Source organism: Croceivirga sp. ABH4_376 (assembly GCF_056160685.1).
This window is the reverse complement of the sequence record NZ_JBSWXQ010000002.1, coordinates 287412-518097: the sequence shown is the minus strand read 5'-3', so window position 1 is coordinate 518097 and position 230686 is coordinate 287412. Positions and strand designations below refer to the sequence as shown.

The following is a 230686-nucleotide window of genomic DNA, read 5'->3' as shown; positions in this document are numbered from 1 at the left end:
TGCAATATCTTCATTGGTAACCTCTTCTTTTATTAAGGTTGCCGAGGCTTGTTGTTCTTGCAATTCTTCTTGTAACTGGTCTAAAAGCGCTTGAGACTCTTTAATTTTACCATATCTAAGCTCTGCCACTTTTCCATAATCGCCATTGCGTTCTGCCCGTTCTGCTTCTAATTTATAGTTTTCAATATCCTGTTTTGTCTTTTGAATATTATCAACTACAGTTTTTTCGCTTTCCCATTGCGCAAAAATATCTTTACGCTCTTCTTTGAGGTTTGCTAAGTCTAGGTTTAAAGTTTTTAGTTTGCTCTCATCATTTTCTCGCTTAATAGCTTCAATCTCTATTTCAAGCTGCATAATTTTTCTATCCAAAACATCTAATTCCTCTGGTTTGGAATTAATTTCCATACGTAATTTAGATGCGGCCTCGTCCATTAAATCTATGGCTTTGTCTGGTAAAAAGCGGTCTGTGATATAGCGTTGCGATAATTCTACCGCAGCAATCACGGCTTCGTCCATAATTCTAACCTTATGGTGCGCCTCATACTTCTCTTTAATACCCCTTAAAATGGATATGGCACTTTCCGTATCTGGCTCATCTACCACTACTTTTTGAAAACGTCTTTCCAAAGCTTTGTCTTTTTCAAAGTACTTTTGGTATTCGTCTAAAGTTGTTGCGCCAATTGCCCTTAGTTCGCCTCTAGCCAATGCTGGTTTTAAAATGTTAGCAGCATCCATAGCTCCTTGTCCGCCACCTGCACCTACCAGTGTATGTATTTCATCTATAAACAATACAATGTCTCCCTCAGAACTGGTAACCTCTTTAATTACGGATTTTAACCTTTCTTCAAATTCGCCTTTATACTTGGCACCGGCAATTAAGGCACCCATATCTAGGGAATAGATTATTTTATCTTTTAAATTCTCAGGTACGTCTCCTTGAACAATTCTATGGGCCAAACCTTCTGCAATTGCGGTTTTACCCACACCAGGCTCTCCAACCAACATAGGATTGTTTTTGGTACGTCTAGACAAAATTTGTAGTACACGTCTAATTTCTTCGTCCCTACCTATAACAGGGTCCAGTTTACCAGAATCTGCTAATTTATTTAGGTTTTTAGCATATTTATCCAGAGAATTATAGGTGTCTTCTGCATTTTGAGAAGTTACGTTACCACCTTTTCTTAGTTCTGTTATAGCCGTGGTCAGGTCTTTTTCTGTAATTCCGTTATCTTTTAATATCTGTGCTATTTTGCTTTTAGATTTAAAAATGGCCAGAAATAAATGTTCTATGGAAACGTACTCGTCTCCCATTTTTTTGGCAACGATTGTAGCCTCGTTAAGTGTTTTGCCAGCTTCCCTAGAGAGCATTATTTCTGCCCCTGAAACTTTTGAAAAACGTTCAATTTCCTTATCAACAACCTGGTTGATGAGGTTTGTATTTGCATTTAATTTTTTTAATAAAAAGGGTAAAACATTTTCATCTACCTCTGTTATTGCTTTAAAAATATGCTCGTTTTCTATCTGTTGATGCCCATAGCCTTGTGCAATCTGTTGTGCTTGCTGTATGGCCTCTTGTGATTTTATAGTGAAATTATTAAAGTTCATTTTTTTGCTGTTTTTCTTCGTAAAAGTCAATTATCTTGCCGTTCTATTCTTTCTGACAATTTGTCTGTAAAATGTTGTTAATCAAAGGTCAAAAAGTCAGTTTTTAAATAATTTAGATAAGTTATACCTTTGCAAAATGGGAATATTTGGAAGGTTATTTGGTAATGAAAATGAGAATTCGGAAGCAGCAAAAATTCCGTGGATACCACTTGATAAAGTTGAGCAATTGGAAACGATTACCTTAGCATCTAAGCAGCGTACCCAGGTTATTTTTAAACATTCTACCTCTTGTGGTATTAGCAGAATGGTTTTAAATATGTTTACTTCTAACTATGATTTGCAAACCGATCAGATGGACTTCCATTTCTTGGACTTATTAGCCAACCGCGCTGTGAGCAACGCTGTAGCCCATACGTTTAATGTACAACACCAATCGCCACAATTATTGATTATAAAAGAGGGTAGGGTAGTTTACCATAATTCGCACGGTGCAATTTCTGAAGTAGACTTAAAAGAATACATTTAAATAAAAAAAGCCCTGTTATTCAGGGCTTTTTTTATTAATTAAATTGATGTCTTTTTACAATTTCTTTCAACTTTAACTTTAAATCTTCACCGGCATCAAAAACCATTTGTTCATTACTTGGAAACGGCACCGATTTAACGGCCAACAAGTTAATCAAGTCTTGCTCTAAAGCGCGTTTGTCTCCACTATGGTTGGCATATACATGTTCAAACGCAAAAGCACTGCTTAACGGATATGAGTTTAATACTTGATTTGTTTTTAAATCTGTAAAGCTAATCTTTGCGCCAATTTCCGCAGTTTTATATTGGGTAAACCTGTAGAAATCACATCTTACGGTTTTAAGTTTATCTACCTTAATATCGTTTCCAAGACTATCTTTTGCAACATTTCCATTTTTATCTAGAACGTATTCAAAACCATCTTTTACTACTTTTTCTTTTACCAATTGCTTTTCTGTTACTTGCTCAGGTGAAATAAGGATATTTTGAAAATCTAACGCCATTTCATAATCATAATTAATGTTACTCAATGGATTTGCATGGTATTGTGTCCAAAAATCGTTTATACCATAGGTATTAAAATCTAAAAGTGCGTCTTCTAGGCGTTGTGGTATTATTTGTTCGGTAGCATTGTATACCGCTACTTTTACATAGTCTTGCCCTTGTAAACGTGCCTCTTCCATTTTTTTGGCAGCATCTTTAAAGCCAGGATTTATTTTTAGCAAATAAGCAAAATCTTCAAAGGCCGTCCTGTAATCTTGTTTGTTTACTGCGTTGTTGCTTAGTTTTACCGCATTGTCATATAGATAATTAGCCAGCTCTTCTTTAGTGTTAACTATGGCATTGGAATAATCCTTAAATTGAAATGAGGCGTTTCTATTTTCAGCATAAATAGGGAGTGGTAATAAAGGTTTAATCTGGTTTTGTAAGTTTCTTAAAGCAACATAACCGTTATATATTTTTTCCAAATTAGCTGGATTGCCATCTTTTTTCAAGAAGTTTATTTGTTCAAGTTCTCTTTGTTGGTTTTTATTAAAAGCTTCCTCTAAAAGCAATACATATTCTTGATTGCCTTTTTTTGTTTTATTATCCCTAAGGTTTTTTATTGCTTTATTCATGGCAAGTTGGTAGTTTCCACTATTTAAAGCTTCTTGGGTTTTCTTAACTCCACCACAGGAAATTAATACTCCGGCTGTAATAAAAAGTAAAAATTTTTTCATGGGTTCTGGTTTTATGGTTTCAACAAACAACTTCCAATTTGTATGCCAAAAGTTGTTTTTTAGAAACGCATAAGCTCTAAGCCTAGTATATATAAGGGTTGTAAAATTTCAGTTTTGTTAATGATTGTGTTGAAAAGTGAAGTAAAATTACAATTCCAGAGATAAATTTTAAGTCAGCTATTCGTATTTTTGCAGCCTAATCCAACTATGGTTTTATGCAAAGAGACGAAACAATTTTCGACCTAATTTCTGAAGAGAAAGAAAGACAATTAAGGGGTATAGAGCTTATTGCCTCTGAAAACTTTACGAGTCCGCAGGTTATGGAAGCAGCAGGTTCCGTACTTACCAATAAATACGCAGAAGGGTATCCTGGAAAGCGGTATTATGGAGGTTGTGAGGTTGTAGACCAAATAGAGCAATTAGCCATAGACAGGGCAAAGGAGCTTTTTGGAGCATCTTACGCAAATGTACAACCACACTCTGGTTCACAAGCTAACGCATCTGTTTACCATGCATGTTTGCAACCTGGAGATACCATCTTAGGGTTTGATTTATCTCATGGAGGGCATCTTACCCACGGCTCACCGGTAAATTTTAGTGGTAAACTGTATAATCCTGTTTTTTATGGAGTAGACAAAGAAACTGGGGTTTTGGATTATGATGCCATACAGGAAATTGCAGATAAGGAGAAACCAAAATTAATAATTGCTGGTGCTTCTGCCTATTCTAGAGATATAGATTTTAAGCGTTTTAGAGAGATTGCGGATAGTGTGGGAGCATTATTGTTGGCAGATATTTCCCATCCTGCTGGCTTAATAGCAAAAGGAATATTGAACGATCCAATTCCGCATTGCCATATAGTTACTACAACAACTCACAAAACCTTAAGAGGGCCACGTGGAGGTCTTATATTAATGGGTGAGAATTTTGAAAACCCATTTGGCATAAAATTAAAGAATGGAAACCTTAGAAAAATGTCTGGTTTATTGGATTTGGCTGTTTTTCCAGGTAATCAAGGTGGACCTCTAGAGCATGTAATTGCAGGAAAGGCAATTGCATTTGGCCAAGCGTTGACAGACGACTTTTTGCATTACATGATTCAGGTAAAGAAAAACGCCGCTGCAATGGCTAAAGCATTCATGGATTTGGATTATAAAGTTATCTCTGGTGGTACGGACAATCACATGATGCTAATAGATTTAAGGAATAAGAACATAACTGGTAAGGATGCCGAGGCCGTACTAGGAAAAGCGGATATTACCGCAAATAAGAACATGGTGCCTTTTGATGACCAGTCGCCTTTTATAACTTCAGGTATACGTTTTGGTACTCCTGCTATTACTACTAGAGGCTTGGTAGAAAAAGACATGGAGGTTATTGTAGGTCATATTAATGAGATTATTACCAATTCTAGCGATGTAGCTAAGATTGAAGCTATAAAAACAAAAGTGAATGATTTTATGGGCGGTCGTCCGCTTTTTAAAGGATAGATAGTTGTAAGGTTGGTCGTAGATATTAGTCGTCTATAATATCTACGGCAGAATCTTGCATAAATCTTTTGTTCTGTACATCATAAATCTGCATCTCATCTTCATCTAAAAAGTAGACACCCCAAACATAAAGGTAGTCCATAAAGGGCGTGTTTTGCGAAATGTTGTTGGGTAATTCATTTTTCTCAAAAACCGTAGTATACATTTCAAACGGCATCTTCTTTAGCCCTTTAGTTAGATTTACATAGTTCTGGCTTAATGAGTCTAAAATATTAGACAGATTATCTTCAATCAATAGCCCTTGAATTTTATTAATGACCAGCGTGGTGTCTATAAAATTAATGGCAAGTTCTGTTAAGTGAAAAGTGGTATTGTTTACAAAAGAAATAGTTTGAATTTGTTCTTTTAAAAAATTGCTGGTCTGTAAAGGGTGATTATTTAAATTTCCCCAATTGAAACTATTTAATTGGAACAGCGCCTCATGCAATTTAAAATTGCAATCCATTGTAATGGTTATACAGTTATAGTGATTAAAACTTTTTAATAGTTTAATATCAACATTAGCAAAAAACTCTTTTTCTAGGCTTTTCTTCAAGGAAGATATGCCTTTTATTTTAAGTCCATCTAGATGCTGTCTAGTAAGGTTTTTATGGAAAAAATTTTTCATAGCGCTGTCAATGTACCCTTAAATAAACTGATTTTTATTGTAAATTAAGGAATATTAACACAACTGTCCTATTGAAACCGCTAGTTTTTCGTATGTTCTGTGTTAAAATATAGTTAATTATTTGATTTAAGCGAATTGTTACCAGTCTATGTTGAATGGTTATAAATAACAAATGAACGGTTTGCTTAAATAAAGCCTCTATTTTTGGCAGCTACTATAAGAGCTAAATCATTTTCTTTTTCTGTACCAAATAATGTTTTAAGATGCCGTTTTCTATTTTCTATAGAAGAAGAAGACAGCTTAATATGATTTTCTAAATCTTTAGTTTTTGTGCCTATGGATAAATGGTAAAGAATTTTTTTATCATTTTCGTCCAGACTTAAATCATTGGCCATTTTTTTTCTAATAGCACCCAATGCTTTTGGTGAGTAATAAGGTGGTTCTTTTAATACCGTTCTAACGGCTTGTTCTAACGTTTTTGGATCAATATCTGTTTTTACCAAATAACCATCTGGATCTACAGACTTTAGGATGCTGTTTATCCTATAATTATCGCTAAAAGAAGACATGAATACAATTTTACTTGTAGGCACTAGATTTCTTGCCAAAATACCCAAGTCTTCTCCATTGTGTGGTTGATCTTCGTTTGGTGGAAAAAGCTGAATATCTAAAAATATAATATCGTAGTTAAATGAACTTACGCTATCCTCAATCTTAGCTTTTCCTTGTTCAAAGCTATTGGCAGTATCTACTAAAATATTATAATCATCAAAAACAATACGTTCCAAGATAAACTTATAACCAAGCATGGTCATTTCATGGTCATCTATAGCAAGAATTCTTAAGGTTTTCATTATTTATGGTCGCTTTGGGTAGTAAATAAATATCTCTTAAAAGTAATACTTTTCTTGTTTTTTTTATGCTAATGGCACATTAAAAACAAATATTGTGCCATTGGGAGCCGCGCTATTCAAAGAAAAGGTTCCTTTTAATTTTTCCATCCTAGATCTAATATTTTTTAAGCCTATACCAGCCTTTTCCTTTTTAGCATCAAATCCACTTCCATCATCTTTAATATGAAAGTCGAAACTAGTTTTATTTAGGTAAAAATCTAAATCTATTTTAGTGCAGTTGGCGTGTTTAATGCTATTTTGGATGCATTCTTGTATAATTCTATAGCAGTTGATTTTTATTTCCCCATCCAACGCATCCCAATCAGAATTAATATCATAATTAAAGTAAATGGAAATGTTGGTAGATTGCTGCATTTGGTTCAAATAAGAAGTAATAGTAGAAACAAAGTTGCCCACTTTTGTATTAGAGGCGTCATTTAATTCATGACTTATTGTTCTAATTTCTTCTTCTAATTCTTGAAGCTTGGTTATCAATTGGTTTCGTTGATTTATAGATGCTTCGTCGGTTTTTTCATTTAAACCGGACAACAATAATCTAATGCCTAGCATTTCGCCCAGAATACCATCATGTAACTCTTGAGACACCCTTTTTTGCTCTTCTCTCTTTCCTTCTTCTAGCTTACCTTGCTGGGAAAGCATTAGGTTGTAAATTTCTTGATTGGTTTCTTGCTGTTTCTGCTTAAATCTAAGGCGTTGATTGTTTATACGCTGGCTAATGATAATAGTTAAACCCAAAGCAAAAATTACAATTCCGATGCCAATTTTGGTGTACAGGTTGTTTTTTGCGGTCAAATCTTTATTTCTATCAATTATTTGGTCTGTCTCTAATTGTATACGGGCAAATTTGTCTACTACGTTCCGTTCTTCTTGTTGTAGTGTTTCGTTTAATTCAAAATAATCTTTAGCGTGTTTACTACTATTTTTAGAATCTACCAAGGTTAATAGTTCCAAGGTATTTAAAAGCCTGTCCCTGTTCTCCGTTTCAATTGCCTTTGCCTTTGCTAGATATGCATACTCTATTGCTTTTTTAGTACTAGTTTCCTTATTTATTTCTGACAAAAAATGATAGTTCCTTGCTAAATCATAGTCGTATTTTATACTGTCTAATATTCTGTTAGAATTAAATATTTTATCTGAGGCTTCATATGAGGTGATATTTTTTGTTTTAAATGCCGAATAGTTGTAACTCGTTAACACTTTTGCGTAAAGTTGCGGTCTTATATGTTTAAGTTCTTTTGAGTTTAATAATGGCGTATACGCTTCTAAGGCTTTTTCAAAATTTTCTTCTCTTAAATAGGTGCTGGCAATGTTGTTTTGGTTGATAAGCGCGTTTTCTAGATGTTTTGATTTGGGAGTGTTTTTTATATATTGTTTAGCTTGATTATGATAAGCTATGGCTTCGTCAAAATTTAACAACCCATTTTGTATAACTCCTAAAAGTGTGTACAGTGGAAATAGTAATTCGTTTATTTTATTTTCTTCGGCATAGGCTATGGCTTTGGTTATTTCATTTTCTGCGCCAACATAATCTTTATTGTTTTGCTTAATGGCAGCCATGTAATACATGGCAACGGCTGGTTTGTTCTTTGTGTTTTGGTTGGCACTGGCAATTTGAATATAAGCATTGTAAGCCTCTCTAAAATGATAGTAAGAACTATCTGCTTGTGTTTTGTAATAAAACCTTCCTAAATCTAAATGAGCATCTCCTTTTCCTAAAAAATCTTTTGTTCGTTCAGCTAGGCCTATGTATTCCTTTTGAAGTATTTTAAACTTGGAGGTATCATCTATAGACTTGTAAGCAGCACTAATGGCTTGCAAATTTTTTAGTTTTATGGTTACACTTTTCTCATTTTTAAGTTTGGTGTAAGCATCACTCAATAAATGTTTTCTTTCGCTAATGGGTAAAGTGGTGCTGTCTTTAGCCCATATTACAGCGCTATATAGGGTGTCCCTACCACTTTCTTCTAGTACTTCGTTGTTAGTTTTTTTGCGGTTACAAGCTAAAACTAGCAATATTAGAGATAGTAATATTAGGGCGGTCGGTTTTATTTTTAATAGGGGGCTAAACATATTTTTACCTAAATACAAGGTACAAAAAAACCCTAAATTGATTTAATTTAGGGTGTTTTATAATTATGTTTTAATGCAATTATCCTTGCGTTTCAATATCTGGAATGTCGTCACCATCAGGAGAATCAGTTTCAATATCTGGAATGTCGTCACCGTCAGGAGAATCAGTTTCAATTTCTGGGATATCATCTCCATCAGGGGAATCTACATATAATTCTTCTTGGTTTGCAACGCTGTCATTTTCACAAGCTATAAATCCAAAAGTTAAGGTTAAGATTAAAAGGAAGCTGAATACATTTTTCATGAGTAAAAATTTAAGATTGGAATATGATTATTAATTCTATGCTGCTAAATTACAGCCTGTTAAGGCTGTAATTTTTAGAATAATCACCAGTCTAGTATTCAGCTAGGTTTTCGGGGTGTTTGACTTGTTTTTGTGAGAATTTAACTACCCAAGTGTCCTTATTGCGTTTTTGGACAAAATATTCTTCAAAGTATCTATTTTTTCCCTGTAGGATTTTGAAAATGGTAATTTCTCTTCAGAGTTTTTAATAGCACAGGTGTTTTTGCCAAAATTTATCCTAGATACATGTTTGGTGTTCAAAATATAACTTTGATGTATTCGTATAAAGTTTTTTGGTAAACTTTGCTCAAAAGATTTTAGGGTCTTGTAGGCACTCACTTTTTTGCCATCTTTTAAATAAAAGTCAGTTGTATTATTATCAGCCTTTAGGTAAAGAATATCATCTGTATTCAGGTAATGAAAGTCCTTATAGGATTTAAGACAAAGGGTAGGGGCTTCTTTTTCTTTTTCTAATTTAATCCTGAGTTTTAAAATTGTTTTTCTGATATCTAATTCTGTAGTAGGTAGAAGCCAATAATCAAAAAAACCGTTTTTGATAGCATCAAAAGCTGCATCTTTTGTGGAGGAGATTCCTATGAATATAGGAACCTCTTTCAGATGAATTTGGGTTTCTAGACAAATGCTAAACATTGCTGCCGGATTTTTGTCTAGATTTAGAATAACCAAAGTTGGTTGTTCTTTGAGTATGGTATTTAAACTTTCTGCTTGTTCGTTGCAGGAAGCTATATGTTGAAACTCTTCATACTCAAGCATTCTTTGCTGAACTTCGTAAGCAGAAGAACTATCAGAATCTACAATCATATACCGGTATGTCATGTCTAATAATTCCATACCGCAAGATAGTAGCTGTAAGCTGTTGTGGACTAAAGATTTGCCTTAAAAAAAGTGGGTTTTTCCTACAAATTAATTGGATGCGGGTAATAATTGTGTTGCGCCTAAGTTTGCATTGTTAATTCTGTCCATGCCAAACAAATCTTTTGGAGCACTATTGCTGTTAGTGGTAGATGTGTTAGATAAGTCTTCTGAAGCGGTAGTGGGGTAATATTTAAATAGAAAGGTGTCTAGATAATCTATAGTAGGATTAAGCGTAATGGCTTCATAAAAATTGGTATCGCTAACGTCGTACAGCGGGTTGTCTACAGTTTCATTATATTTTAAAGAACTGTGGTGTATCTTAAAATTAAAACTGGTAGAAGTATCTCGGTTCAAAGCAATTTCTACATCTAAACTACCATCTATTATAGAATTGGTTATTAAGAGATTGTCTAAATCATAAAGTCTGTTGGCACCCAATTCCGTCCTAATAAAATTACTTATAAGCAAAGCGGGATTGTTTCTAAAACCAGCATTATAGTAATTGGCAACCGTGCAATGGTTAAATATATGGTTTCCACCGTATATGCTTATGGTGTTGTTACCAGCCGCACCTAAGATTGTATTTACACAATTAATACTGCTGTTAATGGCCAAAAGATTGGTTGCGGCACTGTTTACTATTTGGCTGTTTTTAATAATTGCTTTTGGCGTATTGTTATCTAGCTTACCTTCTACCCGTATGCCGGTTGTAGCGTTTTTTAGTGTTAAGTGGTTTATGTTTACGGATCCCGCATTTTCTGGTATCCAAAGTGCATCCCATTGACCAGGTATAGCTTCATTAGACTGTCCTAGTTTATCGCCCTGAAAGATAACCTCGTTTTCTAAGGTTTTAGAATCTTCACTTAATTCGCCATTGATTAGTAAACTAGCTCCATCATCTAAGATAATTCCGGAATTTTCATGAAAAAAAACCCTGGCACCAGCATTTATGGTGAGGGTTTTGTTGGCGGGTACAGCGGCATATCCGTAGATAACGTAAGGTAGGTTGTTGGTAAAGTTTAAATTCTCGTCGTCCAAATAGAATCCAGGGAGTGTGGCTGTTCCTGTTATAGTGGATATATTTATTTCTTGCGACGGATTATCATGTGGTGGATAAAGAAATATTGCGTTTTTTATTAGGGTTACCAATGCAACCTTTTGGAAGTTACCAGTTGAGCCAAACAAAATGTTGTCTGTGTACAAAAGCTGTTTTTGGCTAGCTTCTAAATTAGCAACGGTAGTTTCTATATAAACAAATAGGCTGTCTTTACCTCTTAAAGGTACATCCGTAAACGATTTTCCGTCTTGCCCATCTACATTTAACCTATAATTACTGCTTTCGCCATTTTCAAGGCTTATGCTTGGAATTAAAATATCTTCTTGGCTAGTATTAAAAACTTTAAGGCCATAGGTGGTACTCCCAAGGTTGGTAAAAATAGTGTCTAAAAATATGGTGTCTCTTGAAAAACTTAGACTTCCGGTTTTTGGAGTGTATTCAAAATCTTCTCTACAGCTCCAGCTAAGCAGTAAAACAAAAGCAAAAATGTAAACGTATCTAAAAGATTTCAAAACTAATCAATAAATAAAGCAGCTATATCTTTTGGTACCCTTGTTGGTCTATTGTTTGCTGGGTTTAATAGGCACCATTCTGTAACGGCAGAAACTAGGACTTTGTTGTTCTTTATATTGGTAATGGTTACTTTTCTTTGTGATAAAGCACCATGCCACTTTTCAATATTGGTCTTAATTTCTAATTTCTGATTCATTAATGCTGCGCCATAATACGTAATGTCATGGTGGCGAACTACCCAAATATAATTCTCTAGCTCAGGCTCAGGAACGGTTGCCTGCCAATGTTCTTTTGATATGTCCTGAATCCATTCTATATACCTGATGTTATTAACATGGTTCAAATCATCTAAATCTGATTCTTGAACCGTAATTTTCTTAGAATAGCTTTTCATGCTATTTCTTTTTAATCTTTACTTCAAAGAGTTTGTTCCAGCGTTTTCCGGTGACAAAAAACGTAGCCCTTTCCGGATGGTAGGCTACACCATTTAAAACATCTAGTTTACTGTGTTGTTTTACACGATTTTTTAGTCCGCTAAAATTTATAACCCCTTCTATGGCACCAGATTTAGCGTCTATAATCATCATGCTGGGTTTTTGCCAAACATTCGCATAAATTTTGCCGTCCACATATTCCAATTCGTTTGTTTTATTGAATACAGATTTGTTCGTAACGGTGGTAAAATATCCTGTTTCGCTAAGATTTTCTGGATTTAGGAGCCATATTTTTTCAGAACCATCGCTTTTAAAAAGTTCCTTTCCATTATTACATAATCCCCACCCTTCTTTACTATTACCATAGGTAAAAGAATCTGTTTTTTCAAGCGTTTCCGCGTTATACACAAACCCTAATCCACTTTGCCAGGTTAGCATATAAACTTTATTGTTTAAAACTGTTAGTCCTTCTCCAAAGAATGTAGGGTCTAAATCTATTTGCTGTAAAACTTTACCTGTTGTAAAATCAACTTTTCTTAAAGAAGACTCTCCTTTTATGCCGGTACTTTCGTATAAGACACCATTGTAGAATTCTAAACCTTGGGTAAATGCATCTATGTCATGAGGGTAGGTATTTATGACTTCGTATGTGTAAATGGATGGCGGTTTCTTTGCTAAAACTTTGATACTTTTAGTTATCTCTACTTCTTTGTCTTCATAAGTAATTTTGGCTTTTAGCATTTTAGACCCTAGTCTTTCTGGGTTTAAGGTTATTTTGCCATTAGATTCCAGTAGGGCTTCATCATCCAAAAAATAGGCGACCTTGCTTACTTCAACTCCTTTTTTATTGTTTAAAGCAATCCCTATGGTAGAACCTTTAGCAAAGTCTTTTTTGTTGCCTTCCAGGTGTATTCCAAATAAATCTGAAGGCTTAGCGGTACTGCCACAGCTAGTTATGATTAAAAATAGAGAACTAAATAATACCGATAAAAATCTCACAATCTATAGTTTATAAAATCTTAAGCAAATTACTGTTAACAAACGATTGTGGCAAATTTAAAAGATTGTATATTTGCACCCGGCAAGTCCTACACGACCAGCTCCTGCAGAATCCCCCAGGGTGGGAACGCAGCAAGGGTATGCGGTCGTAGCGGTGCGATGTAGGTAGCTTGCCTTTTTTTGTACCCAAAAGTTAAGTACCTTTTGCTTAACAATTAAACAATAATACACAGCATGCAAGTAAAAGTTGTTTTAATTACCGGTGCTTCTTCTGGCCTAGGTAAAGCAACAGGGCAGTATCTTACCCAAAAAGGTTTTAAGGTTTACGGCACAACAAGAAATGTTTCAAAATATCCTGATTTTAAAGATTTTGAACTGGTATCATTAGATGTGACCAAGGAAAACACTATACAAGAGGCAATAGAATTAATAGTTGCCAATGAAGGAAGAATAGACGTTTTGGTAAATAATGCAGGAGTTGGTATTACTGGCCCAATAGAAGAAACTCCCATAGCGGAAATAAACAATGCTTTCAATACTAATTTTAATGGACCTATACGTTTAATGCAAGCGGTTTTGCCTATTATGCGCAAACAAAAAAGTGGTTTAATTATAAACGTGACTTCTATTGCCGGTTATATGGGGCTTCCCTTTAGGGGTATCTACTCTGCCAGCAAAGGAGCCTTGGAGTTAGTTACAGAGGCCATTAGAATGGAAACAAAGGCATTTGGGGTTAATATTACAAATTTAGCACCTGGAGATTTTGCAACAAATATAGCTGCGGGTAGGTTCCATGCACCGGTTGTCAAAGGTTCTGCATATGAAAAAACCTATGGTGATGCGTTAGGGTTAATGAATGAACATGTTGATGCTGGGGGAGATCCATTTGAAGTTGCGAAAGCCGTATTGAAAATTATAAATACAAAATCTCCTAAAGTACATTACAGGGTAGGGGCTTTTACGCAAAGGATTTCGCAATTTTTAAAGCGAATTCTCCCAGATAAAGCATTTGAAAAACTACTTTTAAACCATTATAAATTGTAGTTTTACATAAACCTTAAAAACACACTTAAAATGAAGTTTTTTATAGATACGGCAAATTTAGACCAGATTAAAGAAGCCCAGCAATTAGGGGTTTTAGATGGTGTAACAACCAATCCTTCTTTAATGGCTAAAGAGGGTATTACTGGCGAGGAAAATATTTTACAACATTATAAAGATATTTGCGCCATAACGGATGGCCATGTGTCTGCAGAGGTTATAGCCACAGATTTTGATGGAATGGTTAAAGAAGGAGAAGCTTTAGCGGCATTAAATCCTCAAATTGTAGTTAAGCTTCCTATGATTGCAGATGGGGTAAAAGCTTGTAAATATTTCTCTGATAAAGGTATTAAAACAAACGTAACCTTGGTTTTTTCTGCAGGACAAGCGTTATTGGCGGCTAAAGCTGGTGCCACTTATGTTTCTCCTTTTATCGGTCGTTTAGATGATATTTCTACGGATGGTTTAAACTTGATTAATGAAATTAGGTTAATATATGATAATTACGGTTTTACTACAGAAATTCTTGCGGCATCTGTAAGACATACAATGCACGTAATAGACTGTGCTAAAATTGGTGCTGATGTAATGACAGGACCACTTTCTGCAATCAAAGGATTATTAAAACATCCATTAACAGATATTGGCTTGGAAAAGTTTTTGGCAGATTATAAAAAGGGTAATAGTTAATACACCCAACTACAACAAATAAAAAAGCCTTGGATTCTTACCAAGGCTTTTTTATGCTTAAATGTAATGGTACATTAATTAATAGCAAAGGCATTTTGGATGGTACCAAAGCCGTTAACAATAATAGTATCATTAGCTATGATACATTTATTAAGATTATCTAAAATCAAGGTCTTTTGAACTGTTTTAAAATCTTTTGCCCAAAATTGATTCTCTTTATCAAGATTTCTTTCGGCTATCATATTTAGCCACTCCTCATTACCTGTTTTAAGATTAATACCAACAAATGTATAGGATGGGTTTTCCTTTTGTAATTTATTAATCAAGTTAACCGTATTTCTAAAATGTCTTTTACGGTCAGAGGTCCAGAAATAGAACACAGTTTTTTGATTTTTTGCAATGCTCTTTAAGGTCTTTTCTTTTCCCGTGGCACATTCCAGGACCAAATCTGGTAAATCCTGATTTATTTGTAAAGATTTTATATTACCATACAAATCGTTAATTTCCTCTATGTGCTCTTTGTTAGTAGAAAGTGCTTTAAAATCTGCAATAAATGCTTCACTTTCCTTACTAATTTCGTGTTCTTTAATTAAATAATCTACCGCAATATTTCTAAATAGATTATTACGCAACTTCTTTTCAGAAACTACACTATCTATCATTTTAAGTTTGTGTCTATTAATATGCAGCATACTGATATTTTCTGGTATGGCGTTATCTGCGCAGTTTTTATAACAATCCATAAAAGATAGGTTGCCAAAGTGGTGTTTTAGAAAATCATAATACGGCCTAAAATAGGATAATTCCTCATTATTCAAATCCAAATCTTCCCTATACGCGTAAAAGTCTTTCCCTAGCTCGTGAATGCTAGATTCTCCTGTATATTTCTTGTGGTAAAAAGGATATCTTTCTTTATGCAGGTAGCTATTGTAAATGATAGAGGCAGATGCAATTTCTTTGGCTTCCTCACTTATGTCAACGTTGTTGAATAAATCATTCAACTCATCGGTTTTTTGCTTTTTTAGCGAATCAATTTTTTTTGAAAAAGCCTTTGGTTTCAATTTGTAATATTCACGTATTAAAGCAGCTTCGTCTTCATTGGTCAGGAACATTTCTATCAAAAAATTATTCACTTCCTCGTTGTCCCCGGAGAAAACTAATGATTCGTCAAAGTAAGCTGGGGCAGCATTCAACCTAATTAACACACTATCCCCTTTTTCTAAATACACATATTGGTATTGGGGTGCATGATCAAAATGGTGCAAGCCCTCATCAATATTATCCAGTTTAAACTGAAATCTATTCTCTGAGTCTAATGCAGCCGAATCTATAGGTTTGTTGTCTTTGTATAGTACTACAAAGTCACTAGTGGGGTTTACAATTTCCCCTGCAAAATAAACTATGTCTTTGTTTTCTTTATTATCCGTACAGGATATTGAAATACAAAATAAGATTAAGGGTAATATTTTATTCATACTCTAGTGGTGGAAAACAAATCTAACATTTAGGCCATATATCCCATTGTTAACGGCTAGTTAAATCTTGTTAAACCAAAGCTTTTCTCCGATTAAAATACAATCCTTAAAGTTGGTCGTGGCCAGTATTTTTAGCTATTTTTGCCAAAATTTAAAAATCAGTACATGTTATCTGTATCCAACTTATCAGTTCAATTTGGTAAAAGAGTTCTTTTTGATGAAGTTAATGTAGCTTTCTTACAAGGTAATTGCTACGGCATCATTGGGGCCAATGGAGCTGGTAAATCTACATTTTTAAAAGTACTTTCTAAGAAATTAGACCCAACATCTGGCCATGTTCACTTAGAGCCGGGTAAAAGAATGTCTATTTTGGAACAGAACCATAACGCGTATGACGAATATACTGTTTTGGAAGCTGTTGTAATGGGTAACAAACCATTGTATGATTTAAAGAAACAAATTGATGCCTTGTATGCCGATTATACAGATGAAAATGCCGAGAAGATTGGAGAATTGCAGGTAATGTTCGAGGAGATGAACGGTTGGAATGCGGATAGTGATGCAGCAGCGTTGCTTTCTAACTTGGGTATAGCGGAAGATTTGCATTATACCACCATGAAAGATATGGACTCTAAACTAAAAGTTCGTGTGCTTTTAGCCCAAGCCTTGTTTGGTAATCCAGATGTTTTAATAATGGATGAGCCTACAAACGACTTGGATTACGAGACCATAAATTGGTTGGAAAACTTTTTGGCAAATTATGATAATACGGTCATTGTAGTTTCTCACGATAGACACTTTTTAGATGCAGTTTGTACCCACATTGCAGATATAGATTTTGGTAAGGTTAACTTGTTTAGCGGTAATTACACATTTTGGTACGAAAGTAGCCAGTTAGCCGCTAGACAACGTGCACAGCAAAACAAAAAGGCAGAAGAAAAGGCCAAAGAACTACAGGAGTTTATACAGCGTTTTAGTGCAAACGTTGCAAAAAGCAAACAAGCAACTTCTAGAAAGAAAATGTTAGATAAGCTTAAAGTAGACGATATTAAGCCTTCTAGCAGACGCTACCCTGCCATTATATTTGAACGTGAAAGAGAAGCGGGAGATCAAATATTGAACGTAGAGAATTTATCTGCTACTTCTGAAGATGGAGACCTATTGTTCAATAATATCAATATTAACCTTGCTAAAGGTGATAAAGTTGCTTTAATATCAAAAGATTCTCGTGCCACTACAGCTTTTTATGAGATTGTAATGGGTAATAAAAAACCAGATAGTGGCAGTTTTCAGTGGGGTGTTACCACTACCCAGTCGTATTTGCCAGCAGATAACGATTCTTATTTTGATGGAAAGTTGAATTTGGTAGATTGGTTAAGACAATACGCTAAAACCGAAGAAGAAAGGGAAGAAGTACATATTAGGGGCTTTTTGGGTAAAATGTTATTTAGTGGTGAAGAAGCATTAAAAATGAGCAATGTTTTATCTGGAGGTGAAAAGGTAAGATGTATGCTAAGTAGGATGATGTTGCTTAGGGCCAATGTTCTTTGTCTAGATGAGCCTACCAACCACTTAGATTTGGAGAGTATTACCGCTTTCAACAATTCCCTTAAAAACTTTAAGGGTACTTTGCTGATGACGACACATGATCATGCCTTCGTACAATCTGTAGCCACAAGAATCATAGAGTTGACACCAAACGGTACAATAGATAGACATTTAACCTTTGAAGATTACATGTCTGATAAATCTATTAAGGAACAACGCGAAAAAATGTATTTGGCCACTACCTAGGTAATGTAGGTTAAGCATTGAAATATTTACTGTTCCAGATAAAAGGGTTAAAATTTTTGCCTAGCGCAAAACCATAGAATAGTACAACAGCTACCAAGGATTTAAACGTAAAGAAAAATATAATCAAAAATTGAGCACTAGAACTCGATTTTGAAAATAACCCTTCTGGCACCAATAAGGTTGTTAAATAACTTACTGTCACGAGTACCAATAGTAAATTAAGAACATTTTTAAAGGGCCAGACCATTAATCTTCTTAATGGGTGTAAATCGTTTCCCCACTTATGTATTAAATAGTAGTGTTGGTTGCCAATAGGAACAAATAATAAGGGGTCGTCCTTATCTTCTAACTTAAAAAGTTTAGAAGGTGCCATTATTTTGAGGTCTCCCAGAACGGTGTTATGTTCAATTTCTAGTTGCTTTATTTTCTCAAAGGCCTCTTTAGGCAATTGTGGCTTAAAATATTTTACGTCTAAAAATCGTAATCTATAATTTACACATGTAGCTTTTATGGTATCTAAATGATACACATTACTACTATCTAATTTATCAAAGTTGAAATTATTTATTGCCCTTGGTTTCTCTAAAATGCTTTTTAAATTGATAAAAAACGCATTTCTATCTTCAACATTTTGCTGTGCTTTTTGCAGATAATCTGTTATGTTCGTGCGTTTTAATAATATCATAGCTATATGCTTTTATCTCAAATTTATAGCATACCAATAAAGTTGACAAAATTGTTTACCTACAATCAAAAGTTAAAAAAAAGTTAAATTCTATGAAATGCACTAATAAATAGGTGGTAATAGGTGTTAAAGATATATCTTAACGATGTTTTTTGCAGTTTGTCGATGAATTGCAATGATAAAGTCAACAAACAACCAACGTAACTATTGTATAAAATGAATTTCCCCCAATCTAAAACCTACTTAACACTAGCGTTCTTATGCTTTACTTTGGTCTGCATGTCACAAGGTCAAGGACTTAGCGCAATACCTACAGGACTTTATTTATCCGCCAAAAAAACAATTGCGGAAAAAACGATGAAATCAGACCAATATCGTACCCTATATTCTGCCTTAAAGGCAACAGATTTAGAAGAGGTATTAGATATGGATGGTCCTTTTACATTTTTTGCGCCTACAGACACTGCTTTTGGAAAACTTTCTCCAGAAGAACTAAACAATTTATTTAAAGAAGAAAATAAAGCCAAGTTAAAATCGCTTTTAAGTTACCACTTAGTCGCAGGTCATTTATCGGCATCTAAAATTTTGAAAGCTTTATGTAGGGGAGGTGGTAAAACTTCTTTTACAACTATTCAAGGTAAAAAGGTAATTGCTACTATGAGTGGCTTAGATATTGTGCTTACGGATAGTTTAGGCAATAAAGCGATAATTACAGAAGCGGACAACAATCAGAGTAATGGGGTAATACATCAAATAGATCGTGTTATTTTACCAACTACAATGTAAAGACATAAATAAACAGATAAAAAAAGCCCAAACAATTGTTTGGGCTTTTTTATTTCTCTTTAGATGTTATCTTAAGCTTGCGCCTAGTTTATTGGCATAAGTCTTTTCTAGCTTACCCATAATTTTATCAATCTGTTTATCTGTAAGGGTTTTGTTTTCGTCTAAAAGCGTAAAACTAACCGCATAGGATTTTTTGCCCTCCGGTAAATTGGTACCGGTGTAAACATCAAATAAACTAACATCTTTTAGAAGTTTCTTCTCTGTTTCATTAGCTAGAGAATATATATCCTTAAAGGTTATCTTTTCATCTAATAACAATGCAAAATCTCTTTTAACTTCGGGAAATTTAGATACCTCTTTATATTTTATATCATGAGCTTTGACCAATTCTAAAACAACATCCCAATTAAAATCAGCATAAAGTACCTCGGTTTTTATGCCAAATTCTTTTAGTAAAGGCTTCTTTATTAGCCCAAAAGAAACTACAAGTTTATCATTATACATTAAATCTAAACCTTCGGAAAATAAAGCAGACGCTGTTGGTGTTTCTATAGAATTTGCAATGCCTAAGCGTTCTAATATAGAAATGGTTACAGATTTTAAATAGAAAAAGTCGCTCTTTCTATTTTGTTGTAGCCAATTGTTTTCAGTCTGATTGCCCGTTAGAAACAAAGCTAAATGATATTGCTCTTCAAAAGTATCATTGGTTTTCTTGTACGTTTTTCCAAACTCGAATAATCGTAAATCTCCTTGTTTTCTATTGTGGTTATAGGCAACGGTTTCTAGCCCACTAAATAAAAGTGTCTCTCTTAATTTAGAAAGGTCTGCACTTAACGGGTTTAGTATAGTAACCTGTTTTCCACTATCAGCTTTACCAAGATTGTCCTTTTGATTTATAGGAACCAAGCTGTTGGTCATAATCTCATAGTATCCGTTTGCGGCTAAATGATTACCCACTATATTTTGTAAACGGTGATTATCAAACTTGGACGTACTGGCAACGGAAGCAGTAATTTTTTGGTTAATACCAATGTTGTTGTACCCGTAAACCCTTAATATTTCTTCTATAACATCTACCTCTCTTTGTACATCTGTACGATAAGAAGGTATGGTGAGCCCCAGGCCGGTTTCGGTTACATTATTTACTTTAATTTCTAACGCGGCTAGAATAGATTTTATCGTGTCTTTGGGTAGGTTTTCCCCAATTAACTTATTAATTTTCTCAAAGGTTAAGAATACTTGATAATCTTCTTTTTTTACTGGATATAAATCCGCTATTTCTGAAGAAAACTCACCGCCAGCAATTTCTTTAATTAACATTGCCGCTCGTTTAAGGGCATACTTGGTAAGGTTAATATCTATATCTCTCTCATACCTAAAAGAAGCATCAGTATTTAGGGCGTGTCTTTTAGCTGTTTTTCTAATACTTACCGGATCAAAGTAGGCACTTTCTAGAAAAACGGTGGTAGTGTGTTCTGTTACTCCAGAATGTAAGCCTCCAAAAACACCGGCAATACATAAAGGTTTTTCTACATCACAAATCATTAGGTCATTTGCATCTAAGGAGCGTTCCACCCCGTCTAGTGTAACAAATTTTGTGCCTGCCGCTAATGTTTTTACCTCTACTTTGTTCCCTTTTATTTTTGAGGCATCAAAAGCATGCAAGGGTTGGCCAAGTTCATGCAATACGTAGTTGGTAATATCTACTATGTTATTGATGGGGGATAACCCTATTGCTTTTAGTTTATTTTTGAGCCAGTTTGGTGATTCTTGTACAAGAACATCTTTTATGGTAATACCACAATACCTAGGTGCTAGTTTTGGTTCTAGCACGTCTACGTCTATTTTAAACGAACGGGCATCAATATTAAAATTACTAACAGAAGGCGTAATTAATTCCTTAAAAATTTCTTGTTGCTCTAAACCGGCTTTTAAGTCTCTTGCTACGCCCATATGGCTCATTGCATCTGAGCGGTTAGGAGTTAGGCCAATTTCGAAAATTTCATCGTTTTCTATTTCAAAAATAGTTGCACAAGGTGTACCTGGCTCCAAAGATGGTTCTAGAATCATAATACCATCATGACTTTTACCAAGACCTAATTCATCTTCAGCGCAAATCATCCCCATACTTACTTCGCCTCTTATTTTACCTTTTTTTATTTTCCAAGGTTCACCTTCGGCTGTATATAAGGTTGTGCCCACAGTGGCCACAGGTACTTTTTGGCCTGCATCTACATTTGGCGCCCCACAAACTATCTGCACGGGTTCATCAAGGCCAATATCTACCGTGGTCAATTTTAAACGGTCTGCATTTGGGTGTTGTACACAGGTAAGAACATGCCCTACCACAACTCCGGATAATCCGCCCTTTACAGATTCATATTTTTGTATGCCCTCTACCTCAAGTCCTAAATCGGTTAGTAGTTCTCCTGTTTTTGGGGCTTCCCAATCTAACTGTATAAACTGCTTTAGCCAGTTATATGATATTTTCATTGACCATGTTTAAAGTTCGCAAATATAAAACATTGCAAGTGTAGATTCAATTTAAGAGTGGCTTAGATTTTAAAGAATGGTCCTTTAGTTTTACCTTTAATTCCTTATCGTTTAAAAATAATAACCTATGTATTTTAAATTAAGCCTATTAGCGTTCTTTTGTTTGTTGGTATCCTGTTCAAAAAAGAAGGCAATAGAGCCTATGGTGGGTACTTGGAGGGCAGAAATGGAAGTTATGGATAATCAAATGCTTCCTTTTAATTTTACCTTAGATAAGGCAAATACTGCTGATACTAATTTTAAAATAACCGTATTTAATTCAGATGAACGTTTTATAATTGATGACATTACTTTTAAAAACGATTCAATTTACATTAGAATGCCAGTTTTTGAAGGTTATATTGCCGGTACGTTTACTCCTAACGAAATACATGGGCAGTTTATCAAAGAAAGTTTGGATAGAAGCGTTCCGTTTATTGCAAAACATAATAACAACAAAAGATTTATAAATACACAGCCTTCTACATTAGACTTATCGGGTATTTGGAAAACCAAATTTACCGAGGAGAATGGGGAAACGTACATGGCAAAAGGTACGTTTTACCAAGATGAAGGTAAGCTTACGGGCACATTTAGAACCACTACTGGAGATTACCGCTATTTGGAAGGTACCGTTGATGGAGATAGCTTAAAACTATCTACTTTTGATGGGGCACACGTATTTCTGTTTTTAGCTAAAGCAAGCGATTCCACTTTGAACGGAAATTTTTACTCTGGTAATCATTATAAAGCTGCTTTTGAAGCCACTAGGGATGATGCTTACGAATTGCCGGATGCGTCCAGTTTAACTTTTTTGAAAGAGGGCTATGATAGATTTGATTTTAGCTTTCCAGATACAAATGACAAAATGGTAAGTCTTTCTGATGCTCAATTCAAAGATAAAGTGGTATTGGTGCAAATTATGGGAACATGGTGCCCCAATTGTTTAGATGAGACCAATTATTACGTGGAATACCTTAAGGAAAACCCCATCAATGATTTAAAGTTTGTGGCTTTGGCGTTTGAGTATGCAAGAACCAAAGAAAAAGCCATGCAGGGAATTAATAGGTTAAAAGATAGAGTAGGGGTTCCCTATCCAGTTCTCTTGGCTCAAATAGGTACTTCTAGTAAAACCAAGGCAAATGAAAAATTACCTATGTTGAACCAAGTACTCTCTTACCCAACTACAATTTACATAGATAAAAAAGGCGTAGTGCGTAAAATACATACAGGTTTTAATGGTCCTGCAACTGGAGAAAAGTACAAAGAGTTTAAAGAAGAGTTCAAGGAAACCTTAGCTACACTTTTAGCAGAATAATCTAAATAATAGTAGATTTTCCTAAATCTATATTTTCATTGTTCATGTTAATACGGTCATCATGACCCAAGATATGGTTGGCAATAAAATCGCCAACATGATTGGTGCCATATTGGCTATTAGAATCCAAGTCTTTGGTTACAATTCCATTTGAGATAGATTTATCTACTGCTTCCCTTACGGCCATGGCTTCTTCAAACAGCCTAAAATGTTCTAATAGCATGGCTGTGGCTAAAATGGTTGCAACGGGATTGACCAAATCTTTGTCCTTTAACTCTGTGTATGGACCATGTACTGGCTGAAAAAGTGCTTGTTTTTCACCCACCGAAGCTGAGGGTAGGGTATTTACGGCACCACTTATCATGCTGCTTTCATCTGCTAGGATATCGCCAAACATATTTTCTGTTAAAACAACATCATACCGATTTGGTGCTGCTATCATTTTCATGGCGGCATGGTCTACAAACTGATATTCTAATGCCACATCGGGATAGCTTTGGGCAATATCCCTAACCACCTTACGCCATAATTTAGAAGAGTTTAGTACGTTGGCTTTATCAATTAAAGTAACCCTATTGTTTCTGTTTTTAGCAGCTTTAAAGGCTAAATGGGCTATTCTGCTTATCTCTTCTTCTGTGTATTTACAAACATCAGATGCACTTTGTGCTTTGGGTACGTCTTCTTTGTTTTGATAATAAATTCCGCTAGAAAGTTCCCTAAAGATTAACATATCTGTTCCTTTAATAATCTCTGCTTTTAAGGGAGACTTATCTACCAAGCTTGGAAAAATACGTAAAGGTCTAATGTTGGCATATAAGCCCAATTCTTTGCGCAACTGAATTAAACCGTGTTCTGGTCTAATTTCGGCTACAGGATTGTTATTGAATTTATGGTCGCCAATTGTACCTACTAAAATGGCGTCTGAATTTTTACAAATTTTAAGGGTGTCTTTTGGAAGCGCAGTTTCATAGGTGTTTATGGCTTTCGCTCCAATAACTCCTAATTGAAATATAAATTCGTGATGAAATACTTCTTCTACCGCTTCAAAGCACTTTTTTGCTTGCTGTATCACTTCTTCACCAACACCATCTCCTGGCAACAAGGCAATTTTGTACTTCATATAAAGTAATTTATTAAACCAAACTCTTTATTCCCACTTCACTTGTTTCTATAATCTCATGTATATCATTATCTTCTATTTCTTTTTTACGGTCTGCGTATTTTAAGAAATTCTGATATACTTTATCTAATTGAAGCTTTGTTAATTCATAGCCCACATTTTTAGCCCTATAAGCCAATGCAGCCCTACCACTACGTGCGGTTAGTACAATAGATGATTCGCTAACACCTACTTCTGCAGGGTCAATAATTTCATAGGTTTCGCGGTTTTTAATAACACCGTCTTGGTGTATTCCGGAGCTATGGGCAAATGCGTTTGTACCTACAATAGCTTTATTGGGTTGTACGGGCATTCCCATTTTTTGGGAAACCATTAAGCTTGTATCATATAGCAGCTTACTGTTTATATTGGTATCTAAATTTAAGTTAGGGTGTTGCCTCATAATCATAACAACTTCTTCCAAAGAAGTATTACCCGCGCGTTCTCCAATACCGTTAATGGTACATTCTATTTGTCTGGCACCATTTATTACACCTGCTATGGAGTTGGCCGTGGCCAAACCTAGATCGTTATGGCAGTGGCAAGATAATATTGCTTTGTCTATACCTGTAACATTTTCTTTAAGGTATTTCATTTTTGCTCCATACTCTTCAGGCAAACAATATCCCGTAGTGTCTGGTATGTTAAGTACTGTTGCTCCTGCTTTTATAACAGCTTCACAAACGCGAGCCAAATAGTCATTATCTGTTCTACCCGCATCTTCTGCATAGAATTCAACATCTTCAACAAATTTCTTTGCATATTTAACAGCGGCAACGGCTCTTTCTAGTATATCTTCTCTATTGGATTTAAACTTGTGGGTAATGTGGGAGTCAGATGTGCCTATACCAGTATGTATTCTTGGTCTTTTGGCATATTTTAGGGCTTGAGCAGCTACTTCTATATCTTTTTCTACGGAACGTGTTAATCCGCAGACGGTTGCATTTTTCACTAATTTGGCAATTTCTTCTACAGATTGAAAATCACCAGGGCTAGAAATGGGAAATCCTGCTTCTATAACATCTACACCTAACTCATCTAACCTTGAAGCAATGACCAATTTTTGTTCCGTGTCTAACTTACAACCAGGGACCTGCTCTCCGTCTCTTAGTGTTGTATCAAAAATATGTACCTTATCTTTACCCATCTTATAAATTGATTTTATCTAATCTTTACGAAAGTAAAAAGGTGAAAATCAAATCTATTACATAAGACAGAGTAGTTACAACGTTAAGTGTAAAAATGTGCGATGTAACAAATTGATAATCAAAATAATAGTTATATATTTTTACGATGACAAGCACCTCTAAGGATACGTTGTTCGTTCTTATTAAATCTTTATCTAAATCTGAAAAGAGACAGTTTAAATTGTATGTTGGAAGATTAGGGGTAAATACGGACGCCAAATTTTTAGCGCTTTTTAATCTATTGGATAAGATGAAAGCCTATAATGAAAAACAAATTCTAGAAAGTGGAATCGTAAAAAAAGCGCAACTATCTAATTTAAAAGCCCATCTGTATAAGCAAATATTGGTGAGTTTGCGTTTAAATCCAGTAAACCAGACCATACGGGTACAAATTAGGGAACAGTTGGATTTTGCTACAATATTGTACCAAAAAGGGTTATATAAACAGAGTTTAAAGCTGTTGGAAAAGGCAAAATCTATGGCCATTGAAAATGAAGAAAAAAACGTGGCCTATGAAATTGTTGAACTAGAGAAAATTATTGAAACACAATACATTACCAGAAGCATACCAGACCGTGCAGATGAACTTGCGCTGCAGGCAAAGGAGTTAAGTTTACACAACGTAATGACTAGTAAACTATCTAACCTCTCCCTACAGTTGTATAGTATGATGCTAAAGGTGGGCTACGTACGTAATGATGCTGATTTAAAAAAGGTAAAGGATTATTTTGATTCTCATTTGCCCAAATATAGACTGGACGAGCTAGGTTTTAGAGAAAAATTATGGCTTTATAAAGCACATTTATGGTATAGTTTTCTAACGCAAGATTTCTTGGGTGCATTTAAATATTCTAGTAAATGGGTAGAGCTTTTTTATGAGCACAAAGAAATGATATATTTAAACCCTGTGTTTTATCTAAAAGGCAATCATTATTTGTTAGAATCCCTGTTCTTAATTAAATACAATTCTTTGTTTAAGGACACCTTGAATAGATTAGAAGAAACCGTATCTAATAGTAAATTTCCTAAAAACGATAATTTGGCTTCGCTTGCATTCATTTATGTAAATAGCAATAAGTTGAACCATCACTTTATGGAAGGTAATTTTGAAGGTGGACTTTACTTGGTCAACGTTGTGGAGTATGGTATTAAAAAACATAAAGATAAAATAGATGAACACCATGTAATGCTTTTGTATTACAAAATAGCATGCTTATATTTTGGGGTTGGCGATAATAAAAATTGTATTGCTTATCTAAAACGCATCATCAACAATAAAAACCTTAAAATGCGGGAAGATTTAATGTGTTTTTCTCGCGTTCTAAGTCTGGTGGCTCACTACGAGGCAGGTATGGATTACCATTTAGAGGTACAATTAAAAAACACCTATAAATTTTTGCTTAAAATGAACGACTTGCATGCCGTACAAAAGGAAATGATTAAGTTCTTAAGAAATTTAGGGGAAATTTACCCAACCGACTTAAAGGCGGAATTTCAAAAGCTTTATGATGAATTAAAGAAGTATGAAGACCACCCGTATGAAAAACGTGCGTTTTTATATTTAGATATTCTGTCTTGGTTAGAGAGTCATTTGCAAAACAGACCTGTATCAGAAATAATTAAAGAGAAGTCATTACAAGCAATTAGATAGTGGTTTAGTTGCTGTTAAGTAGTTGCGGCACTAGTTTTTGGCCAAACGTTTCAAAATCATTGTTTTTAGCCATTTTACGTACTTGCACTGGGTCAAAATTACCTTTAAAATAAAGAAAGGAGCCGTTGGTATTATCATTTTTGTATACCAAAATTTCTTTAACAACATCTCTTTTTTCCCTTATGGAGACAACGTTTCGCTTTAAGTTGTCGTTTTTCCTATAAATCTCTATAAATGCACTGCCCGTAAAACTGTTCATCTGATTATTTAAAAATTGGGCTTGTTTATCTGTGGCGATAGGAAATTGCATGTAACGCAAGTCTTTGGTATCGCCAACAAGACTATTCATTTCTGGAGAAATATTGCGTAAAAGAGAAAACATGAATTGGGGTACTCTAAAAGCAGTAACTTGATTATCGTTTTTATGTGCCTCATAAAAACCGTCTATAGAATTATAGCTGCTACAAGATAGAAAAAGAAGCAGTATAAGGGATAAAAGGTTATTTTTCATAATATAAAATTTATACTAAAAACGACTTTAAATACAAGAATCCCAAATAGGGTCTTTTGGAGGCTTAGCTTTAATGGCAATAGCTTCTTTGCTAACCGGGTGTGTAAAGGCTAATTTACGTGCGTGCAAATGTATGCTGCCATTTTTATTGCTACGGTCCGCTCCATACTTTAAATCGCCTTTAATGGTACTACCAATTGCCGATAATTGTGAACGTATTTGGTGGTGTCTTCCTGTATGTAAATCTACTTCTAATAAAAAATAATTATCTAATACTTTTACCGTTTTGTAACTAAGAACGGCTTTTTTGCTATTTGGTACTTCCTTGGTGTGGGCATATGATTTGTTTTGTTTCGGATTTCGCTTTAGCCAATGTGTAATAGTAGCTTCTTTGGTGTCTGGAACGTGTTTTACCACCGCCCAATAAGTTTTTTGTGTTTTGCCCTCAGCAAAAAGTTTGTTTAACCTAGGTAAGGCTTTAGAAGTTTTGGCAAAAAGTACAATTCCAGAGGTTGGCCTATCTAACCGGTGTACCACGCCCAAGTAAACATTTCCTGGTTTATCATATTTTATTTTTATCCAAGATTTTACAATATCGGACAAAGGGGTATCCCCGGTTTTATCTCCTTGTACAATATCTCCAGGACGTTTGTTTACCACTATAACATGGTTGTCCTCATAGAGTACATCTAAATTTTCTACTGTGGATTTAATTTGGACTCGTTTTTAGTGTTCAACATAGCTATTATTAAACAAATGGCGCCTATGGTTACCGATACATCGGCCATATTAAAAATACCAGTTTTTAATAAACCTATTCTTAAATGAAAAAAGTCGGTAACGGAACCATACAAAAAGCGATCTATTAAATTACCCAATCCACCGCCTATTAAAAAGGCAAAAGCAACCAAAACCCATTTATCTAGATTAGATTTTTTAAATATGCGATAGATTAAAACCAAAAGCACCGTCAATGGTAAAATATTCAGCAATACATTTTTTATCCAAGGAGAAAAATTAGCTCCAAACCCTAAGGCTGCCCCTGTATTTTCTACTTTGGTTAAAATTAGATTGTCTTTTACCAATGGTATATAAGCATTGTTCTCTACTTTGTTTCGTACCAATTCTTTAGAAATTTGGTCGCATCCAAAATTGATTAAAATTAGTGCTAGAATAAAAATGTGTTTGGTTTTCACAATTGGTTTAGTATGATTCTTCTTCGTTAGGAAAATCTTTACTTTTTACATCTTTCACATAACTAGAAATAGCACTTTCCATTTCATCATAAAGGTTCATGTACCTTCTTAAAAATCTTGGGTTAAATTCATGTGTCATTCCTAATAAATCATGCACTACCAAAACTTGGCCGTCAACACCGCCGCCGGCACCAATTCCAATAACCGGAATAGAAACACTTTCCGCTACCTCTTTTGCCAATTTAGCGGGTATTTTTTCCAACACTATTGCAAAACAACCTAGTTCTTCTAACAATTTGGCATCACTCTTTAATTTTTCTGCCTCTTCTTCTTCTTTTGCCCTTACGGTGTATGTTCCAAACTTGTAAATAGACTGTGGTGTTAAACCTAAATGCCCCATAACCGGTATGCCGGCCTCAAGTATTCTGCTAATAGATATTTGTATTTCTGAACCGCCTTCTACTTTAACAGCATGCCCACCACTTTCTTTCATAATACGAATGGCAGAACGTAACGCCTCTTTAGAATCGCCCTGATAACTACCAAATGGGATGTCTACAACCACCAATGCCCTTGCGGCTGCACGTACTACAGAACTGGCATGATAAATCATTTGGTCCAATGTTATGGGAAGCGTGGTTTCATGGCCCGCCATAACGTTACTGGCAGAATCTCCAACAAGTATAACATCTACATTTGCCGCATCTACAATTTTTGCCATGGAATAATCGTAAGCCGTAAGCATAGATATTTTCTCACCGTTTTGTTTCATCTCTACTAGAGATTTTACGGTTACTCTCTTATATTGTTTCTTTTTTGCTGTTGACATTTATTTTGCTTTGCTGATAAAAGTAAGCAGATTTGATTAATTTGAAATCTATAATTATCATCATTATCATGAGAAAATCTATTGTATTATTTCTAATCTCCTTATTGTCTTTAAATTCTTTTGCCCAAGACGATGCTAAAACTGCTGTAAAAAAAACTATTGAACGTTTTTTTGAGGGGTTCCACGCAAAAGATTCGCTACTTATGAAAGAGGAGGTTTTTGACCAAGTAGTTTTACAGACTACCGCTCAAAATAAAGAAGGTAACACGATATTGAAAACAGATAAAATAGGTGCCCTCTACAAGAATATCGCTACCATACCAAATACAGTTTCTTTTAATGAAAAACTCACATCTTGGGACATAAAAGTGGATAGAACCATGGCTAATGCTTGGGTAGGGTATGAGTTTTGGTTAAATGGTACGTTATCTCATTGTGGCGTAAATTCTTTTCAACTTATAAATTTTGAAGGCAAATGGAAGATTATCTATTTAATTGATACTCGAGGTAAAGAGGGTTGTGAGTAAGAAAGCTCACCTCTAGCAGGATAGTTAAGGATGGTTTCCAGATATTTCTCTTGTATTATTGAGAAAATTATTAAGGTAATTTCCAGATGAAAAAAATACTTCCCTTCCTGTTTTGGATAATAGTATGGCAACTTCAATCACAAAAGTATGCGCCAAACCTTGCTTCATTAAAACAATATGAATGTCCAGAATGGTTTGGCGATGCCAAATTTGGTATATATGTACACTGGGGAGTTTACTCTGTTCCAGAATACGGGGAATGGTATGCTCGCGAAATGTACATGGAAGGGCACGAGGTGTACAAATATCATCTTGAAAATTATGGCCATCCAAGCGAATTTGGTTATAAAGATTTTATACCCATGTGGAAAGCCGAAAAATTTGACCCAGATGCTTGGTTAGAATTGTTTAAAGCAGCTGGGGCCAAATATTTTACACCCTGTGCGGTACACCATGATGGTTTTGAATTATGGAATTCAAAATACACGCCCTACAATGCTGTAAATATGGGACCTAAAAAGGATTTATTGGGAATGATGCAAAAATCTGCAAAAAAGTATGGTTTGCGTTTTGGAGTTACCACCCATATGGCTAGGTCTATTTCTTGGATGCAAACCAGTCACAGAAGTGATACCATAGGACCTTACAAGGGAATACCTTATGATGGTAATAATCCTGAGTTTCAGGATTTATATCACATTCCTTATGCTGATGATAATAGAGCAGATACGGAAAACCCGCCATTGATGTGGCGAAATTATTGGTTGCTTAGAATGAAGGACTTAACGGAAAATTATAGTCCAGATTTTATTTATCTAGATTCTGCAGTACCATTTGCCGGCGAGGATAACGGTAAAACGGGTTTCGAATTTTTCGCGTGGTATTACAATAGAAACCCTGAGGGTATAATTACGCACAAAGGAAATAAAGGGGCAAAAAGAGCTCCTTATTTTGAGGGAATAGCCACCTTAGATATTGAACGTGGTAAGAGTAAAACAATAAGAAAGAATCCATGGCAAACAGACGATTCTATAGGCCCTTGGGGCTATAACAAAACAGCGGATTATAAAGATGCCAACGCCGTTGTAGATAAGCTAATAGATATTGTGTCTAAAAATGGTAACCTTTTGCTTAATGTACCACCCAAAGCAGACGGTACCCTTGATGATGAGACTATTAAGATTTTAAAGGATATTGGGGCTTGGTTTGCTATAAATGGGGAAGGTATATATGCCACCAAACCATGGAAAGTATTTGGCGAAGGGCCAAATACAGAAATGAAAGGCAGGGCAAATACATCTCCCTATACCTTTAAAAATATACGTTTTACACAAAGTAAAGATGGTAATACGCTATATGCGATACTGATGGGATGGCCCGGAGGAAATACTAAAATTAGCTTGAAGTCTTTTTCTAAGGACCATCCTGGTGAAAACTATAAAATTCAAAAAATTGAAATGTTGGGTAGTGCGGATAGGATAAAATTTAAACATTCTAGAGATGGGCTTTCTTTTTACACACCAAAAACAACAAAGAATGATTTAGCGGTTATTTTTAAAATTAGCCTTAAAGAATAGGTTTAACAATCACTCAAATTAACGCCTACGGCCAAACCACCTTCGGATGTTTCTTTGTATTTACTACTCATATCTTTAGCGGTTTCCCACATGGTTTGCACAACCTTGTCCAGAGGTACTTTGGCAAATGCCGGGTCACTATCTAAGGCTAACTCAGATGCGTTAATAGCTTTTATGGCGCCCATGGCATTACGTTCTATGCAAGGAACTTGTACTAGGCCGCCAATAGGATCACAAGTAAGTCCTAAATGATGCTCCATGGCAATTTCTGCCGCCATAAGAACCTGCTCTGGCGTGCCACCCATTAATTGTGTTAAACCAGCTGCTGCCATAGCAGAAGATACGCCTATTTCTGCTTGGCATCCGCCCATTGCCGCAGAAATGGTGGCACCTTTTTTAAAGATGCTACCAATTTCACCGGCTACCAATAAAAAGGTTTTAATATCATCAAAATTTCCATCATGATTTTCAATCACCAGATAATACATTAAAACCGCAGGAATCACCCCTGCGCTGCCGTTGGTGGGTGCCGTAACCACCCGCCCTAAAGAAGCATTTACCTCATTTACGGATAACGCAAAACAGCTTACCCATTTTATGATTTGCCTAAACCGCACTTCGGTATCTCTAATGCTGTAAATCCATTCGGTTGGGTTGCTATAGGGTTTAGAACCAATTAATTTATCATGTATTTCTGTAGCTCTACGTTTTACGTTTAAACCACCTGGCAAGGTGCCTTGTGTATGGCAGCCAGTGTACATGCATTCCAACATAGTAGTCCAAACCCGGTTTAATTCTTGATCTATTTCTTCATCGGTCCTCAAGGAACGTTCATTCTCCAATACCAACTCTGGAATACTTTTGTTTTCCGTATGGCAAAAATTAATTAGTTGGGTAGCATTAGAAATAGGGTAGGGGAATTGTTTAAAAATTAGCTTGTTTTCTTTGGCATTTTCTAGTTGCTCTTGTACTATAAAACCACCACCTATAGAATAATAGGTTTGTTGTTCTTTTTTTCCGTTTTCTAGTTGTGCTATAAAACGTAATGCATTGGCATGGAAAGGTAAAAATTCTTTTAAAAAATTAATATCGTTTTCATAATCAAAGGCTATGGTAAATTGCCCCCCTAATTTTATACGGTTAGACTCTTTAATTGCTGTTATTTTAGGTTCTATGGTGTCACAATCCATAGTTACGGGGTCTTCACCCAATAAACCAAGAACAACAGCTTTATCGGTTGCATGTCCAACACCCGTTAGCGATAGTGAACCATATAATAATACGGATACCTGACTAACTTTAGATAAAAGAGCCTCTTGCTCAAGGTGCTTTATAAAGTTTTCGGCCGCACGCCATGGCCCTAGGGTGTGGGAGCTAGAGGGTCCTACACCAATTTTCAGCATATCAAAAACACTAATGCACTCCATACCTAATTATTGATTAATCAAATATAAAGCAAATAGATCCTTGTGTATTATGGAATATATTTAAAATAGCAATGAAATTTTAGAATATGGCAAATTTGGTTTTTGGATGAAGTAGGGTCAAACTATCAGGTATATAAAGAAAACTGACAGCTTGTCATAGTAAAGTTCCGTGGCACGAACATTGACATAGTTGGGGTGTAAAATGAATAGTAAAAAACTTAAATATTTAGCATGAGTAAAATAATCGGTATTGATTTGGGTACTACCAACTCTTGTGTATCTGTAATGGAAGGTAACGAGCCTGTTGTAATACCCAATGCAGAAGGTAAAAGAACTACCCCTTCCGTAATTGCATTTGTGGATGGTGGTGAGATAAAGGTAGGAGACCCTGCAAAAAGGCAAGCGGTAACCAACCCAAATAAAACAATCTATTCCATAAAGCGTTTTATGGGGAACAAATTTTCTGAGAGTCAAAAAGAGGCCAACAGAGTTCCTTATAACGTAGTAAAAGGAGATAATGATACGCCACGTGTAGATATAGATGGGCGTTTATATACACCACAAGAATTGTCTGCAATGATTCTTCAAAAGATGAAGAAAACGGCAGAGGATTATTTGGGTCAAGACGTTACTAGGGCGGTAATTACGGTACCGGCTTACTTTAACGATTCTCAAAGACAAGCTACAAAAGAAGCAGGTGAGATTGCGGGTCTTAAGGTAGAGCGTATTATTAATGAGCCAACCGCAGCTTCTTTAGCTTATGGTTTGGACAAGAAAGATTCTGACCAAAAAATTGTTGTTTTTGACTTTGGTGGTGGTACGCATGATGTTTCTATCCTAGAATTAGGAGATGGCGTTTTTGAAGTATTGGCAACAGATGGTGATACACACTTAGGTGGTGATGATGTTGACCAGAAAATAATTGACTGGTTGGCAGAAGAGTTTAAGGCCGACGAAAGCATGGATTTGCGCGAAGATGCCATGGCATTGCAAAGACTACGTGAAGCTGCTGAAAAAGCAAAGATTGAGTTGTCTTCTTCTGCACAGACAGAAATTAACTTACCTTATGTAACAGCAACAGCTTCTGGACCTAAACACTTGGTGAGAACATTGAGTCGCGCTAAGTTTGAACAATTAATAGACGACTTAGTAAAGAGAACTATAGCACCATGTGAGTCTGCATTGAAATCTGCAGGCTTATCTAAGAGTGATATAGATGAAATTATTTTAGTTGGTGGTTCTACAAGAATCCCTGCGGTACAAGAGGCTGTAGAGAAATTTTTTGGTAAAAAACCAAGTAAAGGGGTTAACCCAGATGAGGTTGTAGCTGTAGGTGCTGCAATTCAAGGTGGTGTATTAACAGGAGATGTTAAGGATGTATTGTTGTTAGATGTAACACCACTTTCTTTAGGTATTGAAACCATGGGCGGTGTTGCTACTAAATTAATAGAAGCAAATACAACCATCCCAACAAAGAAGTCACAAGTATTCTCTACGGCAGCTGATAACCAGCCTTCTGTAGAAATACATGTACTACAGGGAGAAAGACCAATGGCAGCAGATAACAAAACTATTGGTAGGTTCCACCTAGACGGAATACCACCTGCGCCAAGAGGTACACCTCAAATTGAAGTAACTTTTGATATTGATGCCAACGGTATTATTAAAGTATCTGCAACGGATAAGGCAACAGGTAAGTCTCAAGACATTAGAATTGAAGCGTCTTCTGGATTAACAGAAGAAGAAATTCAAAAAATGAAAGCAGAAGCAGAAGCTAATGCAGAGGCAGATAAGAAAGCCAAAGAAACAGCAGATAAGTTAAATGAAGCTGATGGTATGATTTTCCAAACTGAAAAGCAATTGAGCGAGTTTGGAGATAAACTTTCTGATGATAAGAAAAAACCGATTGAGGAAGCTTTGGAGGAGTTAAAGAAAGCTTATGAAACCAAAGACCTTGCGGTGATTTCTCCAGCATTAGAGAAAATTAACGAAGCTTGGAAGGTAGCATCTGAAGAGATGTACAAAGCACAAGCAGAGGCTGCACAAGCTGGTGGTGACCCAACTGCGAACGCTGGGGGAGCTGCAGGAGCAAACGATGGAGCATCTGAAGGCGATAATGTTGAAGATGTAGATTTTGAAGAAGTAAAATAAACCACTAGCGTTTATAATACTAAAAACCCTGATGATTATTCATCAGGGTTTTTTTATTTATGACAATATTTATTTTAGTCTCTAGATAGAATACTTAGTATATACCAGAATAGCAACATTAAAGAAGCAAATAGACCTAATGAAGCTGCAACGTATTGCTCTTCATTATATTTATGTATCATATTAGAAGTTTGGTACAGAATTGAACCAGAAGCCAACACTACCATTCCTACACTAAACCAAAGACCTAGATTAAAACCGAATAACGCTCCTGCTATTATTAGACCCAAAGCAATAAAAAATCCAATTGTTAGTATAGAACGTAGAAAGGAAAAGTCTTTCTTAGTTATAAAAACTACCGCGGTTAATCCAGAAAATAAAGCTAAAGTTAGAATAGCCGCTTGGTTCAAAATTTCAAAACCGCCATCTTGGGCCATATACATAGCCATGAAAATTAAGGGTATAAAAATAAAGGCTTCTGCAACTACGTAAAGAACCAATCCTGCATAATGCATTTTCTTATCGTTACTACGTAATGCTAGTTTCTCTGCATAATTGGTTACCAACATAAAACCACCTAATAGCAGTAACCAACTTATACCTCCAGTTAAGGACAAAGCTAAATTTAATATACCATCTAGTTGAAAAAATAAGGTCTCTACTAGAATAAAAAGTAATACGGCACCCGCTAAATGTGCGTAGGTTTTTTTGTAAAAGGCAACTCTTGCTTGGTCTTCTAATTGTCCAACAAAGGGCTGAACAGGGTTGGTTTGGTTTTCCATTTTAAATATTTAAGGTTATACTGTTACAACTACCGAATAACGGTTTTTAGTATAACAATATAACCTTAAATCTGGTATTTTGTATAGAAAATAGACGAAATACCCTTTTGTAATCAATTCCTTAAGCGGACTTGAGTTCTGCCATTTCCATTTCTCTCAACTTTTCTAATGCTTCCCATTTAGAATTTACATTTAGCTTTAAATAAATGTTTTGAATGTGGAAGTTTACTGTACTTGGCGTTACAAATAATTGCTGCGCTATGGTCTTATAGGTATGGCCTTGCATTAATAAATCTGCAATTTGGTTCTCTCTTTTGGATAAAAACTCAAATTGTTTTTTCTGAAAAACCGTTACTACCTTTTTGGCTACATCATAACTAAGAGCGGTACCTTCTTGTTTAACAGATTCCAGGGCATTTAATAATCGGTCTAATGTTAAGGGTTTAGTTAAAAATCCGTTAACACCAGCTTTAAACGCTTTCTTTATCAAATCTAGCTCATTAACCTCACTAATCATAATACATTTAGGAGTATATTTTTTATGTCTTAACATAGTAATACCTTCTAAACCGTTGATTCCTTTAAGGTTAACTTCTGAAATAATGATATCTGGATTAAGTTTTTTATACTGGTCCAAGACCTCGTTAAAAGAGTCGAATACACCTATTAGGTCATAATTACCTAAATGTGAAAAGTAAGTTTCAAACTTGTTTTTTGAAATGGGGTCATTGTCTATGACAATAACTCTTGAAGTGTTAGCGTTCATAAATAAAAGATTTGGGGTTGTAAAAAGCAATCTTAGCTTCTAAAATTCAATTAGGTTAGAATTTCAGAATAAAATTTCTGTAGGCCACCAGTGGTTTGATGCCTAAAGCACAGTAATAGGTAATCTCTTTGATGAAAATCAAACTTGTGACATCCGATTTAAAAAAGGAGACTTAGCTATTTAATAAAAGTATTACTGCCAGAATTTTTGGTAAGTGTAAAAGTAGGTAATCATAGACTCGGGGATTTAAATTATTATGCTGCAATTTATAATTTTTTTTAAAACCTAATAATTTTGTGTAGGAATTTTCGACAAAACACACAAAAATTATTTGTATTGGGTTTTAACTAGTTGATTTTCATAGGCAAAAAAAAGTGGCCTTAAGCACGCTAACCTGCTTAAGACCACAAAAAACTTCCCCAAGTCTTTATTTTCAATATTGTTTTGCTAACCTAATTTCATCTTTTATTCCGTAAAGGTTACTTCTGCTGTTGCCACAGGATTGTTATAAACTTCCATTACCCATTTGTCTTCTGAATAAGAACCGTCAAGGTTGCTTGTCATTGCCAAAGAAGCATCTTCTTTACTGTTAAAATCTGCTAGATATACATAGTATAATCCGTTTTCTTTATTGTAAAACTTCTTGGCGTCTAAACCTTGTTCTTTAAGGTTACTCATAAAATTATTTAAGTAAGTTTTGTTCTTAAAAACATTTGCTATAACATAGTAACCTGATTTAACACCAACGTTGTCTGCATTTTTATGTTGACGAATAAATGAATCGTCATAATCTCTTTTAAACGGCTTTTTAGTTACCTTCTCTACGGCTTTCTTAGTATTGTTTTCTGCCAATCTAGAGCCATAGTATTGTTTCTTTTCTTTTCTAACTGGTTCTGGTCTGTCTAATATTTGCTTTACCTCATGTCTTATAAGACGTACCATGGTTTCAAATCTTTTTTCGAACATACGGTCCCTGGCTTTTTCTATAGAGTCTTGTCTTAAGATTAACTGGTCTAGTACCAATCTGTTTTCATAAGCAAGGCCATCTGTGTCTTCTAAAACCGCTTCTTCTCTCATCTGTTCTTTCAAAGAGTGCAATTGCTCTTCGTAGTTTCTAACTATTTCATCTACACGTGCATCTTCAGAAGAACCACTTTCTGCAATGTTTACATTAATACCTGTTCCTCTTAAATCATCTTTAAAGCTGTAGGCTAAAGATAATTCATGGTTCCACCCTAAATTTTCACCAGTATTGCTAAAGTTTTTACCCATTACATACCCTAAGGATAGTTTTTTGTTTAGATTAAAACCTATACCAGAACTAAATCCATATTTTTTGTCATAGGTACCTTGTAACCATCCAAATTTTGGTAAATCCAATAAAAGTGATCCAGTATACGTCATTTCACCTTCTGTAGTTTTACCTACTTGTACTAAAGGCATTACCCTTCCTTCTTCTAAAATTCCCCTGTTATTTTCAAATTTGTGAGTGTACTGTACCGTACTCCTCATACCCTCTAGTCCTAAGTTGGTAACAATCTCATCACTTGTCTGGTTGTAAGAGACCATATCTATCATATGCAATCCAAAATCGAACCCACCAATAGAAAGGTTAATACCTGGTTCTATTGCAATTTTGTTTTGTTTTGTAGCTTCAAGAATCAAAGGATCGTTTTCATTGGCAACTGCTCTATTTTTATCTAAACCAATGCTCATATATTTAATATTTGCCCCAAAGGTTAAAGCACTTTTTTCACCTAAAGCTACACCTGTAGCATAATTTGCATTAAAACCAAATTCCTGTATAACCCCAGACCATTGTCCGTACATACCCAAGCCAAGTGCCGTGTTTTTGTCCAGTTTATTGCTGAAACCTAAGTAATAGTTCTGATTGTTATCTTGATATCCGGCATACTGATTTCTTAATAGGACGTTTAAATAAGTTTTGTTTTCTCTAACCAAAGAGTACGTAGGGTTAATCATAAACCTATTAAAGAACAGTTGATTGTGGAAAGGGCTAACTACGTTGTAGTTGTTTGTTGTTTCCTGAGCCTTTACCGTGTTTGGGGCAAAAGCCAACCATATTAAGGCTACTAAAACTAATCTAGATACGGGGTTAATACTTGTTTTCATGATACTTGGGGATTTAGGGGTGAAATTTTTCAGGGGAGCTTTATAGCTATTGGCTATTATTCATCGTCAAAAGTTGTTGTTGATAAATCTTTTGTAGTGTCGTGATTTAACGCTCTCATTAAGGCGTCTTCGTCTTTTTGTATACTAATGCTGCTGTTACTTTTTGGAAAAGCCACTGCAACTTGACTAATGGTATTTGATTTTATTCTATTTGTGGTTACCTGTGCTAAACCATCTTGCCCGTTAAATTGTATGGCAAAGTCATCTTTAGAACTGTTGATGCTGTTACCAAGGTTTTTAGTGTTTCCCAATTTAGCACCATTTACGGTTACCGCGTATAAATCCAATCCACCGAAACCTTTTCTACCGTTAGAGGCAAAATATAAGGTATTGTCCGTTCCAAAGCTTGGATTAATATCGTCTTTCTTGGTATTTACCTTTGGACCTAAGTTTAACGGCTTACCAACTGATCCGTTGGCAAAAACATTGGCAACATAGATGTCATACTTACCATAAGTACCAGGCATATTAGAAGCAAAGAACAATTGCTTGCCATCTGCAGAGATAGTTGGGTGTTTAGCAGAAAAATGCTTTGGACATACTTTTAACTTAGTAATGTTGGTATACTTATCACCATTTAACTCAACTCGGTATAGTTCATGTACTTCTTCTTTTTTAGAAAATGCACCATATTCTGGTTTTATAAAAGAAGCCATTGTAAAAAAGGCATACTTACCATTAGGAGAAACAACAACCTCGCTGCTTAGTTTTAAGTTTTCTTTTAAAGCAGCAACACCGTGTTGTACGTTACTCGCGTTAGATTGGTAATCTTTTTCTATTTGTGCCAACCAATCTTCTGCAGAGGTTAATGTAGTATTACCGTTCTGCATTTTTTCTTGTGCAAAAGCCAATCTTTCTTCATATTTAGATTGGTCTGCACCAAGAGCGTTTGTCGCCATCAATTTTTCATACCAAAAAGCAGCAACATCATATTTTTCAAGAATAAAATTTACATTTCCTAAATCTTGGAAGATTTCAACTTCAGAATATCCCAAAGCTAAAAGCTCTAGATAATCATCAATGTTTTTGTTCGTTTCGTTTTTTTCTATGCCTTGCGCATTTAAAGAAGCGCTACTGGCAAGAACTGCAAAGAAAGCCGTTAAGCAAAGTTTTAAAGTAGGTTTCATAACAAATTGGGTTTTTGAACTATTTACATTACAAATGTCCGTAAAGAATGAAGTGAAGTACTTATGAAAAATTCATAGGTTTTGCATTTTAACCGATAAAAATGAGCATTTCGTCGATAATTAAGTGAAATGATATGTAGATGAGCGGTAAAAAAGTGTCGTTTAACGTGTTTTTTAATTATTTACTGAGTTCAAAACCCAGTTCTAATAAATAACCAAAATTGTTTTTTAGTAGAAGTAATTTCTGGTTTTGGGATTTTGTATGAATATATTGCTTAATACGAGTAAGATTTTAAAGCGTGGTAGCGGTTCACTATCAAGAAAGCTTCTACGGAGCAGTAATTAGTATCTATTTAAATATGTAAAACGGTAATAATACCTATTTAATAGTTTATGGTACTATTATTGTCTATATCTAATCAGTTATACTACAATTGTTTTAAAAATAGGATAAGGCAAAATAGTTCTATTATATAAACTGACTATCTCAAAAAGAGTAGGTCAGTGTTTCATAATTAAAGAAGCCAATTTAGGAATAATAAAAAAACCGCTAGAGCTAACTCTGCGGTTTTTCTTATTGGGCTTAGCACCCATTTGCGGAGAAAGAGGGATTCGAACCCCCGGAGGTGTGACCCTCAACAGTTTTCAAGACTGCCGCATTCGACCACTCTGCCATTTCTCCTAAGCGGGTGCAAATATAAGAACCTTTTTTAATTTCTAGAAAACAATTTCAAGTAAATTTTACAAATGGTTATTCCTTTTCTAATTCCTACTTTTGTTTTACTATTAAAAATAAGCTATGCCAGGTTTTGAAATTTTTTCGGATGAAGAAAAAAAAGAAGTAAATGATGTATTAAATTCTACTGTTTTAATGCGCTATGGTTTTGATGGTATGCGTAATGGGCACTGGAAAACTAAAGAACTTGAAAATGCGTTGGCAAAACGTATGCAAACTAGCTATGCGCATGCTGTAAGTAGTGGTACCGCTGCTTTAACCGTAGCTTTGGCTAGTGCCGGTGTTGGTGCCGGTGATGAAGTTATAATGCCTACATTTACTTTTGTGGCAAGTTTTGAATCTATTCTAGCCATTGGGGCTGTTCCAATTCTAGTAGATGTAGACGACACCCTTACCATAGATCCTGTTGCGGTAGAAAAAGCCATAACGCCAAAGACAAAGGTGGTAATGCCTGTGCATATGTGTGGTTCAATGGCCGATTTGGATAAGTTAAAGGCAATCTGTGCCAAACATAATTTATTGCTTTTAGAAGATGCCTGCCAAGCTATTGGAGGCACTTATAAAGGAGAGCCCTTAGGAAGCATTGGTGATTTGGGTTGTTTTTCTTTTGATTATGTAAAGACGATTACCTGCGGAGAAGGTGGTGCGGTAATTACCAATAATAAGACGTATTATGAGAATGCTCATATGTATGCAGACCATGGTCATGACCATATAGGTAAGGATAGGGGGGCAGAAGCACATCCATTCTTGGGTTATAATTTTAGAATTTCTGAATTGAACGCGGCGGTAGGCTGTGCCCAACTTAAGAAGTTAGACGGCATTTTGGCCTTGCAAAAACGTAACTATACCATTCTAAAAAATACATTGGGCCAATTAGATAAAGTCAATTTTAGACGAGTTCCAGAAGGAGGAGTTGAAAATTATTCATTTTTAAATTTTTACTTGCCCACTCATCAACTGGCTAAAAAAGCGTATAAGTTGTTTGGTGAAAATGGGGTAGATGCTTGTTTTTATTGGTTTGATAACAATTGGCATTATTATCGTAAATGGGAACATTTAATACACAAGACCGCGCTTGGAAAATTACCGCAAGAGGTACTTTATCAATTACCAGATTATAACAAGACAGATTTTTCTAGTTCTGACCAATGGGTATCTAGAAACATATCTTGTTTAATAAAACTAGGTTGGTCCGCAACCGAAATGCAAGAAAGGGCAAACAAAATGTTAGCGGTTATTTCATCGCTATAATTACTTGCTAGTAACCTACATAATCTACTATTTCTAGACCGTAACCAACAATACCAACTCGTTTGCTTTGTTCAGAATTGGTAAGCAACCGTATTTTGGTAAGGTTTAAATCATGTAAGATTTGTGCGCCTACACCAAAATCTTTGTTGTCCATTTCTATTTTAGGTGCTTTATATACACCGTTGATCTGTAGCTCTTTTACTTGAGCTAGCCTAGAAAGTAGGTTCATGCTTTTAGGTTCCTGGTTCACGAACACAAAAGCTCCTTTTTCTTCTTTGTCAATAGCTTTGAACATATCCGAAAGTTTATCGTCCGGATTATTGGTTAAAGTTCCTAAAATATCGTTGTTAACTAAGGTACTGTTAATACGGGTTAGTACAGATTCGCCTTTTTTCCAACTTCCTTTGGTTAGGGCAATATGTACTTGGTCATTGGTAGTTTGTTTATAGGCACGTAAGCGAAATGCACCAAAACGGGTTTTAATGGTAAAATCTTCTTTCTTTTCTATAAGACTATCGTGTTCCATACGGTAAGCCACCAAATCTTCTATAGAAACAATTTTTAAATCGAACTTTTTGGCAACTTTCATTAATTGTGGTAAGCGAGCCATAGAACCATCTTCGTTCATGATTTCTACAATAACCCCTGCAGGTTTTAAACCGGCCAATCTGGCAAAATCTATAGCGGCTTCTGTATGCCCTGTTCTTCTAAGAACGCCACCTTCTTTAGCAATTAATGGAAAAATATGACCAGGTCTCCCTAATTCATGTGCTTTGGTGTTATTGTCTACAAGAGACAATACGGTTTTTGCACGGTCACTAGCAGAAATTCCAGTGGTAACCCCATTTCCTCTTAAATCAACAGAAACGGTAAAAGCAGTCTCTAAAGGGTCTGTATTGTGTGTAACCATTCTATGCAATCCTAGCTGATGACACCGGCCTTCGGTTAACGGAGCACATATTAACCCCTTACCATGAGTAGCCATGAAATTTATGGTTTCTGGGGTAATCAATTCTGCAGCAGCTAAAAAGTCCCCCTCATTTTCCCTATTTTCATCATCAACTACAATAATTACCTTACCTGCCCTAATGTCGGCAATTGCTTCTTCTATTGTGTTTAATTGTATTTCTTGCATCTTAGTTAGCAGCTTGTTTCTTTTTCTTCTTTTTGAACAATTTAGATAATTGTTGGATCCAGTTGCCATCTCCCATTAAGCCTCTATCTTCGGTAGCTCTTTTGGTTAGATAAACCCCTAGCGGAAGCATAATGATGGTAGACAACCAAGCACCTAAAATAGGGTTGATACCGCCTTTTTTTGCAGAATTTTCTGCAAATACCCCAATAAAATAATAGGCCAAAAACAACACTATGGCTATTACCATAGGCAAGCCTAAACCTCCTTTTCTTATAATGGCCCCAAGTGGTGCGCCAACAAAAAAGAGAATTATACAGGATAGTGCCAAGGCAAATTTCTTGTGAAGTGATAAAATATGCCGGTTATAAATCTCGTAACGTTTGTTCAATTCATCTTTTTTGGAATTTACCGTATTCATTATATTTTTTACGGAATTCTTCGCATTATTATAAATTTGGGTCTGTTGCCATTCTTTATATAAATCGGGTATAGAAGCTATGGCAATGGTGGAATCTAGTTTGGTACTATCTAGTGCTTTTTCTTTAATGAACGTTTTGCTTACCGAATCTTTCTTTGTTGCCGGAAACGCCCCCATTCTGGAATAAATATTCTTAGAAAAGGCAGCAACTTGTTTTTGGTTGCTCTCTTTTAAGGAGTCAATATCTTTATTAAGACGAACAACATTTTTCATCTTATCCGTCATAATATCAGACTCTGCTTCAATATCTTGTTCGTTTAAAGACGAAACATCAATATTTTTAGTGTACACATCAAAATAAGAACGGGTATACGGATGCTTACGTTTCTTTTCGGCAGATTTGGCATTCATATCTTCGTAATAATGCCCATCTTTAAGCACTAACGATATGATATCAGAACCTTCACTACTAATTAGTTCACCTTGTTTAGCTTTAATGACCGTAGTGTTTACGTTATTTTTAGATTTTTGGTGAATTATAACGTCTTCTAAAAATTGGTCGTTATCCCCAGTTTTTTTGGCCACTTTCATATTCATGTCAGTACCTTCAATATCACTAAAAACGCCTTCTACTATAACAGCTGCTGGTTTTACTTTAGCAATATTTCTTCTCATGTTAAAAATCTTCTGTTCAGAAGCTGGTATAATATTGTTTGCTAAGAAAAAGGCCCCAACACCTAACACCATTACAAAAACAATAATGCTTCGCATGGCTTTTTGTAAGGATACGCCAGAAGCCTTCATAGCCGCAAACTCATAATTTTCTGCAAAGGTTCCAAATGTTAAAATAGACGCCAAAAGTACCGTTAGTGGTAATACTTTGTCTATAAGAGTGGGCATGTAATACAGCAAGAACTTGCCAATTATGGCCAAATCCAAGTCTTTACCCGCCAAATCGTCTATGAATAACCAAACAGTTTGAAAGATAAAGATGACCATTAATATGGCGAACGAACTAAAAAAGTTGTAGAGGAATCGCGATAATATATACCGGTCAATTATGGGTAACACGGGCTTGCTTTCTTGCGTTTTTTAAAAATAAAAGAGGGCCTAAGCCAAGGTCCTCTTTAACTTGTTTTATCTAAACTGGATATTAGTTTTTAATAATGTAATATCCTTCGTCTTCATACTTGGCTTGGTCAAAGGTAAACAAGCTTTTTGATAAAGGCTGATTCGTTTTAAAAGAATTAACTGTGATTGTAGTTTTGGTACTGTTTTTTCCAGTTTCTATCAACTTATAAATATGCTTGGTTTCGGCATCTATGCCCAACAAAATAGACTTAATTTCAGAATTACTATCTATGGGCGTAAGCTTTACGTATTGTATTTTTCTGCCATTTACATTTTGTAGAATATCCCACGCATAGTTATGCCCTTCTCTATAAAAAGTAAGCATTTTAGAAGGGGTAACCGTGTTTTCTTCCTCGGATTTATCGTCTATGGTTACCTCTTCATTATCTGGTACAATAGTATACACCTTATTACCATCATAAATTTGCGTTGCCCCAAATAAGTTTACACGGTATTTTTCTCCCGCAAGGCTTGCATTACCTTTGGTTTCGCTCTTGGTGTTAGCTTCAGTATTTTCTAGGGCATATTTAAAGGCTACTTCAATATTGTCATAAGATTTTACTTTGTTGTATACATCATCCAACAAAGCTTTTGCCTTTTGCGAATTTTGGGCAAATGCTGCAGTAGTTAAACCTAATACTAAAATTAAGGATAGTACTTTTTTCATGTTCTTCTATTCGTTTTAAATTACGATTCGTTTTCTAATAATTGGTCTAAAGCTACCATGTCCGGTACTAGTACCTGTCTAGCTTTACTACCTTCAAAAGGGCCAACAATTCCCGCTGCTTCTAGTTGGTCTATGATTCTACCAGCTCGGTTATAGCCTAACTTCAATTTACGTTGAATTAAAGAGGCCGAACCTTGTTGAGCAATAACGATAACTTCTGCCGCTTCTCTAAACTTACTGTCCCTGTCGCTCACATCAATATCAATTCCCGTGCCAGAGTCCTCACCTACATATTCTGGCAGTAAATGCGCGTCTGGGAAAGCCCGTTGAGAACCAATAAATTCGGTTATTTTACTAACTTCTGGCGTATCTACAAAGGCACATTGTATACGGGTAACATCATTACCCTGAGTGTAAAGCATATCTCCACGACCAATTAATTGGTCTGCACCTTGCGCGTCTAAAATAGTTCTAGAATCAATTTTAGAGGTTACCCTAAACGCAATACGTGCAGGGAAGTTCGCTTTAATAATACCGGTTATTACGTTTACCGAAGGTCTTTGCGTAGCAATTATTAGGTGTATCCCAATAGCTCTTGCCAACTGCGCCAAACGGGCAATAGGTGTTTCTACCTCTTTGCCTGCTGTCATGATTAAATCTGCAAACTCATCTATAACCAATATAATGTACGGGAGGTATTTGTGCCCTTCGTTCGGGTTTAATTTACGAGCTTTAAACTTGGTATTGTATTCTTTAATGTTTCTAACCATGGCCGTTTTTAACAGCTCATAGCGGTTATCCATCTCTATACAAAGGGAATTTAGCGTACTAATGACTTTGCTATTGTCCGTTATGATAGCCTCTTCAGAATCTGGCAATTTTGCTAAGAAATGGCGTTCAATCTTATTATATAGTGTTAATTCTACCTTTTTAGGGTCTACCAGTACAAATTTTATCTCTGCCGGATGTTTTTTGTAGAGTAGGGAGGTAATTACCGCATTTAACCCTACCGATTTACCTTGCCCGGTGGCACCTGCCATAAGCATGTGTGGCATTTTTGCTAGGTCTACCACAAAGGTTTCGTTGCTAATGGTTTTACCAAAAGCAATTGGCAATTGCATTTCTGCTTTTTGAAATTTAGACGATGCAATTACCGAGCGCATACTAACAATAGATGCATTTTTGTTAGGAACTTCTATACCAATAGTACCCTTTCCCGGTATAGGTGCGATAATACGAATGCCTAATGCGGCAAGGGATAGCGCAATATCATCTTCTAGGTTTTTAATTTTAGAGATACGTACACCAGCTTCTGGAACAATTTCGTACAAAGTAACGGTAGGTCCAATTGTTGCTTTAATTTGGGCGATACCAATTTTATAATTTTTTAATGTAGAAACAATTTTGTTCTTGTTTTCTTCTAATTCTTCTTGATTTATGGTAATGCTTGTATTGGTGCCATGCTGCTCTAACAAATCCAAGGGTGGAAATTTGTAATTACCTAGTTCTAAAGTAGGGTCAAACTCGCCAAAATCTTTTACCAATTGCTCTGCGGTACTACTACTTTCTTCTTTTTCTTCTTTGGTTGTTTCTACTTGTAGGCTTACATCTTCTTCCTCTTCTTCAGGCTGGGCAATGGTGATGTCCATATCCGATGTATTTGCTACAGCCGTGTCAGGCACTTCAGGTTCTAAAGGAGGGATGTCTTCTTTGTGGGTGTAGGTGTCAAGATTAATATCCGTATCCTCTTCAGAAATGGGTAGAGTAGTATCATCTACGTTTGAAGCAACCGTATTTTTTGCTGGTTTTGGTTTGCGTTTGGGCAAATCCATCGCCTTAAAATAATTGCCAATAGCTTCTGGTGAAAAATTGAATAGTTGAACTAAGATTACGACCAAAGTGAACAGTAACAACAGAAATATTCCAATTTTACCCACATAATCTTGGAGAAAATCGTTCATTTCATACCCTATCAACCCACCCAAAAGCGGTTGTTCAAATGCAAAGAAACCCAAAGCTATTGAGGTCCAAATCATGCCAATAAGGCCCCAAATCCATTTGCCAATTAAGTTTTTGTATTGCAATCCTAAAAAGAAATACAACCCGCTAATAGCCATGAGTACAGGCAATACAAAAGATGCTAAGCCAAAGCCTTTATACATAAAAAAGTGGCTTACCGCTGCTCCAAATTTATTGAGCAAATTTTTGGCCTCTGCATTGCGGTCTCTAAATTCTGTTAATAAGCTTTGGTCTGCTTGCCACGTAAAATAAAAAGAGATAAACGAGAAGAATAAGGCAATGCTCAACACGATTAAGAAACACCCAAAAATGATTTTATTCTTTTTGGATAATACAAACCGATTTGGTTTAGAAGTTGAGGATGCTTTGGATTTTCTCCGTTTTTTGGCCATAGGTTAGATTAAAGGGCAAATTTACAAATTTAGCTTAGCTGTAAAAGCAGAAGCTTTTTAAAGTATTTTGGGAATATATATAATTAGACCAACTGCCACCGCAACTAAGGAAACCAGCATAACAGCCCCGGCGGAAACGTCTTTGATTAGGCCTATTTTTTCATCGTATTCTGGTTGTACAAAGTCCGAAATCTTTTCTACAGCAGTATTTAGACCTTCTATGCCCATGACCATGCCAACAGCTAAAAATTGCAATGCCCATTCCATGGCCGATATCTTAAAATACCACCCCGCAATAGTAACCATAACCGCAATAAAAAGCTGAATTTTTATACTTGCTTCGGTAAAAAGCAGAATAAACAGGCCTTTAAAGGCGTACCCAACACTTTTAATGCGGTTAATAATAAATGGTTCTTTAGGCATCCATCAAGGCTTCAAGTGCAGCTTTATAATTAGGCTCGTCTACCGTTTCTGCAACTTGTTCTGCATACAGTACTTTTGCATTTTCATCTAAAACAACCACAGAGCGGGAGTGTAAGCCTTTTAGTGGTCCGTCTGTGAATTCTAATTGGTATGCCTTACCAAAATCTCCAGACCTAAAGTCAGAAACGGTTTCTACACTAGCTATGCCTTCTGCACCACAAAAACGGGCTTGTGCAAAGGGTAAATCTCTAGAGATACATAAAATTTTGGTGTTTTCTAATTCTGCTGCTTCTTGGTTAAACTGCCTAACAGACTGTGCACACGTTCCGGTATCTATACTTGGAAATATGTTTAGTACCACCTTTTGTCCTTTAAAATCTGATAGGGAGCATTCGCTCAAATCGTTTTTAACCAATATAAAATCTGGGGCAGTACTGCCCACTTCTGGTAGGTTCCCCATTGTGTGTATTTCGTTTCCTTTTAAGGTAACTGTAGCCATTTTTTTGTTTTTATGTTTTCTCAAAAATAGCACAAAAAGAAAACCTTCCACAAGTTAATGTGGAAGGTTTACATAATAAGGTGATAATACCTTTATTTATCAATGGCCCCAGTTACCCTAGACATAAAACCGTTTAAGGCTTCTTTTTTGGGTGTACCATTCTTTACTTCTTTGTAAACTTCTATAGCTCCGTAGATATTAGAAATTAATTCGCCTACCGTATCCAGTTCTTCATCTTTTAAAGACGGGCTTTCTGTAAGGTCTTCTAAAGTTTCTGCGGTTTCTATTAAGAAATCCTCATCGTTGGCTTCTGCAAAAGCCACCAAATGTTTAATTAGCGGCAACCTCATGAACTAATGTTTTTAAAACATCGTACTTGTTGGTCTGTACCTGGTTTTTTAAACTTCCATTTTGAAAAGCAGCAAATGTTGGCAAGTTATCTACCGTTGCCAATTTGCGCGATTCTGGAAACTTTTCTGCATCAACCAAAACAAAGGTCACATCTTCATTTTCCCTAGCTTCTTTTTTAAACTTAGGTTTCATGATTCTGCAGTTACCACACCAAGAAGCAGAATATTGCACAACTACATTGCTATTTTCAGCAATTATTTCTTGTAAATTGTCCTGTTCTAATTCTAGCAACATAACTATTTAGTTTACGTGGTTAGCCAAGTAATCTGCAACCCCTTTACGGTCTGCATTCATAGCCTCTTTTCCTTCTTCCCAATCTGCAGGGCAAACTTCGCCTTTCTCTTGTACGTGTGTGTAAGCATCTACCAAACGTAAAAATTCTGCTACGTTTCTACCTAATGGCATGTGATTTACACTTTCATGGAATACCGTACCTTCTTCATCAATAAGGTAAGTAGCTCTAAAAGTTACATTGTCACCATCTAACAATACAGAATCTGTTTCTTCATTGTACTCTTCTGTAGTATTGTCCAAAATATTAAGAGCACTGGCCAAGTTTCTGTTGCTATCTGCAATTAGCGGGTAGGTAACACCTTCTATACCACCGTTATCTTTTTCTGTATTTAACCAAGCAAAGTGAACTTCTGCAGTATCACAAGAAGCACCAACTACCAACGTGTTTCTTTTTTCAAATTCTGCTTGCGCTTTTTGAAAAGCGTGTAATTCTGTTGGGCAAACAAAAGTAAAATCTTTTGGGTACCAGAAAAGAACAACTTTTTTCTTTTCTTCCTGTGCTTTCTTAAGGATGTTTAATTTGAATACATCACCTAATTCATCTATTGCGTTTACTTCAATGTTCGGAAATTTTCTACCTACAATTGCCATAATTTGTGTTTATCTATTAAAATTTTCTGCAAAATTAATTCGTAGTTAGGGCAGTAGAAAAACAGTAACAATAAGAAAACATTATACTTAAATAGGGAAGTGCTATAATGCAAAAATGAAAGGGTAATATTGCGTTTTTGATAAAAATGAATCATTCATTTTACCATATCATAAAAAAAAGAGCGATTGTTTAAATCGCTCTTCTTATTTATTTTGATTCTAATTGCTTAATCTTAATGTTAAGTGCAGCAAATAAGAGGGTCATTAAAGGACTTAACCAATTAAAAATGGCAAAAAGAGCATATTCTGCAACGCCAACACCCAATACGCTGCTATGATAAGCCCCACACGTATTATAAGGAATTAATACGGAGGTTACCGTACCGGAATCTTCCAACGTTCTGCTTAAGTTTTCTGGGGCTAACCCTCTTTCTTCGTATGCTTTTGAAAACATTTTACCTGGTACAACTATGGCCAAATATTGGTCAGATGCCGTTATATTCAAAGCCAAACAGCTACCAACGGTGCTGGCAAATAGTCCAAAAGTAGATTTGGCCAATTTTAATAAGGATTTTGTAATTCTCTCTAACGCGCCAATACCGTCCATGATACCACCAAAAACCATAGCGCAAAGAATAAGCCATATGGTACCCAACATACCTTTCATTCCTCCAGAAGAAAATAAATCGTTAAGGCTACTATTTTCTGTTTCTATAGCTACGTCAACCGTAATGGCATCCATTACACCTTTATATGCCGTTTGTAGGTTTAGACTTTCTCCACCACCAATTTTTGCAACAATTTCTGGTTGAAAAAGTAGTGCGAATAATCCGCCTAAAAGCGTACCTACTAGCAAGGCCAATAACGGTGGTGCTTTTTTTACAATCATGGCCACTACAATAACGGGTACTAAAAACAACCAACCGCTCACATTAAAAGTACTGCTAATGGTATTTAGTAACGCATCTGTTTGTGCGGTTCCTGTTGTTTCTATGGTAAAGCCAAGGATTATAAACACAATTAAAGTAACAATTACCGTGGGTACGGTAGTGATGGTCATGTATTTAATATGCGAGAACAATTCGCCACCCGCCATGGTAGGTGCCAAGTTGGTAGTATCACTTAAAGGCGACATTTTATCTCCAAAATAGGCTCCGGAAAGTACAGCGCCCGCCGTCATCCCCAAAGAAATACCCAAGGCTTCTCCAATACCAATTAAGGCGATACCTACTGTTGCAGCGGTGGTCCAACTACTACCCGTAGCAATAGATATTATGGCACAAATTACAACACAGGCCGCTAAGAAAATGGTTGGGTTTAGTATTTGTAGTCCATAATAAATCATACTGGGAATAATACCGCTAATGAGCCAAGTACCAGAAAGTGCACCAACCATAAGAAGTATTAATAGCGCTCCCGTGGTAGACCGTACATTTTCTGCTACCTCGTCCATCATTTGTTTGTAAGAGACTTTGTTAAAAAAGCCAACAATGGCAGCTACAGCTGCGCCAAGCAATAAAATAAATTGATTAGACCCACTTAACGCATCGTCTCCATAGACAAACACATTAAAGGCTAGCATGCCCACAAGAATAAATACCGGGAGTAGTGCCTCCCAAATGTTTAGTTCTTTATTAGAAACTATATTCTCGTCTTCTCTGTGTTCGTAGGTTGGTTTGTTATCTGCCATGTAATACAAGTTGCAATCCTGTAATATTACGACTTTGACCTAGGTTCTGCAAGCCGTAAAACGCTTCTAATTATATCATAACTGTGGAACTGTCTAGTATTCCGAGTTTTAACATGCAACTTTTCATGGCTTGGTAAGTACGCTCTATATCATGGTCCAAACCAATAGAAAAACGAATTAAACCATCTGTTAGACCCATTTCTTCCTGTTCTTCTAATGGAATTTCTGAAGAGGTAGAAGTGCCCGGAGCACTAAATAATGTTTTGTAAAATCCTAAGCTAACCGCCAAATAACCCAAGTTTTTTTGTTGCATTAGTTCCATCAACGCATTTGCTTTGTCTAAAGAACCAACGTCTAAGGTCATCATACCACCAAAACCATATTCTGGATTCAATTGTTTTTTCATGGTTTCATGCCCGGGGTGAGATGTTAGACCAGGATACACCACTTTTAAGCCATCAGCTTCAAATTTGTTGGCCAAATAATGGGTGTTTTCACTATGTTTTTTAATTCTGATATGCAGGGTACGCATATTTTTTAAAATTGAAGCGGCACGTAAGCTATCTAACGTACTGCCAAAAAGCATACCTGCACCGTCATTTACATCTTTTAAACTCAGGCAAAAATCGGTAGTACCGCAAACCACACCAGCTACACAATCACTAGTACCATTAATGAACTTGGTTAAACTATGGATAACAATATCTGCACCAAGGCTTGCTGGGCTAATGCTTAAGGGAGAAAAGGTGTTGTCTACAACCAAGGGAATATTGTGCTGTTTTGCTAGTTGAGCCAATGCGGTAATATCTGCTATTTCTAAAAGAGGATTACTTACTGCCTCACAGTAAATCATTTTGGTTTTAGGCGTTATAGCAGCCGCAACAGCCTCTAATTTAGTAATGTCTACAAAACTGCTATTGATATTGAATTTGGGTAAAAAATTCTTCATTAATGCATAGGTGCCGCCATAAATGGTTCTACTGGTTACTATGTGGTCGTCAGCATTACACAATTGCATAATAACGGCAGTAATAGCACCCATGCCACTAGCATATACATTTGCTGATTCTGTTTGTTCTAATGCTGCTAAAGCTTCACCTAGATACAAATTTGAGGGGGAAGAATGTCTGCTATACAAGTAACAACCTTCGGTATTACCCTCAAAGGTATCAAACATGGTCTTTGCAGATAAAAAAGTATAGGTAGAAGAATCGGATATAGATGGGTTTACACCTCCAAATTCGCCAAAGTAATGTAAGTCTTGTAATTTCTGTGCGGCTTTGCTTTTCATGATAGAACTATTTTTTGGTAAAAATCATTTTTAAAAGCGTATTTGTCAATAGAATTTATAAAATGAAGAATTTAATTCAGATTTATTTTGATTATTAGAAAATTAATCACTTTTACTATCTTTAATCTCATGTTTAACGAATGACATTAAGATGGAATTAGATGCAACGGACAAAAAACTACTGAACCTGTTGCAACAAGACTGCAAAAAGACTACAAAAGCGTATGCTTTAGAATTAGGGTTGTCCACGACGGCTGTTTTTGAGCGTATAAAGCGGTTAGAGCGCAATGCCATTATTACAGATTATGTTGGGTTGGTGGATAAAAAAAAGGTGCAAAAAAGCTTTACGGTGTATTGCCATATTAAGTTGGTACAACACACAAAGGAAAATGTGTTACGTTTTGAGCATCAAATACAGCAATTAATAGAAGTACAAGAGTGCCAACATATTAGTGGGGATTATGATTATATAGTATTGGTGAATGTAGCTAATATGCAGGAATACAGGGAGTTCATGGTTAATAAGTTAACGGCGATAGACCAGATTGGCAGTACCCAAAGTTCTTTTGTAATTAATCAGGTTAAAAAAACAACGGCAGTTTACATCTAAATACCCTAGTTTTCTATACCAATATTATGTGGTATTTTTGTTTTAAATACTGAATTCTGAATTTATGAGTCAATTTGATGTGGCCGTTATCGGTTCTGGACCTGGAGGCTATGTTGCTGCTATACGTTGTGCCCAATTAGGCCTAAAAACAGCTATAATAGAAAAATATACTACCCTTGGAGGTACTTGCTTAAATGTGGGCTGTATCCCATCCAAGGCATTGTTAGATTCTTCTCACCATTACGAGGATGCTGTAAAACATTTTGAAGACCACGGGATTGAAATTCCAGGGGAAATAAAAGTGAATTTAGCACAGATGATAGCCAGAAAGGACAGGGTAGTAGACCAAACTACTAAAGGAGTTCAGTTCTTGATGGACAAAAATAAAATAACCGTTTTTGAAGGTGTGGGTAGTTTTAAAGATGCCACGTCAATTACTATCGCTAAAAACGATGGCAGTACAGAAACTATAGAAGCAAAAAATACCATTATTGCTACGGGCTCCAAGCCGTCTAGTCTGCCTTTTATTTCTATTGATAAGGAAAAAATTATTACTTCTACCGAAGCCTTAAAACTTAAGGAAAAACCAAAACATCTTTTAGTAATTGGTGGTGGTGTAATAGGTCTAGAGCTAGGTCAAGTATACAAACGCTTAGGAGCAGAGGTTACGGTAATTGAATATATGGACCGCATAATTCCAGGTATGGATGGTGCTTTGTCTAAAGAACTTGCTAAAGTGATGAAGAAGCAAAAAGTGAAATTTGCACTTTCTCATAAAGTTAAGTCCGTGGAGCGTGTTGGTGATGAAGTGGTAGTAAAAGCAGACGATAAAAAAGGCAACGAAGTTGAGTTTAAGGGCGATTATTGCTTGGTATCCGTAGGTAGAAAACCTTATACGGATGGTTTAAATGCTGAAGCAGCTGGAGTAAAATTAGATGATAGAGGTAGGGTAGTGGTAAATGATCATTTACAAACCAATGTATCTAATATCTATGCCATTGGTGATGTAGTGCGTGGCGCAATGTTAGCACATAAGGCAGAAGAGGAAGGTACCATGGTAGCAGAAATTTTAGCAGGTCAAAAACCACATATAGATTACAACCTAATTCCTGGAGTAGTATATACATGGCCAGAGGTTGCCGCTGTGGGTAAAACAGAAGAGCAATTAAAAGAAGAAGGCATAAGCTATAAAGTAGGGCAATTTCCTATGCGTGCTTTGGGGCGTGCTCGTGCTAGCATGGATATAGATGGTTTTGTTAAAATTATTGCTGACAAGCAAACAGACGAAGTGTTGGGGGTACATATGATTGGTGCACGTTGTGCAGATTTAATTGCAGAAGCAGTTACCGCTATGGAATTCCGAGCGTCTGCAGAAGATATTTCTCGTATGAGCCATGCACACCCTACGTTTGCAGAAGCAGTTAAAGAAGCAGCTTTAGCGGCGACGGATGATAGAGCTTTACACGTTTAATTTACTATTCATTACATAAATAAAATCCCGAAACTAGATTCAGTTTCGGGATTTTTTATTGGTTAAAGCAATTTACCAATAAACAGTTATGGATTCATTTGGCTTAAGACTTATCTCTTTTTTACGGTCCTTATAGCTAACGTTTGTTTTACCTCCTTTCACGGAAGATAGCGTGCTTTTAATTAGTTTACGCTCCTTCCAATTTAAATCAATTTCAAAGCCACCACGAGCTTTTATGCCTTTTATGCTACCTTCTTGCCATGCGTCTGGTAGTGCAGGTAAAAGATAAATAGTTTCTGGGTTAGATTGCATGAGCATTTCTATTACACCTGCAGCACCTCCAAAATTACCATCTATCTGAAAAGGGGGGTGTGCATCAAATAGGTTAGGATATGTGCCTCCTCGTTTAGAATTTGGCTTAGAAGTGTCTGGGTTAACATAGCGTAATAATTCCCTATACATTTTATAAGCTCTATTACCGTCCCATAGACGAGCCCAAAGATTTATTCGCCAACCTTTAGACCAACCTGTGGTGTCATCTCCTTTAATTTCTAAGGTTGTTTTTGCCGCCTCTGCCAATTTTGGAGTATGGTATGGGGTTATGTGGTTGCCAGGGTGTAATCCATAAAGGTGTGTTTGGTGTCTATGTTTTGGGTTTTGGTCTTCCCAGTCATAATACCACTCTTGCAGGTTACCTTTTTGTCCAATTTTATAGGGACTTAAATTTTCTAGAATGGACTTAACCTTTTTAGTTGAGTCATCTTGAATGCCCAATGTTTCTGAAGCATTTAAATAGCTATAAAACAACTCTTTTACCATAGCCATATCGGCAGTGGCCCCATATAAAGTTGCGCCAATAAAGCCCTCAGGGGTTTTGTATAAATTTTCTGGAGAAGTACTAGGGCTAGATATATACTGGCCATGTTTATCCTTAATTAACCATTCTGATGCAAATGTGGCCGCACCTTTAATAATGGGATAGGCATACTCTTTTAAATAAGTGGTGTCTTGGGTGTAAAGGTAATGTTCCCATAAATGACTGGTAAGCCAAACCCCTCCCATATTCCAGTTGGCCCAATTGGGGTTTCCTTGTCCAAAATCGCCTACCGGATTTGTTAATGCCCAAATATCAGAATTGTGCCCAGCTGCCCACCCATTGGTTCCGTAATAGGTTTTAGCTGTTATTGCTCCTGTTTTAGAGAGGTTGTTAATAAAACTCAATAAAGGTAAGTGTAGTTCTGATAAGTTGGCTGTTTCAGCTAACCAATAGTTTTCCTGTAGATTGATATTTATAGTGTAATTGCTGCTCCAAGGTGGTCTAATATGCGGATTCCATAAGCCCTGAAGGTTAGCAGGCACTTCTTTTGTTCTGGATGAAGCAATTAATAAATACCTGCCATAATTAAAGTATAAAATTTCAAGGTTTTGGTCATTTGCACCAGTTTCGTAACGTAGTAGCCGTTGGTCCGTAGGTACATTTGGCAGTTCTTTATGTACAAGTTTAAAATCTACTCGATTATATAATTCGCCATAATCCGCTAGATGTTCTTTTTTTAGAACAGCATACGTCTCTTTTTTGGAACTCTTTATTTGCTCTAAAGCTATATTTTCATGGTTTAGCCCTTCTGTTGCTGGGTTTTTGTCATAACCATTAAAGCTTGTGGCAATAGAAACTAAAAGTTCTACTTCTGTTGCGTTTTGTACCGATAGTATGGAGTCTTGAATATTAATCGTGCCATCTGTATGCTTTATGCTAAAAACGCTGGTAAACCGTGTTCCTTTATCGGCATCAAAAACAACAGGGTTCTTAATGGCACCCCTATAACTTGGTTCTACATGAACCGGGGCATAACCCGTAGCTATTAATTGACCGTCTAACTCTTTTGTTTTAAATTTTAATTGACTTTCAAACTTTAGGTCAAAACTTATGGCTTTCTCTTTGTTAGCTATAAATCTAACCACCATTATTTTTTTTGGGTAAGAAATAAAATATTCACGTTTGTATTTTACCGTATCGGTCTCATAGGTTACACTGGCTATAGCAGTTTTTAAGTCTAAATTTCTTTTGTAATTGGTTATGCTGGACGCATTTTTAAAGTGCAATAAAAGGGTGCCCAAAGGGGCATAAGATTCACTAAATTGGCCTTGTAAATTTTTATTTAAAGAATCGGCAAGTTTATAGTTCTCTGCTTTTAAAGCCGCTCTAATTTCTGGTAAATGTTTATATGCTTCGGGATTGTTATTATGGTTCATGGGTTCTCCAGACCATAAGGTAATATCATTTAGATAAATTTTTTCGTTTTGGGCACCTCCAAAAATAGAGGCACCCATTTTGCCATTTCCTAAGACTAAGGTTTCCTCAAAATAGTTTGCCGGTTTATCAAACCATATTTCATCTGAATTTTGGGCAATGCTTTTTACGTTATAAAATAGAAGGATTGTTGCTAATATTACCCTTAAAAGAGCGGGCACTCCAATGCTTGAGTTCATTTTATGGTAGCTTTTGGTCTGTATGTTTTAAAAATAACCAAATTAACTACAGTTGATAAAGACAAATTGTCTGGCGTTTTACCCTGTAAAAAAACAAATAGAAAAGAAAAACCCGTTTGCAACTTACGGTTGTAGAAATTAACGGTGCTATAAAAATTAGTTAGATTAATTTCTAACCCCAGCAAATATGCGCAATATGAGCCCTTTTAACCGTTCTAAAACCAGCTTAATAGGAGGAATTAGTAAAGTAGTGATACTTTGTAGCTGTACTAAAATTTCGCTCCAAATGTATCTTAATTGCCCTTTAACATCATCCTCATATTTTACGAAAAGTAACGAAAGATAGGTACATACAATCATAAAAAGTATAGCTCCAGGAATTGCAAAAGCTGGACTCAGTTCATGATGAAGAAATTTGTAAAGTCCTAGACCGGTAAAACTTCCATATAGAATAACAAAATGCATTACATATATGGTTAGTGTACTGCCACCAATTTTTAAAATGGTCTTTTGGTCTAAAACTTTTCGGAACAACATAAAAATGGCAAATACCAGAAAAACATCACCTAAGCGTATAAACAAATAGTTGTTGTTCAGAATTAAACCAAAGATTTCCCAGCCAGTTTTGTTTAACAAATACTCAAAGAAATTTGAGGATTGAAATAGTAACAAATACCCAAATGCCATTGCAGAGGGAATAGCTACAGGATATAGCTTATTGTTGTTTTTGTATTTGGTAAAAAGTAAAGAAACAAATGCACCTATTGTGGTATAACCAAACCAAGGAAAAATAGTAAATACAGACCCATTTGCTTTAGTAAAGTAATTTGCTAGTCCCACAGGGAGCCAATCTAGTTTCCATGTTTTGTAAATGGGTTCAAAAACAAATAAAACAAGGGTAATTAAGATTAGACTAAACGGTAGCACCCATGGTTTTTTCTTGGCTGTTACCAAATAAGCGGTAACAATACCTAAAATAGATAAACCAATACAATGCAGTACATCTACAAGGTAAAACCCATCATATAATTCGCCTTTTAGTAAACCAAAAAGGTTTAAACGTAATAAGTACCCAATGAATACTAGTTGTAAACCACGGCGAATTCCTTTCTTAACTCTAGGGTTTTTCCACCCATTTTCAGGAGCTGCTACCAACAAATAGGTGAAAATAAACCCAGAAACCGTAAAAAATACAGGGGCTGTTATTCCTCTAAAATAGAGCCAAATATTATAAACGCTGTTACTGGTATCTCTAAATATAGGGTCTAACAAACCATCTACAAAGTGGCCCTGTAGCATCATTAAAATAGCCCAGGCACGCATGGCGTCTATAAAAAATAGTCTTTTGGAATTTGCGCTCACTTTATTGGTTTAAACTAGATATACTTAATATTTCTAGCTTTGGATTATTGATGCCGCAAAATTAGCTAAAAAAGATTCAATTAGTTGATTTTAAAGTTATTTTAGTGATAAACATTTTAAAAAACACTATGGCTAGTATATTGGCATTTGCAGGTAGTAATTCTTCAAAATCTATCAATTATGAACTGGTAAAATTTACCGTCAACAAAATTCAAAAACATAAAACAGATAGTTTAAACCTAGCCAATTATCCTTTTCCTATGTTTAGTGTAGATTTAGAGGAGAAAGACGGTTACTCTAATTCGTTGGTAGAATTAAAAAACGAAATACAAGATGCAGATGCGTTGCTTATAGCTGTTAACGAACATAATGGGCATTTATCTGCCTACTTCAAAAATATGTTAGATTGGTTATCTCGCTTAGACCGAAAATTTATGTTGAATAAAAAAGTCCTTTTAATGGGAGCCTCTACCGGTAAAGGGGGAGCAAAAGGTGCAATATCAATGGCAGAGACTTTATTACCTAGATTTGGAGCAACCATTACGGCAACATTTTCAATGCCTAGTTTTGGTGCTAATTTTAATGCGCAAGAAGGTATTGTAAACAAAGATTTGCTAGAAGCACACCAAGCGGCATTGGAGGCCTTTTTAAAATCTGTTTAAACCGTACCTTTGTCCTAAATGCTGGACAAGTTTAAAGCACATATAGAAGAAAATTTACCTCAATTACTCCATTCCCGACTGTTAATTGCCTGTAGTGGAGGCTTAGATAGTGTGCTTCTTGCCCACTTATCAAAAGCTATGCATCTAGATTTTGCCTTGGTGCACTGTAATTATAAGCTACGGGGAAAAGAAAGTGAAGGAGACGAGCAATTTGTTAGAGATTTAGCCCAATCTTTAGCAGTACCCCTATTTGTAAAGCATTTTGATACTGAATTGATTCAGAAAAACGCATCAGGTTCGTTACAAATGATTGCTAGAGAGCTACGCTATACTTTTTTTGAAGAATTATGTGCGGAACATCACTTTCAATATATTTTAACAGGCCACCACGCCAATGATAGCCTAGAAACTTTTTTAATCAACTTTGCTAGGGGAACGGGATTAGAAGGTTTATTGGGAGTGCCAGCTATCAATCTTAATATTATTAGACCATTACTTCCATTTACCAGAAGAGAATTGTTGTCTTTTGCAACTGAACAAGCTCTTTCATGGCGCGAAGACAGTAGTAATAAAAGCGATAAGTACAAGCGTAACACCATTAGAAACAATATAGTGCCAATTTTAGAAGGCCTGCATCCTAATTTCGATACTAATTTTAGGCAGACGTTATCCCATTTAAACGGTTCTGCCAATTTATTAGAAGATTATGCAAAATTACTTCGTAAAAATTTATTTGTAAAGGATAAAGGGCAAATACAGATTCAAATAGCAGAACTACAGAAATTAAAACCTTTAAAAGATTATTTGTACTTGTTATTTAAACCGTATCAATTTACTCAGTGGAAAGATTTGGAAGCATTATTATCTGCGCAAAGCGGTAAGTTTATAGCTTCTGAAACCCATATGTTGGTTAAAGATAGAACTACTTTATTCCTCTCGGAAAAGGAAAATATAAATCAACCTAAGCAATATACAATACCCTCACATATTTCGGTTATAACTAATCCTATCTCCTTAGTTTTTGAAAGCGTAAGTGGGCTAGAGGAAAAATCCAATGAGATAGCCTATTTAGATAAGGATTTGTTAAAGTACCCGTTAGTTTTAAGGAAGTGGCAGAAAGCCGATTATTTTTACCCCTATGGTATGAAGGGTAGCAAGAAGTTGTCTAAATATTTCAAGGATGAAAAAATGCATGTTCTAGAGAAAAATCAACAGTGGTTGCTCTGTTCAGGCGATGATATAGTTTGGGTGGTGGGTAAAAGAATTGACGATAGATATAAGATAAAAGACACGACTGCCTCAATTTTAAAAGTTATTTTAGATTAAATGAAAAAAAGTTTCCTACTTCTATTTGTACTGATTTTTCAATTTTTTCATGCGCAGACCGAAGAAGAACCTGCCGTATGGTCTCATAGTGTAGAAAAGCTGTCAGACACGGAATTTCAATTACAGTTTAGGGCTAATATTTTACAAGACTGGTTTATTTATTCGCTCTACACAGCGGAGGGTGGTTCTATGCCAAGTGAATTTGAATTTGTTGGCGTTGGTGAAGATTACAAGTTGGTTGGTAAAACCAAAGAGGGTAAAACATATACCAAATACACGGAGGTTTTTGATGTTGATGAGACTTTTTTCAAGGAAGAGGCTGTTTTTAATCAACAAATAGAATTGTTGAAACCAAATGTTAAGCAGATTAAGGTTATTTTGTATTATCAAATTTGCAAAGAAGTATGTGTTTTAAAAGAAGAGGAATTTAATATTTCTTTAGATGGATCCGCCTTAAATCTGGTAACGGAAAAATTAGACGCAAGAAGCCAAAAAATGACGGCTGCACTAAAACTAGATTTAAAACATAAAGAACGATTAAACGGAGCCGAGGGAGCCAATAATAATAGCACAAGCAATTTATGGGTAGTGTTTGGATTAGGTTTTTTAGGAGGATTAATAGCCTTATTTACACCGTGTGTATTTCCTTTAATACCACTTACGGTATCCTTTTTTACTAAACATACGGGAACAAGAGCAAAAGGAATTAAAAACGCATTATTGTATGGTTTTTTCATTGTCCTTATTTACTTTTTATTGAGTTTGCCCTTTCATTTATTCAACTCAGTAGATTCACAAATTTTAAATACCATTGCCACCAACGTATGGTTAAATGTCTTTTTCTTTATCATTTTTATCTTTTTTGCGTTTTCGTTTTTTGGTTATTACGAATTAACCCTACCAAATTCTTGGGCCAATAAATTAGATAGCGCTTCTAACAAAGTGGGAGGAGTCCTTGGAATTTTCTTTATGGCCATAACCTTGGCAATTGTTTCTTTTTCTTGTACCGGGCCAATACTTGGGGGCTTGTTGGGCAGTACTACTTTAGCAGAAGGTAGCGTGGCCAATAATTTAACAGCTGGTATGACAGGTTTTGGAGTAGCACTTGCCTTACCGTTTATGTTATTTGCACTATTTCCGGCGTGGTTAAACTCCTTGCCAAAATCTGGTGGATGGATGACAACCGTAAAGGTTACCCTAGGATTTTTGGAGTTGGCATTGGCCTTTAAATTCTTATCCAACGCCGATTTAGTTGGGCATTGGGGACTTTTAAAAAGAGAAGTGTTCCTCGTTATTTGGATAGTAATTTTTGTATTGCTAACGCTTTATTTACTTGGGCTATTTAAGTTTCCGCATGATGGTCCTAAGCAAAAACTTTCGCTAGGCAGAAAAAGTTTAGGTGTCCTTAGTTTGTTATTTAGTGTGTATTTAATTTTAGGGGTAGCAAAAATTGTTCCTTTGAAATTACTAAGCGGTTTTCCTCCACCGGCTTTTTATTCTGTTGCAGAACAAGAGACAGATTGTCCGTTAGGTTTAAATTGTTACAAGAATTTTGAAGAAGGTCTAGCGGTTGCAAAAGCAGAGAACAAACCCATTTTATTAGATTTTACGGGGTGGGCCTGTGTAAACTGTAGAAAAATGGAAGAGAATGTATGGAGCGACCCAGAAATATACCCCATAATTAAAGAGGAGTATATTTTAATCTCGCTTTATGTTGATGATAGAAAAGAATTGCCAAATAGTGAGCAATTCAAATTTCAGTATGATGGTGGAAGAATAAAGACGATAAAAACAATAGGACAAAAGTGGGGTACGTTTCAAACGGTAAATTTCAATTCTGCATCTCAGCCTTATTATGTTTTGCTTTCGCCAGAGCTAGAGGTACTTACGGATGCTGTGCAATATGTAGATAAAACCACTTATCTAAATTGGCTTAAATCTGGATTAAATAAAAAGTAATTTTTTCTAAAAAAAGACTAATTTAGGGGTTTGACCAACTAGATCAACCCCCAATGAAAAAGTTACGCAAAGTACTTTGGTCCGTTTTAGGGCTATTGCTGCTTATTCTTTTTGCAGCATTTATTTTTATTAACACTTTAACCCCAACTTACGAAGGATCAAAAGAAATTAATGGTCTGGAAGAGGAAGTTACCGTTTATTTTGATCCTTATGGTATACCCCATATATATGCAAATAACGAGGAAGATGCTTACCGCTCCTTAGGGTATGTACATGCACAAGACAGACTATGGCAAATGGAGCTTATGCGCCGTATAGCTAAGGGAGAATTGAGCGAGGTATTTGGTAAGGATTTGGTAGATACCGATAAGTTTATGCTTTCTTTGGGTATAGACGAGCATACTAAAAAAACAGTTAGCCAATTAGATAAAAATTCAGAAATGGCTAGGTTGGCTCAGGCTTATTTAGACGGTATAAATCAATTTTTAGAGGAAGGACCTACACCCGTTGAGTTTTATTTGACCGGTATTGATAAACGTCCATTTAAGTTAGAAGATGTATATAACACGGTTGGATATATGGCATTTACTTTTGCCCAAGCACATAAGACAGACCCCTTACTTACACACATAAAAAACAAACTGGGGCCGGCGTATTTAAAAAACCTTCCTATAAATACCAATCCAACAACCGAAATAATAAAAAATTATGATGTAGACAAGGATTCTGTATCAAGTGAATTATCCGGAATAGCCTATAATGCCTTAAAAAAAATGCCAGTGCCCTTGTTTGAAGGGAGTAATAGTTGGGTATTGGCTCCTGAAAAAACAAAGAACGGAAAAGTTATTTTTGCGAACGACCCACATATTGGGTTTGCACAACCCTCAGTCTGGTACGAGGCTCATTTGATAACACCAACTTATGAAAAATATGGATACCACTTAGCAGGTGTGCCATTTCCATTATTGGGTCATGATAGGAATATTGCTTACGGGCTTACCATGTTCCAAAATGATGACTTGGACTTTTATTTTGAAATGAATAATCCTGAAAACCCCAATCAATATAAAACAGAAAATGGTTGGCAAGATTATAAGAACGTTACTAAAATAATTAGGGTAAAAGGTGAAGAGGACATAGAATTCTCGTATAAGGTATCTAGGCATGGTCCTGTTTTAAACGGCATTGCCAACCAAATAACAGATAAAACACCTGTGGCCATGTCGTGGATGTATACCAAAAAAGACACTAATGAAGTTTTAGATGGTCTTTATGGGATGATAAAAGCAAAGAATATAACCGATTTTAGAGCTGCATTACCCAAAATACACGCTCCTGGTTTAAATGTTATGTACGGAGATGCAGAAGGAAACGTAGCATGGTGGGCAACAGCCCAATTATACACTATGCCAGACAGTGTACAGACCAAGTTTATCCTAGATGGTACTTTAGGTAAAGAAGAACCAGTAGATTTAATTGATTTTAAAGACAACCCGCATGCCATTAACCCACCTTGGAACTATGTATATTCTGCAAATAACCAACCAGATAGTGTAAATGGTAAATTATATCCGGGTTACTATTTGCCAGAGAACAGGGCTAAACGAATTGTAGAGCTCTTGAACAACAAAGAAGACTGGACACTAAATGACACCCAAAAAATGATATTGGATGTTACTTCTTCTTTAAATCCAAAAATTATAAATGAATCCTTACGTTTTGTTGGAATATCTAATTATAGTCCGGAACAATTGGAAATATTAGACTTGCTAAACTCCTGGGAAGGCGATTACCCATTAAATAGTGTTGCGGCTACTTATTTTCACAGAAGTGTTTATTATGTTTTAAAAAACTCTTTTGAAGATGAATTGGGGCCAGAAAAATTTGAACAGTTTTTGGGAACTCACTTGATGAAAAGACACGTATCTACTGGCACAAGATTCAAAACTGGAATTTGGTGGGACGATGTTAGAACAAAAGATAAGATAGAAACAAAAGAAGACATTGTAGCACGATCTTTGGCAGACGCGTACAAATCTTTGGTTAGGGATTTTGGAGCAGATTATACCAAATGGACTTGGGATAGGGTGCATACAATTGAGTTTGAGCATCCAATAGGTCAAGTAGAAGCCTTGCGCTCTTTTTTTAATGTAGGGCCATTTCCTATAGAAGGGAGTAGGGAGGTAATTAATAATTTGAGTTTCCCCTATGACAGCACTGGCTTTTATAGAGTTTCTTCCGGACCGTCCACAAGACGGGTAATCGATTTTTCTGATATTGAGAATAGTACAAGTATTTTGCCAACTGGCCAATCTGGTAATCCCTTAAGTAAGCATTACAAGGATCAAGTAGAACAGTATGTAAATGGGGAGTTCAGAAAAATGATGATGAACCAACAAGAAATAGAGTCGGTTTCTAAAGATGTCCTAGTTTTGGAGCCAATTAACTAAATTAATGTGTAGTGTTTTTCTAATCAGTATTTTATAAATTAGCAGCAAACACTAACACATGCTTACTAAAGTATACGGTAGCGCCGTCTTTGGCGTGGAAGCCACTACTATTACTGTTGAGGTAAATATAGATAAGGGTATTGGTTATCACTTGGTAGGATTGCCAGATAATGCCATTAAAGAAAGTAACTATAGAATAGCTGCAGCCCTACAAAACAATGGTTTTAAAATTCCAGGTAAAAAAATTACAATTAATATGGCGCCTGCAGACCTAAGAAAAGAAGGCTCTGCGTACGATTTAACGTTGGCTCTTGGTATTTTAGCTGCATCTAATCAGATAAAGAGCCAAGATATAGATAAATACCTCATTATGGGCGAATTGTCGTTAGATGGTACGCTGCAACCAATTAAAGGCGCTTTACCTATTGCTATAAAAGCACAAGAAGAAGGTTATAAAGGTTTTATATTACCTAAAGAGAATGCAAAAGAGGCTGCCATAGTTAATAAGTTAGAAGTTTACGGGGTTGAGAGTATAAAAGAGGTGATAGAATTTTTTGATAATGGCACACCTTTAGAACAAACCGTTATTGATACGCGGGCCGAATTTTATAAGAAGCTAGATTTTCCAGAATTTGACTTTTCTGATGTACGAGGACAAGAAAGTATAAAGCGATGTATGGAAATTGCCGCAGCAGGTGGTCATAACATAATCCTAATTGGTCCTCCCGGTGCTGGTAAAACCATGCTAGCAAAAAGATTACCTTCTATTCTACCGCCTATGACGTTGCACGAGGCTTTAGAAACCACCAAAATCCATAGTGTCGTTGGTAAGGTCAAGGATTCTGGCTTAATGAGTCAAAGACCCTTTAGATCGCCCCATCATACCATTTCAGACGTAGCACTGGTAGGCGGAGGTACGTATCCACAACCAGGAGAAATATCTTTGGCACATAATGGGGTTCTTTTTTTAGATGAATTACCAGAATTTAAACGCTCTGTACTAGAGGTTATGCGTCAACCCCTAGAAGATAGGGATGTTACTATTTCTAGAGCTAGATTTACGGTAACGTATCCAAGTAGTTTTATGTTGGTAGCAAGTATGAACCCAAGCCCAGGAGGATATTTTAATGATCCAGATGCCCCAGTAACGTCATCTCCTGCAGAAATGCAGCGTTATTTGAGTAAAATTTCCGGTCCTTTATTGGATAGAATTGATATTCACATAGAAGTTACGCCTGTCCCTTTTGATAAACTTTCAGAAGATAGGAAAGGAGAGAGCAGTAAAGAAATACGTAAAAGGGTTACAAAAGCTAGGGAAATACAAACTGTTCGCTTTCAAGAATTAGAAAAGGTGCATTATAATGCTCAAATGAGTACTAAACAAATTAGGAAGTTTTGTGTTCTTGATGAAGATTCAAAACTTTTGCTTAAAACTGCCATGGAACGCTTAAACCTTTCTGCACGTGCATACGATAGAATTTTAAAAGTTGCCCGTACCATAGCGGATTTAGACAATCAAAAAGATATTAATGGCTCACACATTTCGGAGGCCATACAATATAGAAGTTTAGATAGAGAAGGTTGGCTGGGTTAGATAACTTTAATATTTGCCTTTAATCCCTCCATAATACCAAGAATGTTTCGTACCGTATCTGCTAGATAATAGCGAACAACAATACTTGGTACGCGAATGGTTGTAAAACCGTTTTTAAATGAATGCATGGCGTCTTCAAGGTCGTTTATTGCTTGTTCATGGGTAATCATTTGGTATTCTGTTTCTAACTCAATATTTAGTTTTACTCTAGAAATCGCAATATCAATAGATTTATGTCCATCCCACCATTCTAACATAGGGTTGGCTCCCGCTTCTTTCAAGGCATAGTACAGTTGTACTGCCTCTAGTGGGGTGTTGTTCGTTTCTCTAATTTTATCAATTAACCGGCTATGGCGTTCACATAAGGCAACGCCATATTTTTCGAGTGAGTCTTGTTGCTCCCTAAAGCCGATATTTTTTTTACAATCACAACATGTCATGTAAGTAGGTCTCTTTGGTTTAAATTTAGATTTGGGAATATTATAACTGTACCATTATTCAATTAGTATATTATTTGTTCAACTTTTAGACGAAATACACTTTTTTAGATGAAATGCATATAAACTGAATTAGAACTGTTAAATTAACCCAGTGAATTGTAATCCGCATGTTTAAAAAAATTGGGCCAGGTGTACTAGTGGCCGCCGCTTTTATAGGTCCAGGAACCATTACCGCTTGTTCCCTGGCTGGTGTTCGTTTTGGTTTTGCTTTGTTATGGGCAATTTTACTTTCCATTTTAGCAACAATGGTTTTACAAGAGATGGCCGCCCGTTTAGGACTAATAACTAAAATGGGGTTGGCAGATGCAATTACCAAAGAGATAGGGCAGGCATGGTTTAAGTATCTTGTTCTTGGCATTGTATTAGGTGCAATTTTAATTGGTAATACGGCTTATGAGGCCGGTAATATTGGTGGGGCGGTTCTGGGTTTAGAAGCCATTTTTGGGCCTAATTTAAACACCTTATATCCAATTATAGTTGGTTTATGTGCTATAGGTTTGCTTTGGATTGGTAGTTATAAAAATTTAGAACGAATATTTATCGTACTTATAGGTTTAATGAGTGTTTCCTTTATAATTACTGCTGTAATAACAAAACCAAAATTGCTTCCATTGTTAGAAGGTTTGTTTATACCAAGGGTGCAAACTGGAAGTTGGTTTACCGTAGTAAGTTTGGTAGGTACTACCGTAGTACCTTACAATTTATTTTTACATGCGTCTTTGGTCAATAAAAAATGGAAATCCTATAGAGACTTGAGATGGGTACAGTGGGATACTGTTTTTTCTATTGGTATTGGCGGGTTAGTTTCTATGGCGGTTATTGTTGCGGCTGCTGCAATTCCTAAAGGTGAAATAAAAACGGTCATGGATTTGGCATTGGGCCTAGAACCCTTATTTGGGGCAGGGGCACGTTTTTTCATGGGATTAGGGTTGTTTGCTGCAGGATTAACCTCTGCTATAACCGCTCCTTTGGCCGCAGCTTATGTTGCCAATAGTTGTTTTGGTTGGAAAGCTTCTACAAAAGATTGGCGGTTTAGGTCTGTTTGGATTTTAATTATTATAATAGGTGTTTTTTCTCTTTCGTTCGATATTAAACCCATTCAGATTATAAAATTTGCACAAGTTGCTAATGGCCTACTTTTACCAATAATTGCTATTTTACTATTATGGCTCGTAAACAGTAAAAAAATAATGCGCCATTACGTAAATACTAAATGGCAAAATTTCACCGCGCTATTAATCATTGTTTTATCCATTGTTCTTGGATTAAGAAGTATCGTTAAAGTAATTGGGATTTTATAAATGATGTATACCATAGATTTAAATGCAGATGTAGGCGAAGGAATAGGTAATGAAGAACATTTAATTCCATTATTAAGTAGCTGCAATATTGCCTGTGGTGCACATGCCGGTAGCCCAACAATTTTTGAAAGCACACTGCTGTTAGCAAAATCTTACAAACTCAAAATAGGAGCGCATCCAGGATATCCAGATAAAGAGAACTTTGGTAGAGTTGTAATGGATATTTCAGAAAGTGATTTAAAAAATAGTCTTTCTAGGCAATTAAGCATGGCTTTTAAAATTGCTAACAAACATGGGGTTAATTTAAATCATATTAAAGCACATGGTGCGCTTTACAATCAATTACTAAAGAATTATAACCTGGCAGCTTTATTTGTTGAGGTAGTGCTAGAATATTCTAAATCAATCAAAATTTATACGCCTTATAATTCCGCTCTAGCTGAAGTATGCAAAAAAAATAATTTACCAATAGTTTTTGAAGGTTTTGCAGATCGTAATTATGGAAAGAATCTGAATTTAATTTCAAGGAAGGATTCAAATGCCTTAATTTTAAAAAAGGAAGAAATCTTGGCGCACATTTTACCTATGATTAAAGAAAATAGAGTGAAAGCTATAGATAACTACTATCAAGAAATAAAAGTAAATACGTTATGTGTTCACGGTGACACTGAAAATGCAATTGAGATTTTAAAATATCTAAGAACAAAACTAACGGAACATCATGTCCAAATTAGCTAATAGCAAACATCTACCTATTTTGATACAACCTTTTGGACAAAAAGCTATTGAGATTGCTTGGAAAAAAGATGTTTCAGAACAAATATTATATGCGAATTTGCTTTTGACTAGTGCTTTAAAGCAAAAATTTAATGACAATTGGGAGTTTATATCATCATATAATACGTTGACCTTGGTTTATAATGGAGTTGAATCATTTTCTTATCCAAAGCTAGTTGAGCTAATTAATAAACAATATGATGATTTGGTGCTTTCTGCTTCTAACCGTGAAGTTAAGTGGGTTTTACCCGTGTGTTACGATGAGGTTTACGGCATTGACTTATATGAAACGGCTAACTTTTTAAAGCTAAGCGCAAGTGAACTTATTAACTTGCATACAACATCTGTTTATACTATTTACGGTATCGGTTTTTTACCAGGTTTTATGTATTTGGGTGGATTACCGCAAAATTTAGAAATTCCAAGAAAGTCAGTACCGCGGCTAAAAGTTGAAAAAGGTGCTGTTGGTTTGGCATCAAAACAAACTGGTATTTATCCGCAGGCGTCTCCTGGAGGGTGGAACATTATTGGTAACTGCCCAGTTCCTCTTTTTGATGTGTCTAAAAATAATCCATGTTTTTTTAGTGTAGGGGATAAGGTTCAATTTAAATCAATTTCCCAATCAGAATATGAGCATATTAAAATTCAAATGGAAGTGGGGATTTATGAACCTGAAAAAGTGGTAATAGATGCTTAAAGTCATTAAACCTGGATTTTACACAACCATACAAGACGCCGGTAGGTTTGGCTACAGAAACAAAGGTGTTCCAATAAGCGGTGTAATGGATGATGAAGCTTACGATAAGGTAAATAGCTTATTAGAAAACCCAATAGGCACTCCTATTCTCGAAATAACCATGATGGGACCAGAAATAGAGTTTACGCAACCAACCTATATCTGCATGGGTGGGGCAGACCTTTCAGCACAATTAAACAAAGTTTCAATTACCAATTATAAGATTTATAAGATTAAAACTGGAGATAGCTTAAGGTTTGGAAAATTAAATACCGGTTTACGCTGTTATTTAGGTATCAAAAATGGTTTTAATACTGAAACCGTTTTAAATAGCGCATCTCAATATGCTCCATTAACTAAGGCAATTAAACTAGAAAAAGGAGATGTTTTAAATTATGATCGGGTTAATAGTTTTCAGCCTAAAATTCCGGAATTAAAGGTTAAAGAAAACTATGCTAAAGACATTCTATTGGTAGACAAGGGACCGGAGTTCGATTTACTTACAGATAATCAGTTGACCCGCTTGTTTTCTAAACAATTTAAGGTTGCAAAGGAGAATAATAGAATGGCCTATCAATTGCAAGAATTGTTGGTAGGGCACAACAGTTCAATTTTAACAGCGGCAACCCTGCCAGGTACCGTTCAATTTACGCCAGCAGGAAAATTAATAATCTTAATGAAAGACGGGCAAACAACTGGCGGTTACCCTAGAATTCTTCAATTAAGGAAAGAAGCCATAGCGTTACTGGCTCAAAAAAAGCATCAAGATAAATTGCAGTTTAAACTAGCTTAGGCAGCTTTTTAAGCTACACCTCTCATTTCTCACCACATATCCTATAAAAATTTTCAACTTTCTAAAAGAGTTGAATATGATATTTAAAATACAATTAAAATATTGATAATCAGAATTATAGGTGTGTTAGAATAATAGTGAACCTAAACACATAGGGTATGTTAAAAATATAGGGTGTTGTAAACATATATCTTTGATATTCGAAATAAAATGCAATAAAAAGACCCTTTTTAGGAAAATATACTAATGGAATTAAATAAGTACAGCAAGAACGTAACGCAAGATCCAACCCAGCCTGCTGCGCAGGCCATGCTTTATGCTTTAGGGCTAACAGAAGATGATTTAAAAAAACCATTTATAGGTATTGGGAGTACAGGTTATGAGGGTAATCCTTGTAATATGCACTTGAATGATCTGGCCAAACATGTAAAGGAAGGTGTACAATCTAAAGAGCTTGTTGGTTTAATTTTTAATAGTATTGGGGTTAGTGATGGTATCTCTATGGGCACCTACGGTATGCGTTATTCTTTACCTTCAAGGGATATTATTGCAGATTCTATGGAGACAGTAGTACAGGCTATGAACTATGATGGTCTGGTTACCGTTGTTGGTTGCGATAAAAATATGCCTGGGGCGCTTATGGGTATGATTCGCTTAAATAGGCCTTCTATTCTTTTATATGGAGGTACTATAGCCTCTGGTTGCCATAATGATAGAAAATTAGATGTAGTTTCTGCATTTGAAGCTTGGGGCGAAAAAGTAGCTGGTTCCATAGACGAAAAGGAATACAAATCCGTAATACAAAAAGCATGTCCGGGTGCAGGTGCTTGTGGTGGTATGTACACGGCAAACACCATGGCTTCTGCTATTGAGGTTTTAGGAATGTCTTTACCGTATAGTTCTTCTAACCCAGCGGTAGGTTCGCAAAAAAATAATGATGGTAAGGCAACAGGGGAAGCCATGCGTTACCTTATCGAGAATGATATTAAGCCTTTAGATATCATCACTAAAAAATCGCTAGAAAATGCAGTGCGTCTTATAACCGTGCTAGGTGGTTCTACCAATGCCGTTTTACACTTTTTGGCAATTGCCAAGGCTGCGGAGATAGATTTTACTTTGGATGATTTTCAACGTATTAGTGATACCACTCCGTTTTTGGCAGATTTAAAACCGAGTGGTAAATATTCCATGGAAGATTTACACAATGTTGGTGGTGTTCCTGGAGTTATCAAGTTTATGCTAGAAAATAACATGTTACATGGCGATTGTTTAACCGTAACCGGTAAAACATTGGCAGAGAATATGAAAGATGTACCTGGGTTGCATGATGGACAGGATGTGGTACACGATTTGGATAATCCTATCAAAGAAACAGGGCATTTAAGAATATTATACGGTAACCTAGCGGAATTAGGTTCCGTGGCCAAAATTACAGGTAAGGAAGGATTACATTTTTCTGGTCCGGCTAAAGTTTTTAATGGTGAGTTTGAAGCTAATGCTGGTATTCGCGATGGGTTGGTAAAAAAAGGCAACGTAGTTGTTATCCGTTACGAAGGTCCACAGGGAGGTCCAGGTATGCCAGAAATGTTAAAGCCAACAGCTGCTATTATGGGTGCTGGACTAGGTAAAGACGTAGCATTGATTACAGATGGTAGATTCTCTGGTGGTACACACGGTTTTGTAGTTGGGCATATAGCGCCAGAAGCACAGGAGGGTGGTAACATTGCTTTGGTAGAAGACGGAGATATAATTACCATAGATGCAGAGGCAAATACCATTTCTGTGGCTATTTCTGATGAAGAAATGGCAAAAAGAAAAGCCAAATGGGCTGCTCCAGATTTAAAAGTTAGAAAAGGAAGTTTGTATAAATATGCTAAAACGGTTTCATCTGCCTCTAAAGGCTGTGTAACTGACGCCCTTTAAGAAAAGGTTTATGGAAACATTAAAAGCAACAGAAGATAAAACAGCAAAACAAAAAAGCATGAGAGTTACAGGTGCAGAGGCTATAATTCATTGTTTGCTGGCAGAAGGTGTAGATTTAATTTATGGGTATCCAGGAGGGGCTATAATGCCCGTGTATGATGAGTTGTACAAGTTCCAAGATAAACTTACCCATATTCTTACACGCCACGAACAAGGTGCTACGCATGCCGCACAGGGGTATGCAAGAGTAAGTGGTAAAGTAGGGGTGGCTATGGCTACCTCAGGACCAGGAGCAACCAATCTGGTCACCGGGTTGGCAGATGCACAAATAGATTCTACGCCCATGGTCTGTATTACAGGGCAAGTACCAAGACATTTATTGGGTTCTGATGCTTTTCAAGAAACAGATATTGTTGGTATATCCACCCCAGTAACCAAATGGAATTATCAAATTACCAATGCTTCTGAGATTCCAGAAATTTTAGCAAAGGCATTTTATATAGCACGTTCTGGTAGGCCAGGACCTGTTTTAGTAGACATTACTAAGAATGCGCAGTTTGATGAAATTGATTTCACTTACGAAAAATGTACTGGCGTACGTAGTTATACACCTGTAAGTGAACCGGATGAGGATGCCATTTCTGCTGCTGCAGAACTTATCAATTCGGCCAAAAAGCCGATGATAGTTTTTGGGCAGGGCGTAATTCTTGGACAGGCAGAAGAAGAATTAAAACGATTGGTAGAAAAAGCGGGTATACCTGCAGCTTGGACTATCATGGGGCTTTCTGCAATGGATACCGAACATCCGCTTAATGTTGGTATGGTTGGTATGCACGGTAATTACGGTCCTAATGTATTAACCAATGAGTGCGATTTGTTGATTGCTATTGGGATGCGTTTTGATGACCGAGTTACGGGTAGTTTAGATACCTATGCAAAACAGGCTAAGGTTATTCACTTGGAGATAGACCCAGCAGAAATAAATAAAAATGTTAAGGCAGATGTAGCGGTTTTAGGGGATTGTAAAGCCTCCTTGAAATTGTTGTTGCCTAAAGTAAAAGAGAATTCGCACGAAGCTTGGAAAGCAGAATTCGATAAAAAATACCAAGAAGAGTTTGAGGCTGTAATTAAGAACGATATTCATCCAACCAAACCTGGTCTAACCATGGGAGAGGTGATAGAAGGGATTAATATAGCTTCGGACCAAAAAGCGGTAGTGGTTACAGATGTGGGTCAACACCAAATGATAGGCTGTCGCTATGCAAAATTCCGTCAAAGTAAAAGCAATATCACCTCTGGTGGTTTGGGTACTATGGGTTTTGCATTACCAGCAGCCATTGGCGCTAAAATGGGAGCTCCAGAGCGTCCTGTGGTTGCTATTATTGGTGATGGCGGGTACCAAATGACCATTCAAGAATTGGGGGTTATTTTTCAGCACAATGTGGGTGTTAAAATTGTGGTGCTTAATAACAATCACTTAGGAATGGTGCGCCAGTGGCAAGAATTGTTTTTTGATAAGCGATATGCTTCCACGGTAATGACTAACCCTGACTTTGTAAAAATTGCAGAAGGGTATCACATTAAATCGAACCGAATAGAAGAAAGAAAAGATTTAGAAGCGGGCATCAAGGAAATGATGGAGCATAATGGGCCGTATTTCTTGGAGGTAGTGGTAGAACAAGAGGATAACGTTTTTCCTATGATTCCTTCTGGTGCATCCGTATCTGATATTCGTTTAAAATAAGAAAAGAATCCTATGGAAAGTCAATGGTTTACCATTTCGGTATATTCAGAAAATAGTGTTGGATTGTTAAATAGAATATCAGGAATATTCTTAAAGCGACACATCAATATAGAGAGCTTAAATGTTTCTAAATCAGAAATTGAGAATGTTTCTAAATTCACTATCGTTGTATTTACTACAGAAGATTGGACACGTAAAATTGTACAACAAATAGAAAAGCAGATAGAAGTTATAAAAGCCTTTTATCATACAGACGATGAAATAATTTATCAGGAATCTGCCATCTTTAAAATCGATTCGGATTTATTGTTTGATGAGCGTCAAATTCAAAATATTATAAAGGAGCATAATGCAACCATAGTAACGGTAGCTAGAGACTTTTTTGTACTGGCCAAAACAGGTAGAAGAAACGAAATTGACGAAATGCATGATGCTTTTGAACCGTTCGGTATTTTACAATTCGTACGCTCAGGTCGTATTTCTGTTTCTAAAGAAACCATGCCAATTTCCAATTTATTAGAAGAATTTCAATTGAATAACTAAAAGTAATACCAATAAACACGTATAAAAATGACAAATTATTTTAATACACTTTCGCTTCGTGACCAATTAACGCAATTGGGAAAATGCCGATTTATGGATACTCATGAATTTGCGAATGGTGTATCTGCACTAAAAGGAAAGAAAATTGTAATTGTTGGTTGCGGCGCCCAAGGGTTAAACCAAGGTCTTAACATGAGAGATTCTGGTTTAGATGTATCTTATGCCTTAAGAGACGCAGCAATTAAAGAGCAAAGACAATCGTATAAAAATGCTACAGAAAACAATTTTGTTTGTGGTACTTATGAAGAATTGATTCCTATTGCAGATGTGGTCATTAACCTTACGCCAGACAAACAGCATACCAATGTGGTAAACGCTGTAATGCCGTTGATGAAGAAAGGCGCAACCTTATCTTACTCTCACGGATTTAATATTGTAGAAGAAGGCATGCAGGTACGTGAGGACCTAACGGTGATTATGGTAGCCCCTAAATCCCCAGGTTCAGAGGTTAGAGAAGAATACAAAAGAGGTTTTGGTGTGCCAACCTTAATTGCTGTACATCCAGAGAACGACCCAGAAGGCAAAGGTCTAGAACAGGCCAAAGCTTATGCAGCCGCCACAGGTGGTGATAGAGCTGGTGTTTTAGAGTCTTCTTTTGTGGCAGAGGTAAAGTCAGATTTAATGGGAGAGCAAACTATTCTTTGTGGTTTGTTGCAAACCGGTTCTATCCTAAGCTTCGATTTAATGGTGGCTAAAGGTATAGATGCGGGTTATGCTTCTAAATTAATTCAATACGGATGGGAAACCATCACAGAAGGGCTTAAGCAAGGTGGTATTACTAATATGATGGACCGTCTATCTAATCCTGCTAAAATAAAAGCTTTTGATTTGGCAGAAGAGTTAAAAGAAATTATGCGTCCGTTGTTCCAAAAACATATGGATGATATTATGAGTGGTCATTTCTCCAAAACAATGATGGAAGATTGGGCTAACGATGATAAAAACCTATTAACGTGGAGAGCGGAGACAGGAGAAACTAATTTTGAAAAAACTCCTGCAGGGGATGTAGAAATCTCTGAGCAAGAATTTTATGATAACGGGGTGTTAATGGTAGCATTTGTTAAATCTGGTGTAGAATTAGCATTCGAAACCATGACAGAATCTGGAATTATCGCAGAATCTGCTTATTATGAATCTTTACACGAAACACCACTTATTGCGAATACCATTGCGCGTAAAAAGTTATTTGAAATGAATCGTGTAATCTCCGATACGGCAGAGTATGGTTGTTATTTGTTTGACCATGCTTGTAAGCCTTTGTTGACAGATTTTATGAAAACTGTAGATACGGACGTAATTGGTAAAACATTTGCGGAAGGCCAAGGAAACGGCGTAGACAACCAACGTCTTATCGCTGTAAACAAGGCGTTAAGAGAACATCCGGTAGAAGTGGTAGGGGCACGTTTACGAGCCTCCATGACTGCAATGAAACCGATAGCTTAGAACAATATAAGGCAGGTTTTAAACCTGCCTTTTTTTATAGCTTTTTTTTGAATGAAAGTAGAAAGTAATACCTATGTTCCTAAGATAAGTGCTATACAGCAGGCTGCTATTACCATAAGTAGTGTTGCAGCAGAAACGCCTTTGCAAGAAAGTATACGACTAAGCAAAGCGTTTGGAGCAAATGTTTTGCTAAAACGCGAAGATTTACAACGGGTGCGTAGCTACAAAATTCGTGGTGCTTTCAATAAAATTCATTCACTTTCCAAAGAAGCATTGGCAAAAGGCGTGGTATGCGCTAGTGCAGGTAACCATGCACAGGGCGTAGCATTTGCTTGTAGCCATCTTGGTGTAAAAGGTACCATCTATATGCCCGTGGTAACGCCAAAACAAAAGATAGACCAGACCAAAATGTTTGGTGGTGATTGGGTTACCGTGGTTTTGAGTGGTGACACTTTTGATGATGCTTATCTGGCAGCTCAAAAAGATTGTGATGAACAGGGTAAAACCTTTGTACACCCATTTGACGACCAAAAAATTATAGAAGGGCAGGCTACCGTTGGTTTGGAATTGCTCAATCAAACCAGAGTACCTATAGATTATGTTTTTGTACCTGTTGGTGGTGGTGGTTTGGTGTCTGGTATCTGTTCCGTCTTTAAAGAGTTGTCTCCCAACACCCAAATAATTGGCGTAGAGCCAGAAGGTGCTCCATCCATGAAAAAAGCATTGGAGTTAGGGAATGTAACAGTACTTGAAGAAATTGATAAATTTATAGATGGCGCTGCGGTAAAGCGGGTAGGAACGCTTAATTTTAATATCTGTAAACAGCATTTAAGTCAGATGGTTACGGTGCCAGAAGGTTTGGTTTGCCAAACTATTTTGGACTTGTATAATAGGGATGCTATTGTAGTAGAACCTGCTGGAGCTTTAACCATTGCAGCATTAGGTCAATTTAAGGACCAGTTAAAAGATAAGAATGTGGTATGCATTGTTAGTGGCAGTAATAATGACATCACTAGAACAGCAGAAATTAAAGAGCGGGCGCTGCTATATGGTAAGGTAAAGCATTATTTTATTGTTCGTTTTCCGCAAAGACCAGGGGCATTAAAACAATTTGTGGCAGATATCTTAGGGCCTACAGATGATATCACCCATTTTGAATACTCTAAAAAGTCCAGTCGAGAAAATGCACCTGCTGTTGTAGGTATAGAATTGCAAGCGCCTACAGATTTGGAGCCATTGATTAAACGTATGAAAGAAAACAACTTCTTTGGCGACTATTTAAACGATAAACCAGATTTATTTCAATACTTGATTTAATTAAAAATCAAACAGAAAAGGGATTAAATACAACAACACTCAGTATGACAACAACACCACAAATTCCTGAAGAATTTCAAATAACAGAACAAAAACACCAAAAACACTATTTGGTTAATGGTGAACTTAGAGCGTGGAATGGAGCTACAACAGAAGTTATTTCCACTATTTCTAGCACAGAAGAATACCAGCCCACCGTTTTAGGAAGCATCCCAGATATGGGAGAAAAAGAAGCCCTGGACGCCTTAGATGCAGCCCTAAAGGCGTATGACCAAGGTCAAGGGCTGTGGCCTACCATGAAAGTTAAGGACCGTATTGAATGTATGGAGACTTTTGTAAAAAAGATGGAGGCCAAAAGGGAAGAGGTGGTTAAACTTTTAATGTGGGAAATTGGGAAGTCTAAGCCTGATTCTTATAAAGAGTTTGACCGTACTGTTGAATACATTTATGATACCATTGAAGATTACAAGCAGTTAGATAGGGATTCTGCTAAATTTCAAAAGCACGATGGGGTTTATGCACACATACGCCGTGGACCTTTAGGAGTTGTTTTGTGTTTAGGACCTTACAATTATCCGTTGAATGAGACTTTTGCGCTACTTATTCCTGCGATTATCATGGGTAATACTACCATATTTAAGCCTGCAAAACACGGTGTTTTGTTAATAGCTCCTTTGTTAGAGGCTTTTCAAAGTAGTTTTCCAAAAGGTGTGGTCAACATTCTTTTTGGTAGGGGTAGAGCAGTTGCGGCGCCAATTATGCAAACAGGAAAAGTAGACGTTTTGGCGTTAATTGGTAATAGCAAGTCTGCCAATGCATTGCAAGAGCAACATCCAAAGAGTAACCGTTTAAGATTGGTTCTTGGGCTAGAAGCTAAAAATCCGGCCATAGTGCTTCCAGATGCAAATATGGATTTAACGGTGAACGAAGTCATTGCTGGGACAACCTCTTTTAACGGGCAGCGTTGTACCGCCCTAAAAGTGGTTTACGTTCACGAAGAAGTTAAGGATGAATTTTTTGAGAAATATACTAAGGCTATCGATGCCCTTAAATTTGGTAATCCATGGGAAGAGGGTGTAAAACTTACGCCGTTACCAGAACCAGGTAAACCAGATTACATTCAAGAATTAATTGATGATGCCTTAGCCAAAGGCGCTAAAATAATGAATAAAAAAGGCGGTCAACGGTTTGATAATTACATTTGGCCAGCGGTGTTATATCCCGTTACAAAAGATATGCGTGTATACCAAGAAGAGCAATTTGGCCCAGTAGTACCCGTTTTATCTTTCAAGGATATATCTGAACCTTTAGATGATATGGCAGAATCTAACTATGGGCAGCAAGTAAGCCTTTTTGGTAAGGATGTTTATACCTTATCGCCATTAATAGATACCTTAGCCAACTTGGTTTGCCGGGTAAACCTGAATAGTTCTTGCCAACGTGGGCCAGACGTATATCCTTTTACGGGGAGGAAAGACTCGGCACAAGCTACATTGAGTGTGCACGATGCTTTACGTTCTTTTAGTATTAGAACGTTTGTTGCCTTTAAAGATAACGAGGTAAATAATGAAACCGTAGAGCAATTGTTAGAAGCAAAAGTGAGCAACTTTTTAAGTACGGATTACATATTATAATTGCAATTAACTAGAATTAAAACTGTGCGGCCCTTGTTTAGACAAGGGCTTTTTTATGGATTGTCTTATTTTTGAAAAACTTAAAAATAGTAACTATGAAAATATCTAAAATTACATTGATTTTGGTGGCTTTGTTCACGTTTGGTAGCTGCGCGGAACTACAACAGGTGGTAAATAACCTACCCAATGCGGGAGGCCCTGTAACCCAAGAAGAAATTATCGGCGGATTAAAACAAGCACTGGAGTTTGGTGTGGTAGAAGGTGTAAATATTTTAAATAAAGAGGACGGCTATTTCAAGGATGAGGCGGTGAAAATTTTATTGCCAGAAGAATTACAGAAGGTAGACGCTACGCTTCGTAAAATTGGCTTATCCAATTTAGCGGACGAAGGTTTAAAAGTATTGAATAGGGCGGCAGAAGACGCAGTGAGCGAGGCTAAACCCATTTTTGTACAGGCCATTAAGGATTTCACCTTTGCTGATGCCAAAACCATTTTAACATCATCTAATGACTTGGCCGCTACTGAATATTTAGAGGGTAGTACCTCTACTAAATTAGCGGCTGCTTTCGAACCAAAAATTGCTGCTTCATTAGATAAAGTAGGGGCAAACGATATTTGGACAACTATTATTCAGAAATACAATACCGTTCCATTGGTGAAACCGGTAAATCCAAATTTAACGGAGTACGTGACCAATCAAGCAATAGACGGTTTGTTTGTAAAAGTAGGAGATAAGGAAAAGGAAATTAGGAATTCTGTTTCTTCTAGGACTACCGCTTTATTGCAAAAAGTATTTGCGCTTCAATAAAATACTGATTTACAAGGGTGAATTAGGTTTTGCGCTATTTTAACATACAATTAATCTTATATTGTTTTTCACTGTTAAAATAGCATAGATATTTGCAAATTAAATCGTTTTAAGAACTATGGGGATAATGCATTTTTGTATCATCATTTTTCATTAAAAACAAACGGACTTGCAAATACAAATGGAGAAAAAATTCAACAATAAAAAAGCCTTATTATCATTAGCCTTAGGGGGTTTTGGTATTGGCTTAACCGAGTTTGTTATCATGGGTATTTTACCAGAGGTAGCAAATGGTTTACAGGTAAGTATTCCAGAGGCGGGCCACTTTATAGCGGCCTATGCTTTAGGTGTAGTAGTAGGTGCGCCATTACTGGCCTCTATTGGCGATAAATTGCCTTCCAGAAAAATGCTACTGCTATTAATGGTTTGGTTTACGGTTTTTAATACGTTTTCTGCCTTTTCTACTAATTATTATACCATGCTGAGTATGCGGTTTTTATCAGGGCTGCCACACGGTGCATTTTTTGGAATTGGCTCTATTGTTGCTACTACTTTAGCTAAAGAAGGAAAAGCGGCCCAGGCAATAGCCATCATGTTTTCTGGCTTAACCGTCGCCAATTTAATTGGAGTTCCTTTGGGCACTTATTTAGGGCAAACCTATAGCTGGAGCATATCTTTTTTCTTAGTGGGTATTGTTGGTATACTAACTTTTTTGAGCATATTTTTCTGGTTGCCTAAAATTGATGGTGAGGTAAAACAGCATTCTGAGGAAAAAGAGAATCCTAAGACTAATGTTCCGGTATTTAAAAATGGAGAACTTTGGGCCATAATTGCTTTAACGGCTATTGGTACGGGTGGCTTTTTTGCTTGGTATAGTTACATTGCTCCTTTAATAACAGATGTAGCAAATTTACCAGAATACGTAGTAAGTTATGCCATGGTTATTGCTGGTGCAGGTATGGTTTTGGGTAATTTTATTGGTGCTAGAATGGCAGAGGTATATAAACCTTTAAAATCGGTCATTATAAGTTTAACCGCAATGAGTTTGGTTTTGTTGATTAATTCTTTCTTTGCATTTAATGCTATAGTGGTGTTGGTTTTAGCCTTTTCTATTGGATTAATAACCTTTACAGTTGCCGCGCCTCTGCAAATGGCAATAATTAATAGTGCAAAAGGAGCGGAAAAGATTGGTGCATCTATGAACCAAAGTGCGTTCAATATTGGTAATGCGTCTGGCGCTTATTTGGCCGGACTACCGTTAGTGTTTGGATTAAGCGTTACGGCAGCAAGCGTAGTAGGGGCTATTTTAGCTGGTTTAGGGGTTTTAATTGCCGTTGGTATTCTGGTTTATAGAAAGCAGAAAGTAAAAAGCGAGAAACGAAAAAAACAATTAGCTTCTTGTTGCTAATTTGAATAAACGAAAAAAAGGCCTGAATAGTAAGTTCAGGCCTTTTTTATGATTATAAACTATTGTTTATATGTTTTTGGCTAGCCAGTCACCTACCTCAGAGGTTTTGTATGCCTTGCCGCCTTCAGCTAAATCTTCCGTTACGATGCCTTCTGCTAATGATTTGTTTACCACATCACGAATAGCTTGCGCTTCTTCAGAAAGCCCTTTGTCTTCAAACAACATAGCAGCAGATAATACGGTTGCTAACGGATTAGCAATGTCTTTACCCGCAGCTTGTGGATACGAGCCGTGTATAGGTTCGTATAAAGAAACTTCACTACCAACCGAAGAGGATGGCATAAGCCCCATAGAGCCAGAAATAACAGAAGCTTCATCGGTTAAAATATCGCCAAATAGGTTAGCGGTTATTATAACATCATATCCTTTAGGCCATTGAATTAAACGCATGGCTACAGCATCCACAAATTCATAGGTTACCTCTACTTCTGGATAATCCTTTTCCATAGCTTGCACGGTTTCTCTCCAAAGACGAGAAGCCTCTAAAACATTGGCTTTATCCACACAACACAATCTTTTTCCACGCTTTAATGCCATTTCAAAACCTTTTTTAGCTAAGCGCTCAATTTCAAAACGATGATATGTCATGGTATCAAAAGCGGTATCTCCTTCATTTAATCGACCTCTTTCTCCAAAATAAACACCTCCGGTTAATTCTCTCAAAATAATCAAATCGGTACCTTCTATACGGTCTTTCTTTAAAGGAGATTTATCTATTAGAGAGGGAAAGGTAAAGGTTGGTCTAACATTGGCGAACAAACCTAGCTTTTTACGCATTTTTAATAATCCCTGTTCCGGTCTCACCTTTGCAGAAGGGTCATTATCAAAACGCGGGTCCCCTATGGCACCAAATAATACAGCATCTGCACTAGCGCAAACTTCATGTGTTTCATCAGGATAAGGTTCTCCCACGGCATCAATAGCAGCAGCACCAGTAAGTGCTGGCTTCCAAGTAATATCATGTTCAAATTTTTTGGCTACGGCATCACTTACCTTTACCGCTTGATCTATAACTTCTGGTCCAATTCCGTCTCCTGCCAATAGGGCAATATTTAATTTCATGTATGTATTATCTATGTGTGGTTATCAAATTAAGTTTAGCATTTTTTCCGTGGCCTTGATAGCAGATACCGTTTGGTCAGAATCTAAGCCAGTTGTCACAAAGTCGTGCTTCTTGGTCTTCCATGTTATCATGGTTTCGCAAAGTGCGTCAGAATTACTACCTGGTGGTATACGCACGGCATAATCTATAAGCTTTGGAAGCTCACGGTCATTTTGTTTGTATATTTTTTTCAAGGCAGTGATAAAGGCATCAAACTGTCCATCGCCTTGTGCATTTTCTTCAAAAATTTTCCCTTCTATTTCTATTGACAGTGTAGTAGAAGGCTTTAATCCTTTAGCATGTGTTAGCACATAAGATTTTATAAAGACTTTTTGCTGAAAAGCACTACTATCCAACACATCAGAAATAATGTATGGTAAATCCTCCTTGGTTACTTTTTCCTTCTTGTCGCCCAGCTCAATAATCCGCTCGGTAACCTTTTTAACCTCATCATCATTTAGGGTGAGTCCAAGTTCTTGTAAATTCTTTAAAATATTGGCTTTTCCAGAGGTTTTACCTAATGCATACTGCCTTTTTCTCCCGAAACGTTCTGGTAACAAATCATTAAAGTAAAGATTGTTCTTGTTGTCTCCATCTGCATGTATACCAGCGGTTTGTGTAAAAACATTATCTCCTACAATAGGTTTATTTGCAGGGATGCCAAAACCTGTAAACGTGGAAACCAATTTACTTACCTTGTATAAGCTAGATTCCTGTACCCTAGTGTCAATTTCTGGTAAAAAATCATTTATTACCGCAATGGTGCTTGCAAGTGGTGCGTTACCGGCACGTTCTCCCATTCCATTCACGGTAAGGTGTAATCCATGACAACCGGCCTCTAAAGCTTCCATGACATTGCTTACACTTAAATCATAGTCGTTATGACCATGAAAATCAAAATGTGTGTTAGGATAACGCGCTACTATTTTAGAAATATACTGATGCGTTTCTTTAGGTGTAAGCACGCCTAAGGTATCTGGCAACAACACCCGCTTAATGGGCTGTTGGGTTAAAAAGTCCAAGAATTGAAAAACATAGTCTTGCGAATTACGCATGCCATTGCTCCAATCTTCTAAATAGACATTGGTAGCAATACCTTTAGCTTTAGCTTGTGCGATGGTTTCCGCAATAGCTTGAAAGTGTTCCTCTGGTGTTTTTCTAAGTTGATGGGTTAAATGATTTAGAGAACCCTTAGTGAGTAGGTTTTGCACCTTAGCACCAGCTTTAAGCATCCAATCTATGGAGGGGCCGCCATCTACAAAAGTTAATACTTCTACCTTATCTATGCAATTGGCTTCTGTGGCCCAAGAAGTAATGTTCTTAACCGCTTGAAATTCCCCTTCGGAAACACGTGCCGACGCAATTTCTATACGGTCTACCTTTAGTTCTTCTAATAAAAGTTTGGCCAAAGTAAGCTTTTCCGAGGCGGTAAAAGACACTCCGGAGGTTTGTTCACCATCCCTAAGGGTGGTATCCATTATTTCTATGGTTCTCGCCATGGAATGTTTTTAGATAGGTCTAGAACTAGCGAATTCTTTGATGTCTTCTTTTAAATTCAGTAGGTAATCAATATCATCAAAACCGTTTAAAAGATTCCCTTTTTTATACTCGTTAATATCAAAAGATTCTGATTCTCCAGTTTCAGAAAGCGTAATGGTCTGTGAAGGCAAGTCTACCTTTAGTTCCGTATGTGGGTTCTTTTCAATAGCCCTAAAAATCTTTTCTAAAAATTCTGGACTCACTTGTACGGGTAACACACCAACGTTTAAACAGTTGTTTCTAAAAATATCTGCAAAAAAACTAGATATTACACATCTAAAACCATAATCGTACACCGCCCAAGCAGCATGTTCTCTAGACGATCCAGAACCAAAGTTTTTACCACCTACAAGAATTTTACCTCCATATTGGGCATTATTTAAGACAAAACTTTCTTTGGGAGTACCGTCATTATTGTATCTCCAGTCACGGAAAAGATTGTCTCCAAACCCTTTACGTTCAGTAGCTTTTAAGAAACGAGCAGGGATAATCTGGTCCGTATCAACATTTTCTATAGGTAAGGGTACTGCAGTACTCGTTAAAACTTCAAATTTATCGTATGCCATAATAGTATGCTTTTTTGTTATTTCTGCCTAAGCAGAAATGTTTTGATTTTAGATTGATTACGCTTCTTGCAATTGCATTAATTCCCGTGGGTCTGTTACTTTACCTGTAACCGCTGCTGCTGCTGCAACTAACGGGCTAGCTAATAGTGTTCTAGAACCAGGGCCTTGTCTACCCTCAAAGTTTCGGTTACTGGTACTTACCGCATATTTGCCAGCAGGCACCTTGTCATCGTTCATAGCTAAACAAGCAGAGCAACCAGGCTCTCGCAATTCAAAACCAGCTTCTTGTAAAATATCTAAAATTCCTTCTTCTTTAATAGCAGCCTCTACTTTGTGAGACCCTGGAACTAACCAAGCCGTTACATTATCTGCCTTTTTTCTACCTTTAATGATAGAAGCAAAGGCTCTAAAATCTTCTATACGGCCGTTGGTACAACTACCTAAGAACACAAAATCTATTGGCTTTCCAATCATAGAATCTCCTTCGTTAAACTCCATATAGGCCAAGGACTTTGCAAACGTAGCTTTAGCGCCATCTATTTGTTCCGCTGTTGGGATAGAGTTACTGATACCAAAGCCCATACCCGGATTGGTACCGTAGGTAATCATTGGCTCAATTTCACTAGCTGCAAAAGTCAATTCCTTATCAAACGTAGCATCATCCTCCGTGTATAAGGTCTCCCAATAAGCCATAGCTTTATCCCAATCTGCGCCTTTTGGTGCAAGCTCTCTCCCTTTAACATATTCAAATGTTTTTTCGTCAGGGGCAATCATTCCACCACGAGCTCCCATTTCTATACTCAAGTTACAAACCGTCATACGGCCTTCCATGCTCATTTCTCTAAAAACGCTACCGGCGTATTCTACAAAGTAACCAGTAGCGCCAGAAGTAGTTAGTTTAGAAATTATGAATAAGGCAACATCTTTTGGCGTTACGGCTGTGCTCAACTCACCTTCAATATTAATGCGCATCTTTTTTGGCTTTGGCTGCATAATACATTGGCTAGCCAATACCATTTCTACTTCTGATGTTCCAATACCAAAGGCAATGGCACCAAAAGCACCGTGGGTAGAAGTATGGGAATCTCCACAAACAATTGTGGCACCAGGAACGGTAATCCCGTTTTCTGGACCTATTACGTGTACAATTCCGTTTTTTTCATGTCCAAGACCCCAGTAAGGAATACCATGTTCACCCGCATTTTTTTCCAATGCTTTTAATTGGTTTGCAGATAATTCGTCTTTAACTGGTAAGTGTTGGTTTATAGTAGGGGTATTGTGGTCTGCTGTTGCAAAAGTTCTATTTGGATATAAAACAGGAATACTTCTGTTTTTTAGCCCTAGAAAAGCTACCGGACTTGTTACCTCATGTACCAAGTGGCGGTCTATAAATAGTACATCCGGACCGTTTTCTATATTCTTTACAACGTGTGAATCCCAAACTTTATCAAAAAGCGTTTTACCCATGTCTCTGTAATTACAAATTTAGCTTTCAAATCTAAGCAATAGCATTGTTTTTGTAGGGTAGGGTACGCTATCAAATTACGATGTTCAACAGAAAAGTTGGCTAATGTTACAGCTGGGTCAGTTTAACTAATGTAGCCCCAAAGTCCTTTGCCTTTAACTAGTTGCGCATAGGTGTTTCTAATTACGTGGTGGTCTGCTTGCTCCAATTTTGGGTCGTTCTTTAGCAATTGTATCGCATGGTAACGCGCCAATTTTAGAATGGGATTGTCCTTTACGATATCTGCAATTTTAAGATTTAACATGCCACTTTGCTGCGTACCCATTAAATCTCCCGGTCCGCGTAATTTTAAGTCTACTTCGGCAATTTCGAACCCATCATTGGTCCAGCACATGGTTTCTAAACGTGTTTTAGCATCTTCAGATAGTTTATGGCTCGTCATTAGAATACAAAAACTCTGTTCTGCACCTCTACCCACACGGCCACGCAGCTGATGCAATTGGGATAATCCAAATTTTTCTGCACTCTCAATAATCATAACCGATGCATTGGGCACGTTTACACCCACTTCTATAACGGTAGTAGCAACCATGATTTGTGTTTCACCCTTCACAAAACGGTCCATTTCATAATCCTTGTCTTGCGGTTTCATTTGCCCATGTACAATGGAGATTTGGTATTTGGGTGATGGGAACTCCCTTGCAATACTCTCATAACCATCCATCAGGTCTTTATAATCTAAAGCTTCGCTTTCTTGAATCAAAGGATAGACCACATAAATTTGTCTGCCTTTTTCTATTTCGTCCTTAATAAAACGGAAAACCTTTAATCGATTAGCATCAAAACGATGTACGGTTTTAATGGGTTTACGTCCCGGAGGCAGCTCATCTATTACAGAAATATCCAAATCACCATACAAACTCATCGCCAACGTCCTGGGAATAGGGGTGGCGGTCATAACCAAAATGTGAGGGGGAATGGTGTTTTTTTGCCAAAGCTTAGACCGTTGGGCTACACCAAAACGATGTTGTTCATCTATGATGGCTAAGCCTAGATTTTTAAACTGTACTTTATCTTCCAAAACAGCATGTGTGCCAACCAATATATTAAGATTGCCATTTTCTAACTGATTGTGCAAAAATGTACGTTCTGCCTTTTTGGTAGAGCCGGTTAATAAGGCAATTTTTATGTCGGTTTTATGCAACAACTCCTTTAATCCATTGTAATGCTGCTGTGCCAATATCTCTGTAGGTGCCATTAGGCAGGCTTGGTAGCTGTTATCTATAGCCAAAAGCATACACATTAATGCTACAATAGTTTTACCAGAGCCAACATCGCCTTGCAACAGGCGGTTCATTTGGGCACTGCTACCCATGTCATTACGGATTTCCTTTATTACACGTTTTTGGGCATTGGTAAGCTCAAAAGGTAGGTGATTGGCATAAAACTCATTAAATTTTTCCCCAACTGCGGTAAAAGGCATGCCTTTTATTTTCCGTTTTCGCACTGCCTTTTTAGATAGCAATTGCAGCTGCACATAAAACAACTCTTCAAATTTTAACCGAAACTGTGCTTTGGCCAATAAATCTTGACTTTTTGGAAAATGGATGTTTAGCAGTGATTCTGGCCTAGGTAATAAATTTAATTCACTAAGTAAGCCTTGGCTTAAGGTTTCAGAGAAATTAGCCTTTGTTTCCATGAATAATTGCTGTACCATTTTACTTACCACTTTGTTTGTAATGCCTTTGTTGGTAAGTTTTTCTGTAGACGGATAAATAGGTTGCATACTTATTTTAAGTCCAGCTTGGTGGTCTTTAATCAATTCCATTTCTGGATGTGGCATGGAAAAGGTACTACCATACTTATTTACCTTACCAAAAACAACATAAGGCGTATTCATTTTTATGTTTTCTTTTATCCATTTATGCCCTCTAAACCAAACCAATTCCATTTGGCCAGTATCATCTACATAGGTGGCTACTAAGCGTTTGCCTCTTTTTTGCTCTACGGTCTTTAGATGCACTATTTTCCCAACTATCTGTACATCTGCCCCGCTGTTCTGCAATTGTGCAATTTTGTAATATTGGGTCTTATCTAGATACCGATTGGGATAAAACTGGAGTAAGTCGCCATAGGTTTCAAGGCCTAATTCGCTTTTTAAGGTCTCGGCACGGTTTGGGCCAACACCTTTTAAATATACTAGGGGTGTATAGAGCAAATTAGGTTTCATCCAGTTAAAAATAGCTAAATTGGTCTAGCTTTTGATTTAGCCAATTTATGAGATTCTTTTCACTTTTACTGTTCTGTTGGTGCTTAAGTGGTTTTGGACAAAAACAACAAGCGGTTGATTTTATCCATGCTGCCGTTGTAATTGAACCAAATGGTATGGAAAAAACGGTAGATGGAAGCGTTGATTATACCTTTTTAATGAAAACTAAAGTTGATAGTATTTTTTTAGATGCGGAGAACATTACAGTATCCAATTTCAAATTGAATGGTACCAATATAGATTTTACAAATACCGGAAAGAAACTTGGATTTAAGTCGCCCAAAAAACTGGGAAAACATCGCTTACATATTGCTTATCAAGCAAAACCAAAACAAACGGTATATTTTTTGGGATGGGAGGATTCCATTGTGGGTAATGAGCAAATTTGGACACAAGGTCAGGGAAAATATACCCGGCATTGGCTTCCTAGCTTTGATGATATGACGGAAAAGGTAGAATTCGATTTATCTATTACGGCACCAAATAACATAGAAGTAATCGCCAATGGTGAGCTTAGGGCAAAAACAAGCCATAAGGATAAACAAACCTGGAAGTGGAACATGGAACACCCCATGAGTAGCTATTTAGTAGCTTTTGCCGTGGGCAATTTTAACAAAGAAACCAGAACATCAAGTTCAGATGTGCCCATTGCGTTGTATTATCATCCAAAAGATAGTAGCAGGGTAGTGCCTACCTACAAGTACACCACAAAACTCTTTAATTTTTTAGAGCAAGAAATTGGTGTTCCGTATCCATGGCAAAATTATAAACAAGTGCCCGTACATGATTTTATGTACGGCGGAATGGAGAATACCAGTTGTACGCTGTTTTCTGACCAATACATGATAGATGAAAAGGGTTTTGTTGATAAAAACTATGTAAATGTAAATGCGCATGAGCTTGCCCATCAATGGTTTGGTAATCTTATAACAGAGGTTAGCGGTAATCATCATTGGCTGCAAGAAGGTTTTGCTACGTATTACGCATATCTAGCTGAAAAGGAGGTATTTGGAGCCGATTACTATTACTGGAAATTATATGAAACAGCACAAACCCTGATCGCAGAATCAGACAAGGGAAATGGAGAGTCGCTTTTAGACCCCAAAGCTAGTAGTCTTACTTTTTATGAAAAAGGCGCTTGGGCATTGGTACTATTACAAGATTTGGTAGGAGATAAAGCCTTTAAAAAAGGAATACAAGCGTATTTGTCAGAATTCAGTTTTAAAAACGCAACTGTATCAGATTTTTTATCCGTGATGGAAAAAGCATCTGGTAAAGATTTAGCTGATTTTAAAAAACAATGGTTGGTGGCAACTGAATTTCCCAGCGCAATTGCCTTAACCTATTTAAAAACGAATCATTCCCATATCAAAAAGTTAGAAGAAATAGTTGCTACAATTGATAGCGCTACCTTAATTAACAAAGAAAACCTAACTCATTTTTGGGATGATACCGCTCCCGTAGGTTTTAAGGTGGAATTTTTGAAACGTTATGTAAATCAAATAGATACACCAACGCTTCAAGGGGTTTTAAAGCGTGGGGAATTGCAGGTAAGGCAAGCTATTATAGCCAATCTCGAAGAAATACCTACCGAATTACAAACTGATTTTGAAACGCTATTACGGGATGACAGCTACCTAACTCAGGAATATGCTTTAATGGCATTGTGGCAACAATTTCCAGAACGGCAATCAATTTACCTGGATAGCCTGTCCAAAGTAGAAGGTTTGCCCAATAAAAGCTTACGTATATTGTGGTTAACCCTTGCTTTGGTAACAGATAACTATAATACAAGGGCTAAAAAGACTTATTATGAGGAATTAAATGCGTACACAGCGCCTCATTTTAACTTTGAAATCTGTTTAAACGCGTTTCGTTATTTAATTCAAATACAAGCACTTAACGATAGTAGCTTACGCAATTTGGTACAAGCAACACAACATCATTCTTGGCAGTTTCGTTTATTTGCCAAAAGGCAACTAGAACATTTAGTAAGTTTGCCAGAAACGGCAACAAGGCTAGAAAGCTTACAAGCTAGCTTTTCTAAGGCTGAAAAGGAGCTAATTTCTAAATTATTGACAGAATGAGGGCATTGGTAATATCTGGTGGTGGAAGCAAAGGTGCTTTTGCTGGGGGTGTGGCACAATATTTAATACAGAATGATAAGCGGGAGTACGATATTTTTGTGGGTACTTCTACCGGTAGCTTATTAATTAGTCATTTAGCTTTAAATAAGATAGATAAGATTCGAAATATCTATTCCAATGTAAACCAAGACAGTATTTTCAGCAATTGCCCGTTTGTAGTCCGTAAAAAATACGGCTCGGATATTATAGGTATGAACCATTGGAACATTCTTAAAAACTGGATGCGTGGTAAAAAGACCTTTGGAGAGAGCGAGAACTTAAGAAAACTAATAAGAAATAGTATTACTAGGGAAGAATTTGAAGCTTTAAAAAACGGTCCAAAAAATGTTGTAGTTACGGTAGCTAACCTATCCTTAAATCAGGTAGAATACAAATCGGTCAACGATTTTAATTACGATGAGTTTTGTGATTGGATTTGGATTTCTTCTAACTACACGCCTTTTATGAGTTTGGTGCGTAAGAATGGCTGTGAATATGCAGATGGGGGCTTGGGAACATTGGTACCTATAGAAGAAGCTATAAAAAGAGGAGCTACAGAGGTAGATGTTATTGTTCTGCGTACAGAAGTAAGCAATTACAATAGAATGCCATCTAGAAATGCGTTTGAAGTACTTACCAGTATGTTTTCTTTTGTTTTAGACCGAATAGAAAATCAGAATATACGTATAGGTAAATTGGTAGCAAGCCAAAACGATGCCATTATAAATTTGTACTACACACCAACTGTGCTAACTACCAATTCACTAATTTTTGATAAGGAAAAAATGACCTTATGGTGGAAAAAGGGCTTTCTCTATGCGAAAAACAAAAATGAGGAAAGCATGCCAATAGAACCAGACTTGCAGGAATAGTTAAGCGCAGTGTTACCAGAGTTCGGAAATTTCTTTTTTAACAAAAGCAAGTGCAGTAACAGAAGGAGATGATTTTTCCATAGATTGGTTAAGGATATCTTCCCTAAGCTTGTCGGCCGTGTCAGACTCGCTCATAGCAGCAGACCTTATAGCCTGTATAGTTGCATTTTTTGCAGCTTTAATAATATTCCAACACTGATCGGTCATGTATATTTGTTGTGATAGGTTGTGGTCAAATTCGTTTTCAATTTGTTTGATCAGAAGGTTTTCATAATTGCTTTTATCCTGTCCTACGGGATGCACCCTTACAACTAGGTTATTAATAGCAATTCGTTCTAAAAATAAGGCCATACGCTCATAGGCTTGTAATCTTATAGGTAAGGTGTCTTTAGTGGTATTTTTGTGTAGTAGATACCTTCTTCTGCCTTCTTCATTTTTAGTATGCATTTTAAAAAAGTAAAAAGCAACAACCCCAGTAACCACTGCAGGTAATAAAAAGCCAAATAATTGAAGGATATTTTCTGTACTCATAATGTTATTATTCTCTTTTGGTTGTTTGTTGATATGAAAACGCAAACCAAAAACAAAAAGTATATTCTTAGTTGTATTATCTAATTTTCCTTTAAAAAACTTGCTGTGACCAGTAGTTGCCCAATATGACGTTGACTGTGCTCTGCAGCATGAAAAATGAGGCCTAAAACATTAGTAGGTAGGTGTTTTCTACCCACCGTTCTTGGTGCAAGAAGGGTTTCTGTATTCAAGGTTTTAAAATAGTTTAAGGCTTCTGCTACCTTAACTTCAAAATTCTTTAAAAGTGCTATAGGGGTTATAGTTGTATTGGGAATTCCTTCGTTTTTCAAGTAATTAAACTGTTCATTGGTTAGCGCTTTTCCTTTAGCATACGTTAATAATCTATCTAGTACACCGGTTAAATGCTGCGCATGAAAGCCTACGGAAGCTCTTTCACCAACTTTCTCCCATAAAAGTGCATCTGGAAAATCTGTTAACAATTCTTCTAATTCCCGCAAGGATTGCAACAAAGCATGTGCTGCGGGTTGTGCTAAAACAGGAATGTCCGGTACAGGACCGGACAACCAAAATTCTTCTTGTGGCATCAGTATTATTTAAATTCTGATTTCATGGTGGTATAAAACCCCTTATAATCTGCCGCTAAACGAATTTGTACCCCTTCAGAAAAGTTGCCATCTTTTGCTAAAAGTTGCAATTTTTCCGCACCTATGCCATCTATGGCAATTAATTCGTTAGCAACAGCTTGTACTTGTTTGTAGGTTAGGTCAAATTCTCCTGTAATATTTAACCCTTCTATTGTTACCGTTCTAGATGGGTTTTTCTTAATAATTTCCGCTATACGATTAACCCAATCTATACCTGCCGTGGTTAAAACCAACCCACTGTCCGAGCCAAATAGGGTAGGTAGGCCATTAGAAATAACAATGTCTCCACCAGCAATTCCAACCGTGGCATCAGGGCCTAAGGTTTGCTTGGCTTGTGTTAGGATAGCAATAGCCGTAGAGTCGTTACTAGAAAAAGTATCCGTAATAATGCGCATTTGTTTTTCTTTGGCAGAAAGTGTTGCCAATGCATTGTTCACGGTCTCTGTGTTTTTTTTAGAAATTTTTGAAAAGTTGGTTAGATTGCCTAGTAAGGTGTTATTGGCATCTCTAAGCTCTGCATTTTCTGCCGCCAAAAGTTGTGCTGTAGAGTTACTCTTGTTCATTTCTCTTTTAGCCTTGGCAATGGTATCCTTTAAAACAGAAATTTCTCGTTTTAATTGAGATACTTCGGCTATTAATTCTGATTTCTTTTGCGCATGAATGGTTGTCATGGCAAGCATAAGAAATAGGGGTAAAAGTCTTTTCATAATTAAGATTTGTTAGGCAATGTTCCTAAATATTCACATGATTTTAAAGATGCCATTCCGTTGAAGGGAACTTGGTCTTTTTGATAGCGATATACTCTTCGTAAATCGCTGCTAAGATAATCATCATCCACATTTACTTGCACATCTTCCATATTAAATTGGCAGGGATGTTCATAACCTGCCGCATGTGTTATTTCTAGGAGTTCTTTCCTAAATGTTTTAAAATATTGTGCCAACCGATCGGACTTTAATGGAACATTAATTCCAGATTGTAACCATTTGCTTTGTGTGGCAACACCTGCTGGGCACCTGTTTGTATGGCACACTTGGGCTTGTATACAGCCAATACTCATCATAGCTTCCCTTGCAACATTAATTACATCTACACCCATTGCGAAAGCCATGGCTGCTTTAGCCGGAAACCCTAATTTGCCACTACCAATAAATACGATATGTTGTGTTAAACCTCTTTCTTGAAAAAGCCTGTAAATAGCAGTAAAGCCGTAAGAAAAGGGTAAAGAAACATGGTCTGCAAAACTTGGAGGTGCAGCACCTGTACCACCTTCACCACCATCTACGGTAATAAAATCTGGGCCCTTTCCTGTTTTTTTCATTAAATCCGCTAATTCTTCCCATTGGGATAATTTACCAATAGCACCTTTAATACCAACGGGTAGCCCTGTTTCATAAGCTATTTCTTCTATTAATGTTACTAATTCTTCTATGGTGTTAAACGCTTTATGGGTAGATGGTGATAGTACATCTTTACCAACTTGCACCCCTCTAATTTCTGCAATTTCAGGCGTAATTTTAGCCCCAGGTAATACACCGCCCTTTCCAGGTTTGGCACCTTGGCTTAGTTTTATTTCTATAGCTTTAATCTGCGGATTTTCCGCAGTTAGCTTTTTCATTTTTTCCATGGAAAAATTACCATCCTCAGAACGTACACCAAAGTACCCAGTGCCAAAGTGAAAAATAACATCACCTCCTTTTTTGTGATAAGGAGAAAGGCCACCTTCTCCCGTATTATGGTATGCTCCACTTTTTAAAACCCCATTATTCATAGCCTCTACGGCCGCGGCAGAAAGTGAACCAAAGCTCATAGCGGAAACATTGATGATAGAGGCAGGCCTAAAGGGTTTTTTACGTTTATGGTAGGCGCCCATCACTTTTGCGCAAGGTAAAAAATAGGGGTCCGTAGTATTGGGATGACCAACTGGAAGTTGATATGCCAACATAGCGTTTTTTACAAATAAATGCTGGTGTGCGTAGATGTCACGATCCGTTCCAAAACCTTCATAATTATTTTCATTTTTGGCAGAAGCATAAATCCAGCCACGTTCTATGCGGTTAAATGGAAGCTCCTCTCTGTTGTTAGCTACAAAATATTGGCGCATTTCTGGTCCAATACTCTCTAACCAATACCGCAAATGGCCTACTATGGGATAATTATGTTTTATGGTATGTTTGCGTTGGATAAAAATATCCCAAAAAGCAACTAAAGCTAAAAATATGAGTAAATAGGCCCACCATGGGAGGGAGCCAAGGGTTTCTAATAATGCGTTCATCAATGAGGTATTTATGCAGCAAAAATCGTAAACTTTTATATATCGCCATAAAAAAAGCCCAAGACATCCCTATAAATATCTTGGGCTATTTAATTAATTCAAGAAATTATTTTGTTGTGTTTAAATAATCTAAAGTTAGTTCTGTCATAGCTTTAACACCCAGCTGCATTCCTGCATCGTCTATTAAAAAGTCTGGCGTATGGTGTGGGTAAGATTCCGTAGTGCCAGGAGCCATTCCTCCTAAGAAAAAGAAAAAGCCAGGTACCTCTCTTTGAAAATATGAAAAGTCTTCTGCCCCTGTGATTGCTTTTTGTGTAACTACTTGGTCTTTACCGGCAACTCTTTCTAATGTGGGAATCATCTTTGCGGTTAGCGCGGGATCATTATAGGTAATATCCGTAGCGTCTTTTATTTCACAAGTAGCTTCTCCGCCATATGCCTTGGCAATGGTAGCCACCATTTCTTTCATACGTTTATTAATATGATCTTTCATATCATAATCTAACGTTCTAATAGTACCTATCATTTCGGCACTTTCCGGAATGATATTAAAGCGGACGCCACTTTTAATTTTGCCTACGGTAATAACTGCTGCCTCATTGGTAAGTTTAGCTTCCCTACTAATAATGGTTTGTAGGCCATCTATAATTTTTGCACTTATTAAAATAGGGTCTACACCGGACCACGGTTGGGAACCATGGCTTTGTTTTCCTTTAACTTTTATGGTAAAGCTTTGGGCTGCGGCCATAGTACCACCGCTTTTGTATCTAATTGTGCCAACTGGGGTTTCAGAATTTATATGTAGACCAAAAATTGCATCTACATCTGGATTCTTTAACACGCCTTCTTTAACCATTAACAAAGCCCCGCCTTCTTCTCCAGGTGGTGGACCTTCTTCTGCAGGCTGAAATATAAATTTAACCGTTCCTTTAATTTTATCTTTATTATTGGCCAAAACCTCTGCTACTCCCATAAGAATTGCCGTATGCGTATCATGACCACAGGCATGCATAACGCCTACATTTTCCCCTAAAAATTCGGCTTTAACCTCAGATTTAAAAGGTAAATCATTTCTTTCGGTTACCGGTAACGCATCTATATCTGCACGTAGGGCAACCACTTTTCCAGCCTTTTTACCCTTTAAAACCCCAACAACACCTGTATGTGCAACGCCAGTTTGCACCTTAATTCCTAAACTTTTTAGGTGATTGGCGATTTTTTCTGCTGTTTTAAACTCTCGGTTACTTAGTTCTGGGTTTTGGTGAATATCATGTCGCCACGCTATTACCTTTTCTTCTACATCTTTGTATGACTTTTCTAGTCCGGATTGTCCGTAACTAAAGGCAGTCAAAAGCCCTAAAAAACTAATGCACAGTTTTTTCATAAAATTGATACTTAAAATTTAACAAGTCTATAGCCTTGGTCTTGTAATTGTATTAAAGCAGTCATTGCAGATAATGATAATTGCACACCATCAATTAGCTGCTCTTTGGGTATATTTCTAGAATAGGAAGATTGGCCACAAAATATAATTTGAACTTCATTATCCATTAAAGCATCTAGTAAATCCTTATTTGGATTTTCAACTCCAAATTTTTTCTCATAAAATGGGTTGTCCATTATATCTTTAGAGGCTGCATTATGTACAACTAAAGCTACTTTTAAATTTTCTTTTGGTACACCTGCTTGGGCATGCATATTTAAAAAACGAGCTGCTGTTTCTACGCTTCTATTTAAAGCAGATGGGTCTTCCGGGCTACCCATTATATCAAAAACAACTTTTAATTCTTGCGTTTTGTATACTTTATAATCGGCGTTTTCAACAGCCCAAACCGCACCATAATTTTTAATTATGGGGCCTGATGATTTTTCTTGGGCGTAGGTAATTATACCAAATAAACCCATCACAAAAAATAATATATTCATTTTCATGTGTTCTAAGGTATTCAAAAAATAATAAACGCAACTGTGGCTGTTTAAAAGTAATGCAACCAACATTTTAGTAACCGCCTAAGAATGGCTAATTTCACGTTTGGTTTAAAATTGCTAAAAAAGACATGTCTTATATAGATGAATTGAACGATGCCCAAAGGGGTCCTGTTTTACATAAAGAAGGTCCGTTAATGGTCATTGCAGGTGCGGGTTCTGGTAAAACAAGGGTGTTAACGTATAGGATTGCCCATTTAATGGAACAAGGTGTAGATTCTTTTAACATTTTAGCCCTGACCTTTACAAATAAAGCTGCACGAGAAATGAAACATCGTATTGCTGCAATTGTAGGTAATTCAGAAGCTAAAAACCTTTGGATGGGAACGTTCCACTCTGTGTTTGCCAAGCTTTTACGTTATGATGGTGATAAATTGGGTTTCCCCAGCAATTTTACCATCTATGACACCCAAGATTCACAACGTCTTATTGCCTCCATTATTAAAGAAATGGGGTTAGATAAGGATATTTATAAGTATAAACAGGTACAGAACAGGATTTCTTCGTTTAAAAATAGCCTTATCACAGTTAAAGCCTATTTTAATAATCCAGAATTAATAGAGGCAGATGCCATGGCAAAACGGCCACGTCTTGGCGAGATTTATAAAAATTATGTAGATCGATGTTTTAAGGCGGGGGCTATGGATTTTGATGATTTGTTGTTGCGCACCAATGAATTGTTAAATCGGTTTCCAGAGGTTTTAATGAAGTATCAAGACCGTTTTAAATATATATTGGTAGATGAGTACCAAGATACCAACCATTCACAATATTTAATTGTAAAAGCATTGGCCGATCGTTACCACAATATTTGTGTGGTAGGAGACGATGCACAGAGTATCTATTCTTTTAGGGGTGCTAATATTAGCAATATCCTAAACTTCCAAAGAGATTATTCAGATGCTAAGGTATACCGCTTAGAGCAGAACTATCGTTCTACCAAGAACATTGTTAACGCTGCTAATTCGGTTATTGAAAAGAATAAAAATCAGCTAGAAAAAGTTGTTTGGACCTCCAATGATGAGGGTAACAAAATTATAGTACATAGGAGTCCTACAGATGCGGAGGAAGGTAGGTATGTTGCGGGTTCTATTTTTGAGCATAAGATGCAGCAGCAACTACCAAATGGGGAATTTGCCGTTTTATACCGTACCAATTCCCAATCTAGGGCCATAGAAGATGCATTGCGTAAACGAGATATTCCTTATCGTATATATGGTGGCCTATCCTTTTACCAGCGAAAGGAAATAAAGGATGTTTTAGCGTATTTACGATTAATCATCAATCCAAAAGATGAAGAAGCCTTAAAAAGGGTTATCAACTTTCCGGCTAGGGGTATTGGTTCTACCACGGTAGATAAATTAACCGTAGCAGCCAACCATTACGGTAGGTCTATTTTTGAGGTGATGGAGAATTTGGACCGAATTAACCTAAAAATTAATTCTGGTACCCAGCGCAAATTGGGCGATTTTGTGACCATGATTAAAAGCTTCCAAATTATGAACGAAGCTGCGGACGCCTTTGCCTTGGCAGAGCATGTTGCCAAGAAGACAGGCTTGCTCTTAGAGTTTAAAAAAGACGGCACTCCAGAAGGTATTGCCCGTATGGAAAATATAGAAGAACTATTAAATGGGGTTAAAGATTTTGTTGAAGGCCAAAAAGAAGTTGCCGATGCCACGGGTAGTTTAACGGAATTCTTGGAAGACGTAGCCTTGGCCACAGATATGGATAAGGATACCGAAGATGATGATCGTGTGGCACTTATGACCATACACTTGGCAAAGGGGTTGGAGTTTCCGTATGTATATATTGTAGGTATGGAAGAAGATTTGTTTCCGTCTGCCATGAGTATGAACACGAGAAGCGAACTAGAGGAGGAGCGACGCTTGTTTTATGTGGCTTTGACAAGGGCAGAAAAGCAAGCTTATTTAACGTACACCCAAAATAGGTATAGATGGGGTAAGTTAATAGACGCAGAACCCAGCCGTTTTATAGAAGAAATAGATGAGCAATACATAGAAAGTCTAGTTCCTATAAATGATGGGTACCGCTATAAGTCTATGCTAAAAGATAATATCTGGGGAGATGTAGATAAAAGTAAGTTAAGACAAGTAAAACCTAAAACTGGAATACCACCTAGTGCCCCAAAACCAAATGAAAATCAATTAAGGCGTTTACGTAAACTTAAACCTAATTTAAGTGAAACCGCTGCAAATACCAATAGCGTTCCAGATAACTTAGTACAGGGTGCCCTTGTAAACCATACTAGATTTGGTAGGGGTAAGGTTTTGAATATTGAAGGGGTAGGTAATGATAAAAAAGCAGAGATACGTTTTGATAGTGGCAACATAAAGAAACTGTTGCTTCGTTTTGCTAAATTGGAAGTACTAGAATAACATTTAGTTTAAGATACTGGTTCTAGATAATTGGGTAGGTATAGTAAACGTAAAACTACTGCCAACCCCAACTTCAGAATCTATTTTAATTTTACCACCATTTCGTTTAATAAAATCTAAACAAAGACCAAATCCAAGGCCATTACCTTCTTCATTGTTTGTTCCTTTAGTACTCATTTCTTGCTTGTTGGCGCTCAATAGCTCTTTTATTTGAGTTTTGGTCATACCTACGCCAGTGTCTTTTATGGTAATGGATAGCTCATGTTCTTTTTCTGTAGCGGCAACGGTGATACTTTCTCCTTCAGGGGTAAATTTAAGTGCGTTGCTCAGTAAGTTTCTAACAACAAAATCTACCATGTCTTTATCCGCATAGGCTTTTAAAATAGCTTTTTGGTTTATGCTTAAAGAAATGTTCTTACGGATGGCTATTTCACTAATTAATTCAACATTTTTTTCCAATACTTTATTAATATCAAAAGAACGCTTGTTTAAATTTTTATCGTTCATTTGGTTTTTTGCCCAGTTTAGTAGGTTATCTAACAATAACTGAAGGTTCTGGGCGGTATCTTGTAAATGACTACCAAATACTTGTCTTTCTTCCTCTGTTAGTTTTTTGTTGGCGTTCAAAACTTGCGTCATGGACACAATGTTACTTGTGTAACCCTTAAGATCATGAGAAATAATAGAGAAAAATTTATCTTTTATTTGAGAGGCATCTTTAAGTTCTACCTCAGATTCTTTTAATTTACCATTTAAACGTTCTAACTCAGCGTTTTTTATGTTTAAGGCGTTTACTTGCTCCTTGATGGTTTCGGTAAGTTTGGTGTAGCTGGTTTTAAGTTGCAGTATTTCTTGAGTACTGCCTTTGGTTTGTATAGCGGTTTCGGTTTTAAACTTACTTGCAATTACAAGGTCCATATCTGCAATTAGCAACTTAATGGGTTTGGTAATGTAATTTGAGAATATAAAGGCAAAGGCAACTAGGAATACAATAGTTATCAATAAAAAAAGTATGATAAAATTTCGGATGCCCTTGGATAAAAGGGTTAGGTCTTCTTTTAACACCCCATGTAAACTCTTAACATCTTGATCTAATTGATTGGATATTTCATGGATATTGTGTACTAAACCAGCATTTTCATTACCAATTGCAGATTCAATTTTAACTATGTCGTTAAATATTTCTTTATATCGATTCAGGACAATTATAGCTTTATGGTTTTCATCAAAATCAGCGGCCATTCTTTCTATTAGACTGTCTGCATTTTGGTTTAATAGGTTGGCATAGTGCAAATCTCCCCGTAAAAAGAAATCCTTTTCCCTTCTTCTCAACATTAGGTTTTCACTAAGGCTTATGCTGGGTACATTTTCCAATTGATGAATTTGGCTGCGCATGTTACCTTCCAATCCATAGTTCTTGAAACCTCGCTTTCTTTTTAAGCGTATTAACTCATGTACATTGCTATTTAGCAAGGATAATTTATGCGCTATGCTTTCTCTTCGTAGTTCAACTACTTGGCTGGTTAATTGTTGATTTTCTTTTAAGTTATTTAAGGCATTAAATGCCTTAGTATAATATTGTTGGTACTTTTTTATATTGTTAGTGCTGTTTTCTAAATAAAAAGCATCTAACTTAGAATCTGATTCTAGTATTTGGTTATATACATTAAGTGCTTTGAGTCTATTTAGGTTAAAAACATCTACTTGTTCTTTAATGTTCTGTGCTAGTCTAATTTTTTCTGATGAACTAAAATAGAATAATATTACTGGCGTAGTTAGTAAACAAAGCGCAGCAAATGCAAGTAGAATGCGGCCTTTAATTGTATGCATTTTTAGGGTGTATTGGGAATAATATAACGCTTTCGTGTAGGAATAATTGTATAAAATGTAGTAATTGTATTACAAATGGCAGAATTTATTAAATTGTATGATGATAATCCTGATTTAAGGAAAATTTCTAGGATTGTGGCCGTATTAAGAAAAGGCGGATTGATAATTTACCCAACAGACACGGTATATGGATTGGGCTGCGACATTACCAATTCCAAGGCTTTAGAGAAAATAGCTCGTATTAAGGGTATAAAATTGGCAAAGGCCAATTGGTCTTTTATTTGTCCAGATTTAAGTAATCTATCTGATTACGTTAAGCAGATAGATACAAGTACGTTTAAAATTTTAAAAAGGGCTTTGCCAGGACCCTATACATTTATACTTCCTGGAAGCAATAATTTGCCAAAAGACTTTAAGAAAAAGAAAACAGTAGGTATTAGGGTACCCGATAATAATATTGCCAAGACAATTGTAACAGAGTTGGGCAACCCAATTGTATCAACCTCTATACGAGATGATGATGATATTTTAGAGTACACCACGGACCCAGAATTAATTTTAGAAAAGTGGGACAATCTTGTAGATATTGTAATAGATGGGGGCTACGGAGACAACATTGCTTCTACTATTATAGATTTATCTGAAGGCGAACCTGTTGTGATTAGGGAAGGTAAAGGTGATTTGAATATTTTATAAAAAAAAGCGGCTCATATAAATGAACCGCTTGTTAATTTATAAGGTGTTTACCTTAAATTATTTTCCGCTTCCGCCGATTGCAGGATCTTTCATCCCTTCTTCAATCATGCTATAGAATTGGTCTAATTTTGGAAGTACAACAATTCTTGTTCTTCTGTTTTTACCTCTGTTGGCAGAAGAATCATTGCTTACCAACGGTACGTAGTAGCTACGTCCGGCAGCAGTCATTCTTGCTGGATCTACACCAAAATCGTTCTGTAAAATTCTTACTACAGAAGTTGCTCTTTTAGCACTTAAGTCCCAGTTGTCTAACAACACACCTTTACGGTAAGGTACGTTGTCAGTGTGGCCTTCTACCAAAAATTCAAAATCTGGCTTGTTGTTAACCACTTTAGCTACTTTACCAAGTACTTGCTTAGCTTCTGCGGTTACGTTGTAACTACCGCTTCTAAATAATAATTTATCAGAGATGGAAACAAAAACCACACCTTTTTCTACAGATACCTCAATATCTTCATCGTCAAGGTTACCAAGTACGCCTTTAAGGCTTTGTACTAAAGATAAGTTTACAGAATCTCTTCTAGTAACAGCATCTTGTAACTTACGTATGGTTAAATCTTTCTCTCTTAAACTTTCTAAAGATTTTTCTAGGTTTTCTGCACCTTTGGCAGTTAACGTAGTTAAATCTCCCATGTTGTTTATCAGCTCTTGATTGTTGGCCTTTAAAAAAGCATTCTGCTCTTCTAAGGCGTTCATCTTAGATGTAGCGGTTGCTTTTTCATCCAAACAATCATTAAGTTTTACCGTTGCAGAGTTTAGTAAATCTTGTGTTTCTTTATGCTTTGCTTCTAAATCTGCGTATTTCTTTTGAGAAACACAAGACCCTAATAAAAGGGCAATTCCTAAAGTACCTAGTACTATTTTTTTCATAATTATTTTAAATTTAAATTTTCGCTAGTCAATCCAAAATTATGCAAATTGACAGGTATTAACATTTAGCCTTAGTTAATCTTTTACTAAAATGTTAAAATGCTTTATTTGATTTACGAAGTAAGACCAAACTATGGATTTCACGAAATGATATTTTAATAAAAAATTAGCTTTTTCCCGCTTTTTATACATTTTTGGGAAGTTGGCATAAAAGCTAAAATGGGCACGTAAAATAGCCCAAGCATGCAAGCCTCTAAGTTGAAGTAAAAAACGTGCTGCCGCTATACCATCCAATATTAATCGTATAAAAACAATACCAAATGCCTTTCTAGTAGGTAAATTTTTTGTGATGGAGTATAATGAATTTCTAAAGTTTAAAAAGGTTTTGTGTGGGTTGCTATTTTTAAGGGTAAACCCTCCTAGATGAAATACATGGCTAGCTCCAATGTAATAAACTTTATGGCCTAAATTTTTAGCACGCCAACATAAATCTATTTCCTCTTGGTGCGCAAAATAGTCTTCATCAAATCCTTCTAGGGCATCAAAAACCTCTTTTTTAATGAACATGCAGGCACCAGTTGCCCAGAATATTTCAAGGGTATCATCATATTGTCCTTGATCCTTTTCTATGGTCTGAAAAATTCTACCTCTACAAAATGGATAACCAAAGGCATCTATAAAACCACCACCTGCACCGGCATATTCAAAATATTCTGGTTGTTTTAAATCTAAAATTTTAGGCTGCGCAATTGCAATCTCCGGGTTGTTCAAAAAGGTTTCTTTAATAGGGGGCAACCAACCTTCACTTACGGCCACATCAGAATTGAGCAAACAGTACAGGTCCGCATCAACATGCTTTAGGCCTTGGTTGTAACCACCGGCAAAACCAAAATTTTCCTTGTTAACAATACAGTTAACCGTGGGGAAATCATTTTCTATTAGGGCAACGGAGTTATCTGTAGAAGCGTTATCTATAACATAGATGCTAGCCTCGTTAGAATAGTTGATAACATTGGGTAGATACTCCTTTAATAGAGCTGCTCCATTCCAGTTTAATATGACTATTGCAATATTCAAAACGGGTGCAAATTAACGGCTAAATTCAGGAATATCCTTTAGAAAAGTATAATTTTCCGTTTCTTGGTTCATTAAACAGTAATAGTGCAGCAATCCGTTTGTAACCATTAGGTAATCAGCATCTGCATTTAAATTATAAATAGCAATTTGGTTAAAGGTATTTTGGTTAATAGTCACCTTTGGTGCCTTACATTCTACCAACAGGGCTATTGTACCGTCTGGCTTAAACACAACTACATCATATCTTTTTTTTAAACCGTTGATAATTAGTTGTTTTTCTACGTTTATTAAGGATGCTGGGTATTTTTTTATTTCTATTAAATGATGTACAACATGTTGTCTAACCCATTCTTCTGGTTGCAGTACCACAAATTTTTTTCGGATAATGTCAAAAATATGGAGTCTATTTTCGGTATTTTTAAACCGAAACTGAAATGAATCGAAATTTAAAACTTGCATAGCGCAAAAGTCCAGTTTTTTTTTAAATGGAAGAAGTAAAAAAGATTGTCTCTGATATTAAAAATAGAAATATAAAACCAATCTATTTTTTTATGGGAGAGGAGCCTTATTATATAGATAAATTAACAGATTATATAGCCAACAATGTACTTACGGAAGACGAAAGAGGTTTTAATCAGATGACTTTATATGGCAAGGATACAACTATAGATCAAATTGTAGAAAATGCCAAGCGTTTTCCCATGATGGCAGAATATCAGGTTGTTTTGGTCAAAGAAGCCCAACACTTGTCTAGGACAATAGATCAACTGGAAGCTTACGCAAACAATCCGCAGCCATCTACCGTATTGGTTTTTAATTATAAGTACAAAAAATTAGACAAACGGAAAAAGGTATTTAAAACCATTGCCAAAAATGGTGTATTGCTAGAAAGTAAAAAGCTATATGAAAATCAAGTAGCAGATTGGATACGAAAAGTGTTGGCTGGTAAAGGTTACAAAATTACACCAAAAGCATCTGCATTATTGGTAGAGTTTTTGGGCACCGATTTAAGTAAAATCAATAACGAGCTAGAAAAATTGTTCTTGGTATTGTCTAAAGACATTGAAATATCTGCAGACCATATAGAAACCCATATTGGTATAAGTAAAGACTACAACAATTTTGAATTAAAAAAAGCAGTAGGGGAGCGTGATTTTAAAAAGGCGGCACGCATAGTAGCTTATTTTGGGCAAAACCCAAAAGACAATCCTTTTCTATTAACCGTATCCTTGTTAAATTCCTTCTTTGCCCAATTACTAGAATATCATGGTTTAAAAGACCACTCGCAAAAAGCGGTAGCAAGTGCCTTAAGAATAAGTCCATTTTTTGTGAAAGAATACCAAACTGCAGCAAAAAATTACCCTATGAAAAAAATTAGTTCCATCATTTCAGGCCTACGAGAACTAGATTTAAAGGGAAAAGGTTTAGGCGCAAGTAACTTGTCTCAAGCAGATTTGCTTAAGGAGCTATTAAATACCATTTTTTAGAAAATTATTTCTTGTCAATACCAAATTTACCAGGGCCAACCAATGCTATAACTATAAAGACTACAGCATATAAAAGGGGTAATTCTTTTTTGCCAAAAGGGTCTGCACCATGTACTATAAAAACAGCAACCAACATGGTAATGATCACGGGTATAGTGGCAAATCTTGTTTTAAATCCAAGAATGATAAAGATTGGAGCAATAAATTCTCCTACAACCGCTAGAAATAATGATGGTGCTTCCCCAATACCTATTGGGTTGGCAAATGCAAAATCACCAGAAAGCATTTTCTGTAATTTTGGAAGCCCGTGAGACATTATCATTAGGGAGGGAACAATTCTTAGTAAAGCTAAACCTAAATCTTTGGTAAAAGCGTTTTTCATTAGTACAGGGGGTTTTAATTGGACTTTACCAAATTTAATAACAAATGGTTTATTTTAAAAACAAAACCCATATAATGCCAGTAACCAAAATTGTTTTATCGCAACTTTGGAAACTTTTTAGGGGTAGCTTCATGCATAATTGCATATACCTTTTCAACAATATCTTCTAAACTAGGTTTGGAAAAATAATCGCCGTCCGTAGCATACGCAGGTCTATGAGCTTTAGCGGTTAAGGTTTGTGGTGCACTATCTAAATATTGATAACCACCTTGCTTTTCTAAAATTTCTTGCATTAAATAAGCAGAGCAGCCTCCTGGTACATCTTCATCTATTATTAAGAGTCTATTGGTTTTTTCAAGACTTTTTACACAATCGTGTTCAAGGTCAAATGGCAATAAAGATTGGGCATCTATAAGCTCTACGTCTATACCCAAAGCCATTAGTTCTTTAGCTGCTTGCTCAACAATTCTTAAAGTAGAACCGTAAGATAGTATGGTAATATCTTTACCCTCTTTAATGGTTTCTACTACACCAATTGGTGTACGGTAGTTACCTATATTATTCGGCTTCTTTTCTTTTAAGCGATAGCCGTTTAAGCTTTCTATGACCAATGCAGGCTCATTACAAGCCAAAAGTGTGTTATAAAATCCAGCGGCCTGGGTCATGTTTCTAGGTACTAGAATATTCATACCTCTTAATAAATGTACCAAGCCTCCCATTTGGGAACCAGAATGCCATATACCTTCTAAACGGTGCCCTCTGGTACGGATAATAAGCGGCGCAACCTGTTTACCTACGGTTCGATAGCTTAAAGTGGCCAAATCATCACTTAATGTTTGTAATCCGTAAAGAATGTAGTCTAAATACTGTATTTCGGCTATGGGCCTTAAGCCTCTTAATGCCATTCCAATGCCCTGACCAACTATGGTGGTTTCTCTAATACCGGTATCTGCTATTCTAAGTTCTCCATATTTTTCTTGAAGACCTTCTAATCCTTGGTTAACATCACCAATATTACCAACATCTTCTCCAAACACTAAAGTATTGGGATATTTTTCAAAAAGCTTATCAAAATTATCCCTCACAATGATCCTACCATCTACCATTTCTGCTTCAGCATCGTACTGGGGTAAAATAGGTTTTATATCTGTTGCTTTTTGGTTATAGGCATTATAAAGGTGTGAACTATATTCTTCTTGCTTATCTGCCAAATACTTGTTTAGCCAATCAATAAAGTTCTGCTTAGAAGGTGTGTCCTCCCCAATAACATAACGTAATGCGGTTCTTGCAATACTTGCAATGTTCTTTTTTATAGGCTCTTCTATCGCAATTAAATCATTTTTTAATTTTTGAATAAAAACCTTATTGCTGCTTTCTGCGGCTAATTTATCTAAATGTTGTACCAATTCTTTTTTGGTGGCAATTATTGGGGCCAAAAACTCTGACCATGCCTCCTTTTTAGCGCTTCTAACAGCTTGCTTGCAAGACTTTTCTAATTCCTTAAGTTCAGTTTCGTCTGCAATATTATTGGCCAATATCCATTCTTTAAAACGCTTGTTACAATCGTTTTCTTTTTCCCATTCTAGGCGTTCCGCACTTTTATAGCGTTCATGAGAGCCAGAAGTGGAGTGTCCTTGCGGTTGTGTTAATTCGGTTACGTGTATTAAAATGGGAACATGTTCTTCTCTGGCAATGTCACTTGCATTTTCATAAGTATGTATCAAGGCGGTATAATCCCAACCACGAACTTTTAATATTTCGTAGCCGTCATTTTCATCGTCCCTCTGGAAACCTTTTAAAACTTCTGAAATATCGCTTTTTGTAGTATGATATTTTGCAGGTACGGAAATCCCATAATCATCGTCCCAAACACTGATTACCATTGGTACCTGTAATACCCCTGCTGCATTAAGCGTTTCAAAAAAGTGACCTTCACTGGTACTTGCATTACCTATGGTACCCCACGCAACCTCGTTTCCGTTGTTAGAAAAGTTGGTTTGGTCAATACCGTTAACGTTTCGGAATATTTTAGATGCTTGCGCTAATCCTAATAATCTTGGCATTTGGCCAGCAGTACAGGAAATATCTGCACTACTATTGGGTTGTTCTGTTAGGTTTTTCCAAGTACCATCTTCTTGTATACTATGTGTTACAAAGTGGCCGCCCATTTGCCTACCTGCGCTCATGGGTTCTTTTTCAATATCTGTAGTAGCGTACAGCCCATGGAAAAAGGCTTTTGGTGTAAGCTCTCCTAGAGCCATCATAAAGGTTTGGTCCCTGTAATAACCACTTCTAAAATCACCATCTTGAAAAGCTCTTGCCATAGCCAATTGTGGTAACTCTTTACCATCACCAAATATTCCAAACTTAGCCTTTCCCGTTAATACTTCCCTTCTTCCCAATAAGCTACACTCCCTACTGGTTACCGCTACGCGGTAGTCATTTAGGATTTGACTTTTAAAATCATCAAAAGAAATTTCGCTACTGGTTTTTGGGTCTGTATTCATGTAATTGGTACTTTTTTGCGAAAGTAATAAATTTTGACATGAAAAGCTAGCGGAATGAACGCTAATAAAATGATAAAATTATAATTTTATTGTTTTAAAATTCAGTATTTAATAATTTGTCCTTGATTTAAAAGGGTTTTATTGCGAATAATTAAATTTAAAACCATTTTCTGGTAAATAGCCCAATCAAGGTTTTTGGGCTTACAGTAACTATAAATCGAATGGATTTTTCGTACTCTGGCTGTGCAATTTCCCAACCTTTATTGCTATAGACCGGTAGATACAATTCAAAATAGTCTGTTACTAAATTTAGACGTACACCCGAGTCGTAAGCAAACCAAGCAGATTGGCCCCGATCAGCAATAAAACCTACATCGCCATACAGTTCTATCCATCTCCAAACATTTATACTTCCGTTTAAAGTTGCAATCCAATCACTACCAAATTGATCTTCGTATTGTGTTTTAAAACCACCTTCTGCAATAATTATTTGTTGACTGGTTAAGCCAGAAGACTCGGATCGACCAAGGTAGTTTAGATCAAACATGTAATCCGTTGGGCGGTCTAGCGCAAAGCTGAAAAAATCTGAGTTGGTTTTGTTTCTAATAAACTTACCTGCAAAAAAGCGAAGGTTTAATTGTCGGTTACTTTCGAACAAGCGCCTGTATTCTAACTCAATAGAAACTTTTGTAAACTGTGCAGCATGCTGAAAGTCAATAGTTCCAGAGCGATAATTAATTAAATTGTTATTGTAGTTTAAATACCGGGCGTTAAAAACACTATAGTCTGGGTTATTTTCTAAATCTAGGTCTATATCATCATTCCGCAAAACGTTCTCACCTATATTCCTAAATACGTTTCTATGTCTTAGGGTTAAAATCTGCCTTTTATTGGAACGTAGATCATCTGGGCGCCATGCAAAACTCATAAATGGCGTTAAGGTGCTAAATCTAGAGTTTTCTTGAAAATGTGAAGTGCCACCAGATATACCATAATTGGACACATATAAACCAGATTTACCATGATATTTTCTATACCTAAGGCTTGCCCTGCCCACCATTGTTTTTTCCGCAAAAGAATAGGTGGGGGAAATATCATAAGTAAAAGGCCGCTCTAGAAAAGGTTTGTTATAAAGTCTTAAACCTGGGGTTAGCCCATCGTAAATATTAAAATTGGCAATAGGTACGTAAAAAACTTGATTGTAATAGGGGTTCTCTGTATCCTTAAAAAAGGTAAACTTTAATTTTTTATTGCTGCTAAAAAATCCGTTTAAGGTTTTCCAATTGTCCCTTTGATTAAATTCTGGAATTTTCTGATCATAATTCAATACCAATTTCTCTGCATCGGCTCTAGGCAAAGTAATGATTCTACTGGTATCTATATCTTTAAACCAATACTTAGCAACTACCGAATCATTTTTTAATCCAAATAGACTAATAGGAACATTTGTTCCTGTCTTATTTTTAAGGGTAAAGGTTACGGAATCTTCAGTTTTTTTAAGGTTTTTTATTTTAAAGTCTATCTTGGCCCTGGTCTTAACGTACTCATTAAAAAACCACGATACATCGTCATCAGAGCAAGCAGTCAAAACTGCTTCAAAATCACTTACGTTAGTTCTGCTAGCTAACTTGTGAACATTATAGAAATCTATGATTGTACTGTCTACTCGTTCTTTGCCAATATAATTGGCTAAATACGCCAAACCAGATCCAGCTTTGTACCGATTAGCTATTTTTTGATTGAATTTTATCAGCGAATCATTAGGAGTAGTAAGGCTCTGATCAATATTACTTCTAGAGGGTAACATTTGTAGTAACGTATACTGCTCATTAAAATCCATTTTTGCTAAATGAAACCCCTTAACACCCCAAATATTAGCTAGTTTTCCAATTAACTTTTGATCTGGATAAAACTCCTCTACAAATTTTATGGTCAAATAGTTGGCTATTGCATCGTTTACCCATCTTTCTTTTCTGGGGTCCATAAACAAGGTTTCCTCTAAAAAGCTGTTTAAGCTAGTTTTTAGGTAGGCCATTTCAAATTGAAACTGCTCATCATAAGGTCTTATAAAAGACGGTAGTTGATTTAGCCCATAAAGTGGATTTTTCTTGTACTCATAAGAGCTAACCAAAAGGTTGCCATGTGGATATTGCCCTAGATTATCCGTAATATATTTATTAATACGGTTAATGGATATACCCTGGGCAATTTCATCGTACCTGACTGCATCTAAATCTGTGGTAACTTGAAGATAAGGTGTAATATGAGTGGTAAAAGCCTTCGTTTTATCTAAAATAACTACGGCATTTTTTCGCTTTATGGCAGAGAGGGCCACATTTTGTCCTTGCGGAAATGAGCTAACGTTTTGGTACCTGAAATTACTGGCAAAATATAGATTGGGAGGAAAAGTTAAGTCTATTCTAGTGTCCATAACCTCCGTGTATAAATCTTCTAAGCCTTTGTTAGGATATAAGTGCCATTCACCATCATAAACAGCCGGTGTTAAATACCAATCTTTTAAATAATAACCACCATCATTTCTATGTCCATAACCAGTAAACTTTGCTTCGGGTAAGCGAAGCAGATATCTAAAATTTAGTTCAACGGTTTGGTTAGGGGGTAGCGGCTCTTTTAATTCAATTTTTAATATATCTGCGTGTATGGTTCTATCCCAAGAAACGTTGGTGTTTGCACTATCCTTTATATAGGTTATTTTGGTAAATCCCCTTTCGTGAGGTTTGGCCAAGTGCAACCTACGGTCAAAGTCTTCGCCAAACCGCTTAGAGAGTGCCGTGGTATTACTACTATAGGCATTATTCCAATCGTTGAAATATAAGGTGTTCAACGTATCCTTAGAGTTGTTGAAATACCTAAAATTCTGCCTAATAGTTATAACTTTGGTAGAGTCTTTTAATATTGCACTAACGTTATTGGTGTGCTGGGCGGTAACCGCCATAGCAACCAAACTAAAAACTATAAGTGTAAACTGTCTTACCAAACGTATAACCAAAGTTAGAACTAAAAATTAGGGCTAAGGGTATTGCCTTTATAAAAGGCGTCTATGATTTCTACCACTTCATCCGCAGTGTCTACTACCTTGAGCAAATCTAAATCTTGCGGACTTATATTTTTAACCGTTAACATAGTATTCTTTATCCAGTCTACCAAACCAGACCAGAATTCGGTACCAACCAATATTATAGGGAATTTATGGATTTTGTTGGTCTGGATTAGGGTCATCGCCTCAAAAAGTTCATCTAAGGTTCCAAAACCACCGGGCATAACCACAAAGCCTTGAGAATATTTCACAAACATTACCTTTCTAACAAAAAAATAGTCAAAATCCAAACTTTTATCTGAATCAATATAAGGATTGTCGTGCTGTTCAAAAGGCAAATCTATGTTTAAGCCAACAGAAGTACCGCCTGCTAAGTTAGCACCTTTGTTGCCTGCTTCCATAATACCGGGACCACCTCCGGTTATAACGCCATAACCAGCTTCTGCAATTTTTTTTGCGGTATCTACCGCTAATTCGTAAAAGGGAGCCCCTGGTTTGGTCCTAGCACTTCCAAAAATGGATACACAAGGCCCTATTTGACTCATTTTTTCAAATCCGTTTACGAATTCGCCCATTATCTTAAAAAGAGCCCATGAGTCATTCGTTTTAATCTCGTTCCAACCTTTGTGGTGTTTTTCTGTACGCATATCTTAACTTGCTTTTGCAATTTTCTTTTTTGCTAATTCTAGTTCTTTTTTTAAGAATTTAGCCGTATAACTTTTGGTGTTTTTTACAACTTGTTCCGGAGTACCATTGGCAACTACTTCGCCACCGCCCTTGCCACCTTCATATCCAATGTCTATGATGTAATCTACCATTTTTATTACATCTAGATTATGTTCTATAACCAATACCGTATTGCCTTTGTCTACCAGTTTATTTAGAACTTCCATCAATACTCGGATGTCCTCAAAATGTAAACCTGTAGTGGGCTCGTCCAATATATAGAAAGTATTTCCAGTATCTCTTTTAGATAGTTCAGTGGCCAATTTAACACGCTGGGCTTCACCACCAGAAAGTGTAGTAGATTGCTGTCCTAAACTAATATAACCTAAACCTACATCCTTTAACGTCTTTAATTTCCGGTAAATTTTAGGAATATGCTCAAAGAAATCTACAGCTTCATTAATTGTCATTTCTAACACATCTGCTATTGATTTCCCCTTGTATCTAATTTCTAAAGTTTCTCTGTTGAAACGTTTACCGTTACAAGTTTCGCATTCCACATAGACATCTGGTAAAAAGTTCATCTCTATAACTTTTAGTCCGCCACCCATGCAGGTTTCACAACGTCCACCAGCAACGTTAAAGCTAAACCTTCCAGGTTTATACCCACGTATGGTAGCCTCCGTAGTTTTAGCGAATAATGAACGTATTTCGCTAAAAACGCCGGTATATGTAGCCGGGTTAGACCTTGGTGTACGGCCTATGGGCGATTGGTTTATATCAATGACCTTATCTATATGTTCCAAACCTTTTATGGATTTGTATGGCATTGGTTTTTTAACGCCGTTAAAGTAATGCGCGTTCATAATAGGGTAGAGGGTCTCATTAATGAGAGTGGATTTTCCACTTCCGGAAACACCGGTTACGCCAATCATTTTGCCCAAAGGGAACTTAACCGTTACATTTTTAAGGTTATTGCCGGTACAACCAGCAAGTGTTATGTTTTTACCCGTGCCTTTACGTCTTTTTTCTGGAACTGGAATTTCCATTTTCCCCGTAATGTATTGGGCAGTTAGGGTTTGGTGTAGTTTTAATTCTTTTGGTGGGCCTTCAGAGATAATAGTACCGCCATGTTTGCCCGCTTTGGGCCCAATATCAATTACATGGTCTGCTGCTTCTATCATATCTTTATCGTGTTCTACCACAATAACAGAGTTTCCTATATCTCTTAAAGAAACCAAAGAATTAATTAAGCGCTCATTGTCCCGTTGATGCAACCCAATACTAGGTTCGTCCAAAATGTAAAGCACCCCAACCAATTGAGAACCAATTTGGGTTGCTAAACGAATTCGCTGTGCTTCGCCACCAGAAAGTGTTTTAGAACCTCTGTTTAGCGAAAGGTAATCTAGGCCAACATCAAGTAAAAATTGAATACGGGTTCTTATTTCTTTTACTATCTCTTCGGCAATTTTTTTCTGATTACCGCTTAAGGATTGTTCAAATGTGGTAAAAAAGTTGGCCAATTCAGCAATATCCATATGTGCCAATTGCGCAATATTTTTTTCGCCGACCTTAAAGTATAAAGATTCTTTGCGTAAACGTGCTCCTTCACAAGTAGGGCAAGGTATCTTATCCATATATTCCTTGGCCCAACGCTTTATAGACGTACTATTTGCTTCGTTGTATTGGGTTTTTATAAAATTGGAAATACCCTCGTAATCAATTTTATAGTCTCGCTTAACGCCTAGTGTTTTAGAATTTACCGAAAAACGTTCTTTTCCACCGTTTAAAATTACGTCCATTGCTTCTTGTGGAATATCCGTAATTGGTGTGTCTAAATCAAAATTATAGCGCTGAGCAATTGTTTCTAATTGCTTAAACGCCCATGATTTTTTATAATTTCCTAATGGAGCAAAACCTCCATTTTTGATGGAAAGTTTGTTATTTGGAATAATTTTTTTCTCATTTACCTCAAAAACGTGCCCTAAGCCATTACATTCTGGGCACATTCCTTTTGGAGAATTAAAAGAAAATGTATTGGGCTCAGGTGTGGGGTAACTAATGCCAGAAGACGGGCACATTAAATCCCTACTAAAATATCTTGGTTCATCAGTGCCTTCTTCCAAAACCATTAACACATTATTGCCGCTATACATAGCGGTGTTTATGGTTTCCATTAATCGTTTATCAAAATCCTCGCCTTGCCCAACCTTTAAACGATCAATAACAATTTCTATGTCGTGTGTCTTGTACCGGTCTACTTTCATACCCTTTACAATATCCTTAACCTCTCCGTCTACCCGTACCTTTACAAACCCCTGTTTGCCAATTTGTTCAAAAAGTTCACGATAATGTCCTTTTCTAGATTTAATGATTGGGGCCAAAACATTGATTTTCTTGTTGGCATAGCTTTCTGTTATCAATGTTTTAATTTGTTCATCGCTGTAGCTAACCATTTTTTCTCCAGTAACATAGCTATACGCATCACCGGCTCTAGCAAACAACAAACGTAAAAAATCATAAATTTCGGTTATGGTACCTACTGTTGATCTTGGAGATTTGGATGTTGTTTTCTGTTCAATAGCAATAACAGGAGACAAGCCATCAATTTTATCTACATCTGGCCGCTCTAAACCACCTAAAAATTGTCTGGCATAGGCAGAAAAGGTTTCTATATAACGTCTTTGGCCTTCTGCGTAAATAGTATCAAAAGCTAATGAAGATTTACCACTGCCACTCAGACCGGTTATAACAACCAATTTGTCTCTAGGAATGGTAACATCAATATCTTTTAAATTGTGAACGCGGGCTCCGCGAACTTCAATATTTTCTTCGTAGTTAATCATAGCACAAGATGCTAAAGTAAGCAATTGAAGTTTAAATTGGAAGTTGGTATATGTTGCTTATTTGTTAATTGATGTCTTATTTTTAGGCTAATAATTGAAATATATTTTAGAACGATGAAAATATTAGGAATTGGATCTAGGATAGACCATCCAGAATACGGTAAGGGAGTGGTTACCAATGTAACTTCTAAACATTATTGGGTAACTTTTTTAGAAAAAGGTCTTGAAACTATTGACTTAGATAGTGAATTTGAAACCATTGAAGCCGTTGAAGACGAAGTTGATACAGTTAGTTTTTTTGAAGTGGAGCGCTCTCTGGTTAAAATATTGGAGAAATGGAGTGATACCCATGAGAAAGTAGCTTTAGCAGATAAATGGAAGGGCGGTAAATTAATTTTGGAACCAAACGGGGCAACTTCTAATAAAGAGATGCCCATAGACACCTTTTTTCATAAAATAGTAATGGTAAGGGATAGGTTGCGTGTAATGGAACAAAAAATAAACAGCAGTAAAAATCTAGATGATCAAGAAAAGATAGATTTGCAGCAATACATTACTCGCGTATATGGATCCTTAACAAGTTTCAATGTTTTGTTTAAAGCTAAAAGCGATGGCTTTGTTGGTGAAAAAAGCAAATAATAAGAAAGGATGCTAAACGGCATCCTTTTTTTCACTTAAATATTTCCAGTAGCGTTTAGGTACATGTTGTTGATGTAACTTTTTGTTGATTCTAGATTTTATATTGGTACTGTTGAAGTAATTGGTCCAAAGGTTTTGATACTCGTACTCGTTTTCTTCAAACACCTCACTTTTACGGGTTCTATTAAAATGAACTTCATTTAACGCTAACTCAACCATTTCTACCTTATGCAAATCATAGTAAATACCATATTTTCTTTTGGTGTCATAAATTAACCATTCTTGATCTGCATATCTATTTTTAAAGTGCTTGGATATTAAGGGCAATACGTTAAAATCTGGCTCTATATTGGCAAAATAAATTTGGTCTTTGGTCAGTTGAAACCGCACAAAAGCTTCCATTCTATGCTTTTCCCTACCCACTTTTTTAGCTAACTGGCTTATGTGTAGTGAGGTAGTGTCTCCATAATCTAAACCTTTAAAGTTCTGCTGTGCCATCATTGTTTTGATAAAGGAATAAAGCATAAATTCAATTCCTTCATTTTCACTTAAAAAGGCAAAATAAATGGAGGTTAGCGCATTGTAATTCTTTTTTTTTAGTCCATTCCAAACACGTTCCGCTTTGGAATTATCGGTAAAAACAGTCTCTGTATTAGAAAACAATCCGTTTTGGGCTTGATATTCTTTTTGTATATCAGCTATATGAAGTTTATCTTCAAAAGCCGTAAACACTGCAGTTAAAAAGCCGTTGAAACTTCCATCGTAAACTAAGGTGGTTGCAAAAGAATTCATGATTTTAGAATTAGCTGTTTAATTAAATAGCGAAAGTTGGGTGCTGAAATTGCTACGAAACTTCCCCGTTGAATTTTGGAGTATTAAACCTTTAATTCGTTCTGCGGGTAAGTCCTTTCTAACTTGGTCTTTGGCCGTGCAACGAATAAAATATTGGGCTCTGTTAAGGGCAACACCAAGTTTTTTAAGGTGCTCCCAATTTAAATTTCTGTATTTTCTGGCTTGTAAGATTTTATGGGCGGATTTTACCCCCAACCCTGGAATACGTAACAACATATGTTTCTCCGCTAAATTAATATCTACCGGGAACAGATGCAGGTTTCTTAAGGCCCAAGATAATTTTGGGTCTATGTCTGGGTCTAAATTAGGGTGGTTTTTATCCAGAATTTCGGTAACAGAAAAACCGTAAAACCGCAATAACCAATCGGTCTGGTACAAACGGTTTTCCCTTAACATGGGCACCTGACTTGTAACACTGGGCAAACGTTTGTCTTGGATTACAGGTACATAGCCAGAATAGTAAACCCGCTTCATGTGAAATTGCTTGTAATAATAAGTAGCAGAATACATGATGTCTTTATCTGTTTCTCCCGTGGCGCCAACAATCATTTGGGTGCTTTGCCCTGCAGGGGCGTATTTTGGGGTGCTTTTTATTATTTTTCTTTCATTATTAAAACGGATAAGTTCGTTCTTAACCTTAAGCATGGGTTTGGTAAAATCTTCGTGCTTTTTCTCTGGGGCCAATAATTTAAGGCCAGAGATAGTGGGTACTTCAATATTAACCGATAAACGGTCAGCATACAGACCAGCCTCATACATTAATTCATCACTACAACCGGGAATGGATTTTAAATGAATGTAGCCATTGAATTTTTCTTCTAACCGTAATTTTTTAGCTACTTGAACCAATCGTTCCATAGTGTAGTCCGGACTTTTGAATATTCCAGAGCTTAAAAAAAGACCTTCTATATAATTTCTGCGATAAAAATTAATAGTAAGGTCTACCACTTCTTGTATTTTAAAGGCAGCACGTTTTACATCGTTGCTTTTTCGCGTAACACAGTAAGCACAGTCATAAATACAATGATTGGTTAAGAGTATTTTTAAAAGTGAAACACATCGGCCATCCTCGGTATAACTATGGCAAATGCCCGTTCCTGTACTATTTCCAAGTCCCTTATTGGCATTTTTTCTATTGCTGCCGCTGCTGGCACATGAAACATCATATTTTGCAGCATCGGCAAGGATGTTTAGTTTCTCCTTAATACGTTCAAAATTCACAGCTTTAGGTTTTTATCCAAAATTATGGAAAAATTCCAAATAATGGAAAATATCCAAATTTATTTTTGGAAATATTCCTAATCTAGTATATTTGGATATGGAAAATGAACTTACCTTAAAACGCTTTGTAGAATTAAGGCGCGATTTAGGCTACACCCAAGCAGAATTTGCAGCTATGATAGGTGTTAAAAATACTACCGCGGATATTGAGAGAGGGCGTACCAAACTATCTGGAAAAGTAGTAGCAGAACTTTTACGCCAGTTTAAAATAAATCCGCTTTGGTTATATGGGGATAGTGAAAGCAAGTATTTGGATACCAATAAGGTAAGCGTAATACCAAAAGTGGTAACGGTAGATAATTCTGAACAGGATAACATGGTATTGGTTAATGTCAAAGCCGCTGCAGGTTATCCTCAAAATATTCAAGATACGAGCTGGTACCAACAACTACCTGCTTTTGATTTACCAATTCCGGAATTTAGAAATGCTACCTATAGAGGGTTTCAAGTTGAAGGAGATAGTATGTTGCCCAATTTAAGACCTGGAGAATGGGTATTGGCGAAGGCCATAGAACACATAGATTATGTAAGTGCCAATAAAATGTATGTGGTAGTCTTGCATGATTCGGTAATGGTAAAGAAAATAGAAAAAAGGCCAAATTCTAATAACATCACCTTAATATCCTTAAATGAAGCTTATCCGCCTTATGAAATAAAACCTTTTCAAATACAAGAAATTTGGGAGGTTAGCAGTAAACTTACTTTTAATGTAGATGCTACATCAGACCGTGGGTTATTACGCCAACTGCAAGAGTCTATGGAGGAATTGAAACGACAAGTAGGACGGGGAACTACTTAATTAATAGGCTGGCCATAGGTTACAAAAGAAAGTCCTTGTTGGCCTTGGGTAGAAATCATGACCGCTTCAAACAAAGGTGAAACGGTATTTTGTTTTGTAGTCCATTCAAAAATAAAATTGGCACCGGTACCTCCTTCTTTATCTTTTTCATTGATTACAATGTGTACGGTTTCCATTGGCTCTAGGGCAAAAGGATTGGATACATACTCGTGTAATGCTTTTCCCTTAGTGTCATAAAATGTTGCCTTTTTAATATATACGGGATTTTTAGCGTCTCTATTTCTTAAGCTTATAGTAGAAGTTAAATTATGCGTAGTATGTTCTGAGTAGCTGTAGACCTCTGAATAGACCGATAAATAAGTCTTTCCATTTATTTTAAGGCTATCTGCTGGTAATTGAGCTACAGGTTCATCTGATAGGTCTGTCCGTTTTGGCTCTTCTTCTCTAACTGGTATATCGCAATTGATAAGACTTATCAAAAGCAATAAAATAAACCCTAATTTAAACACATGCTTCATCATACTACAAATATGGCGAAAATAAGGTTTAGTTGTGCCCAGCAACGTTTCCCATATTTAGATTAAATGGCCCTAACTTGTGAACCTTAGGTAAAAAGGCCCCACTTTCGGTAACAAGCCAATCGTCCCAGGTGGCTTCTAGGCCGCCTATGGGGATGATGCTTACCCACATCTTGAAACTGTTGGGAAATCCATTTTCATCTAAAATCCATAAATAACTGTCACCTGGTGTAGAACCGCCTTCCATATAGGTAACCATAAGACCTTTGGTACCATCTTCTAAATCTACCAATGTGCGCTTTGTACCTTTATCTAAAACTTTGTAAGGAGCTACCAACCAAAAGGAATCGTTATTAAAATTGACTATACCTTTTGTTATAAGTTCTTGTTTTTCTTTCTTTTGAAGATTTTTGGGAGCAAGGACTTTTGATTTTTCAGGAAAACTTAGGTTTAGCAAAAGTTTGGTGTTCCCCATTTGCATTTGTACAAACCCCATTTCTTTATCCCATTTATACAGGTTTTTTCCATTTTGGAAACTCCATTCTAAATGGCGCGTGTTTTTATATGCAGTGTAGTTAAGCCTCCTTAACATTTCCTGCGCCAAAACATCAGCCTCTTTGGTGGGATTAACCGTTGGCCGTTTCTCATGCAATATTAAGCCTGCAATGCCTAAAACGAGGAGTATCGCTATAAGTAAAACACCGGTCCATTTTAAAAATTTACGCATCTTCTTTCTTGCTAAAATAGCGTATTGGATTAAGATTTGTTGGTTTGTTCGCTGTATGTACTCTCAAAAATCTTGTCGGCATTAGCGGCTTCAAATCCTTCCCTACGCATAGCGGTGGTTAATTCTTCTGCCGGCAAATGGGCAAATTTTGGTAAAGGTAGCCGTTCTGCAAACTCTACATAACTACCACTTATTTCTTTGGTAGTACCATTTGCAAAAGTTGCCGGTATCATTTTAGCTACAGAGCTACTTTGTTTAAGTAAACCATCTGCACTAATTTTAATTTTTGAGCCGGAATCATTTAAAACTATTCCATTATCCTCTAGAAATGTATTAAAGGTGGTAAGGTGGTTATAGGGTGCAGGTAGGGCATGAACACTAATCGTATAATGATTTAGGTAATATCTATTGTAAATAACCCAAGCTGCATATTCACTTTCTTTGGCCAAGGTATTGTAGTCTTCTAAAGTGGGTAGTTCCCACAGTGGCTTATAGAAAAAGTCACCCACGGCTTTAACATCATTCAAATCAATAGCATCAATAGGGTCTTTAGTAACCGCGTCTGTGTATTTATGAATTATGGCTTGTGTTTCTTTTGAAAGGTCTTTTACCCGAAGTTCACTAATGAATATTCTTGGATATTCTGGACTTGGTGGTGCATACCAAAATGCATCTAACTTTTTCTGTTCAAAATAATAAGGCTCCATTTTTTTATAACCATGGAATAGGAAAATTTTTTCAAAAGAAGCTATTCCTAGATTAGGAACGCCCATCGTTCTAAAGGCAATGTGGTCGTTTAATATGTCTTCTTCTTTATTAATGATTCCCTGATTCAACATGGCCGTAACAATCCGGTCTACATCAGGGACACTTTTTTTGTATGGGGTAAAAAGGGCCTCTAAAATCCCATCTAACGCAACGTCTTTGTTAAATATCATAACATGAAGTTTATAAATTGTTACAAATATAAAATTTTAACAATCATAAAAAGGAAAATGTAAATTCATTAATCCACGGTAATAAGAAAATCCAATCTTTTGATTTTTAGCGTTTCTATTTAAAAACCAACTGCTTTATCGTCACCTCTTTTATCCGCGCCACCTTCTAGCTTACCATCTGGTAAAACCCTTATGGCATCTACTTTTCCAATAATTCGTGTTCTGCCTTCTAGAATGGAATATCCTTTTGATTTTAATTGGTCTTTTAAATCGTTAGAAAACCCTTCTTCTTCAAACATAATCATATCTGGTAACCACTGATGGTGAAATCTTGGGGCATTAACGGCTGCTTGCATGCTAAGCTCGTGTTCGTATACATTTAAAATGGTTTGCGCTACCGCGGTTATAATGGTAGAACCTCCGGGAGTGCCTACAACCATATATAGGTTGCCATCTTTTTCTACAATAGTAGGGGTCATACTACTTAGCATTCTTTTTTCGGGCGCTATACTATTTGCTTCTGCGCCTATTAGGCCAAACATATTTGGTATGCCTGGCTTAGCGCTAAAATCGTCCATTTCATTGTTAAAGAAAAAACCCAATTCATCTGAATATAATTTGGATCCGTAAGCACCGTTCAAAGTTGTAGTTACAGAAACTGCGTTTCCTTCCGTATCTACAATAGAGTAGTGGGTGGTCTCATCACTTTCAATAATCTCAATATTACCTCTTGAAATACTATCTGATGGGGTAGCCTTATCAAATGAAAAACTGGCCATTCGTTTTTTTAGGTAATTTTTAGAAGTCATTTCTTGTGTTGGAATGGTTACAAAATCCGGATCACCTAAAAAATAATTGCGATCGGCATAAGCTCTTCTAGCAGCTTCTGTAAACAACTGAATGTTTTTTATAGAATTATGGCCATAGGCCTTAATATCATGGTCTTCCATCATTTTAAAAATCTGGTTCATGGTAATTCCTCCACTACTTGGCGGACTCATGCTTATGATTTTAAGGTCTTTGTAATCAAAAACTATAGGGTTGCGCCACTTGGCTTCATATTTGGCTAAATCTTCTGTGGTTATATACCCCCCTTTACTTTGGATAAAGCTGGCTAACTTTTCAGCAACTTCACCTTTATAAAAACCGGCTTTACCTTCGTTCTTAATTTTTGTAAGCGTAGTTGCTAAAGCTGGATATTTAATAGTATCGCCTACTTTAAAAATTGTAGCAAACTTGGTACTATCTCCATTAACGGAAATAAACTTTTCTCGGGTGTTTTCTAAACGTTTGGCTTGTTTTTCGGTTACTATAACCCCCTTTTGGGCTAATGCTATTACGGGGTCAAAAATCTCTTTTAAAGATAGTTTGCCAAATTTATCATGGGCCGCAATTACCCCAGCCACTGTACCTGGAACACCTACGGCGGTAGCCCCAACAGTGCTCATATCTGGTATAACATTACCTAAAGAATCCAAATACATGTCTTTATGGGCAGCTAAAGGCGCTTTTTCCCTGTAATCCAAAGCCCCAACACTACCATCTGCTTTTCTATAGACCATAAAACCGCCACCTCCTAAATTACCCGCAAACGGATAGGCTATGGCCAACGCCATTTCAGTAGCAACCATGGCGTCAAAAGCATTTCCTCCTTTTTGCATAATTTCTACCCCTATCTGTGCGGCTTCTTCCCTTGCGGCTACTACCATAGCATTTTCTACCACTAATCCGGTAGGTGCTACTTGCTTAGGTGAAGTTTTACAAGCATGGAATACAATACTAAGTAGGAGTATAGCAATTAATCTTGGCATAATTGGTTGTATTTATTTTTTGAAAAGGTAATCAATTCATTGAAAAAACTTATAAACTCCGTTTCAAAAACAGTATAGTGGGTTTGTAGATCCGTTATGGCTAGGTTCATCTTACTTTTGTTCTTGGTACGTTTGTTCATACCATTTAAAACCCTAGCAATACCATCCAAGTTATTATAGTTTAATAACCAATTATCGGCTATCATATAAGGCATCATCCGTTGTGTGCTTTTTGGGAGTATTTCGTAATTATCCTGTAAAAGCCCATAAAAATCATCTACAAACGTATCTAAAGGTGTGTTGCTGTAATTAGTCCAATTTTTAGCTAAAAAATGATCATAATAGATATCTACAATTACCCTGCTATAATGCCCGTAATTCTTATGCAATCGTTTACTGCTTTTTTTTGGTGTAGGGTGGCTATCTGTAAAGGTGTCAATAGCCCTATGCAATACAATTCCTTTTTGGATGTTAATAGGTAGGTGCTTGTATTTATTTGCCCGTATTTGGTCTGCAATAAAGTTACCAATGGTAATTTCTGGATGGTTAAACGATAAGTAAACATGGGCCAAAAAGTTCATAGAACTGTTTTATATGATCAACAACCGAATTTACAAAGAAGAAACACGAACTACGTAACATCATTTTATATTTGCACAAACTTTCTTAACAAATGACATTAATAAAATCTATATCTGGCATAAGAGGAACTATAGGTGGTTCTACAAACAATAATTTAACACCCATAGATGCGGTAAAATTTGCCGCTGCCTATGGTACTTGGTTAAAAGACTATTCTGGAAAAGAAAAACTAACCGTTGTAATTGGTAGAGACGCTAGACTTTCTGGGGAAATGATTCAGAATCTAGTGGTTTCAACACTAGTAGGTTTGGGAATAGATATCATAGACCTGGATTTAAGCACTACACCAACCGTAGAGCTAGCCGTGCCTTTAGAAAAAGCCGATGGTGGTATTATTTTAACGGCCAGTCATAATCCAAAACAATGGAATGCCCTAAAGTTATTAAATGAAAAAGGTGAGTTTTTAAATGCAGAAGAAGGAGCTAAAATACTTGCAATTGCAGAAGCGGATGATTTTGATTTTGCATCCGTTGATGACTTAGGAACGGTAACCAAAAACGACGCTTATTTTGATATTCATGTAGATGAAGTATTAAATCTTTCTTTGGTTGATGCAGCGGTTATAAAAGCCAAAAAGTTTAAGGTAGTGGTAGACGGGGTAAATTCTACTGGTGGTATTGCCATACCTAAGTTACTGGAAGCTTTAGATGTAGAAGTGGTAAAATTATATTGCGAACCTACGGGACATTTCCCACACAATCCAGAGCCTTTAAAAGAACATCTTGGAGATATTTGTAAAAAAGTGGTAGAAGAACAAGCCGATTTTGGTATTGTTGTAGACCCAGATGTAGACCGTTTGGCATTTATAAGCAATGACGGGGAAATGTTTGGCGAGGAATACACCTTGGTAGCCTGTGCGGATTATGTTTTAGGTAAAACACCGGGTAGTACGGTTTCTAACTTATCTTCTTCTAGGGCATTAAGAGACGTTACACTAAAACATGGCGGTAGTTATGAGGCTGCTGCGGTGGGCGAGGTTAACGTGGTCACCAAAATGAAAGAAAACAAGGCAATTATTGGTGGCGAAGGCAACGGTGGTATTATTTATCCTGAAAGTCATTATGGTAGGGATGCTTTGGTAGGTACGGCATTATTTTTAATGTTAATGGCAGAAAGGGGAGGCACGGTTGCAGAATTACGAGCTAGTTACCCTAGTTATTTTATGAGTAAGAAAAAGATTGAGTTAACCCCAGAATTAGACGTAGATGGTTTATTAAAGGCTATGTTTGAAAAATATCAAGGTGAAGAAATCTCCAATGTAGATGGAGTAAAAATTGATTTTGCCGAGAATTGGGTGCATTTGAGAAAATCTAACACGGAACCTATCATCCGTGTGTATACCGAAGCAAAAAGTCAGGCCGAAGCAGATGGGTTGGCAGACAAAATAATATCGGAGATAAAATCCATTGCCGGTATATAAATTAAAAAAGCCCCTTAAATGGGGCTTTTTTTATGATACTTTGGCAAAATGTGCAGGTTGCTTGTTTCTATGCTTCCAGCGCTTGTGGGTCCAGAAGTAGTATTCCGGTTGTTCCTTTATTTGTTGCTCCGTTAGTCTTAAAAACGTATCCGTTATGTAGTTTTCAGGCGTTTCTTTACCACTTTCAGCTATGGGAATAAATTCTGCTTTGTAATAGCCTCTTTTAACCTTACTTACTTTTAAGAATACAACAGACAGGTCTAATTTTCTGGCCATTACTTCTGCTCCGTTAAAAATAGGAACGGTAATACCCATAAAGTCTGTCCAATATTGTGCTTTATGCGCTTGGGGAGATTGATCACTTACCATTCCAAAAACCCCTTTAATTCCATCTCTTTTGTCCCTTACAACTGTTTTTACGGTCTGGTTTTGCGTAATAAGCGTTGTGTTCCATTTGGCGCGGACATTTTTAACAAAATTGTCAAAATACTTGTTAGACACGGGCTGGTAAACGGCATAACCTTTTGCTTTTACATAATTGTTAATACTAACGTTCCATTCCCAATTGGCATAATGTGCACAAACTACTAGTACGCTTCGGTCTTTTTCCAATTTATTGATCAATTCAATATTTTGTACAGCATACCGTTTCTTAACTTCGGCTTTGCTCAAAGCCATGGTTTTAATCATTTCTAAAAACATATCGCACATATGTTTATAGAATTTTTTTTGTAAGACCAACAGTTCTTCTTTTGGCTTTTCTGGGAAAACCAATTGTAAATTATTGAAGACTACTTTTTTACGATAACCAATCACATAAAAAAGAAGAAAAAACACAAAATCCGATAGTGCATATAGTGCTCTAAAGGGTAACCTAGAAACCAGCCATATCCAGGGATAGGCAATAATAAAAATCAGTAATTGCATACAAAATAAGAATGCACAAATATAGCTATATTTGACCCAAAGCCTAGAACTATGCTCAATTTGCACATTGCAACAATTGCTATAATAGCGGCCAATGTATTGGTGTCTCTTAGAGGGTTTAAAGACCAATTGTTTTTTGATCGCTACAAGTTTCAAATTGGTGCTATACAAGCCGGTCAAAAAGAACGCATGTTCACCTCTGGTTTTTTACATGTAGACATTGCACATTTGTTTTTTAACATGTTTACCCTGTATTTTTTTGCAGATGTTGTAATAGCTTGGTTTGGGCCGTCTAAGTTTTTTATTGTTTATGTAATTAGTTTGTTGGCCGGTAGTTTATTGGCATTGTATTTTCATAAGAACGAAACGTATTATAGTGCTGTTGGAGCTAGTGGGGCAGTTACAGGAATTTTATATGCTGCAATTTTATTACAACCTAATATGCAGTTGGGTTTGTTATTTATACCGATACCCTTGCCTGCTTATATTTTTGGAATAGCTTATTTGCTTTATTCCATTTATGGGATGAAAAGTAGGTTGGGAAATATTGGTCATACGGCTCATTTTGGCGGAGCCATAGGGGGTTATGCTACAACTTTGTTGTTTAGACCAAGTCTTTTAACAACAGACCCATTAATGGTATTTCTGTTGGCAATACCAATAGTCATCTTATTTGTTTTGACTAAAACGGGTAAAATTTAGGATTTTATTTACCGATACTTTTAAGCCATCTACCTATACTTTAGGCGTATTTCATCGAAAACAGAATTTGTTATTGAAATAATTTAACAAATTGCACGTTCAAATTTGACCAAATCTTAATTTAACCTACATGTTATGAAAGGAAAATTACTATTTCCCCTTGCAGTTTTGGCTGCAGTTGTAATTTCCTGTAGTGATTCTACTACAGTTTATGAAGAGACTAACGATAATGTAAGTCTTGAAACTAGTGCTACTGTTCTAGAAAACAGTATCGATTTTGAGTCTAGCGGTGTTTTAGATATCTATGCAGAAAGTTCCAATTCTGGAAAATACGCAAGGGAAGGAGAAGAACAAGCCGGTGACTATCCTTTATCTTTAGTTGCACAAGTTACCCCACCATCTTATGCGGGTGCGGAAAATTTAACTGCCTCACATATACATTTAGTAGATGATTATGTGTATGTGTCTTATAATACGGCACAAGATGATTATGCAGGTGCCTTAGATATAATATACGTAGGAGACCCTTATCAACCTAGGGTTACCTCTAGATTGTATTATACCAATGCAGATATTAATGCTATAAAGTATGACAATGGTTTTGTTTATGTGGCAGGAGGTGTAGATGCGGAACAATCTGCTACCGCTACCGCAAATTCATTTTTAGCAAAAATTCAAGTCAGTAATAACAAATTTAACCTAGACGCTGGTATATCCTATGCATTTCAGGAAGGTTATAACGCTACGGATGTGTTGATACAACCTAACAGTGTTATAGTAACATCTGGTAAAGAAGGGTATTTACGTGAATATAACAAAGCAGATTTGGCTATTGTTAAGGAAGCTGCTTTTGAAGATTTACGTTCTTTAGCGTATAATGGAAGCCAATATGCACTATTAGATGCCAGTTATGGTGTTCGTATTCTTAATGCTGATTTTGCCGAAGTAAGTACAATCGCTATTTCTGGAGATTTTAGAGAGGCAGACAAACGTACCTTAGATTATTATGGCGATTTAATTGTAGTTGCAGAAGGAGAAAACGGTGCAGGTGTGTATAATTCCCTTACCGGCAATTTGGTAGAACGAGTAGCCATACCAATTAGTCCAGAGAGTGTTGAAGTGGGTGATGTGGTAACTAACGCTGCAGCTTTTAACGATAATGTGTTGTTAATGGCGAATGGTGGTGCTGGCCTTTGCTTGTCCGAAGAAGAAAATGGAGTAGATGTTGTTGGTATCATTGCTTTGGATGGGAGTATTAATTATGTAGAGACTAAGGACGATTATATTTTTGCGGCATCGGGTAGAGGTGGTTTGCAAATTATTAAGATGAACAAGCCTGCTCAAAGTCTAGAAGAAGCTTGTACCGATACCTCTAGATATTCTGGTAGCTCAACCTTAAACGTAGCCAGCAACCAAAATTTACGCTATAATGGGTCTAAACGATTTAACAGTGTAACCGTAGAAGGAACATTGTTATTGTGTGGCTCATGGACCGTTAGGAACGATGTAAAAGTAGATGTTGAAGGCGCATTGGATATGCGAGGAACTTTTATAGTAGGAAGAAATAACAGTAGAAAGGATGTAGTGGTAGAAGAAAATGCCACCTTGCGTGTAGAAGGCGATTTTGCGGTATACGGAAACCTTACCCTAAAGAAAGGAGCAAAATTGGAGTTTTTAGGTGATACAAACCGAGCATATGTTACTGGAAATGTCACCATTGAAGAAGATGCATCCGTAACAGGAGATTTTGAAGATATGAACAATAAGTTCTAAAATAGACTAGATGAGAATGAGAAACCCCGCTAGAAATAACTTTCTGCGGGGTTTTTATTTTATTAAGAATTCAGAATTTAATTCAAAAGTTCCGCAACCTTTTCTTCTAAAGCGGATCCTCGCAAGTTTTTAGCAACAATTATCCCATTTTCATCCACCAAAAATGCAGCAGGTATGGCATTAATATTATAAGCCTGCGCTATAGGGTCCTGAAAGCGTTGCAAGTTAGATACATGGTTCCATTCCAAGCCATCGTCCTCAATAGCCTGTAGCCACATTTCTTTCTTTTGGTCCAAAGAAACACCAACTACATTAAAACCTTTGTCCTTGTATTTGTTGTAAACCGCAACAATGTTAGGATTTTCCATTCGGCAAGGCCTACACCAACCGGCCCAAAAGTCTATAAGGGTAAGCTTACCCTTTACCTGATTAAAAGCTAGTTCACTACCATCTGGGGTTGGACCACTAAAGTTGGGTGCTTTGGAACCAATGGCTGTAGTTTTTTCTACTTCTAATTGTTTACCAATTCGTTTTCCAGGTCTGGTTGCTTTTATTTCTGGGGATAAAGCGTTGTACATTTCTTCTATTTCAGAAACAGGAAGTGTTTTTGTGCTTAATAATTTATCTAAAATTAAGGCACTTATCAATCCATTCGGATTCGCTTTTACAAAATCTAGCTCAAAAGATTTGGCCTTCTCCTGTAGCTCCATGTATTCTTCGCGTAGTGATTTTATAACAGCAGTATCCCTAGCGGCATTCGCCTTTTTGAATTCTTCGTTCATGGACTGGCTCATTTCACCCATTTTTCGGGATTCGGCCATGTACTTCATAAAAATCTCATTTTGTTCAGTACCACTTACATCGGCATAACCCAAACTGTCTTTTTGTGCTTCAAAAGAAATAGCGCCGTTTTCTAGTATTATAGGGGTATTTCCTCTTAATCCGTCAAAGAACAGATAATGCATTTGCGGGCTGTCTACCATACCTGTAAAGGTAAAAGTGCCATTTTCTACAGTTGCCGTATCAATTTCTACTAGCCCCCTCATTAAAGAGTCTGTAGTTTTTAAAAATACTTGTGTTCCGTTTTTTACTTCTCCAGTAAGTGTACCGTTTATGGTGTAGCCTTCTGGTGTGGTAGAACAGGAAAATACTAAAAGTCCTAAGGAAAAAATAGATAGGATTTTTCTCATGTGAATATTTAATTTTGGCTAAAGGTACACAAACCACTGCATAAAAAAAGTGCCCCTAAAGGCACTTTCTATTTTTAACGTAATTTTTAAAATCTAAAATTGGTAACGTAGGCCCAATGCTATATCAAATAAAAAATCGTTGTCAAATTCGTTAAAACCAACCAATCCTATCTCTGGTCTAATATCCAAGGAAATTAAAAGTGGAATATCAAAATCATATTCTATACCTAAGTTACCGGCTGCAAACACAAATAATCCATCATCACGGTCTCTATCTGGTATTGGCTCGTAATCAGAATTTCCAAGTCCACCACCTACACCGTAGTACCAGTTAAAACCGCCATCTAGATTGTGCACCCATTGGTAAACACCGGCTAATTTAAACGCATCATACTCACGGCTATCTCGCCAACCTAGGTTAAATTCCGCTCTATTGGTACGGCCAATAGATTTCTGATAAGAAATTTCAGCACCAAATCCATCGCTATCTCCCAGTCGCAACCCTAATGTGTGTTCAGAAATGCTTTGTGCATTAACTGCTGTTGTTGCAATTGCAAACAACGCAATAAAAAATGTGGTAATTCTCATAGGTTTCTCTTTAAGTTTAAAATATAAAATAGCTTTACCTTAGCCATTCGTATAAAACAAGTCTAACGGACCAAAAATTGTTCCAATTTGGATAAAATTATCTTAAAAAAATTTGCTGACGCCTTTGAGGGTGATTTTCAGTATGATGCACTAATTAGAACGTTATATGCCACAGATGCATCTGTATACAGAAAACTACCGAAAGCGGTAGCTTTTCCTAAAAATGATAATGATTTAAAGAAACTGTTACAGTTTGCAAAAGAAAATAAGATAGGTTTAATACCTAGAACGGCAGGTACTTCTTTAGCGGGGCAATGTGTTGGTGATGGTATTGTAGTAGATACTTCTAGATATTTTAATCAAATAATTTCTGTAGACGAGAAAAAGAAACAAGTTACGTTACAACCCGGAGTGGTAAGAGATGAATTGAATCTATATTTAAAACCAATGGGGCTGTTTTTTGGTCCTAATACATCTACTTCTAACCGTTGTATGATTGGTGGTATGGTAGGCAATAACTCTAGTGGAACAACCTCCATCCAATATGGCGTAACCAGGGATAAGGTGGTAAAATTAAGAACCATTTTGTCTGATGGTAGCGAAGCTGTTTTTGAAGAATTAGATAGGAATGACTTTTTGGTGAAAACCCAAAAAAAGACATTGGAAGGTGCTGTTTATGCCAATTTGTACAATGAGCTAAGTAATGAGGACACCCAAAAAGAAATAAAAAGGGAATTTCCAAATCCCAATATCCATAGAAGGAGCACGGGATATGCGGTAGATGAACTGCTAGATAACGAGGTGTTTGGTAAGGGTGATTCCAAAATAAATCTTTCTAAATTATTGGTGGGTAGTGAAGGAACATTGGCTTTTACAACGGAAATAACCGTACAATTAGACGATTTACCACCAACATTTGCCGCTATGGTTTGTACCCACTACAAAAGCCTAGAGGCTTGTTTATCTGATGTTGTTCCTGTAATGGACCATAGTTTACATCTATGCGAAATGATGGATAAGGTTATTTTGGATTGTACCAAAAACAACCGTCAACAATTAGCTAATCGTTTTTTTGTGCAAGGAGATCCAGAAGCCATATTAATGCTAGAACTTAGGGCGCATACCAAAGAAGCACTAGAACAGCAAGTAGCGGCATTGCAAGAATCCATTTCAAAATCGGGTTTAAGTTATGCCCAACCGGTTTTGTATGGGGTAGATATACAAAAGGCAATTGAGCTTAGAAAGGCGGGCTTAGGCCTTTTGGGAAATATGGTAGGTGATAAAAAAGCGGTGGCTTGTATAGAAGATACCGCAGTTGCCTTGGAAGATTTGAAAGCTTTCATATTAGAGTTTTCACAAATAATGGCAAATTATGACCAAAGAGCCGTTTATTATGCACACGCTGGGGCAGGAGAGCTTCATCTAAGGCCTATTCTAGATTTAAAACAGTCTAAGGATGTAAAACTGTTTAGGCAAATTACCACAGATGTTGCCCATTTAACCAAAAAATATAATGGCAGTTTTAGTGGTGAACACGGAGACGGAATAGTACGTGCAGAGTTTATCCCGTTAATGATAGGTGAAAAGAATTATGAACTATTACGTAGGGTTAAATCTTACTTTGACCCTAATGGCATTTTAAATCCCGGTAAAATAGTAGATGCGTATCCTATGGATCAGTCTTTACGCTACCAAGTAGACCGTAAAGAACCAACTATTGAAACCTTTATGGATTTTTCTGATAGCCAAGGTATTTTAAGGGCCGCAGAAAAATGCAACGGTAGTGGAGATTGTAGAAAAACAGAACAGATGAAGGGTGCCATGTGCCCTAGTTTTCATGCAACCAAGCAAGAAAAAGATACCACAAGGGGCAGGGCCAATGTTTTGCGTGAATTTTTAACACAATCCGAAAAACCTAACAAGTTTGATCATAAGGAGCTTAAAGCGGTTTTTGACCTGTGTTTAAGCTGTAAAGCTTGTTCTAGCGAATGCCCAAGTAATGTGGATATTGCAACATTAAAGTCTGAATTTCAGTTTCAATACCAAGAAACCAACGGTTATACGTTACGTTCCAAATTATTTGCCCACAATACCAAAATAAACGCAACTAATAGTAGAATATCAGGTTTGGTGAATACTGTGTATAAATCACCGCTAGGCTCGTTGATTAAATCCGTTTCTGGAGTAGCCCAAGAACGTCAGTTGCCACCAGTATATCGTTTTAATTTTGATGCTTTTCTGGCTAAACAACCACAAAATCCTGAAGGAAAAAAAGTGGTTTTGTTCATAGATGAGTTTACCAAATACTTAGATGTTACTGTAGGGAAAGATGCAATTACAATGTTAACTAAATTAGGTTATCAATTAGAACTGTTTTATGGCGATAGTGGACGTACTTATTTGTCTAAAGGATTTCTAAAGCAGGCAAAGGAATTGGCAGAGAAAAATACCAAGGCTTTAATGCCTGTTGTTACTAAAAATATCCCGGTTCTTGGAATAGAGCCGTCTTCAATACTTTCATTTAGAGATGAGTATAAGCGTTTGGTTAAAGATAAGGATGAGGTTTTAAAATTAGCTAAAAACAGTTTTATTGTAGAAGAGTTTTTGGCATTAGAATTGCAAAACGGTAGTTTGTCTTCAGATGTATTTACCAAAGAAAAGCGTACGGTTAAAATGCATGGGCATTGCCATCAAAAATCACTATCTAACCAAAAGGTAACTTTTGATATTTTAAACCTACCAGAAAACTATTCCGTAACCATTATCGCATCTGGCTGTTGTGGAATGGCTGGTTCTTTTGGGTATGAGAAGGAACATTATGCAATAAGTATGAAAGTAGGTGAGCTAAAATTGTTTCCAGCGGTAAGAAAGGCGTCTTCTGAAACTATAATTGCAGCCAATGGTACCAGTTGTAGGCATCAAATTAAAGATGGTACCGGAAGGGAAGCGTTACATCCCATCACCATCCTTAAAGAGGCCTTGGTTATCTAATAAATCGTCATCTGAACCTTTAGGGTTAGTTGGGTTTTCCGGGTAGTTATAGCCGTTTTCTTCGGCTTGTTCGGTAATTGATGCAATAAGCTCGTTCATATCCATCTCTTTTAGGTCTTCATCTACAAAGAAAGGAGATAACTTATCATGGCTGTAATGGTATATACGCCAACGTTTAAAGGAGTATTCCAATGCGGTTAGATTTTCTACCCAATCCCCAGAATTTAAATAGGTAGTGCTGCCTTGTTTGGTTTCTACTATTTCTTTTTTAGGCTGGTGTATATGTCCGCAGATAACATAATCGTACCCATTTTCAATGGCTAATTCTGCAGCGGTCTGTTCAAAATTATTGATATATTTTACAGCACCTTTTACACTATTTTTTATTTTTTTAGAAAGTGAATATTTTTCCCTTCCAACTTTATTTAAACACCAGTTTACAAAGCTGTTCATCAATATAAGCAAGTCATACCCCCAACCACCTAATTTGGCCAACCATTTTGCTTTTTGAATAGAGATATCAAAAACATCGCCATGAAAAATCCATGCCTTTTTACCATCTAGATTTAAAACCATTTTATTCACGATATTAAAGTTTCCCATAGCTGTGGGGGCAAACTTTCGCAACATTTCATCATGGTTGCCTGTAATGTAATAGACTTCTGTACCTTTAGAAGCCATTCCTATTATTTTTCTTAAAACCTTTAAATGTGCTGATGGAAAGTACCGTTTTTTAAACTGCCAGATGTCTATAATATCACCATTTAAAATAAGCTTTTTGGGCTTAATGCTGTTTAGGTAGGTTATTAGTTCATCGGCGTGGCAACCGTAAGTTCCTAAATGTACATCAGAAATAACGGCTATTTCAATCTTCCTCTTTTTCAAAGTATAAAAGTTTAACTGCAAATTAAACGTGTAGGAATAAACTTAATATTACTTTAAAATGAAGTATATATGAGAATTGCGTTAAATTAATGTCATGACTGGTATTTACATGTTGCCAAATCTTTAAGTGCTGTTTCTCTTTTTTAAAAGACTGATAAAAATTACCTTTACCGCTTAATTTTTAGACAATGGCCGGAAATTCTTTTGGAACCTTATTTAGAGTAACAACTTTTGGAGAATCCCATGGTAGGGCCCTTGGTGGTATTATAGATGGATGCCCTGCTGGTATTGAATTGGACGAAAAAGCAATACAAGAGGAATTAAACCGCAGAAAACCGGGGCAATCTGCCATTGTTACACAACGTAAAGAACCAGATACCGTAGAAATTTATTCTGGTGTCTTTGAAGGAAAAACTACCGGTACGCCTATCGGTTTTGCTATCCACAATACCAATCAAAAGTCTAAAGATTATTCGCATATTAAAGACTCTTACCGTCCTAGCCATGCAGATTATGTGTATGACCATAAATATGGTTTCAGGGATTATCGCGGTGGTGGGCGTTCTTCTGCCAGGGAAACGGCAAGTAGGGTAGTTGCAGGTGCTGTTGCCAAGCAATTCTTAAAAGACATAAAAATTAATGCCTTTGTTAGTCAGGTTGGGGATTTAAAAATGGAAACACCTTATCAACAATTAGATTTTTCTGAGATTGAGAAAAATCCCGTTCGTTGTCCAGACCCAGCTATGGCTAGCCAAATGGAAGAATACATCAAATTCATCAAAAAAGAAGGAGATACCATTGGAGGGGTTATTACTTGTGTAATTCAAAATGTACCAATTGGATTAGGAGAACCTGTTTTTGATAAACTCCATGCAGAATTAGGCAAGGCTATGTTGTCTATAAATGCGGTCAAGGGTTTTGAATACGGAAGTGGCTTTGAAGGTGTAACACAAAAAGGAAGCGAACATAATGACCAGTATAATACAGATGGCACTACCAAAACCAATAAAAGTGGAGGTATACAAGGTGGCATAAGCAATGGAATGGATATTTACTTTTCTGTGGCCTTTAAACCGGTTGCTACAGTGCTTCAAGGATACGACACCATTGACAAGGAAGGCAATAAGGTCTCTACGCAAGGTAAAGGAAGGCATGACCCCTGTGTGGTGCCTAGAGCGGTGCCTATAGTAGAGGCAATGGCGGCATTAGTGTTGGCAGATTATGCTTTGTTGGCAAAGGGTAACAAAATCTAAACCGCAATATTTGGGGCATTTTAGGCAAATTGGTATCTTCCAAGCCTAAACCAACTTTATATGCGTAAACTGGAACTTCACTGGCAGATACTTATTGGAATGCTGCTAGGTATTGTTTTTGGATTTGTGATGACCAAAGTTCCTGCGGGAAAAGATATTGTATCTGACTGGATACAGCCTTTAGGGGCAATATTTGTTAAGCTTCTTAAGCTTATCGCCATTCCACTTATAATTGCCTCTTTGGTAAAGGGAATTTCCGATTTAAAGGATATTTCTAAATTTAGAAATATTGGTTTAAGAACAATTGGTATATACATTTTAACTACGGTTGTGGCCATTACCATTGGCTTGGTCTTGGTAAACATGCTAAATCCAGGGGCTGGTATTTCTGAAGAAACAGTTGCTAAATTAACCGAAACCTATGCCAACGATTCTGGGGTTACTTCTAAGTTAGAGGAGGCATCTAGGCAAAAAGATAGCGGTCCGTTACAGTTTTTAGTAGATATGGTACCGGATAACGCAATAAATGCCTTGGGGAATAATAGCGCCATGCTACAAGTTATTTTCTTTACAATTTTCCTTGGAATTTCTATGTTATTAATAGGCGAAGAAAAAGCAAAACCTTTAAAAGACTTTTTTGATTCGTTAAATGATGTGGTCTTAAAAATGGTAGACTTAATCATGCTTACTGCTCCTTATGCCGTATTTTCTTTGTTAGCTGCGGTAGTGGTTTCTTCTAGCGACCCAGATTTGTTGTTGGCACTATTAAAATATGCCGGAGTAGTAGTGGGTGGTTTGTTTTTAATGATTGTATTTTACGCCATTTTGGTGGGCACTATCACTAAGAAAAATCCTTTCTGGTTTTTACAACAAATGAGTCCAGCTCAATTGCTTGCTTTTTCTACTAGTTCTAGTGCGGCAACCTTACCAGTTACCATGGAAAGGGTAGAGGAGCATATAGGGGTAGATAAAGAGGTTTCTAGTTTTGTATTGCCAGTAGGTGCAACTATAAATATGGATGGTACAAGTTTATATCAAGGGGTGGCTGCGGTTTTTATAGCTCAGGCATTAGGTTTTGAGCTAACTTTGGCCAATCAATTAACCATTGTACTCACCGCACTTTTGGCCTCCATTGGTTCTGCAGCGGTACCTGGGGCAGGAATGGTCATGTTGGTGATTGTATTGGAGGCAATTGGTTTCCCTTCAGATAAATTAGCAATTGGCTTGGCCTTAATATTTGCTGTTGATAGGCCTTTAGATATGTGTAGAACCGTGGTTAACGTTACGGGAGATGCAACTGTTTCTATGCTGGTAGCTAAATCTGTTGGTAAATTAGGAGAGCCAGATGTAAAGGAATGGGATGATAATTATGAGGATGTGAAATAGCCATTTAGCTTAACCCAAAATAAAACATAACGAAATGTCAGTAGAGCCAAGGTTTTACTGGCATTTTTTTATTTAATGTTATTTCAATTAAAAGACTTTATAAATTTGACATTTAAAAAAATAACCTATGATTGGTGTAGAAGAATTACTGGAGTTGCGCAACGATTATCCTAATTTGTTTGATATTGATTTAAATTTAGACCGATTGGTACGGAAAATCGAGTTGTTAAGCTATGTAAATCCAGCCAATATAGAAAAAGAGAAGCAGCGGTTTTTTAGTTCAAAATATACCGAAGAGCCACAATTTAAGTATCCAAAGTTAAAATTCGATGCCTACAAGTTGCAGCGACTTTTCTTTTCACAACGTTTGGAACGTATTAAGGACGAAGAGATACAGAAAATGTATCGAGATATTGTGTATTACTATGCCAACATGGTACAGTGCATTGAGACTATTGGAAAGGGGCAAGCGTTTTACTATAATTCCCTTCGTTTGTATGGCACACCAAGGGAAAGAGATGTTCAAAACGCACGGTATATTTTGCATTTTCAAGATGAAGCACCGCGAGAGGATATGATTTCTTGCTATTCCGCTTTGGAAGCAAAGACGTATTTTGAAGAATTTATGTCGCAATACCGTTTTCCGTTACACATCAAATTTAGCAATCAAATCGCGGCAGAAGCCATGGTGCGTAACAGAGACAAAAGTTTATTGTTAAAGCGAAATGCAAAGTTTAGTAAAAATAGAATGGAAACGTTGGCCAACCATGAAATAGGTGTGCATTTGGTGACTACATTTAATGGAAACGAGCAACCTTTACGAATCTTTGCTAATGGCCTGCCTAGAAATGTAGAAACCCAAGAGGGAATGGCGGTGTTGAGTGAATACATGAGTGGCGCTCTAACTTTAGAGCGACTAAAGGTGTTAGCTTATAGAGTTTTAGCTAGCGATAGTTTAATTAAAGGTTACAGTTTTGCAGACACTTTTGATTTAATCCATGGACAATATAAATTAGATAGAGAAGCTGCGTTTAACATTACCCTAAGAGCGCACCGTGGTGGGGGATTTACCAAAGACCGATTGTATTTAAGTGGATTGAGTAAAATGTATAAGCGTTATAAAAAACAACAAGGTTTTGATGTATTTTTAACGGGAAAGGTAGCGCAAGAGTTTGAGGATAAAATTTTGTATTTGCAAAAATTAGGCTTAGCAAAACCGATAACGCATCAAAGCCATTCGTTTGATGCGAATAGAAATACAAATGCCACCTTAGATTTTATTCTTAACAATTTAAAATAAGCCGTTTTAAGCTTATCTTATTCATCTTTGCTGTCTACTGCTTCTTCCGCGTCCTTAAAGTTAATATCATTATCTAAAACGCCTTTATAGGCCTTTATCCAAGCATTTTTAAAAATATTGGTTACGGTAGGCCATATTTTAGCTCCAGCATTATTCAAATCACCTTCTATGGGCACTTTTGTGGCTAGAGTGTTGTGCTTTTGATTTTTAAATAAGAATTTAAAGAATCCCACAAAACCTTCCCAAAGGGAATTTAAAAAGCCATCTTCCTTGCCAAGTAGCTTAGCGTTGGTTAAAATTGGTTTTACACTGCCCTTTAAATAACCGTCTGCAATGGCAATTTCGCCAAAAACCTCAAAGGTGCCCTTGTTAAAATCAATACCAGCGTAATGATTGGTAAAATCGTTAAGAGCAGTGGCATTGGCGTTTGTGAGTTCAAAAGAAATATCCATATCCGGTATTTGTTTCACAAGATTTAAACGTCCGTCCAGTTCCAAATCGCCATCCCCAATTGATGTGGCCGTGGCGTGAATCTCAGAAGGTAGGTTTCGTTCTTGTTGAACAACATTGCGCAAGTTGTAGGCTACCAATTCAATGTTTTTTAAGTGTAAATCTATATTTGGGTCTGCCTGTAGTTCTATAAATGCGGCAGTTCCGTTTGCTATTTGTAAACGGTTTATATCAATCGGTATAATATCTGTGAGTGCTTTGGTCCAATCTTCTACTTCGGGGTCAACACCCTTGGCTTGCTGGTCTTCAAACACATAGATAAACTCTGGTTGGTAGAGTGTAAGCTCACTTACCACCTTGCCATTAAATAAGGCGCTCCATTCTATGGAAATATCAGATTTTTTAATGGAAAGAAATGGAACTTCTGAAGTGGCAGCTACTTTGTTCAACTTTAAATCGTGTATTAGGTAAGCGCCACGGTAAAGAGCAATATCTATATCCGCAACATGACCATGATAGCCTGGAATCTCAGACAGCACTTTGTTTACATAATCTTTAACAATATAGGGTAGCGCTATTCTAAAAGCTAAAAGGACAAGGATGACCGATAAGGGTATCCATGTCCTTTTTCTTTTAAACCAACTCTTGTGATCCTTTTCTTTTGTAGAATTCATATCGCAAGTAACGCCAATTTTCTGGTAAACTTTAATCCAATTCCACAAAAAATGAACTCAATTTATAGTATTTAAATTTTAATTTAAATAAAGGTGTTTAAATTATTGAAAAACAATTTTATATAAATTTTGTTTAACGTGTCAAAATTTGAATATATTCGGCTTATAGTGATATAAATTTACCCTTGGGGTGCTTTACCCTAAAACTAAATTCTTTTGTTGTAGAAGCTTTGGCATCCAAGGAATTGTTCCAACTCAAAATTCCCTTTTTAGCATCATATATGGCATCTCCTGTAACTACATCATCTACCTTAATATCTTTATTCTGGGATAAAGGAATACGGTCCATTAATTTGAGATTGATGGGAATATTTTTATTGTTTTTTATCGTGATAGTGTAAGTCCTATCTAGCAATCTATTGGTGCCAGCAAAGGATTTTGACTTAAAATTGCGTTCTTGTTTACGCTCTACCTGAATGTTGTGGTCTATCCCTAATGAAATTGTCATTTCTTTTTTAGTTAAGTAAGGGTCTATTACAGTTTTTCCTTCATAACGTCCATCAAAATAGATGTTGGCTTCTCCGGGCAATAGATTAAACCGTTCCCAATCTGTAAAAGAAGCCGTTAAGAATACATTGGAATCTAGTACAGGTATTGCTAAATACTGATAGCTAGCTTTTAGTTGGTAAAGGTTGATGTCTACTGAGGTTATCTCCATATTGCTTTTAATCGTATACGATTTTGGAATACGGAAAGTAGTGTTTTTTCCATCGGTTTGGGTACTACTTTTATGGGTATTGATGATAATAACACCATCTGTGGCTCTAGAGCCATACAAATCCATAGCATTTTCATTTCTTAAGGTTTCTACAGAGGCAATCTCACTGGCATCCAAATCACCTTCGGTAAACCCTTCTACTGGAATTCCGTCAATAATGTACAAAGGTTCTGGGGTGTGCACTTTCTGTGAATAAGAACTAGCTCCCCTTATTTGTACGCCAGCGGTTCTGCCAGCAAGGCCATAACCCGTAATTACAACCTCATCTAAGGCTTGTGCGTCTTCTTCTAATTGCAAATTCATAATTGAGGAATAGATGGGTAGGTCGATGGTTTTAAAACCAATATAGGAAAAGGATAAGCTTCGCCCATTAGGGACATCTAAGGTGTAGTTTCCGTCAAAATCGGTTTGAGTACCTTGGTTGGTACCTTCTATAACTATGGATACGCCAGGTAAAGGTTCGCCTTCTGGGTCTGTAATAGTTCCAAATACTTGTTTTACCATAGGATTGTAGCTATAACCATTTTTTCTAGTGGTAGAATTATACTTTTTGGTATAAGAACTGGAAAAGTTTAGGTATTTGGTTTCCAATTTTGGCTTACTAATGTTACTACTAGGCTTGTTGGTGGCTAAAGTAAGGTTTACATTCTCCCAATCCTCTGCTGTATTTTGGTACACATGTGCTTTGTATGTTAGTTGCAAGGGTTTGTCTATACCCGTAGAACGAATGTCATAAGTAGGGACCCAACCCGCTTTTTCAACTTGATAAGAAATACTGAGATTAGTGGTTAACGCAATTGGAGTGTCTAGTATAAGTTTAATTTCTCCCACTGCTTTTTTAGGGCTTCCTTGTAGTTTAATTAGTTCATTAGTATGCAGTTGAATGCTGTCTATTAATTTTTTGGTTTTACTAGCATTCGCATAGATTTCATTATAAATTGCTTGTGTTCTTTCTCGGTAATAGGTGCTTATTTCCTTTAAACGATTAAGGTCTAAATTTTCATTATCCCCAGAGATGCGCCTATTTAGTTCAATCATTTTTACCTCTTCCTGTAATCCTTGATTGGCGTGTTCTAGATAGGCTTTATCTTCTTTAAGTTGTTCTATTTTTTTAGAAAGTAAAACAACCTCTGGACTTTTTGTTGCCACGTCCAAATAATTAATTTCATACTTCATACTCCGTATAGATGCCTGTTTAAGGCCTGCAAGCTGCAGGGTGTTTTCATCCAAGTCGGCGGATACCCCTTTAATGTTAATCTTATTGGCACCTTTTTGTAAGGTACAACGAACGTTACGGTGAACTTGGGCACCACTTAGGTATACAGTTACGGAATCAATATCGGATTGCAATTCGCGCTCTTGTGATAATAATACAATTGGTATAAAAAATAGGAATGAGGATAGTTTTTTCATGATTGGTGATTTAAAAGTTGCTTAAACCTAGTGTTAGCAAAGGGCTTTTAAAACCAAAAATGAGTTATAAGGTAGTTACGGATGAGGGAAAACCGTATTTGGGTGAGTTAATCTAAAAATCGGGATTTTAATTCGGGTGTAGGAATCATACAAGCCTTTTTTTTGCCAAACCATTTATACCTATTCTTTGCTATAAAATCGTATACGATATCTCTAAAACCTTCCGGAAGTATTGTAAATAGGCGGGTAGCGTTCCAAATACCACCAAAAGATTTCATAATCTCCAAGGCAGCGGTAGATTTACTGTAATAAGCAATGCCAGGTTCTATTAAGATGATGGAATCTAATAATTCCGTGTCTATTCCACGCTCTTTTGTTAGCTGTTTGCCAATTTCGCTTTGTAGCGAAGCAAATTTAAATACAGATTTCTTATCCCGTTTAATAATAAATTGTACCGCTCCGTTGCATAAGTTGCAGACACCATCAAAAAGGATAATTTTTTTTGCTTCCATCTGCTTATTTTTTTCGTTCTACCAATTCTAATTGGTCCACACTTACATTGGTAGTGAATAAACCGTAATTTACTACGGCTTTTCCTTTCTCAAGGGTATCTATGGTACCCACAGCCTTACCATCTTGCATACGAACGCGGTCTCCTAATTTTAGAATTGCTTTTGGTTTAGCTTTTTCTTGCTTTACCGCCTTTGCTTTTTGTTCTTTTTTCTCTTCCCTAACTTTAACAATTTTTTGCTCTAGTTCGTTAGCGGTCTGTTTTTTGATAGCTTTTTTAGCTTTGGCTTCCTTAGCAGTAGCCTTTTTCCGTTTGCTATTTTCCGTTTCTACTATACGTAACATTTCAGATATTAGGGCACGTTTCTTTTTATCATGAAAATAGCGCTCAGCAGCATCGTTAAGCTTATTACCTAGATAAATCATACGCTGGTTATGGTCGTACAACTCTTGGTAATTTTCTAGCTTATTCTTGATTTTAGCATTCAGTTTTTCTAGTCGCTCTGCTTCTTCCTTTGCTTTTGCCTCTTTATCCTGTAAACGGGATTCCGTTTTAGACATTTTGGAACGCTCCTTTTGCAGTTTAGAAATGGTAGCATCAAACCGTACCTTGCCACGGTCAATCTTCTTTTTCGCTTTATTGATTAGACTGTATGGAATACCATTCTTTTGGGCTACCTCAAACGTAAACGAGCTACCCGCTTCGCCCATTATCAATCTAAAGGTGGGTTCTAATGTTTTATTATCAAATTGCATATTGGCATTGGTCATGTGTGGTAATTCATTAGCCAATAACTTTAAATTAGCGTAATGGGTTGTAATTACCCCAAATGCCTCTCTTTCATAAAAAACCTCTAAAAAAGATTCCGCTAATGCACCACCTAATTCTGGATCAGAACCGGTACCAAACTCATCAATTAAAAAAAGCGTGTTTTTATTGCATTGTCTTAAAAAGTAGTTCATGTTTTTAAGGCGGTAGCTGTAGGTGCTTAAGTGGTTTTCTATGGATTGATTATCACCAATATCCGTTAAAACCTTATCAAAAAAACACATAGAGCTGCGTTCATGCACCGGTACTAAAAAACCAGATTGGAGCATAACTTGCAATAAGCCAATGGTTTTAAGAGTAATGCTTTTACCGCCCGCGTTAGGCCCAGAGATTACAATTATTCTGTTGTCTTGGCGTAGTTCAATAGTTTGTGGCCAAGTCTTTTCCTTCTTTAGCTTGTTGTTCAAAAGCAATAAGGGATGGAAAGCGTCTCTTAAAAAGAGTTTTCTTTCCGTATTGATATTTGGGAGTATGGCATCCAATTCCGCAGCATATTTTGCTTTAGCGGCAGTAATGTCTATATGCGTAAGAATCTTTTGGTATAGGGCTAAAATTTCGGTTTCTGGGCGTATGCTATTGGTAAGTTCCAATAATATTTTACGAATTTCCTCTTTCTCTTCGTATTCTAAATTGGAAAGTTCCGTGCTAAACTGTAATGTTGCTTCTGGTACAACATAAACAATGCTCCCTGTTTTAGAACTACCCATGACCGTACCCTTTACTTTTTTACGATGCATAGCTTTTACGGCCAAAACACGACGGTTTTCTACGATAGATTCTTTGATGTCGTCCAAGAATTCTGAAGAATTGTAGCGGGACAAGGCGGCTCCAAAACTTGAATTTATTTTTGCGCGAACAGTATTGATATCCATTCTTATACGCTTTAAGTCTACCGAAGCAGTATCCTTGATTTCGCCAAAGCGGTCTATAATCCCCGCAATAGCATTTGGTATAAATGTATTTTCTTCAATTGGATCTATGTATGCGTAGAGTAAGGGGTAATATTCCTTGAACTTTTTAAAAAATTTCTTATGCAGTCCAATAGTGTTGCACAGATGTGATATTCTTCTAAATCCAGAAAGTTCTAAAACGGTATTTTCTATTCTTAATAGTTGTAATTCCTTATCGATACTATCAAAACCGTGATTGGGAATCCTATTTTCATTGGTAAACGAAGCTAAATATTCAGAGGTTTGCCCTAAATAGTCCAAGAGCTGTTCCTTGTCCTCAATTATGCCCACCGTTTTGGCAGCTTCTTTTCCTTTTTCGGTATTGCATCTTGCTGCCAATTGCTGTAAAACCGTAGGAAATTCTAAATCTTGTAGTGTCTTTTGGTGTACGACTTGCATATTCTTTTTCTAGCGGGGCAAAGATACGTTATTTGCCACTTTTACCCCGTACATCTAATAGGCTATACCAAGGCTTGTACCAATTTCTCAACACCAAAACGAACCACATCCGTGGTTGGTAGATTAGTCGTTTTTTCCGTTGCCATTATTTTATCTTTTGCTTCGGTTTCTGATAAACCAACCGTATTTAAAGCAATGCCTATAGTCTTGGCTGTTTGCAAAGACCCGCAAACTGTTGCCACTGCTTCATTTAGCGCTACAAATACATCTAATGGAGGTATGGCTACATGTTCTACAGGAGGTCTTAAGTGTGTGTGGGCGGCCTTGTGGCATAAGATTAAATGTGTTGGTTGTGAGCCACGCATTAGGGGAAGGGTGGCAGTACTGCCAGGATGGGCCAATGAACCTTGGCCTTCAATGATAATTATGTCTTTATCTGCCTGTTCCAGAACGGCCTCTTCTACAGCACCTGCTGCTTGATCAACTTTTATAGCATCCAAAGGAATACCATTGCCCATAAGTGTTATTCCAATTTGTCCTGTAGGCACAAAACCCACGTTTACACCTTGATCCATTAAAGCAGCGTATAGTTCTAATCCAGCTGTCATTTTACCTGCAGCCATATCGGTGCCCACCATTAGTATGCGTTTGGCTTTTAGGGTAGCCGCTTTGCCAGATGCTATAGGGTAGGTAGATTTAGGTTTTCTTACATCCCATATGCTGTTGGTTGTTAAATACGTGCCAGAGCGTGCATTTAAATCGTCATGTAGGCCGTTAATTAATGATAACCCATTTTTTAAAGCCATAATTACGGGTTTATCCCACGCATCTGGAAATTTACCACCACTAGGTGCAATGCCCAAAGCCATTATCTCTGGCTTATAAGCTAAAGCCTCCTCTACATTTGCAACCACAGGAATGTCATAAGGTAAATTCACACTATCCTTGACCATTTTACCCGCAAAATTAGAATCTATGACGCAGACAATAGGGTGTTTGGAAAAACGCATGAGTCCGTAACCCATTTTACCTGCGTCCTTATCTAACGCACCTTCCATAAAAATGCAAATAGGTTGTTTATCTGAAAACATCTAAATAGTAGTTCTTTAAATTATAAATCTGTTCTAAACTGTCCACCATGACCCGCAATTTCCAAAGGGGTAATTACTTCGTTTACCAAAGGAGCTCCCGAGCACGGGTCTGGGTTAAGATTTAAATGAGAATCTAAGTCTATGTGGTCCAGGGCTCCTGAAACTGCTGCGCCAGCCGCAATACTAATAGAACTCTCGCCCATACAGCCAATCATTGTTTTAAGACCAAAGGCGTTTGCTGTAGCAATTATACGTAGTGCTCCAGTAATACCTCCACATTTCATCAATTTCATATTAACACCATCAACCGTATGGGCCCAATTGGGGATATTGGTTGCAAAACGGCAACTTTCGTCTAAAAAAATGGGCAAGGGCCTATTTTTATACAAATAGGGTAAGTCTTCTTCTTCGCCTTCTTTTAAGGGTTGTTCTACATAATCACAATTTCTTTGTGCCAACCAATCCATCATATGTTTGGCATCTTTGGTAGACCATCCACCATTGGCATCTACGCGTATGGCAATAGGGTATTTTTTATGGTATGCTAAAACTTCGGTATACATGGCTTTGTCCGCTTCTATACCCGACGGATTGCCCAGCTTAACTTTTAATGTTCTAATACCATCTTGTTCCAAAATAAGCGGCAATCTCTCCTTTGCTTCTTCTGGAGACATGATGCCAATGGTTATAGAGGTAGCTTTTGATGGTTTTTTGTAACCCAACATTTGGTACAAGGGCATACCGGCTTTTTTTGCTTTTAGGTCCCAAAGTGCCATATCCAAGGCGGCCAACGCACAAGGAGGCACTTTAGCTTCTAGCGCCTTGTCATAAGTGCTAAATATTGCATTTAGGTCGTGAGGGTTAGCTAAAAACTTTTCCAAGCTTTCTTGTGCCAATTCTGAGGTAGCTGCACCTTCTGAAGCTCCAGGAGAAGTTTCGCCAAGGCCCGTTAATCCGTTATCCGTTACCTGGATAAATAAATTGTGTTGTCCGTCTCTGGTTCCTCTACTAATACGAAGGGGAAATCGTTTTTTTAAATATTTAATTTGATAGGATATCTCCATTACTGTTTGCTTAATACCTAGAAGTAAATATAGGGTAATTACTAACTTTGAATACTATATTGATGTCTAATTAGATTAGAAATAGCTACAATATATTAGTAAGTTAATATGGCAGTAAGCCTTAGGTACTTAAAAGTAATGCACATAATAGGGTTAATTTAAATGGAAGTCGAAATATCAGAAAGTTGGAAAGTTATTCTTAGTGAAGAATTTGAAAAAGGATATTTTAAAGATTTAGTAGAATTTGTGCAAAACGAATATGACAACAACACTTGTTATCCAAAGGGCAGCAAAATATTTGAGGCTTTTAATGTTTGCCCTTTTGAGGAAGTAAAAGTTGTAATAATTGGTCAAGATCCTTACCATGGTCCAAATCAAGCACATGGTTTATGCTTTTCCGTTAATGATGGTATTGCCCATCCGCCTTCTTTGGTAAACATTTTTAAAGAACAAGAGGCAGATTTGAGTAAACCGTATCCTGTAAGCGGAAATTTAACCCATTGGGCCCAACAAGGTGTTTTATTGCTCAATGCCACACTAACCGTTAGAGCAGGAGAGGCGGGTAGTCACCAAGGAAAGGGTTGGGAACGTTTTACCGATACCGTTATTCAAAAGATTTCTGACGAAAAAGCGGACGTGGTGTTTTTATTGTGGGGTGGCTTTGCTAAAAAGAAACAAAAATTAATAGATAGGGATAAACACCATATCTTGGAAAGTGGGCATCCTTCTCCATTAAGTGCCAATAGGGGCTACTGGTTTGGAAACAAGCATTTTAGTAAAGCTAACACGATACTAAAGCAACTTAGAAAAAATACTATTGATTGGTAATGATTTTTTTTAATTGTTTTTAAAAAATAAATAATTATAGTAGGTTTGTATCTTACTATGCTATAAGAAAATTCCTAAAAAAGGTGGCGAAACTAAAATCTGTATTATTGGTCGATGATGATGAAACGACCAACTTTCTCAATAAGTTTTTCATAAAACAGATAGACTCATCCATAGTAATACATTCTGTGGCCAATGGAAAGGAAGCTATGGAGTTTTTAGAGAATCCTGATCAGGATATGGAATTTCCATGGCTTTTGTTATTAGATACCAATATGCCTGTAATGAATGGATGGCAGTTCTTGGAAGCTTATGAAACGCAGTTAGATGAGCGTTTTAAAAGTAATATTACCATAGTAATGATTACTGCTTTGGAAAATGAAGAGATGGTACGTAAAACCTTAGCGAATCCTAATGTAAAGGATATTGCACAAAAGCCGCTGTCTGACCGTTTGTTCCGTAAGATATTTAGCAAGCACTTTTAATTCTTATAAAAGTAAACTGTCGGAAGGTAATTTTTCTTTAATTATATTGAGTTCTATTAGTGTATCCTGTATTTTATGTAGTTCAGATAGTGCTAATTGTTCTTGGCTCCATCTCGTTTTTGACAACCATTCTTGAATATCTTCTAACTTTTGTCCGTACCTATTGGCTAAAGTTCTATCTATACTTGGAATATTAGTAAATTCTATCGTATAGGTATTAATAACCTCTAATATATGAGTTATAAGATTAGTTTTTTCTTTTATAAATGATTCACTTGCAGCAATAACGAAGCAGGGCCAAGGGGTAGGGCAGTCTCCCAATCGTCTAAAGGTATTGTTATCTACTAATGGTTTAGTTGTAAAATGTTCCCACATAAAATAATCTGCAGTACCGTTTGTTAAGGCTTCAACTGCACCATCTAAATTATTTATTACTTCAAAGTTTAAATCAGCTGTTTTCCAGTTTAGGTTTTTTGCATTTACAAAAGCCATTAGGTGGCTACCGCTTCCAAACCTACTTATGGCAGCTTTTGTATTTTCCAAATCCTCCAATTTGGTGTAAGTACTATTTGCACCAACATGTATACCCCATAATAGGGGAGATTGCACAAACTTTTGAATAATCTTGGCTTTATTTGCATCTTCCGTAATGCTTTTAACCATTCCTTCGCTAAGAATAATGGCTAAATCGGTTTCATTGTTTTTTAATAATTGAGCCATTTTACCAGTACCTTCAGGTACATCTGTCCATTCTAGTTCTACACCCCTGTCCTCAAAAGCTCCATCTTCTATGGCCAAATGCCAAGGCAGATTAAAATGTTCTGGCACGCCTATTATTCTAACTTTCTGCATTGTACTTGTTTTTTAAATAGTTATAAATGGCATATTGAGACCGTATATCGAACTCTGGGTTAACAGTTACCTTTCTGTTCGTATCATTTGCATCTAAAACCCTTGCTTTAACGTTATCTGCCATTTGAAGCTGTAGTATATCTTTTAATTCTTCAAACACATCTTTATCTAAAATAGGGGTTAAAACTTCAATTCTACGATCTAAGTTACGCGTCATCCAGTCTGCAGAACCAATATACATTTTTTCTTTTCCTCCATTTTCAAATAAGTAGATTCTACCATGCTCTAGAAAACGGTCTATGATACTAGTAATATAAATGGGTTTTTCTTTACCTTTTACTTCATGCGGTTCTTTTGGTATAAGTCTACAAAATCCCCTTACCAAAAGTCTAACTTCTACACCCGCTTTACTGGCTGCTTCTATAGCGGTAATCATTTTAGTGTCTTCTAGACTGTTCATTTTGGCGGTAATTTTTGCAGGCAAACCTTTTTCTGCATTGGTAATCTCATTTTGAATGAGCTCCATGAACGTAATCCGGGTACTAAAAGGGGATACCAAGAGTTTTTTAGTTTTTGGTATGATTAGTTTTCGTTCCAAAACATCAAAAACCTGATTCAATTCTCCAGTGATTTTTTTATGGGCCGTAAAAAGACCATGGTCGCAGTAAATACGGGCTGTTTTTGCATTAAAATTACCCGTTCCTATATAAGCGTATTGTTCTACATAGTCATTAACCTTACGCGTTACCAGTGCTATTTTGGAATGTACTTTTATATTGGGTACACTGTATAGCACTTTTGCCCCGGCATCTTCAAATGTGCGCCCCCATTTAATATTATTGGCTTCATCAAACCTAGCTTGTGCTTCTACAAATAAGAGCACTTCCTTACCGTTTTCAAGAGCCTTTAAAATAGAATCTGTTAAGGCCGATGTTTTGGCAATGCGGTATAATGAAATTTTTATACTAACAACATTATTGTCCTGAGCCGCTTGCGCAATAAAGCGTTCAACGGTATCAAATTGTTGATATGGAAAATGAACCAATTGATCCTTGCTTTGTATAGCCTTGAACATATCCTTGCAAGAGCTTAAGACAGGGTGGGGTAGTGGTTTTAAGGGTTTATACTTTAATTCTGGACCAGCTCCTTCAATATCAAATTCAAAAAAATCGGATAAATTATGATAGCGGCCACCCGCAACCATATCTACTGATCCTAAGCCGAGTGTGTTTTGTATGTTTTGCTGAATTTCTACCGGCATTGCCGAATCAAACAATAGCCTTGTGGGTTGTCCGGATTTACGTTGTCCTAGACTATCGTATATTTTTTCTACCAATTGCATGTCCGTGTAGTCATCGTCTAGATATAACTCCGCATCTCTAGAAATTTTTATGGAATAGGACCCTAATATTTTTTCGTTTGGCAACAATTCTGATAGAAAAAGCCTAACCACATTATCTAAATAGATAAAATTATGTTCTATTCCAGGTAAAGCTATAAACCTGCCCACCTGTTTAGATGGAATTTTGACTATTTGTAATGGCTTCGATTGGGTTTCTATAACCAAATAAAGCGCTCCATCTTTAATTGATTTTGGGTCTGAAAAGTCTAGCAATTGACATTGCGCCTTTATTTCTCGGTTAAATAGCTCTTTTAGAAATTGATGTTGTTCTGGGTTTAATTCTGAAATTTCCCTTAAAAAAACACCTTTGCCCCTTAGTTCTACTAAAGTTTCTTCAATAACCTTTCCAAAGAGCCGTTGTTGTTCTGCTATAGTGGATAAAATTTGTTTTAAGGTTTTGTTTCCTTTTAGGGCCAATTTTCTCCTTAGGCTTTTTTCAACATCTTTTAATTGCCTTAATTGAGACACCCTAACTTTAAAATATTCGTCAAGGTTGGAAGAAAAAATGGCCAAGAACTTTAGCCTTTCTAGTAGTGGTGTGTCCTTGCATTGCGCTTCTAGCAACACACGTTCATTAAAATAGAGCCAGTTTACGTCTCTATGTTTTAGAGGCTGTTTTTTCATGTAGGTATTTTGCCAAAAATATAAAATTGAAATAGCTTACTTTTTAAACAAATGTTAAGTAAGCTTTTCCAGACAATAAGTAATTAGGTTGTTAACCGTTTTATGAGGTGTTTTGCTAAAAGTACCATTATGCCTATTTGCTAAAATAGCATTCATGGATACAGCTTTATGCCCCAGTAGTTTGGCTAAACCATAAATACCTGCTGTTTCCATCTCCAAATTCGTTATTTGTTGTTGTTGATATGAAAAACTTCTTAGCTTTTCATGAAAATCTGAAAGCACTGGTTTTTTTCGTAACTGTCTACCCTGTGGAGCATAGAAACCAGCATTTGTTACCGTTATACCGTCATGTATTTTAGAATCATTAAATAAGTCAGCTAAAGACTTACTACAGCTATATACATATGGAGAGATGGCCAAAGGCCAATCTAAGTGTGACTTTAAGGCATTGGTAAAACTAGACTCTTCTTTATTGTCTAGCTCATAAAAATGCATGAGTCCATCTAAACCAATAGCTTTTTTTGAAATTAGAAAGCTATCTACGGGAATGTGTTCTTGGATCGCACCAGAGGTGCCAATTCTTATGATGTTTAGACTTTTCTTATTGGGTTTAATTTCCCGTGTTTTAAAATCTATATTAACAAGGGCGTCCAATTCGTTTAGAACAATATCTATATTGTCCGTACCAATACCAGTAGATATTACCGTAATTCTTTTTTTGTTGTAATAACCAGTATGGGTAATAAATTCTCGTTTGCCTTTTTTTAATTCTACCGTATCAAAATGGTTAGAAACAGCAGAGACCCTATCTGGGTCTCCAACCGTAATTACGTTATCTGCAACATCTTCTGGTAAGATGTTTAAATGATATATGCTATTGTCCGGGTTTAAAATTAGCTCGGAATCCGCTATGGGCATAAATAATATTAAAGTTTTAAAATTCGTTTATTGTCCGTATTGTAAAGGAAGTTGTATTTGAGTGCCCCTCCTAAGTAATCATTACTTTCTCTAAGGTTGGCGTAAAAATTAGTCTGTTCTGCTAGCACCTCTTTACCCATTTTGGATAGTCTTGCAGGGTTAAAAGAAGAAATTAAAGGTTTAAGCTTGTTTAGCATACGTTCATATTGCGAATCGCCAAAACCATAATCGTTCTGAACTTGTAATAAAGTACCTAAAAAAGCCTTTTTTGATTTTGGTTTTTCGTTAGCGGCGATGGATAGGATTCTATTTTCTAATTCGTTTAAGCCGTTTTTAATGGTTGGAAAACGTTTAAGGTGTAACTGAACGGCGTCTGCCAAATAAGCAAACTGATAATTTTCAAAATCACCTAAATTTTCCAGTCTTATGGGGTTATCACTACAATATAATTGCCAAACGTAATCTGCAAATTCAATATCGTCTTGGGTTAGCACAATTTTGTTGGCATATAGCTCATGAAGCCGCTCATCGCTCAATTCATTTAAGGCATAGAGTTTTTCGCCACCATTTTCTTTGCCACTACACACTAAAGATATTTCTGCATGTCTTCTATGGGTTTTTAACCAACTTATTACAGCTAGCATATTTACTTGGCAAAACAAATCATACTCAAACCAAAGAATAATTTGGTCTTGTTGTTTGTGGTTGCAAAGAGAGCGGTATTCTTTAAGGGTTTTTTCTATAAACCAGGACTTACTTACTTTATAATTCTCATTTAAGAATTCAAAACGGGTTTTCCAGAATGTTTCACTACCAACCGTACTCACGGTTTTACCTTCACATAACATTTCTCGCCATGTAATTATATCACCGTTGATGGATAGCCCTTGGAGCCTTTGTGTAAAGCTATCACCATTGGTAATGTGTAATAAATTTTTCATTTTAAGTTCGTTGTTTTCGTTGGTTAAGAGAATTAAATGTAAGGCTTAAAGAAAAAAGCGCAAAACAATACCAATAAAACCTATGAGGTAAAGTGCTAATTTTAACAGATGAACGATTAAAATTGCACTTTCTTAAGTTTTTGGTAATCAGCCTCCAACTCTTTTAACCTGAAACCCCTTTTCTTTTAAAAAATCCATAATCTTGTCTCTATAATCGCCTTGTACAATTATAGTTTCGTTTTTATGGCTTCCTCCAACGCTAAGCAATTGTTTTATTGCTTTGGTCAATTTTTTAAAATCTTCTGGCGCTCCGTTATACCCTTCAATAATTGTAATGGGTTTACCCTTTCTTTTTTCGTACTTGCATATCAGCGGCTGTTCTTGTAACCAAAAATTAGGTTTTTCTGGTTTTTCGGCCTCTGGTTCTGGTTCGTGGTCTGGGAAAAGGTTTTTTAACTGGTCCTGTAAATCCATCTTATTTTTTTACCAATCCTAATTCCACCAAACGTTCGTACAGATACTCCCCTGCGGTAATGTCCTCAAATTGTTTAGGATTGACTTCAGTAATACAATTTTCTAAACAGTTAAGCGGCATATCGCTAACTGGATGCATAAAAAATGGGATGGAATATCTTGAAGTACCCCATAATTCTTTTGGCGGATTTACCACTTGGTGTATGGTAGATTTCAATTTGTTGTTAGATAACCTAGAAAGCATATCGCCAACATTAATCATTAACTGATCTGGCTTAGCAATAGCATCTACCCAATTGCCATTATGGTCTTTAACCTGCAGCCCCTTTCCATGGGCTCCCATTAACAAAGTAATCAAATTTATATCGCCATGAGCTGCAGCCCTAACAGCGTTCTTTGGTTCTTCCTTTATTGGCGGGTAATGTATAGGTCTTAAAATGGAATTTCCATTTTTAATATACGCATCAAAATACGTTTCCTCTAGATTTAAGTGTATTGCTAATGCTCTTAAAACATATTTAGCGGTTTTTTCTAACATTTTGTAGGTTTCTTTGCCTACTGCATTAAAATTAGGTAGTTCTTTAACTTCTACATTGTCTGGATACTCCGCTTCTAATTTTGGATTATCCGCTACATATTGTCCAAAATGCCAAAACTCTTTTAAATCGCCCTCTTTTTTCCCTTTTGCGTGTTCTTTTCCAAAAGAGGTATACCCTCTTTGCCCGCCAATTCCTTCAATTTCATAAGAATCCTTGATTTCTTGTGGCAGCGCAAAGAACTTTTTTATTTCTTCATACAAATCATCTACCAACTGGTCCGATAAAAAATGACCGCTAAGTGCTACAAAGCCAATATTTTCAAACGCGGCACCTATTTCTTTAACAAACTTTTCTTTTCGCTCAGGATCATTAGAGGTAAAATCCTTTAAATCAACACTTGGTATAGCACTCATGTTACTATTTTAAAATTAGTCAAATCAAATTTACACAAACTTCTGAATTACAGCACAAATTTTAAGGCAAGCTACCGTATTTGCTAGGTCTGGTATATTGACTAATAATCAATAGAGATAAGAATTAAAGGTTTTGAACCAGTATGTATTGCAATTAGCGTGTTCTTTTGCATTTAGAAATAAGCTATATCAATTTAACATTTATTAACAGGGTTTAAAAATCCAAATTATGGGATAAACGTATATAGCATAACAAATCTAATCTTATGAAAACAGGAAAATACATAGGTATGGCCATTTTAACCTTTATAATGGTTTCATGTTCCGTATCTAAATCGTCCAGGCAACAGCAAAATATATTAAGTGGAAGCTGGATATTGAATAATGTGTCGTATGAGGGTACTGATGGTATGTACAAATCAGTTCTTTTTAACGATAGCCAAGCTATATGTTTTGAAGGCAGTCAGTGGTTTTTTAGGGACAATAACAATACTGGACGTTACACGATAAAAGGCGGAAGTCTTTGTCAGGGTGGTGACCGTTTTATTAAATGGACCATTGTAGAGCCTACCAATGCAGTAAGTCAATTACAGTTTAAGTTTATAGATGAAAAAAACAAGGATATCTCTGGCGGACTTGGATATAGATTGGATATAGCCAATCTTACAGAAAATCAGATGACCTTAAAATCTCGTGTAAACTCTGGTGGAGAGATGGTAACCTTGGTTTACAACTTTACAAAACAATTATAAAAAAGAAATAGCATGAAAAATTATAAAATAAAAATAACAGCTTTAGCCATGTCTTTGGTATTAATTGCGAGCTGTAGTACTGTTAGAAATGCCAATAATACTCAAAAAGGAGCCGTAATTGGTGCCTCTGGTGGTGCGGTAATTGGCGGTGTAATAGGTAACAACGTAGGTAAAGGTGGTAATACTGCCCTTGGTGCTATAATTGGTGCCGCAATTGGTGGTGCTGCTGGTGGTTATATTGGTAACCGAATGGATAGACAGGCAGAGCGGATAGAGGAAGAAATTCCGGGTGCAGAAGTACAACGTGTTGGCGAAGGTATTAACGTAACATTTACCCAAGATGCCGGAGTATATTTTGATACCAATAAATCTGAAGTTAAAGGCATGTCTGCTACCACATTGGATAAAATGGCAAATATTTTAAATGAGTATCCAAAATCAAATATACTGGTTGAAGGACATACAGATAGTGCGGGCGCAGAAGATTATAATATGTCCCTTTCTCAAAGAAGAGCAGAATCTGTAACCAATTATTTAATTGCAAAAGGTATAAGCCCTTCTAGATTTTCTACTAAATGGTATGGCGAAACGCAACCAAGGGAATCTAATGATACTGCAGAAGGTAAAGCAAAGAATAGAAGGGTAGAGTTGGCTATTATAGCAAACGATGCACTTAAAGAAGAAGCTATGAGAGAGACCAAAGGTTAATCGAATACATTTGAATCAATTCACAACAAAAACCCCGGTATTCATCGTACCGGGGTTTTTTATTGCTTTTCAATTAAATAAAAGTACTAATGATGCGCTTTCATTTTTTCCTTTTTCTTGCTTAGTTGTCTGTCCAATTCATGAATGGTCTTATGAATAGCGTTTTCGAAATTTTCTTCATTTGCTTCTGCAAACAATCTTGGTCCTGGAACGCTTAATTGTATGCCACATATTTTACCCGTTAATGGAGACGTGGTATTTTCTTGTTTTATAAAAACCGAAGCTTTCACGATAAAATCGAACTTTTCTTCTAAATGTTCCAATTTTTTACGGGTTAGGCTTTCCAAACGCTCGCTTGATTTAACATCGTGGTATTCAAACGTAATATTCATAATCTTCTTTTTTAAAATTTATAATTAAGTTAAACATATCAAGATTAAAAATCTGTTAGGGCTATGTTATAACTGTTTAAAATCAAAGGTAAACAGTGTTAAAGTATTGGAATATGATAAATATCATGTCCTTTTTGAAAGAATTTTCTGTAAATTTAAAAGACAGGCTATTCACAAAAAACTAAACGGTTATGAACGTACAAACTGCTAACAATGATTATGACCAATTGGTGTTTCGTTTAGAGCGAAATCACCGTTGTGTACTACGTATGGTACGTAAGTTAAATTCGTATCAATTTGAACCAAAAAGCCCACAGGGTTTTGAAAAAATTAAAGAGATAAAACAAGGCTTTAATGAGCTGGCAAAGGACCAGATGTTGTTGTTCAATAAATTACAAAAACAGCTATTAAACCCAGAAACGGCTTATGAACAGGTAAAATTATCTTTAAAAAAATTTAATTTAATGGAACAAAAGGTGGCCGCCTATATTTTGGATGATCTCTAGTATCTCTGGTTTACCTTGCCAAGCCTATAAATTTTGTACATCTTTACAACATGTATTCCAAGATAATTACACACGTTGAAAAGTATGTTACCCCAAGCAGCCATGCGCTCAAAGCATTTACCAGTGTATTGCAACCCTTGGAACTCAAAAAAAAAGAAAATTTAATACATCCCGGAACCTATATACAGCACGAATTTTTTGTTGAGACCGGTTGTTTAATAGCCTATTACTTAGACAAAAAAGGGCATAAACATATTATACAATTTGCCATAGAAGATTGGTGGGTTGGCGATTTTGATGCCTTTTACAATAAAATTCCTTCTAAATTATACATTGAAGCTATAGAAAATGCCAAATTATGGTCTATTAGTTTTGATGATCTGGAACAATTGTATCATGACCATCCTATTTTTGAACGGTACTTTAGAATTTTAGTCACTAGAGGATTTATTTCTCAACGTAAACGGGTGCTATCTACCTTGCAAGAGAATGCAAAAGAGCGGTATCTGGATTTTTGCAAAACCTATCCCAACATAGAAAGTAGGGTACCCAATTATCATATAGCCAACTACCTTGGTCTATCTCCAGAAAGTCTAAGTAGAATTAGGAAAACATTAACGGAGGAAGGAGTAAATATTGATGTAGGTCAACCATAGAAACCTAATTGTCTAGTAATTTCGACAAAAAACAAATTACTATGACAACTTTGCAACCGTTACTAAAGCCCTATACTTTGGGCGATATAGAATTAGCCAATCGAGTAATTATGGCGCCCATGACAAGGAGTAGGGCCGCCAATAACGGAAACGTACCCACGCTAGATTTGCATGTTCCATATTATGCGCAGCGGTCTGGAGCAGGTTTAATTATTACAGAAGGTTCACAAATTTCTAGGCAAGCCGTTGGTTATGTAAATACATCGGGTATACATACCAAAGAGCAAGTGGCTGGATGGAAAGCGGTAACCAATAAAGTGCACGAGAACGGAGGTAAAATTTTTATACAGTTGTGGCACGTAGGTCGTATGTCTCATCCAGATTTTCATGATGGCAAATTACCCTTGGCCCCCTCCGCTATTAATCCAAATGCAAAATCTTACACGCCAGATGGTTTTAAGGATACGGTTACGCCAAAGGCCATGAGTATTGAAGACATAAAGCAAACGGTTGAAGATTTTAAACAGGCTGCAAAAAATGCCATGGAAGCCGGTTTTGATGGGGTTGAAATTCATTCTTCCAACGGTTATCTAATCCATCAATTTTTTAATGGCACATCTAATACTCGAGAAGATGCATACGGTGGCAGCATAGAAAATAGGTCCAGATTCTTTTTTGAAGTCTTAGATGCTATTAAAAGCGTTGTGCCAGAAAATAGAATAGGAGTAAGGTTTAACCCATCCTGTCATAACATTTTTGGAATTAGGGTAGATAAAGATACCATCCCAACCTTTGAATACGTTATAGACCGTTTAAACAATTATAATTTAGCCTATGTGCATTTGACAGAACCTTTTAACGACGTTTCTGATGTGGACTATGCCATAGCCAATATAGCAGAACATTTTAGGCCAATTTATAAGGGCACCCTAATGATAAATGCAGGTTTTGACAAAGAGAAAGGGAATGCCGTTTTAGAAAAAGGTTTGGCAGATTTGGTAGCATATGGTAAGCTTTTTATCAGTAATCCAGATTTAGTTCATCGATTTGAAAATAATTATGAATTAAGTGATTGGGACAAGGATACTTTTTACACTCCAGGAAAAGAGGGATATTTAGATTACCCAACTTATGAACATGAACAAAACAGTTAAACAAATTCAGAATTATGAAAACAACTAAACATAAAGCATACGGAGCAAGCACAAATACGGCTGACCTAGAGTTAATGGAAATTGATAGGAGAGAAGTAGGTGCTAAAGATGTAAAAATAGACATCTTATATTGTGGTATTTGCCATAGCGATATACATCAAGTAAGAAACGACTGGAAAAATTCTAAATATCCGGTTATTCCAGGCCATGAAATAATTGGAAGAATAGTAGAAATTGGTAGTGAAGTTACTAACCATAAACAAGGAGATTTGGTTGGTGTTGGCTGTATGGTAGATTCTTGTAAAAATTGTGATTCTTGCAACCAAGATTTAGAACAATTTTGTGTAAACGGCGCTACTTTTACGTATAATAGCCCGGACAAACATCTTGGCGGGCACACCTTTGGAGGCTATTCTACAGGAGTTACGGTAAACCAAGATTTTGTACTTAAGGTTCCAGAAAATATAGACCCTAAGGGAGCAGCACCATTGCTTTGTGCAGGCATTACTACGTTTTCACCTTTAAACCATTGGAATGTTAAGAAAGGGGATAAGGTTGGTATTGTAGGTCTTGGTGGTTTAGGACACATGGGGGTTAAGTTTGCCAACGCCATGGGAGCACATGTGGTAATGATTACTACCTCTCCAAATAAGGCGGACGATGCTAAAAGATTGGGGGCTCATGAAGTGCTAATCAGTAAGGATAAGGAACAAATGGCGGCGCATGCCAATAGTTTCGACTTTATTTTAAACACGGTACCTGTTGGTCATGACATAAATCCGTATGTAAATTTGCTTAAAATAGATGCCACTATGGTTTTAGTAGGAGCGGTAGAACCTTTAGGCTCTGTAAATGGCGGTGGACTTATAATGGGTAGAAAGCGTGTCGCGGGATCATTAATAGGAGGTATTAAAGAAACACAAGAAATGTTAGACTTCTGTGGGGAGCACAATATCACCTCAGATGTAGAAATGGTAAATATGCAAGATGTTAACGAAGCTTTTGAGAGGGTAGTTGCAGCAGACGTTAAATACCGATTTGTGATTAATATGGAATCCTTAAAAAATTAAATGGGTACCAAATAAAATAAAGAGCGGTTTAAAAAGACCGCTCTTTTTATATATAAGCTTAATTTTAGGGGTTAATAAACATTACACACATAAATGAAAAAACTAAGATATCTAGGAGTACTTTTTGTTACGGGTGCCTTTGTAATAGGTTGTGCAGAGAAAAATAAGGAGCAAAAAGAATCGGTTACAAAGGAAAAAGTATACACTTCTAATCTACCGTTAGATAGTTTAATTATGCCAGATGGCTTTAAAGTACATACGGTTGTAGAAGGTTTGGATGGCGCACGATCCATGGCCATGGGGGATAAAGGAACCTTATTTGTGGGTACGCGCACCGAAAATAAATTATATGCAGTGGTAGATAGTGATAATGATTTTGTTGCGGACCGTACTATAGTTTTGGATACAACGCTTGAAGTACCTAATGGTATTGCCTTTAAAGATGGGTCATTATATGTTGCAGAAGTGAATAGATTATTAAGGTATGATAACATAGAAGACAACTTAGATGCTGTACCAGAACCTGTAGTTATTTATGAAGATTATCCAGATGAATTTCATCACGGTTGGAAATATATAGCTTTTGGCCCTGATGATAAGTTGTACATTCCTGTAGGGGCACCTTGTAATATTTGTGATGATACAGATAAAGATGAACGTTTTGCTACCATAACCCGTATGGACAAAGATGGTGGTAACAGAGAGATTGTTGCACGTGGTGTAAGAAACTCTGTTGGGTTTACTTGGCATCCAGATACTAAAGAACTCTGGTTTACGGATAATGGTAGGGACATGATGGGAGATGACATTCCTCCTTGTGAATTAAATAGGGTTGCAGAAGTAGGCCAACATTTTGGTTATCCATTTTGTCACGGCGGCACCATAGCAGATCCAGAATTTGGTGCCCAGCGTTCTTGCGATGAGTTTGTGCCTCCAGTACAAAATTTAGGTGCGCATGTGGCCCCGCTAGGAGTTAAATTTGTAGAAGGTTCCATGTTTCCAGAACAATACCAAAAACAAGTGCTGATTGCAGAGCACGGTAGTTGGAACCGAAGTAAAAAGTCTGGTTATCGTATAACAAAAGTTACGCTAGAAGGTAATAAGGCCGTAAAATACGAACCTTTTATAGAAGGCTGGTTAAACCAAGAAAATCAAACGCGTTGGGGCAGACCGGTAGACCTTTTGTTCTTAAAGGATGGCTCCTTATTGATTTCTGATGATTATGGGGATGCTATCTACCGTGTTTACGTATCAAGTTAAGACTAATTATATTCCGCAAGTGCGTTAATAGCACTGCCTTTTAGGTGTTTGGTTTTTTGAGAAAAGAAATAACAATTGAGCATTGCCCTGCCCATTTTTGTGGTGGTGGTTACCATTTTTAGTTTGTTCATTAATGGAAATACGGGTTTAAAGACGCGGTAAAATAGGTTGTACCACTTGGTATTTGAGGTAATGCCCTTTTCGGGTAAAATAATACCAGGTCTAAACATATAGGCATCTTTAAACCCTTTTGCCAATAAGTAATTCTCTGTTTTTCCTTTAATTCTTTTCCACATGGTTTTACTTTTTTCACTACTATCTGTTCCTTGCCCACTCACATAAGCAAAAACCATATTCGGATTTAGGTTGTATAGAATATCTGCCAAGGCTTTTGTCATTATAAAAGTGTAATGATTGAATTTTTCTTCATTCAGTCCTGCAGAAGAAACCCCCATGCAATGGCAACATAGATCGTACCCATTTAGCTGGTCTTCTATTAATGAAAAATCAGTAAAATCAGCATGTAAAACTTCTTTTACTTTACGGTATGGCGTTCCCAAACTATTTCTACTGATCACCAGTATTTCGGAAACTCTAGGGTCTTCTATGCTTTCTAATAACACAGATTTTCCTACCATACCTGTTGCACCCGTTATAATCACTTTCATAGCTCTATTTTCCTTTAGAAAATTTTTATACCTAACCCAAATACATGCAAAATAATGGAATTTCCAGTTCTTGGGAACTCTTCATTCATTTGGGTCAAGGATAAAAGGAAAGTGGTTAAACATTACAAGCATGGTAAATTATCTTGTGGATACTAAAATGAAAAAGAAAAAAAACAATGAATCACACAGTTAGTATACAAGACACGGGGTTTGTTACCCATGATGTCTTACAAATTAAAACAGATAGACCTGCAAATTTTGAATTTACACCTGGGCAGGCAACGGAAGTAGCCGTACTTAAAGAAGGCTATTCTAATAAGAAAAGACCTTTTACATTCACCAGTTTGCCTTCTGATGGGTTTTTACAATTTACTATTAAAATCTACCCTGATCACAATGGCGTAACAGATAAGATACAAACCTTAGAACAAGGAGACCAACTGGAGATAAGTGATGCCTGGGGGGCTATTTCCTATAAAGGACCGGGAACATTTATTGCAGGTGGGGCAGGAGTAACCCCTTTCATCTCTATTTTTAAAGATTTGGCAGGTAAAAATCAATTGGACGAGAACAAATTGTTGTTCGCCAACAAGCGCGAAAGGGATATTATTCTAGATTCTAAATTTAACCAATGGTTAGGTGCTGACTTTGTAAACATCTTATCAGAAGAACATAATCCCAAACACGCGTATGGAAGAATGGATAAAGAATTTTTGAAGGAAAACGTAGCGGATAAAGACAAATTCGTTTATATCTGCGGACCAGTACCTATGATAAATTCAGTAAAAGAAGATTTACTAGAATTAGGTGTTAAAGGTGATAAAATTATAACAGAAGATTTATAGAATGGAAAGAGTATTAGTAGCAGGTGCCAACGGCACCACAGGAAAACAAATAGTAAAGCTTTTAAAAGAATCGCAATATTTTGAACCGGTAGCAATGGTTCGTAAAGAAGCTCAAATGGAGCAGTTTAACCAAGACAATATAGAGGCTGTATTGGGCGACTTGGAAAATGATTTATCCCACACTACCAAAAATATTGATAAAGTACTTTTTGCGGCAGGCTCTGGTGGTAAAAATGTTGTTGGTGTGGACCAAGAGGGCGCCAAAAATATAATTAAACAGTCTACCAAAGACAATATCAAAAAGTTCGTTATGCTAAGCTCCATGGGGGCAGACAACCCAGAACAAGCAGAAGAGTTAAAAGATTATTTGAAAGCAAAACACAATGCAGACGAATTTTTAAAAGAAAGTAATTTAAAATATACTATTATAAGACCAGGTTCTTTAACCAATGAAAAGGCAACCGGGACTATTAGTATTGCCGAAAAGCTAAATAGAAGAGGAGAAATTACCAGGGCAGATGTGGCACAGACCTTGGTACGTTCATTACACGATGATGCACCGGTTAATCAAACCTTTGAAATTTTATCTGGTAATACTTTGATTGGTGAAGCCTTAGAATCTATAAACGCTCACAAATAAGATGTTTAAGCCTAGAAAAAAAGTGCCAAAGCTAGAAATTAGCTTGGTCAACGGCACTAGTTATAATTTAGAAGAACAAGAACCAGACCATTTTACCATGGTGATATTTTATCGGGGAAAACATTGCCCGGTCTGTAAATCGTATTTGGAAGAATTACAAACCATTTTAGGAAAGTTCGTAGAAATAGGGGTCAATGTAATCGCTATTAGTTCGGATTCTAAAGAACGTGCCGTAAAGACCTATGAAGAATGGAAAATTGCCGACATCCCTATTGGTTATGAAATGCCCATAGAGGCGGCAAGAGAATGGGGCCTTTACATCTCTGAGGGAGTAAAGGATAAGGAACCAGATATGTTTATAGAGCCCGGTCTGTTTTTAATTAAAACAGACCAGACACTTTATAGTGCAAGCATACAGACTATGCCTTTTGCAAGACCTGAATTTAAGGACCTGTTAAAGGGTCTAAAGTATATTATTGAAAATAAGTATCCTGCAAGGGGAGAAGCTTAATAAAAGCCCCATCTTTGGGGCTTTTCTTTTATCATTTCATAAATAGTTGGTCATTTTTATAGGATTGTTGTAATTCTCTTAAAAATGTAAGGGCTTAAAAGTCCAAAATGGTATATAATGCGTAGATAAAATGAGATTTACCAATCTAAAGAATCAAACTAACAATAATGAAACTTTTAAATAAAGTTCTTTTTCCAATTTGTGCCTTATCCCTTTTTGTAGGTTTTACTTTTCCACTTTGTGCACAAGACCTAAAAGAATACGCTGGTCCCTACACCGTAAACGGCTATCAAGGTAATGCTAATTTTGGCTATTTTCTTAAGGACGGCGATACGGTATTTCAAGGACCATTTTTGCTTAGGCGGTCTAGCTTGGATGCTTTGTTGGAAAAAGAGGATGAATCGTTTACAATCCGAGGAAATTTCAATGCTGGCGTGCCAACCGGCAGATGGACTTTTTCTTTTGGGGAATTTAATTCTAACAAACAAACAGAAGTAGAAGATTACCAATATCGTGTTCTGGTAAGTGGCCAGCAGGAGGAGGTCAGCGGAGAATTTTTAGATGGTAAACTACAAGGAAATTGGACTTATAAGGTTTCAAAAATAAAAGACTCTGAAATAGAGGAAGAACGCTATTCTAGCTCAATTAGTTACGAAAAGGGTTTACCCATTAAAGATTTTAGTATTGCCAATACCACAAGCACTTTAGTAGGGCGTTTTTTAAGAGATGGAATAGCCCATGATAATTGGGAGTTGTTCTCTGCAGCTGGAGCAGGTACGGAAGAAAGCTGGATTTTTGAAAACGGCTTGTTATTAAAGGTGGTTCAGAGGGAGGGGAATAAATCTAATGTTTTTCCTGTTTTTGAAAATAATTCCACTGAAACAGAAATAATAGACTTAAATACGGGGTATTTAAAATTGGTAAAATTAACCCAGACCAATACAAATGCCGACTTTTCAAAAGGTTTAATGCAACAATTGCTGGCAGAGAATGCTAATCGATATCAGAAAATCAACACTTTCTTTTTAGCATTAAAATATGATGGTTTTAAGCCTAAGTTTAAAGTTAAGGTGCCTTATTTTCCTTTAGAAGCGTCCAGTGTTGAGCACTTACAACAGGCGGTTAAAACTGCTGCTAAATATAAACCTACGTTAGATTCCTTGCTATCTAACGCACATTTAAATATTTTAAAGCGAACGGATGATGATGTTTATTTTCAGCACAATGTTTTAGCTTCTATTAACGAGAATTTCATAAAGCCGTTTAATGAGTTAAATGCATTAAATGAAGCGAGTATTGTAGATAACTTATCTCTTGAGCAGACATACGCTAGCTTATGGAAAAACGGTGTGCCAACAATTCCTTTAACGGTAAAAGCTTCTGTAAAGGACGATAAAATTGTAAAAAATTACGTGCCAGAATCTTATGAGCTTCAAAAATTTGAATTAACTAGTTTTCAAGGTTTTGAGCAAATGGCAGAATTTGCCGCGATAAGTATATCCGAAATAAATAAAAAACTACAGCGCTTAATACGTGAAGAGAAGGGGGAACAGCAATTACTACAAATTGAAGACCAATGGTTAAAGCAACAAGAAGCTATTCTGTTGGTTAAAGATAGTATAGAGCAATATGGTAATAGCAATCAAAAAAAGACCTTAACGGCCATACAACAGCTACTAGAAACCAACCTAAGTGTTTATTCTAATTTGCAGGCCATAGCGGAGAAAAAAGCATTTGCTAAAACGCAATTAACATGTACGGAAACACTACTGCAAATCGCAAATCAAATTAGCCAATTACCAGAAAACGTCAAGAACATAGAAGAAGCTTATTTGGATCCCATATGGAATCCTTTTATGGCAACGGTCATGAACGAAGAAATTAAAAAAAGAATAACGGGAGCTTATAAAAAGGTACTCGTACCTTATTTCTATAGGCAAAGTCAACAAAAATTGACCTGCGAAAACGCAGAGACCCTCCATACACAAATGACATTTGCATATAACCGAATGCTGCAACTAAGAAATATAGATACGCATAAACTGGAACGAAAACTAAAACGAGAAAAAAATCCAGAAAAAGTCTTACAGCTTTTTGAAGAAGTTAATACCAAAAAATCGAAATAGTAATGCAAAATTCTAGATTAAAATTTTTCGGTTTGGTATTGGTAATACTAATTAGTTCAATTACCGTTGCTCAAGAGATAGAAGATAAGGTGTACTTACCCAAAGAATCTAAATATAAAGATCCAACCTCTAAAGTTTGGGTAAATACATATGGTAAAATAAGGATAGGTAAACGATTCTTTTGGGATGCTCAAACACATTTTAGGTTCCAAGAAACCGAGGCAACCCCATTTGTTGGTCAGGTAGCCCAAATCTACAATAGACATGCATTAGGGTACATTTACAATAAAAAGGTAAATTTTAGTTTAGGAGGTGTTTTAAGGGTAAATTTTAATACGGATGAAGACTCCATAGATCGAAATGTGGTTCCAGAATGGCGTATTTGGCACCAATACCAATTTGCCATGCCGTTGTATAGTGCTATGATTTATCATAGAATACGTATTGAGCATAGGTGGACACAAGGTTTTGCTGAAGATAGTGAATACATTTTCAGGAATAGATGGCGGTATATGTTCCGGGCTAAAATTCCTTTGAACAATCATAAATTAGAACCTAAGACGCTTTACGTTTCTCCCGAAGCAGAATTAATAATGCAAAGTGGCAAGGCTGTGGTTGCTAGCCCAATGGAAGATTTACGACTTACTACTACCGTAGGTTATATTCTTACACCAAGACTAACCGTGGCGGCTGGCCTTATGTACAGTCAAGGGCAGGCATTAGAAAATGGTGGAGAATATAAACAAGCTTGGACTATGCGTTTTCATATGTATTATTCACCTGATTTTAGACGCGTTAGAAAAAAATTGCCAGACATTCACTTAGATGACTAAACCATGAAGAAAAGAACTTTATTAGCTGTAATGGCCCTAGCGGTAATATCCCTAGGAATGGCCACGTTTTTCTATGTAAAATCTACAGCATTAGGTAGCAAGCTTCAAGAAGAACAAAAAACGAATACGGCCTTGGAGCGCGCCCTTAACGAAAGGGAGGCCGTACTGCGTATAGATACCATGCTGGTTAATGGAGATTATGAAAATGCGCTACAGGCCTACACTAAAGAATTGGAGAAAGAGCCCAAAGGTTATGATAAGGATTTAAAAATGAGAATTGCTTTAACGCAAAAAATGAGAGCATTGGGTGGCGGACCAGTTTTACCAAAAAAGGAATTGGATTCAGTTCTATTGGATAGTCTAAGAATGCGCTTTTCTAATACCCAATTGCCTGTAAAACAATTAGATTCTATGGCCTTTGCGTTGCAGAAAGCCAAAGTACAGATTACCCGTCTAAAACAACAATTGCAAAACTCCGCCGCTGGTGAATACTTGACTTTTAAAAGTAAAAAAGGGAGTGCGCTCCATTATGTTGGTCAGGTAAAAAACGGTAAAGCCAACGGGTATGGTATTGCATTATTAGAAACAGGCAGCCGTTACGAAGGTCAATGGCAGCAAAACCTTAGACATGGCCAAGGTACATTTTACTGGCCAGATGGGGAATACTATATTGGTAATTATAAGCAAGACAAAAGAGAAGGAGAGGGAACCTATTTCTGGCCCAATGGAGAAAAATATGTGGGACATTGGGAAGATGATAAACGTAACGGCACGGGCATTTTTTACGGGGAATCTGGAGAAATTATTACCAGCGGAACATGGAAAAATGATAAACTAGTAAAACCCGAAAAGAAAAAGGGAAAGTAATACCGGTTTAGGTATCTTTAGTTAAAACAAAATTCTTGCTTTTTAGAAACAAATTAATTCGGTTTTTCATTATTCCTGTGCTTGGAATAGTGCTTTCCTATTTTTCGGTAGACCAAGGCGTACGTTTTAGGTGGCAGCAATTTTTAGCCAACAAAGAGGCCCAAGGAGTTCTAGTGAATTATAAGGGCTTGGAACTTAAGCTTTTTCAAGGTACGGCCAAGTTTGTACAACCTACAATTATACTATCTGAAAAAACCAATTCTGGATTCACGGGTAATTTATCCTTAACAAACATAATAATTAAGGATATTGGCTATGTACGCTTATTATTGACAGGAAAGCTTCCTATTGAATTTATAGAAATGAATGGTTTAGACGGTCAATTAGTTAAGCTGAAACAAAACGAAGAAGAAATTGACCCTAAAAAGACTACTAAAGATGAAATTGGTTTTGTAATTAAGTTAAAAGAACTTATTCTTACCAATACCAAACTTAAGGTAACCAATGCCAATAAAGAGGAAGAGCTATTAAGTTTAACCAACTTTAATCTTACCATTAAAAATATTCTTGTCTCGGATAAAACAATTGCCAAACGTTTTCCTTTTACTGGGGAAAGTTACCAGATTAAATCAGGCGCCGTTTTTGTTAAAGCTACCCCTTTTGAAGATATCACAATAGATTCTCTAAACGGAACTACCAACCATACGGATGTTTATAATGTGAATTATAAGACCGTATTGTCCAAAGAGAAATTTGATGCGCAATTGGAAAAAGAAAGAGACCATTATTCCGTTCAAGTAAAGGCTGTTTCATTAAAGAATCTACGCTTAGAAAGCCTAAATGAAGAATTGGCCTTAAAATCTAATATCATAACGTTTAATAAACCGGAGGTTACCATTTATAGGAATAAATTAATTGCAGACGACTTTAGTATTAAACCGCTTTACGGTTCTCTTTTGCGGGAGGCCCCAATTGGTATTGCCATAGATACTTTTAGTTTAAATGAGGCTAACATAACCTATATAGAAAAGAGTAAACCCAATAATGAAGGTGGGGTGCTAACATTTAATGCGTTAGACGCTACTATCTCTAATTTAGGTAATAAATATAAACAACCGGTTCAGCTGCATTTTAAAAGTAAGTTTATGAATGTTGCGCCATTTGCAGCAGACTGGACATTTGACCCAAATAACCAGGATGATACTTTTACCTTCAAAGGCGAACTCCACAATCTAGATTTTACCAAGGTGAATGCGTTTACCATACCGGCTGCTTATACAGAGGTAGAGGGCCAGATGACGGATTTATATTTTACCATTTACGGACAAAACGATAATTCTACCATAGATTTAAAAATTGCCTATGAGGATGTTAGTGTTTACTTACTGCATCCAAACAGTTATAAACGTAAAAAGGTATTGAATACCCTGTTGAATCTTTTTATGCCCAATAATACCAAAAACAAGGATAGTAGGTATAAAGACAGCCACATAAACGTCAGTAGGGATAAAAACAAGTCACCTTTTAATTACCTCTACAAGAATATTGAAAAGGGTCTGCAAGATGTAATCTTATAATCTTGTAGATATAACCATTAAAATTTTACCCTGCTAATCTTAAAGGTTTAAGCTTGGCAGTATGGCCCAAAAGTTATGATAATGTTATTGGCTACAATTTGTGAAACTTGGTAAAAAATCTGGATTTAAAGATAAAGCGTTTAATGAAAAATTTGAACAGTTACTAACATTAGACACATCCCAACTCCCTATATCTTGATTAAATGAGGAAGCATCATTAAACATAAAACTCATATTGGTTACATTGGACACCTCCCAGCTTCCTATATCTTGATTAAATGCGTAGGCATCCCTAAACATATAACTCATATTGGTTACATTGGACACATTCCAACTCCCTATATCTTGATTAAAAGATGAGGCATTATCAAACATAAAATTCGTATTAGTTACGTTAGACACATCCCAACTTCTTATATCTTGATTAAAAGATGAGGCATCCCTAAACATACTTCCCATAATGGTTACTTTAGACACATCCCAACTTCCTATATCTTGATTAAATGCGTAGGCATCCCTAAACATACCACCCATATTGGTTACCTTAGACACATCCCAACTTCCTATATCTTGATTAAATGCGGATGCCTCTCTAAACATAAGGACCATATCGGTTACATTGGATACATCCCAATTTCTTATATCTTGGTCAAAAGAGGAAGCTCCATCAAACATACCGGCCATATCGGTTACCTTAGACACATCCCAACTTCCTATATCTTGGTTAAATAATGAGGCTCTACTAAACATATAAAACATATCTGTTACATTAGACACATCCCAACTCCTTATGTCTTGATTGAAAGAGTAGGCTCCACTAAACATAGAACGCATTTTGGTTACCTTAGACACATCCCAACTTCCTAAATTTTGATTGAAAGTGTATGCATTATAAAACATAATATACATATCTGTTACATTAGACACATCCCAACTTCTTATGTCTTGATTGAAAGTGTATGCATTATAAAACATACCGGCCATATCGGTTACCTTGGTAGTACAAACTTTTGTTACGTCCTGATCGTTGTCAACCAACTCATTAAGCATAGACTCATCAACAACAGTATAGGTAATGCCATCTATAATACCTGTATCCCCTATTTCAGCCCAATCATAAGCTTTTATGGTTACACCATTTTCAGCTAGGTAAACCGCAGATGTATTAGTTTCATCGGCTACAGTAGTAAAACTCCAAACATCTGAAGAAGCAAGTATGTTTTTAGCATTGTCTAAGGTTTCAATTTTCCAATAATAGGTGGTATCACTGTTTAATGCCTTTGTACAGGAGTTTTTAGAAATTGTCTCAGGTTCTCCTAAGTCATCGGCATTGGCACTAAAGTATAAATTAAAAAAAGCATCTTCTGGAGTATTTTCTCCAATCTCAAAGGTAATGGTGTCAATAGATGTTTCCACATCAGTAGCCTTATCTGCAGGCATTGGATTAAATGCCTTTTCAACTTGTACATTTTCTTCTGTATCAGGTTGCGATTTAGTATTGTCTTCCGTAGCTGAATCTTTTGAACAACTAAAAGTTATTAGAAGGATAAAAACGGCGGCAGTAATAAATTTCTTAGTCACAGTATGGTGTTTTGTTTTTTAAAAGAGGGAATTATCTAAGGTTAAAAGTATTTAAAAATGACCTCCACTAAATAACGTAGAGCAATATGAGTTTAGTATAAGAGAAGATATTTCTAGTAGATAAATATAATTTGCTTAGTATTTAAGTGGGTACGAGTTTGGGCTAACTGAGTGTGGCAAGTCATTATCTTATAACCTTGTTTTTATTGCTCTAAGAATTTAATCTGCTTATTTAAAAGTTTTTAGCTCGGCAGCCTGGCTTATAAATTAATTAGTAAACGTTTACTAAAAATTCATATATTTACGTAATTAGTTTAAAAATGAACAATGAAAGCCAACATAAAGGCAACAGCTATAAAATTGTTTAATAAAGCGGGAATGTCCAATGTTTCCATGAAACAGTTAGCAGACCATATGGGCATAAGTGCGGGTAATTTAAAGTACCATTACAATACCAAATCAGATTTGTTAGAAGCGCTCTATGAAGATATGTACACGGTGACCTTAGATTATATTTTGCCTAAAAATACCTATCTAACCTTGTTTCATTTAGAAGAAATGATGGGCAAATTTGATGCGCTGCAACAAGAATATGCCTTCTTTTTTAACGATTTGGTAAATATTATTAAAACCCATCCAACCATTGCGAAACGCTATGAAGCCGGGAATTTAGAACGTTTTAAAGAAGCACGTAAACTAATAGATTACTATGTTGAATCTGGTCGTATGAAAGCAGCGAATGATGTTGTAGACTATGACCAAGTTATCTATGCTATTTGGATGTTGAGCACTTTTTGGCAATCGCAAAAAATAGCAATTAATAATCCAAGTTATAAAGTAAACAAAACCTCTAGTATTCAGCTATTATGGCAATTGCTACTTCCGCATTTAACGGAAAAAGGATTGGAAGAATACCAACAACTACGTCAGTTTGTAAAAACACCTAATCACTAACTATAAATTTTTTATGAGAACTATTGATGCTTTATTATCTGAATATGCCGAAAGTCACCAAACTAAACTGAATATTAGTATACATTACATCTGTGTGCCACTTATCTTTTTTAGTTTAATAGGCCTGTTGGCTTGTATTCCGTTACCGGATGCCCTAACTTCAGTATTACCCACATTTTTACAACCTTTTTCGCACGTTGGAACTTTACTAATCATTTTTGGATTGCTCTATTATCTACGCTTATCTATAGTTTTATTTGTTGGGATGCTGTTGTTTTCTATCGGTGTGCTTTGGGGTATTTATGCCATTGCTCAACTAAATTTTGCACCGCTTTGGGCGCTAATGCTCGGTATCTTTGTCGTTGCATGGATAGGCCAGTTTATTGGACATAATCATGAAGGAAAAAAGCCTTCTTTTTTAAAGGATTTACAATTTCTAATGATTGGCCCGGCATGGACTATGAGTCATTTGTTTGATGCCTTAGGGATAAAGTTTTAGGTAGAACAAGGGCTACGTTTTAACAACTGGTATTCTCCTTTGCGCTTAAATTCTTTAAGTGTTAAGCCAGAATACCGTTTAAAGGTTTTAGAAAGGTGACTTACATCTGTAAAACCCAGCTCGTCTGCAATTTCTGTAAACGTATAATCGCTATTAAGTAGTCTTATTTCTACGAGCTTTAGTTTGGCTTTTATAATGTATTCCCGTAAGGATATATGCATCTGCTTTCTAAAGAATTCGCTAACATAGGTGGCCGACATATTAAAAACTTCGGCTAAATTTTCAACCTTTAATAGGGGAGGGGTGTTTAGGTTTTCATTAATGTAATTAAGCATTCTACCCATGCGTTCATCGCCTTGAGCATTAGAGGTACTGTTTAAAAAAACACTTTTCTTAATATTACGCATTAACAGTTCCAAAATACTGGTCATTAGGCTAGTGATAAGACTTAAGGAATCTTCAGAATAGTTACGAGACTCTTCTAAAATTATCCCAATAAGGTTGGTTATGTACTTTCGGTCTACATTAGAAGTAATAATATCTCCCGGTAATTGGTTGTAATTAGAAAGTACGTAAGCAGCTTCTTTAAACCAAGCATCACGATCTATGTTTATTTTGCTAGAATTTTTAAAAAATGCATCGGAAAATTTAAGAAAGATAAATGTAGTGGGTTCGGCAATAGTAAACGAATGGCATTTAAGTGGCGGTAATAGAAAAATATCGCCCTTGGCATATTTGTATTCATTGTAATTAATGCACTGAGAGCCGTTCCCATCTTTAATCAAAACCAACTCAAAAAAATTGTTTTTAATGGGTCGCTGTTCCCACGTATCTAATCGCACTTCTTGTATTTCTAAAGGTTTTATTGCCTGTAAAACTTCCATATGATGCTATTTTAGCTTCAAAAATAGCTTAAAATAACCTTAAACTATTGTTAATACTAGGGCACAACCTTTAAATGTACCAAACAAACCTCTATTTGTACATGGTTGTAAGCTAAATCCGTGCCTAACTTTGTTGCATCAAACATTCAGAAATATGAAAACAGTAATTAGTTTTATAATAGTATCGCTTATGGCCTATCAATTAGGATGGAGCCAACAAAAAGAATTGCAAATAGCGGCAACACTACCTTTTAGACCAGGAAATGTAGCTGTAAGTAATGATAGAATTTTTAGTACTGTTCATCCGCTAGGTAATGACGGTGTAAATGTGCAACTAATAGAAATCACCGGAAAGAATAGTTATACTCCTTTTCCAGACGCTAGTTATCAAAGTATTAAAGGTGCTCCAAAAGGAAAGCAAATAGACAGCCCTTTGGGAATTAGAATTGATGCTAAAAATAGACTTTGGATTGTAGACATGGGGCAAAATCGTGGAACTACTAGAGTGTACGCATTTGATATCAACACGGGTAAGGAGGTATACCAATACGAATTTTCGCAAGAAATAGCACCAAAAGGAAGCTTTATCCAAGATTTAGCGATAGATGATATTAATGGGTTTGTATTCTTGGCAGATATAGCCAACCCTGGAATTTTAGTATTAGATACCAATAGCAACACGGCAAATAGAATTACACATGCAAGCATGCAACCCGAAAATATTGACACTTATATTAATGGAGAATTGCTGCTATTTGGTGGAGCACCAGCGCGTGTTGGTATAAACCCTATTACCTTAAGTGCTGATAAGGAAATACTTTTTTATGGGGCTATGAGTGGTACTACTTGGTATGCAATACCTAGCTCTGTTTTAAGGGAAGGGAAGTCTAAGGATGAATTTGACAAAGCACTAAAAATTGTAGGACCAAAACCAGTTTCTGACGGTGTTATCACCGCTAAAAATGGGGTGCATTATATGACTAATTCCCAGAATTACGGAATAGACAAATTGACAACAACAGGAGATTTGCTTCCCGTTATTCGTGACAAACGATTGGATTGGCCAGATAACGTAGCTGTTAATGAGGGCTACCTCTACATTGCTGTAAATCAATTACATAAAACAACTGCTTTTACAGGCGAGGCAGATGCCGGTACTAAACCCTATTACATCTACAAATTAGCTTTAAAATAAAACTTTTAAGAACATAATAAAATTTACAATACCTATGGAAACAACACAAATAGCAAAAGAAGACATTTTACAAGCATTTAATTTTCGTCATGCCACCAAAGAGTTTGATGCCACTAAGAAAATATCAGAAGCAGATTTTGAATTTATTTTAGAAACTGCGCATTTATCACCTAGTTCTTTTGGTTTTGAGCCTTGGCATTTTGTAGTGGTACAAGACAAAGAATTGCGAGAATCACTTAAACCTTTCGCTTGGGGTGCACCTTTAAAATTAGACACGGCAAGCCATTTTGTGTTAGGGTTGGCAATGAAAGCCCCTATGGTAAAACATGATGCGGAGTATATAGATGATATGATGCGTAAAGTGAAGCAATTTCCAGAAGATGTTGTAGAAACGTATTCCAAGTTCTATAGAGAATTTCAGGAGCGCGATTTTAACCTGGATACCGATAAAAAATTATTCGATTGGTCTACCAAACAAACCTACATAGCCTTGGCTAATATGATGACTTCTGCTGCTTTAGTGGGTATAGATAGTTGCCCAATAGAAGGGTTTCATCAAACGGAAATAGAACCCTTACTAAAAGACAAATTTGGTATTGATACGGACAAATATGGTTTAGCCTTTATGGCCGCCTTTGGTTATAGAAAAGCAGACCCGGAACATCCTAAAGTGCGAAGGGAAAAGTCAGACATAATTACGTGGAAATAGAAGCAATAAACATGAAAAAATTCATATTAGGTGTTTTTGCATTAGCAGTAATAATAACAGCCTCTGCACAAACACCCACAACAGACACCGCAAAAAGTAAAAACGAGGTAGTAACCCAAGACCAAATAGATTGGGGATGGTTAAATCCTGCCAGAGGCGATAAAAGTCCGGCTGCAGGGCAATTATGGGGAGACCGTACCAAGAACGAACCGTCTGGATTTTTGGTGAAGTTCAACAAAGGTTTTTCCTCACCGCCGCATATACATAATATTACCTATCGTGCAGTGGTAATTAAAGGATTGTTGCATAATGATGACCCAAAAGCTGAAGAAATGTGGTTGCCTGAAGGGAGCTATTGGCAGCAGCCTGCTGGTGAAGGACACGTAACCGCTGCAGATGGAGAAGAAAACATGGCTTTTTTAGATATTCAAGAAGGTCCGTATTTAGTGAAACCTACAGAAGAGGCATTTGACAATGGGGAGCGCCCAATTAATATAGATGAAGCTAACCTAGTATGGTTGCATGCCAAGGATATGGAGTGGGTTTCTGAAAAGAGTAATGTAGAAACTGCCTTTTTATGGGGGAGTCATGATGCCAATCAGTTACGAGCAACCCTATTAAAATTGCCAGCAGGCTTTAAAGGAAGTATTAAAAATTTAAGTCCAAATTTTAGAGCTGTGGTTATTTCTGGCAAAGTAACCCATCAATTTTCTAAAAAGGATGCTAAAAATGTTTTGGAAGCCGGGTCTTATTTTGGTGCAGAATATGGCGCTTCACCACGTTTAAGTACAGATACAGAAACGGTTATTTACATCCGCTCTAATGGCGATTTTATTGTGAAATAAACCTCATGGATTTCAGTAAATAAGATAAAAAAAAGGAAAGCTAACATATGGCTTTCCTTTTTTTGTCTACCTTTTAAACTTTGGCAAGAACTATTCTAGAAAATATCGTTATTCAGCAAAACAAAGAGCAAACATTTTTCTCGTTTTGTGAGTATACCAACATTCGCTTTTTTGAGATACTGTATTTTGAAAAGGGGAGTGGTAGCATCAAAATTAACGGTAAAACGGTATCTTATGATTCCAATAGTTTCTTTGTGTTTGTTCCTGATGACATCTACATTGTAGAACCTAAAACGGCTACAAGTACCATTGCCATTAAGTTTTTGAAAAGTTTCTTTAGAAATACCAACTCACAAAACCAAGAATTAGCCGTAAACGATTGGTTTCGTAAAATTGAAGAAATTTTAAATAGCGAAAGCCATCAACTACGCGAAATGCAGTTTGAAACAACATCCGATAGGGCGCATTTAGTGTCTTTAGTGAATATGACGGCTACGGAATATTTGAATACAAATACACGAGACGTTTTTATAATACAAAACTCCCTATCGGTAATACTTCACTTAATCGCTCGTAACATTCAATACGTGAACACTTTAGAGGTTAAAAAAGTCAAATCCTCTAAAATTCAGCAAATTATAAATTACATTCATTCCAATATTTATAATCCGGAATTACTTACCACCAAAAGTTTAGCCAAGGAATTTCATATGGCAGACAATTATATTAGTGAGTATTTTAAAAAACATACCGATGTTTCCTTAAAAAGGTACATCATCAATTACAAATTAAAGTTGGTAGAAACCCGATTGAAGTACACCGATGCACAAGATTCTGAAATTGCTTTAGCGCTTGGTTTTACCGATTCTAGTCATTTAAACAAGACGTTTAAAACCTATAAGGGCATTAGTTTAAGTGCCTATAAAGCTAGTTTAGTCTAGTTTTTACTGGAAACCTTATTTTTTACCAAAACCACATTGTTTTCTACCAAAAAATAGCTGGATGGCTGAAATACATTTGTAGTGTAAGTAAAAAACAATAAGAAATTATCATGAAAACAATAGAATATACAAACGCACTTAAAGAAGTACTTGCTTTAGAAGTGCCATCAAGAGAATTATCATTAAGACGCGATCCATCGGTTTCTAAATTTTGGAACGAAAACCGTAAATTATTAGAAGCTGCTTGGGCGGAATGGGAGCAAGAAAACAAAGACAATTTACTGTTGCCAGACGAATCTTTGCTCGACCCAAAATTGCGTAAAGCCATCAACGATGCTTGGGAAAATCCAGAAAAAGAGAGTGCTGTAGCAAATTTGTGGGAAGAAATTATTCCTGGTGTGTACGAAACGCAGTTTTTCGATTTAGAACGTTTAGCCGATTTTAGAAAGTATTTAGAAGATGCGGTTAATTCAGGAATTCCGAAACGCGCACCTTACGGTATTCAATTAAATCGTTACGGTATGATGTTAGACCCACGTTCTGAAGGGCATTTGGCAGCACCAAGCTTTCAAACATTTTATAATGCTATTATGGACCGTTATATGCGTCCGATTTCTCGACTTTTACTTGGAACTTACGGTTATGACAATCAGACTTTCGGATTTTCAATACAATACAATCCAGATAAAGACAAAGATTTACACGCACATACCGATGCTTCATCGGCAACCTTAAATATCAATACTAATTTACCTGATGAAGAATTTACAGGTTCTATAGTTGATTTCTATGATAAAGCTTCAGGAAAAACCGTGCAAACTAAGTTTCAACCAGGTAAAGCCATTATTCACAGAGGTAATGTACCACATGCAACACATCCAATAGAAAGTGGCCAGCGTAGTAATTTAGTAGTTTGGTTGTATGGTGACAATATGCATATACCTAGAGGAAGTACCAGTAGTTATGGCAACATCAGTAACAATTCAATTAAAGATGTTGCATTGGACAGTGTTACCCCTCGCGAGCGATGGAGTTTACCAGATGGACCAAAAGATATGATTGCTCCTTTTTAAACTTCTCGATAATAATCTCACTCAATATAATCGTGAAATTCACTCGAAATGAGGATTTTTAAAACAATTGGATTATAAAAATAAAACAAAATGTCACCTTGAGCGTAGTTGAAAGGTCTCATTAGTTCTCGACTGCAATCGAACTGACATTCAAAATAACATAAACAAAATGAAAACAATATTAATAACAGGAAGTACCGATGGTATTGGTAAATTAACAGCATTACAATTAGCCAAAGAAGGGCATACCGTTTATATTCATGGTAGAAATGCACAAAAAGTAGAAGCTACGGTAAAAACTATTGCAGAAGTAGGTAGTTTAGGTGGAGTAGAGGGTTTTGTAGCAGATTTGTCTAAACTAAATGAAGTAGACGCCATGGCAAAAAGCATAAATTCTCAATTTTCAAAACTAGATGTACTTATCAATAACGCAGGCGTTTTTAAAAGTCAAGAAGAGCAAGCAGAGAATGGGGTTGATTTGCGTTTGGTAGTAAATTACTTAGCGCCTGTATTATTAACTGAACAGCTTTTGCCTCTTCTGCAACAATCAGATGCGCCAAGAATAGTCAATTTAAGTTCCGCGGCGCAAGCACCAGTATCTTTGGAAGCTTTACGAGGAGAAGCGTCTCTAGGTACCAATGAAGCTTATGCTCAGAGTAAATTAGCGCTGACCATGTGGTCTTTTGAATTCGCAAAAAAACATCCAAATATTGTAACATTGGCGGTAAATCCAGGTTCTTTATTGAATACGAAAATGGCAAAAGAGGCCTACGGACAGCACTGGTCTCCAGCATCTAAAGGGGTAGATATTTTATATTCCTTGGCTTTGGATAGCATTCATGCAGATAAAACAGGTCAGTATTTTGACAATGACCGTGGTGGCTATAACAAGGCCCATGCAGATGCTTACAATGAAGATAAAATTGCACAGCTTATGGAAACAACACATCAATTGATTTAAAATATAATTGTAAAATATAAAAAAGGGTTTCTAGTAACTAACTAGAAACCCTTTTTAGTAAGTAGTTATTTTTATAGCTATTACCAAGCACCAATAAAATGGCTGCCTTCTACGTTAACCAATTCCGCACCTTTTGTAACGGCACCGGTTTCAGTATCTACCACATAGATATTACCGTTCTGACCCACTGGGGCTTGCGTTAGGTAAATTTCATTACCATCTACGGCATAACCTTGGTATTGGAACAGGTAAAAATCTGGGTCGTAAGGAATATCAGTTAACTGAGTTGCGGTTCTTGCATTCAAATCAACTAGAGCAAAAAATCCTTGCGCACCTGCAACACCTTCTTCAGAACCATTGTGTCTATAAGCTAAGACAGCCTTTCCGTTTGCAGCCGGTCTCCAAGCCAACACATATGCACCTTCTACACCCAAAGCATCATCCAAATTAAAAACATAAGAATCATCATATTGGTTGTCTGCACCAATTTTTAGAATGTAAGAACCATTTGGGTCACTTTGATTAGCTTGGTAAACCGCACCATTGTACTCAAAAGAATTGATACTACGGTAGCCATTGGTATTACCATTACTAATTCCAGAAGTTATGATTGTTGGGTTGGTTAGAGATGGGTAGTCTAAAACAATAGTTTTAGAACCTAATATTTCATAATCGCTCTCTCTTTCACCCGTTGCTGGATCTAACTTTCTAACGCGAGCACCAATATACAATTTGTCGCCAGCGGCGTTTAAAGTTGGCATATCAATCCTATCAATATAATAGCCATTTGCAGCATCTTCGTCATTTAGGGTAAAGGTTGATTCCTCAAAATTAACGATGGCAGAATTTTCTAGGTCTAAAGTTACCACTCCCATAGTAGAAACGGTATTGATGTACGTATCGTCTGTCTCGTCATCTGGAGTATCATTATCATCATACATATTTTCTGTAGATACATAAACGGCTGCACCCGTTTTATCGCCATCAAATAATTTAATCCATCTAGGAGCGGAGCCTACATAAGGAGCGATGCTTATTTCTGAACCTGTTTGTTCAAAATCTTGTCCGCCATTCACCAAATATTTGGTGTAATTACCGCCGGTGTCCCCAGCGTAGCTTATATTAAAAATAGTGCTTCCATCTTCAGAAGCCTGTAATCTAGCCGTTCTATTAGAGGGTACTATAAAACCGTTATCAAAAGGTGCAATGGAAACGGTTGGGTCTTTGGCATCTTCACTAGTTAAAGCATAGATTAAAGTTCCGCCGTTACCATCACCAGGATTTTCTCCCATACGAGCAGCTGCAACTGTAATCCATCTTGTGTCTTCTTGGCCTTGGTCAGGGTCTGGTGTTGTCCCTGGGCCATCATCCTCGTTACTACATGCGGTAAAAAGACCGGTAGCGATTATAGATAAAACAACTGCTTTAAAATTTAAATTAGTACGTTTCATATTGTATAGCATATTTATATTTATAAGTATTAAAAATTATTTAGGTTATAGGTTAATTTTAGATAGAAAGCCCTACCTGGTTTTTGGACCGAAAGGTTGTCGTAAACCGGCTTATCAAAAATGTTTTTGGCATCAAAACTTAAAATGATGTTCTTGCTTGGAAACGTGTAGCTCAATCCTAAATCTTGAACCAGCTGTTCTGGTACCCTAAAGAAATCGTCTCCCGTGGTGTTGGATCCTTGTGGCACCAAATAAGAAAAATCGTCTGTATAGTACAGGTTATAGAAGAGGTTTAATTGGGCGTTTTTCTGAAAAACGTTATTAAAACGATATCTGGCACTACCGTTCATAGTTAAGAACGGTGTGTTAGGCACATCTATCGCTGTACCTCTATTTTCAATTTTTAAATCGAACTTAGAAACGTTAAAATTAAGAGCCAAATTATTATTGTAGGTATAGCTTAATTGCGCATCAATACCTTTAGAAGTACCACTGCCTTGGTTTACATAAACAATTAATTCATCATTTACATTTAAAGAAGTTTCTAAGGGCAGGCCAATACGGTCTTTAATGTTTCTAGTAAAGAAATTGGTGTATACAGAAAACTGATGCTTTTTAATATTGAAAGAACCAAAACGGAACCCCACGTTTAAATTATCACTACGTTCAGGATTTATACTAGAATTGGCAACAACATTATCCCCGTCATTCCCAAAAATTTCGGTTTCATTAGGCAATCGTACTGCTTTTTCCGCAGAGGTTAACAAGGTAAATTCTGGTATAATTGCGTAAGATGCAGCAAATCCGTAGCCTTCGTTAGTAGTATTGTTGGTTACAATTTCTTCAACTATAATAGAGTTACCATCTTCATCTTCTGCAATTTCTGGGTCTTTGCTAATATTCTTTTGCTGGTAATATTTACCAAAAAGGCTTGCTTTAAATCGGTTTTCAAATGCAGATACATCGTAGGTTAATGAAAATATATTCTTGCGCAAGTCTCTTGTGCCCACAAAAATGTTTTCTAACAAGGTATTAAGAGCATCACTATCTTCTCTATCAATACTACTAAATACATGATTGAACAAAACCTTATGGTTTTTATTAAAAGCATAGGAAAGTCCGCTTCTAACCGAGGCAACATTTCTTTTAATTTTTGCTAGGGTAGGGCCACCTTCTTGCTGTGAACCCCAAGTATATTCATACTCATCTCCCCTAAAATCTATGGCACGTTGCCCATTCCACGCATAGGCTGCAGCAAGCGTATCTACCACCTGTCTGTTGCGTTTGCCGTATAATCCTATGATGTTTAAATCTAATCCTTTGGTAAACAGATTTTCCTTTTTATAGGTAAGATTGCCCAACAATGCATCAGACTCTAAATACCGGTCTTTATAAGGGGTTATGGTCATAAATGCACCATGTTGCACCTCTTTATAATCATCTGAAGCGGTAATGCCTAAAAAGAATTGATCCGCCCAAGCAACATCTGTAAAACCAAATTGTGCAATACCACCCACGGAACGGTAGGCATCATTAAAACGTCTTGCCGTAATTGGTGTTTGTACGCCACCAAGACCTGTAACTACAACACTACGACCAGAAACTTCATAGTCATTATCAGAATAGTTTTGAAATAAAGACGCCTTTACGGTGAACCCAGAAGTGTCCATTCTATAAACTGCATTGGCGTTGGTCTGTAGGGTGTTAAAGGAACCATAGGAAGCAGATACATTTAAGGTATTTTTTGCTTGGCTGTGTAGTTCAATATTAATGGCTCCGCCAAGGGCATCACTAGCCAAATGGCCGGGAACCACACCCTTATACACCTGTATTTCTTTAATTAAAGAAGGCGGAATGCTGTTTAGGTTAAAAGAATTACCATAAACAGAAATGGGTATACCATCTACAAAAATACGTACGGCACTACCAGATAATCCGTTTAAACTATATTCTACATTAGCGCCTAAACCACCATTTTGCCTAATTTTTACACCAACGGTAGTATTTAATAGTTCATTGGTCTGTATGTTGCGTATGCTTGCTTCTTCCGTTTGTATGGCGGTAACGGCAAAACCTTCTGTTTCTAAAGCAGTTTTTTTAGATTTTCCGCTTACTGTAACGTTATCCAAATTATTGGTGCGTTCTACCAATACAAAATCTGCCGTTAAATTTTTCTCTCCCTTAAGGAAATTTACACTTTGTTTTTTGTCGTAATAACCAATGTAAGAGGCTTTTAATTGTACTGTAGTTTCGGTTATATTTCCTAGCGTATAATTTCCATTTATATCTGTTTGCGTTCCTGTTTGGGTACCCGCTATAACAACGGTTGCTCCAAATAAAGGTTCGCCGTTTACAGTACTTATTTTACCAGTAATTGTTCGGTTTGTTTGGGCTTGCAGGTAAATGCAATTAATAAGGACTACTAGGATTAAATAATAAAAACGCACTTAATTTTTATTTAGAACGATTTAAAATAATTAGGTTTGCAAAAGTAAAAGGCAACTAAAAACAAACGATAACGCAAACGGAAGTTAAAATGACCCAAAAGGAAGTTTATAATGGGTAAAGAGGAAAAATGGCATTTTAAAGGCACCAACGCTCCACCATTTTCATTGCAAGCCTTTGAGGAAAAAGGAACTCAACTAGCTTTTATAGGAGAAAATGGAATTCAAAAAAGGTATCAATTAAATGGCTGTGTGTTATTGGGTTTGTCTTACCATCCCCAAGAAAAGTTACGGTCGCAATTGTTCCAAGAGCACAAGGCCCTAAAATTTGTATTTCAAGTCTCCGGTAGCAACCAATTAAAGTTCAAGAAAAAAATGGTTGCTCTAGAAGCAGGTTTTTATAATCTGTTAGTTAACCCAGCCGGTAACCTTTCTGTTGTTGCAGCTGGTGAAACTAATGCTTGTTATATTTTAACCGTGCAATTCGCATTTTTAGCGCATTTATTTAAGGAGGACGAGGAATTGCTTTATGCCTTAGAAAAACTCTATTTGAATAATGACCTAACTAGCTATTGGAAAGAGAACAGACCTTTTAACGATTCTATTTGTGCTATTTTAAATGATTTTGACACGGCTACCGTGGAGGGTGATTTAAAAAAGGCTTACCTACAAACCAAAACGGTAGAGCTTTTGTACTTAATATTTCATAAAAACGAAACAAAACGAAGCGCCTTTATAACAGCAAGTCCTCCAAAACTAGCCGATACTTTAATGGCGAAAGTTAACGCTTACCTAGTCTATAACTTGCACCGGTCTGTAACCATTCCAGAACTAGCTCAATTTGCAGGAATAAATACTACCAAATTAAAGACCGATTTTAAGAAAGTTTACGGAAAAACCATTTTTAAGCAATTAACCGCACTACGCATGCAGAAAGCGCATAACCTGTTACGGGCAAAAGAATTAAGTATTGCGCAAATATCCCAACAAGTGGGTTATAAGAACCCCCAACATTTTACCGTAGCGTTTAAAAAATTCTATGGGCATTTGCCAAGTGAATTATCTTGAGTGCAATACGGGTAATTAATCTGCTAAAAGGAGCCTATTTAGCCAATTGTTGTGCTTAATTTTGAAGATAAATGTAGAATTATGGAAGTAGCTAAAAGTATTAATCCAGCCACGGAAGAGCTAATAAAAGAATATCCTAGACATACAGAGAAGGAAGTTTTAACTAAAATTGAGCAGGCAAATAACGCTTATACGAAATGGAAGGGGCAAAGCTTGTTAGAACGTTCTAAGTATTTACATAGACTGGCAGATGTTCTTGAGAACAATAAAGAAGTTTATGCAGAATTAGCTACGGAGGAAATGGGTAAACTTTTAAAACAATCCCAATCTGAGATAGAGAAGTGTGCTTGGGTATGCCGTTATTATGCAGATAACGCCGAAAAATTGTTAGCTAAAGAGGAAGTGGAAACGGAAGCCACAAAAAGTTATGTTACTTTTCAACCTTTAGGTGTGGTATTGGCCGTGATGCCATGGAATTTTCCTTTCTATCAAGTAATCCGCTTTTTGGCTCCAGCGCTAATGGCCGGCAATGCGGCCTTATTAAAACATGCTTCTAATGTACAGGGTTGTGCCTTTGCTATTGAAGCAGCGATGGAAAAAGCAGGTTTTCCAGAAGGGTTGTTTGCTAATCTTAATGTTGGGTCTTCCGCAATTGAAGACATTATTGCAAATAATGCAATAGTTGCCGTAACCTTAACCGGTAGCGAGCCAGCTGGCAGATCCGTTGCAGCAATAGCTGGCAAACACTTAAAGAAATCGGTGTTGGAATTGGGCGGTAGTGATGCCTACATTATTTTAGACGATGTGGATTTGGATACTGCTGTGGAAACAGCGGTATTTGGTAGATTACAAAACAATGGGCAAACGTGTATTGCAGCTAAACGTTTTATTGTTTTAGAAAAGGTATACGATGCGTTTTTGGAAAAATTTACCCAACGCATGGAAAATGCAATCCTTGGACAACCTAAGGACAAAAATTCTTTTTATGGTCCAATGGCCCGGGTAGATTTAAGAGACGAGTTGCACCAACAAGTTTTAAAAACCGTAAAGCAAGGAGGTACATTACATTTGGGTGGTCAAGTACCAGATAGGAAAGGGGCTTATTACCCAGCAACTATTCTCACCAATTTAAAACCAGGGATGGTTGGTTTTGACGAGGAACTTTTTGGACCGGTTGCTTCAGTAATTAAAGCAAAAAACGAAGCAGAGGCCATTAGCTTAGCAAACGCCACCAATTTTGGACTTGGAGCTGGGGTGTTAACTGGTAATAAGGAAAGAGGTGAAAAAATAGCCTTGCAACTAGAAGCCGGTAATGCTTTTGTAAATAAACTGGTAGCATCAGACCCTAGATTACCTTTTGGAGGAATAAAAAATAGTGGCTACGGGCGTGAGCTTTCCGGTTATGGGATTAAAGAATTCACCAATACCAAAACCATTTGGGTAGATTAATATTTTCCAGTTTATAGTAAACAAAAAAAGACCGTTACAAACGGTCTTTTTTATTGAGGGATGTCAAAGTATATTAACTCTCATAGATTACTTGGTAACCTTCTAATTTATTTTTTAAGGTCTCCATGTCTTTTACATAGGTGTAAGAAGAATTAAACACCTGTTCTGGTCTTTCGCCAATTATATAATACTTTACATTTAAATCTGGCGCATTTAATGTTACCTGGTCAGAAATACGCATTTTTTTATCACCTAGACTTTGTTCGCCTTTTTCTAAAGAGGAAACAACAATTAAATTATCCTCACTGGCATATATTTTTTCTATATCCAAATTATGGTTGGTCTCTGCAATTTCTGCTTCTACGCGTAGGGTACGTTCTATTTTCTCGCCATAATCTTCTGGCATATCAACATCCAAGTAAGGTACTTCTACCTCTTCCTCTTCCATGACCACAACTACTTTAGGTATTTCCATGGTCTTAGTGGTCGTACCCACGTTTACATCTGCCCAATCCACATCGTAAGACGGTAATTGTCCGGCTGCGGTTTCTATATCAACATCTACTTCTGGTAATTCTGCTTCTTTTTTTTGGTCTACTTTACAGCTTCCTAATAAAATAGGTGTTGCTACTACTAAAGATAAAAGTGTCTTTCTCATATTGTCTGTTTTTTATTGTTTTAATTCACTTCAAATGTATACGTAGCTACCTGCAAAGTTTTGCTATAATACGGAAAACCTTAGCGTATTTGCTATATGATTGTTCTAGTAGAATATGGAGATGCTTAATATTTGATACTGTGGTTTAAAGAGTTAAACCAATATGTAAATGCACTAACGTTTGTTTATAAATAGTCCCAACTTTGTTTCAAACAAAAAAATAACACTATGTCAGTTTTTGAAAAGAATACAGAAGAAAAATTAAACGGTCTTTTAGCTAGGGCCTATGATGCAGAGCAAGGATTTACCAAAGCGGCAAATCAAGTAGAAAGTAAAGCGTTACAACGTTTATTTGAACAAAAAGCCAATGAGCGTAATCAATTTAAAGCAGAATTGGAACATGAACTTACCGCCAAGGGAATGGACGTGACCAAATATACCGGTACCTTTAAGGGAGCAGTACACAGGGCATGGATGGATACAAAAGCGTTATTTTCTAACGAGGATGAAGAGGCTATGCTAGAAGAAGTAAGAAATGGTGAAAAAGTAGCGTTAGAAGATTACGAGGATGTACTAAAAGAAACAACTTTGCCAGCAAGCACGATTAACGTTTTGACCAATCAAAAAAATAAAATTGAACAAAGCTATAATCGTGCAAATTACTTAGAGAACGCGTTTTAAAAATATTATTGTGAAGGAGAAAAGACCGCCCGTAAAAAGGCGGTTTTTTTATGATAAAATTAGCTCGGACGGTAACAATTGTTACTGTTTTCTTAGGTTAATTAACGGACATTTATGTCCTAATTAATAATAATATGAACACCATGAAAAACAGTACAATAATTACAGAAAAGGGAATTGGCCTAAACGAATTGGAAATGAAAAGGGTCGCGACCAATCTACAACGTCTATTGGCTAATTATTCTATTTTTTACCAAAACGTAAGAGGATATCATTGGAATGTAACTGGACCACAATTTTTTATGTTACATGAAAAATTTGAGGAATTGTATACAAACATTAATGGCATTATAGATGAAGTGGCAGAACGAATAAGGGTATTGGGCGAAAATCCTACGTCTAAATTTTCTGAATACCTTGATAGTACCGATTTAGAGGAAAATTCGGCAGTGAACGCAGAACAACAGATTAAAGAGGTAGTAAACGGATTAAAAATTTTAATTAGTGTGCAACGGGAAATTTTGGAAGTGGCTGCTAATTTCAACGATGAAGGTACGGTAAGTCTCATGGGAGACAACATTTCCGAACATGAAAAGCAAGTATGGATGTTTAGCGCGTTACTGTCCTAAGAACAGTGTTATAGAATTGGGCACTTCTTTGGAGTGTCCAATTTTATGCTGTTTTGGAGTAATTTGGCTGTATTATCTTAGTAGCGTTAATTTTTGGTGTGTCTTTTACTAAAAAGTCCTCAAGGGCTTGTAGTCCATTTAAGAGGCTAACTTCACTTTTATTAACGGCAACAAGGTCTAATTCCTTAACATAAACCTTATTTCTTAATGCAGCTTCTATTTCTTGCCAGATTACTGGTAATACTTGCTCTTTGGCTAAATTAATTAGCCTAACATTTGAGGCGCTCATTTTTTCTTGTAATGCTTTTATTTCAAACGCATCGTAAGAATGGTATAAAACTATTTTTTGCTGATTAAAAGTTAAAAATCCCATGTTCTAAACTATTTGAATGGGTAGCAAATTCCATTTTTTATTTAGTACTTATTATCGCAAAAGCTAATTTAATGCGCTCTTTTGCAATTGCGTAATTAAATTCAAAAGAGTTAACTATTTGGTTAATAGAGGTAAAGACGTTTAGTTCTTTGCTACAAATTTGTAAGTGTAAAAAAGAGATTGCTTAAGAGAGAATAAATAGGGAATACAGTTTTTTGGTTAGTTTGGTTTGAAAAAGATTGCACAACACTTCCGTGCAATCTTTTTTTATGCAATACTCTTAAAATTCTTAATTCTTAAACAAAATTTGTATCTTAAACAGATGCAGATAATAAGGTTTCTAGAATGTGTTCAATTTAAACAACTTATGACTTTATCTGAAATACAAAATCAGAAATATCGGCTTTATAAACGATTAAACTGTTTAACATTTAAAAGTTGTTTAGTAAGTCCATTAAATGATTAAACATTTTTTATGTTAAATAAAGAATCTTGTTTATAGTTTTGTTCTAAGTTTACAAAAGCGTATAGCTAATTTAGTGTGTATGACATTACATCTTAAATACGACCTATCACAGACCTACAAATCTGTAATAGAGTTTGTTTTAAAGAATTTGAGTATTGATTATTATTTGGTAAATCTTAATGAAATAAGATTAAAAGAAGCCTTGGATCTGGCCCAGAAGGTAGAATTACAAGAGCAGTTGAGTTTATTTAATATTTCTATTGTAGATGATCAGAAGCTAAGTTTAATACAACGCGTAAAGCTGTTGATTAATTTTTATTTAGAACACAAAGAAATACAAACCAAAAATGTAAGTGATTATTTGTCAGAAGAATTGGATTATTCCTATGCTTATTTGTCTAATTTATTTTCAGAGGCAACCTATTCTTCCATTGAAAGTTTTATAATCTTGAGAAGGGTAGAATTGGCAAAGGATCTATTATTAAAAACAGATAAATCATTAACAGAAATAGCATTCGATTTAAATTATAGTAGCGTAGCCCATTTATCAAGTCAGTTTAAAAAGACCACAGGTTTAACACCATCGGCCTTTCAAAGAATTATTCAAAAAAGAAAAAGTATTAATCCTAATTAACCACCACGATGTTACAGGACAGATTACGAATTAATTTAACAGATGACGATGTAGACGACCGTTTGTTTTTTGAAGAGGCCATTAACGACCTTAAAATGAACACGGAATTAACCACCTTTTGTCATGGTGCGGAGCTTATGGAGTTTTTAAATGCTAATTTGGCCAATAAGCCAGATTTAATCTTTCTAGATTTAAACATGCCTATTATGAATGGTATGGAGTGTTTGCAGCAAATTAAATCTTCTCCATTATTAAAAGATATTGTTGTTGCTATTTATTCCACATCCTCATCAGAAAAAGACATTGAGGATACGTTCATAAAAGGTGCCGATATTTACTTGACCAAACCTAGTTCTTTTATAGAGTTAAAGAACGCCATACAACGAGTACTTAAAATGAATTGGCAATACCATACCTCTTCTTTAAACAAAGAAAACTTTCTTTTAAGGGTCTAAATTATGCCAAACAGAGCGTTACAGCGTTCCAATAAGGCTTCTACATTTGCAATGTTGGTTGCATTTGCCGTTTTATTGGCCGTTTTTATATTTTCTTATAATCGCTATTTTCAATTAGATGATGACCGGGTTAGGTCTTCAGAACAATTTAAAGAACAAATTAAGGCAGAGAAGCTTTTTAATACCTATAACGAGCTTCAAATTACCCAACTACAATCTTCCTTTGTAAAGGAAAGGGTACCTGTTTCGCAATTTCAGGCATTATTAGATAGTTGTCAGCGAATCTTGTCGGACTTAGAAATAAGTTTTAAGGATAACCTTACACAATTAAATCATTTGTCTACGTTACAAGGGCAGCAAGATAGTTTGCTCAAAGCTTACACCAAATTAGATTTAATAGTAAGTGCAGAAAATAGTAGCAGTTTAGATGTTAGGCGCATTTTTAAAGAAATGAATACCATTTTATCTTCCATAGATACCACTAAAGACAAAATTATAGCAGAACAGCAGCGTAATGTTGCACAAAGTGAGGAAAAGGTAAAACAAAGTAACCGTATTTATGCCATCCTATTTTTTGCTGCTGGTTTTATATCCCTATTAATATCAATCTTGGCTTTTACACGCATTATAAAAGATAACAAACACATTGTAAATACAACCGAATTTTTAGAAAGCGTGCTAGAGGCTACGGAAGAAATTGCCAACCTTTATATACCGGTATATAATGATGAAGGTGAAGTTGTAGATTTTAAAATTGAATATGCTAGTAAGGCTAATGAAAATATAACCAATTATAAGGCAGAAAAACTGAGGGGTGTTTTGGTTTCCAAAGCGTTCCCCTTTTTAAAATCTACAGGAGAACTTGATCGTCTTATCAATTGTTTTAATGAACAACAACCTGCTAATGATATTCTAGATTTTAAAATATTTAAAGAACAACGCTACTTCTGGGTTAGGTATTTCCCCTCTAAAAACAATGTAAAAGTATTGGTGTCGGACGTTACGGAAAACAGAATGTACGCCGCAAACTTAGAACGTTTAAATACGGAATTAGAAATGAGCAACTCCCTTCTTAATGAAGCGGAAAAGATTGCATCTATGGGTAGTTACATTTGGAATTTGGATAAAGACCAAAGTGTACTTTCAGATAACGTATACCGTATTCTAGGCTATAAAAAGGAAGACATGGACATGTCTGCTAAGAAATTTAAAATGTTTGTGCATGAAGATGATTTGGAGGAATATGAAGAGCACGTTCAAAATGCGTATGACCTAAAAAAACCGTTGGATTTTAACTTTAGGGGCATAAAAAAGTCGGGCAAAGAGATTCACTTGTATACGCATGGTGTTTTTGATGAAACCCAAGATGAAAGGGTTATGATTGGTGTAATCCAAGATATTAGTAAGCAAGTACGTTTAAATAAACGCTTGTTAAACCAAAATAATAGCCTTTTAAAGAAGAATACAGAACTGGAATCTTTTAATAGGGTGGCCAGCCACGATTTGCAAGAGCCCTTACGTAAGGTGCAGATGTATTTATCTAGAATTTTGGAAGGAAATCAAAACGAAGCACTACCGGAACGTAAATTAGCCTATGTTAATAGAGCTTTGGATGCTTGCTCACGTATGCGCGTTCTTATTAACAACTTACTTTCTTTTTCAAGAATCGACAAAAGGGGAGAGGTGTTTGAAAAAGTAGATTTAAACGATGTTTTGAATGGTCTAATAAATGATTATTCTATAAAATTAGAAGAAACCAATTCAGAAATAATCTTAGGAGAATTGCCAATTGTAAGAGGTATACCTTTTCAATTAGAACAATTGTTTAGCAATTTAATTAGCAACGCTATTAAATATAGGGTAAAGGAATGTGGAGTTATCGTTAAAATAGAATCAGACTTTATTCAACAAGAAGTAGCTATGAATGATGGTTTAATTGTAACCACGGACTATCATCTAATTACGGTAGCGGATAATGGAATGGGCTTTGATAACGATAAGCGAGAAAAAATATTCGATATTTTTCAGCGGTTACACCAAAAACACCAATACACGGGTACAGGTATTGGATTGGCCATTTGTAGAAAAATTGTAGGCAAACATAGGGGTAAAATTTACGCTTCTAGTACTCCAGGCCAGGGAGCAACCTTTACCATAGAACTACCAGTATATTCTTAATTATATGTTAATGGTAGTTCCTTGTTAACATAATTTTAGCACATTTTAAGACCAATCTAAAAATCTTATAACACAAACAAAAAATTGTGTAATGCTTTTGGCTTTCACTTAAACGATTTTTACATCATCGAAATTTAAGAAAAAGAAAAGCCATGAAAAATCAACCTTCCAATACATCAAGATTGTTCGCCCGGGTAGGGAGGACTATCGAAAAATCAAAATACTTTCCGCAACCTACAATTCCTGTGGTAAAAACCCAATTAGTAGAAAAAAGTCATTAACCTTTAAAAACAACAGTATGAATACCTTCACAATACATTCAAATACGCTTAACAAAGGATTATTAGAACTTAAGGAACAATTAAATGCTGAAGCTGTTTCCAATTTTAAGGAGAAGCAACTTACCTTTAATAATGTGCTTGGAAAAGGACAAATAGTAGGTGTGGCATTAAAAGGAAGAATCAACTATTTAGAATTCAATGTTACATTTAAAGAAGATACTCAAGTATTATTGGGTACTGAAACACAGAATTCACTTTTCTTTGCTTACTGCGTAGATGGCAGCTTAAGCCATAAATTTAGTGAGCATAGTGAGACTATTGTTTTGGAGCCGTTCCAAACAGCAATCATGGCAAACAGTGTTTCTCCCATCAATGTTTTAGAATTTAAAGCCAATGAGCCAACCAATGTAAGTATTATTGGTGTTTATGGTATGCAAGAGGCAGATAATCCTGAAACCATAAAATATCAATTAAGAGAAACCTTTATAAAGGATAAGAAAGAAGACTATCGTTTTGTAGGGTCTTATAATTTAAAGATTGCAGATAGCATTAGACAACTAAACAACCTTAAGATGAACGGTATGGTTAGGGCGCTAATGACCGAAGGCTTGGTGCATATTATATTGGCCATGGAAATTCAGCAACACCAAAGAGACAGTCTATTAAAAGACGAAGCGCTTGGTTCTTTAAATAGTAGAGACCGTAAAATGGTAAAAGAAGTTTCTGATTTTATTCAAAATTATCCAGAAACCAACAAAACAGTAGTGGACTTGGCTTCTAAAGTAGGAATTTCGCCAGCAAAACTTCAAGAAGGTTTCCGATTGATGCATAAAACTACCGTTAACGATTTTATTAGAAACGAACGAATCAAAAAAGCGGAAATGCTTTTAAAAACAACGGATTTTACCATCTCGGAAATTGTTTACACCATTGGTTTTAGCAGTAGAAGTTATTTCTCTAAAATATTCAAAGAAAAATACAACTGTTCTCCAGTGGAATATAAATCAAAAATTAAAATGGCTGTAACCGCTTAGTAAAAACATTTTTAATTACTTAAACCAGTCAACCGTTTATCTTTTAGGTAAGCGGTTTTTCTTTTTTTAGGAATTTCCTTTATCCTAACCAACGGCATTAAAAAAAGGACTCTAAATTGAGTCCTTTTTTTTGGATATATGAGTAATTAAGTGAGTGTTCCTATTTATTTACCATAAAGGCGTGTATTACACCCGGTAACCATGCCAGTGCCGTTAGCAAAATGCTAATAAGTAAGGTTAATCCTATTCCATGTTTTAATCCTACTGCTAATGGCGGTAAAAATATATTTAAGAGTATTGTTAATAATGACATCCTTATTCAAAAATTAATCGGTTTAGTATGCTTCAAATTTAGAGTTAGCCAATTTTAAGTGTGAACCCATTTAAAAAATAGCTTAACTCAATCCATTAATCCAATTCTGTCGTGATTTTATAACCAATTGGTTTAAAAGAACCACCATTGCTATCCTTGGCACTGCATGCGGTCAAGGCCACAATTAAGTTTTCCATGGCTTTAAAAATTATCTTATCTCCTTTATTAGATATAGGAGTCTCAACAGAAACGGCGCCTTGGTTACCAATCTTAACGTTCATGAACACATTAAAAGCCGTGGGTATGGCATCGCTCTGAATACCGAAGGGTTTCAGACTCTTAGACAAGTTATCCCTACAACTAAATTGAGTGTCATGGTCTTTGTACATTATTTCAAAGGTTTCCTTACTGCAAGGTGCTAGTAGAAAATCGTGTACGCCAACATCGTCCTTTACAATTTCTAAAAGCTTGTTACTGCGGTTACTCCATATAAAGTTACCCTTAGTAAAACGAATGGTTTCCTCAAAATCTATTGATTTACCCGAGGAAATGTATTCTCCGGTATCCTCTGCATTAAAGACCACCATATCAGAAACCTGTTGGCCATTAATATCTACTACTGTTAAGTACTGCCCTTTTTCTAATAAAAAGGCAGTACCGGTTCTGGGTGCTATTTTGTTCATTAATTAGATTTTATGAAATGGGCATTTCCAATTGGCTCCATTATTTCTACCAGAATATTGTAGGGCCTCACTGGCCGTGCCAAAATCTTTTAAAACTGGGTTTATACTTCCGTTCTTATCTAAATCCCGTTGTCTTATAGTATCCCTTACATTCTCATATAAACCTTGCCTACGTAATTCTTCAAACTGCCAATGTAGATTAAAGGCTAACATAACATACGGGCTTTTTCTGGCTTTTCTAGAACTAGCTGGGTGCATGCCTACAATGTAGAATGCTTTTCCTTTGATACTGAAGCTAAAATTCTGGTCGTTCGGATTACTGGATACGCTGGGGTCCCAGGGTTCATTGTCTTGTAGGTGAATATTTTGCAGCAATTGCCACAATGCGTTTTCAAATTCTTCTTCATTGTTAAATCCATTTAAAGGGAATACGGCCAAAAAGGACTCGAATTTATTGGTATTAAAATCATAGTTGTTTAGATAATCTTCAATATGCTTAAGTAACTTAGCAGCAGTACTATTCTTGCGCATATCGTCGTAAAGGTGATAAGTCATTTTATCCAGTTTATGTACGGTCTGTGCCATAATACAAGGATGGTCTTCCTTTACTAAAAAATCTTCTAATCTGTCCTCAAATTTTTCTCTGGATAAAAAACGTGTACAGGGCGTAATTTCGTTTTCAATTAGTGTCATAGCGTTATTTTTAAGTGTCTGTTTCTTCGAAGATATTCTAGGTCACAAATTGCTATTAACACGTATACGTATAATGTTATCTTTAACCGTTATTTAATGTTTTTTAACCATTGCCCTTAAATCCTGGGTAGGTTGTCATACCCCCATCTACATATAAGGTTTCACCGTTTATGTAATCAGAATAGTCGCTAGCCAACCAACAAGCCACATTACCTATATCTTCCGGTTCGCCAATACGCCCATACGGTATTAATTTAAGCATAGCTTGTCGTTCTTCTTTAGTACCTCTAGCGTCTTTGTTAATTTTTGTTTTAATTGCCCCAGGAGATATTGCATTGCAACGTATTTTGTCTGCAGCGTACCCTTGTGCAATACTTCGCATTAGCAGCTCCAAACCACCTTTGGCAGCGGCATAATTGGCATGTCCGGACCATGGAATTACATCATGCACGGAGCTAATGTGGATAAGCTTACCAGCGGCTTTAGAGATGTCTTTACGAATACCTTGTTTTAGAAATTGGTTTATAGCTTCTTTAGCACATAAGAACTGTCCGGTAAGGTTTACATCCAATACCTGTTGCCAAGCCTCTAATGGCATTTTATGCAATGGATAATCTTTTTGGATTCCTGCATTAGGCACTACAATATCTATAGCACCAAACTCCTTTAATGCTGTAGTAAACAACTTTTTTGTTGCTGCCTCTTTGCTCACATCTGCTTGTACTACAATGCATTTAGCTCCTAATGAACTAATTGTTTGAGCGGCATTTTCCGCACCCTCTTTATTACTATGGTAATTTAGCACTATGGAAGCGCCCGCTTTGGCCATGGCAACTGCAATACCTTTACCTATCCCAGAACTGCTACCGGTAATCAAAGCGGTTTGATTTTTTAATACGTTAACCATCTAATTTTTTGTTTAAATGTAGGAGCAATAGCTGCAAGGTATTGACGGTAATACACTTAAAATTAATTCAATACAGAAGTGATGCAGGACTTAATATTGCGGAAAAAGAAATTTTGCTACAACCAATTGGTTTTGTTACTACCAAGAAAAAATAGAATTCCTTCAATAGGTAAAAAGCCCGCTAATCGCGGGCTTTTTTATTTTCGTTGTATTAAAAAAGGCTACACCTTCACAATCATTTTTCCTTTGTTTTTTCCGTTCATCATGTCTAAAAAAGCCTGTGGCGTATTTTTAAAGCCTTCTACAATAGTCTCGGAATAGGTTAATTTATCTTGCTTTAACCAAGTAGCTAACTGTTTTGCTGCTTCTGGAAATTTAGCTGCATAATTAGAAACGATAAATCCTTGCATAAGTGCGCTGTTCTTTACCAAAAAAGGTTGCACTGCAACACCGGTTGGTATTTCCGTATTGTTGTACACAGAAATTGCACCACAGATAATCATCCTTGCAAAACGATTGATATTGAATAGTACCGCATCGGAAATTGGACCTCCAACATTATCAAAATAGATATCAACGCCACTAAGAGCGGCCTCCGCTATAGCTTGTTGCATATTTTCCGTGGTCTTGTAGTTAATAGCGGCATCAAACCCAAATTTAGATTTTAGCATAGCCGTCTTTTCGTCGCTACCCGCAATACCAATTACCCTAAGTCCTAATAATTTTCCTATTTGACCAACAACACTACCTACTGCGCCAGCAGCTCCCGATACAACCAAAGTTTCGCCTTCTTTTGGTTTTCCTATTTCATGTAAACCTAGATAGGCCGTGAGTCCGGTCATTCCAATAATGCCCAAATAAGCGCTTAACGGGGCTAAATTTGGGTCTACCTTTTGTAACCCTTCTGTAGTTACTACTTGTTCAGTTTTCCAAGGCAGCATCCCCGAAACAAAATCACCTTTTTTAAAAGCCTCGTTCTTAGATTCTATTACTTCGGCAACCATACCGGATAGTAGGGGCTTGCCTACTTCAAAGGGCGGTATATACGATTTAGCGGCACTCATTCTACCTCTTAAGTAAGGATCTACAGAAATATATGCTGCTTTAACCCTAAGCTGTCCATCCTTAAGTTCAGCCGTTTCTTCTTGGGTAAATTCAAAATTGTCTAAAGTAGGTTCTCCAACCGGTCTACTTTTGAATAAAATAGTATCTATCATAATATGTTATTTCACTTTGTTAAACTTTTATGCTTTGCCATGCCGTTTCAAAAGCATGGTCTATTATAGTATCATTTAATTGGTAACTACCACGTTCATCCATCAGTATTAGAAAGGCAATAGGATTTATGGTAAAGCCATAGAGCAAGTAATTGTTCAATGGTTTTATCAATTTTTCTTTCTTTCCTTTATCCCATAATGCTAATAAGGGTTCTAAATGTTTTATTCCCTTGTCCCTAATAACTTCATCTATCATAGGAGTACTGTCGCATTGCGCTAGAAATAAAGCGTTTTCACGATTAGCTAGCTTGTAATTGAAAATAGCACGCCAAATGAGTTCAAAGGCTTTTTTAAGCGGTAGGTGGGTGGTTTCGGTCTTAAAAATGAAGGAAGTAAAATCTGCCTTTACACTTAGATAAGCTTGATTTACCAAATCTTGTTTGTTCTCAAAATAAAGGTAAATGGTTGCTGGTGATACTTGCGCCATTTTGGCTATTTTACTCATAGGTGCAGCATGAAAACCATTGTTAATAACCAAACTAATAGTAGCCTGTAGTAATCTATCTTTTTTTTCTATGCTTTTTTGTAACCGAGCCATTGCCTAAAATATGAAGACAAAGGTACCTATAAAAAAGAATGAACATTCATTTTTTTAAAAAGGTTTAGCAGAATATTAAGCTTTTAAATCAGGTTATTATTCGCTATAAAGTATAAGGAACACTCCAATAAGAATACCAAATAGGGGTACTAATTTTTTTCGTTTGTTCTTTTCCTTAAAAAGGAGTCCGCCTAAAACTACCGCTATTAATATTTGGCTCCTTTTAATGGCAGATAATAGCATTATTAACGCATCGGGGTCTTGTAAGGCCTTAAAATAAAAATAGTCTGCCAGTTGCAACAACACCCCAACCATGGGTATGGTCCATCTAAATTGAAAACTTTGTTTAATAGCTACACTTTTTCTTCTTTTATATATTACTAGGGCACCTATAATGAGCATGGTATACGTGCAGAACCAAAATTGTAGGGTAGGGGGATTCAAGTTTAAACTTTGGATTAAAAATTTATCATACAACCCGCTACTTGCTCCTAGAAAGGTAGCGGCTACTATGGCGTATATCCATTTATTGCTTTTAAAAATAATCCCTTCTTTTTTACCAATCCGTGAATACAGAAAAACGGACAGAATTATAAGAAAGAAACCAATCCATTGCCAAAAATTAGGTCGTTCTTGATATATTAAAATAGCCCCGATAAAGGTAAAGAAAGGACCTGCCGAACGTATAGGGGTTACAATGGTTATAGGCAAATGCTTAAGCGCTTGGTAAGCCAAAACCCAAGAAGCAGCCATGATCATTGCCTTAATAAGAATGTAACCGTGTTCTTCTATGGATAATGGGTTTACATAGAGTTGTAGTTGTTGTAGGTATTCCGGTTGCAAAAAAGACCCTAAAAAAAGTGGAAATAGCAATAAAAACCCAGCAATTAAAGTGCCCAGTAGAACCGTATACGTTTCATTATCACGTACCGCGTGTTTCTTACATAAATTGTGTAATCCTAAAAATAAGGCCGCTAAAAGTCCAAGATACATCCACATAATGCGCGCGAAGATAGTTTATTGCATAAAAAAGACCGCTAATTTTAGGTTAGCGGTCTTTTATTTTTAGTTTTTCGAATTTATTCCTCTTCATCTGCCGTGGCCATAACATCTGCCATTTCTAAGTCCTCATCCATTTGCAATTTTTCTGGCACGGAGTTTTTGGCCGCATTAAACTTTTCGAGGCGTTCCATTTCGTCTTCATCTCCAGAAAAATATGGAAACACATCAATTATAGGAGATTCTGCAACGGCAGGTATAGTATATTCTCCCATGGTACCTTTCATCACTTCAATAGTATTATCGTATGCCTCCTTAACATCATTGGCTTGTACCAATAAATACATGTTGGTTTTACGTTCTTTGCCGCTCTCCTCGTCATATGCAATTAAAGAAACTTTAGACTTAAACCAACGATCTGTATTTTCAAAAGGGTGTATTTCTGCATAATTAGCTACTTTAATATTGGTGATTTTAATTTCTTCACTATCCATTAAATAAGCCTGCATTTCTTCGGTAATTCTACTTTCTGCTTCGGTATACGATATAGCATCTACCAAAAAGGGTTCTGTTTTTACCTTTTGCATTCCGGTTGCCTCGTCTAATTTTCTATACTTTACCTTACACTCGTACCAAGTTGCGCTCATAATTCTTAATTTTTTGGGGTGCCAAATATAGCTTTTAGGGCACGGCGTTGCGAAATAAAAAAGTAATAGATATTCACAATTTATAGCATCAAGAACTAGTTGGCAGATAATGAACGGATTAGTTGTTTTAATAGTTCGGCAGCATTAGAAAATGAAAGTTGTACTATTTTTTAAATATTTGTCACTATTTCTAGTGCTATAACCATTTATTAGCCTCACCTTTGCAACTTATTAAAAATATTAAGTATAATAACATGAGTAAAGGAACAGTAAAATTCTTCAACGATACCAAAGGTTTTGGTTTTATCACCGAAGAAGGTGTTAGTAAAGAACACTTTGTACATGTTTCTGGATTAATTGACGAAGTACGCGAAGGTGACGAAGTTGAGTTTGATTTAGAGCAAGGTAAAAAAGGATTAAATGCAGTGAATGTAAGAGTAATCTAACAAGATATATCCTAAACAAAATAGCCTATCTGGAAACAGATAGGCTTTTTTTATGACAAAACATGGATTTTACTTAAGAAAACCTTACCTTATCGGCTAACATAGAATATGGCAAAATCACAACAAACCTTTAACAAAAGGGAAAAAGAAAAAAAGAAGCTTAAAAAACGAGAAGAAAAGCTGAAAAAGAAAGAAGCAAGGCGCGCCGAAGCAAAAGAAAGCGATGGCGGAATTCCTTTTGCTTACGTGGATAAATTTGGTAACCTTACCGATACACCTCCAGAACCTACAGAGGAGGAAGAAATTGATGCCTCTGAAATAGTATTGGGTATTCCACAGAAAGAAGAAACCGATGAAGATAAATTTGATCCTATCCGTAAAGGAAAAGTGTCTTTCTTTGACCATTCCAAGGGTTTCGGATTCATAATTGATTCAGAAAATAACGAAAAGTATTTTTGTCACGTAAGTGGTTTAAATGATGAAATCTCAGAAAACGACAAGGTAACTTTTGAGCTTGAAAAAGGGCAACGTGGAATGAACGCTGTTCGTGTAAACCTGGATAAATCCTAAATTTATTTACAACTAATAATTTAAAGCTACACTTTAAATTAGTGACGTTTAAATACTTTAAATAAATAACTTGCCTTTTAATTAAATCTATTTAGATTCTACATTAGGTAGGTTGTAGCTACGGTAGGCCCCGTAAATTCCGAAAACGGACAAAACAAGAATTACGCCTTTGGTAGAAATTAATGCTACCAAAGCGCTAATACCACCAGTTATTAAAAGTATGGCGCCAATCAACGTATTGCTTACAGATACGTAATCCGTACGTTGGTTGCCTTCTGCCATGTCTACTATATAGGTTTTTCTTCCTAACCGTACCCCACTATGGGCAATTCCTAAAAGAAAGAAGGCTATTGGATACAGCCAAAAGCTATTCTTAAAATTGGGTATAAAGGCGATGATAAAAAACATTGCGATGCCTAAAATGGCAGCAAAAGATGCCGCTATGGCCATAACGTTCTTACTAGAAGTATCTGCCATTCTTCCCCAAATTGGAGCACTAATTATAGAGGCAAGACCATTAGCCAAAATAAATAATCCTAGCAAGTAACTTTCTTTACCTAAATTATCTTGTGCCAGTAATACATAATAAGGTGCCGTAAGCGCGGAACATAATAAAAGCGAACGAGCTATGACAAAATTTCTAAAATGGACATCGGTTTTAATTAGGCTCATTCTTTGCAATGCTTCTTTCCATGCGTTTTTACCACCGTCCGTAGCGCCTTTTTCTTCGGCGATAAAAGCATAAACCAGAGCTGCTATGAGCCATAAGCTGGCGGCAAAAAACAACAATGTGGCATAGAAGGCAACGTTTGCATCGTTTTTAGATTTGTAAATAATATATAAACCTGCAAGTAAAACCAAAACGCCAGACACGGAAACGGTATACCCTTTTAATTTGCCACGTTTTTTCTTCGGAATGGTTTTTCCCAACACATCTTTGGATGCTACGGAGCATAATCCGCGCGATAAACTAAACAAAATCAAAAAGAGAATAATGGTATATCCTGCCGTTACACCTTTTGTATACAAGGTAGCAAGCCCAATTGCGGCAATACTCAAGCATTGTAAAACACTCCCTATTACATAGACCCATTTACGCCGTTTTTGCGTACGAACGTAACTTGCAATTACGATTTGTGGTAACATAGAGCCAGATTCCCGTATGGGTACAATAAAACTAATTAGGTAAACCGGGGCGTTAACATAACTCATTACCCATGTTAATACGGTTTTAGGATTACTAAGGGTGTCGCCTAATTTGGTTAGGGTATTGCTCAATAGAATCAGAAAATAGTTTCTAGGGGTTTCTTTGCAGGCATCTTCACTAATAGCGCTACAAGCACGGGCATCTTCCTCGTTGTTGAGATAATCGTACAAACGTTCGGTAAAAGAATTGGTTTTCATGCCTAAAAGATACAATTTACTGTAGGTTTTTTGCGTTTTGTATAATTAACAAAGCTTTCTGGTAATTCAATTGTTTTAATAGCTTGGTTTGTAGTATTTTTAGTAACCCAAGTACTATCGGTTTATGAACGAGAATCTTTTAAGTCAGCAAGAAAAAGACCAAATCATTGAGCGCCAATTGCGCTTTCAGGAACTGTTAATCAGTATTTCTACCACGTATATTAATTCTGACCTTTCAGATATTGACCAACTCATCAATAAATCGTTAAAACAAATAGGAGAGTTTGTAGCATCTGATAGGAGCTATATTTTTTCCTATGACTTTGAAACCAATACAACCACCAATACCTATGAGTGGTGTGCGGAAGGAATAACGCCAGAGATAGACAATCTAAAAAACGTTCCAATAGACTATATTCCACAATGGTTGGCAGCCCACCGAAAAGGAGAGGCTTTTTGGGTAGAAGATGTTAGCAAACTGCCAGATGATGGGGAAATGGGACTAAGGGCTATTTTAGAACCGCAAGGAATTCAAAGTCTCATAACCATACCTAAAATTAAAAACAATGAACTTATTGGGTTTATTGGGTTTGATTCGGTTAGAAAAATCAACAAATACAACGATAATGAAAAAGATATTCTTTTTGTTTATGCCAACATGTTGGTCAATGTAATACAGCGTAAAGAGCAAGAAGAAAAGATTAAAGCACAAGAGGCTAAAAAAGAAGAGTTATTACAATCACTCTCAGAGCAAAACCAAGCCTTGAACGAATATGCCCATGTAGTTTCACATGATTTAAAGGCTCCTTTAATCAATATGCACACCCTGTTATCTTGGTATATGCAAGATAAAAGAGCAAGCTTGGACAAAGAAGACAAGCATACCCTTAAGCAAGTACTTTTTAATGTGGAAAAGATGGACTCCCTTATAAAGGGAATTTTAGACTATTCTACCATTGACCGTATTGCTGAAGAAGACACTTGGGTTAGTACGGATTTAATTATTACAGAGGTACTACAAACGCTTTTAGTACCAGAACATATAACCTTGCAAGTACAAGAGCCATTACCAAAGCTTTATGGTAATACGTGGCGTTTTAGACAAGTCTTTCAGAACTTAATACAGAATGCCATAAAATATTCCGATAAAGAAAAAGGTAAGATTGCCATTGGATATTTTGATAGGCCAGAAGCTTATGAGTTCTATGTTAAAGACAATGGAAAAGGAATAAACAAGGCTTATTTTGACCGTATTTTTAAAATTTTTACCAAACTGGATAATACCGCCAGCTCTTCTGGAATTGGTTTATCTATCGTAAAAAAAATAGTTACCCATTACAAGGGAGAGGTTTGGTTAGAAAGTACGGAAGGGCAGGGGTCTACTTTCCATTTTAGTTTACCAAAAGTCGTTGTAGCTAAATCTAAATCGTAGTACGCTTCTGTTTTTTAAGTGGTTATAGCTTCAATTTAAAGCTTTTAGTTAAATAAAATCAGTTTGCTTAAGATTTACATTTCGCACCTTAAATTCTACAATTCAGTAGTTTCTATTGTTGTTAATGTATAAGAAGGTGCACTTTTGTGATGTACTAACAAATCAAAATCATCATGAAAAAAACAATCATCTTATTATTTCTTTTGGTATTTGCCCAAGGACAATCCCAAATAGAAACAACACCAACATCCACGCAATGGCAAGAAGATTTAATCTTTCTTCAAGACCAAGTGCACACCAACTTTCCATTTTTATTTAAAAAAGTAACACAAGAAGATTGGGACAAGGCCGTAGCCCAATTGCATAAGGAAATTCCAAGTTTGGAACCACATGAAATTAAAGTAGGTTTCTCTAGAATTGTATCTCTTTTTCAATACGGTCATACCCAGGTTCCGTTTAGCACACTTGGTAAAGAAGGGGTTTTACCACTTAACCTATACCATTTTAAAGATGGGATATTTGTAGAAGGGGCCACTAAGGAAAATCAAAAAATATTAGGAGCAAAGGTGATTAAAGTTGGAGAGATGCCAATTGCTGAAGTCCTAGAGCGTATACGACCTGTTGTGCCCGTAGAGAACGACAGTTATTTTAAAGCATACGGACTACGTTTTTTAACGGTACCTGCCGTTTTACACGCACAAGGGGTAGTACCCACTTATTCTGACTCTATTGAAATGACGTTCGAAAAAGGAGGTGAATCTTTTACCTATACTTTGCCAACCATAGCATACAAAGACCGTTCTACGGATTATTTGCTAACCACACCAAACGAAAAATGGGTTAGTGCTAGAAATCAGTCTAAAACGCCACTATACTTGAAAAAGTTAAACGATACCTACTTTAATTTTGAATATTTAGCAGATTCCAAAACACTTTATGTTCGCCAGAGCTCTGTTTTTAATCATGAAACGGAAACTATTAAGGCGTTTTACGAACGATTATTTGCGTTTGCTGATGCACATGAGGTAGCTAAGTTTATTTATGATGTTCGTTTAAACGGCGGTGGCAATAACTATAATAACAAAGGGTTAATACAAGCCATACTGGCTAGGCCTAATTTGAACCAAAAGGGTAAGTTCTTTTTCATTACCGGTAGGCAAACATTTTCGGCTTGTCAAAATTTAACCAATGAGATAGAAAATTATACCAATGCCATAATGATTGGTGAACCCACGGCAGAAAACAAGAATTTTTATGGGGATAATAAAAAAATAGAATTACCCAATTCCAAAATTAGAGCCTATCTGTCTTTTGCTTGGTGGCAAGATATGCCGCAATGGGAAAATGCCGATGCAACGATACCCGTTATCGCTATTGAGCCAACGTTTGCACAATACCAGCAAAATCAAGATCCTGTGGTAGACTTTATAGTGCAAAATAACATGGAAGGTTTTATTGCCGACCCCATGGCTCATTTAACAGATTTGTTCGTTGCAGGTAAAATAGAAGAATTGCGTTCAGAATCTGCCCGGATTTTAAAGGACCCTATTTATGCCCACATTCCTTTTGACAAACACTTTATGCAAGCAGCAGAGAATATGACGTTTCAAGGACAACTTGAAGGTGTTTTATTGATATACCAGTTGTTATCAGAATCGTATCCCAACAAGCCAGAAGTGTGGCAAAAGTTAGGGGAATCCTACGATAAATTGGGTTATGATGCGCCTGCTAAAGAAGCATATAAAAAAGCGGAAGACCTACAAAAAGAGTAGGCCTGCGCATTATTTGTAAACAACTAAAGTGGCCTAAGGCCGCTTTAGTTGTTTATATAGTTATATAATTCTTGAATTTTTTCTGGGGTGTTGAATTTACCTCCGTAAAAGGATGTTACCGTTGCAGAAGTATCGTCTTTTATACCTCTAGAGGAAACACATAAATGTTTGGCATCTATAATAACGGCAACGTCTTCTGTATCTAATATTTTTTGAAGTTCTAGCGCAATCTGGTTGGTAAGCCTTTCTTGTACTTGTGGCCTTTTGGCAAAATACTGTACAATTCTGTTAAGCTTAGATAAACCAATTACCTTACCAGAAGATATGTATGCTACATGTGCCTTACCTATGATTGGTACAAAATGGTGTTCACAATTAGAATAGAAGGTAATGTCTTTTTCCACCAACATCTGGTTGTACTGATACTTGTTATCAAACAGTGCAACTTTTGGTTTATTGGCAGGGTCTAGACCAGAGTATATCTCATCTATATACATTTTGGCAACACGCATAGGTGTTCCCTGTAAGGAATCGTCCTTAAGGTCCAAGCCCATAACGTCCATTATTTCTGCAAACAATTCGGCAATACGGGTTTTCTTTTTATGATTGCTAAGTACAAAGGCATCTGGTTTTAAGGGCGTTTCTACACCGGTATAAAGATGGTCGTCACCTATTTCCTCATGGGTATGCCCGTTTAAATATCCGTTGGTACTTGCTAACGGTTCTAATACTAAATCTTTTTCTTTCATAGCTTTTAATTCCAGTGGAACAGTAAAGAGTTCCCAGTTCAATTAAATTTCTTTCTATAAAAGTACGTATATTGTTTAATATTATTTGTTAATTATTAAACAAAAATATTATCGCTAATTATTTCAACTAGAATATGAAGTGCATGGAGCTTCTTACCATTTAATTTATTCCTTTTAAGGAAGTATATAATTCCCTTTAAACCTTAAGGATTATGCCTTGCGTAAAAACTTAAGCAGCGTACAAACGGGTACGTGGAAAGCTTAATTCAAAGGTTGTTCCCTTGCCTTTTCCATCTGAATATGCCGTTAAAGTACCTTCATGAGATTCCACTACCTTTTTAATCATGTATAAGCCTAATCCGGTGCCCTTGGTGTTTGAATTAAAGCGTTCAAAAGGGGTAAATAACTTGCTTAGTGCATTTTTATCCATTCCAGAACCATTATCAATTATTAGAATCTTTACGTCGTTAGCTGTAGCAAAGGTTTTAATTTTTATATAAGGAGCTTCTTGTTCTCCCATATACTTAACGGCATTATCCAATAGGTTTTCAAAAACCTGAAAGAACCGATTATAATCCCCAATGAGTATAGGCAAATTATCAGCTATAGCAATGTTAACGTTCTGCTCTTTAATCCTACTTACCATCATATCCAACACCTTGTTTATAACCAGTCTCGTATTTACTTTTTCATTTTTATTTTTTATATGACCTAGTTTGGCTATTTCAGTGATATCTGCAATTAACGTTTGTAGTGTTGTACAGGATTCATTGATGAATTCGAGGTATTTATCAGTGTCCTCAGAAATTTTATCACCTAAATCCTTGGCAATAAAACGGGTTAATAAGGTAATATTATTTAATGGACTTTTTAAGTCATGAGATAGGGCATAGGTAAATTGTTTTATTTCTTCGTTTCTATCAGAAAGCTCGTTGGCTGTTTCTATTAATTTATGCTGCTGCTGTTCCAATTCAAAAGTCCTAGCTTTAATCTCTTTTTTTAATCGCTGCTGATACGCTTTTATACGTCTGGTTCGCTGAAGATAGAAGGCATAGACCAAACCAAGTATTACCAAGGTTAAACTTATACGGAACCACCAAGTTTGCCAAAATGGAGGCGTAATTTTTATAAACACACTTATGGCATTGTCTACCCATATGCCATCTGCGTTACTAGATTTTATGTGAAAGGTATACGTACCCGGATTTAAGTTGGTGTAAGTAGCCGTATTTTTATCCGCTACATAATTCCATTCGGTCTCAAAGCCTTCTAAATAATAGGCATATTTAACTTTTGCCGCATTCTTAAAGGTTATGGCGTTAAATTCAAAATCGATTACATTGTGTTTGTAGGATAATTTTAAAGAGTCGGTTTGGCTAATATCTTTTGTAAGTACACCAAATTTGTCGTTAGGTTTAACGGCCTGATTAAAAATCTTTAGATTGGAAAGGTAAAGCGGTATACGTTCCGTATTCTTCTGTATTTCAGTAGGATTAAATAGGTTAAACCCTCCGCTGCCACCAAAAAACAATTCCCCTTTACTTGTTTTGTATGCTGCATCTTCATTAAATGTCTCACTTTGTACACCATCAGACTCATCAAAATGTAATGTTTCTTTAGTAGTTAAGTTGTATTTTACTAGGCTATTGGATAAGGAAATCCAGAGGTTGCCATGATTGTCTTCAATTAAAGCTTTTACAATTCTATTCTTATCAATCCCAGGCAACTCAAAAACCTCAAAATCATCTATTTTTTCATTGTATTTGTTTATGCCCTCATTGGTAGCCGCCCAAATATTGTTTTTAGAATCACACAAAAGTTGGTTTACCACATTGTTTCGTATAAATCGTTTGGATAATTTATTGCTGTAATGTAGGGTTTCCCAGTTACCGTCTTGTTCTGTTACTTTAAAAAGCCCCTTACTACGGGTACCTACCCAAATATTACCTTGTTTATCTTGGGTAATGTTTGCCAGAGTAATAATCTTACTCTTATCGGATTCTACCCTAAGGTCAAATTCTTTATGTGTTTTGTTAACGGGATTATAGCGAAACAAACTTCCGTAGAAATTAGCGATCCATATCTGTTTCTTTTCATCTATATGTAAATCAAAAACATGATTGGATTGTAAGAATGAATTCTCTTGATTAAGAGCAGTATACTTTTTAGTAGTAAGGTCAAAAATCTGAATGCCCTTACCCCAAGTACCTGCCCATAAAGTATTATCATCTGGCTTAACCAAAGAAAGTACTACATTACTTCCAAACGTACTATTGGCAAGAGCATAATGTTCAAACGTATTCTCTTTACGGTTCCAATAATCTAGTCCGCCGCCGTCTGTACCTACCCAAAAATTACCCTCTTTATCTTCTAAAAAGCAATTAACTATATTGTTACTAAGCGATTCTTGAATATTCGGGATGGATTCATAATGTTGAAAGAGCAATTGTTTGGGATTATAATAACTAATTCCCGATTTATAGGCTGAAGTCCAAACTACACCATCTTTGGTGGCCATAATAGACCATATAGAATTACCCGGAATACTCTCAGGATTATACGGGTTATGGGTTAAATGAATTTTATTATTGTTTGCCAGGGAGAAAATATGAATACCATCATTAAAGGTGCCCGCCCACAGATTGCCCAGGTGGTCTTTGGCTAGCGAATTAATTCCGTATCCTTTGCATAGTTCTTTATGTTTAAATCGTATTTTATCATTAACTATTTCTAGATCAATAATTTTTCCGGTACTGGTGCCAATAATAAATCGGTTACTACCTTCCTTATAGGAGCTTAAAATAGATTCACTAGTAGAAAAGGAATCTAGAATTTGTAATTGAGAATTGATTACAAAAACCGTGTTATTGCTAATTACCACTAAATTAGAATTATCTATAGCCTCTATTGCTCTAATAGGTCCGGTGTTATATGTGGCGTTTTTGCTAGGGTCTATGTAAAAACGATGAACAGAACCAGTATTTATATTGTATTGGTACAAACCAGATTCATAAGTACCCAAATACATGTAATCCTTAATATACTTTAATACCCACAAGCTTTTATCCTGAATTTCTAAACCTTCTTTTTTAAAAGGATAGGGAACAATTTTGTTTTGGTTTCTGTTGTAAACATTTAAACCGTTTAGGGTTAATATGTAAAGGGAGTCCTTGGTTTCATATAAATTGGTAATGTAGTTATTCTGTAGACCGCCAGAGGTACTACTTTCTTTTTTATAAATGTAAAAGTTCTCACCATCGTACCGGTTAAGTCCATTTGGTGTACCGATCCACATAAAGCCTTTTGAATCCTCTAAAAAAGAAGTAGCATAATTAAGAGACATTCCCTTTTTTATATGCTTAAAGGAATAATCCATTGCATCTTGTGGTATTTGTGCAATAAGCCCTAGATGCAGAAGCATAGTAAGAACCATGCAGAAATGGGGTTTCATCAACGTCTAATTTATTCAAATTGCAAGGCGAACAAATTACAATAAAAAGTAAGAAAATACTTATTTATGTTGTGTAGATGAATGGTATTGTGGTAGAAATACCCCGTTGTAATCATTTTTTAAAAATGGAAACGTTAATTAGTCATTAACAAATCCTAAACTAAGATTCAAGAAGCGGCTTTAGGTAAGGCCATACATTATTGGCCAATATCTGGTGTCCTTCTTCCGTTGGGTGTATACCATCGGCCTGGTTCAATTGGGCTACGCCACCTACATTCTCTAATAAAAAAGGCACCAGAACCAGGTGGTTCTTATCGGCCAAGTCTTTAAATAGTTGACTAAATTTTGTGGTGTATTCTTTTCCCATATTGGGTGGTAATTGCATACCGGTTAATACAATGGGAATATTCGCATCTTTTTTACGTACCGCATCTACTATTCCTTGCAAATTAGCTTTGGTTTCAGATAGTGCGGTACCCCTTAATCCATCGTTTGCACCTAATTCCAACACAAAAATAGTTATGTCTTGCTCCAATATCCAATTAATTCGTCCCAGACCGCCTGCAGTAGTTTCGCCGCTTAATCCAGCATTGACTACTTCGTACGGATAACCTAGGGAATCTATTTTGGTTTGTATCACCCCTGGATAGGCATCTTTGGTATCGTCTAGGCCATATCCCGCCGTTAGGCTATCGCCAAAGAACAAGATAACTTTTTTGTTATTGGTTGTAACGGTAGCTTCCGTACTAATTTCTGGCTCCGCTACTTCTTTTTTTTCGTTTTTGGAATCTTGCTTGCAAGAAAACAACAGTATAACGGCCAACAGATAACAGAATTTTAAGAAGTTTCGGTTGGTTTGAAGTGGTGTATCTGTGTACGATTGTTTAGTTTTAGACATTGGCGTATAACTGCTTTTACATGGATAATTCAAAGATATTAAAGATTAATGGGCTGCAAAAAAACTATACGAGTGGCGCAAAACAACTTACCGTGCTACAAGATGTTTCTTTTGAGGTGGAAAAAGGGCAAACTTTTGCTATTGTTGGCCCGTCTGGTAGTGGCAAAACTACTTTGCTAGGTCTATGTGCAGGCTTAGATACGGCAGATGCCGGTACGGTTACCCTTTGTGGACACAATTTGCAGCAATTAACCCAAGACCAACGTGCCCAACTTCGTAACCAAGAAGTGGGCTTTATATTTCAGAATTTTCAATTATTACCTACACTAACCGCTTTAGAAAATGTAAGTGTGCCTTTAGATTTACAAGGCGATAAAAATGCGACGCAAATAGCAAAAGAGTTGTTAGAAAAAGTAGGTTTGGCTAATCGGTTAGACCATTACCCATCCCAATTGTCTGGTGGGGAGCAACAACGGGTGGCTTTGGCACGGGCATTTAGTAACAGGCCTTCTATTTTATTTGCGGACGAACCCACTGGTAATTTAGACGTAGAAACAGGTGAAACCGTAATTAAGCTTTTGTTAGAACTAAATCAGGAAGCGGGTACTACCTTGGTCATCATTACGCACGATATGGATTTGGCCCTTAGAACACAGCAAATTTTGCGCTTAAAAGGCGGCCAAGTAGTTAGTAACCAACCAGCAGCGGCATTTTGAACAACATTCCCCTAAAACCAGCCCAAAAAGCCAACACCGCATGGCTTTTTAAAATGGCATGGCGAGATGCCAAGGCCAGTAAAGTACGTTTACTGTTGTTTATGGCCTCTATAGTCCTAGGCATTGCGGCCGTTGTCTCCATTCAGCTGTTTAGCGGTAACCTTAAAAACAACATCCAAGGGCAATCTAAAAACCTTATGGGGGCAGATTACCTTATAGATACAGACCAAGAACCTACGGAAAGGGCCCAGCAGCTAATCGATTCGTTAGGTCCGCAAGCTATGGAAGTGAATTTTGTTTCCATGGTGGCTTTTCCCAAGAATGGCGGTGCCCGCTTGGTTCGCGTACGGGGTATAGCAGGGAATTTCCCTTTTTATGGAGAAATAGAGGCAGAGCCCCCAACCGCAGGAAACACCTATCAAAAGCAAGGTGGTGCCTTGGTAGATGCCACCTTAATGCTACAATATAATGTGGTTCCCGGAGATTCCATTAAAGTAGGGGAGGTTACCTTACCCATTGCCGGCGCCCTAAAAGCCATACCGGGTACAACGGCTATTTCTACTTCTGTTGCGCCACCGGTTATTATTCCTTACGCCTATGTAGAACAGACCCAATTGCTTCAATTTGGTAGCCGTAAAGAATACCAATACTTTTTTAAGGACGAGACGGTAGATTTAGAATTATTGGACCAAACGTTGGACCCAAAGTTAGACATGGAAAATGCCGATATTGATACCCATACCAGTACCAGTAGTCGGTTAGGCCGGCGGTACGATAATGTTGGCAAATTCCTGAATTTGGTGGCTTTTATTGCCTTATTGTTGGGTTGTGTGGGTATTGCCAGTTCTGTTAACATCTATATCAAGGAAAAATTACCCTCCGTTGCGGTGCTTAAATGTTTGGGAGCTAGCCGTAAACAAAGTTTCCTCATATTTCTAATCCAAATTGCGGGTATTGGTTTATTAGGGGGTGTATTGGGTACGGCGCTTGGCGTGGGCGTACAAAGTATGTTTCCCTATATCTTGCAATCCCTGTTACCCTTTCAAGTAACAATGGAACTATTGCCACAACCCCTGATTTTAGGGGTGTTAATTGGGATTTTTATGTCCGTTTTATTCGCTTTGTTGCCCTTATTAAGAACCTGGTACGTATCGCCATTAGAAGTTTTGCGTTTGGGCAGTAGTGGCACGGTAAAATCTAACTGGGCCAGATGGGTTTTGGGTGTTTTGATTTTCGGCTTTTTATATGGTTTTTCGTTTTGGTTGTTGCAAGATGGTGGGTACGCTTTGGTTTTTGTGGTTGGGGTAGTGGTAACCTTTGCTGTATTGGCGGGTATTGCTATGTTTACCATGAAGTTGGTAAAGCGCTTTTTTCCAAAAAATGCCAATTATACCTTACGGCAGCCTCTGTTAAACCTGTTTAGGCCCAACAACCAAACCATGGTATTATTGGTGGCCATTGGCTTGGGCACCTTTTTAATTACCACACTGTACTTGAGCAAGGATATGCTTTTGGCCAAAACTAGTATAGAAAACAATGCCAAAAGTCCCAATTTGGTGGCATTGGACATACAGACCAAGCAGTTAGATGCTGTAGAAGCGGTGTTTAACCAAAATAAGATTGACATTATCAACAACATTCCCTTGGTTACCATGCGCATGCACAGTATAAAAGGGGTTGGCCTTAACGAGATTAGAAAAGATACCACCAGTACCATTAGGGGGTGGATTTTAAACCATGAGTTTAGAACCACCTACCGGGATAGTTTAATTGGCAGCGAAAAACTGCAAAAAGGGGAGTGGGTAGCCAATTATAGGCAAGGTACTATACCAATATCCATATCTGATAACATTGCCAGGGATGCTCAATTAGAAGTGGGCGATGCAGTGGTCTTTAACGTGCAAGGTGTTTTAATGGAAACCGAGGTGGCCAGTGTGCGACAAGTAGATTGGACCCGGCTGCAACTCAATTTTTCCATTGTTTTTCCCGCTGGAGTGTTAGAAAATGCCCCGCAGTTTAATGTGCTAACCGCCAATGTGCCCAACGAAGAACGTTCTGCCTATTTGCAGCGCGATTTGGTAGAATTGTTTCCCAATGTTTCATTGATAGATTTAAGGCAGGTGTACACCATCATAGAAGATATACTGGATAAGGTTTCTTGGGTTATTAATTTTATGGCCTTTTTTAGCATACTTACTGGGATTATAGTGCTTATAGGTTCGGTACGCACCTCCAAATACCAGCGCATACACGAGGCCGTTTTATTACGCACTTTGGGTGCTAAAAACAAGCAAATTGTAACCATAGCCGTATTAGAATACCTGTTTTTGGGTGTTCTAGGTTGTTTGGTAGGCCTATTTTTGGCCCTGTTGGGCAGCGCCGCTTTGGCATTTTATCTGTTCGAGGAAACGTTTGCACCTACTATTTGGCCCATATTGGTGTTTTTACCCTTACTGGTGTTATTGGTGGTAGCGATTGGCCTTAGCAACATAAGACCGGTTTTAAAAAGCGCTCCGTTAAAAGTATTGCGTGGCGTAGGTTAATTATTATAAAAACCATAGTTTTTATAAGGTATTTTATCAAGCCTCATACAATCTAATTTTATAATTTTGACTTTATAAACTATTGATATTAAATTAGTTAGTTCCCCTTTTTTTTAGTAATGGTATAAATTATTTATTATGAAAAATGGTAGGAACATCTTTACGGTTTTATTGATTACATTAAATTTTTATTTGGTAACAGCTCAGTATGACGATGCATACGGTTCTACTCAATTCCGTGATGTCACGGAATTAGATAACCGATTTTCTGTACCAACTAAAGCTCCAAATCAATTTCATATTGATTTTGTTGGTACTGCCAACTTACAGCAAAACATCAGTGAAGCTAATGAAGGAGTGCAAGGGTCTGCTGGTTTAGGTGTTATTTTTGAAAGGTATTTTTTTGAAAGAGATAGTGAAGGCAGAACCAAAGATCAATATTTAAATCGATTTATAGAGAGCTTGGACATTGAGTCTTACATAAATGTAGCTTCAAGTGTAGACTCTCTAAGAGCCGAAGTCAATGATTTAAATGAAATTGAAAATCAGCGTAATTTTGGAACTTATATTCTTAATCCTGTCAGTCCCAAGCAGTCTATTTTTATAAATTCAAATATTTTCTTTAATCCAAATTTAAACTGGGACAAAGGAAGATGGATAACAAAGGTATTTAGCGGAGTCAATATAAGAATAAACGCCTCAAATGTACTTTGGAATTTAAATGACGAGACTTCGAATATCAGTAAGTATGGAGGGGCGATAAATTTTAGATTTGGACTTTTCCATGAATTTCTTCCAAATGATAAAATCAGAAATTCAGAAAATAAAAGGAAATATAGTATAAGATTGGGATTAAATTATAGTTCAAGGAATATAACTGGTGATATTTCATCGGAAAGTAATCAAGAGTTTAGAGAAAGATTTTTAGGTACCACTGATAAAGATTTTAGCGGCTGGGAACCTTCTTTTGGGTTTAGATTAAATAATATTTTAGCAGAATTCACAATGCCAATGATAGGAGGCTCTTCTAAAAGTGACATTGATGGCCTAACAGATACACAATTTCAATTTTCAATAAGATTTGTTGGAGGTTTCAGTTTGAAGATTAATGAAAAAGCTAATATTAAGAAAGAGGAAGATGTTAACCAGAACGGTAATTAATGGCTTATTGCATATCCCATAAAGATGAAAAGAAAAAGGCTTAATTAAGTTTAATTATATTAATTTGATTTTGAGTTAATAAAATAAATTAAATAAAGAGTATTTTCTTCAAATACTTCTTGGTACAACTATTGTGCTATGTTTTGGCAAATACATAAAGGGTATGAAGAAAATAGTTGGCATACAGCTCTTGTTGCTGGTTTTGGGTTGGGGTAGTGGTTGGGTATATGCACAACCAAAAGGGTTTGTTGCAGGGTATATCATACCACAAAACGGAGATACCTTGCATGGTTTTATTAAAGACCGTTCCCCAGAACCCTTTATTGCCCTTTATGAGAAAGTACGGTTTAGGCAAAAAGAAAAATCCCGAACCAAGAAATTTAGCCCAGATGCTATTTTAGGTTACGGATTTGCCAATGAACACTATATTTCTATGCGTTTACGGTAAGCAAGTAACTTTTTTAAGTTCCGGTATTATACGGATGCTGCTGCTCCCAAGGTATTTTTAAAAGTGGTAAAACGTTCTAGTAACTTGTTGTATCTGGAGCAATTATATATAGATGATGATAATTCTTATGTAGATACCATACCTTTTTTCTACAAACCCGGTTCTAGGGAACTGGTACGGGTTACACAAGGCGTTTTTGGGTTTAAAAAGAAACGCCTAATGGCCTCCTTTTATAACTGTCCGTTAGTGGTAGAAGCCCTATCAAAAGAAAAGGTGGAACTACAGGGTATTATGGAGCTGTATAACTTTTGTGTGGCGAATTGTTTTTAAGATTTAGGTTGTTTAGCTAAAAAATAGTGGTTAAGATTTAGTAGCTTTAAGCGATATGGCTATTTGTTTAATGGCGGATTTTAAAGGACAGCTACAATAAAAAAATGAAAGAAATTAGAGCGTTTATAGATACGATAGCGCCAATGAACGATTCTGATTGGGAGTTTTTCGCTTCGAAACTTCAAAAAGTGGCGCTTAAAAAAAACACGATAGTTTTAGAGGTTGGTAAAACGGAAAAGTACTTATCCTTTATTTCAAAAGGGGTAATCCGACTTTACATTCCAAGAGAAACGTCTGATTTAACTTTCGGATTTCTGTTTGATAATGAGTTTGTTACCGCCTACGACTCTTTTTTAACCCAATGCCCATCCGAATATCAGATAGAAACTTTAACGGAAACGATCTTGTGGAAAATTTCTAATACCGATTTACAAGAAGTCTATAAGAAAACTACAAACGGAAATCTAATTGGAAGAAAAATGGCTGAAAAAATGTTTTTAATAAAATCCAAAAGAGAACTTTCATTTTTAAATAAAACAGCCGAAGAACGCTATTTGGACTTATTCTCAGACAGACCACAATTATTAAAGCAAATTCCATTAAAATATATTGCCTCCTATATTGGGGTTACGCCACAAGCCTTGAGTAGAATTAGAAAACGCATTACTTAACTTGGGTTCATTTTTTTTGGGTATCCTTTTCTAATCTTTGTGCTATACTAATTTAGAAAAATATGAAACCCTTAATTATACTCTTAGTAACGTTTATTAGCTCACTTATTGCCATTAAGTTTTTAAGAAAAGAATATGACTTTGCCTTAGCTGCAAGAATTGCAATGGCCCTTATGCTTGTGTTTACCGCTATAGGGCATTTTGTCTTTACAAAAGGAATGGCAATGATGATACCTCCATTTATTCCCTTTAAAGAAAATATTGTTTACCTCACGGGAATCTTTGAAATAGTACTTGCTATAGGTCTTTTAATCCCAAAATTTAAAGTGATATCTGGTTGGGCACTAATTGTTTTCCTCCTTTTAATGTTACCGGCAAACATTTATGCGTCTTTACATAATGTGAATTACCAAAAAGGAACATTAGACGGTAATGGTGTTGCTTATTTATGGTTTAGAATACCCTTACAAATACTGTTTATTATTTGGGCTTATGTTAGTGCAATCCGATTTTAGTGGTGTATTAGAAGTAGTTGGTTAATAGGGTATGAAAAATAATGATTTAATCGATTAAGCCGCGTAGTAACTCCTAGAAAAATTTCTTCTAAAAAATCTTCTCTAAAAAGGCAATGAAACCGAAGAATGAGGTTAGGCGTTAGCCAAATTTCATTCAAGTTTCATGAATACCTTTAAAAAACAAAAAACAAGTCATGAATAAATACTTTTTATGCGACGACGTAGGAGGGAAGCGTAATCTGTGTGGAATGGAATGGATTGTTAATTTGTATGTTGACAAGTTCATGCAAAATACTAATTATTAAATAATTAACTAACTAAATTTGTAGTTACGGTTTACCCGTCTTATAGATTTTCCTTTCATTTATTAAGATTTAGACAATGTTAAACAAATAGACATTGTAAATAATCGACCTTAATTACTAAACTAAAAATATTAGAAATATGTCTACAAATAAAAACGAACATCTTAAAAAAGTACTTGATACTCATGATATAAATAAAGTTGAAAGTCTAAATAAATTTATAGCAAAGAAAAATGCAGTAAAAAATGCATTGAATGATAAGTTTTCAGAAACAAAAGCTTCTAATGCTATTGATTCGGGCTCTTATGCTAAAAATACTGCTATAAACACAAAGTTTGATATAGATTGTTGTATACCTTTTAGAAAGAAAGAAAAGGAAGAAGATAAAGGGTATAGCAGTCTTAAAGATATGTTTGATGATGTATATAAATATTTAAGAAATGAATATACTGAAGATGATGATGATATAACAAAAGAAGGTGTTAGGAAACAAAAAGTCTCTATTGGAATGAAATTTAATATTGATGGTGAAGAATTTGATATGGATGTTGTTCCTGGTCGTGAAAGACCTAGTAATAATGACTATAACAGTAATAATACAGATTTAAGTTTACATATTCATCCTCCAAATCGTTCAAAAAAGGAAGTAGATGATAATAAAACTCGAATTAAAACAAATATTAAAAAGCATGTTGAATTACTTGGTGGTTCAGAAAGAACTCATGAACGGAAAATAACAAAACTACTTAAGGTCTGGAAAACAGAAAGGAAAAATCAAAATGGAGGTAAATTGATAAAGTCATTTATGATGGAATTATATACCAAAGAAGCTTTTGATGAAGCAGATGAAATACCTAATGGATTGTGGGAAAAAGTAAAAATGGTAATGAATCATATAATTGATAACATAACTGAAAATGATTTAGTAGACCCTGTTAATTCTAGTAATATAGTTTCAGATTCGATGAGTGATACAGCTAAAGCTGATACAAAACGAGATATGAAAAAGACAATTAAAGATGTAGATGATGATTCTGATAAAATAAAAGAATATTTCCCTATAAATGAAGATTATGATAATGAAGATGATTTAAAAGCCTCTACTGCATCTGTTTTAACCACAAGTAAATTTGGATACTAAAGAACAAGACAAAAAAATAATAAAAAGAATCAATGGATTAATTAAAAAGGATAAAGGTGTAACGATTGTTGAAAAAATTGAAAAAAGGGGAAATTACTATTCAGGAAGAATTGAAGTAAGCTATTTAAATGAAACTCTTTTTTTTGATTTAGAAATTCCACATCATTATCCATTAACACATCCAAATTCGGATAACATTTCTATAATCTTTAGAAATGAAGAATACATTGGTTTAAATCATATCAATCTGGATGGTTCAGTATGTTTTCATCCCGATAAAGATGATAATTTTGATAGGAAATTATTATATGAACTAAAATGCCTTAAACAATGGATTAGGGATTATTTTATTTTTAACAAAGAAGATGATAATTATGCTTATTTAATACACACTACTGAAAGAGGTAGAATAGATAAGCTTTACTTCACAAATGTTCAAAATAATTTTAAAAAACACTCTTTTGGATTATTTAACTATTCCATATTTTCTGATGAAAAATATGGTAAATCAAAGCTCCCAGTCAAAAAAATGTTTAGGTTGGGTTTTGATAATGATAAAACAGATAGTTGGTCAAAAACTTTTAAAGAAGATTTAAAAAGTAAAACCTGTAAAAAAGGATTGTACTATTTTATAGAAGAAGAACCTATAAGAAAAAAACTAAAAGGTCGAAAAGGTATTGAAACCTGGAATGAGCTTAAAGAGTTTCTTTCTGATGAATTCATTGAGTACTTATATAAAGGATTAAAAGGGAAATTTGGTAAAGGTTTTTATAATGAAAATTATCTATTTCTAATGATTGGACATAAAATTCCAAATGATGAAAATTATGAAGAACATTGGGATTTAATTAGAATATCTAAAAGAAATAATCCGATTGAATACAAAAGAATACCTAAAGTAGAGCAAGCAAGTTCTAAAAGACCTTTTGAGCATATTTTAAAAAAGAATAAAATCAATTGGAGGACAACAGAAAACATTGATTACAAACGATTTTTTGGGAGAGGAAAACTAGATGATAAAATTACAAATTCTAGAATTTTAATTATTGGTTGTGGTGCTTTAGGAAGTTCTTTAGCTGAAACTTTAGTTAGAGGTGGAGCAAGAAATATAATTCTAGAAGATTTCGACACGATTAAAGGTGGGAATTTATGTCGTGCAAATTATGATTTAAATGATATGATTTTCCCAAAAACTGATAGTTTGTCAAAAAGGCTCAGATCAATTTCTCCATTTGTAAATTTAATTACAATAGAAGCCAAACTAAATAATTTCGATTTAAACGAAATAAAAACTGTTTTTAATGATAATATTGATATAATTTTTGATTGCTCAACTGACCCAGAAGTAACCTATATTTTAGATAAAATTAATTTCAAAGGAGACACATTTAGTTTAGCAATTACTAACAATGCTAAATCATTAGTCTCCATAACTGGTTTAGACTTATCAAAAAAAGCTAAAATTTTATTTGATTACATAGAAAATGAGCCTCCAACTTTTATTGAAGGTACTGGTTGTGGTTATCCTACTTTTGAAGCAAATTATAATGATATAATTACTTTGCTTAATACTGGAATAAAAGTGATAAATAATAATTTTTCTAAAAACAGAAAGAATCAAACTTTTATTATTAAACCAGATTTTGAAAATGACTTAATAATTGATATTGAAGAATATGAATATTATAAATGTGGTTTTAATAATAGTGCAATCCACATATCAAAAAGTGCTTTAAGAGAAATAGAAGAAATCACAAATTTCCACTATCCAAAGGAATTTGGAGGTGTTTTTATGGGTTTTAAATCAGAGTTGGGTTATATCATTACCGATATTTTGGTGCCAGATGATTATGTAAATGGAAAAACAATTTTTGTAAGACATCCTGGAACTTTAAATGAAAGGTTAGAAGAAATACATGAAATTACGAATGGTAAAATTCAATATTTAGGTGAATGGCATTCACATCCAGATGGACCAACTTCTCCAAGTAATACAGATATTAACGCAATGAAAGGAATAGCAAAAGACAAAAGAATTAATGTAGATAAGCCGATATTAATGATTGCAGAAGTAGGTCAATTACCTTTTGGTAAAGACTTTTACATATATGATAATAAAAGATTAAGAAAATATGAGTGATGAAATTAATTTAAAAAGCCTCTTTAAAGGTCTTCAATCTCAAATGGTAGCTCAAATGAAAACCAATCGAGAATCCATAAAACATGCACCATCAAAAGGAGATTCTTTTGAAGATATTTGGATAGTTTGGTTACGAAAATATTTGCCAAGTAGATATTGCGTAGATAAAGCAATTGTAATTGATTCAAATGGACAAACTAGTGACCAAATTGATTTAGTTATTTATGACCAAACTTATACGCCTTTTGTATTTAACCAAAACGGTATTATATATATTCCTGCTGAAGGTGTTTATGCAGTTTTTGAAGTTAAACCAGAATTAAGTAAAAAATATATACTCTATGCAGGGAATAAAGTTGAGAGTGTAAGAAGGTTGTTTAGAACTACTTCAAGTATTATTGATAGAGGACAAGTTAGGCCTGCTAGAAGTTTAACCAAGATTTTGGGAGGAGTATTAGCATTGGAATCAAAAATTTCAGATGACACCATAAAAGAGCATGTAAAATCTTTAAAAGGACTTAAGTCTATTGAAATTGGATGCGCAACAAATTTTAAAAGTTTTTATGCTGATTTTATTAAGGATGATAGCATTTTAAGTAGGAGAGTAGAAAGTAACGAAGAACATAATAAGTTGTTATTAGAATTTTATGAAAATCGAAAATTTGATTCTATTGAATTTAGTTATAAATACAATTCACTAGTTACTTTTTTTCTACAATTATCTAGGTATTTACAACAAAGTATTGGAACAGTAGCAGCAATAGATTTAGGCGCTTATGCAGAAGCAATAAACTTTGATTTAGATGAAGAGTTATGACAAAAAAGAATTATTTCATTTTTGGTTATGGTTCAATTATTTGGGATAACAAGGATGTTGAGCCAATAGACATAATTGATGCAAAATTAATAGGAGCACATAGAAGCTTTAATAAAAAATCAAATGTTAGTAGAGGTACGAAATCAAAACCTGGATTAGTTTTAGGACTTGAATATGGTGGTGAATGTCAAGGGAAAGTAATTGTTATTGAAGAAAAGCATTATTCTAAAATTATCAAAAGGGAAGGAGGTTACGAACCAATAAATAGTTCTGTTTCAAAGCAAATAAAAGTAATAAATATCAATAAAGATGAAGAAATAGAAAACTGCATCGTGTTTTTCCCTAATCCCAACGGACCAAATTTTGTTAGTTCTGATGTTGAATTAAAACAAAAGGCTGATATAATACGTAAAGGTGAAAAGGGTAAAAGAAGTGATTCAAAAGAGTACTTATCTGAAATTAGAAGTTACCTAAAGGAAGAAGGAATAATTGATAATGAAATTGAAAAACTATACAAACTAGTATTTAATAATATTATGTAAAATAGAATCTCGATTTTAACTTGGCCTAATAAAATTTTGGCAAAACAATAAGGTGAAGTGAGCGTCTATGTTTTAGGGATTTAGCAATACAGTTAATTAATAGTTACAATTATACAAGTGATTTCATAGCAATGTTAATGAGTTACAATGTTTCCTAAAATATAGAGCAAAATGCCGTTAATTGTTTCCAAAATTAAATGCAGTTTTGATTTTTAGTTTCTTTCGCATCAAGTCAAAAGAAAAGAGAATTATATAATAGATTAAAATAAATAAGAGTGGAGTCACAAAAAACTCTAGCTAACATTTCTAGAAAGGAATGCTTGGAATTATTTCCAAGAATAAACCAAAATGGCGAAAGTCAATGGAAATCTGCCATGTTCCTAGTGAAACGCGGAGATTTTGCCTCAGCCAATTTTTTAATGATTACTTCTCTTGAAGAGTATCTAAAAGCATTAATTCTTGCTTTAGATGGTAACGGCTTTAGATTTAGAAGTGTACTGGGTGTAAATGATATGTTTAAAAATCATTCTTCAAGATACCCCATTATCTACCTGTTCCATTTTATGGTTTCTAGTCTTCAAATACCGAAATCGCTTAAAAATCAAAAAGGGGCAGTGGGTAAAGGCATATTAATGTTTACCAAATTCTTTGAAGCACAAAGAAATTTAAAGTGGTATTCAAATATGGACAGATTGAGAGAATCATGTCTATATTCCAATTTAGAAAATCAACAGTTTAATTCACCTTTTGAATTGAGCAAAGAGGTTTATGAAAATAGCTATGTAAATCTTAATAAAGTTAGGTACGGCTTTCGTTCTATATTAATTCCTTTAAATCCTCATTGCACTAGATATAGTAGAGAAAAGAGGGAGTTTATTAAAACCTTAAAAACAATGACGGAAGATCTCGGTTTGTATAAAAGCCTGGATGAACAACTCCGTGAAATTAAAAGTAAGGGCTATAGTTCAAACCACTTAAGAACTATTGTTAAATCTTTTTCTCACAGTAAACCTATTTGACATAATATAAAAGTGATTCGAAAAGAAAGCTTAATCAGGGCCCTTTAAAAACAATAGAAAAGCATTATAAATAATTATAGCTAATGAATGCGGAAAAGAAACCAACCAACGTGTAAAACTGCTTGACATACGTGGCGAATAAAATTATCTAGTAGATGATTTTATTTAACGGCGAGATGAAGCGCAGGACTTAGAAGTAAGATTTCTTTTTATATACTATCATTACCGAAATGAGCCTAAAGGCAGTCATATCTACAATTATATCAAATACGGTGGTATTGGCGCAGTTTCACCTAATTATATATTTGTCCTATAATTTATATTATGTAAAATAGAAAATTTCAAAACCCCTATTAAATCCTATTTTAAGCAAAACGTTGCGCTTTTTCTTAAGCCTACTTTTACCATAATTAAACCGTATAAATAAAACTATTGGAGCGTTTGTATCCGTTTAGTACCATTTGGTTGTCCTTAATTTCTAAAAGTGAAAAGCTATTGTTGTCCAATCCTTCAAAATCTACCATTCCTAAAACCGTTACATAATGTATTCCATTAAGCATTACATGGTCTTCGGCATGTACGTGTCCTTGAAATACGGCCAGTACATTACCGTTGGCTTCCAACAATTTTTGGGCGGCCGTATAATCGTTTACATGGTATTTGTGGCCGTCCCTAAAAAATTCGTACAACGGATGATGGCAAAATACCACTACCGGTAATGCGGTTGCTGCTAAATCTTTAGCCAACCAAGTTAATTGTGCACTACCCAAATTGGTGTCTTGCCAGTCTTGCCCTGTTTTGTAAAAATGGTCTTTGCCTTCTTGGGTGTGGTTGCCATCCAACACCACAAAATGAAAGCCATTGGCATCAAATGAATAATAACCTTTTTTGGTGGCTACCCCAGTATTGGTAACCTGTTCTAAAAATTGGGTCTTGGTAATGCTATCCACATCATGATTGCCTATACAATGGTATCTAGGTCCTTTAAATTTTGCATATGCGGCCTCTATGGTTTGTAAATAGCCCAAGGTGTTGGCTTCACTTTTGGTTTCGTCCTCATCTTTAAAATCGCCCAAATGCATCACAAAGTCCACCTGCTCGTTGTTCATGGTGTTTACAAATTCTTCCATCTTTTGGAGCGCACCCGTGTAGTATCGTGTACCTGCCACTTTTCGTTCGGCATAATGCGTGTCTGAGGCCAAACCAATACGTACCTGTTGGGTACGGCTTAAACCTGGCTTTATGGGCAATACCAATGTGGAGGCACAAAATAATGTTGACTGTTTAACAAAGGTGCGTCTTTCCATGAATTCGGTTTCCTTTTACTTTCGGTGCAAAATACAAAAGTTACCGTTGGGTCTGGATTAAGAAAAGGTTGTGCTTATTTACCCTAATTACTTAACATCGTTAGACTTCAAAACGTCTTTTATAGCGTCTAATTTTTTAAACATGGCATTGGCAAACGGACATAAAGGTAGAATTTTAATGTTCTTTTCCCTTGCCATAGCTACCACCTTATACAATAATTCCTTTCCCACTCCTTGTCCTTTAAAGGTTGAATCTACCTCTGTATGGTCTATAATTATAAAGTCTCCTTTAGGTATGGAATACGTCATTACCCCTGCCCTTTTACCGTCTATTGTGGCAATAACATACCCTTTACTATCTTGTTCTTTTAGGTCAATTTTCATGTGTAATAGGTTTTGTTTAGGTGTAGATTTCTAGGCTAAAAAAAGAAAGATTTGAATGCCCTTGTTAAATAAATAAGCAATTCAAATCTTTCTTAATAGATTGATTTTTAATTTTTTATAAACTGTAAATTCAACTGCAACTTTACCTTATCGCTTACTACAATTTTACCAGCCTCCGTAACCGCACTCCAAGTTAGGTTAAAATCTTTTCTGTTGAGTTCTCCAGAAATTTCAAACCCTGCTTTGGTCTGTCCGTAAGGGTCTACCACTACCCCATTAAAATCCACTTCTAGGCTTATTTTTTTAGTAACATCCCTTATGGTTAAATCACCCACCAAAGTGGATCCATCAAATGAGGTTGATGTAAACTTCATTTCTGGATACGTTTCGGTATTGAAAAAATCGTCCGACTTTAAGTGCGCATCCCTGTCCGCATTTTTGGTATTGATAGATGCGGTTTGGGCGGTAAAGCTAAACTCGGCATCCGAGAAATCTTCCTTAGTTGTTTTTACCACAGCATTATAATCCTCAAAATAACCGGTTACGGTAGAAATCATCATATGCTTTACTTTAAAAGCGATTTCTGAGTGTGCTGTGTCAATTTTCCAAGTGGTTTTAACCGCTGTTTCCATATACAATTTTTAATATTTAATGAATAATAGATTTATAAAGTCATGGGTACTTCCATAAGTAATAATTCTGTGTTGGAATCTGCCGTGATTTCAAATGCATCTGTATCCCAAATTCCAAAGCCATCACGTGTATTCAAAGCTTGTCCGTTAATAGTGGCATCGCCAGTAAGCACAAAAACATACACCCCATTTTTTTTAGGTTCATGCAGGTTATAGTTTAGGGATTTCCCTTGTTCCAAATCGGTCATGTTAAACCAGGCATCTTGGTGTATCCATACACCGGCATCCTCAGGATTTGGAGATAAAACTTGTTGAAATTTGTTTTTCCTATCGGCCGTATTAAGGGTTACTTGGTCATACCTTGGCGTAACATTTTGCTGATTAGGAAACACCCAAATTTGTAAAAATTTCACCTGTTGGTCTTTATTCTTGTTGTATTCTGAATGGGTAATGCCGGTACCTGCGCTTAATACCTGAATGTCTCCAGATTTTATGACCGCTACATTGTCCATACTGTCTTTGTGCTCCAATTCGCCTTCCAAGGGAATGGAAATAATTTCCATGTTTTGGTGTGGGTGGGTGCCAAAACCCATGCCAGCCGCTACCGTATCGTCATTTAACACCCGTAATACGCCAAAGTTCATACGCTCTGGGTTGTGGTAATTGGCAAAACTAAAAGTGTGTTTAGAATGTAACCATCCATGGTTTGCATCTCCCCTTGTATCCGCTTTATGTAAAACTGTTTTCATTATTTAATTCTTAACTGTTAGTAATTCAATTATTTGATTTATTGAAAGCGAAAAACATGCCCAAACATTAAGTTATTGAAAAACAGTTGTTTAAATCTGCGTAGCTTGTTTTAATATTACTTCTATATTAGAATATTCTTATATATCAGATATTTTTAGATAATTTTATAGAAACTAAATTTGGTAAACGTGGAGCAAGAAGGCCTAGAAATAAAGGATTGGTTGGTAGAAACCTTACCGTATGAGGTGTTATGGATGAATGAAGAAGGGAAAGTAGTGTATGCCAACCAAAAATTTTGTAAGCGTTTAGGCTATGCAAAATCGGCGATTACCAAGCTTTCTATTTTTAATATAAATCCCACCTTAACTAAAGAGGGCTGGAAAAAACATTGGGAATTCGTTCAGAAAAACAAAGTGCATCGCTTTAAGGAAACCCATAAAAACAAAAAAGGAAAGTACTACGAAGTAGAAGTTTTTGCTCAATATTTCTCAAATAAGAGAAATAATTTGATTTGTGCTATTATAAATGACATCTCTGAATCTAGTTTCTATCAAAAATTGATGGACAATACCCAAACTATAGCCCATGTAGGCGGTTGGGAATTGAATTTACAAGACGGGAGTATCGTTTCAACCTCAGAGGCCCTTTCTATTTTCAACCTAAAAGAAACCGAATTTCTTACGCCCCCACATATTATTCATCGTTTTAAAGAAAGTGAGCAATTAAAAACGTTAATGGCCAAAGCTATTAGAAAAGGTATGGCCTATGATGTAGTTTTAGAAACAAACGGTAGCCCATCAAAATTTATTAGATGTGTTACCAAACCTGTGCTTAAAGGTGATACCATTTATAAGCTAATTGGCGTATACCAAGACGTAACCGAACAGCAGCGCAAGGAAAACAGTCTGCAATTGTTTAAAGAAGTTATAAATAATGCCGAAGATATTATTTATGTTATAAAAAAGGATGGAACCCTTTTAGACTACAGCGCCTCTGCCCTAACCCAGTTGGGTTATGATAGAAAGGAATTAGAGCATACCACCATCTTTGAGTTAGACCCTGCGGTTACCCCAGAATGGTGGCAAAACCACTTTGAAGAAATTGTTGCTAAAGGTTCCGTCCGATTTGAATGGTTGGCCATGCGTAAAAACGGCACCAAGTTTCCTGTAGAAATTACCGCTAACCATTTATCCTATAATCAGGAAGATTACAACTGCGCTATTATACGAGATGTATCTGAACGTAAAGCCCGTGATTTAAAATTATACGAGGCCCTAGAGGAAATAAAATCGTTAAAAGACCGCCTAGAAAGTGAAAATGAATACTTACAGGAGGAAATAAATAGTAAAATCAATTTTAGCAATATTATCTGCAAGAGCGAAGCCTACGCGCAAGTATTGCAATTGGTAGACCAAGTTGCGCCGACAGATACTACGGTATTGATAACCGGTGAGTCCGGTACCGGAAAAGAGTTGTTGGCGAGTGCCATACACAATAACAGCCTACGAAAAGAAAGACCCCTAATTAAAATTAATTGCGCCACCCTGCCTAAAGAACTTATAGAAAGTGAATTGTTTGGCCATAAGAAAGGAGCATTTACGGGTGCCATAGCAGATAAGGTAGGTAAATTTACCTTAGCAGATGGCGGTACATTGTTTTTGGATGAAATTGGTGAAATGCCGCTGGAGTTACAACCCAAATTGCTGCGGGTACTACAAGAAGGTGAGTTTGATGTATTAGGAGGTGCCAAAACCATTAAAGTAAATGTGCGAATTGTTGCCGCCACCAATAGGCATTTAGAAGAAATGATTAAAGAAGGTAGTTTCCGGGAAGATTTATATTACCGTTTAAACGTGTTTCCCATTCACAATATCCCCTTGCGCGCTAGAAAAGAAGATATTCCAGTATTGGCTCAATACTTTTTAGAAAAGTATTCGGCTAAAGCCGGAAAAGCATTTAAACGTTTGTCTAAAAAAACAATTGAGGCCTTGCTAGCCTATAATTTCCCAGGCAACATACGCGAGTTAGAAAACCTAATAGAACGTGGGGTAATCATTGAAAATGGCACTACTTTAAATCCGGGTTCCTGGTTGCCCAAACCCGCACATTTTATTGGTGCGGACAATTTTAAATCGTTTGAAACCATGCAGCGAGACTATATTGTAGACGTGCTTAACTATACCAATTGGCGGGTTAGCGGAACCAAAGGTGCGGCAAGTATTTTAAACATGAATGCCAAAACCTTATTTGCCAAAATGAAACGTTTAGGTATAGAAAAAGAAGTACGATTGAAAAAGTAACACTTTTCTAAATAGAAACAATCGCCCCATCTTCTGGTACTATGGTATTTGTTAATGCTTTTAGAGCCAAAGCTTGTTGCAATTCCGTTCTGGTAGTAGGGCAATGATTTACCGCCTCTAAATGGTTGGCAATGACTTTGCCTGGTGCATCTACGCAAAACTGCAAAACATCTTCCTTGGTCATTAAAAGCGGTTTAAAAACATCTAATTGGGCAGAACCCGCTGCAACTACACTTACTTCCGGTTTATAGGTAGTCAATACTTTTTTAACAGCATTGGTGTAAATGGTATCCGAACTTAAATAAACGGATTTCTCATTGGACAATCGTAACATATAACCCATAACATTGCCCATGGGCTTGGCCACAAAACCGTAACCATGTCTGGCGGGTATGCCTTCTATGGTACCATTTATAAAAGAAGTTTCTTTCCAATAGTCCACCACCGTAGCAACATTTAGCCCGCGTTTTAGCAACTCCTTTTCGTCTTTAACACTACAACTTACCGGTATGTTCTGTTTTTTTAAGAAGGTTTCTCCTGCTTTATCCAAGTGGTCTGGATGTAAATGGGTGATTATGCAGCGTGTTGTCTTGGATAGAAGTTGTTCTATGTTTTCTGGTAAGTTTACAATGGGATTGCGCCGAGGCTTAAATCGGAATAAGGTAAAAGGGGGTGCTGCAGAACCTTTTGCACCCAACATTGGGTCTACCAAAATGAAATTGTTTTGCACCTCTATCATTATTGTGGCATTCCGTATCTGATGTATTTTCATGATTTTTAAATTGACGATACAAAGATGCTTTTGCCATTTGGGCTATGCATTGATTCAAATCAAGAAATGCGTTTCCGTATACGGCTCAACGTTTCCGGAGTAATGTTTAGATAAGAGGCTATATGATATTGTGGTATGTTTTGTAGCCAGTTAGGCTTGTAAATAAGTAACTCTTGGTAAAGTTCTTCTGGCGTTTTGGTAATTCTATTGTACTCCAACATTTCCTTGTGCCGTAATAAACGTTGAAAAGACTGGTCTATAAATGATTTTCCACATTCGTATTTTTCTAGCAGGGCGGTAAATTTTTTTTTTTCTATTTGTAGTAGCTCCACATCTGTTAGTGCCTCTTGGTTTTTTTTAGTAGGTTGGTTTGTGTTAAATGCCGATAAATCCGTTATAAATTGTGGTTTTGTATAAAAATTAATGTTCGTTTCTTTAGCTGCGGTAGCGTAATATTCCCTGATAATACCTTTATTTAAAAACCGCAAGTGTGTAAGCTTCTCATCTGCAGTTTGCAATAAACTACCTTTAGAAAAAGATACCGAGATGTGTAAATCTAATAATTCTTTTAAGCCTTCATGGTTTAACGGATATTCCGTTTCAAAAAACCGTGAAATCTGCTCAAACTTATTTGTTTCCATTATGCTTAAATAATAGGTATTCTACATGGTTTAAACGCTTGGGCTTTAAGTATAAACGCAACCCAAAATTTTACCTTGTTGGAACTTTTTTATGTACTGCGTAAAGGTTTACGGTTTCTTGTTTTCCTTTTAATTCTACCGCACCTTTAGGTATAAACTCTATTTTATCATCTTTCTTTAATGCCATACGTAAATGTTCAGACACCAACAATTTACTTTTTAGGTTGTTGCATAAATCTTGTATGCGTGCGGTAGTATTTAATACATCGCCAGTAAAAACAATCTCTTTTTTTAACGCACCTAACTCGCCCGTAGTTACCATACCCATATGCAGGCCCGCCTTAAATTTTGGCACTACACTATACGCATTAATATAAAATGCATCTCGCTTGTTCATCGTTTTTTGCATGGCAAAGAAGCAATTAATAGCATTATTATACGCAATACCCTTTGCTTTTGGCCAACTAATTACAATTTCGTCTCCAATATATTGATACACTTCTCCCCTATGTTTAATAATGGGTTCTGCCATATCGTTATAGTACTGTTGTAAAAACGTAAAATAGCTAACATGCCCCAGTTTTTCGGCTATGGTTGTACTATCTTTCATGTCTACGAACATAAAAATTCGTTCTTCTTGTATGGGTTTATGGTATTTACCGGTAAAAATGTTTAGTAATACAGAATCGCCCAGGTTATCTCTAATCTCAGCATAAATTAGTGAGATGGTTAAGCTAAATAGTAATTGTATGGCTGTTCCGTATAGGGCATCGCTTTGCCAAAATTGTCTAAACTTAAACCATACCAATGGACTTTTTAAGTCCGTATCTAGTTCTAAAGCTGCGGCAATTGGATAAGAAAACCCCACCATTAAAGTAAACAGCAAACTGTACAACAAAAACTTAGAAAATATAGTACGGATAAAACTGAAGTTCCTGAATAACTTGTTTACATAAAGGGTTTCAAAAATACCTACAAGCAGTCCTAGACTAAAGATGGCCAATAGGGCAAAAACCAATACGCTAAAGTTAGGGTCAATGGCTCCAGAAGCTACAGGATTGTCTCCTAAGGCAAAGTAATCATTGGCCATAAAGAATAAACCGAGCGCAAACCAAATGAGTCCAAAAGGTAATATTCTGCGCCAATTACGGGCCAAGATTGGGTTCATCTCTGCATTTTGGCGTAAATCTAATTAAAAAGACGTTAAATTTTTATTTGACATGTCAAACAAATTGGTATAATTAGTAAATTTGTTCAACATCGATTAAAAAATGCACAGTTACGTGGTAGTAACTATAACCCTAGAATTATTGGTTAGTGGATTCTAGGGTTTTTTTATGTTCTGAGAGTTATTGGCAATTAAATCTAGTACATCTTGCGTTTGTTCTATTTGCTCTTGGGTAAGTCCTTTTAATCCAATACTTCTATTTTCTTCTATTACAGGAGCAATTTTTTGAAGCACTTCATGGCCAAATTTGGTGATGACCAAATGGCTCTTTCTTTTATCCTCTTTATCTTGAGCAGTAGTTATATATCCTGCATTTTCCATTAAACGAATTATACGAGTAATAGAAGCATGGTCTTTATAAATAAAGTCTGCCATCTCACTTTTGGTAAAACATGGCTTTTTACTTAACTGAAACAATAACATGGCTTGGTCTATGGTAATATCCTTTACCACGGCATTAATTCTTTTTTGAGCCATTTTGCGGTATTCTTTTATAGCATTTTCAATGCTATAAAAAATAGAACGATTACTTGCCTTTTCTTCCATGTTGTACTACTTACGGTAAAAGTAAATAATTTGCCGCTGCGTGCACATATAAGTAGACCAACGTCATTAGTTTACCTATAAACACAAAGGTTAATAGTGTAAACAGAAGACATAACTATTTGTTTAAACCCACCCAGTTTAGTGTTTCTGGTTTAGCCAATTGCGATTTATAAGATGATGTGAATTTTTTAAGCCTATTAGAAAAAGGATTATGCTTTACATCTGAAATCAGCTTTTCCTTTTCCTTATCTTTTAACTCATCTAAACCTTGTATAAAAAGGATTAAAAATTGTTTTTTATCCTCATGTGCCGCCTGCTTTTTAGCAATTTCCTTAGCGTTTAAAGTTAATCCATCGTCAAAACGATGTGCAACAGGCATGTTTTCGTACGCTTTTTTTTGCTGTAGCATAGTAGATTTAGCCGTTTGTTGGGCATTTGTGGTACCCACGGCAACTACAGCCAACAAAAGCGTTAGTAGTCCGTTTTTCATTTTCAATAAATAGTGTTCTCTATTTAAAAATAGTAATAAAACTGAACTAGGGACTAAATGGTGATAAAGTTGCTTTTTGGACGATAATTTCTGCTCGTTTATCGATATTCGAAACAGAAATCAATAAAAAAAGTCGCCCTAAGTTTTAGAACGACTTTTTAGTTAAGTGTATAGGTTTTAATTACCTTATTTAATGGCAACCAATTCTAGATCAAACACCAAATCTTGCCCAGCTAATGGATGGTTGGCATCTAAAGTAACCGTTTCAGGCTCTACTTTAGCAATACGCAATTGTTGCTCCCTACCATCAGGATTACGAGCCACCAAACCCATGCCTACTTCAGGTTCTATTTCGCCTGGTAGTTCACTACGGTTAATGGTTTGAAACAAGTTGTCTTGAACTTCGCCATATGCCTTATCTACCGGAATTGTAATTGTTTTCTTTTCACTAACACCCATATTCAATAACCCTTCTTCAAATCCAGGAATTAACATCCCTTGGCCTAACTGAATTTCTAAAGGATCACGGCCTTCAGAAGAATCAAATACCTGACCATTGGTTAATTTACCTGTGTAATGTACTTGTACGGTGTCGTTCTGTTTTACTGTACTCATAAACGTATTTTTCGCTTTCTTATCTATTTAGGGCGAAGGTACAGGTACTAACCGAGACCATGAAGGATTTGAACAAAAAGTATTGATTTCTAGAACTAAAGTGCTATAAAACGGTCCCTATAGGCTTTTGGCGTGCTGTTTTTTGTCTTTTTAAATACACGATTAAAATAAGAACGATTGGTAAATCCGCAGGCCATAAAAACTTCAGTAAGATTAAAATTTGGATTTTGTAGCAATTGTGTGGCTTTGGCTATGCGTTGCTGATTTATAAATTCTACCGGAGAGCATCCCATTTCATTCTTAAAGACTTTATAAAAATTAGAAGTGCTCATATACGCTT

At 36.2% G+C, this 230686-nt stretch carries 206 protein-coding genes, 1 tRNA gene and 1 other RNA gene (2 of these 208 only partly in view); 95 read left to right on the top strand and 113 right to left on the bottom strand.

Going from position 1 to position 230686, the window contains the following annotated elements; translation table 11 throughout:
• Positions 1-1605, bottom strand: the 5' portion of a protein-coding gene (gene clpB / locus ACXAGS_RS06565; RefSeq protein ID WP_474905596.1) for an ATP-dependent chaperone ClpB. It extends 996 nt beyond the left edge of the window; the window shows 1605 of its 2601 coding nt (coding positions 1-1605); the start codon lies at positions 1603-1605; the stop codon falls past the left edge of the window.
• Between the two features lie 136 nt (positions 1606-1741).
• On the opposite strand from clpB, the gene ytxJ reads away from it, so the two are divergent.
• Positions 1742-2131, top strand: a complete 390-nt coding sequence (gene ytxJ, locus ACXAGS_RS06560) for a bacillithiol system redox-active protein YtxJ (protein WP_474905594.1) — start codon at positions 1742-1744, stop codon at positions 2129-2131.
• A 34-nt stretch (positions 2132-2165) separates the two neighbouring features.
• Here ytxJ and ACXAGS_RS06555 read toward each other — a convergent pair whose 3' ends face one another.
• Positions 2166-3350 carry a hypothetical protein gene (locus tag ACXAGS_RS06555; protein ID WP_474905593.1) on the bottom strand — a complete coding sequence of 395 codons (1185 nt, stop codon included), beginning with the start codon at positions 3348-3350 and terminating at the stop codon, positions 2166-2168.
• 215 nt (positions 3351-3565) lie between these two features.
• Here ACXAGS_RS06555 and glyA point away from each other — a divergent pair, with 215 nt between their 5' ends.
• Positions 3566-4840 carry a serine hydroxymethyltransferase gene (glyA, locus tag ACXAGS_RS06550; protein WP_474905592.1) on the top strand — a complete coding sequence of 425 codons (1275 nt, stop codon included), beginning with the start codon at positions 3566-3568 and terminating at the stop codon, positions 4838-4840.
• Positions 4841-4865: 25 nt separating this feature from the next.
• Here the strand turns inward: glyA and ACXAGS_RS06545 are convergent, their stop codons facing one another.
• From ACXAGS_RS06545 to ACXAGS_RS06510, 8 genes are all read right to left on the bottom strand, one after another.
• Positions 4866-5507: a hypothetical protein gene (locus tag ACXAGS_RS06545; RefSeq protein ID WP_474905591.1), complete on the bottom strand. Its 642-nt coding sequence runs from the start codon at positions 5505-5507 to the stop codon at positions 4866-4868.
• A 185-nt stretch (positions 5508-5692) separates the two neighbouring features.
• Complete coding sequence (locus ACXAGS_RS06540) at positions 5693-6361, bottom strand: response regulator (RefSeq protein ID WP_010519064.1); 669 nt, start codon at positions 6359-6361, stop codon at positions 5693-5695.
• Positions 6362-6424: 63 nt separating this feature from the next.
• Positions 6425-8434: an ATP-binding protein gene (locus ACXAGS_RS06535; RefSeq protein WP_474905589.1), complete on the bottom strand. Its 2010-nt coding sequence runs from the start codon at positions 8432-8434 to the stop codon at positions 6425-6427.
• 136 nt (positions 8435-8570) lie between these two features.
• Complete coding sequence (locus ACXAGS_RS06530) at positions 8571-8795, bottom strand: hypothetical protein (RefSeq protein ID WP_474905587.1); 225 nt, start codon at positions 8793-8795, stop codon at positions 8571-8573.
• 144 nt (positions 8796-8939) lie between these two features.
• A complete protein-coding gene (locus ACXAGS_RS06525; RefSeq protein WP_474905585.1) occupies positions 8940-9686 on the bottom strand; it encodes a LytR/AlgR family response regulator transcription factor in 747 nt (248 codons plus the stop codon).
• A 72-nt stretch (positions 9687-9758) separates the two neighbouring features.
• On the bottom strand, positions 9759-11279 hold the full coding sequence (locus ACXAGS_RS06520; protein ID WP_474905584.1) for a hypothetical protein: 1521 nt from the start codon (positions 11277-11279) through the stop codon (positions 9759-9761).
• 2 nt (positions 11280-11281) lie between these two features.
• On the bottom strand, positions 11282-11674 hold the full coding sequence (locus tag ACXAGS_RS06515; protein WP_474905582.1) for an acyl-CoA thioesterase: 393 nt from the start codon (positions 11672-11674) through the stop codon (positions 11282-11284).
• 1 nt (position 11675) lies between these two features.
• The gene (locus ACXAGS_RS06510) at positions 11676-12713 is read right to left on the bottom strand and encodes a glutaminyl-peptide cyclotransferase (protein WP_474905580.1); all 1038 of its coding nucleotides are present in this window, start codon (positions 12711-12713) and stop codon (positions 11676-11678) included.
• Positions 12714-12793: 80 nt separating this feature from the next.
• Between ACXAGS_RS06510 and ffs the strand changes: the two genes are divergently transcribed.
• From ffs to fsa, 3 genes are all read left to right on the top strand, one after another.
• Positions 12794-12892, top strand: an RNA gene (ffs, locus tag ACXAGS_RS06505) — signal recognition particle sRNA small type.
• Between the two features lie 55 nt (positions 12893-12947).
• Positions 12948-13757 carry an SDR family oxidoreductase gene (locus ACXAGS_RS06500; protein ID WP_474905578.1) on the top strand — a complete coding sequence of 270 codons (810 nt, stop codon included), beginning with the start codon at positions 12948-12950 and terminating at the stop codon, positions 13755-13757.
• Between the two features lie 30 nt (positions 13758-13787).
• Positions 13788-14444 (top strand): fructose-6-phosphate aldolase, encoded by a 657-nt coding sequence (fsa, locus tag ACXAGS_RS06495; RefSeq protein WP_010519072.1) that lies wholly within the window; start codon positions 13788-13790, stop codon positions 14442-14444.
• A gap of 74 nt (positions 14445-14518) precedes the next feature.
• Here fsa and ACXAGS_RS06490 read toward each other — a convergent pair whose 3' ends face one another.
• Positions 14519-15919, bottom strand: a complete 1401-nt coding sequence (locus tag ACXAGS_RS06490) for a TlpA family protein disulfide reductase (protein WP_474905575.1) — start codon at positions 15917-15919, stop codon at positions 14519-14521.
• A gap of 165 nt (positions 15920-16084) precedes the next feature.
• On the opposite strand from ACXAGS_RS06490, the gene ACXAGS_RS06485 reads away from it, so the two are divergent.
• Positions 16085-17713: an ABC-F family ATP-binding cassette domain-containing protein gene (locus tag ACXAGS_RS06485; RefSeq protein ID WP_474905573.1), complete on the top strand. Its 1629-nt coding sequence runs from the start codon at positions 16085-16087 to the stop codon at positions 17711-17713.
• Between the two features lie 10 nt (positions 17714-17723).
• On the opposite strand, the gene ACXAGS_RS06480 is transcribed toward ACXAGS_RS06485, so the two are convergent.
• A complete protein-coding gene (locus ACXAGS_RS06480) occupies positions 17724-18398 on the bottom strand; it encodes a hypothetical protein (RefSeq protein ID WP_474905571.1) in 675 nt (224 codons plus the stop codon).
• Positions 18399-18677: 279 nt separating this feature from the next.
• Here ACXAGS_RS06480 and ACXAGS_RS06475 point away from each other — a divergent pair, with 279 nt between their 5' ends.
• Positions 18678-19184 (top strand): fasciclin domain-containing protein, encoded by a 507-nt coding sequence (locus ACXAGS_RS06475; RefSeq protein ID WP_474905569.1) that lies wholly within the window; start codon positions 18678-18680, stop codon positions 19182-19184.
• 66 nt (positions 19185-19250) lie between these two features.
• On the opposite strand, the gene pheT is transcribed toward ACXAGS_RS06475, so the two are convergent.
• Positions 19251-21677, bottom strand: a complete 2427-nt coding sequence (gene pheT / locus ACXAGS_RS06470; protein ID WP_474905567.1) for a phenylalanine--tRNA ligase subunit beta — start codon at positions 21675-21677, stop codon at positions 19251-19253.
• Between the two features lie 127 nt (positions 21678-21804).
• Between pheT and ACXAGS_RS06465 the strand changes: the two genes are divergently transcribed.
• Positions 21805-23034: a peroxiredoxin family protein gene (locus ACXAGS_RS06465; RefSeq protein ID WP_474905565.1), complete on the top strand. Its 1230-nt coding sequence runs from the start codon at positions 21805-21807 to the stop codon at positions 23032-23034.
• A gap of 1 nt (position 23035) precedes the next feature.
• On the opposite strand, the gene leuB (ACXAGS_RS06460) is transcribed toward ACXAGS_RS06465, so the two are convergent.
• Together leuB (ACXAGS_RS06460) and ACXAGS_RS06455 are read right to left on the bottom strand one after the other, a co-directional pair.
• A complete protein-coding gene (gene leuB, locus ACXAGS_RS06460) occupies positions 23036-24154 on the bottom strand; it encodes a 3-isopropylmalate dehydrogenase (protein WP_474905564.1) in 1119 nt (372 codons plus the stop codon).
• 13 nt (positions 24155-24167) lie between these two features.
• On the bottom strand, positions 24168-25340 hold the full coding sequence (locus ACXAGS_RS06455; RefSeq protein WP_474905563.1) for a 2-isopropylmalate synthase: 1173 nt from the start codon (positions 25338-25340) through the stop codon (positions 24168-24170).
• A gap of 146 nt (positions 25341-25486) precedes the next feature.
• Here ACXAGS_RS06455 and ACXAGS_RS06450 point away from each other — a divergent pair, with 146 nt between their 5' ends.
• Positions 25487-27031 (top strand): hypothetical protein, encoded by a 1545-nt coding sequence (locus ACXAGS_RS06450; protein ID WP_474905561.1) that lies wholly within the window; start codon positions 25487-25489, stop codon positions 27029-27031.
• Between the two features lie 4 nt (positions 27032-27035).
• On the opposite strand, the gene ACXAGS_RS06445 is transcribed toward ACXAGS_RS06450, so the two are convergent.
• The 4 genes from ACXAGS_RS06445 to panB are packed head-to-tail and all read right to left on the bottom strand — an operon-like array spanning position 27036 to position 29567.
• Positions 27036-27542, bottom strand: coding sequence for a DUF4252 domain-containing protein (locus ACXAGS_RS06445; RefSeq protein ID WP_474905559.1), 507 nt, complete (start codon positions 27540-27542; stop codon positions 27036-27038).
• A 27-nt stretch (positions 27543-27569) separates the two neighbouring features.
• Positions 27570-28202: an RluA family pseudouridine synthase gene (locus ACXAGS_RS06440; protein WP_474905557.1), complete on the bottom strand. Its 633-nt coding sequence runs from the start codon at positions 28200-28202 to the stop codon at positions 27570-27572.
• 38 nt (positions 28203-28240) lie between these two features.
• Positions 28241-28738 carry a signal peptidase II gene (gene lspA, locus ACXAGS_RS06435; protein WP_474905555.1) on the bottom strand — a complete coding sequence of 166 codons (498 nt, stop codon included), beginning with the start codon at positions 28736-28738 and terminating at the stop codon, positions 28241-28243.
• 7 nt (positions 28739-28745) lie between these two features.
• Complete coding sequence (gene panB / locus ACXAGS_RS06430; protein WP_474905553.1) at positions 28746-29567, bottom strand: 3-methyl-2-oxobutanoate hydroxymethyltransferase; 822 nt, start codon at positions 29565-29567, stop codon at positions 28746-28748.
• A 68-nt stretch (positions 29568-29635) separates the two neighbouring features.
• Between panB and ACXAGS_RS06425 the strand changes: the two genes are divergently transcribed.
• A complete protein-coding gene (locus ACXAGS_RS06425; RefSeq protein ID WP_474905552.1) occupies positions 29636-30094 on the top strand; it encodes a nuclear transport factor 2 family protein in 459 nt (152 codons plus the stop codon).
• Between the two features lie 86 nt (positions 30095-30180).
• Entirely contained in the window at positions 30181-31671 is a 1491-nt protein-coding gene (locus tag ACXAGS_RS06420; protein WP_474905550.1) for an alpha-L-fucosidase, read from the top strand.
• A 2-nt stretch (positions 31672-31673) separates the two neighbouring features.
• Here ACXAGS_RS06420 and ACXAGS_RS06415 read toward each other — a convergent pair whose 3' ends face one another.
• Entirely contained in the window at positions 31674-33098 is a 1425-nt protein-coding gene (locus ACXAGS_RS06415) for an L-serine ammonia-lyase (RefSeq protein ID WP_474905548.1), read from the bottom strand.
• Positions 33099-33329: 231 nt separating this feature from the next.
• On the opposite strand from ACXAGS_RS06415, the gene dnaK reads away from it, so the two are divergent.
• Positions 33330-35249 carry a molecular chaperone DnaK gene (dnaK, locus tag ACXAGS_RS06410; protein WP_474905546.1) on the top strand — a complete coding sequence of 640 codons (1920 nt, stop codon included), beginning with the start codon at positions 33330-33332 and terminating at the stop codon, positions 35247-35249.
• 74 nt (positions 35250-35323) lie between these two features.
• Here dnaK and ACXAGS_RS06405 read toward each other — a convergent pair whose 3' ends face one another.
• The 5 genes from ACXAGS_RS06405 to ACXAGS_RS06385 all read right to left on the bottom strand — a co-directional run bounded on the left by ACXAGS_RS06405 (position 35324) and on the right by ACXAGS_RS06385 (position 40799).
• On the bottom strand, positions 35324-36031 hold the full coding sequence (locus ACXAGS_RS06405; protein WP_474905545.1) for a Bax inhibitor-1/YccA family protein: 708 nt from the start codon (positions 36029-36031) through the stop codon (positions 35324-35326).
• Between the two features lie 121 nt (positions 36032-36152).
• Positions 36153-36797, bottom strand: coding sequence for a response regulator transcription factor (locus tag ACXAGS_RS06400; protein ID WP_010516553.1), 645 nt, complete (start codon positions 36795-36797; stop codon positions 36153-36155).
• Positions 36798-37262: 465 nt separating this feature from the next.
• Positions 37263-38930, bottom strand: coding sequence for a PorP/SprF family type IX secretion system membrane protein (locus ACXAGS_RS06395; protein WP_474905543.1), 1668 nt, complete (start codon positions 38928-38930; stop codon positions 37263-37265).
• Positions 38931-38986: 56 nt separating this feature from the next.
• Positions 38987-40117: a TolB family protein gene (locus ACXAGS_RS06390; protein ID WP_474905541.1), complete on the bottom strand. Its 1131-nt coding sequence runs from the start codon at positions 40115-40117 to the stop codon at positions 38987-38989.
• A 597-nt stretch (positions 40118-40714) separates the two neighbouring features.
• Positions 40715-40799, bottom strand: a tRNA-Ser gene (locus ACXAGS_RS06385).
• 117 nt (positions 40800-40916) lie between these two features.
• Between ACXAGS_RS06385 and ACXAGS_RS06380 the strand changes: the two genes are divergently transcribed.
• Entirely contained in the window at positions 40917-42107 is a 1191-nt protein-coding gene (locus ACXAGS_RS06380; protein WP_474905539.1) for a DegT/DnrJ/EryC1/StrS family aminotransferase, read from the top strand.
• Between the two features lie 7 nt (positions 42108-42114).
• On the opposite strand, the gene ribB is transcribed toward ACXAGS_RS06380, so the two are convergent.
• From ribB to ACXAGS_RS06325, 11 genes are all read right to left on the bottom strand, one after another.
• Entirely contained in the window at positions 42115-43242 is a 1128-nt protein-coding gene (gene ribB / locus ACXAGS_RS06375; RefSeq protein ID WP_474905537.1) for a 3,4-dihydroxy-2-butanone-4-phosphate synthase, read from the bottom strand.
• Position 43243: 1 nt separating this feature from the next.
• Positions 43244-44707 carry an LptF/LptG family permease gene (locus ACXAGS_RS06370; RefSeq protein WP_474906123.1) on the bottom strand — a complete coding sequence of 488 codons (1464 nt, stop codon included), beginning with the start codon at positions 44705-44707 and terminating at the stop codon, positions 43244-43246.
• Positions 44708-44813: 106 nt separating this feature from the next.
• Positions 44814-45458: an outer membrane lipoprotein periplasmic chaperone LolA1 gene (lolA1, locus tag ACXAGS_RS06365; protein ID WP_474905535.1), complete on the bottom strand. Its 645-nt coding sequence runs from the start codon at positions 45456-45458 to the stop codon at positions 44814-44816.
• A 20-nt stretch (positions 45459-45478) separates the two neighbouring features.
• Complete coding sequence (locus ACXAGS_RS06360) at positions 45479-47869, bottom strand: FtsK/SpoIIIE family DNA translocase (RefSeq protein WP_474905533.1); 2391 nt, start codon at positions 47867-47869, stop codon at positions 45479-45481.
• 57 nt (positions 47870-47926) lie between these two features.
• On the bottom strand, positions 47927-48292 hold the full coding sequence (locus tag ACXAGS_RS06355) for a diacylglycerol kinase family protein (RefSeq protein ID WP_010516569.1): 366 nt from the start codon (positions 48290-48292) through the stop codon (positions 47927-47929).
• Positions 48285-48791 carry a thiol peroxidase gene (gene tpx, locus ACXAGS_RS06350; protein WP_474905531.1) on the bottom strand — a complete coding sequence of 169 codons (507 nt, stop codon included), beginning with the start codon at positions 48789-48791 and terminating at the stop codon, positions 48285-48287. The genes ACXAGS_RS06355 and tpx overlap by 8 nt, the downstream gene beginning before the upstream one ends.
• Positions 48792-48883: 92 nt before the next feature.
• Entirely contained in the window at positions 48884-49141 is a 258-nt protein-coding gene (locus ACXAGS_RS06345; protein WP_474905529.1) for a DUF6952 family protein, read from the bottom strand.
• A complete protein-coding gene (locus tag ACXAGS_RS06340) occupies positions 49122-49436 on the bottom strand; it encodes a thioredoxin family protein (protein WP_474905527.1) in 315 nt (104 codons plus the stop codon). Before ACXAGS_RS06340 ends, ACXAGS_RS06345 begins: the two co-directional genes overlap by 20 nt.
• A 6-nt stretch (positions 49437-49442) precedes the next feature.
• Complete coding sequence (locus ACXAGS_RS06335; protein WP_474905525.1) at positions 49443-50087, bottom strand: peroxiredoxin; 645 nt, start codon at positions 50085-50087, stop codon at positions 49443-49445.
• Positions 50088-50295: 208 nt separating this feature from the next.
• A complete protein-coding gene (gene nhaC, locus ACXAGS_RS06330; protein ID WP_474905523.1) occupies positions 50296-51777 on the bottom strand; it encodes a Na+/H+ antiporter NhaC in 1482 nt (493 codons plus the stop codon).
• 70 nt (positions 51778-51847) lie between these two features.
• A complete protein-coding gene (locus ACXAGS_RS06325) occupies positions 51848-53068 on the bottom strand; it encodes an aminotransferase class I/II-fold pyridoxal phosphate-dependent enzyme (protein WP_474905521.1) in 1221 nt (406 codons plus the stop codon).
• A 151-nt stretch (positions 53069-53219) separates the two neighbouring features.
• Here ACXAGS_RS06325 and ACXAGS_RS06320 point away from each other — a divergent pair, with 151 nt between their 5' ends.
• Both ACXAGS_RS06320 and lpdA read left to right on the top strand, forming a co-directional pair.
• Positions 53220-53678: an Lrp/AsnC family transcriptional regulator gene (locus tag ACXAGS_RS06320; protein ID WP_474905519.1), complete on the top strand. Its 459-nt coding sequence runs from the start codon at positions 53220-53222 to the stop codon at positions 53676-53678.
• A gap of 64 nt (positions 53679-53742) precedes the next feature.
• Positions 53743-55149, top strand: coding sequence for a dihydrolipoyl dehydrogenase (lpdA, locus tag ACXAGS_RS06315; RefSeq protein WP_474905517.1), 1407 nt, complete (start codon positions 53743-53745; stop codon positions 55147-55149).
• 72 nt (positions 55150-55221) lie between these two features.
• On the opposite strand, the gene ACXAGS_RS06310 is transcribed toward lpdA, so the two are convergent.
• Together ACXAGS_RS06310 and ACXAGS_RS06305 are read right to left on the bottom strand one after the other, a co-directional pair.
• Positions 55222-57639, bottom strand: a complete 2418-nt coding sequence (locus ACXAGS_RS06310; RefSeq protein ID WP_474905515.1) for a glycoside hydrolase family 95 protein — start codon at positions 57637-57639, stop codon at positions 55222-55224.
• Between the two features lie 165 nt (positions 57640-57804).
• Positions 57805-59001 (bottom strand): heparan-alpha-glucosaminide N-acetyltransferase domain-containing protein, encoded by a 1197-nt coding sequence (locus ACXAGS_RS06305; RefSeq protein ID WP_474905513.1) that lies wholly within the window; start codon positions 58999-59001, stop codon positions 57805-57807.
• A 128-nt stretch (positions 59002-59129) separates the two neighbouring features.
• On the opposite strand from ACXAGS_RS06305, the gene ACXAGS_RS06300 reads away from it, so the two are divergent.
• From ACXAGS_RS06300 to ACXAGS_RS06280, 5 genes are read left to right on the top strand one after another with little or no spacing between them, the layout of a single operon-like run.
• Positions 59130-59663 carry an NADPH-dependent FMN reductase gene (locus ACXAGS_RS06300; protein WP_474905511.1) on the top strand — a complete coding sequence of 178 codons (534 nt, stop codon included), beginning with the start codon at positions 59130-59132 and terminating at the stop codon, positions 59661-59663.
• Positions 59664-59681: 18 nt separating this feature from the next.
• Complete coding sequence (gene tilS, locus ACXAGS_RS06295; protein ID WP_474905509.1) at positions 59682-60989, top strand: tRNA lysidine(34) synthetase TilS; 1308 nt, start codon at positions 59682-59684, stop codon at positions 60987-60989.
• The gene (locus ACXAGS_RS06290) at positions 60990-62948 is read left to right on the top strand and encodes a protein-disulfide reductase DsbD family protein (protein ID WP_474905507.1); all 1959 of its coding nucleotides are present in this window, start codon (positions 60990-60992) and stop codon (positions 62946-62948) included.
• A gap of 53 nt (positions 62949-63001) precedes the next feature.
• Positions 63002-65398 carry a penicillin acylase family protein gene (locus tag ACXAGS_RS06285; RefSeq protein ID WP_474905505.1) on the top strand — a complete coding sequence of 799 codons (2397 nt, stop codon included), beginning with the start codon at positions 63002-63004 and terminating at the stop codon, positions 65396-65398.
• A gap of 58 nt (positions 65399-65456) precedes the next feature.
• A complete protein-coding gene (locus tag ACXAGS_RS06280; protein WP_474905503.1) occupies positions 65457-66992 on the top strand; it encodes a YifB family Mg chelatase-like AAA ATPase in 1536 nt (511 codons plus the stop codon).
• Here the strand turns inward: ACXAGS_RS06280 and ACXAGS_RS06275 are convergent.
• Positions 66989-67432 carry a hypothetical protein gene (locus ACXAGS_RS06275; RefSeq protein ID WP_010516598.1) on the bottom strand — a complete coding sequence of 148 codons (444 nt, stop codon included), beginning with the start codon at positions 67430-67432 and terminating at the stop codon, positions 66989-66991. The genes ACXAGS_RS06280 and ACXAGS_RS06275 overlap by 4 nt on opposite strands.
• Positions 67433-67599: 167 nt before the next feature.
• Here ACXAGS_RS06275 and ACXAGS_RS06270 point away from each other — a divergent pair, with 167 nt between their 5' ends.
• From ACXAGS_RS06270 to ACXAGS_RS06215, 12 genes are all read left to right on the top strand, one after another.
• Entirely contained in the window at positions 67600-68793 is a 1194-nt protein-coding gene (locus tag ACXAGS_RS06270; RefSeq protein ID WP_474905501.1) for an Nramp family divalent metal transporter, read from the top strand.
• Positions 68794-69531 (top strand): 5-oxoprolinase subunit PxpA, encoded by a 738-nt coding sequence (gene pxpA / locus ACXAGS_RS06265; protein ID WP_474905500.1) that lies wholly within the window; start codon positions 68794-68796, stop codon positions 69529-69531. It begins immediately after the preceding gene.
• Complete coding sequence (gene pxpB / locus ACXAGS_RS06260; RefSeq protein WP_474905498.1) at positions 69515-70267, top strand: 5-oxoprolinase subunit PxpB; 753 nt, start codon at positions 69515-69517, stop codon at positions 70265-70267. The genes pxpA and pxpB overlap by 17 nt, the downstream gene beginning before the upstream one ends.
• Entirely contained in the window at positions 70260-71099 is an 840-nt protein-coding gene (locus tag ACXAGS_RS06255; protein WP_474905497.1) for a 5-oxoprolinase subunit C family protein, read from the top strand. The genes pxpB and ACXAGS_RS06255 overlap by 8 nt, the downstream gene beginning before the upstream one ends.
• A gap of 246 nt (positions 71100-71345) precedes the next feature.
• Positions 71346-73022: a dihydroxy-acid dehydratase gene (gene ilvD, locus ACXAGS_RS06250; RefSeq protein ID WP_474905495.1), complete on the top strand. Its 1677-nt coding sequence runs from the start codon at positions 71346-71348 to the stop codon at positions 73020-73022.
• Between the two features lie 10 nt (positions 73023-73032).
• The gene (ilvB, locus tag ACXAGS_RS06245; RefSeq protein ID WP_474905493.1) at positions 73033-74766 is read left to right on the top strand and encodes a biosynthetic-type acetolactate synthase large subunit; all 1734 of its coding nucleotides are present in this window, start codon (positions 73033-73035) and stop codon (positions 74764-74766) included.
• Between the two features lie 12 nt (positions 74767-74778).
• The gene (gene ilvN, locus ACXAGS_RS06240) at positions 74779-75309 is read left to right on the top strand and encodes an acetolactate synthase small subunit (RefSeq protein ID WP_474905491.1); all 531 of its coding nucleotides are present in this window, start codon (positions 74779-74781) and stop codon (positions 75307-75309) included.
• A 27-nt stretch (positions 75310-75336) separates the two neighbouring features.
• Entirely contained in the window at positions 75337-76812 is a 1476-nt protein-coding gene (gene ilvC / locus ACXAGS_RS06235) for a ketol-acid reductoisomerase (RefSeq protein ID WP_474905489.1), read from the top strand.
• Positions 76813-76863: 51 nt separating this feature from the next.
• A complete protein-coding gene (ilvA, locus tag ACXAGS_RS06230; RefSeq protein WP_474905487.1) occupies positions 76864-78129 on the top strand; it encodes a threonine ammonia-lyase IlvA in 1266 nt (421 codons plus the stop codon).
• Between the two features lie 44 nt (positions 78130-78173).
• Positions 78174-79763: an NADP-dependent glyceraldehyde-3-phosphate dehydrogenase gene (locus ACXAGS_RS06225; RefSeq protein WP_474905485.1), complete on the top strand. Its 1590-nt coding sequence runs from the start codon at positions 78174-78176 to the stop codon at positions 79761-79763.
• A gap of 95 nt (positions 79764-79858) precedes the next feature.
• Complete coding sequence (locus tag ACXAGS_RS06220; protein WP_474905484.1) at positions 79859-80572, top strand: DUF4197 domain-containing protein; 714 nt, start codon at positions 79859-79861, stop codon at positions 80570-80572.
• A 181-nt stretch (positions 80573-80753) separates the two neighbouring features.
• The gene (locus tag ACXAGS_RS06215; protein WP_474905483.1) at positions 80754-81980 is read left to right on the top strand and encodes an MFS transporter; all 1227 of its coding nucleotides are present in this window, start codon (positions 80754-80756) and stop codon (positions 81978-81980) included.
• 66 nt (positions 81981-82046) lie between these two features.
• Here ACXAGS_RS06215 and leuB (ACXAGS_RS06210) read toward each other — a convergent pair whose 3' ends face one another.
• The 5 genes from leuB (ACXAGS_RS06210) to recG form a co-directional block, all read right to left on the bottom strand.
• Positions 82047-83102: a 3-isopropylmalate dehydrogenase gene (leuB, locus tag ACXAGS_RS06210; protein ID WP_474905482.1), complete on the bottom strand. Its 1056-nt coding sequence runs from the start codon at positions 83100-83102 to the stop codon at positions 82047-82049.
• A 24-nt stretch (positions 83103-83126) separates the two neighbouring features.
• On the bottom strand, positions 83127-84641 hold the full coding sequence (locus ACXAGS_RS06205) for an alpha-isopropylmalate synthase regulatory domain-containing protein (protein WP_474905480.1): 1515 nt from the start codon (positions 84639-84641) through the stop codon (positions 83127-83129).
• 9 nt (positions 84642-84650) lie between these two features.
• Positions 84651-85247, bottom strand: coding sequence for a 3-isopropylmalate dehydratase small subunit (gene leuD / locus ACXAGS_RS06200; protein ID WP_474905478.1), 597 nt, complete (start codon positions 85245-85247; stop codon positions 84651-84653).
• Between the two features lie 57 nt (positions 85248-85304).
• Positions 85305-86714, bottom strand: coding sequence for a 3-isopropylmalate dehydratase large subunit (leuC, locus tag ACXAGS_RS06195; protein WP_474905476.1), 1410 nt, complete (start codon positions 86712-86714; stop codon positions 85305-85307).
• Positions 86715-86836: 122 nt separating this feature from the next.
• Positions 86837-88942: an ATP-dependent DNA helicase RecG gene (gene recG / locus ACXAGS_RS06190; protein ID WP_474905475.1), complete on the bottom strand. Its 2106-nt coding sequence runs from the start codon at positions 88940-88942 to the stop codon at positions 86837-86839.
• Positions 88943-88989: 47 nt separating this feature from the next.
• Between recG and ACXAGS_RS06185 the strand changes: the two genes are divergently transcribed.
• Positions 88990-91068, top strand: a complete 2079-nt coding sequence (locus tag ACXAGS_RS06185) for a M1 family metallopeptidase (protein ID WP_474905474.1) — start codon at positions 88990-88992, stop codon at positions 91066-91068.
• Positions 91065-91979 (top strand): patatin-like phospholipase family protein, encoded by a 915-nt coding sequence (locus ACXAGS_RS06180; protein ID WP_474905472.1) that lies wholly within the window; start codon positions 91065-91067, stop codon positions 91977-91979. Before ACXAGS_RS06185 ends, ACXAGS_RS06180 begins: the two co-directional genes overlap by 4 nt.
• A 12-nt stretch (positions 91980-91991) precedes the next feature.
• On the opposite strand, the gene ACXAGS_RS06175 is transcribed toward ACXAGS_RS06180, so the two are convergent.
• From ACXAGS_RS06175 to ACXAGS_RS06150, 6 genes are all read right to left on the bottom strand, one after another.
• A complete protein-coding gene (locus ACXAGS_RS06175; RefSeq protein ID WP_010516633.1) occupies positions 91992-92510 on the bottom strand; it encodes a DUF7935 family protein in 519 nt (172 codons plus the stop codon).
• An 80-nt stretch (positions 92511-92590) separates the two neighbouring features.
• Positions 92591-93094, bottom strand: a complete 504-nt coding sequence (locus ACXAGS_RS06170; protein ID WP_474905470.1) for a DinB family protein — start codon at positions 93092-93094, stop codon at positions 92591-92593.
• Between the two features lie 5 nt (positions 93095-93099).
• Complete coding sequence (locus ACXAGS_RS06165; protein WP_474905468.1) at positions 93100-93861, bottom strand: OmpA family protein; 762 nt, start codon at positions 93859-93861, stop codon at positions 93100-93102.
• Between the two features lie 2 nt (positions 93862-93863).
• Positions 93864-95429 (bottom strand): FMN-binding glutamate synthase family protein, encoded by a 1566-nt coding sequence (locus ACXAGS_RS06160; RefSeq protein WP_474905466.1) that lies wholly within the window; start codon positions 95427-95429, stop codon positions 93864-93866.
• Positions 95430-95535: 106 nt separating this feature from the next.
• The gene (locus ACXAGS_RS06155) at positions 95536-96813 is read right to left on the bottom strand and encodes an amidohydrolase (RefSeq protein WP_474905464.1); all 1278 of its coding nucleotides are present in this window, start codon (positions 96811-96813) and stop codon (positions 95536-95538) included.
• Positions 96814-96824: 11 nt separating this feature from the next.
• Entirely contained in the window at positions 96825-97355 is a 531-nt protein-coding gene (locus ACXAGS_RS06150; RefSeq protein WP_474905462.1) for a DsrE family protein, read from the bottom strand.
• Positions 97356-97486: 131 nt separating this feature from the next.
• On the opposite strand from ACXAGS_RS06150, the gene ACXAGS_RS06145 reads away from it, so the two are divergent.
• The gene (locus tag ACXAGS_RS06145; protein WP_474905460.1) at positions 97487-99811 is read left to right on the top strand and encodes an ATP-dependent helicase; all 2325 of its coding nucleotides are present in this window, start codon (positions 97487-97489) and stop codon (positions 99809-99811) included.
• 3 nt (positions 99812-99814) lie between these two features.
• On the opposite strand, the gene ACXAGS_RS06140 is transcribed toward ACXAGS_RS06145, so the two are convergent.
• Complete coding sequence (locus ACXAGS_RS06140; RefSeq protein WP_474905459.1) at positions 99815-101641, bottom strand: sensor histidine kinase; 1827 nt, start codon at positions 101639-101641, stop codon at positions 99815-99817.
• A 75-nt stretch (positions 101642-101716) separates the two neighbouring features.
• On the opposite strand from ACXAGS_RS06140, the gene ACXAGS_RS06135 reads away from it, so the two are divergent.
• Positions 101717-102337, top strand: a complete 621-nt coding sequence (locus ACXAGS_RS06135; protein ID WP_474905457.1) for an L-threonylcarbamoyladenylate synthase — start codon at positions 101717-101719, stop codon at positions 102335-102337.
• A gap of 57 nt (positions 102338-102394) precedes the next feature.
• Here ACXAGS_RS06135 and ACXAGS_RS06130 read toward each other — a convergent pair whose 3' ends face one another.
• From ACXAGS_RS06130 to ACXAGS_RS06120, 3 genes are all read right to left on the bottom strand, one after another.
• On the bottom strand, positions 102395-103267 hold the full coding sequence (locus tag ACXAGS_RS06130) for an OmpA/MotB family protein (RefSeq protein WP_010516645.1): 873 nt from the start codon (positions 103265-103267) through the stop codon (positions 102395-102397).
• A gap of 75 nt (positions 103268-103342) precedes the next feature.
• Positions 103343-104344, bottom strand: coding sequence for a glycosyltransferase family 2 protein (locus ACXAGS_RS06125; RefSeq protein WP_474905455.1), 1002 nt, complete (start codon positions 104342-104344; stop codon positions 103343-103345).
• Positions 104345-104356: 12 nt separating this feature from the next.
• Positions 104357-104803, bottom strand: a complete 447-nt coding sequence (locus ACXAGS_RS06120) for a type I restriction enzyme HsdR N-terminal domain-containing protein (RefSeq protein ID WP_474905453.1) — start codon at positions 104801-104803, stop codon at positions 104357-104359.
• 26 nt (positions 104804-104829) lie between these two features.
• Between ACXAGS_RS06120 and holA the strand changes: the two genes are divergently transcribed.
• Positions 104830-105831: a DNA polymerase III subunit delta gene (gene holA / locus ACXAGS_RS06115; protein ID WP_474905452.1), complete on the top strand. Its 1002-nt coding sequence runs from the start codon at positions 104830-104832 to the stop codon at positions 105829-105831.
• A 4-nt stretch (positions 105832-105835) separates the two neighbouring features.
• Here the strand turns inward: holA and ACXAGS_RS06110 are convergent, their stop codons facing one another.
• From ACXAGS_RS06110 to uvrA, 5 genes are all read right to left on the bottom strand, one after another.
• Entirely contained in the window at positions 105836-106213 is a 378-nt protein-coding gene (locus ACXAGS_RS06110; RefSeq protein WP_474905451.1) for a DoxX family protein, read from the bottom strand.
• Positions 106214-106308: 95 nt separating this feature from the next.
• Positions 106309-108720: an alpha-ketoacid dehydrogenase subunit alpha/beta gene (locus ACXAGS_RS06105; protein WP_474905449.1), complete on the bottom strand. Its 2412-nt coding sequence runs from the start codon at positions 108718-108720 to the stop codon at positions 106309-106311.
• Positions 108721-108877: 157 nt separating this feature from the next.
• Positions 108878-111730, bottom strand: coding sequence for a gluzincin family metallopeptidase (locus ACXAGS_RS06100; RefSeq protein WP_474905448.1), 2853 nt, complete (start codon positions 111728-111730; stop codon positions 108878-108880).
• A gap of 8 nt (positions 111731-111738) precedes the next feature.
• Positions 111739-112425: an LOG family protein gene (locus ACXAGS_RS06095; protein WP_474905446.1), complete on the bottom strand. Its 687-nt coding sequence runs from the start codon at positions 112423-112425 to the stop codon at positions 111739-111741.
• Between the two features lie 3 nt (positions 112426-112428).
• A complete protein-coding gene (gene uvrA / locus ACXAGS_RS06090) occupies positions 112429-115290 on the bottom strand; it encodes an excinuclease ABC subunit UvrA (RefSeq protein ID WP_474905444.1) in 2862 nt (953 codons plus the stop codon).
• Positions 115291-115404: 114 nt separating this feature from the next.
• Here uvrA and ACXAGS_RS06085 point away from each other — a divergent pair, with 114 nt between their 5' ends.
• Positions 115405-115929, top strand: a complete 525-nt coding sequence (locus ACXAGS_RS06085; protein WP_474905442.1) for a hypothetical protein — start codon at positions 115405-115407, stop codon at positions 115927-115929.
• Between the two features lie 12 nt (positions 115930-115941).
• Here ACXAGS_RS06085 and ACXAGS_RS06080 read toward each other — a convergent pair whose 3' ends face one another.
• Together ACXAGS_RS06080 and ACXAGS_RS06075 are read right to left on the bottom strand one after the other, a co-directional pair.
• The gene (locus ACXAGS_RS06080; RefSeq protein ID WP_474905440.1) at positions 115942-116721 is read right to left on the bottom strand and encodes a TIGR03915 family putative DNA repair protein; all 780 of its coding nucleotides are present in this window, start codon (positions 116719-116721) and stop codon (positions 115942-115944) included.
• Positions 116722-116739: 18 nt separating this feature from the next.
• Positions 116740-118002, bottom strand: a complete 1263-nt coding sequence (locus ACXAGS_RS06075) for a putative DNA modification/repair radical SAM protein (RefSeq protein WP_474905439.1) — start codon at positions 118000-118002, stop codon at positions 116740-116742.
• Positions 118003-118099: 97 nt separating this feature from the next.
• Here ACXAGS_RS06075 and ACXAGS_RS06070 point away from each other — a divergent pair, with 97 nt between their 5' ends.
• Entirely contained in the window at positions 118100-118861 is a 762-nt protein-coding gene (locus ACXAGS_RS06070) for an XRE family transcriptional regulator (protein ID WP_474905437.1), read from the top strand.
• Here the strand turns inward: ACXAGS_RS06070 and ACXAGS_RS06065 are convergent.
• The 5 genes from ACXAGS_RS06065 to ACXAGS_RS06045 all read right to left on the bottom strand — a co-directional run bounded on the left by ACXAGS_RS06065 (position 118858) and on the right by ACXAGS_RS06045 (position 123436).
• Entirely contained in the window at positions 118858-119382 is a 525-nt protein-coding gene (locus tag ACXAGS_RS06065) for a DUF3124 domain-containing protein (RefSeq protein WP_474905436.1), read from the bottom strand. The two genes, ACXAGS_RS06070 and ACXAGS_RS06065, sit on opposite strands and share 4 nt — an antisense overlap.
• Before the next feature lie 25 nt (positions 119383-119407).
• The gene (locus ACXAGS_RS06060) at positions 119408-120106 is read right to left on the bottom strand and encodes a hypothetical protein (protein WP_474905435.1); all 699 of its coding nucleotides are present in this window, start codon (positions 120104-120106) and stop codon (positions 119408-119410) included.
• Positions 120107-120135: 29 nt separating this feature from the next.
• Positions 120136-121044 (bottom strand): 2-oxoadipate dioxygenase/decarboxylase family protein, encoded by a 909-nt coding sequence (locus tag ACXAGS_RS06055; protein ID WP_474905433.1) that lies wholly within the window; start codon positions 121042-121044, stop codon positions 120136-120138.
• 119 nt (positions 121045-121163) lie between these two features.
• Positions 121164-122855 carry a gamma-glutamyltransferase gene (gene ggt / locus ACXAGS_RS06050; RefSeq protein WP_474905431.1) on the bottom strand — a complete coding sequence of 564 codons (1692 nt, stop codon included), beginning with the start codon at positions 122853-122855 and terminating at the stop codon, positions 121164-121166.
• On the bottom strand, positions 122843-123436 hold the full coding sequence (locus ACXAGS_RS06045; protein ID WP_474905429.1) for an acyl carrier protein phosphodiesterase: 594 nt from the start codon (positions 123434-123436) through the stop codon (positions 122843-122845). Before ACXAGS_RS06045 ends, ggt begins: the two co-directional genes overlap by 13 nt.
• A 92-nt stretch (positions 123437-123528) precedes the next feature.
• On the opposite strand from ACXAGS_RS06045, the gene glmM reads away from it, so the two are divergent.
• Entirely contained in the window at positions 123529-124917 is a 1389-nt protein-coding gene (gene glmM / locus ACXAGS_RS06040) for a phosphoglucosamine mutase (RefSeq protein WP_474905427.1), read from the top strand.
• 30 nt (positions 124918-124947) lie between these two features.
• Here glmM and ACXAGS_RS06035 read toward each other — a convergent pair whose 3' ends face one another.
• Complete coding sequence (locus ACXAGS_RS06035; protein ID WP_474905426.1) at positions 124948-125844, bottom strand: lysophospholipid acyltransferase family protein; 897 nt, start codon at positions 125842-125844, stop codon at positions 124948-124950.
• 51 nt (positions 125845-125895) lie between these two features.
• On the opposite strand from ACXAGS_RS06035, the gene ACXAGS_RS06030 reads away from it, so the two are divergent.
• Both ACXAGS_RS06030 and ACXAGS_RS06025 read left to right on the top strand, forming a co-directional pair.
• Positions 125896-126546, top strand: coding sequence for a rhomboid family intramembrane serine protease (locus ACXAGS_RS06030; RefSeq protein WP_474905424.1), 651 nt, complete (start codon positions 125896-125898; stop codon positions 126544-126546).
• 135 nt (positions 126547-126681) lie between these two features.
• Positions 126682-128319 (top strand): bactofilin family protein, encoded by a 1638-nt coding sequence (locus ACXAGS_RS06025; RefSeq protein WP_474905423.1) that lies wholly within the window; start codon positions 126682-126684, stop codon positions 128317-128319.
• A 77-nt stretch (positions 128320-128396) separates the two neighbouring features.
• On the opposite strand, the gene ACXAGS_RS06020 is transcribed toward ACXAGS_RS06025, so the two are convergent.
• Complete coding sequence (locus tag ACXAGS_RS06020; RefSeq protein WP_474905421.1) at positions 128397-129509, bottom strand: DUF4369 domain-containing protein; 1113 nt, start codon at positions 129507-129509, stop codon at positions 128397-128399.
• A 93-nt stretch (positions 129510-129602) separates the two neighbouring features.
• The gene (locus ACXAGS_RS06015) at positions 129603-130097 is read right to left on the bottom strand and encodes a hypothetical protein (RefSeq protein WP_474905419.1); all 495 of its coding nucleotides are present in this window, start codon (positions 130095-130097) and stop codon (positions 129603-129605) included.
• A gap of 87 nt (positions 130098-130184) precedes the next feature.
• Between ACXAGS_RS06015 and ACXAGS_RS06010 the strand changes: the two genes are divergently transcribed.
• Positions 130185-133088: an FAD-binding and (Fe-S)-binding domain-containing protein gene (locus ACXAGS_RS06010; RefSeq protein WP_474905418.1), complete on the top strand. Its 2904-nt coding sequence runs from the start codon at positions 130185-130187 to the stop codon at positions 133086-133088.
• Here ACXAGS_RS06010 and ACXAGS_RS06005 read toward each other — a convergent pair.
• Complete coding sequence (locus tag ACXAGS_RS06005; protein WP_474905416.1) at positions 133047-133973, bottom strand: UDP-2,3-diacylglucosamine diphosphatase; 927 nt, start codon at positions 133971-133973, stop codon at positions 133047-133049. The genes ACXAGS_RS06010 and ACXAGS_RS06005 overlap by 42 nt on opposite strands.
• Before the next feature lie 188 nt (positions 133974-134161).
• Between ACXAGS_RS06005 and aroC the strand changes: the two genes are divergently transcribed.
• From aroC to ACXAGS_RS05990, 3 genes are all read left to right on the top strand, one after another.
• Positions 134162-135226, top strand: a complete 1065-nt coding sequence (aroC, locus tag ACXAGS_RS06000; protein WP_474905414.1) for a chorismate synthase — start codon at positions 134162-134164, stop codon at positions 135224-135226.
• 60 nt (positions 135227-135286) lie between these two features.
• The gene (locus ACXAGS_RS05995) at positions 135287-136612 is read left to right on the top strand and encodes a dicarboxylate/amino acid:cation symporter (protein WP_474905412.1); all 1326 of its coding nucleotides are present in this window, start codon (positions 135287-135289) and stop codon (positions 136610-136612) included.
• A gap of 127 nt (positions 136613-136739) precedes the next feature.
• A complete protein-coding gene (locus ACXAGS_RS05990; RefSeq protein WP_474905410.1) occupies positions 136740-137912 on the top strand; it encodes a flavohemoglobin expression-modulating QEGLA motif protein in 1173 nt (390 codons plus the stop codon).
• Between the two features lie 17 nt (positions 137913-137929).
• Here the strand turns inward: ACXAGS_RS05990 and ACXAGS_RS05985 are convergent, their stop codons facing one another.
• From ACXAGS_RS05985 to ACXAGS_RS05960, 6 genes are all read right to left on the bottom strand, one after another.
• Positions 137930-139036, bottom strand: coding sequence for a DUF748 domain-containing protein (locus ACXAGS_RS05985; protein WP_474905408.1), 1107 nt, complete (start codon positions 139034-139036; stop codon positions 137930-137932).
• Between the two features lie 163 nt (positions 139037-139199).
• Positions 139200-141227, bottom strand: a complete 2028-nt coding sequence (locus tag ACXAGS_RS05980; RefSeq protein WP_474905406.1) for a mucoidy inhibitor MuiA family protein — start codon at positions 141225-141227, stop codon at positions 139200-139202.
• 107 nt (positions 141228-141334) lie between these two features.
• Complete coding sequence (locus ACXAGS_RS05975; protein WP_474905404.1) at positions 141335-141739, bottom strand: thiol-disulfide oxidoreductase DCC family protein; 405 nt, start codon at positions 141737-141739, stop codon at positions 141335-141337.
• A gap of 4 nt (positions 141740-141743) precedes the next feature.
• Entirely contained in the window at positions 141744-143915 is a 2172-nt protein-coding gene (locus ACXAGS_RS05970) for an endonuclease MutS2 (protein ID WP_474905402.1), read from the bottom strand.
• A gap of 62 nt (positions 143916-143977) precedes the next feature.
• Positions 143978-145006 (bottom strand): N-acetyltransferase DgcN family protein, encoded by a 1029-nt coding sequence (locus ACXAGS_RS05965; protein ID WP_474905401.1) that lies wholly within the window; start codon positions 145004-145006, stop codon positions 143978-143980.
• Positions 145007-145026: 20 nt separating this feature from the next.
• Positions 145027-146070, bottom strand: coding sequence for a dipeptide epimerase (locus ACXAGS_RS05960; RefSeq protein ID WP_474905400.1), 1044 nt, complete (start codon positions 146068-146070; stop codon positions 145027-145029).
• Between the two features lie 162 nt (positions 146071-146232).
• Between ACXAGS_RS05960 and ACXAGS_RS05955 the strand changes: the two genes are divergently transcribed.
• On the top strand, positions 146233-146898 hold the full coding sequence (locus ACXAGS_RS05955) for a uracil-DNA glycosylase (protein ID WP_474905398.1): 666 nt from the start codon (positions 146233-146235) through the stop codon (positions 146896-146898).
• A gap of 83 nt (positions 146899-146981) precedes the next feature.
• Positions 146982-147383 (top strand): response regulator, encoded by a 402-nt coding sequence (locus tag ACXAGS_RS05950; protein ID WP_474905396.1) that lies wholly within the window; start codon positions 146982-146984, stop codon positions 147381-147383.
• A gap of 3 nt (positions 147384-147386) precedes the next feature.
• On the opposite strand, the gene ACXAGS_RS05945 is transcribed toward ACXAGS_RS05950, so the two are convergent.
• The 6 genes from ACXAGS_RS05945 to ACXAGS_RS05920 form a co-directional block, all read right to left on the bottom strand.
• A complete protein-coding gene (locus ACXAGS_RS05945; protein WP_474905395.1) occupies positions 147387-148235 on the bottom strand; it encodes a substrate-binding domain-containing protein in 849 nt (282 codons plus the stop codon).
• Complete coding sequence (gene ppk1, locus ACXAGS_RS05940; protein ID WP_474905393.1) at positions 148222-150261, bottom strand: polyphosphate kinase 1; 2040 nt, start codon at positions 150259-150261, stop codon at positions 148222-148224. Before ppk1 ends, ACXAGS_RS05945 begins: the two co-directional genes overlap by 14 nt.
• Before the next feature lie 54 nt (positions 150262-150315).
• Entirely contained in the window at positions 150316-151179 is an 864-nt protein-coding gene (locus tag ACXAGS_RS05935) for a nucleoside phosphorylase (RefSeq protein WP_474905392.1), read from the bottom strand.
• An 8-nt stretch (positions 151180-151187) separates the two neighbouring features.
• A complete protein-coding gene (locus tag ACXAGS_RS05930; RefSeq protein ID WP_474905390.1) occupies positions 151188-152120 on the bottom strand; it encodes a DUF1835 domain-containing protein in 933 nt (310 codons plus the stop codon).
• A 147-nt stretch (positions 152121-152267) separates the two neighbouring features.
• On the bottom strand, positions 152268-152594 hold the full coding sequence (locus ACXAGS_RS05925; protein WP_474905388.1) for a translation initiation factor: 327 nt from the start codon (positions 152592-152594) through the stop codon (positions 152268-152270).
• Between the two features lies 1 nt (position 152595).
• Positions 152596-153546, bottom strand: coding sequence for an isopenicillin N synthase family dioxygenase (locus tag ACXAGS_RS05920; protein ID WP_474905386.1), 951 nt, complete (start codon positions 153544-153546; stop codon positions 152596-152598).
• Between the two features lie 266 nt (positions 153547-153812).
• On the opposite strand from ACXAGS_RS05920, the gene ACXAGS_RS05915 reads away from it, so the two are divergent.
• Positions 153813-154298, top strand: coding sequence for a lipocalin-like domain-containing protein (locus ACXAGS_RS05915; protein WP_474905384.1), 486 nt, complete (start codon positions 153813-153815; stop codon positions 154296-154298).
• Between the two features lie 12 nt (positions 154299-154310).
• Positions 154311-155006 (top strand): YiaD family glycine zipper/OmpA-like lipoprotein, encoded by a 696-nt coding sequence (locus ACXAGS_RS05910; protein ID WP_474905382.1) that lies wholly within the window; start codon positions 154311-154313, stop codon positions 155004-155006.
• 86 nt (positions 155007-155092) lie between these two features.
• On the opposite strand, the gene hpf is transcribed toward ACXAGS_RS05910, so the two are convergent.
• Entirely contained in the window at positions 155093-155398 is a 306-nt protein-coding gene (gene hpf, locus ACXAGS_RS05905) for a ribosome hibernation-promoting factor, HPF/YfiA family (protein ID WP_474905380.1), read from the bottom strand.
• A 191-nt stretch (positions 155399-155589) separates the two neighbouring features.
• Here hpf and ACXAGS_RS05900 point away from each other — a divergent pair, with 191 nt between their 5' ends.
• The 5 genes from ACXAGS_RS05900 (at position 155590) to ACXAGS_RS05880 (ending at position 160044) form a co-directional block, all read left to right on the top strand.
• Positions 155590-155904, top strand: a complete 315-nt coding sequence (locus ACXAGS_RS05900; RefSeq protein ID WP_474905378.1) for a hypothetical protein — start codon at positions 155590-155592, stop codon at positions 155902-155904.
• Positions 155905-155954: 50 nt separating this feature from the next.
• On the top strand, positions 155955-156560 hold the full coding sequence (locus ACXAGS_RS05895) for a Crp/Fnr family transcriptional regulator (protein ID WP_474905376.1): 606 nt from the start codon (positions 155955-155957) through the stop codon (positions 156558-156560).
• Positions 156561-156601: 41 nt separating this feature from the next.
• Complete coding sequence (locus ACXAGS_RS05890) at positions 156602-157714, top strand: alkene reductase (RefSeq protein ID WP_474905374.1); 1113 nt, start codon at positions 156602-156604, stop codon at positions 157712-157714.
• A gap of 14 nt (positions 157715-157728) precedes the next feature.
• The gene (locus ACXAGS_RS05885; protein WP_474905372.1) at positions 157729-158784 is read left to right on the top strand and encodes an NAD(P)-dependent alcohol dehydrogenase; all 1056 of its coding nucleotides are present in this window, start codon (positions 157729-157731) and stop codon (positions 158782-158784) included.
• 93 nt (positions 158785-158877) lie between these two features.
• Positions 158878-160044, top strand: a complete 1167-nt coding sequence (locus ACXAGS_RS05880; protein ID WP_474905371.1) for a PQQ-dependent sugar dehydrogenase — start codon at positions 158878-158880, stop codon at positions 160042-160044.
• A 2-nt stretch (positions 160045-160046) separates the two neighbouring features.
• On the opposite strand, the gene ACXAGS_RS05875 is transcribed toward ACXAGS_RS05880, so the two are convergent.
• On the bottom strand, positions 160047-160712 hold the full coding sequence (locus ACXAGS_RS05875; protein ID WP_474905369.1) for an NAD-dependent epimerase/dehydratase family protein: 666 nt from the start codon (positions 160710-160712) through the stop codon (positions 160047-160049).
• A gap of 176 nt (positions 160713-160888) precedes the next feature.
• Here ACXAGS_RS05875 and ACXAGS_RS05870 point away from each other — a divergent pair, with 176 nt between their 5' ends.
• The 7 genes from ACXAGS_RS05870 to ACXAGS_RS05840 all read left to right on the top strand — a co-directional run bounded on the left by ACXAGS_RS05870 (position 160889) and on the right by ACXAGS_RS05840 (position 168111).
• Positions 160889-161557 (top strand): ferredoxin reductase domain-containing protein, encoded by a 669-nt coding sequence (locus ACXAGS_RS05870; RefSeq protein ID WP_474905367.1) that lies wholly within the window; start codon positions 160889-160891, stop codon positions 161555-161557.
• Position 161558: 1 nt separating this feature from the next.
• Positions 161559-162197 carry an SDR family oxidoreductase gene (locus ACXAGS_RS05865; protein WP_474905365.1) on the top strand — a complete coding sequence of 213 codons (639 nt, stop codon included), beginning with the start codon at positions 161559-161561 and terminating at the stop codon, positions 162195-162197.
• Between the two features lies 1 nt (position 162198).
• On the top strand, positions 162199-162708 hold the full coding sequence (locus ACXAGS_RS05860; protein WP_474905363.1) for a peroxiredoxin-like family protein: 510 nt from the start codon (positions 162199-162201) through the stop codon (positions 162706-162708).
• Positions 162709-162875: 167 nt separating this feature from the next.
• Entirely contained in the window at positions 162876-164834 is a 1959-nt protein-coding gene (locus ACXAGS_RS05855; RefSeq protein WP_474905361.1) for a hypothetical protein, read from the top strand.
• 2 nt (positions 164835-164836) lie between these two features.
• A complete protein-coding gene (locus tag ACXAGS_RS05850; protein ID WP_474905359.1) occupies positions 164837-165667 on the top strand; it encodes a DUF2490 domain-containing protein in 831 nt (276 codons plus the stop codon).
• 3 nt (positions 165668-165670) lie between these two features.
• Positions 165671-166534: an MORN repeat-containing protein gene (locus ACXAGS_RS05845; RefSeq protein ID WP_474905357.1), complete on the top strand. Its 864-nt coding sequence runs from the start codon at positions 165671-165673 to the stop codon at positions 166532-166534.
• A 35-nt stretch (positions 166535-166569) separates the two neighbouring features.
• Positions 166570-168111, top strand: a complete 1542-nt coding sequence (locus ACXAGS_RS05840; protein WP_474905355.1) for a hypothetical protein — start codon at positions 166570-166572, stop codon at positions 168109-168111.
• Between the two features lie 84 nt (positions 168112-168195).
• Here the strand turns inward: ACXAGS_RS05840 and ACXAGS_RS05835 are convergent, their stop codons facing one another.
• A complete protein-coding gene (locus ACXAGS_RS05835; RefSeq protein ID WP_474905353.1) occupies positions 168196-169692 on the bottom strand; it encodes a BspA family leucine-rich repeat surface protein in 1497 nt (498 codons plus the stop codon).
• A 327-nt stretch (positions 169693-170019) separates the two neighbouring features.
• Between ACXAGS_RS05835 and ACXAGS_RS05830 the strand changes: the two genes are divergently transcribed.
• Together ACXAGS_RS05830 and ACXAGS_RS05825 are read left to right on the top strand one after the other, a co-directional pair.
• Positions 170020-170646 (top strand): TetR/AcrR family transcriptional regulator, encoded by a 627-nt coding sequence (locus ACXAGS_RS05830; protein WP_474905351.1) that lies wholly within the window; start codon positions 170020-170022, stop codon positions 170644-170646.
• A gap of 13 nt (positions 170647-170659) precedes the next feature.
• Positions 170660-171145, top strand: a complete 486-nt coding sequence (locus ACXAGS_RS05825) for an Mpo1 family 2-hydroxy fatty acid dioxygenase (protein ID WP_474905350.1) — start codon at positions 170660-170662, stop codon at positions 171143-171145.
• On the opposite strand, the gene ACXAGS_RS05820 is transcribed toward ACXAGS_RS05825, so the two are convergent.
• Positions 171142-172029, bottom strand: a complete 888-nt coding sequence (locus tag ACXAGS_RS05820) for an AraC family transcriptional regulator (protein WP_474905348.1) — start codon at positions 172027-172029, stop codon at positions 171142-171144. The genes ACXAGS_RS05825 and ACXAGS_RS05820 overlap by 4 nt on opposite strands.
• 154 nt (positions 172030-172183) lie before the next feature.
• On the opposite strand from ACXAGS_RS05820, the gene ACXAGS_RS05815 reads away from it, so the two are divergent.
• The 6 genes from ACXAGS_RS05815 (at position 172184) to ACXAGS_RS05790 (ending at position 177753) form a co-directional block, all read left to right on the top strand.
• Positions 172184-173224, top strand: coding sequence for an L-dopachrome tautomerase-related protein (locus ACXAGS_RS05815; protein ID WP_474905346.1), 1041 nt, complete (start codon positions 172184-172186; stop codon positions 173222-173224).
• 34 nt (positions 173225-173258) lie between these two features.
• Complete coding sequence (locus ACXAGS_RS05810; RefSeq protein ID WP_474905344.1) at positions 173259-173933, top strand: NAD(P)H-dependent oxidoreductase; 675 nt, start codon at positions 173259-173261, stop codon at positions 173931-173933.
• 11 nt (positions 173934-173944) lie between these two features.
• Positions 173945-174778: a DUF4437 domain-containing protein gene (locus ACXAGS_RS05805; protein WP_474905342.1), complete on the top strand. Its 834-nt coding sequence runs from the start codon at positions 173945-173947 to the stop codon at positions 174776-174778.
• Positions 174779-174858: 80 nt separating this feature from the next.
• Positions 174859-175719, top strand: coding sequence for a helix-turn-helix domain-containing protein (locus ACXAGS_RS05800; RefSeq protein WP_474905341.1), 861 nt, complete (start codon positions 174859-174861; stop codon positions 175717-175719).
• A gap of 110 nt (positions 175720-175829) precedes the next feature.
• Positions 175830-176792 (top strand): 2OG-Fe(II) oxygenase, encoded by a 963-nt coding sequence (locus ACXAGS_RS05795; protein ID WP_474905339.1) that lies wholly within the window; start codon positions 175830-175832, stop codon positions 176790-176792.
• A 169-nt stretch (positions 176793-176961) separates the two neighbouring features.
• Positions 176962-177753, top strand: coding sequence for an SDR family NAD(P)-dependent oxidoreductase (locus tag ACXAGS_RS05790; protein ID WP_474905337.1), 792 nt, complete (start codon positions 176962-176964; stop codon positions 177751-177753).
• Between the two features lie 80 nt (positions 177754-177833).
• Here ACXAGS_RS05790 and ACXAGS_RS05785 read toward each other — a convergent pair whose 3' ends face one another.
• Entirely contained in the window at positions 177834-179204 is a 1371-nt protein-coding gene (locus ACXAGS_RS05785) for a hypothetical protein (protein ID WP_474905335.1), read from the bottom strand.
• A gap of 29 nt (positions 179205-179233) precedes the next feature.
• The gene (locus ACXAGS_RS05780; RefSeq protein ID WP_474905334.1) at positions 179234-181651 is read right to left on the bottom strand and encodes a TonB-dependent receptor; all 2418 of its coding nucleotides are present in this window, start codon (positions 181649-181651) and stop codon (positions 179234-179236) included.
• Positions 181652-181762: 111 nt separating this feature from the next.
• On the opposite strand from ACXAGS_RS05780, the gene ACXAGS_RS05775 reads away from it, so the two are divergent.
• The gene (locus ACXAGS_RS05775) at positions 181763-182716 is read left to right on the top strand and encodes a helix-turn-helix domain-containing protein (RefSeq protein WP_474905332.1); all 954 of its coding nucleotides are present in this window, start codon (positions 181763-181765) and stop codon (positions 182714-182716) included.
• 81 nt (positions 182717-182797) lie between these two features.
• Entirely contained in the window at positions 182798-184165 is a 1368-nt protein-coding gene (locus ACXAGS_RS05770; RefSeq protein WP_474905330.1) for an NAD-dependent succinate-semialdehyde dehydrogenase, read from the top strand.
• Between the two features lie 73 nt (positions 184166-184238).
• Here the strand turns inward: ACXAGS_RS05770 and ACXAGS_RS05765 are convergent, their stop codons facing one another.
• Positions 184239-184823 (bottom strand): hypothetical protein, encoded by a 585-nt coding sequence (locus ACXAGS_RS05765; protein ID WP_474905329.1) that lies wholly within the window; start codon positions 184821-184823, stop codon positions 184239-184241.
• Between the two features lie 228 nt (positions 184824-185051).
• Here ACXAGS_RS05765 and ACXAGS_RS05760 point away from each other — a divergent pair, with 228 nt between their 5' ends.
• Entirely contained in the window at positions 185052-185504 is a 453-nt protein-coding gene (locus tag ACXAGS_RS05760; protein ID WP_474905328.1) for a ferritin-like domain-containing protein, read from the top strand.
• Between the two features lie 143 nt (positions 185505-185647).
• A complete protein-coding gene (locus ACXAGS_RS05755; protein ID WP_474905326.1) occupies positions 185648-186133 on the top strand; it encodes a Dps family protein in 486 nt (161 codons plus the stop codon).
• Positions 186134-186176: 43 nt separating this feature from the next.
• Here the strand turns inward: ACXAGS_RS05755 and ACXAGS_RS05750 are convergent, their stop codons facing one another.
• On the bottom strand, positions 186177-186506 hold the full coding sequence (locus tag ACXAGS_RS05750) for a hypothetical protein (protein WP_474905325.1): 330 nt from the start codon (positions 186504-186506) through the stop codon (positions 186177-186179).
• Positions 186507-187051: 545 nt separating this feature from the next.
• Between ACXAGS_RS05750 and ACXAGS_RS05745 the strand changes: the two genes are divergently transcribed.
• The 4 genes from ACXAGS_RS05745 to ACXAGS_RS05730 all read left to right on the top strand — a co-directional run bounded on the left by ACXAGS_RS05745 (position 187052) and on the right by ACXAGS_RS05730 (position 191554).
• The gene (locus ACXAGS_RS05745; protein ID WP_474905324.1) at positions 187052-187606 is read left to right on the top strand and encodes a helix-turn-helix domain-containing protein; all 555 of its coding nucleotides are present in this window, start codon (positions 187052-187054) and stop codon (positions 187604-187606) included.
• An 8-nt stretch (positions 187607-187614) separates the two neighbouring features.
• Positions 187615-188061, top strand: coding sequence for a response regulator (locus ACXAGS_RS05740; protein ID WP_474905322.1), 447 nt, complete (start codon positions 187615-187617; stop codon positions 188059-188061).
• 3 nt (positions 188062-188064) lie between these two features.
• On the top strand, positions 188065-190239 hold the full coding sequence (locus tag ACXAGS_RS05735; RefSeq protein ID WP_474905320.1) for a sensor histidine kinase: 2175 nt from the start codon (positions 188065-188067) through the stop codon (positions 190237-190239).
• 298 nt (positions 190240-190537) lie between these two features.
• The gene (locus tag ACXAGS_RS05730) at positions 190538-191554 is read left to right on the top strand and encodes a helix-turn-helix domain-containing protein (protein WP_474905319.1); all 1017 of its coding nucleotides are present in this window, start codon (positions 190538-190540) and stop codon (positions 191552-191554) included.
• A 160-nt stretch (positions 191555-191714) separates the two neighbouring features.
• Here ACXAGS_RS05730 and ACXAGS_RS05725 read toward each other — a convergent pair whose 3' ends face one another.
• The 8 genes from ACXAGS_RS05725 to ACXAGS_RS05690 form a co-directional block, all read right to left on the bottom strand.
• Positions 191715-191867: a YqaE/Pmp3 family membrane protein gene (locus ACXAGS_RS05725; protein ID WP_474905317.1), complete on the bottom strand. Its 153-nt coding sequence runs from the start codon at positions 191865-191867 to the stop codon at positions 191715-191717.
• Positions 191868-191962: 95 nt separating this feature from the next.
• Entirely contained in the window at positions 191963-192550 is a 588-nt protein-coding gene (locus ACXAGS_RS05720) for a DUF1989 domain-containing protein (protein ID WP_474905315.1), read from the bottom strand.
• Between the two features lie 3 nt (positions 192551-192553).
• Positions 192554-193243: a guanitoxin biosynthesis heme-dependent pre-guanitoxin N-hydroxylase GntA gene (gene gntA, locus ACXAGS_RS05715; protein ID WP_474905314.1), complete on the bottom strand. Its 690-nt coding sequence runs from the start codon at positions 193241-193243 to the stop codon at positions 192554-192556.
• Positions 193244-193346: 103 nt separating this feature from the next.
• A complete protein-coding gene (locus ACXAGS_RS05710) occupies positions 193347-194150 on the bottom strand; it encodes a glucose 1-dehydrogenase (RefSeq protein WP_474905312.1) in 804 nt (267 codons plus the stop codon).
• 221 nt (positions 194151-194371) lie between these two features.
• Positions 194372-195367: an NADP-dependent oxidoreductase gene (locus ACXAGS_RS05705; RefSeq protein WP_474905310.1), complete on the bottom strand. Its 996-nt coding sequence runs from the start codon at positions 195365-195367 to the stop codon at positions 194372-194374.
• 19 nt (positions 195368-195386) lie between these two features.
• Complete coding sequence (locus tag ACXAGS_RS05700; protein ID WP_474905308.1) at positions 195387-195965, bottom strand: TetR/AcrR family transcriptional regulator; 579 nt, start codon at positions 195963-195965, stop codon at positions 195387-195389.
• Positions 195966-196061: 96 nt separating this feature from the next.
• The gene (locus ACXAGS_RS05695) at positions 196062-196964 is read right to left on the bottom strand and encodes an EamA family transporter (RefSeq protein ID WP_474905306.1); all 903 of its coding nucleotides are present in this window, start codon (positions 196962-196964) and stop codon (positions 196062-196064) included.
• Between the two features lie 80 nt (positions 196965-197044).
• A complete protein-coding gene (locus ACXAGS_RS05690; protein ID WP_474905305.1) occupies positions 197045-197611 on the bottom strand; it encodes a DUF4494 domain-containing protein in 567 nt (188 codons plus the stop codon).
• 254 nt (positions 197612-197865) lie between these two features.
• On the opposite strand from ACXAGS_RS05690, the gene ACXAGS_RS05685 reads away from it, so the two are divergent.
• Both ACXAGS_RS05685 and ACXAGS_RS05680 read left to right on the top strand, forming a co-directional pair.
• A complete protein-coding gene (locus tag ACXAGS_RS05685) occupies positions 197866-198057 on the top strand; it encodes a cold-shock protein (protein ID WP_474905303.1) in 192 nt (63 codons plus the stop codon).
• Positions 198058-198165: 108 nt separating this feature from the next.
• The gene (locus tag ACXAGS_RS05680; protein WP_474905301.1) at positions 198166-198627 is read left to right on the top strand and encodes a cold-shock protein; all 462 of its coding nucleotides are present in this window, start codon (positions 198166-198168) and stop codon (positions 198625-198627) included.
• 87 nt (positions 198628-198714) lie between these two features.
• Here the strand turns inward: ACXAGS_RS05680 and ACXAGS_RS05675 are convergent, their stop codons facing one another.
• Positions 198715-200031: an MFS transporter gene (locus ACXAGS_RS05675; RefSeq protein WP_474905299.1), complete on the bottom strand. Its 1317-nt coding sequence runs from the start codon at positions 200029-200031 to the stop codon at positions 198715-198717.
• Positions 200032-200155: 124 nt separating this feature from the next.
• Between ACXAGS_RS05675 and ACXAGS_RS05670 the strand changes: the two genes are divergently transcribed.
• The gene (locus tag ACXAGS_RS05670) at positions 200156-201463 is read left to right on the top strand and encodes an ATP-binding protein (RefSeq protein WP_474905297.1); all 1308 of its coding nucleotides are present in this window, start codon (positions 200156-200158) and stop codon (positions 201461-201463) included.
• Between the two features lie 173 nt (positions 201464-201636).
• Positions 201637-203235, top strand: coding sequence for a hypothetical protein (locus tag ACXAGS_RS05665; RefSeq protein ID WP_474905295.1), 1599 nt, complete (start codon positions 201637-201639; stop codon positions 203233-203235).
• A 44-nt stretch (positions 203236-203279) separates the two neighbouring features.
• On the opposite strand, the gene folE is transcribed toward ACXAGS_RS05665, so the two are convergent.
• From folE to ACXAGS_RS05650, 3 genes are all read right to left on the bottom strand, one after another.
• Complete coding sequence (gene folE / locus ACXAGS_RS05660) at positions 203280-203984, bottom strand: GTP cyclohydrolase I FolE (RefSeq protein ID WP_474905293.1); 705 nt, start codon at positions 203982-203984, stop codon at positions 203280-203282.
• Positions 203985-204213: 229 nt separating this feature from the next.
• Entirely contained in the window at positions 204214-207405 is a 3192-nt protein-coding gene (locus tag ACXAGS_RS05655) for a two-component regulator propeller domain-containing protein (RefSeq protein ID WP_474905291.1), read from the bottom strand.
• Positions 207406-207595: 190 nt separating this feature from the next.
• Complete coding sequence (locus ACXAGS_RS05650) at positions 207596-208333, bottom strand: arylesterase (RefSeq protein ID WP_474905290.1); 738 nt, start codon at positions 208331-208333, stop codon at positions 207596-207598.
• 20 nt (positions 208334-208353) lie between these two features.
• Here ACXAGS_RS05650 and ACXAGS_RS05645 point away from each other — a divergent pair, with 20 nt between their 5' ends.
• From ACXAGS_RS05645 to ACXAGS_RS05590, 12 genes are all read left to right on the top strand, one after another.
• Positions 208354-209049 carry an ABC transporter ATP-binding protein gene (locus ACXAGS_RS05645; RefSeq protein ID WP_474905288.1) on the top strand — a complete coding sequence of 232 codons (696 nt, stop codon included), beginning with the start codon at positions 208354-208356 and terminating at the stop codon, positions 209047-209049.
• 53 nt (positions 209050-209102) lie between these two features.
• Positions 209103-211592, top strand: a complete 2490-nt coding sequence (locus ACXAGS_RS05640; protein WP_474906122.1) for an ABC transporter permease — start codon at positions 209103-209105, stop codon at positions 211590-211592.
• 138 nt (positions 211593-211730) lie between these two features.
• On the top strand, positions 211731-212753 hold the full coding sequence (locus tag ACXAGS_RS05635) for a hypothetical protein (RefSeq protein WP_474905287.1): 1023 nt from the start codon (positions 211731-211733) through the stop codon (positions 212751-212753).
• Positions 212754-212916: 163 nt separating this feature from the next.
• Positions 212917-213201: a hypothetical protein gene (locus ACXAGS_RS05630; protein WP_474905285.1), complete on the top strand. Its 285-nt coding sequence runs from the start codon at positions 212917-212919 to the stop codon at positions 213199-213201.
• 63 nt (positions 213202-213264) lie between these two features.
• Positions 213265-213531: a hypothetical protein gene (locus ACXAGS_RS05625; RefSeq protein WP_474905283.1), complete on the top strand. Its 267-nt coding sequence runs from the start codon at positions 213265-213267 to the stop codon at positions 213529-213531.
• Positions 213532-213635: 104 nt separating this feature from the next.
• Positions 213636-214202 (top strand): Crp/Fnr family transcriptional regulator, encoded by a 567-nt coding sequence (locus tag ACXAGS_RS05620; protein ID WP_474905282.1) that lies wholly within the window; start codon positions 213636-213638, stop codon positions 214200-214202.
• Positions 214203-214264: 62 nt separating this feature from the next.
• Complete coding sequence (locus ACXAGS_RS05615) at positions 214265-214717, top strand: DoxX family protein (RefSeq protein WP_474905280.1); 453 nt, start codon at positions 214265-214267, stop codon at positions 214715-214717.
• 444 nt (positions 214718-215161) lie between these two features.
• Complete coding sequence (locus tag ACXAGS_RS05610) at positions 215162-216163, top strand: nucleotidyltransferase domain-containing protein (RefSeq protein WP_474905278.1); 1002 nt, start codon at positions 215162-215164, stop codon at positions 216161-216163.
• Positions 216153-218303 carry a ThiF family adenylyltransferase gene (locus ACXAGS_RS05605; protein ID WP_474905276.1) on the top strand — a complete coding sequence of 717 codons (2151 nt, stop codon included), beginning with the start codon at positions 216153-216155 and terminating at the stop codon, positions 218301-218303. Before ACXAGS_RS05610 ends, ACXAGS_RS05605 begins: the two co-directional genes overlap by 11 nt.
• Entirely contained in the window at positions 218296-219120 is an 825-nt protein-coding gene (locus ACXAGS_RS05600; protein ID WP_474905275.1) for a DUF6602 domain-containing protein, read from the top strand. Before ACXAGS_RS05605 ends, ACXAGS_RS05600 begins: the two co-directional genes overlap by 8 nt.
• Positions 219117-219662, top strand: a complete 546-nt coding sequence (locus tag ACXAGS_RS05595) for a gamma-glutamylcyclotransferase (protein ID WP_474905273.1) — start codon at positions 219117-219119, stop codon at positions 219660-219662. Before ACXAGS_RS05600 ends, ACXAGS_RS05595 begins: the two co-directional genes overlap by 4 nt.
• 275 nt (positions 219663-219937) lie before the next feature.
• A complete protein-coding gene (locus ACXAGS_RS05590; RefSeq protein ID WP_474905271.1) occupies positions 219938-220681 on the top strand; it encodes an AbiV family abortive infection protein in 744 nt (247 codons plus the stop codon).
• 410 nt (positions 220682-221091) lie between these two features.
• Here ACXAGS_RS05590 and ACXAGS_RS05585 read toward each other — a convergent pair whose 3' ends face one another.
• The 4 genes from ACXAGS_RS05585 to ACXAGS_RS05570 form a co-directional block, all read right to left on the bottom strand.
• Positions 221092-221988: a metallophosphoesterase family protein gene (locus ACXAGS_RS05585; RefSeq protein ID WP_474905270.1), complete on the bottom strand. Its 897-nt coding sequence runs from the start codon at positions 221986-221988 to the stop codon at positions 221092-221094.
• Between the two features lie 87 nt (positions 221989-222075).
• The gene (locus ACXAGS_RS05580) at positions 222076-222372 is read right to left on the bottom strand and encodes a GNAT family N-acetyltransferase (RefSeq protein ID WP_474905268.1); all 297 of its coding nucleotides are present in this window, start codon (positions 222370-222372) and stop codon (positions 222076-222078) included.
• 107 nt (positions 222373-222479) lie between these two features.
• Complete coding sequence (locus ACXAGS_RS05575) at positions 222480-223004, bottom strand: YceI family protein (protein WP_474905267.1); 525 nt, start codon at positions 223002-223004, stop codon at positions 222480-222482.
• Between the two features lie 32 nt (positions 223005-223036).
• Positions 223037-223753 carry a pirin family protein gene (locus tag ACXAGS_RS05570; protein ID WP_474905265.1) on the bottom strand — a complete coding sequence of 239 codons (717 nt, stop codon included), beginning with the start codon at positions 223751-223753 and terminating at the stop codon, positions 223037-223039.
• Positions 223754-223942: 189 nt separating this feature from the next.
• Between ACXAGS_RS05570 and ACXAGS_RS05565 the strand changes: the two genes are divergently transcribed.
• A complete protein-coding gene (locus tag ACXAGS_RS05565) occupies positions 223943-226054 on the top strand; it encodes a sigma 54-interacting transcriptional regulator (RefSeq protein WP_474905263.1) in 2112 nt (703 codons plus the stop codon).
• A gap of 7 nt (positions 226055-226061) precedes the next feature.
• Here ACXAGS_RS05565 and ACXAGS_RS05560 read toward each other — a convergent pair whose 3' ends face one another.
• From ACXAGS_RS05560 to ACXAGS_RS05530, 7 genes are all read right to left on the bottom strand, one after another.
• Positions 226062-226826, bottom strand: a complete 765-nt coding sequence (locus ACXAGS_RS05560; RefSeq protein ID WP_474905261.1) for an MBL fold metallo-hydrolase — start codon at positions 226824-226826, stop codon at positions 226062-226064.
• Positions 226827-226885: 59 nt separating this feature from the next.
• A complete protein-coding gene (locus ACXAGS_RS05555) occupies positions 226886-227467 on the bottom strand; it encodes a Crp/Fnr family transcriptional regulator (protein WP_474905259.1) in 582 nt (193 codons plus the stop codon).
• 70 nt (positions 227468-227537) lie between these two features.
• Positions 227538-228635 carry an adenylate/guanylate cyclase domain-containing protein gene (locus ACXAGS_RS05550; RefSeq protein ID WP_474905257.1) on the bottom strand — a complete coding sequence of 366 codons (1098 nt, stop codon included), beginning with the start codon at positions 228633-228635 and terminating at the stop codon, positions 227538-227540.
• Between the two features lie 156 nt (positions 228636-228791).
• Positions 228792-229241, bottom strand: a complete 450-nt coding sequence (locus ACXAGS_RS05545; protein WP_474905255.1) for a MarR family winged helix-turn-helix transcriptional regulator — start codon at positions 229239-229241, stop codon at positions 228792-228794.
• A gap of 115 nt (positions 229242-229356) precedes the next feature.
• Entirely contained in the window at positions 229357-229731 is a 375-nt protein-coding gene (locus tag ACXAGS_RS05540) for a hypothetical protein (RefSeq protein WP_474905254.1), read from the bottom strand.
• Between the two features lie 186 nt (positions 229732-229917).
• Complete coding sequence (locus tag ACXAGS_RS05535) at positions 229918-230346, bottom strand: FKBP-type peptidyl-prolyl cis-trans isomerase (RefSeq protein WP_474905253.1); 429 nt, start codon at positions 230344-230346, stop codon at positions 229918-229920.
• Between the two features lie 95 nt (positions 230347-230441).
• A protein-coding gene (locus ACXAGS_RS05530; protein WP_474905252.1) for an AraC family transcriptional regulator crosses the window boundary here: on the bottom strand, positions 230442-230686 show its final stretch. Its footprint extends 667 nt past the window's final position; only the last 245 of its 912 coding nucleotides appear in the window; its start codon lies off the right edge, out of view; its stop codon occupies positions 230442-230444.

Coding starts and splice junctions, on each gene's coding strand:
- ytxJ (WP_474905594.1), top strand. CDS start 1,742: ATGGGAATATTTGGAAGGTTATTTGGTAATGAAAATGAGAATTCGGAA.
- ACXAGS_RS06555 (WP_474905593.1), bottom strand. CDS start 3,350: ATGAAAAAATTTTTACTTTTTATTACAGCCGGAGTATTAATTTCCTGT.
- glyA (WP_474905592.1), top strand. CDS start 3,566: ATGCAAAGAGACGAAACAATTTTCGACCTAATTTCTGAAGAGAAAGAA.
- ACXAGS_RS06545 (WP_474905591.1), bottom strand. CDS start 5,507: ATGAAAAATTTTTTCCATAAAAACCTTACTAGACAGCATCTAGATGGA.
- ACXAGS_RS06540 (WP_010519064.1), bottom strand. CDS start 6,361: ATGAAAACCTTAAGAATTCTTGCTATAGATGACCATGAAATGACCATG.
- ACXAGS_RS06530 (WP_474905587.1), bottom strand. CDS start 8,795: ATGAAAAATGTATTCAGCTTCCTTTTAATCTTAACCTTAACTTTTGGA.
- ACXAGS_RS06525 (WP_474905585.1), bottom strand. CDS start 9,686: ATGGAATTATTAGACATGACATACCGGTATATGATTGTAGATTCTGAT.
- ACXAGS_RS06515 (WP_474905582.1), bottom strand. CDS start 11,674: ATGAAAAGCTATTCTAAGAAAATTACGGTTCAAGAATCAGATTTAGAT.
- ACXAGS_RS06500 (WP_474905578.1), top strand. CDS start 12,948: ATGCAAGTAAAAGTTGTTTTAATTACCGGTGCTTCTTCTGGCCTAGGT.
- fsa (WP_010519072.1), top strand. CDS start 13,788: ATGAAGTTTTTTATAGATACGGCAAATTTAGACCAGATTAAAGAAGCC.
- ACXAGS_RS06490 (WP_474905575.1), bottom strand. CDS start 15,919: ATGAATAAAATATTACCCTTAATCTTATTTTGTATTTCAATATCCTGT.
- ACXAGS_RS06485 (WP_474905573.1), top strand. CDS start 16,085: ATGTTATCTGTATCCAACTTATCAGTTCAATTTGGTAAAAGAGTTCTT.
- ACXAGS_RS06480 (WP_474905571.1), bottom strand. CDS start 18,398: ATGATATTATTAAAACGCACGAACATAACAGATTATCTGCAAAAAGCA.
- ACXAGS_RS06475 (WP_474905569.1), top strand. CDS start 18,678: ATGTCACAAGGTCAAGGACTTAGCGCAATACCTACAGGACTTTATTTA.
- pheT (WP_474905567.1), bottom strand. CDS start 21,677: ATGAAAATATCATATAACTGGCTAAAGCAGTTTATACAGTTAGATTGG.
- ACXAGS_RS06465 (WP_474905565.1), top strand. CDS start 21,805: ATGTATTTTAAATTAAGCCTATTAGCGTTCTTTTGTTTGTTGGTATCC.
- leuB (WP_474905564.1), bottom strand. CDS start 24,154: ATGAAGTACAAAATTGCCTTGTTGCCAGGAGATGGTGTTGGTGAAGAA.
- ACXAGS_RS06455 (WP_474905563.1), bottom strand. CDS start 25,340: ATGGGTAAAGATAAGGTACATATTTTTGATACAACACTAAGAGACGGA.
- ACXAGS_RS06450 (WP_474905561.1), top strand. CDS start 25,487: ATGACAAGCACCTCTAAGGATACGTTGTTCGTTCTTATTAAATCTTTA.
- ACXAGS_RS06445 (WP_474905559.1), bottom strand. CDS start 27,542: ATGAAAAATAACCTTTTATCCCTTATACTGCTTCTTTTTCTATCTTGT.
- panB (WP_474905553.1), bottom strand. CDS start 29,567: ATGTCAACAGCAAAAAAGAAACAATATAAGAGAGTAACCGTAAAATCT.
- ACXAGS_RS06425 (WP_474905552.1), top strand. CDS start 29,636: ATGAGAAAATCTATTGTATTATTTCTAATCTCCTTATTGTCTTTAAAT.
- ACXAGS_RS06420 (WP_474905550.1), top strand. CDS start 30,181: ATGAAAAAAATACTTCCCTTCCTGTTTTGGATAATAGTATGGCAACTT.
- ACXAGS_RS06415 (WP_474905548.1), bottom strand. CDS start 33,098: ATGGAGTGCATTAGTGTTTTTGATATGCTGAAAATTGGTGTAGGACCC.
- dnaK (WP_474905546.1), top strand. CDS start 33,330: ATGAGTAAAATAATCGGTATTGATTTGGGTACTACCAACTCTTGTGTA.
- ACXAGS_RS06405 (WP_474905545.1), bottom strand. CDS start 36,031: ATGGAAAACCAAACCAACCCTGTTCAGCCCTTTGTTGGACAATTAGAA.
- ACXAGS_RS06400 (WP_010516553.1), bottom strand. CDS start 36,797: ATGAACGCTAACACTTCAAGAGTTATTGTCATAGACAATGACCCCATT.
- ACXAGS_RS06395 (WP_474905543.1), bottom strand. CDS start 38,930: ATGAAAACAAGTATTAACCCCGTATCTAGATTAGTTTTAGTAGCCTTA.
- ACXAGS_RS06390 (WP_474905541.1), bottom strand. CDS start 40,117: ATGAAACCTACTTTAAAACTTTGCTTAACGGCTTTCTTTGCAGTTCTT.
- ACXAGS_RS06380 (WP_474905539.1), top strand. CDS start 40,917: ATGCCAGGTTTTGAAATTTTTTCGGATGAAGAAAAAAAAGAAGTAAAT.
- ribB (WP_474905537.1), bottom strand. CDS start 43,242: ATGCAAGAAATACAATTAAACACAATAGAAGAAGCAATTGCCGACATT.
- lolA1 (WP_474905535.1), bottom strand. CDS start 45,458: ATGAAAAAAGTACTATCCTTAATTTTAGTATTAGGTTTAACTACTGCA.
- ACXAGS_RS06360 (WP_474905533.1), bottom strand. CDS start 47,869: ATGGCCAAAAAACGGAGAAAATCCAAAGCATCCTCAACTTCTAAACCA.
- ACXAGS_RS06355 (WP_010516569.1), bottom strand. CDS start 48,292: ATGCCTAAAGAACCATTTATTATTAACCGCATTAAAAGTGTTGGGTAC.
- tpx (WP_474905531.1), bottom strand. CDS start 48,791: ATGGCTACAGTTACCTTAAAAGGAAACGAAATACACACAATGGGGAAC.
- ACXAGS_RS06345 (WP_474905529.1), bottom strand. CDS start 49,141: ATGAGGTTGCCGCTAATTAAACATTTGGTGGCTTTTGCAGAAGCCAAC.
- ACXAGS_RS06340 (WP_474905527.1), bottom strand. CDS start 49,436: ATGTTGCTAGAATTAGAACAGGACAATTTACAAGAAATAATTGCTGAA.
- ACXAGS_RS06335 (WP_474905525.1), bottom strand. CDS start 50,087: ATGGCAATTGTAGGTAGAAAATTTCCGAACATTGAAGTAAACGCAATA.
- nhaC (WP_474905523.1), bottom strand. CDS start 51,777: ATGGCAGATAACAAACCAACCTACGAACACAGAGAAGACGAGAATATA.
- ACXAGS_RS06325 (WP_474905521.1), bottom strand. CDS start 53,068: ATGAAAAGCAAAGCCGCACAGAAATTACAAGACTTACATTACTTTGGC.
- ACXAGS_RS06320 (WP_474905519.1), top strand. CDS start 53,220: ATGGAATTAGATGCAACGGACAAAAAACTACTGAACCTGTTGCAACAA.
- lpdA (WP_474905517.1), top strand. CDS start 53,743: ATGAGTCAATTTGATGTGGCCGTTATCGGTTCTGGACCTGGAGGCTAT.
- ACXAGS_RS06310 (WP_474905515.1), bottom strand. CDS start 57,639: ATGAACTCAAGCATTGGAGTGCCCGCTCTTTTAAGGGTAATATTAGCA.
- ACXAGS_RS06300 (WP_474905511.1), top strand. CDS start 59,130: ATGGCTAGTATATTGGCATTTGCAGGTAGTAATTCTTCAAAATCTATC.
- tilS (WP_474905509.1), top strand. CDS start 59,682: ATGCTGGACAAGTTTAAAGCACATATAGAAGAAAATTTACCTCAATTA.
- ACXAGS_RS06290 (WP_474905507.1), top strand. CDS start 60,990: ATGAAAAAAAGTTTCCTACTTCTATTTGTACTGATTTTTCAATTTTTT.
- ACXAGS_RS06285 (WP_474905505.1), top strand. CDS start 63,002: ATGAAAAAGTTACGCAAAGTACTTTGGTCCGTTTTAGGGCTATTGCTG.
- ACXAGS_RS06280 (WP_474905503.1), top strand. CDS start 65,457: ATGCTTACTAAAGTATACGGTAGCGCCGTCTTTGGCGTGGAAGCCACT.
- ACXAGS_RS06275 (WP_010516598.1), bottom strand. CDS start 67,432: ATGACATGTTGTGATTGTAAAAAAAATATCGGCTTTAGGGAGCAACAA.
- ACXAGS_RS06270 (WP_474905501.1), top strand. CDS start 67,600: ATGTTTAAAAAAATTGGGCCAGGTGTACTAGTGGCCGCCGCTTTTATA.
- pxpA (WP_474905500.1), top strand. CDS start 68,794: ATGATGTATACCATAGATTTAAATGCAGATGTAGGCGAAGGAATAGGT.
- pxpB (WP_474905498.1), top strand. CDS start 69,515: ATGTCCAAATTAGCTAATAGCAAACATCTACCTATTTTGATACAACCT.
- ACXAGS_RS06255 (WP_474905497.1), top strand. CDS start 70,260: ATGCTTAAAGTCATTAAACCTGGATTTTACACAACCATACAAGACGCC.
- ilvD (WP_474905495.1), top strand. CDS start 71,346: ATGGAATTAAATAAGTACAGCAAGAACGTAACGCAAGATCCAACCCAG.
- ilvB (WP_474905493.1), top strand. CDS start 73,033: ATGGAAACATTAAAAGCAACAGAAGATAAAACAGCAAAACAAAAAAGC.
- ilvN (WP_474905491.1), top strand. CDS start 74,779: ATGGAAAGTCAATGGTTTACCATTTCGGTATATTCAGAAAATAGTGTT.
- ilvC (WP_474905489.1), top strand. CDS start 75,337: ATGACAAATTATTTTAATACACTTTCGCTTCGTGACCAATTAACGCAA.
- ilvA (WP_474905487.1), top strand. CDS start 76,864: ATGAAAGTAGAAAGTAATACCTATGTTCCTAAGATAAGTGCTATACAG.
- ACXAGS_RS06225 (WP_474905485.1), top strand. CDS start 78,174: ATGACAACAACACCACAAATTCCTGAAGAATTTCAAATAACAGAACAA.
- ACXAGS_RS06220 (WP_474905484.1), top strand. CDS start 79,859: ATGAAAATATCTAAAATTACATTGATTTTGGTGGCTTTGTTCACGTTT.
- ACXAGS_RS06215 (WP_474905483.1), top strand. CDS start 80,754: ATGGAGAAAAAATTCAACAATAAAAAAGCCTTATTATCATTAGCCTTA.
- leuB (WP_474905482.1), bottom strand. CDS start 83,102: ATGAAATTAAATATTGCCCTATTGGCAGGAGACGGAATTGGACCAGAA.
- ACXAGS_RS06205 (WP_474905480.1), bottom strand. CDS start 84,641: ATGGCGAGAACCATAGAAATAATGGATACCACCCTTAGGGATGGTGAA.
- leuD (WP_474905478.1), bottom strand. CDS start 85,247: ATGGCATACGATAAATTTGAAGTTTTAACGAGTACTGCAGTACCCTTA.
- leuC (WP_474905476.1), bottom strand. CDS start 86,714: ATGGGTAAAACGCTTTTTGATAAAGTTTGGGATTCACACGTTGTAAAG.
- recG (WP_474905475.1), bottom strand. CDS start 88,942: ATGAAACCTAATTTGCTCTATACACCCCTAGTATATTTAAAAGGTGTT.
- ACXAGS_RS06185 (WP_474905474.1), top strand. CDS start 88,990: ATGAGATTCTTTTCACTTTTACTGTTCTGTTGGTGCTTAAGTGGTTTT.
- ACXAGS_RS06180 (WP_474905472.1), top strand. CDS start 91,065: ATGAGGGCATTGGTAATATCTGGTGGTGGAAGCAAAGGTGCTTTTGCT.
- ACXAGS_RS06175 (WP_010516633.1), bottom strand. CDS start 92,510: ATGAGTACAGAAAATATCCTTCAATTATTTGGCTTTTTATTACCTGCA.
- ACXAGS_RS06170 (WP_474905470.1), bottom strand. CDS start 93,094: ATGCCACAAGAAGAATTTTGGTTGTCCGGTCCTGTACCGGACATTCCT.
- ACXAGS_RS06165 (WP_474905468.1), bottom strand. CDS start 93,861: ATGAAAAGACTTTTACCCCTATTTCTTATGCTTGCCATGACAACCATT.
- ACXAGS_RS06160 (WP_474905466.1), bottom strand. CDS start 95,429: ATGAACGCATTATTAGAAACCCTTGGCTCCCTCCCATGGTGGGCCTAT.
- ACXAGS_RS06155 (WP_474905464.1), bottom strand. CDS start 96,813: ATGAAAAAACTGTGCATTAGTTTTTTAGGGCTTTTGACTGCCTTTAGT.
- ACXAGS_RS06150 (WP_474905462.1), bottom strand. CDS start 97,355: ATGAATATATTATTTTTTGTGATGGGTTTATTTGGTATAATTACCTAC.
- ACXAGS_RS06145 (WP_474905460.1), top strand. CDS start 97,487: ATGTCTTATATAGATGAATTGAACGATGCCCAAAGGGGTCCTGTTTTA.
- ACXAGS_RS06140 (WP_474905459.1), bottom strand. CDS start 101,641: ATGCATACAATTAAAGGCCGCATTCTACTTGCATTTGCTGCGCTTTGT.
- ACXAGS_RS06135 (WP_474905457.1), top strand. CDS start 101,717: ATGGCAGAATTTATTAAATTGTATGATGATAATCCTGATTTAAGGAAA.
- ACXAGS_RS06130 (WP_010516645.1), bottom strand. CDS start 103,267: ATGAAAAAAATAGTACTAGGTACTTTAGGAATTGCCCTTTTATTAGGG.
- ACXAGS_RS06120 (WP_474905453.1), bottom strand. CDS start 104,803: ATGCAAGTTTTAAATTTCGATTCATTTCAGTTTCGGTTTAAAAATACC.
- holA (WP_474905452.1), top strand. CDS start 104,830: ATGGAAGAAGTAAAAAAGATTGTCTCTGATATTAAAAATAGAAATATA.
- ACXAGS_RS06110 (WP_474905451.1), bottom strand. CDS start 106,213: ATGAAAAACGCTTTTACCAAAGATTTAGGTTTAGCTTTACTAAGAATT.
- ACXAGS_RS06105 (WP_474905449.1), bottom strand. CDS start 108,720: ATGAATACAGACCCAAAAACCAGTAGCGAAATTTCTTTTGATGATTTT.
- ACXAGS_RS06095 (WP_474905446.1), bottom strand. CDS start 112,425: ATGCGTACAGAAAAACACCACAAAGGTTGGAACGAGATTAAAACGAAT.
- uvrA (WP_474905444.1), bottom strand. CDS start 115,290: ATGATTAACTACGAAGAAAATATTGAAGTTCGCGGAGCCCGCGTTCAC.
- ACXAGS_RS06085 (WP_474905442.1), top strand. CDS start 115,405: ATGAAAATATTAGGAATTGGATCTAGGATAGACCATCCAGAATACGGT.
- ACXAGS_RS06080 (WP_474905440.1), bottom strand. CDS start 116,721: ATGAATTCTTTTGCAACCACCTTAGTTTACGATGGAAGTTTCAACGGC.
- ACXAGS_RS06070 (WP_474905437.1), top strand. CDS start 118,100: ATGGAAAATGAACTTACCTTAAAACGCTTTGTAGAATTAAGGCGCGAT.
- ACXAGS_RS06065 (WP_474905436.1), bottom strand. CDS start 119,382: ATGATGAAGCATGTGTTTAAATTAGGGTTTATTTTATTGCTTTTGATA.
- ACXAGS_RS06060 (WP_474905435.1), bottom strand. CDS start 120,106: ATGCGTAAATTTTTAAAATGGACCGGTGTTTTACTTATAGCGATACTC.
- ACXAGS_RS06055 (WP_474905433.1), bottom strand. CDS start 121,044: ATGATATTTAACAAAGACGTTGCGTTAGATGGGATTTTAGAGGCCCTT.
- ggt (WP_474905431.1), bottom strand. CDS start 122,855: ATGCCAAGATTAATTGCTATACTCCTACTTAGTATTGTATTCCATGCT.
- ACXAGS_RS06045 (WP_474905429.1), bottom strand. CDS start 123,436: ATGAACTTTTTGGCCCATGTTTACTTATCGTTTAACCATCCAGAAATT.
- glmM (WP_474905427.1), top strand. CDS start 123,529: ATGACATTAATAAAATCTATATCTGGCATAAGAGGAACTATAGGTGGT.
- ACXAGS_RS06035 (WP_474905426.1), bottom strand. CDS start 125,844: ATGCAATTACTGATTTTTATTATTGCCTATCCCTGGATATGGCTGGTT.
- ACXAGS_RS06030 (WP_474905424.1), top strand. CDS start 125,896: ATGCTCAATTTGCACATTGCAACAATTGCTATAATAGCGGCCAATGTA.
- ACXAGS_RS06025 (WP_474905423.1), top strand. CDS start 126,682: ATGAAAGGAAAATTACTATTTCCCCTTGCAGTTTTGGCTGCAGTTGTA.
- ACXAGS_RS06020 (WP_474905421.1), bottom strand. CDS start 129,509: ATGAGAAAAATCCTATCTATTTTTTCCTTAGGACTTTTAGTATTTTCC.
- ACXAGS_RS06015 (WP_474905419.1), bottom strand. CDS start 130,097: ATGAGAATTACCACATTTTTTATTGCGTTGTTTGCAATTGCAACAACA.
- aroC (WP_474905414.1), top strand. CDS start 134,162: ATGGCCGGAAATTCTTTTGGAACCTTATTTAGAGTAACAACTTTTGGA.
- ACXAGS_RS05995 (WP_474905412.1), top strand. CDS start 135,287: ATGCGTAAACTGGAACTTCACTGGCAGATACTTATTGGAATGCTGCTA.
- ACXAGS_RS05990 (WP_474905410.1), top strand. CDS start 136,740: ATGATTGGTGTAGAAGAATTACTGGAGTTGCGCAACGATTATCCTAAT.
- ACXAGS_RS05985 (WP_474905408.1), bottom strand. CDS start 139,036: ATGAATTCTACAAAAGAAAAGGATCACAAGAGTTGGTTTAAAAGAAAA.
- ACXAGS_RS05980 (WP_474905406.1), bottom strand. CDS start 141,227: ATGAAAAAACTATCCTCATTCCTATTTTTTATACCAATTGTATTATTA.
- ACXAGS_RS05975 (WP_474905404.1), bottom strand. CDS start 141,739: ATGGAAGCAAAAAAAATTATCCTTTTTGATGGTGTCTGCAACTTATGC.
- ACXAGS_RS05970 (WP_474905402.1), bottom strand. CDS start 143,915: ATGCAAGTCGTACACCAAAAGACACTACAAGATTTAGAATTTCCTACG.
- ACXAGS_RS05965 (WP_474905401.1), bottom strand. CDS start 145,006: ATGTTTTCAGATAAACAACCTATTTGCATTTTTATGGAAGGTGCGTTA.
- ACXAGS_RS05960 (WP_474905400.1), bottom strand. CDS start 146,070: ATGGAGATATCCTATCAAATTAAATATTTAAAAAAACGATTTCCCCTT.
- ACXAGS_RS05955 (WP_474905398.1), top strand. CDS start 146,233: ATGGAAGTCGAAATATCAGAAAGTTGGAAAGTTATTCTTAGTGAAGAA.
- ACXAGS_RS05945 (WP_474905395.1), bottom strand. CDS start 148,235: ATGCAGAAAGTTAGAATAATAGGCGTGCCAGAACATTTTAATCTGCCT.
- ppk1 (WP_474905393.1), bottom strand. CDS start 150,261: ATGAAAAAACAGCCTCTAAAACATAGAGACGTAAACTGGCTCTATTTT.
- ACXAGS_RS05935 (WP_474905392.1), bottom strand. CDS start 151,179: ATGCCCATAGCGGATTCCGAGCTAATTTTAAACCCGGACAATAGCATA.
- ACXAGS_RS05930 (WP_474905390.1), bottom strand. CDS start 152,120: ATGAAAAATTTATTACACATTACCAATGGTGATAGCTTTACACAAAGG.
- ACXAGS_RS05925 (WP_474905388.1), bottom strand. CDS start 152,594: ATGGATTTACAGGACCAGTTAAAAAACCTTTTCCCAGACCACGAACCA.
- ACXAGS_RS05920 (WP_474905386.1), bottom strand. CDS start 153,546: ATGAGTGCTATACCAAGTGTTGATTTAAAGGATTTTACCTCTAATGAT.
- ACXAGS_RS05915 (WP_474905384.1), top strand. CDS start 153,813: ATGAAAACAGGAAAATACATAGGTATGGCCATTTTAACCTTTATAATG.
- ACXAGS_RS05910 (WP_474905382.1), top strand. CDS start 154,311: ATGAAAAATTATAAAATAAAAATAACAGCTTTAGCCATGTCTTTGGTA.
- hpf (WP_474905380.1), bottom strand. CDS start 155,398: ATGAATATTACGTTTGAATACCACGATGTTAAATCAAGCGAGCGTTTG.
- ACXAGS_RS05900 (WP_474905378.1), top strand. CDS start 155,590: ATGAACGTACAAACTGCTAACAATGATTATGACCAATTGGTGTTTCGT.
- ACXAGS_RS05895 (WP_474905376.1), top strand. CDS start 155,955: ATGTATTCCAAGATAATTACACACGTTGAAAAGTATGTTACCCCAAGC.
- ACXAGS_RS05890 (WP_474905374.1), top strand. CDS start 156,602: ATGACAACTTTGCAACCGTTACTAAAGCCCTATACTTTGGGCGATATA.
- ACXAGS_RS05885 (WP_474905372.1), top strand. CDS start 157,729: ATGAAAACAACTAAACATAAAGCATACGGAGCAAGCACAAATACGGCT.
- ACXAGS_RS05880 (WP_474905371.1), top strand. CDS start 158,878: ATGAAAAAACTAAGATATCTAGGAGTACTTTTTGTTACGGGTGCCTTT.
- ACXAGS_RS05875 (WP_474905369.1), bottom strand. CDS start 160,712: ATGAAAGTGATTATAACGGGTGCAACAGGTATGGTAGGAAAATCTGTG.
- ACXAGS_RS05870 (WP_474905367.1), top strand. CDS start 160,889: ATGAATCACACAGTTAGTATACAAGACACGGGGTTTGTTACCCATGAT.
- ACXAGS_RS05865 (WP_474905365.1), top strand. CDS start 161,559: ATGGAAAGAGTATTAGTAGCAGGTGCCAACGGCACCACAGGAAAACAA.
- ACXAGS_RS05860 (WP_474905363.1), top strand. CDS start 162,199: ATGTTTAAGCCTAGAAAAAAAGTGCCAAAGCTAGAAATTAGCTTGGTC.
- ACXAGS_RS05855 (WP_474905361.1), top strand. CDS start 162,876: ATGAAACTTTTAAATAAAGTTCTTTTTCCAATTTGTGCCTTATCCCTT.
- ACXAGS_RS05850 (WP_474905359.1), top strand. CDS start 164,837: ATGCAAAATTCTAGATTAAAATTTTTCGGTTTGGTATTGGTAATACTA.
- ACXAGS_RS05845 (WP_474905357.1), top strand. CDS start 165,671: ATGAAGAAAAGAACTTTATTAGCTGTAATGGCCCTAGCGGTAATATCC.
- ACXAGS_RS05830 (WP_474905351.1), top strand. CDS start 170,020: ATGAAAGCCAACATAAAGGCAACAGCTATAAAATTGTTTAATAAAGCG.
- ACXAGS_RS05825 (WP_474905350.1), top strand. CDS start 170,660: ATGAGAACTATTGATGCTTTATTATCTGAATATGCCGAAAGTCACCAA.
- ACXAGS_RS05820 (WP_474905348.1), bottom strand. CDS start 172,029: ATGGAAGTTTTACAGGCAATAAAACCTTTAGAAATACAAGAAGTGCGA.
- ACXAGS_RS05815 (WP_474905346.1), top strand. CDS start 172,184: ATGAAAACAGTAATTAGTTTTATAATAGTATCGCTTATGGCCTATCAA.
- ACXAGS_RS05810 (WP_474905344.1), top strand. CDS start 173,259: ATGGAAACAACACAAATAGCAAAAGAAGACATTTTACAAGCATTTAAT.
- ACXAGS_RS05805 (WP_474905342.1), top strand. CDS start 173,945: ATGAAAAAATTCATATTAGGTGTTTTTGCATTAGCAGTAATAATAACA.
- ACXAGS_RS05795 (WP_474905339.1), top strand. CDS start 175,830: ATGAAAACAATAGAATATACAAACGCACTTAAAGAAGTACTTGCTTTA.
- ACXAGS_RS05790 (WP_474905337.1), top strand. CDS start 176,962: ATGAAAACAATATTAATAACAGGAAGTACCGATGGTATTGGTAAATTA.
- ACXAGS_RS05785 (WP_474905335.1), bottom strand. CDS start 179,204: ATGAAACGTACTAATTTAAATTTTAAAGCAGTTGTTTTATCTATAATC.
- ACXAGS_RS05775 (WP_474905332.1), top strand. CDS start 181,763: ATGGGTAAAGAGGAAAAATGGCATTTTAAAGGCACCAACGCTCCACCA.
- ACXAGS_RS05770 (WP_474905330.1), top strand. CDS start 182,798: ATGGAAGTAGCTAAAAGTATTAATCCAGCCACGGAAGAGCTAATAAAA.
- ACXAGS_RS05765 (WP_474905329.1), bottom strand. CDS start 184,823: ATGAGAAAGACACTTTTATCTTTAGTAGTAGCAACACCTATTTTATTA.
- ACXAGS_RS05760 (WP_474905328.1), top strand. CDS start 185,052: ATGTCAGTTTTTGAAAAGAATACAGAAGAAAAATTAAACGGTCTTTTA.
- ACXAGS_RS05755 (WP_474905326.1), top strand. CDS start 185,648: ATGAAAAACAGTACAATAATTACAGAAAAGGGAATTGGCCTAAACGAA.
- ACXAGS_RS05750 (WP_474905325.1), bottom strand. CDS start 186,506: ATGGGATTTTTAACTTTTAATCAGCAAAAAATAGTTTTATACCATTCT.
- ACXAGS_RS05745 (WP_474905324.1), top strand. CDS start 187,052: ATGACATTACATCTTAAATACGACCTATCACAGACCTACAAATCTGTA.
- ACXAGS_RS05740 (WP_474905322.1), top strand. CDS start 187,615: ATGTTACAGGACAGATTACGAATTAATTTAACAGATGACGATGTAGAC.
- ACXAGS_RS05735 (WP_474905320.1), top strand. CDS start 188,065: ATGCCAAACAGAGCGTTACAGCGTTCCAATAAGGCTTCTACATTTGCA.
- ACXAGS_RS05730 (WP_474905319.1), top strand. CDS start 190,538: ATGAATACCTTCACAATACATTCAAATACGCTTAACAAAGGATTATTA.
- ACXAGS_RS05725 (WP_474905317.1), bottom strand. CDS start 191,867: ATGTCATTATTAACAATACTCTTAAATATATTTTTACCGCCATTAGCA.
- ACXAGS_RS05720 (WP_474905315.1), bottom strand. CDS start 192,550: ATGAACAAAATAGCACCCAGAACCGGTACTGCCTTTTTATTAGAAAAA.
- gntA (WP_474905314.1), bottom strand. CDS start 193,243: ATGACACTAATTGAAAACGAAATTACGCCCTGTACACGTTTTTTATCC.
- ACXAGS_RS05710 (WP_474905312.1), bottom strand. CDS start 194,150: ATGGTTAACGTATTAAAAAATCAAACCGCTTTGATTACCGGTAGCAGT.
- ACXAGS_RS05705 (WP_474905310.1), bottom strand. CDS start 195,367: ATGATAGATACTATTTTATTCAAAAGTAGACCGGTTGGAGAACCTACT.
- ACXAGS_RS05700 (WP_474905308.1), bottom strand. CDS start 195,965: ATGGCTCGGTTACAAAAAAGCATAGAAAAAAAAGATAGATTACTACAG.
- ACXAGS_RS05695 (WP_474905306.1), bottom strand. CDS start 196,964: ATGTGGATGTATCTTGGACTTTTAGCGGCCTTATTTTTAGGATTACAC.
- ACXAGS_RS05690 (WP_474905305.1), bottom strand. CDS start 197,611: ATGAGCGCAACTTGGTACGAGTGTAAGGTAAAGTATAGAAAATTAGAC.
- ACXAGS_RS05685 (WP_474905303.1), top strand. CDS start 197,866: ATGAGTAAAGGAACAGTAAAATTCTTCAACGATACCAAAGGTTTTGGT.
- ACXAGS_RS05680 (WP_474905301.1), top strand. CDS start 198,166: ATGGCAAAATCACAACAAACCTTTAACAAAAGGGAAAAAGAAAAAAAG.
- ACXAGS_RS05675 (WP_474905299.1), bottom strand. CDS start 200,031: ATGAAAACCAATTCTTTTACCGAACGTTTGTACGATTATCTCAACAAC.
- ACXAGS_RS05670 (WP_474905297.1), top strand. CDS start 200,156: ATGAACGAGAATCTTTTAAGTCAGCAAGAAAAAGACCAAATCATTGAG.
- ACXAGS_RS05665 (WP_474905295.1), top strand. CDS start 201,637: ATGAAAAAAACAATCATCTTATTATTTCTTTTGGTATTTGCCCAAGGA.
- folE (WP_474905293.1), bottom strand. CDS start 203,984: ATGAAAGAAAAAGATTTAGTATTAGAACCGTTAGCAAGTACCAACGGA.
- ACXAGS_RS05655 (WP_474905291.1), bottom strand. CDS start 207,405: ATGCTTCTGCATCTAGGGCTTATTGCACAAATACCACAAGATGCAATG.
- ACXAGS_RS05650 (WP_474905290.1), bottom strand. CDS start 208,333: ATGTCTAAAACTAAACAATCGTACACAGATACACCACTTCAAACCAAC.
- ACXAGS_RS05645 (WP_474905288.1), top strand. CDS start 208,354: ATGGATAATTCAAAGATATTAAAGATTAATGGGCTGCAAAAAAACTAT.
- ACXAGS_RS05640 (WP_474906122.1), top strand. CDS start 209,103: ATGGCATGGCGAGATGCCAAGGCCAGTAAAGTACGTTTACTGTTGTTT.
- ACXAGS_RS05635 (WP_474905287.1), top strand. CDS start 211,731: ATGAAAAATGGTAGGAACATCTTTACGGTTTTATTGATTACATTAAAT.
- ACXAGS_RS05630 (WP_474905285.1), top strand. CDS start 212,917: ATGAAGAAAATAGTTGGCATACAGCTCTTGTTGCTGGTTTTGGGTTGG.
- ACXAGS_RS05620 (WP_474905282.1), top strand. CDS start 213,636: ATGAAAGAAATTAGAGCGTTTATAGATACGATAGCGCCAATGAACGAT.
- ACXAGS_RS05615 (WP_474905280.1), top strand. CDS start 214,265: ATGAAACCCTTAATTATACTCTTAGTAACGTTTATTAGCTCACTTATT.
- ACXAGS_RS05610 (WP_474905278.1), top strand. CDS start 215,162: ATGTCTACAAATAAAAACGAACATCTTAAAAAAGTACTTGATACTCAT.
- ACXAGS_RS05600 (WP_474905275.1), top strand. CDS start 218,296: ATGAGTGATGAAATTAATTTAAAAAGCCTCTTTAAAGGTCTTCAATCT.
- ACXAGS_RS05595 (WP_474905273.1), top strand. CDS start 219,117: ATGACAAAAAAGAATTATTTCATTTTTGGTTATGGTTCAATTATTTGG.
- ACXAGS_RS05585 (WP_474905270.1), bottom strand. CDS start 221,988: ATGGAAAGACGCACCTTTGTTAAACAGTCAACATTATTTTGTGCCTCC.
- ACXAGS_RS05580 (WP_474905268.1), bottom strand. CDS start 222,372: ATGAAAATTGACCTAAAAGAACAAGATAGTAAAGGGTATGTTATTGCC.
- ACXAGS_RS05575 (WP_474905267.1), bottom strand. CDS start 223,004: ATGGAAACAGCGGTTAAAACCACTTGGAAAATTGACACAGCACACTCA.
- ACXAGS_RS05570 (WP_474905265.1), bottom strand. CDS start 223,753: ATGAAAACAGTTTTACATAAAGCGGATACAAGGGGAGATGCAAACCAT.
- ACXAGS_RS05560 (WP_474905261.1), bottom strand. CDS start 226,826: ATGAAAATACATCAGATACGGAATGCCACAATAATGATAGAGGTGCAA.
- ACXAGS_RS05555 (WP_474905259.1), bottom strand. CDS start 227,467: ATGGAAACAAATAAGTTTGAGCAGATTTCACGGTTTTTTGAAACGGAA.
- ACXAGS_RS05550 (WP_474905257.1), bottom strand. CDS start 228,635: ATGAACCCAATCTTGGCCCGTAATTGGCGCAGAATATTACCTTTTGGA.
- ACXAGS_RS05545 (WP_474905255.1), bottom strand. CDS start 229,241: ATGGAAGAAAAGGCAAGTAATCGTTCTATTTTTTATAGCATTGAAAAT.
- ACXAGS_RS05540 (WP_474905254.1), bottom strand. CDS start 229,731: ATGAAAAACGGACTACTAACGCTTTTGTTGGCTGTAGTTGCCGTGGGT.
- ACXAGS_RS05535 (WP_474905253.1), bottom strand. CDS start 230,346: ATGAGTACAGTAAAACAGAACGACACCGTACAAGTACATTACACAGGT.